Annotated in this window: 176 protein-coding genes and 1 pseudogene (1 of these 177 cut by a window edge); 76 read left to right on the forward strand and 101 right to left on the reverse strand. The window is 67.3% G+C overall.

Going from position 1 to position 203,383, the window contains the following annotated elements; all coding sequences use genetic code 11:
• Together FG99_RS24700 and FG99_RS24705 are read left to right on the forward strand one after the other, a co-directional pair.
• Window positions 1-369, forward strand: partial view of a non-ribosomal peptide synthetase gene (locus FG99_RS24700; protein ID WP_043272770.1) — the end only. Its footprint begins 8,238 nt before the window's first position; only the last 369 of its 8,607 coding nucleotides appear in the window; its start codon lies off the left edge, out of view; it ends in the stop codon at window positions 367-369.
• A 66-nt stretch (window positions 370-435) separates the two neighbouring features.
• Window positions 436-1,398 carry an alpha/beta hydrolase gene (locus FG99_RS24705; RefSeq protein WP_043272771.1) on the forward strand — a complete coding sequence of 321 codons (963 nt, stop codon included), beginning with the start codon at window positions 436-438 and terminating at the stop codon, window positions 1,396-1,398.
• Window positions 1,399-1,803: 405 nt separating this feature from the next.
• Here the strand turns inward: FG99_RS24705 and FG99_RS24710 are convergent, their stop codons facing one another.
• The 5 genes from FG99_RS24710 to pvdM all read right to left on the reverse strand — a co-directional run bounded on the left by FG99_RS24710 (window position 1,804) and on the right by pvdM (window position 9,769).
• On the reverse strand, window positions 1,804-4,260 hold the full coding sequence (locus FG99_RS24710; RefSeq protein ID WP_081884723.1) for a TonB-dependent siderophore receptor: 2,457 nt from the start codon (window positions 4,258-4,260) through the stop codon (window positions 1,804-1,806).
• 208 nt (window positions 4,261-4,468) lie between these two features.
• Window positions 4,469-6,124: a cyclic peptide export ABC transporter gene (locus FG99_RS24715; protein ID WP_043272773.1), complete on the reverse strand. Its 1,656-nt coding sequence runs from the start codon at window positions 6,122-6,124 to the stop codon at window positions 4,469-4,471.
• 116 nt (window positions 6,125-6,240) lie between these two features.
• Window positions 6,241-7,095 carry a dihydropyoverdine dehydrogenase gene (locus tag FG99_RS24720; protein WP_043272774.1) on the reverse strand — a complete coding sequence of 285 codons (855 nt, stop codon included), beginning with the start codon at window positions 7,093-7,095 and terminating at the stop codon, window positions 6,241-6,243.
• A gap of 27 nt (window positions 7,096-7,122) precedes the next feature.
• Window positions 7,123-8,403: a pyoverdine-tailoring periplasmic protein PvdN gene (gene pvdN / locus FG99_RS24725; RefSeq protein ID WP_043272775.1), complete on the reverse strand. Its 1,281-nt coding sequence runs from the start codon at window positions 8,401-8,403 to the stop codon at window positions 7,123-7,125.
• A gap of 19 nt (window positions 8,404-8,422) precedes the next feature.
• Entirely contained in the window at window positions 8,423-9,769 is a 1,347-nt protein-coding gene (pvdM, locus tag FG99_RS24730; RefSeq protein WP_043272777.1) for a pyoverdine-tailoring dipeptidase-like protein PvdM, read from the reverse strand.
• A gap of 172 nt (window positions 9,770-9,941) precedes the next feature.
• On the opposite strand from pvdM, the gene FG99_RS24735 reads away from it, so the two are divergent.
• Window positions 9,942-11,570 (forward strand): pyoverdine maturation tyrosinase PvdP, encoded by a 1,629-nt coding sequence (locus tag FG99_RS24735; RefSeq protein WP_043272778.1) that lies wholly within the window; start codon window positions 9,942-9,944, stop codon window positions 11,568-11,570.
• Between the two features lie 54 nt (window positions 11,571-11,624).
• Here FG99_RS24735 and FG99_RS32960 read toward each other — a convergent pair whose 3' ends face one another.
• From FG99_RS32960 to FG99_RS24780, 9 genes are all read right to left on the reverse strand, one after another.
• Window positions 11,625-12,620, reverse strand: a complete 996-nt coding sequence (locus FG99_RS32960) for a hypothetical protein (RefSeq protein WP_256204903.1) — start codon at window positions 12,618-12,620, stop codon at window positions 11,625-11,627.
• Window positions 12,613-13,563, reverse strand: coding sequence for a hypothetical protein (locus tag FG99_RS24745; protein WP_070877927.1), 951 nt, complete (start codon window positions 13,561-13,563; stop codon window positions 12,613-12,615). Before FG99_RS24745 ends, FG99_RS32960 begins: the two co-directional genes overlap by 8 nt.
• A 3-nt stretch (window positions 13,564-13,566) precedes the next feature.
• The gene (locus tag FG99_RS24750) at window positions 13,567-16,332 is read right to left on the reverse strand and encodes a toxin VasX (RefSeq protein ID WP_043272779.1); all 2,766 of its coding nucleotides are present in this window, start codon (window positions 16,330-16,332) and stop codon (window positions 13,567-13,569) included.
• The gene (locus FG99_RS24755; protein WP_051879224.1) at window positions 16,329-16,892 is read right to left on the reverse strand and encodes a DUF4123 domain-containing protein; all 564 of its coding nucleotides are present in this window, start codon (window positions 16,890-16,892) and stop codon (window positions 16,329-16,331) included. The genes FG99_RS24750 and FG99_RS24755 overlap by 4 nt, the downstream gene beginning before the upstream one ends.
• Window positions 16,889-18,940, reverse strand: a complete 2,052-nt coding sequence (tssI, locus tag FG99_RS24760) for a type VI secretion system Vgr family protein (RefSeq protein ID WP_043272780.1) — start codon at window positions 18,938-18,940, stop codon at window positions 16,889-16,891. Before tssI ends, FG99_RS24755 begins: the two co-directional genes overlap by 4 nt.
• A gap of 137 nt (window positions 18,941-19,077) precedes the next feature.
• Window positions 19,078-20,490 (reverse strand): efflux transporter outer membrane subunit, encoded by a 1,413-nt coding sequence (locus tag FG99_RS24765; RefSeq protein WP_043272782.1) that lies wholly within the window; start codon window positions 20,488-20,490, stop codon window positions 19,078-19,080.
• An 11-nt stretch (window positions 20,491-20,501) separates the two neighbouring features.
• Window positions 20,502-22,481: a MacB family efflux pump subunit gene (locus FG99_RS24770; RefSeq protein ID WP_043272784.1), complete on the reverse strand. Its 1,980-nt coding sequence runs from the start codon at window positions 22,479-22,481 to the stop codon at window positions 20,502-20,504.
• Window positions 22,482-23,654, reverse strand: a complete 1,173-nt coding sequence (locus FG99_RS24775) for an efflux RND transporter periplasmic adaptor subunit (protein WP_043272785.1) — start codon at window positions 23,652-23,654, stop codon at window positions 22,482-22,484. It lies immediately after the preceding gene.
• A gap of 131 nt (window positions 23,655-23,785) precedes the next feature.
• The gene (locus FG99_RS24780; protein ID WP_043272786.1) at window positions 23,786-24,799 is read right to left on the reverse strand and encodes a FecR family protein; all 1,014 of its coding nucleotides are present in this window, start codon (window positions 24,797-24,799) and stop codon (window positions 23,786-23,788) included.
• 284 nt (window positions 24,800-25,083) lie between these two features.
• On the opposite strand from FG99_RS24780, the gene FG99_RS24785 reads away from it, so the two are divergent.
• The 4 genes from FG99_RS24785 to FG99_RS24800 all read left to right on the forward strand — a co-directional run bounded on the left by FG99_RS24785 (window position 25,084) and on the right by FG99_RS24800 (window position 30,339).
• A complete protein-coding gene (locus FG99_RS24785; RefSeq protein ID WP_081884724.1) occupies window positions 25,084-27,372 on the forward strand; it encodes a bifunctional acylase PvdQ in 2,289 nt (762 codons plus the stop codon).
• 127 nt (window positions 27,373-27,499) lie between these two features.
• Entirely contained in the window at window positions 27,500-27,802 is a 303-nt protein-coding gene (locus FG99_RS24790) for a transcriptional repressor (protein WP_051879225.1), read from the forward strand.
• Window positions 27,803-27,966: 164 nt separating this feature from the next.
• Window positions 27,967-29,289 (forward strand): lysine N(6)-hydroxylase/L-ornithine N(5)-oxygenase family protein, encoded by a 1,323-nt coding sequence (locus tag FG99_RS24795; protein ID WP_043272787.1) that lies wholly within the window; start codon window positions 27,967-27,969, stop codon window positions 29,287-29,289.
• A gap of 57 nt (window positions 29,290-29,346) precedes the next feature.
• The gene (locus tag FG99_RS24800) at window positions 29,347-30,339 is read left to right on the forward strand and encodes a GNAT family N-acetyltransferase (RefSeq protein WP_043272788.1); all 993 of its coding nucleotides are present in this window, start codon (window positions 29,347-29,349) and stop codon (window positions 30,337-30,339) included.
• A gap of 557 nt (window positions 30,340-30,896) precedes the next feature.
• On the opposite strand, the gene fhuE is transcribed toward FG99_RS24800, so the two are convergent.
• The 3 genes from fhuE to FG99_RS24815 all read right to left on the reverse strand — a co-directional run bounded on the left by fhuE (window position 30,897) and on the right by FG99_RS24815 (window position 34,912).
• Complete coding sequence (gene fhuE / locus FG99_RS24805) at window positions 30,897-33,323, reverse strand: ferric-rhodotorulic acid/ferric-coprogen receptor FhuE (RefSeq protein WP_043272790.1); 2,427 nt, start codon at window positions 33,321-33,323, stop codon at window positions 30,897-30,899.
• A 99-nt stretch (window positions 33,324-33,422) separates the two neighbouring features.
• Window positions 33,423-34,421, reverse strand: coding sequence for a FecR domain-containing protein (locus tag FG99_RS24810; RefSeq protein WP_306153370.1), 999 nt, complete (start codon window positions 34,419-34,421; stop codon window positions 33,423-33,425).
• Window positions 34,388-34,912: a sigma-70 family RNA polymerase sigma factor gene (locus FG99_RS24815; RefSeq protein WP_009622003.1), complete on the reverse strand. Its 525-nt coding sequence runs from the start codon at window positions 34,910-34,912 to the stop codon at window positions 34,388-34,390. The genes FG99_RS24810 and FG99_RS24815 overlap by 34 nt, the downstream gene beginning before the upstream one ends.
• 84 nt (window positions 34,913-34,996) lie before the next feature.
• On the opposite strand from FG99_RS24815, the gene FG99_RS32655 reads away from it, so the two are divergent.
• Window positions 34,997-35,197: a hypothetical protein gene (locus FG99_RS32655; RefSeq protein WP_197887798.1), complete on the forward strand. Its 201-nt coding sequence runs from the start codon at window positions 34,997-34,999 to the stop codon at window positions 35,195-35,197.
• Between the two features lie 551 nt (window positions 35,198-35,748).
• Here FG99_RS32655 and FG99_RS32225 read toward each other — a convergent pair.
• The 3 genes from FG99_RS32225 to FG99_RS24830 form a co-directional block, all read right to left on the reverse strand.
• Entirely contained in the window at window positions 35,749-35,925 is a 177-nt protein-coding gene (locus FG99_RS32225; protein WP_156060095.1) for a hypothetical protein, read from the reverse strand.
• A 23-nt stretch (window positions 35,926-35,948) separates the two neighbouring features.
• Window positions 35,949-36,410 (reverse strand): hypothetical protein, encoded by a 462-nt coding sequence (locus FG99_RS32230; RefSeq protein ID WP_156060096.1) that lies wholly within the window; start codon window positions 36,408-36,410, stop codon window positions 35,949-35,951.
• A gap of 746 nt (window positions 36,411-37,156) precedes the next feature.
• The gene (locus FG99_RS24830; RefSeq protein ID WP_043272975.1) at window positions 37,157-37,351 is read right to left on the reverse strand and encodes a hypothetical protein; all 195 of its coding nucleotides are present in this window, start codon (window positions 37,349-37,351) and stop codon (window positions 37,157-37,159) included.
• A gap of 148 nt (window positions 37,352-37,499) precedes the next feature.
• Between FG99_RS24830 and FG99_RS24835 the strand changes: the two genes are divergently transcribed.
• From FG99_RS24835 to FG99_RS24875, 8 genes are all read left to right on the forward strand, one after another.
• Window positions 37,500-38,645, forward strand: a complete 1,146-nt coding sequence (locus FG99_RS24835) for a phage/plasmid replication domain-containing protein (RefSeq protein WP_043272977.1) — start codon at window positions 37,500-37,502, stop codon at window positions 38,643-38,645.
• Between the two features lies 1 nt (window position 38,646).
• Window positions 38,647-38,835 (forward strand): hypothetical protein, encoded by a 189-nt coding sequence (locus FG99_RS32235; RefSeq protein ID WP_156060097.1) that lies wholly within the window; start codon window positions 38,647-38,649, stop codon window positions 38,833-38,835.
• Window positions 38,836-38,994: 159 nt separating this feature from the next.
• The gene (locus FG99_RS24840) at window positions 38,995-39,255 is read left to right on the forward strand and encodes a hypothetical protein (RefSeq protein WP_043272794.1); all 261 of its coding nucleotides are present in this window, start codon (window positions 38,995-38,997) and stop codon (window positions 39,253-39,255) included.
• A 35-nt stretch (window positions 39,256-39,290) separates the two neighbouring features.
• Window positions 39,291-39,578: a single-stranded DNA-binding protein gene (locus FG99_RS24845; protein ID WP_043272796.1), complete on the forward strand. Its 288-nt coding sequence runs from the start codon at window positions 39,291-39,293 to the stop codon at window positions 39,576-39,578.
• A gap of 326 nt (window positions 39,579-39,904) precedes the next feature.
• Complete coding sequence (locus tag FG99_RS24855) at window positions 39,905-40,126, forward strand: hypothetical protein (protein ID WP_051879229.1); 222 nt, start codon at window positions 39,905-39,907, stop codon at window positions 40,124-40,126.
• Window positions 40,127-40,262: 136 nt separating this feature from the next.
• Window positions 40,263-41,711 (forward strand): hypothetical protein, encoded by a 1,449-nt coding sequence (locus tag FG99_RS32240; protein WP_156060098.1) that lies wholly within the window; start codon window positions 40,263-40,265, stop codon window positions 41,709-41,711.
• 10 nt (window positions 41,712-41,721) lie between these two features.
• Window positions 41,722-42,009, forward strand: a complete 288-nt coding sequence (locus FG99_RS24870; protein ID WP_051879232.1) for a hypothetical protein — start codon at window positions 41,722-41,724, stop codon at window positions 42,007-42,009.
• Between the two features lie 4 nt (window positions 42,010-42,013).
• Window positions 42,014-43,324, forward strand: a complete 1,311-nt coding sequence (locus FG99_RS24875; protein WP_081884725.1) for a zonular occludens toxin domain-containing protein — start codon at window positions 42,014-42,016, stop codon at window positions 43,322-43,324.
• Between the two features lie 233 nt (window positions 43,325-43,557).
• On the opposite strand, the gene FG99_RS32245 is transcribed toward FG99_RS24875, so the two are convergent.
• A complete protein-coding gene (locus FG99_RS32245) occupies window positions 43,558-43,962 on the reverse strand; it encodes a hypothetical protein (protein WP_141766297.1) in 405 nt (134 codons plus the stop codon).
• 113 nt (window positions 43,963-44,075) lie between these two features.
• A complete protein-coding gene (locus FG99_RS24885) occupies window positions 44,076-45,308 on the reverse strand; it encodes an NADH:flavin oxidoreductase/NADH oxidase family protein (RefSeq protein WP_043272803.1) in 1,233 nt (410 codons plus the stop codon).
• A 204-nt stretch (window positions 45,309-45,512) separates the two neighbouring features.
• Between FG99_RS24885 and FG99_RS24890 the strand changes: the two genes are divergently transcribed.
• Window positions 45,513-46,508, forward strand: a complete 996-nt coding sequence (locus FG99_RS24890) for an acetoacetate decarboxylase family protein (protein ID WP_043272805.1) — start codon at window positions 45,513-45,515, stop codon at window positions 46,506-46,508.
• A gap of 324 nt (window positions 46,509-46,832) precedes the next feature.
• Here FG99_RS24890 and FG99_RS24895 read toward each other — a convergent pair whose 3' ends face one another.
• On the reverse strand, window positions 46,833-47,294 hold the full coding sequence (locus FG99_RS24895; protein WP_009621970.1) for a MerR family transcriptional regulator: 462 nt from the start codon (window positions 47,292-47,294) through the stop codon (window positions 46,833-46,835).
• A gap of 274 nt (window positions 47,295-47,568) precedes the next feature.
• On the opposite strand from FG99_RS24895, the gene FG99_RS24900 reads away from it, so the two are divergent.
• From FG99_RS24900 to FG99_RS24910, 3 genes are all read left to right on the forward strand, one after another.
• Window positions 47,569-48,957 carry an IS4 family transposase gene (locus FG99_RS24900; protein ID WP_043272807.1) on the forward strand — a complete coding sequence of 463 codons (1,389 nt, stop codon included), beginning with the start codon at window positions 47,569-47,571 and terminating at the stop codon, window positions 48,955-48,957.
• A gap of 5 nt (window positions 48,958-48,962) precedes the next feature.
• On the forward strand, window positions 48,963-49,772 hold the full coding sequence (locus tag FG99_RS24905; protein ID WP_043272809.1) for an alpha/beta fold hydrolase: 810 nt from the start codon (window positions 48,963-48,965) through the stop codon (window positions 49,770-49,772).
• A gap of 130 nt (window positions 49,773-49,902) precedes the next feature.
• On the forward strand, window positions 49,903-50,889 hold the full coding sequence (locus tag FG99_RS24910; protein ID WP_043272982.1) for an NAD(P)H-quinone oxidoreductase: 987 nt from the start codon (window positions 49,903-49,905) through the stop codon (window positions 50,887-50,889).
• Window positions 50,890-51,072: 183 nt separating this feature from the next.
• Here the strand turns inward: FG99_RS24910 and FG99_RS24915 are convergent, their stop codons facing one another.
• The 5 genes from FG99_RS24915 to FG99_RS24935 all read right to left on the reverse strand — a co-directional run bounded on the left by FG99_RS24915 (window position 51,073) and on the right by FG99_RS24935 (window position 55,482).
• Complete coding sequence (locus FG99_RS24915) at window positions 51,073-51,846, reverse strand: alpha/beta fold hydrolase (RefSeq protein WP_043272810.1); 774 nt, start codon at window positions 51,844-51,846, stop codon at window positions 51,073-51,075.
• 67 nt (window positions 51,847-51,913) lie between these two features.
• Complete coding sequence (locus FG99_RS24920) at window positions 51,914-52,417, reverse strand: cytochrome P460 family protein (protein WP_043272811.1); 504 nt, start codon at window positions 52,415-52,417, stop codon at window positions 51,914-51,916.
• A 13-nt stretch (window positions 52,418-52,430) separates the two neighbouring features.
• Window positions 52,431-53,420, reverse strand: coding sequence for an alpha/beta fold hydrolase (locus FG99_RS24925; RefSeq protein ID WP_043272813.1), 990 nt, complete (start codon window positions 53,418-53,420; stop codon window positions 52,431-52,433).
• Window positions 53,421-53,466: 46 nt separating this feature from the next.
• The gene (locus FG99_RS24930) at window positions 53,467-54,816 is read right to left on the reverse strand and encodes an epoxide hydrolase family protein (protein ID WP_043272814.1); all 1,350 of its coding nucleotides are present in this window, start codon (window positions 54,814-54,816) and stop codon (window positions 53,467-53,469) included.
• A 249-nt stretch (window positions 54,817-55,065) separates the two neighbouring features.
• A complete protein-coding gene (locus FG99_RS24935; protein ID WP_043272815.1) occupies window positions 55,066-55,482 on the reverse strand; it encodes an organic hydroperoxide resistance protein in 417 nt (138 codons plus the stop codon).
• Between the two features lie 225 nt (window positions 55,483-55,707).
• On the opposite strand from FG99_RS24935, the gene FG99_RS24940 reads away from it, so the two are divergent.
• The 3 genes from FG99_RS24940 to FG99_RS24950 are packed head-to-tail and all read left to right on the forward strand — an operon-like array spanning window position 55,708 to window position 59,168.
• Window positions 55,708-58,101 carry a PAS domain-containing protein gene (locus FG99_RS24940; protein ID WP_043272816.1) on the forward strand — a complete coding sequence of 798 codons (2,394 nt, stop codon included), beginning with the start codon at window positions 55,708-55,710 and terminating at the stop codon, window positions 58,099-58,101.
• Window positions 58,098-58,469: a response regulator gene (locus FG99_RS24945; protein WP_043272817.1), complete on the forward strand. Its 372-nt coding sequence runs from the start codon at window positions 58,098-58,100 to the stop codon at window positions 58,467-58,469. The genes FG99_RS24940 and FG99_RS24945 overlap by 4 nt, the downstream gene beginning before the upstream one ends.
• A 27-nt stretch (window positions 58,470-58,496) precedes the next feature.
• Entirely contained in the window at window positions 58,497-59,168 is a 672-nt protein-coding gene (locus FG99_RS24950; protein ID WP_043272819.1) for a response regulator transcription factor, read from the forward strand.
• Between the two features lie 20 nt (window positions 59,169-59,188).
• Here FG99_RS24950 and FG99_RS24955 read toward each other — a convergent pair whose 3' ends face one another.
• A complete protein-coding gene (locus FG99_RS24955; RefSeq protein ID WP_232245071.1) occupies window positions 59,189-60,388 on the reverse strand; it encodes an MFS transporter in 1,200 nt (399 codons plus the stop codon).
• 280 nt (window positions 60,389-60,668) lie between these two features.
• Between FG99_RS24955 and FG99_RS24960 the strand changes: the two genes are divergently transcribed.
• Window positions 60,669-61,418 (forward strand): creatininase family protein, encoded by a 750-nt coding sequence (locus tag FG99_RS24960; RefSeq protein WP_043272820.1) that lies wholly within the window; start codon window positions 60,669-60,671, stop codon window positions 61,416-61,418.
• Between the two features lie 91 nt (window positions 61,419-61,509).
• Here the strand turns inward: FG99_RS24960 and FG99_RS24965 are convergent, their stop codons facing one another.
• From FG99_RS24965 to FG99_RS25005, 9 genes are all read right to left on the reverse strand, one after another.
• Window positions 61,510-62,949 (reverse strand): catalase, encoded by a 1,440-nt coding sequence (locus FG99_RS24965; protein ID WP_177330920.1) that lies wholly within the window; start codon window positions 62,947-62,949, stop codon window positions 61,510-61,512.
• Window positions 62,950-63,204: 255 nt separating this feature from the next.
• Complete coding sequence (locus FG99_RS24970; RefSeq protein WP_043272821.1) at window positions 63,205-66,072, reverse strand: ATP-binding protein; 2,868 nt, start codon at window positions 66,070-66,072, stop codon at window positions 63,205-63,207.
• A 108-nt stretch (window positions 66,073-66,180) separates the two neighbouring features.
• Window positions 66,181-66,597 (reverse strand): organic hydroperoxide resistance protein, encoded by a 417-nt coding sequence (locus FG99_RS24975; RefSeq protein ID WP_043272823.1) that lies wholly within the window; start codon window positions 66,595-66,597, stop codon window positions 66,181-66,183.
• Between the two features lie 40 nt (window positions 66,598-66,637).
• On the reverse strand, window positions 66,638-67,015 hold the full coding sequence (locus FG99_RS24980; RefSeq protein ID WP_141766277.1) for an RNA polymerase subunit sigma-24: 378 nt from the start codon (window positions 67,013-67,015) through the stop codon (window positions 66,638-66,640).
• Window positions 67,016-67,142: 127 nt separating this feature from the next.
• Window positions 67,143-68,411, reverse strand: a complete 1,269-nt coding sequence (locus FG99_RS24985; RefSeq protein ID WP_043272825.1) for an MFS transporter — start codon at window positions 68,409-68,411, stop codon at window positions 67,143-67,145.
• A gap of 225 nt (window positions 68,412-68,636) precedes the next feature.
• Entirely contained in the window at window positions 68,637-69,332 is a 696-nt protein-coding gene (locus tag FG99_RS24990) for a ribonuclease activity regulator RraA (RefSeq protein ID WP_009621935.1), read from the reverse strand.
• Between the two features lie 10 nt (window positions 69,333-69,342).
• The gene (locus FG99_RS24995) at window positions 69,343-70,128 is read right to left on the reverse strand and encodes an SDR family oxidoreductase (RefSeq protein WP_009621933.1); all 786 of its coding nucleotides are present in this window, start codon (window positions 70,126-70,128) and stop codon (window positions 69,343-69,345) included.
• Between the two features lie 135 nt (window positions 70,129-70,263).
• Window positions 70,264-71,610 (reverse strand): amidase family protein, encoded by a 1,347-nt coding sequence (locus tag FG99_RS25000; protein WP_009621931.1) that lies wholly within the window; start codon window positions 71,608-71,610, stop codon window positions 70,264-70,266.
• Window positions 71,611-71,650: 40 nt separating this feature from the next.
• A complete protein-coding gene (locus FG99_RS25005; protein ID WP_043272826.1) occupies window positions 71,651-72,118 on the reverse strand; it encodes a RidA family protein in 468 nt (155 codons plus the stop codon).
• Window positions 72,119-72,291: 173 nt separating this feature from the next.
• On the opposite strand from FG99_RS25005, the gene FG99_RS25010 reads away from it, so the two are divergent.
• On the forward strand, window positions 72,292-73,194 hold the full coding sequence (locus FG99_RS25010) for a LysR substrate-binding domain-containing protein (RefSeq protein WP_009621927.1): 903 nt from the start codon (window positions 72,292-72,294) through the stop codon (window positions 73,192-73,194).
• A gap of 23 nt (window positions 73,195-73,217) precedes the next feature.
• Here the strand turns inward: FG99_RS25010 and FG99_RS25015 are convergent, their stop codons facing one another.
• The 8 genes from FG99_RS25015 to FG99_RS25050 all read right to left on the reverse strand — a co-directional run bounded on the left by FG99_RS25015 (window position 73,218) and on the right by FG99_RS25050 (window position 83,967).
• Entirely contained in the window at window positions 73,218-73,979 is a 762-nt protein-coding gene (locus tag FG99_RS25015) for a maleate cis-trans isomerase family protein (protein ID WP_009621924.1), read from the reverse strand.
• Window positions 73,980-73,991: 12 nt separating this feature from the next.
• On the reverse strand, window positions 73,992-75,326 hold the full coding sequence (locus FG99_RS25020; RefSeq protein ID WP_051879236.1) for a type III PLP-dependent enzyme domain-containing protein: 1,335 nt from the start codon (window positions 75,324-75,326) through the stop codon (window positions 73,992-73,994).
• Between the two features lie 11 nt (window positions 75,327-75,337).
• Window positions 75,338-76,480 (reverse strand): M20 family metallopeptidase, encoded by a 1,143-nt coding sequence (locus FG99_RS25025; RefSeq protein WP_009621920.1) that lies wholly within the window; start codon window positions 76,478-76,480, stop codon window positions 75,338-75,340.
• A 288-nt stretch (window positions 76,481-76,768) separates the two neighbouring features.
• Window positions 76,769-78,244, reverse strand: coding sequence for an aldehyde dehydrogenase family protein (locus tag FG99_RS25030; protein WP_043272827.1), 1,476 nt, complete (start codon window positions 78,242-78,244; stop codon window positions 76,769-76,771).
• Window positions 78,245-78,288: 44 nt separating this feature from the next.
• Window positions 78,289-79,920, reverse strand: coding sequence for a GMC family oxidoreductase (locus FG99_RS25035; RefSeq protein WP_009621915.1), 1,632 nt, complete (start codon window positions 79,918-79,920; stop codon window positions 78,289-78,291).
• The gene (locus FG99_RS25040) at window positions 79,917-81,944 is read right to left on the reverse strand and encodes an ABC transporter permease (RefSeq protein WP_051879238.1); all 2,028 of its coding nucleotides are present in this window, start codon (window positions 81,942-81,944) and stop codon (window positions 79,917-79,919) included. Before FG99_RS25040 ends, FG99_RS25035 begins: the two co-directional genes overlap by 4 nt.
• Before the next feature lie 11 nt (window positions 81,945-81,955).
• A complete protein-coding gene (locus FG99_RS25045; RefSeq protein ID WP_081884733.1) occupies window positions 81,956-82,990 on the reverse strand; it encodes a quaternary amine ABC transporter ATP-binding protein in 1,035 nt (344 codons plus the stop codon).
• Window positions 82,991-83,067: 77 nt separating this feature from the next.
• Window positions 83,068-83,967, reverse strand: a complete 900-nt coding sequence (locus FG99_RS25050) for a glycine betaine ABC transporter substrate-binding protein (RefSeq protein WP_009621909.1) — start codon at window positions 83,965-83,967, stop codon at window positions 83,068-83,070.
• 390 nt (window positions 83,968-84,357) lie between these two features.
• On the opposite strand from FG99_RS25050, the gene FG99_RS25055 reads away from it, so the two are divergent.
• On the forward strand, window positions 84,358-85,296 hold the full coding sequence (locus FG99_RS25055; protein WP_043272829.1) for a dihydrodipicolinate synthase family protein: 939 nt from the start codon (window positions 84,358-84,360) through the stop codon (window positions 85,294-85,296).
• 3 nt (window positions 85,297-85,299) lie between these two features.
• On the opposite strand, the gene FG99_RS25060 is transcribed toward FG99_RS25055, so the two are convergent.
• The gene (locus FG99_RS25060; protein ID WP_043272830.1) at window positions 85,300-86,184 is read right to left on the reverse strand and encodes a LysR substrate-binding domain-containing protein; all 885 of its coding nucleotides are present in this window, start codon (window positions 86,182-86,184) and stop codon (window positions 85,300-85,302) included.
• Window positions 86,185-86,440: 256 nt separating this feature from the next.
• Between FG99_RS25060 and FG99_RS25065 the strand changes: the two genes are divergently transcribed.
• The gene (locus FG99_RS25065) at window positions 86,441-87,505 is read left to right on the forward strand and encodes a Dyp-type peroxidase (protein WP_177330921.1); all 1,065 of its coding nucleotides are present in this window, start codon (window positions 86,441-86,443) and stop codon (window positions 87,503-87,505) included.
• Window positions 87,498-88,307: a family 1 encapsulin nanocompartment shell protein gene (locus FG99_RS25070; RefSeq protein WP_043272831.1), complete on the forward strand. Its 810-nt coding sequence runs from the start codon at window positions 87,498-87,500 to the stop codon at window positions 88,305-88,307. The genes FG99_RS25065 and FG99_RS25070 overlap by 8 nt, the downstream gene beginning before the upstream one ends.
• A gap of 217 nt (window positions 88,308-88,524) precedes the next feature.
• On the opposite strand, the gene FG99_RS25075 is transcribed toward FG99_RS25070, so the two are convergent.
• From FG99_RS25075 to FG99_RS25090, 4 genes are all read right to left on the reverse strand, one after another.
• A complete protein-coding gene (locus FG99_RS25075; RefSeq protein WP_043272832.1) occupies window positions 88,525-88,860 on the reverse strand; it encodes a histone-like nucleoid-structuring protein, MvaT/MvaU family in 336 nt (111 codons plus the stop codon).
• Between the two features lie 134 nt (window positions 88,861-88,994).
• Window positions 88,995-90,011 carry a cytochrome d ubiquinol oxidase subunit II gene (gene cydB, locus FG99_RS25080; RefSeq protein WP_043272833.1) on the reverse strand — a complete coding sequence of 339 codons (1,017 nt, stop codon included), beginning with the start codon at window positions 90,009-90,011 and terminating at the stop codon, window positions 88,995-88,997.
• 12 nt (window positions 90,012-90,023) lie between these two features.
• Window positions 90,024-91,418, reverse strand: coding sequence for a cytochrome ubiquinol oxidase subunit I (locus tag FG99_RS25085; RefSeq protein WP_043272834.1), 1,395 nt, complete (start codon window positions 91,416-91,418; stop codon window positions 90,024-90,026).
• 73 nt (window positions 91,419-91,491) lie between these two features.
• Window positions 91,492-93,816 (reverse strand): FdhF/YdeP family oxidoreductase, encoded by a 2,325-nt coding sequence (locus FG99_RS25090; protein WP_043272835.1) that lies wholly within the window; start codon window positions 93,814-93,816, stop codon window positions 91,492-91,494.
• 490 nt (window positions 93,817-94,306) lie between these two features.
• Here FG99_RS25090 and moaA point away from each other — a divergent pair, with 490 nt between their 5' ends.
• Together moaA and FG99_RS25100 are read left to right on the forward strand one after the other, a co-directional pair.
• On the forward strand, window positions 94,307-95,311 hold the full coding sequence (moaA, locus tag FG99_RS25095; protein WP_043272837.1) for a GTP 3',8-cyclase MoaA: 1,005 nt from the start codon (window positions 94,307-94,309) through the stop codon (window positions 95,309-95,311).
• A gap of 19 nt (window positions 95,312-95,330) precedes the next feature.
• Window positions 95,331-96,230, forward strand: a complete 900-nt coding sequence (locus FG99_RS25100) for a bestrophin family protein (protein WP_043272839.1) — start codon at window positions 95,331-95,333, stop codon at window positions 96,228-96,230.
• On the opposite strand, the gene FG99_RS25105 is transcribed toward FG99_RS25100, so the two are convergent.
• Window positions 96,215-97,219 (reverse strand): AraC family transcriptional regulator, encoded by a 1,005-nt coding sequence (locus FG99_RS25105; RefSeq protein WP_043272840.1) that lies wholly within the window; start codon window positions 97,217-97,219, stop codon window positions 96,215-96,217. The genes FG99_RS25100 and FG99_RS25105 overlap by 16 nt on opposite strands.
• Window positions 97,220-97,381: 162 nt before the next feature.
• On the opposite strand from FG99_RS25105, the gene FG99_RS25110 reads away from it, so the two are divergent.
• The 3 genes and pseudogenes from FG99_RS25110 to FG99_RS25120 all read left to right on the forward strand — a co-directional run.
• Window positions 97,382-98,440 carry a 2Fe-2S iron-sulfur cluster-binding protein gene (locus FG99_RS25110; protein ID WP_043272841.1) on the forward strand — a complete coding sequence of 353 codons (1,059 nt, stop codon included), beginning with the start codon at window positions 97,382-97,384 and terminating at the stop codon, window positions 98,438-98,440.
• A 27-nt stretch (window positions 98,441-98,467) separates the two neighbouring features.
• Entirely contained in the window at window positions 98,468-99,655 is a 1,188-nt protein-coding gene (locus tag FG99_RS25115) for an alkane 1-monooxygenase (protein WP_024128906.1), read from the forward strand.
• A gap of 414 nt (window positions 99,656-100,069) precedes the next feature.
• Window positions 100,070-100,933, forward strand: a pseudogene (locus tag FG99_RS25120) (OprD family outer membrane porin); the annotation flags it as partial.
• A gap of 289 nt (window positions 100,934-101,222) precedes the next feature.
• Here FG99_RS25120 and FG99_RS25125 read toward each other — a convergent pair.
• The 3 genes from FG99_RS25125 to moaB are packed head-to-tail and all read right to left on the reverse strand — an operon-like array spanning window position 101,223 to window position 103,439.
• On the reverse strand, window positions 101,223-101,693 hold the full coding sequence (locus tag FG99_RS25125) for an NAD-binding protein (RefSeq protein ID WP_051879241.1): 471 nt from the start codon (window positions 101,691-101,693) through the stop codon (window positions 101,223-101,225).
• Window positions 101,680-102,885, reverse strand: coding sequence for a molybdopterin molybdotransferase MoeA (gene glp, locus FG99_RS25130; RefSeq protein ID WP_099049110.1), 1,206 nt, complete (start codon window positions 102,883-102,885; stop codon window positions 101,680-101,682). The genes FG99_RS25125 and glp overlap by 14 nt, the downstream gene beginning before the upstream one ends.
• A 14-nt stretch (window positions 102,886-102,899) precedes the next feature.
• Complete coding sequence (gene moaB, locus FG99_RS25135) at window positions 102,900-103,439, reverse strand: molybdenum cofactor biosynthesis protein B (protein WP_043272843.1); 540 nt, start codon at window positions 103,437-103,439, stop codon at window positions 102,900-102,902.
• A 218-nt stretch (window positions 103,440-103,657) separates the two neighbouring features.
• Between moaB and mobA the strand changes: the two genes are divergently transcribed.
• The 5 genes from mobA to FG99_RS25160 all read left to right on the forward strand — a co-directional run bounded on the left by mobA (window position 103,658) and on the right by FG99_RS25160 (window position 106,452).
• Window positions 103,658-104,266 (forward strand): molybdenum cofactor guanylyltransferase MobA, encoded by a 609-nt coding sequence (mobA, locus tag FG99_RS25140; protein WP_043272845.1) that lies wholly within the window; start codon window positions 103,658-103,660, stop codon window positions 104,264-104,266.
• Window positions 104,267-104,401: 135 nt separating this feature from the next.
• On the forward strand, window positions 104,402-105,232 hold the full coding sequence (gene fdhD, locus FG99_RS25145) for a formate dehydrogenase accessory sulfurtransferase FdhD (protein WP_043272846.1): 831 nt from the start codon (window positions 104,402-104,404) through the stop codon (window positions 105,230-105,232).
• 21 nt (window positions 105,233-105,253) lie between these two features.
• A complete protein-coding gene (moaC, locus tag FG99_RS25150) occupies window positions 105,254-105,757 on the forward strand; it encodes a cyclic pyranopterin monophosphate synthase MoaC (protein ID WP_043272848.1) in 504 nt (167 codons plus the stop codon).
• Complete coding sequence (locus tag FG99_RS25155) at window positions 105,754-106,005, forward strand: MoaD/ThiS family protein (RefSeq protein ID WP_043272850.1); 252 nt, start codon at window positions 105,754-105,756, stop codon at window positions 106,003-106,005. Before moaC ends, FG99_RS25155 begins: the two co-directional genes overlap by 4 nt.
• Window positions 106,006-106,452: a molybdenum cofactor biosynthesis protein MoaE gene (locus FG99_RS25160; protein ID WP_043272851.1), complete on the forward strand. Its 447-nt coding sequence runs from the start codon at window positions 106,006-106,008 to the stop codon at window positions 106,450-106,452.
• 45 nt (window positions 106,453-106,497) lie between these two features.
• Here the strand turns inward: FG99_RS25160 and FG99_RS25165 are convergent, their stop codons facing one another.
• Complete coding sequence (locus FG99_RS25165; protein WP_052267790.1) at window positions 106,498-109,239, reverse strand: ATP-dependent Clp protease ATP-binding subunit; 2,742 nt, start codon at window positions 109,237-109,239, stop codon at window positions 106,498-106,500.
• A gap of 69 nt (window positions 109,240-109,308) precedes the next feature.
• On the opposite strand from FG99_RS25165, the gene FG99_RS32250 reads away from it, so the two are divergent.
• Window positions 109,309-109,512, forward strand: a complete 204-nt coding sequence (locus tag FG99_RS32250; protein ID WP_141766090.1) for a hypothetical protein — start codon at window positions 109,309-109,311, stop codon at window positions 109,510-109,512.
• A gap of 123 nt (window positions 109,513-109,635) precedes the next feature.
• On the opposite strand, the gene FG99_RS25170 is transcribed toward FG99_RS32250, so the two are convergent.
• Both FG99_RS25170 and FG99_RS25175 read right to left on the reverse strand, forming a co-directional pair.
• A complete protein-coding gene (locus FG99_RS25170; protein ID WP_043272852.1) occupies window positions 109,636-110,574 on the reverse strand; it encodes a Dyp-type peroxidase in 939 nt (312 codons plus the stop codon).
• A gap of 167 nt (window positions 110,575-110,741) precedes the next feature.
• Window positions 110,742-113,015, reverse strand: a complete 2,274-nt coding sequence (locus FG99_RS25175; RefSeq protein ID WP_043272853.1) for an FdhF/YdeP family oxidoreductase — start codon at window positions 113,013-113,015, stop codon at window positions 110,742-110,744.
• 402 nt (window positions 113,016-113,417) lie between these two features.
• Between FG99_RS25175 and FG99_RS25180 the strand changes: the two genes are divergently transcribed.
• Window positions 113,418-114,824, forward strand: coding sequence for a cytochrome ubiquinol oxidase subunit I (locus FG99_RS25180; RefSeq protein ID WP_043272855.1), 1,407 nt, complete (start codon window positions 113,418-113,420; stop codon window positions 114,822-114,824).
• Between the two features lie 33 nt (window positions 114,825-114,857).
• Entirely contained in the window at window positions 114,858-115,868 is a 1,011-nt protein-coding gene (cydB, locus tag FG99_RS25185) for a cytochrome d ubiquinol oxidase subunit II (protein ID WP_043272857.1), read from the forward strand.
• Between the two features lie 68 nt (window positions 115,869-115,936).
• On the opposite strand, the gene FG99_RS25190 is transcribed toward cydB (FG99_RS25185), so the two are convergent.
• Together FG99_RS25190 and FG99_RS25195 are read right to left on the reverse strand one after the other, a co-directional pair.
• The gene (locus FG99_RS25190; protein WP_157763268.1) at window positions 115,937-116,554 is read right to left on the reverse strand and encodes a GGDEF domain-containing protein; all 618 of its coding nucleotides are present in this window, start codon (window positions 116,552-116,554) and stop codon (window positions 115,937-115,939) included.
• 393 nt (window positions 116,555-116,947) lie between these two features.
• Complete coding sequence (locus FG99_RS25195) at window positions 116,948-117,322, reverse strand: histone-like nucleoid-structuring protein, MvaT/MvaU family (RefSeq protein ID WP_043272859.1); 375 nt, start codon at window positions 117,320-117,322, stop codon at window positions 116,948-116,950.
• Window positions 117,323-118,244: 922 nt separating this feature from the next.
• Between FG99_RS25195 and FG99_RS25200 the strand changes: the two genes are divergently transcribed.
• From FG99_RS25200 to FG99_RS25215, 5 genes are all read left to right on the forward strand, one after another.
• Entirely contained in the window at window positions 118,245-118,517 is a 273-nt protein-coding gene (locus FG99_RS25200; RefSeq protein WP_009621889.1) for a DUF1652 domain-containing protein, read from the forward strand.
• Window positions 118,518-118,742: 225 nt separating this feature from the next.
• Entirely contained in the window at window positions 118,743-120,557 is a 1,815-nt protein-coding gene (gene ftsH / locus FG99_RS25205) for an ATP-dependent zinc metalloprotease FtsH (protein WP_043273007.1), read from the forward strand.
• A 178-nt stretch (window positions 120,558-120,735) separates the two neighbouring features.
• Window positions 120,736-121,158 carry a hypothetical protein gene (locus tag FG99_RS25210; RefSeq protein ID WP_009621885.1) on the forward strand — a complete coding sequence of 141 codons (423 nt, stop codon included), beginning with the start codon at window positions 120,736-120,738 and terminating at the stop codon, window positions 121,156-121,158.
• Between the two features lie 156 nt (window positions 121,159-121,314).
• The gene (locus FG99_RS32545) at window positions 121,315-121,470 is read left to right on the forward strand and encodes a hypothetical protein (RefSeq protein WP_009621884.1); all 156 of its coding nucleotides are present in this window, start codon (window positions 121,315-121,317) and stop codon (window positions 121,468-121,470) included.
• A 178-nt stretch (window positions 121,471-121,648) separates the two neighbouring features.
• A complete protein-coding gene (locus FG99_RS25215) occupies window positions 121,649-122,017 on the forward strand; it encodes a DUF3509 domain-containing protein (protein ID WP_009621883.1) in 369 nt (122 codons plus the stop codon).
• Between the two features lies 1 nt (window position 122,018).
• Here FG99_RS25215 and FG99_RS25220 read toward each other — a convergent pair whose 3' ends face one another.
• Window positions 122,019-122,984: an AraC family transcriptional regulator gene (locus FG99_RS25220; protein WP_043272860.1), complete on the reverse strand. Its 966-nt coding sequence runs from the start codon at window positions 122,982-122,984 to the stop codon at window positions 122,019-122,021.
• A 144-nt stretch (window positions 122,985-123,128) separates the two neighbouring features.
• Here FG99_RS25220 and FG99_RS25225 point away from each other — a divergent pair, with 144 nt between their 5' ends.
• Genes FG99_RS25225 through FG99_RS25235 form a run of 3 tightly spaced genes read left to right on the forward strand, consistent with a single transcriptional unit; the run spans window position 123,129 to window position 126,543 of the window.
• On the forward strand, window positions 123,129-124,055 hold the full coding sequence (locus FG99_RS25225; RefSeq protein ID WP_043272861.1) for a bile acid:sodium symporter family protein: 927 nt from the start codon (window positions 123,129-123,131) through the stop codon (window positions 124,053-124,055).
• Entirely contained in the window at window positions 124,052-124,792 is a 741-nt protein-coding gene (locus FG99_RS25230) for a sulfite exporter TauE/SafE family protein (protein WP_043272863.1), read from the forward strand. The genes FG99_RS25225 and FG99_RS25230 overlap by 4 nt, the downstream gene beginning before the upstream one ends.
• Window positions 124,789-126,543: an N-acyl-D-amino-acid deacylase family protein gene (locus tag FG99_RS25235; RefSeq protein WP_043272864.1), complete on the forward strand. Its 1,755-nt coding sequence runs from the start codon at window positions 124,789-124,791 to the stop codon at window positions 126,541-126,543. Before FG99_RS25230 ends, FG99_RS25235 begins: the two co-directional genes overlap by 4 nt.
• A 223-nt stretch (window positions 126,544-126,766) precedes the next feature.
• On the opposite strand, the gene FG99_RS25240 is transcribed toward FG99_RS25235, so the two are convergent.
• Window positions 126,767-128,161: a spinster family MFS transporter gene (locus FG99_RS25240; protein WP_051879245.1), complete on the reverse strand. Its 1,395-nt coding sequence runs from the start codon at window positions 128,159-128,161 to the stop codon at window positions 126,767-126,769.
• A gap of 266 nt (window positions 128,162-128,427) precedes the next feature.
• Here FG99_RS25240 and FG99_RS25245 point away from each other — a divergent pair, with 266 nt between their 5' ends.
• The gene (locus FG99_RS25245; protein WP_043272865.1) at window positions 128,428-128,811 is read left to right on the forward strand and encodes a cupin domain-containing protein; all 384 of its coding nucleotides are present in this window, start codon (window positions 128,428-128,430) and stop codon (window positions 128,809-128,811) included.
• A gap of 7 nt (window positions 128,812-128,818) precedes the next feature.
• Here FG99_RS25245 and FG99_RS25250 read toward each other — a convergent pair whose 3' ends face one another.
• Window positions 128,819-129,865 (reverse strand): MBL fold metallo-hydrolase, encoded by a 1,047-nt coding sequence (locus FG99_RS25250; RefSeq protein WP_081884730.1) that lies wholly within the window; start codon window positions 129,863-129,865, stop codon window positions 128,819-128,821.
• A 496-nt stretch (window positions 129,866-130,361) separates the two neighbouring features.
• Here FG99_RS25250 and FG99_RS25255 point away from each other — a divergent pair, with 496 nt between their 5' ends.
• Window positions 130,362-131,231: a 3-hydroxybutyryl-CoA dehydrogenase gene (locus FG99_RS25255; RefSeq protein WP_043272868.1), complete on the forward strand. Its 870-nt coding sequence runs from the start codon at window positions 130,362-130,364 to the stop codon at window positions 131,229-131,231.
• Window positions 131,232-131,427: 196 nt separating this feature from the next.
• The gene (locus FG99_RS25260) at window positions 131,428-132,684 is read left to right on the forward strand and encodes an OprD family porin (protein ID WP_009621866.1); all 1,257 of its coding nucleotides are present in this window, start codon (window positions 131,428-131,430) and stop codon (window positions 132,682-132,684) included.
• A 581-nt stretch (window positions 132,685-133,265) separates the two neighbouring features.
• Here the strand turns inward: FG99_RS25260 and FG99_RS25265 are convergent.
• Window positions 133,266-133,748: a sigma-70 family RNA polymerase sigma factor gene (locus FG99_RS25265; RefSeq protein ID WP_043272869.1), complete on the reverse strand. Its 483-nt coding sequence runs from the start codon at window positions 133,746-133,748 to the stop codon at window positions 133,266-133,268.
• 160 nt (window positions 133,749-133,908) lie between these two features.
• Between FG99_RS25265 and FG99_RS25270 the strand changes: the two genes are divergently transcribed.
• Both FG99_RS25270 and FG99_RS25275 read left to right on the forward strand, forming a co-directional pair.
• Complete coding sequence (locus FG99_RS25270) at window positions 133,909-134,913, forward strand: FecR family protein (protein WP_043272871.1); 1,005 nt, start codon at window positions 133,909-133,911, stop codon at window positions 134,911-134,913.
• A gap of 346 nt (window positions 134,914-135,259) precedes the next feature.
• Window positions 135,260-137,719: a TonB-dependent siderophore receptor gene (locus FG99_RS25275; RefSeq protein WP_051879248.1), complete on the forward strand. Its 2,460-nt coding sequence runs from the start codon at window positions 135,260-135,262 to the stop codon at window positions 137,717-137,719.
• A 273-nt stretch (window positions 137,720-137,992) separates the two neighbouring features.
• Here the strand turns inward: FG99_RS25275 and FG99_RS25280 are convergent, their stop codons facing one another.
• The 5 genes from FG99_RS25280 to FG99_RS25300 all read right to left on the reverse strand — a co-directional run bounded on the left by FG99_RS25280 (window position 137,993) and on the right by FG99_RS25300 (window position 142,072).
• Window positions 137,993-138,493, reverse strand: a complete 501-nt coding sequence (locus FG99_RS25280) for a VOC family protein (RefSeq protein ID WP_043272874.1) — start codon at window positions 138,491-138,493, stop codon at window positions 137,993-137,995.
• A 117-nt stretch (window positions 138,494-138,610) separates the two neighbouring features.
• Window positions 138,611-139,717, reverse strand: a complete 1,107-nt coding sequence (gene zapE, locus FG99_RS25285; protein ID WP_043272876.1) for a cell division protein ZapE — start codon at window positions 139,715-139,717, stop codon at window positions 138,611-138,613.
• Window positions 139,718-139,726: 9 nt separating this feature from the next.
• The gene (locus tag FG99_RS25290) at window positions 139,727-140,230 is read right to left on the reverse strand and encodes an outer membrane lipoprotein YfiB (RefSeq protein ID WP_043272877.1); all 504 of its coding nucleotides are present in this window, start codon (window positions 140,228-140,230) and stop codon (window positions 139,727-139,729) included.
• A complete protein-coding gene (locus tag FG99_RS25295; protein ID WP_009621858.1) occupies window positions 140,205-141,512 on the reverse strand; it encodes a diguanylate cyclase DgcN/YfiN in 1,308 nt (435 codons plus the stop codon). Before FG99_RS25295 ends, FG99_RS25290 begins: the two co-directional genes overlap by 26 nt.
• Complete coding sequence (locus FG99_RS25300; protein WP_043272878.1) at window positions 141,509-142,072, reverse strand: regulatory sequestration protein YfiR; 564 nt, start codon at window positions 142,070-142,072, stop codon at window positions 141,509-141,511. Before FG99_RS25300 ends, FG99_RS25295 begins: the two co-directional genes overlap by 4 nt.
• A 275-nt stretch (window positions 142,073-142,347) precedes the next feature.
• Between FG99_RS25300 and FG99_RS25305 the strand changes: the two genes are divergently transcribed.
• Entirely contained in the window at window positions 142,348-142,989 is a 642-nt protein-coding gene (locus tag FG99_RS25305) for an HD domain-containing protein (protein WP_009621854.1), read from the forward strand.
• A gap of 17 nt (window positions 142,990-143,006) precedes the next feature.
• On the opposite strand, the gene FG99_RS25310 is transcribed toward FG99_RS25305, so the two are convergent.
• Window positions 143,007-143,906 carry a LysR family transcriptional regulator gene (locus FG99_RS25310; RefSeq protein WP_043272880.1) on the reverse strand — a complete coding sequence of 300 codons (900 nt, stop codon included), beginning with the start codon at window positions 143,904-143,906 and terminating at the stop codon, window positions 143,007-143,009.
• 121 nt (window positions 143,907-144,027) lie between these two features.
• On the opposite strand from FG99_RS25310, the gene FG99_RS25315 reads away from it, so the two are divergent.
• Window positions 144,028-144,786 carry an SDR family NAD(P)-dependent oxidoreductase gene (locus FG99_RS25315; protein WP_043272882.1) on the forward strand — a complete coding sequence of 253 codons (759 nt, stop codon included), beginning with the start codon at window positions 144,028-144,030 and terminating at the stop codon, window positions 144,784-144,786.
• Window positions 144,787-145,077: 291 nt separating this feature from the next.
• Here FG99_RS25315 and FG99_RS25320 read toward each other — a convergent pair whose 3' ends face one another.
• The 6 genes from FG99_RS25320 to FG99_RS25345 all read right to left on the reverse strand — a co-directional run bounded on the left by FG99_RS25320 (window position 145,078) and on the right by FG99_RS25345 (window position 149,697).
• Window positions 145,078-145,398, reverse strand: a complete 321-nt coding sequence (locus FG99_RS25320) for a DUF2025 family protein (RefSeq protein ID WP_009621849.1) — start codon at window positions 145,396-145,398, stop codon at window positions 145,078-145,080.
• A 63-nt stretch (window positions 145,399-145,461) separates the two neighbouring features.
• Window positions 145,462-146,634: a 5-demethoxyubiquinol-8 5-hydroxylase UbiM gene (ubiM, locus tag FG99_RS25325; RefSeq protein ID WP_043272883.1), complete on the reverse strand. Its 1,173-nt coding sequence runs from the start codon at window positions 146,632-146,634 to the stop codon at window positions 145,462-145,464.
• Between the two features lie 128 nt (window positions 146,635-146,762).
• Window positions 146,763-147,899: a saccharopine dehydrogenase family protein gene (locus tag FG99_RS25330; protein ID WP_043272884.1), complete on the reverse strand. Its 1,137-nt coding sequence runs from the start codon at window positions 147,897-147,899 to the stop codon at window positions 146,763-146,765.
• An 86-nt stretch (window positions 147,900-147,985) separates the two neighbouring features.
• Complete coding sequence (locus tag FG99_RS25335) at window positions 147,986-148,387, reverse strand: GFA family protein (RefSeq protein ID WP_043272885.1); 402 nt, start codon at window positions 148,385-148,387, stop codon at window positions 147,986-147,988.
• A gap of 81 nt (window positions 148,388-148,468) precedes the next feature.
• Entirely contained in the window at window positions 148,469-148,732 is a 264-nt protein-coding gene (locus tag FG99_RS25340; RefSeq protein WP_232244811.1) for a DUF6021 family protein, read from the reverse strand.
• An 80-nt stretch (window positions 148,733-148,812) separates the two neighbouring features.
• Window positions 148,813-149,697 (reverse strand): LysR family transcriptional regulator, encoded by an 885-nt coding sequence (locus FG99_RS25345; RefSeq protein WP_043272887.1) that lies wholly within the window; start codon window positions 149,695-149,697, stop codon window positions 148,813-148,815.
• Between the two features lie 105 nt (window positions 149,698-149,802).
• Here FG99_RS25345 and FG99_RS25350 point away from each other — a divergent pair, with 105 nt between their 5' ends.
• Both FG99_RS25350 and FG99_RS25355 read left to right on the forward strand, forming a co-directional pair.
• On the forward strand, window positions 149,803-150,525 hold the full coding sequence (locus FG99_RS25350; RefSeq protein WP_043272889.1) for a CTP synthase C-terminal region-related (seleno)protein: 723 nt from the start codon (window positions 149,803-149,805) through the stop codon (window positions 150,523-150,525).
• Window positions 150,522-150,854 carry an antibiotic biosynthesis monooxygenase family protein gene (locus tag FG99_RS25355; RefSeq protein WP_043272891.1) on the forward strand — a complete coding sequence of 111 codons (333 nt, stop codon included), beginning with the start codon at window positions 150,522-150,524 and terminating at the stop codon, window positions 150,852-150,854. The genes FG99_RS25350 and FG99_RS25355 overlap by 4 nt, the downstream gene beginning before the upstream one ends.
• Window positions 150,855-151,112: 258 nt before the next feature.
• Here FG99_RS25355 and FG99_RS25360 read toward each other — a convergent pair whose 3' ends face one another.
• A complete protein-coding gene (locus FG99_RS25360; protein ID WP_009621832.1) occupies window positions 151,113-151,427 on the reverse strand; it encodes an AzlD domain-containing protein in 315 nt (104 codons plus the stop codon).
• Window positions 151,424-152,122, reverse strand: a complete 699-nt coding sequence (locus FG99_RS25365; RefSeq protein ID WP_043272892.1) for an AzlC family ABC transporter permease — start codon at window positions 152,120-152,122, stop codon at window positions 151,424-151,426. Before FG99_RS25365 ends, FG99_RS25360 begins: the two co-directional genes overlap by 4 nt.
• A 202-nt stretch (window positions 152,123-152,324) precedes the next feature.
• Here FG99_RS25365 and FG99_RS25370 point away from each other — a divergent pair, with 202 nt between their 5' ends.
• Window positions 152,325-152,870, forward strand: a complete 546-nt coding sequence (locus FG99_RS25370) for a C40 family peptidase (RefSeq protein WP_009621828.1) — start codon at window positions 152,325-152,327, stop codon at window positions 152,868-152,870.
• 271 nt (window positions 152,871-153,141) lie between these two features.
• Here FG99_RS25370 and FG99_RS25375 read toward each other — a convergent pair whose 3' ends face one another.
• The 5 genes from FG99_RS25375 to tpx all read right to left on the reverse strand — a co-directional run bounded on the left by FG99_RS25375 (window position 153,142) and on the right by tpx (window position 162,989).
• Window positions 153,142-154,629 carry an efflux transporter outer membrane subunit gene (locus tag FG99_RS25375; RefSeq protein ID WP_043272894.1) on the reverse strand — a complete coding sequence of 496 codons (1,488 nt, stop codon included), beginning with the start codon at window positions 154,627-154,629 and terminating at the stop codon, window positions 153,142-153,144.
• Window positions 154,626-157,736 (reverse strand): multidrug efflux RND transporter permease subunit, encoded by a 3,111-nt coding sequence (locus FG99_RS25380; protein ID WP_043272896.1) that lies wholly within the window; start codon window positions 157,734-157,736, stop codon window positions 154,626-154,628. The genes FG99_RS25375 and FG99_RS25380 overlap by 4 nt, the downstream gene beginning before the upstream one ends.
• Window positions 157,736-160,861, reverse strand: coding sequence for an MdtB/MuxB family multidrug efflux RND transporter permease subunit (locus FG99_RS25385; protein ID WP_043272897.1), 3,126 nt, complete (start codon window positions 160,859-160,861; stop codon window positions 157,736-157,738). Before FG99_RS25385 ends, FG99_RS25380 begins: the two co-directional genes overlap by 1 nt.
• A complete protein-coding gene (locus FG99_RS25390) occupies window positions 160,858-162,168 on the reverse strand; it encodes an MdtA/MuxA family multidrug efflux RND transporter periplasmic adaptor subunit (protein ID WP_024128895.1) in 1,311 nt (436 codons plus the stop codon). Before FG99_RS25390 ends, FG99_RS25385 begins: the two co-directional genes overlap by 4 nt.
• Before the next feature lie 320 nt (window positions 162,169-162,488).
• On the reverse strand, window positions 162,489-162,989 hold the full coding sequence (gene tpx, locus FG99_RS25395; protein ID WP_009621821.1) for a thiol peroxidase: 501 nt from the start codon (window positions 162,987-162,989) through the stop codon (window positions 162,489-162,491).
• A 600-nt stretch (window positions 162,990-163,589) separates the two neighbouring features.
• On the opposite strand from tpx, the gene FG99_RS25400 reads away from it, so the two are divergent.
• On the forward strand, window positions 163,590-164,063 hold the full coding sequence (locus FG99_RS25400) for a thermonuclease family protein (protein WP_009621820.1): 474 nt from the start codon (window positions 163,590-163,592) through the stop codon (window positions 164,061-164,063).
• Between the two features lie 51 nt (window positions 164,064-164,114).
• Here the strand turns inward: FG99_RS25400 and FG99_RS25405 are convergent, their stop codons facing one another.
• The gene (locus FG99_RS25405; protein WP_009621819.1) at window positions 164,115-164,723 is read right to left on the reverse strand and encodes an FMN-dependent NADH-azoreductase; all 609 of its coding nucleotides are present in this window, start codon (window positions 164,721-164,723) and stop codon (window positions 164,115-164,117) included.
• A 114-nt stretch (window positions 164,724-164,837) separates the two neighbouring features.
• Here FG99_RS25405 and FG99_RS25410 point away from each other — a divergent pair, with 114 nt between their 5' ends.
• The gene (locus FG99_RS25410; RefSeq protein ID WP_009621818.1) at window positions 164,838-165,743 is read left to right on the forward strand and encodes a LysR substrate-binding domain-containing protein; all 906 of its coding nucleotides are present in this window, start codon (window positions 164,838-164,840) and stop codon (window positions 165,741-165,743) included.
• 6 nt (window positions 165,744-165,749) lie between these two features.
• Here the strand turns inward: FG99_RS25410 and FG99_RS25415 are convergent, their stop codons facing one another.
• Both FG99_RS25415 and FG99_RS25420 read right to left on the reverse strand, forming a co-directional pair.
• Window positions 165,750-166,436: a DUF1294 domain-containing protein gene (locus tag FG99_RS25415; RefSeq protein ID WP_043273017.1), complete on the reverse strand. Its 687-nt coding sequence runs from the start codon at window positions 166,434-166,436 to the stop codon at window positions 165,750-165,752.
• A gap of 16 nt (window positions 166,437-166,452) precedes the next feature.
• Complete coding sequence (locus FG99_RS25420; RefSeq protein ID WP_009621814.1) at window positions 166,453-167,283, reverse strand: undecaprenyl-diphosphate phosphatase; 831 nt, start codon at window positions 167,281-167,283, stop codon at window positions 166,453-166,455.
• 604 nt (window positions 167,284-167,887) lie between these two features.
• On the opposite strand from FG99_RS25420, the gene FG99_RS25425 reads away from it, so the two are divergent.
• From FG99_RS25425 to FG99_RS25450, 6 genes are all read left to right on the forward strand, one after another.
• The gene (locus FG99_RS25425; RefSeq protein ID WP_043272901.1) at window positions 167,888-168,334 is read left to right on the forward strand and encodes a hypothetical protein; all 447 of its coding nucleotides are present in this window, start codon (window positions 167,888-167,890) and stop codon (window positions 168,332-168,334) included.
• 1 nt (window position 168,335) lies between these two features.
• Complete coding sequence (locus tag FG99_RS25430; RefSeq protein ID WP_009621810.1) at window positions 168,336-168,911, forward strand: hypothetical protein; 576 nt, start codon at window positions 168,336-168,338, stop codon at window positions 168,909-168,911.
• Between the two features lie 52 nt (window positions 168,912-168,963).
• Complete coding sequence (locus FG99_RS25435; RefSeq protein WP_043272903.1) at window positions 168,964-169,983, forward strand: hypothetical protein; 1,020 nt, start codon at window positions 168,964-168,966, stop codon at window positions 169,981-169,983.
• A 75-nt stretch (window positions 169,984-170,058) separates the two neighbouring features.
• Entirely contained in the window at window positions 170,059-170,739 is a 681-nt protein-coding gene (locus tag FG99_RS25440) for a C39 family peptidase (RefSeq protein WP_009621806.1), read from the forward strand.
• 43 nt (window positions 170,740-170,782) lie between these two features.
• Entirely contained in the window at window positions 170,783-171,517 is a 735-nt protein-coding gene (locus tag FG99_RS25445) for a hypothetical protein (RefSeq protein ID WP_043272905.1), read from the forward strand.
• A gap of 55 nt (window positions 171,518-171,572) precedes the next feature.
• Window positions 171,573-172,832: a coiled-coil domain-containing protein gene (locus tag FG99_RS25450; RefSeq protein ID WP_043272906.1), complete on the forward strand. Its 1,260-nt coding sequence runs from the start codon at window positions 171,573-171,575 to the stop codon at window positions 172,830-172,832.
• A 54-nt stretch (window positions 172,833-172,886) separates the two neighbouring features.
• Here FG99_RS25450 and FG99_RS25455 read toward each other — a convergent pair whose 3' ends face one another.
• From FG99_RS25455 to FG99_RS25465, 3 genes are all read right to left on the reverse strand, one after another.
• A complete protein-coding gene (locus FG99_RS25455; protein WP_009621799.1) occupies window positions 172,887-174,224 on the reverse strand; it encodes a sigma-54 dependent transcriptional regulator in 1,338 nt (445 codons plus the stop codon).
• A gap of 258 nt (window positions 174,225-174,482) precedes the next feature.
• A complete protein-coding gene (locus tag FG99_RS25460; RefSeq protein ID WP_043272907.1) occupies window positions 174,483-174,917 on the reverse strand; it encodes a carboxymuconolactone decarboxylase family protein in 435 nt (144 codons plus the stop codon).
• Window positions 174,918-175,025: 108 nt separating this feature from the next.
• Window positions 175,026-175,454, reverse strand: coding sequence for an Lrp/AsnC family transcriptional regulator (locus FG99_RS25465; protein WP_009621795.1), 429 nt, complete (start codon window positions 175,452-175,454; stop codon window positions 175,026-175,028).
• A gap of 265 nt (window positions 175,455-175,719) precedes the next feature.
• On the opposite strand from FG99_RS25465, the gene FG99_RS25470 reads away from it, so the two are divergent.
• Together FG99_RS25470 and FG99_RS25475 are read left to right on the forward strand one after the other, a co-directional pair.
• Window positions 175,720-177,402 (forward strand): flavin monoamine oxidase family protein, encoded by a 1,683-nt coding sequence (locus tag FG99_RS25470; protein ID WP_043272908.1) that lies wholly within the window; start codon window positions 175,720-175,722, stop codon window positions 177,400-177,402.
• A gap of 16 nt (window positions 177,403-177,418) precedes the next feature.
• A complete protein-coding gene (locus FG99_RS25475; protein WP_009621791.1) occupies window positions 177,419-178,207 on the forward strand; it encodes a carbon-nitrogen hydrolase family protein in 789 nt (262 codons plus the stop codon).
• 404 nt (window positions 178,208-178,611) lie between these two features.
• Here the strand turns inward: FG99_RS25475 and fusA are convergent, their stop codons facing one another.
• Window positions 178,612-180,720, reverse strand: a complete 2,109-nt coding sequence (fusA, locus tag FG99_RS25480; protein WP_043272910.1) for an elongation factor G — start codon at window positions 180,718-180,720, stop codon at window positions 178,612-178,614.
• A gap of 251 nt (window positions 180,721-180,971) precedes the next feature.
• Here fusA and FG99_RS25485 point away from each other — a divergent pair, with 251 nt between their 5' ends.
• The 3 genes from FG99_RS25485 (at window position 180,972) to FG99_RS25495 (ending at window position 184,982) form a co-directional block, all read left to right on the forward strand.
• Entirely contained in the window at window positions 180,972-181,475 is a 504-nt protein-coding gene (locus FG99_RS25485; protein ID WP_043272912.1) for a sigma-70 family RNA polymerase sigma factor, read from the forward strand.
• Window positions 181,475-182,449, forward strand: a complete 975-nt coding sequence (locus FG99_RS25490; protein WP_043272913.1) for a FecR domain-containing protein — start codon at window positions 181,475-181,477, stop codon at window positions 182,447-182,449. The genes FG99_RS25485 and FG99_RS25490 overlap by 1 nt, the downstream gene beginning before the upstream one ends.
• Window positions 182,450-182,573: 124 nt before the next feature.
• Window positions 182,574-184,982, forward strand: a complete 2,409-nt coding sequence (locus FG99_RS25495) for a TonB-dependent receptor (protein WP_043272914.1) — start codon at window positions 182,574-182,576, stop codon at window positions 184,980-184,982.
• 36 nt (window positions 184,983-185,018) lie between these two features.
• Here FG99_RS25495 and FG99_RS25500 read toward each other — a convergent pair whose 3' ends face one another.
• Together FG99_RS25500 and FG99_RS25505 are read right to left on the reverse strand one after the other, a co-directional pair.
• Window positions 185,019-186,509, reverse strand: a complete 1,491-nt coding sequence (locus FG99_RS25500) for an AbgT family transporter (RefSeq protein ID WP_043272915.1) — start codon at window positions 186,507-186,509, stop codon at window positions 185,019-185,021.
• Window positions 186,510-186,639: 130 nt separating this feature from the next.
• Window positions 186,640-187,800: a M20 metallopeptidase family protein gene (locus tag FG99_RS25505; RefSeq protein ID WP_043272916.1), complete on the reverse strand. Its 1,161-nt coding sequence runs from the start codon at window positions 187,798-187,800 to the stop codon at window positions 186,640-186,642.
• 135 nt (window positions 187,801-187,935) lie between these two features.
• Between FG99_RS25505 and FG99_RS25510 the strand changes: the two genes are divergently transcribed.
• Entirely contained in the window at window positions 187,936-188,823 is an 888-nt protein-coding gene (locus tag FG99_RS25510) for a LysR family transcriptional regulator (RefSeq protein WP_009620393.1), read from the forward strand.
• A gap of 445 nt (window positions 188,824-189,268) precedes the next feature.
• Window positions 189,269-189,928: a DsbA family oxidoreductase gene (locus FG99_RS25515; RefSeq protein WP_043272918.1), complete on the forward strand. Its 660-nt coding sequence runs from the start codon at window positions 189,269-189,271 to the stop codon at window positions 189,926-189,928.
• A gap of 224 nt (window positions 189,929-190,152) precedes the next feature.
• On the opposite strand, the gene pcaD is transcribed toward FG99_RS25515, so the two are convergent.
• The 6 genes from pcaD to FG99_RS25545 all read right to left on the reverse strand — a co-directional run bounded on the left by pcaD (window position 190,153) and on the right by FG99_RS25545 (window position 195,104).
• A complete protein-coding gene (gene pcaD / locus FG99_RS25520) occupies window positions 190,153-190,941 on the reverse strand; it encodes a 3-oxoadipate enol-lactonase (protein WP_043272919.1) in 789 nt (262 codons plus the stop codon).
• A gap of 111 nt (window positions 190,942-191,052) precedes the next feature.
• Window positions 191,053-192,258, reverse strand: coding sequence for a 3-oxoadipyl-CoA thiolase (gene pcaF, locus FG99_RS25525; RefSeq protein ID WP_043272920.1), 1,206 nt, complete (start codon window positions 192,256-192,258; stop codon window positions 191,053-191,055).
• Window positions 192,255-193,037: a CoA-transferase subunit beta gene (locus tag FG99_RS25530; protein ID WP_024128759.1), complete on the reverse strand. Its 783-nt coding sequence runs from the start codon at window positions 193,035-193,037 to the stop codon at window positions 192,255-192,257. Before FG99_RS25530 ends, pcaF begins: the two co-directional genes overlap by 4 nt.
• Window positions 193,037-193,885, reverse strand: a complete 849-nt coding sequence (locus FG99_RS25535) for a CoA transferase subunit A (protein WP_043272921.1) — start codon at window positions 193,883-193,885, stop codon at window positions 193,037-193,039. The genes FG99_RS25530 and FG99_RS25535 overlap by 1 nt, the downstream gene beginning before the upstream one ends.
• Before the next feature lie 361 nt (window positions 193,886-194,246).
• Window positions 194,247-194,660: a VOC family protein gene (locus tag FG99_RS25540; protein ID WP_043272922.1), complete on the reverse strand. Its 414-nt coding sequence runs from the start codon at window positions 194,658-194,660 to the stop codon at window positions 194,247-194,249.
• A gap of 18 nt (window positions 194,661-194,678) precedes the next feature.
• Window positions 194,679-195,104 (reverse strand): YciI family protein, encoded by a 426-nt coding sequence (locus tag FG99_RS25545; protein ID WP_043272923.1) that lies wholly within the window; start codon window positions 195,102-195,104, stop codon window positions 194,679-194,681.
• A 263-nt stretch (window positions 195,105-195,367) separates the two neighbouring features.
• Between FG99_RS25545 and FG99_RS25550 the strand changes: the two genes are divergently transcribed.
• Window positions 195,368-195,835, forward strand: coding sequence for a YbaK/EbsC family protein (locus tag FG99_RS25550; RefSeq protein ID WP_043272924.1), 468 nt, complete (start codon window positions 195,368-195,370; stop codon window positions 195,833-195,835).
• Window positions 195,836-196,126: 291 nt separating this feature from the next.
• Here FG99_RS25550 and FG99_RS25555 read toward each other — a convergent pair whose 3' ends face one another.
• Genes FG99_RS25555 through FG99_RS25565 form a run of 3 tightly spaced genes read right to left on the reverse strand, consistent with a single transcriptional unit; the run spans window position 196,127 to window position 201,030 of the window.
• Window positions 196,127-197,497 carry an HlyD family type I secretion periplasmic adaptor subunit gene (locus FG99_RS25555; protein WP_009622249.1) on the reverse strand — a complete coding sequence of 457 codons (1,371 nt, stop codon included), beginning with the start codon at window positions 197,495-197,497 and terminating at the stop codon, window positions 196,127-196,129.
• A complete protein-coding gene (locus FG99_RS25560) occupies window positions 197,487-199,643 on the reverse strand; it encodes a type I secretion system permease/ATPase (protein WP_043272925.1) in 2,157 nt (718 codons plus the stop codon). The genes FG99_RS25555 and FG99_RS25560 overlap by 11 nt, the downstream gene beginning before the upstream one ends.
• Window positions 199,644-199,680: 37 nt before the next feature.
• Window positions 199,681-201,030: a TolC family outer membrane protein gene (locus FG99_RS25565; protein ID WP_043272926.1), complete on the reverse strand. Its 1,350-nt coding sequence runs from the start codon at window positions 201,028-201,030 to the stop codon at window positions 199,681-199,683.
• A gap of 349 nt (window positions 201,031-201,379) precedes the next feature.
• On the opposite strand from FG99_RS25565, the gene FG99_RS25570 reads away from it, so the two are divergent.
• Window positions 201,380-203,383: retention module-containing protein (locus FG99_RS25570; protein ID WP_043272927.1), on the forward strand; the 2,004-nt coding region annotated here is incomplete at its 3' end.

Consider the following 203,383-nt stretch of genomic DNA (forward strand, 5'->3'; position numbering starts at 1 on the left):
CCGCCGGGGGCGGCGGAGGACGAAGCGCCGAGCGCCGCGCCGCAAGCCGCCGAGGTGGCGCGGCGGACGGCCGCGGCCCTGGCCCGCGCCAATGGCGACAGCGCCTACGCGGCCCTGGGGGCGGACGAGCTGGCGCGAGTCTTCCTCGTCGCCTGGCGGCTGAAGCAGTTGTCCCTGGCGCTGCCGTCGCTGCCGGCCACCCGCGTCGCCACGCACTGCTGGTGGGCCGCGCAGCGCCAAATACCGCTGCTGCCGGGGCGCCAGGCGCTGCACGAGGCGATCGACGCCGGCCACTTCGAGCTGCCGCGCCACCCGCGCTTCATCGCCGCCCTGCGCCAGGCGCTGGCGAGCCGCACGGCGCTGGCCTGAAACCTTCCCCAACGCGCCGGCCAGGGTACCTCCTGGCTGGCGCCGGTCTTCCTGCGGAGTGATTGCATGTCCCTACATCCGGATCTCGAGGCCTTTCTCGAGCTGGTCGAACTGGGCCGCCTGAGCGGCAAGAGCCAGGCCTTCCAGGACCTCGGCGCAGAACGCGCGCGGCGCGATTTCGAGGCGGCCTCGCTGTCGCTCGACAGCCCCGTCGCCGCCGGCCTGGAGGTCGAGCGGCTGAACTACCCCAGCCGCGACGGCCAGGAACTCGCGGCCCGTCTCTACCGGCGCAGCGGTGCGCCACGCCCGGCGCCGGTGCTGCTGTACCTGCACGGCGGCGGCTACGTGGTCGGCAGCCTGGACTCCCACGACGCCCTCTGCCGGCGTCTGGCACTGGCGAGCCGCTGCGCGGTGCTGGCGGTGGATTACCGCCTGGCGCCGGCCTGGCGCTTCCCCACGGCGCTGGAGGACGTGGCGGACGCCCTGGTCTGGCTGCGCGAGCAGGGCGCGACCCTGGGCCTGGACCCCGCGCGGGTGGCCTTCGGCGGCGACAGCGTGGGTGCCAGCCTGGCCCTGGTGCTGGCCTTGCAGGCCGCCGCCGCGCCCGAAACCGCGGCGCTGCGACCGCGCGCGCTGCTGCTGGCCTACCCGGTGGCCGACGCCAGCCGCCAGCGCCCCTCGCACCAGCGCTACGCCAGCGGCTATCTGCTGGAGAGCGCGACCCTGGAATGGTTCTACGACAGCTACGCGCGCAACCCGCAGGACCGCCTCGACTGGCGCTTCTCGCCACTGCTGGCGCCGAGCCTGGACGGCCTGCCGCCGGTCCACCTGGCGCTGGCCGGCCACGACCCGCTGTACGACGAAGGCCTGGCGCTGGCCGAGCGCCTGCGCGAAGCAGGCAACGACCTCACCCTGGACCTGCGCCCGGACCTGACCCACGACTTCATGCGCATGCACGGGCTGGTGGGAGAGGTGGCCGCCATCCATGCCAGCCAGGCTGCCTGGCTGGATCGTTGGCTGGTGGGGTGAGCGTTTTGCCGGTTGCTTCCCTCACCCCAGCCCTCTCCCGGAGGGAGAGGGTGCCCTCGGAGCGGGCGGCGAGTCCAATCGCGGACAGAGTCCGCTCCTACGCCCCCCGGCAAACACAACCCGTAGGATGGCGTTGAGCGAAGCGATACCCATCACCGTGGCCGCATGGGTTTCGCCAAGGCTCAACCCATCCTACGGAAAGCGCCTCGGCGCAGCCGGCAAGACAGTCCGCAACCCTCAGCCCAGCCCTCTCCCTGAAGGGACAGGCGGTGAGTCCGGAGTCATCCTGCGTAGGATGGGTTGAGCGAAGCGATACCCATCATCACCTGTCGCGCAGACACGAAAACGCCGTTTCCCCGCGAAGGGAAACGGCGTTGTCGTTCAGGCCGACGGCCTGCGGTTCGCTCAGAAGTCCCAGCGGGTGGTGAGCATCAGGTTGCGCGGCTCGCCGTAGTAGCCGGTGTTGTAGAACCCGAGGTTGCTGAAGTACTTCTTGTCGAACACGTTGTTCAGGTTGAGCGTGGCCGACAGGTTGTCGGTGACCTGGTAGCGCGTCATCAGGTCCACCAGCCAGTAGCTGCCCTGGGTGTATTTCACCGTTTCGTAGTTCTGGTCGCTGACGTTCGTCCAGATCTTGCTCTGGTAGCTGGCGCCGCCGCCGACGGTGAACTGGTTCAGCTCGCCCGGCAGCTGGTAGGTGGTGTACAGGCGGAACAGCTGGTCCGGGTTGAGGGTGCGGATGCGGTGGCCGTCCTTGTCGCGGCTGACCGCGTGGGTGTAGCCGGCCTGCAGCTGCCAGCCCGGCAGGAGCTCGCCGGAAACCTCCGCCTCGAAGCCGCGGGTCTTGGTGCCGTCGACGCTTTCGTAGGCGATGCCGCCGGAAGGGGTGACGTCGCTGGTCTCGACTGCGAGGTTGTCCTGCTGCGACTCGAACACCGCGAAGCTGGCGTTGAGCAGGCCGTCGTAGAACTCGCCCTTCACGCCCAGCTCGTAGCTCTTGCCTTCTTCGGGCTCCAGCGGCTTGTCGTTGATGTCGCGCAGTTGCTGCGGCTGGAAGATGCCCGTGTAGCTGGCGTACACCGAGTAGTTGTCGTTCAGGTCGTACACCGCGCCGAGATAGGGCACCACCACGCCGCTCTTGCGGGTGCTCTGCGGGGTGACGTAGTAGCCGTACTGGCTGTCGGAGATCTGCTCGGCGCTGTCGTGGTAGTCGGCCACGCGGGCGCCGGCGATCAGCGCCAGGTCGTCGGTCGGCTTCAGGCGCACGGTGCCGTAGTAGCCAGACTGGTGCAGCTGCGAGTAGTTCTTCAGGTTGGCCTTGGAGCCCCAGTCCGGCTCGGGGAACTTGCCGTTCCAGGTGAAGATGTTGGGGATGCTGGAGTCGTAGGGGGTGGGGTAGTCCCAGTAGCCGTTGCCCTTGGTCACCGAGCGCGAGGCGTTGTAGCCGAACACCGCCTCGTGCTCGCGGCCGAACAGTTCGAAGGGGCCGGAGGCATACATGTCCACCGAGTCGCGGCGGGTGTCGCCGGTGTACTTGCCGTGGAAGAGGATGCCGCCTTCGCCGGTGACCGGGTCCGGGTAGCCGCCGCCGGCGGAGCCCAGCGGGGCGTGGTAGCCGCTTTCCTGGTGGTTCAGGTGCAGCTTGAGCGTCCAGTTGTTCTCCAGCGTGTGCTCGAGGGTGGCGAAGACCGTGCGGTTGTACTGTTCCCAGGAGCTCCAGTTGGCGCCGGGGTTGAAGGATCGCGAGAAGTCGGTCTTGGAACCGTCGGAGTAGAACAGCGGCACCCCGGCCCAGTTGGAGGCGGTGGGGGTGGTGTCCTGGTAGTCCATGCCGATGCTGAACAGGGTGCTCGGCGTCAGGTCGGCTTCGAGGATGCCGTAGTAGGTGGAGTTCTTCTGCTCGTAACGGTCCATGTAGGAGTTCTTGTCCTGGTAGGCCGTGACGAAGCGTCCGCGGATGTTGCCTTCGTCGGTCAGCGGGCCGCCGACGTCCAGCTCGCCGCGGTAGTTGTCCCAGGAGCCGGCGCCCAGCGACACGTGGCCGGCGAAGCTGCGGGTCGGGCGCTTGCGGATCAGGTTCAGGGCCGCGCCGGGCTGGCCGCTGCCGGTGAGCAGGCCGGTGGCGCCCTTGATCACCTCGATGCGGTCGTAGATGGCCATGTCGCTGAGGGTCTTGCCGTCGGCGTAGGCGGTATCCAGGTAGGAGGGGATGCCGTCGTACTGGAAGTTGGTGATCTGCGAGCCGCGCGCCCAGTAGGCGCTACGCTCGCTGTCGAGCTTCTGCACGGTGACGCCCGGGGTGTGCTTCATGACGTCGTCGATGCTGTTGAGGCCGAAGTCGTCCATCTGCTGGCGGCTCATCACGGTGACCGTCTGCGGGGTTTCCCGCGGCGTCAGCGGCAGCTTGGTGATGCTCGACACCAGGCCGGTGGTATAGGAGCCGGTGCCGTCGGTGGTGGCGCCCAGCCCTCGGCCCTCGATGGTCACCGCGCCCATCTGCAGCAGGTCGGAGGTGACCGCGCTGAGGGTGATGGTGTTGCCTTCGCGGTGATAGGAGATGCCACTGCCCTGCAGCAGCGTGTCCAGAGCCTCCTCGGGCTCCAGCGAGCCGCTGACTCCCCTGGACTTCACGCCCTTGACCACGTCCGGGCTGTAGAGGACTTCCAGGCCGGCCTGCTTGCCGAACTCGCGCAGGGCGCTGGCCAGCGACTGGGCGGGAATGTCCAGCTTCACCGGCTCGGCGTGGGCCACGCCGGCGCTCAGCAGGGCGGCGAGCAGGGCGCCGGGCAACAGCCGGCGCTGGGGGGCAACGGGGTGGATGGCCTTGGCCAGCCGGCTTCGGCTGATGCGGGGGCGGGACATGGGGGACGGACTCCTTATGGTAGATGCAGAATCTATATGCTGATGAGAAGCATTATTTTTATGAAGATGCAGTTGCTCTGACGGCATTCGCCCTGATAACGAACCAGGCGCAGCGGAATTTAGAAAAAAGTGGCGCTCTGCCATCGGATGCCTCGGGCGCCGCCTTGGCGCCCGAGGCATCCGGCCGGGGAGGGCTGTGGCCCGGCCCTCAGGCCAGGGCCCGCTCGCTGACCAGTTGCCCCTGCTCCATGCGCACCAACTGGTCGGCAACGTCGAAATAGCGGTCGTCGTGGGAGATGACGATGAGTGTCCGGCCCTGGCGCTTCAGGTCGGGCAGCAGCTCGGTGTAGAAGATGCGGCGGAAGGTTGGGTCCTGGTCGGCGGCCCATTCGTCGAACACCAGGATCGGCCGCTGGTCCAGCCAGGCATGCACCAGGGCCAGGCGCTTGCGCTGGCCGGTGGAGAGGTCGGTGGTGGTGAAGGCGCCGTCGGCCACCCCGACCTTGTGTGCGATCTCCAGGCGCTCCAGGTAGCGCGCGGCTTCGGCGGGTATGTCGCGCTGCCCGTCCATCAGCTCCTCGAAAAGGAAGAAGTCGGCGAAAATGGTGGTGAACAGTTGCCGGTAATCGTCGCGGCTGCTGGCCTCGACGACCTTGCCGTTGACCAGCACCTCGCCGCTGTGGGGCGTGTACAGGCCCAGCAGCAGCTTGATCAGGGTGGTCTTGCCGCCGCCGTTCTCGCCGACGACGAAGAGCATCTCGCCGGCCTCGATCTTCAGGTTCAGCGGACCCATGACGAAGGGCGGGGCGTCGCCCACCGCCGGGTAGGCGTAGCGCACGTCGCGCAGCTCCAGGGTGCGCAGGGGCTCCATGGCCGGCTCCCGCGCGTCGCCCTCCAGCAGCAGGTAGGGCTCGGGGTTGGAGAAGCGCTCATTGAGCTCGGCGATGCGGCGCAGGGCGATGCGGTTGCGGCCGAGCAGCGGCAGCAGGCCGAGCACGCTTTCCAGCGGGCCCTTCATGAACAGCAGGGTCATGATGAAGCCGCTGAGCACGCTGCGATCGCTGGTCGGCCACCAGGTCTGCACGGCGAGGGTGGCGCCTATCACCACGAAGAACAGCAGCGAGCCGAAGGTGCTGGCGGCGAGGAAGATGTTCACCGAGCGTACCTGCAGGCGGCAGATGTTGTCGGCGGTCTCGCCCAGCTGGTGGCGGTGCAGGCGTTGCCGGCGCGGGCGGTGGATGCGCAGTTCCTTGGCGCCTTCGGCCATGCCCCGGTAGTGCTTCTGCAGCAGGTCTTCCTGTTCTCGCGCCTGTTCGAAGCCGGCCAGGCCGCGGCCGCGGGCGATGTACTGGGCGATGGTGCCGAGGACCACGGCGCCGGCGGCGACGAGGAACATCGGCAGGGACAGGGTCGCCAGGTAGCCAAGGCACCCGAGGGTGACGGTCAGCGAGATGATCAGCTGTGGCAGGCCGAAGGCCAGGTCGCTGACGGTGTCGATGTCGTGGGTGAGCACCGGGATCAGGCGGTGGCTGCGGTAGCGTTCGAGTTGCTCGATGGGCGCCGAGAGCACCCGGCCGCCGAGGTCCTTGCGCAGCCGCGCGATCACCTTCTGGCCGACGTAGTTGGTGCCGACGTTCGACAGGATCGAGCTGAGCAGGGCCAGGGCGCAGATGGCGGCGAAGGCGAACATCATGCCCTGGGTCATGCCGCCTTTGGCGTTCAGCACGCGATTGATGGCGGTGAGCAGGGCGGTGATGCTGATGCCGCCGACCACGCCCAGGGCGATGGACAGGGCGAGGGTCGCCCAGAAGGGCTTGAGGATACCCAGGAGTTCCCGGGTGGCGCTGCGCTGCGTTGCGGACATGGGGTTACCTCGGCGCGTCGGGGCGCGACGCACGGGATGCGAAGGTTGAAGTGGCGCCCACCCCGGTAACGAGCGCGGGCGCGGGAAAATTAGCCGGTCGGCCGCCGAGGCCGCGCTCAGAGTTCGCGGGCGACGCGGAAACCTATCCAGTCGCCGCGGTCGCTCTTGTAGGCGTTGTTGCGGTTGCCCGAGCGGGAGAAGATCGGCGCCTCGCCCCAGTCGTTGCCGCGGATCTGCACCAGCTTGCAGTCGCTGTCGATCCAGGCGCTGCCGTCGCTGGGGGCGCCGTCGTAGTTGTCGTGCCAGCAGTCGGCGACCCATTCGTAGACGTTGCCGTGCATGTCGTACACGCCGAAGGCGTTGGGCGGGAAGCTGCCCGCCGGCGAGGTGAAGTTGTAGCCGTCGGCGGCGCCGTAGGTGTTGGCGTGCTTGGCGATGCTGTACTCCTTGCCCTCGTCGAAGGGGAACGGGAAGGGCCCGGCGCTGCCGGCGCGGGCGGCATATTCGCGTTCGGCTTCGCTGATCATCCGGTAATGCTGGCCGGTCTTCTTCGACAGCCAGGCCGCGTAGCCCTTCACGTCCTCGTAGTCGACGCACACCGCCGGCTGGCGCGGGCCCTGCTTGTAGCGCGGCTTGCCGGCGATGCATTCGCGGCCGGGGCGGGTGTCGCCGTTGGCCAGGCGCACGCCTGTGGCCTTCAGGTAGGCGTCCAGCTCGGCGGCGGTGACCTGGTAGCGGCTGATGGCGAAGGGCCGGGCGAAGGTCACGGTGTGCAATGGGCCTTCGTCCGGCTGGCGGCCCGTCTCGTCGTCCGGGGTGCCCATGGTGAAGCTGCCGGCGGGCAGCACCACCATCTCGGGGCAGTCCTTGCAGTCCTTGAACACGGCGCCCGGCTTGTGCGCCTCGGCGGCGAAAGCGGCCGGGGCGGCCAGGAGCAGGGTGGCCAGGGCCAGGGGCGGTAATGCGTGCATGGCGGTTCTCGTGAAGTGGGAAGCGGGTCAGGCGAGCTGCGGGGCGAGGATGTCCAGCACCCGGTCGATCTGCGCCTCGTCGTTGAGCAGGCTGGGCGCCAGGCGCACCACCGGGCCGACGTCGCGGTCCACGGCGTCGCTGATCACCTTGTGCGCCATCAGGTGCCGGGCCACGGCGTCGCAGTCGCGGCCGTCGACGCGGAAGAAGGTGAAGCCGGAGGACAGTTCCGGGCTGGTCGGCGTGACCAGGCGCACTTTCGCGTGCTCGGCCAGGCGCTGCTTGAGGTAGCCGTTGAGCTGGTGGATGCGCGCCTGGACGTCGGCCTTGCCCAGCTGCAGGTGCAGCTCGAAGGCCTTGCCCAATGCCAGGCGGTGTTCGAAGGCGTGGTAGCCGCCGGGGGTCATCAGGGTGCCGAAGCTTTCGGCGCGGGTGAAGGTGGGGATGCTCGGCACCAGGTGGTCCTGCAGCTGCTCCTCGCGGGCGATGATGACGCCGGTGCCGCGCGGGCCGAACAGCCACTTGTGGGTGCCGGCGATGAAGTAGTCGCAGCCGAAGTCGGCGAAGTTCGCGTCCTCCACGCCGAAGCCGTGCACGCCGTCGACCACGTAGATGATCCGCTCGGCGGCGTCGCGGTTGCGGTTGGCCTCGGCCACCAGTTGGCCGATCTCGCGCACCGGCAGTTTCACGCCGCTGCCCGACTGCACCCAGGTCATGCCCAGCACCCGTGTCTCGGGGCGGATGTTGCGGCGGATGCTGGCGAGGATTTCGTCGGCCGAGGCCCGGTGCGGGTCCTTGAACAGGGGGAACTCGCGCACCTGTGTGCCCATGCGCTTGTGGCGGTATTCCAGGGTGGTGTAGGTGGAATAGTGCTCGTGGCTGGATGTGAGGATTTCCTTGCCCGGCGCCACCAGCAGGCCGCCGTAGATGGCGGCGAGGCCGTCGGTGGTGCTGCCGGTGAGGGCCACCTGGGCCGGCTTGACGCCGAAGTAGCGGCCGGCCCAGGCGCGCGCCTGGTCCTCGTATTTCCAGACTTCCTCGCGGTCCCAGTCCACCGCCTCGCCGGGGTTGGCGTTGAAGCGCGCGCGCAGCGCGTCTATGGCCTGTTGCACCGGGCGTGGGTGCGAGGCCAATAGGAAGTTGGCGAAGTGCAGGTAGTCCGGGTCGAGGTCGAATTGCCGGCGCAGGGCCTGCCACTTGTCCGCGCCGGCCGGCGCGGCGGCGGCCAGGGCCAGGTCGGAGGTCTGCAGCAGGGGCAGGCCGGCGGCGAGCAGCCCGGCCTGCTTGAGGAAGGTACGGCGGTCGTTCATGGAGTGTCCTTGGCGCGGTTCAGCGGGTGGCGACGGGTGGCTTGGCGCGCTTCTGCACCTCGCCCCATACGCGCAGGAAGTTGCCGCCCCAGAGCTTGGCGATGTCGGCGTCGGAGTAGCCGCGGGTGATCAGTTCGGCGGTGACGTTGCGGATTTCGCTCTCGTCCTTCCAGCCGTCCAGGCCGCCGCCGTCGTTGAAGTCGGAGCTGATGCCGACGTGGTCGATGCCGACCTTCTTCACCGTGTAGTCGATGGCGTTGACGAAGTCCGCCAGGCCGGCCTTGGGCTCCTCGTCGAGGATGCCGTAGAGGCTGCTGGCGTATTCGCCGAACTTCTTCTCCGGCCAGATGGCGATCACCGGGTCGCCGGGCATCAGGGCGTAGTCCAGGCCGGCCAGCGGCGGCAGGTCGAAGCGTGCGCGCAGGGCGTCGAGCTTCTCCAGGGTGGGCTTGCTCAGCGGGCGCAGGTAGGCCGGGAAGCCGACCACCTGGATGACCCCGCCGCTGTCCTTGATCAGCTGCATCTCGTGGTCGCTGAGGTTGCGGCGGATGTCCACCAGCGCGCGCGGCGCCGAGTGCGAGGCGACGATGGGCGCGCGGCTGAGGGCGGCGACCTGCTCCAGGGCCTTGGTCGACATCTGCGAGACGTCGATGATCACCCCCAGGTCATTGAGCCGTTGCACCGCCTGCTTACCCAGGGGCGAGAGGCCGCCCAAGGCGTCGGGCGAATCGTTGAAGAAGGGCAGGGGGCGGGAGGAATCGGACCAACTGTTGTTGCCCACGTAGTTGAAGCCGAACATGCGCACGCCACGGGCGGCCCACAGGTCCAGCTGGGACAGGTCGTCGCCCAGCGGGTAGGCGTTGAGCATGCTCATGACGATGGCGAACTTGCCTTCCATGGCCAGGCGGCGGAAATCCTCCGGCGTGTAGGCGATGCCCACCCGCTCGGGGAAGTCGCGGACCATGCCGGTGAGAATCCTGTAGCGGATTTCCTGCTGGTGCCGCGCCTCGTCGACGAAGCCCGGCGTGGGCTTGTGCGGGGCGTCCGGGCCGCTCCACATCTCCGGCCAGCCGAAGATCGCCAGGGCCGCGCCGGACAGGCGGCCACGCCCGGCCTTGACCAGGTCCAGCTGCGAGGGGCCGTCGCGGTCGGCCTCGTGGCCCTCGGTGCCGAAGTCCAGGGGCACGGTCACCCGGCTGTCGAAGGACAGGATGCGCTCGTGCAGCGCCTCGGCGTGGGCCATCACCTCGCGCGGGTAGGGCTGGGCGCGGGCCAGCAGCAGCCAGGCCGCGGCGCCCGCCACGAGGGCCAGTACGAGCAGGGGCAGGGTGAGCCAGAGGATCTTTTTCGTGCGGGTGCTAGTCATTGCCGTCCCAGTCAGCGTTGGAGTCGGATGGCAGCCCGGGGCAGGGCATCGCCTGTGGGGGAGGACGAGGCGTGCGGGCGGAAATTTAGCGCCGGCGCGCCGCTAAATTTGCCGCCGGGCCGACCGTTCTAGCCTCGGTACAGCCTGCTTGGCGACGGACACAGGACGGACGATGACGGTTTCTCGACGCGGTTTCATGGCGGCCCTGGCGGTGACGGGGGCGGCGGCGTTGCCGACGGCGGCTTACTTCGGCTACCGCGAACTGCAGCGCCGCGAGCTGGACGCGCGGGAGCCGGAGACGCCCGGCGAAGCCAGCCTGGAAACCAGCGCCGGTGCCGAGCTGCGCCTGGCCGACCGCCTGCGCGGCATCTGGGATCTGCGCCTGCTTGACCCTGGGCTCGGCCTGCCGGGCCTGCCCGCCGAAGGCCTGCAACTGGTCCTCGACTGCGGCCCACGCGGGCGCGGGCTGATCGGCTGGCTGGACACCCCGGAGCGCCTGCGCGGCACGGAACCGCCGCGCTACCGGGTGCTCGGCGACCTGGTCGGCGCCAGCTCGGCGAACATCCGCTGGCGCCTGCTGGGCGAAGGCAGCGCGCCCAGCCACGAATGCAGCGCCGTGTTCGACGAGGTGTGGGACAACTTCGCGAATGCCGGCGACGGCACCCTCAGCGGCCGCCTCCAGCGTCTGGACCGAGACTTGTCCCTGCCGCAGCAGGACTGCCGCTTCGTCGCCAAAAAGCAGCCCTTTCCCCTGGCCCGCGAGCGCCTGCCGCTCAACGAGGCGCTGTTGGCCTGGCTGGTGTCGCCGCAGCACCGCCTGTTCCACCAGCTCTGGCATGCCTCGCGGGACAAGTGGCACCACCTCGACGAGGCCCAGCGCAACGCCCTGCGCGGCGTGGGCTGGCAGCCCGGGCCGCTGGATGCCGAACGCGACGCGCGCGGCCGGCACAAGGACCGCAACGCCTCGGGCATCGACTTCCTCTTCATGCACCGCCGCATGCTGGCCAAGGCCCGTTCGCTGCAGGACCTGCCGTCCTGGCAGCGCCTGCCGCCGCCGGCGGTGCCGTTGGAATACGACCGCGCCGGCTTCATCCGCTACTTCGAGAACGCCGACGGCTGCTCGGTGCCGCCGGCCTGGGTGGCGGTGGACGATGACGAATACAGCCAGTGGCTGCGCGGCCTGAAGAGCGCCGACGCCTACCACGGCAATTTCCAGGTCTGGGAGTCGCAGTACCAGGACCCGGCCTACCTAGCGAAGCTCACCCTGGGCCAGTTCGGCTCGGAGCTGGAACTGGGCCTGCACGACTGGCTGCACATGCGCTGGGCCAGCGTGACGCGCGACCCGTCCAACGGCGCGCCGCTGATGACCGACCGCAACTACGCCGACTTCGCGCCGCGCTGGTTCCTGCGCGAGAACGACTTCCTCGGCGACCCCTTCTCGTCCCACGTGAACCCGGTGTTCTGGTGCTTCCACGGCTGGATCGACGACCGCATCGAGGACTGGTTCCGCGCCCACGAGCGCTTCCACCCGGGCGAGGTGCGCCGCGCCGAGGTGCTGGGCATGCCCTGGTTCGCCCGCGGCCGCTGGGTGGAGATCGACGACCCCTGGCTGGGCCCATCCACCCACGGCTGCGGCCTCTCCGACCTGCAGGCGAGCAGCAGCGACCTGGCCCTGGACGTGGAGACCATGAAACTGGCGCTGCGCGTCATCCTCACCGAAGACGACGAGCGCAAGGGCTGGCTAAAGCGCGCGCCGCGGCGGCCGTGGTATGCACGCAACCTGAAGCTGGCGGAGCGCTGAGCCGGGCGGCGAGTCGCTGGCACGCAAGGGGAGTGTCGTTGCCAGGTGGGTGGCTCAGACGTCCAGCCCCTGTTCCCGCTCCAGATCGATCAGCCGGGTGCTGGGGCCGTCGGGGCGCAGGCGTTCGCGGATCAGTTCTGGCCATTGGCGGCGGGAGCGGCGCTTGGCGATGTTGTAGGTAAACTTCTGGATGGCGAACATGGGCGCAAAAAAAGCGCCGCCCACTATGCCTACAACATCGCTGTATTCGAGATAGTTACGCCCCTTGTTGGCCTTGTATTTTTCGACGAGCACTGCCCAAAAGGCGCCTATGAGCTGACCGGATGAGTTCGTGTCAGTCAGGCTTCGTATCAACGCATCCGACTCGCTGTGTCGTCCCTGTTCATCGAACCAGGGCCCGTTGTCCATGAAGGCCCGCAGGTATTCCCAGAAGCCTTGCTGCATCGACAGGCGCTTGCCGATGGGTAGGCCCACGGGAACGATGACTCGCTCCTGTGGGTGGCCGTAGCGGTGCATCAGCACTTCCAGCGCAGCATGGCGCATCCGGCCATAGTTAGGGCCCACGGTGGCGAACTCGTAGGCTGCCGCCGTAATGCCATCCCAGGGGGAGTGATACAGCTTGCCGTCCTGCTCGTAATACAGCTCACGGGTTCGGCGGTTGATAACCAGGGGGAGGGGGAGGGGGCGTAAAACTTCCCAGAGAAAGGGAATAAGGAAAATAACAACTGCAATTAGCAATAACTCTAATCCATCCATAGTGTTTCCTTGGGAAAATCTAACTAAAGCCATTCCACAAGATAAAATACTTAGAATTCCGCCTAATGCTCCCGTCGGGATGCCTCGAAATGAACTGTCTCCATGTTTGATGGCGATATAGCTTTCCGTATGTTCCTCCACATCCGGCAGGCTCATCAGGGGAACGCCGGTAGGCTGGTCGGCATGCAACAGGCAACTGTCGGATGCACCGCGCAAGCGAGGTTCGAAGGGGTGTGGACGGGGTTCGGTCATGGACTGGCCCGAGTTGGGTTTGTCGGGGAATCCCTCAGACATTTGGCCCTTGCTCCCGCTCCAGATCGATCAGCCGGGTGGTGGGACCATCGGGGCGCAGGCGTTCGCGGACCAGTTCTGGCCATTGGCGGTGGGAGCGGCACTTGGCGACGTCGTAAGTGAAATACTGGATTATCTCTATGGGAAACATCAGCGGGCCGGAGAGCAGCAGTAGGAAGCGGGTCGCACTCAGGAAATTCTTTCCATTGTTGGCCTTGTATTCTTCTTTCAGCAGCATCCAGTCCAGGCTGAGGGAAGTTCTTCTCTTGTTGATGACCAGGCTGAGGTTGAACTCAGGCAACTCGCTATGTCGGCCCCGCGCATCGAACCAGGGACCGTTGTCCATGAAGGCCCGCAGGTATTCCCAGAAGCCTTGCTGCATCGACAGGCGCTTGCCGATGGGCAGACCCAGGGGAACGATGACCCGTTCCTGCGGGTGGTCATAGCGATGCATCAGGACTTCAAGCGCAGCATGGCGCATCCGGCCATAGTAGAGACCCACGGTGGCGAACTCGTAGGCCGCCGCCGTAATGCCATCCCAGGGGGTGTGGTACAGCTTGCCGTCCTGCTCGTAATACAGCTCACGGGTTCGGCGGTTGATAACCAGAGGAAGGGGGAGGGGGCGTAAAACTTCCCAGAGGAAAGGGCCGATAAAGGATATCAAACCTACCAGTAGACAGTAGGTGACCCACTCCCAGTCTCGATCCAAATAGGCAGCCCAAGCTGTTACCAGCCCGAAGATACTACCTAGACCTCCCAGTGCTCCGGTTGGAATGCCTTTGAACGAGCTATCCCCATGTTTGATGGCGATATAGCTTTCTGTATGTTCCTCCACATCCGGCAGGCTCATCAGGGACGCACCGGTTGGCTGGTCGGCATGTAGCAGGCAACTGTCGGATGCTCCGCGCAAGCGGGGTTTGAGTGGATGCGAGTAGAGTTCGGTCATGAATCAATCCAGGTCGATATCGATGGGCGGCAGGCTCAGGCCGTCGATGGGTTGGTACACCAGCGTCCCACGGATGCGCTTGAGCGCCCGGGTGTCGTCTTCCTCGTGGTAGACCCGGCGCAGGCGCAGACTGCCGTCCGGTTCTGGCGGCAGGGCGCGGGAACCCTGGTCCAGCTGGAAGGGGATGGGGTCGTTCTCGCCCCAGGCCAGGGGGCGGCAGCCGGCCGGCTCGCTGCCTAAGCCGAACAGGCCGCCCTGCTGCCATTCCTCCTGGCCGTCGAAGCTGAGCATGCCCTGGCGGTACTGGCGCTGGCCGGGCAGGCGGATAAACAGGTAGAGGCTGCTCAGGGCGCCGGTGTAGGGGTTTATTTCGTCGAGTCGTTCCAGGCTCATGCGCACCGGCACCACCACCTGGTAGAAAGCCTGCAGGGTGGCGAGGTAGCTGCCGGCCCAGTCGGCCGGGCGGATGCCGAAGCGGGTGCCCTTGATCCAGCGCTCCAGCGACGTGTCCTGGGTGAAGAGCAGCGATACCAGGCCGGCCAGCATGGTCACCGTCAGCCCCAGCAGGCTCAGGCGCAGGGGTAGCGAGAGCACGCGAACGCCGGTGGCCAGGGCTTCGGCCTCGCCGGCCAGCACCGCGGCGCGCGCTGCCCGATATGTCTGCATGGCCTGCCACGAGACACTGGCATAGGCTGCACTGGTCCCCGACAGGCCAGCATAGGTGGCGCTACTATCCAGGTCGCCGGCGCGGTAGGTGTCCAGGGCCTTCCAGCCAAAGAGGAAAGCGTCAAGGCCGGCAGTCAGTGCTTGAGAGAACATGGTGGTAGCGCCGAGCCCCAGGGCACTTTGTAACAAGTGCCGAGCTACCTGAGAGCTTGTACCAACCTGGGCTACATAACGTTCCCATTGAGTCTCAGCAATTTGCTGAACGATTGCTGCGAAAGCGGTTCCCGTAGCTATACCTGCACTAAACAAAGCAAGTCGATTTGGGATTGAATCCTTTTCATGCCAATCAGTTCCAGCTTTCCACATGTTCCAGGCCGCCACCAAGAGAATCAGCGACTTCAGCGGCGCCTCTTCGATTATCTCGCCAATGCTTCTGGGTAATTCCAGCGATACTCCTTGACCCCTGAGCAGCGCGGCCGTCTCGGCCGGAGGCAGCGGAGCAGCATGGCTGGGCCGGGGGCTGGGCAGGAGTTTCAGGTGTGGCACGGCGCGCCCTTCCTGGCGCGCCAGTTCCTCCATTTGGTTCTGCAGGTTGCGGCGACGGCCTTCGCCGTGCTCCTGGCCCATCTGCAGGCTGAGCCATTGCAGGGCCTGGCGCGGGGTCAGGGGGTCCGCTTCCAGGCGTTGCTGGCTGCGAGCGAGCATGGCTGCCATCAGGACGTAGGCGGTCTCGTCGGTCTGCTCGGCGAGGTTGCGCAGGTGGCCGCCCAGGACCGGCGCCAGCGCTGCCGGCAGGGGTTCGCTGGCTGCCGCCACGGCCAGGCGTTCGAGTTGTCCGGCGCTGTGGTTGAGGGCGGTGCTCAGGGCAAGGGCCCGGGCCATGTTGGCGCCGGCCTCCGCCAGGTCGCCGGTGAGCGTTTCCAGGGTTTCGGGAATGTGCAGCAGTTGCTTGAGTTCGGCGCCACCGATGCGTTGGGCAACGCCCAGCACCGCCCATAGCAGCCAGGGTTCGTCCTGGGCGCCGGGGCGCAGTGCTCGCTCGATTGCCTTGATGCCCGGCGCGGTGGCCGAGGGGCCGAGGATGGCGGCGGCGAAGCTGGCTTCGAGGCCGTCGCGGGCGGCGGGGTCGCCGATGTCGAAATGGCCGCAGGCGCTTGCCAGGCTGTGGCAGGTGTTCGCCTCAAGGGTGTCGAACCAGTGGCTCCAGCACTCGGCGATGCGCCGCCGGTCCTGTTCCAGGGCTTCGAACTCCCTTTCCTGCTCGTACAGGGTCGCTTGCAGGCGCGGGTAGTCGACCATGTCGGGCAGGCGAATGCCCTTGTCGCTGTCGCCGACCGCTCTTATCACGGAGGCCACGGCCCAGTCGTCATTGCGGTGCCGGGTGAGCTTGTCGAACGCCTGGTTGCGGGCGCGCAGCAGGCCGGCCAGGTCGATCAGCACCGCCCAGGGGTCGTCGACCACGGCGTAATGCTGTTGTTCGCATTCGCGGAGCCGCCGCAATTCCCGCTCGCTGAGCGCCCAGTAGGCCGGCTCGCGGGCACAGCTCCAGCGGAAGTTCTCGGGCGCGTTGTCGGCGATCTGCGGGTGGAATGCGAGCAGCGGGCCGCTGGCCGGCGCCAGTCCGGGGGTGATTTTGCGCATGCAGCGCTGGCGCAGGTCGGCCTGTTCCCTGGCGGCCTGGAAGCGGGCATCGCTCCAACGGATGGGCGACCAGGCCAGGCTAGCCGGGCTGCCGGCGACGAGCATCAGGTAGTGCAGGGCATCATGTTGCAAGGTGGCCGGGTTGCGCCGAGTCGCCTTGAGCAGCGCTCCCTCGACCTGATATTCGTTGAGCGTCTGCCGGGCCTCCTCCCACACGTACAGCCAGCCGTCCCGCAGCAGCCGCGGCACGTAGCCCAGCGTGCGGTCCTGCAACTGCGGGTGCTCCGGCCCCAGGTCCGGGATGGCCCCGGCCAGCGCCGGCAGGCCCAGTGCCTCGGCTTCCAGGCTGGATGGATGGCGGGGATCGAGGGGGCCGATGGCATAGCGCACGGGCAGTACGGCGGCCAGCAGCGGGCAGGCCGCGGGCTTGAGTTGCTCGGCGGCGCTTGGGGTGTGAGTCATGCCTGGCTTTCCTGTTCGTCGTGGGGTTCCTGGGCCAGGCTTGCCAGCAATGGCCAGCCCAGTACGATTCGCGCTTCCAGGGCCGTCGTAGCGGGGGCGCAGTCGAGTTCCGGCGCGGGATTGCTCCAGGCCCGGATCGGCCCGTCGGCGCCCGGCAGCCAGACCGCCGCCACGCCGTGCCAGAAGCCGTCCGGCCAGGCCTCGGCATTCGCCCAGGCGTTGCGCAGGGGGTTGGCGTCCGCGAGCCTCAGCCAGAACTCGCGGCCATCCGGGGCGCGGATGCGCAGGCGGCGTTGCAGGCTGACGCACAGCACCTTTAGTGGCACCGTTCTCTCCAGCCAGACCGCCCGCTCCAGACCCGGCGCCGCTTGCGCCCAGGCCTGCTGGAGCACGCCCCCTGCCGGGGCATCGAGGAGAAATGGCCCGGCGCTCTCGATCGGCGCATAGGGCGTGCCGCGCAACAGGGGAAGCGGGGCCTGGCCCGGATAGTGACGGCGCAGCCAGCCGCCGGGATCGTCGAAGGCTGCCCCGTCGAGCAGCAATGCGCCTTGCTCGTTCATCGGGCCTCCTGCTCCTGCCTGGCTGCTTCGCAGACTTCGCAGAGGCCGCCTTTGGCTTCCTTGAACAGCACGTGTTGCTTGACCAGGGCGCTGAGCGGCAGTCCCGGCTGGGACTGGTCCACCTGTTGCTGCGGCCCGGGCAGCAGGGGTGCAGCCGGTGTGCCGGTGCCGGGGCTGCCGCCACTGTTGGTCCTTACCGTGGCGCCGCTGAAGGTGACGCCACCGCCGTCCAGCCTGACGAAGCTGCCGCCGGCCTTGAGCGTCAGTTCCTGGCCCGCGTCGATCGTCACCTTCTCGCCGGCGTAGTAGTGGATTTCGTTGCCGGCCTCGATGAACTGGCCACTGCCGAGCTTCAGGTGCTGGTCGTTGCCCACCGTCAGGTGGTCGTCGGCGCGCACCTCGACCTTGCGGTCGCCATGGGTGGTGCGGTGTTCCTCGGCTTTGAACTCGCTGTAGGCGTTGGCTTCCACGGTGTCGTGGCGTTCGTGGCCGACGCGGATCTTCTGGTCGTGCTCGATGTTCTCGTCCCAGTCGCGCTGGGCATGCAGGTAGATCTGTTCCTGGCCCTTGCGGTCCTCGATGCGCAGTTCGTTGTAGCCACCGCCGCCGGGGCTAGAGAGGCTCTTGAACAGGCTGCGGGTCTTGTTCGCCGGCAGCTCGTAGGCCGGCAGGTGCTCGGCGTGGTACAGGCAGCCGCTGATCAGCGGCTGGTCCGGGTCGCCTTCGAGGAAGGTCACCAGCACTTCCATGCCGATGCGCGGGATGGCGATAGCGCCGTACTGCTTGCCGGCCCAGCTGGAGGCCACGCGCAGCCAGCAGCTGGTCTTGTCGTCGGCCTGGCCCTCGCGGTCCCAGTGGAACTGCACCTTGACCCTGCCGTAGCGGTCGCAGTGGATTTCCTCGCCCTTTGGCCCCGTCACCACGGCGGTCTGGCTGCCCAGCACGCGCGGCTTGGGATGCGCCAGCGGCGGGCGGTAGGGCACGTCCCAGGGCGTGGCGAGGAAGCGGTTGCGGTAGCCCTGCTGGAAGTCGTCCTTGCCGTCGCGGGCGTCGCTGGTGATCGACTCTTCCAGCACTTGCGGCTGCTTGCCTTCGTGCCGCACTTCGGTGAGCAGCCAGAGGTCGTTCCACTCGCCGCGCGGGTGCTCGCGCAGGGGCAGGAAATGGCCGCTGCGCAGGCTCGGCTGGTCGCTGCGGCCCTCGGCCTGGCGGTAGTCGGCGCAGTGCCTTTCCAGGCTGCGCTGGCTCAGCAGCTTGCCGCGCTCGCGGTCGGTGAAGCGACCGGGGTAATCGTAGTCCTCGAGGTCCGGGCGACTGTCGCTGCGCGCCGTGCTTTCCAGTTGCAGCCTGGGCTTCTCGAAGTCGTAGTCGCGGCGGCTGACGCGGGCGGTACGGGTATCCAGACGCTGGCCGAAGCGCTTGATCACCGGCAGGTCGGCGACCAGGCCGGAGTCCTGCTGGTAGGCCACCGGCGTCAGCTTGGGAAAGGCCGTCTGATCGTCGCCGAACACCAGCAGGTGCCCGTCGGGGCTGTGCTCGAAGTGGTAGTGGAGACCTTCCTCTTCGCACAGGCGCTGGACGAAGTGCAGGTCGCTCTCGTCGTACTGGGTGCAGTAGTCGCGCGGCGGGTAGACGGTGGGGCCGAGCTGGAAGCGCTGGGCGTCGGCGAGGATGCCGTGCTCCTCCAGCACCCGGGTGATGATCTGCGGCACCGTCAGCTGCTGGAAAATGCGCTGGTTATGCCGATGCGCGAGGTAGGCCAGGCGCGGCATCAGGCTCACCTGGTAGCGGGTCAGGCGCTTGCCGGATTCGCCCTGGGCCACCCGGTGCAACTGGCCATGGATGCCGTGGCCCTGCCCCAGGTCCAGGTAGGCGCCCTTGTGCAGCAGGCTTTCCAGGTCCAGGTCGGGACGTTCGCTGACCAGCTCGATGTCGAAGCGGTAGGGCTGGTTCAGGGCTTCGCGGCCATGGAATTCGAGCACCTGCAGGTCGCTGTCGAGGCCGTCGATATTCAGGCTGAAATGGGGCTGGTTGGCGGGGGAGAACATGGCTGGCTTCCTTTCCAAGGAAAGCCGCTATCACAGCAGGTCCGCACTAGGCAGGCCTGTAGGGGGTATCCGTCAACGGAGGATGAATCGGCTGAAGAAGGCAGGAGTGCCAGTGCCTGGGTGTGAAGAGCGCGGCGTCAGGGCCGCCGGGCGAGGCTGCCGCTCTCTTCCCAGCCGCCTCCCAGAGCCTTGAACAACCCCACCGCCGCCTGCAGGCGCGCCAGGCGCAGCTGCACCGCGGCGTCCTGCGCCTGGTAGAGGGTGCGCTGGGTGTCCAGCACCGTGAGCAGGGTTTCCGCGCCGGCCTGGTAGCGGCTGTCGGAGAGTTCGAAGGCGCGCTGCGCCTGTTCCAGTTCCTGCTGCTGCCAGTGCAGCTGGCGGTCGATGCCGTCGATGCCGTTGAGCGAGCGCTCGGTGTCGGCGAAGGCGCCGAGGATGGCCTTGCGGTAGTTCTCCAGCAGCTCGCGTTGCAGCGCCAGGCGGCGGTCGCGCTCGGCGCCCAGGCGGCCGTGGTTGAAAATGGGCGCGAGCAGGTTGGCGCCCAGGTCGTAGTAGGAGGTGCGCAGCAGGTCGGAGGCGTGGTTGGCGCCGGAGGACAGGTTGGCCGTCAGCGTCAGGCTGGGCAGCATGGCGGCGCGGGCCACCTGCACGTCGGCCTGGGCCGCCGCCAGTTGCGCTTCGGCGCGGGCGATGTCCGGGCGGCGGGTGAGCAGTTCGCTGGGCAGGCCGGCGCCGACCTGCGGCCACTGCACGCTGTCGAACGGCTGGCCGCCCAGTTTCAGGGCCGGCAGCGGTTCGCCGATCAGGGTGGCCAGGGTGACCTGGGCATCGCGCTCCTGCTGTTGCAGCAGCGGCAACTGGCGCTGCTGGGCGGCCACCAGGCCGCTCTGCTGGGCGACTTCCAGCTCGGTGGCGGAGCCGGCCTCGCGGCGGCTGCGCACCAGGCCCAGGACCTGCTCGGCGTTCTCCAGGTTGAGCCGGGCGATGCGCTGCTGTTCGCGCAGGGCGAGCACCTGCAGGTAGGCGTCGGCGACCCCGGCCACCAATGTCAGTTCCACGGTGGCGCGGTCGTACTCGCTGGCCTTGAGGCTCTGCAATGCGCTGCGGTAGGCGGCGCGGCGGCCGCCCCAGAAGTCCACTTCGTAGCTGGCGCTGAGGCCGGCGCTGAAGGTATCCACCGCTTTGTCGTCCTCGCTGGCGTCGATGCCGCTGTAGCCGGCGCCGTGCAGCAGCTTCTCGCGGGTAGCGCCCAGTTGCGCGTTGACTTCCGGCAGCAGCGGCGCGCCGGCGATCACCGCGCTGGCGCGGGCCTGGTCGACGCGGGCGATGGCCGCCGCCAGGTCCTGGCTGTTGTCCAGGGCACGCTGGACCAGGCCGTCCAGCTCGCCGGCGCCGAAGCGCGTCCACCAGCGCTGCAGTTCGCCGCGGCGGGTGTCGCCGGCGCCGTACTGCCAGGCGGGCGGGGCGGCGATGCCGCTGTCGAGGGGTTGCGGGGCGCCGGCGCAGGCGCCCAGCAGCAGGCAGGCGGGCAGTAGGCTCAGGGCTTTCATTCGGGTGTCCGTCATTGGCTGGCCAGGGCGGCCACCGGGTCGAGGCGGGCGGCCTTGCGCGCCGGCATGAAGCCGAACACCAGGCCGGTGGCCAGGGCGCAGGCGAAGGCGCCGAGGATGGCAGCCGGGGAGAAGGCCACCGCCACCTTGCCCAGCAGCAACGCACCGCCGATGCCCAGGGCGATGCCGACGCCGGCCAGGCCGCCGACCACCGAGAGCAGCGTGGCCTCGGTGAGGAACTGGCGCAGGATGTCGCTCTGCCGCGCGCCGGTGGCCATGCGGATGCCGATCTCGCGGGTGCGCTCGCGCACGGTCATGAGCATCACGTTCATCACCCCGATGCCGCCCACCAGCAGCGAGATGGCGGCGATAGAGCCGAGCATCAGCGACAGGGTGTTCTGGGTGTGCGCCTCGGCCTGGATCAGCGCGGCGTTGTTGGTCAGCTCGTAGTCGCGCTGGCCGCGGTGCAGGCGCTGCATCAGGCGGTCGATGGCCTTTTCCGTCTCGTGCACACGGCGCGCGTCGGCGGCGGCGATGATCACGTATTCCGGGTTGCGCGTGCCGAACAGGCGGATGCTGGCGGCGGAGTAGGGCACGGCGATGCGGTTGTCGGCGTCCTGGTCGCCGGAGCTGGAGCCCTTGGCCTGCAGCACGCCGACCACCTGGAAGGGCACGTTCTCGATGAGGATGTAGCGGCCGATAGGGCTGGCGCTGCCGAACAGCTTCTCGCGCACCTTGGCGCCGATCACCGCGACCGTGGCGGCGTTGGCCTCGTCGCGCTCGGTGAAGTAGCTGCCTTCGCTCACCGGCCAGTTGAGGATGGCCGGGAAGTCGGTGTTGTTGCCGCCGACGTAGGCGTGGTAGTCGAGGCTGCCGTGGCGCACCACCAGTTCGCCGCCGTTCACCGGCATGGCCATCTTCACCTGGGGCAGGGTGGCGATGGCCGCGACGTCGTCCAGGCTGACGATGCCCATGGGCGTGCGCGGGTTGGGCGAGTAGCCGCTGAGGTAGATGATGTTGGAGCCGAAGGCGCCCATCTGCGCCATCACCTGGCGCTTGCTGCCTTCGCCCACGGCGAGCATCACCACCACCGAAGCCACGCCGATGACGATGCCCAGCAGGGTGAGGGCGGTGCGGAAGCGGTTCAGCCACATTACCCGCCAGGCCGCGCGGATGGCTTCCAGCAGTTCGGCGCGCCAGGCCCCGGCGGGCTCGGCGCTGCCCTGCTGCAGGCGCTCGCGCAGCTCCTCGGCGCGCAGGCCGGGGGTGGCCGGTTGCGACGGCGCGCCATTGGCGCTGTCGCTGACGATCTCGCCGTCGAGCACCTCGATGACGCGCTTGGCGCGGGCGGCGACGTCGCGGTCGTGGGTGATCAGGATCACCACGTGGCCCAGGGCGGCCAGCTCGTCGAGCAGCGCCATGACCTCGGCGCCGCTGTGGCTGTCGAGGGCGCCGGTGGGTTCGTCGGCGAGGATGATGTGGCCGCCGTTCATCAGGGCGCGGGCGATGGAGACGCGCTGCTGCTGGCCGCCGGAAAGCTGCTGCGGGCGGTTGCCGGTGCGCTCGCCCAGGCCCAGGCGCTCGAGCAGTTGGCGGGCGCGGCCGTGGCGTTGCAGGGCCGGGGTGCCGGCATAGATGGCCGGCATCTCGACGTTTTCCTGGGCCGAGGCCGAGGGGATCAGGTGGTAGCCCTGGAACACGAAGCCGAAGGCCTCGCGGCGCAGCCAGGCCTGCTCGTCGCTGTCCAGCTCGGCGACGTCGCGCCCGGCGAACAGGTAGCGGCCGCTGCTGGGGCGGTCGAGGCAGCCGAGAATGTTCATCAGCGTCGACTTGCCGGAGCCGGAGGCGCCGACGATGGCGACGAACTCGCCGGGGTGGATGCTCAGGGAGATGCCGCGCAGCACCTCGACCTCGGGGCTGCCGTTGCCGCCGTAGCGCTTGCGTACGTCGCGCAGTTCGATCAGCGGGATGTCCTGGAGGGTTTCGCTCATTCAGCCCTCGCCATTGTCCGGGGCGGCCATCAGCAGGCGTTCGCCTTCCTGCAGGCCGGACAGCACCTGGACGTGCAGGCGGTCGCTGATGCCGGTCTCGACCTTGCGGCTCTCCGGCTTGCCGTTGCGCCCCACCACCCAGACGCGGCGGCCGCCCTGGCCATCTTCATGCAGCGCGGCCACGGGCGCGGTGAGGGTGCCCTGGGCGGTGGCGGCGACGAAGAACACCTGGGCGGTCATTTCCGCCATCAGTTGGTGGTCGCTGTTGTCCACGTCCACCAGCACCGTGTACAGCACCACCCGGCCGCTGCCGCTGGAGCCGCCGGCGGAGCTGCTGACGGTGCTTTCCTGGTTGTTCGGGTCCAGCGGCTTGGGCGGCACCGGGAGGATCTGCCGCACCGTGCCGCTCCAGCGCCGCCGCTCGCCGGCGAGGGTGGTGAAGTAGGCCGGCATGCCCGGCTTGACGCGGCCGATGTCGGCCTCCGAGACCTGGGCCCAGACGGTCATCGGCGAGAGCTTGGCGATGCGCAGGATCAGCGGCGTCTGCTGCTGGGCGTTGAGCGTCTGGCCTTCGCGGGCGTCCACCGCCACCACGGTGCCGGACATGGGGGCATAGATGCGCGTGTAGCCCAGCTCGGCCTCGTCGCTGCGCAGGGTGGCCTTGGCCTGGTGGATCTGCGCCTGGTACATGTCTATCCGCGCCTGGGTCGCCTGCACCTGCGCGTAGGCGGTCTGCACGTCTTCCTCGCGGGTGGCGCTGGCGGCGGCCAGGCGCTGCTGGCGCTGGTACTGCTGGCGCGCCAGCAGGTGCTGGGCGCGCTGCTCGGCCAGCTGCGCCTTGAGCACTTCGATGGAGTAGCGGCCGGCGTCGACCCGCGCCTGCTGGGTGGAGGGGTCTATCTCCACCAGCAGCTGGCCTTCCTTGACCTCGTCGCCGGGCTCCACGTGCAGTTTGAGTATCTGCCCCGATGCCTGGGCGCCGACGTCCACGTAGCGCCGTGGTTGCAAGGTACCGAGCGCGGTGACGCTGCTTTCGATGTCGCCACGGGCGACGGGGGCGGTGATCAGGTCATCGCCGCCGAAGGGGTGGGTCTGCCAGGCGGCGACGGCGAGCAGGGAGACGAGAAGGGCTGCGATCAGCAGTATGCGACCAGTACGACGGGGGCGTTTCATTCGGGGTTCCGGCCAGGGCTTGGAAGGCATGCCGCCGCGGGGGCGCGGCCAGGCATGCGCTTTCGGGAAGACGGATGATGCCCAAGGAAATTTAGCGCCGACAGGGCTCGCGGAGCTTTATTCGCGCGCTGTTACAACTGCGCGTAGCGGCTGCTGATGCGGATGCTGCCGTTGTCCAGGCGCTGCAGTTCGACCGGCAGTACACGGGGCAGGGCGTTGACCAGTTCCTGCAGGTTGCGCGTGCGGTAGGTGCCGCCGATGCGCAGGTTGGCCACCGTCTGGTCGGCCAGCACCAGCGGGGCGTCCAGGTAGCGGTTGATCAGCGGCAGGGCGGCGCCCAGCGACAGGTCGTCGAGCACCAGGCGGCCGTCGCGCCAGGCCAGGACCTGGACGGGGTCGGCGCTGGCCACCAGGGGCTGGAGCATGCCGGCGCGGTAGCTGGCCTGCATGCCGGGGGTCAGACTGCTGTCGTTGCCGTCCTTCTCGCTGCGCACCCGCACCGAGCCTTCGGTGACGGTCACGGTGACCTGGTCCTGGTACTTCCACACGTCGAAGCGCGTGCCGGTGACGGTGATGCTGCCCTTGGCGGCGCGCACCACGAAGGGGTGGCTGGCGTCGTGGCTGACGTGGAAGTAGGCCTCGCCCTGGTCCAGCACCACCCGGCGCACGTCGCGGAAATTGGCATAGGACAGGCGGGTATTGAGGTTCAGCTCGACCTCGCTGCCGTCGGGCAGCACCACTTTGCGCAGGGTGGCGTCGGCCTGGTAGCGGTGGTAGCTGTCCGGCACCCAGCCCTGCAGCCAGCCCAGGTAGCCGGCGGCCGGCAGTACCAGCAGGGCGAGGGCGGCGGCGCGCAGTTGCTTGCGCCAGGAACGCCGGCGGCGGCCCGCCTGAGCCGGTGGGCGTGGCAACGGTGGGCGGCGGCCGGTAGTGCGCGGGGTGGGGCGGACTTCCAGCAGGTGCGCGCTGAGCTTCCAGATCTTCTCCACTTCGGCGTACTTGGCCGCATGTCGCGAGTCGCTTTCCAGCCATTGCTGGAACTGCGCACGCTCGGCATCGCTGCAGTCCGGCTCGTGCAGGCGCATGCACCAGTGCGCGGCGGCCTGCGCCACGGGATCGCTCGAAGGGGAAGGGGGGGTAGTCATGAGGGGGCCGGTTGAACCTTGCCGCGCCTGGATCCGGCGCCGCCATGGCGGAGGGATGATGGGCGCAATTATAGGAGAGCTCGCATCCTACGGAAAGCCGCGGCCGGGCGCCAGCCACCCCGATCCAGCCTTGCCGGGGCGCCTACGGCGGGCGTCGGTAAAGTTTCCCGGGTGCGCTTCGTTCCCTGAATGCCGGCGTTCGGGGCGGAGCATTCATGCCACCGAAGGCCGCGACTTCCCGTCGTCCTGCGCCATCCGCGGCGCGCTCGTACAGAGATGAATCGATGCAAAAGCGCACCCTCGTGGCCGGCCTCGCCGGCGCCTTGCTCGGCCTGCTGCCCCAGGCCCAGGCCGACATCGCCCGCCCGGCCGCCCTGGCCGCCGACATCCGCTGGACCGCCTACGGCGTACCGCACATCCGCGCCACCGACGAAGGCGGCCTGGGCTTCGGCATCGGCTACGCCTACGCTCGCGACAACGCCTGCCTGCTGGCCGACGAGATCGTCACCGCTCGCGGCGAGCGTTCGCGCTATTTCGGCGCCGAGGGCGAGTCCTCGGCGCAGGTCGGCAACCTCGCCTCGGACGTCTTCTTCACCTGGCTCAACCGCCCGGAATCGGTGGAGGCCTTCCGCAAGGCCCAGTCCGCGGAGGTGACACAACTGCTGGAAGGCTACGCCGCGGGCTTCAACCGCTTCCTGCGCGAGGCCAGCGCCGACACCACCAGTTGCCTGGGCCAGCCCTGGCTGAAGCCGATCGACAGCGGCGACCTGGTGCGCCTGACCCGTCGCCTGCTGGTGGAGGGCGGTGTCGGCCAGTTCGCCCAGGCTGTGGTAGCCGCGGCGCCGCCGGGCGCTGCCAGTGCAGCCCTGACCGGCGCGGAGGGCTTCCGCCTGGCCGAGCAGCGCCGCGAGCGCTTCCGCCTGGAACGCGGCAGCAACGCCATCGCCGTCGGCGCGGAGCGCTCGGCCAGCGGCCGCGCCCTGTTGCTGGCCAACCCGCACTTCCCCTGGCAGGGCGCCATGCGCTTCTACCAGCTGCACCTGAGCATCCCCGGCAAGCTGGACGTCATGGGCGCGGCGCTGCCCGGGCTGCCGATGGTGAACATCGGCTTCAACCGGCACCTGGCCTGGACGCACACGGTGGACACCTCCAGCCACTTCACCCTCTACCGCCTGGAACTGGACCCACAGAACCCGCTGCACTACCGCCTGGACGGACGCTGGCAGCCGCTGGAGAAGCGCGTGGTGGAGGTCCAGGTACGCGGCGCCGACGGCCAGTTGCAGACGGTCGAGCACAACGTCTACGAGTCGGTCTACGGCCCGGTGCTGGTCTGGCCCGGCAAGCTCGACTGGAGCGCCGGCGAAGCCTACGCCCTGCGCGACGCCAACCTGGGCAACACCCGGGTGCTGCAGCAGTGGTACTCGATCAACCAGGCACGCGACGTGGCGGACCTGCGCCACCGCGTGGAATCCCTGCAGGGCATTCCCTGGGTGAATACCCTGGCCGCCGACGAGCACGGCGACGTGCTCTACCTGAACCAGTCCGTGGTGCCCAACCTGACCCCGGGGCAGCTGCAGGCCTGCGCCATTCCCGCGCTGGTCGCCGAGGGCCTGCCGGCGCTGCAGGGCAACCTCGGGCGTTGCGGCTGGAGCCGCGACCCCGGCGCGGCGCAGCCCGGCATCCAGCCGGCCACGCAACTGCCGGCGCTGGTGCGCCGCGACTTCGTGCAGAACTCCAACGACAGCGCCTGGATGACCAACCCGGCGGCGCCGCTGGAAGGCTTCTCGCCGCTGGCCAGCCGTCAGGACCAGCCCCTGGGCCTGCGCGCCCGCTTCGCGCTGCAGGCCCTGCAGGGCAAGGGCGCTATCGACGAACCGCTGCTGCAGCGGCTGGTCACCGGCAACCACGTCTACGCCGCCGACCTGGTGCTGCCCGACCTGCTGCAACTGTGCCGCCAGGCGCAGGAAGCAGCGCTGTCGTCCGCTTGTGGCAGCCTCGCCAAGTGGGACCGCAGCGCCAACCTCGACGCCGGCCCGGGCTTCGTCTACTTCCAGCGCTTCATGACCCACTTCGACGCGCTGGAGGGCGCCTGGAAGGTGCCGTTCGACCCCGCGCGGCCGCTGCAGACGCCCAGCGGCATCGCCCTGGACAAGCCCGAAGTGGCGAAACAGGTGCGCGAAGCGCTGCTGGCCGCGACGAAAGAGGTGCATGAGCTGGGGCTCGACCAGCGCCAACGCTGGGGCGAAGTGCAGGTCAGCAGCACGGCCAAGCCGCCGATTCCGATCCCCGGCGGCGACGGCCACCTGGGCATCTACAATGCCATGCAGAGCGTGCCCCAGGGCGACCACCTGGAGGTGGTGAGCGGCAGCAGCTACATCCAACTGGTCAGCTTCACCGCCGAGGGCCCGCAGGCCAAGGGGCTGCTGGCCTTCTCCCAGGCCAGCGAACCGCGTTCGCCGCACCATGCCGACCAGACCCGGCTGTTCTCGCGCCAGGCCTGGTCGCCGCTGCCCTTCACCGAGGCGCAGATCGACGCGGACCCGACACTCCGGGTGGTGCGCCTGGCGCAATGAAAGGAGGCGTACTCCCATGATTTCCAATGAGCTTCAGGCACCTGCGCAACGGATTCGAGCATGCAAGAGGAGGGCGGCGCACCCGCAGCACTGGCTGCGCCCGGCCCAGGGGGACAAGGAGAAGCCAATGACCCAATCCAGAGCCAGCGAGCCCGCCCGGCGGATTCTGGCCCATGCCGGCCTGCGCACCAGTCTGCCGCGGCTGGTGGTGTTGAGCGCCTTCCACGAGCAGGACGCCTATACGGTGGAAGAGCTCTACCAGCGCCTGCGCGAGCCGACCAACTCCATCACCCAGGCCTGCGTGCAGAGCACCCTGCGCAGCCTGGGGCGCAGCGGCGTGCTGGTGCGCGATGCGCAGCGCCGCTACCGCCTGGCGCCCTCGTTCTCGATGGCGCTGGACGAAGAGGGCGAGCGTCGCCGCCTGCAGTGATGCGTCTGCGCCGCTGGAATTCCTACATAAAATGCCAATGAGACGCATTCTAAATTTCCGCAAAGCGGTCTCGTCTTTCTGAAACAAGGCGCCGATGCGGCGTCTCCATGGGCCGGCGAACCGCCGTCGCGCCTCCTGGCAAACGGGCTAAGGATATTGGCAGCATGAACCAGATGATCACCCCCACCTACGACGTTCTCGGCATCGGTTTCGGGCCTTCCAACCTGGCGCTGGCGATCGCGCTGCAGGAGCAGGCGCAACGCGAGGGCCTCGACTACCACGCGCTGTTCCTCGACAAGCAGGGCGACTACCGCTGGCACGGCAACACCCTGGTGGCGCAAAGCGAACTGCAGATCTCCTTCCTCAAGGACCTGGTGAGCCTGCGCAACCCCACCAGCCCCTACAGCTTCGTCAACTACTTGCACAGCCAGGGGCGCCTGGCGGACTTCATCAACCTCGGCACCTTCTACCCGTGCCGCATGGAGTTCAACGACTACCTGCGCTGGGTCGCCCGGCACTTCGCCGAGCAGGCCCGCTACGGCGAGGAGGTGCAGCGCGTGGAGCCGGTCGCCGGCGCCCACGGCATCGACCTGCTCAAGGTGGTCTCGCGTGATGCAGAAGGCCACGAGAACTTCCGCCTGGCGCGCTCCATCGTCCTTAGCACCGGCGGCACGCCGCGCATCCCGCAGGCCTTCGCCAGCCTGCGCGGCGATGCGCGGGTGTTCCACCATGCGCGCTACCTGGAGCGCATGGCCGAACAGCCCTGCGTGCGCCACGAGCCGATGCGCATCGCCGTGGTCGGCGGCGGGCAGAGCGCCGCCGAGGCCTTCATCGACCTCAACGACAGCTATCCCTCGGTGCAGGTCGACATGATCCTGCGCGCCGCCGTGCTCAAGCCGGCCGACGACAGCCCCTTCGTCAACGAAATCTTCGCGCCCAACTACACCGACCTGGTGTTCCAGGAGCCGGAAAGCGAGCGCGAGAAGCTGATCGCCGAGTACCACAACACCAACTATTCGGTGGTGGACCTCGACCTGATCGAGCGCATCTACGCCATCTTCTACCGCCAGAAGGTTTCCGGGCAGGCCCGCCACGGCTTCCTCTGCCGCCGCCACGTCGAAGGCGTGCGCGCCGACGCCGCCGGCGTGCACCTGAGCCTGCGCGACAGCGCCACCGGCGAGGTGGAACAGAAGCAGTACGACGCGGTGATCCTGGCCACCGGCTACGAGCGCAATTCGCACCGCGAACTGCTGGCGCCGCTGCAGGCGCACCTGGGCGACTTCCGCGTCGACCGCGACTACCGCCTGCAGACCGACGCGCAACTGCGCACGCCCATCTACCTGCAGGGCTTCAGCCAGGCCAGCCACGGCCTCAGCGACACCCTGCTGTCGGTCCTGCCGGCCCGTGCCGAGGAGATTTCCGCGTCGCTGTTCCGGCACCTGCAGGTGCAGCCGGCAGCTCGCACAGTCGCCGCCGAGACCGCCTGAGCCCATGGGCCCGTTGCCGCCCCCGTCGGGGCGGCGCCTGCAAGCGAGAGTATCCGCATGTCCAGTCCGCTTCCCGAATCCATCCTGCCACTGCCCGACGGCCGCCAATTGAGTGCCGAGACGCATGGGCGACGCCTGACGCTGTCCCTCGATGGCGCGGCGCTGCTCGCCCTGGAAAGCGATGGCCATACCTGGCAGCTGTTGTCCGAGGTGTCATCCTTCGCGCTCTGGGCCTTCGCCTACTGGTGCTTCGCCCATGACGAACAGCGCCAGGTAATCCTCCTGCAAGGCGCCGGCTGCCCGGCGCCGGCCTACGCCGAAGGGCTGCTCAGCCGCAATGGCGACGGCTTGGCGCAAGTGGAGCGCAGCGCCTTCTGGCAACTGCCGCAGCCTTGGCTGCGCCAGCCCCGCGAGGTGGCGTTCCCCCAGGTGTTCCGCATCGACGCCGGCAAGCGCCACCCGCTGCGCCCGCTCAAGCCCGAAGGCGAGGTCTACCGGCGCTTCGATGCCCGCCTGGGAAGCTGGATATCCTTGCGCACCCTGGATATCGACGCCGACCTGGACCGCTTCAACCGCTGGCAGAACCACCCGCGCGTGCTGGAATTCTGGCAGGAGGGCGGAAGCCCGGTGCAGCACCGGGCCTACCTGGAAAAGCTCGCGCTCGACCCTCACGCGCTGACGCTGATCGGCTGCTTCGACGACCAGCCCTTCGCCTATTTCGAAGCCTACTGGGCCAAGGAAGACCGCATCGCGCCGTTCTACGCAGCGGACGACTACGACCGCGGCATCCACATGCTGGTGGGCGAAGACAACCAGCGCGGCCCGCACAAGGTACAGAGCTGGCTGGATGCCCTGGTCCACTACCTGCTGCTGGACGAACCGCGCACCCAGCGCATCGTTGCCGAGCCCCGCGCGGACAACGCGCGCATGATCGGCCACATGCAGCGCCTGGGCTTCTGGCGGGAAAAGGAATTCGACTTCCCGCACAAGCGCGCGGCGCTGATGGTGCAGAGCCGGGAGAACTTCTTCGAGCGCTGCGCGCTGCGCTGACCGGCGCCGCCCAAGGGCGCTCCAGGCGGGGGCCTGCTTTTCTACGGGGCTACGGGTTTGCGACGGTGTTGAGGCAGAGGTTAAAGCGCACCCTCACCCCAGCCCTCTCCCGCAAGCGGGAGAGGGGACCATTCGTGCCACCGGGGTGTCCGGCGGGGGCGTTGAATCCAATCGCGGACAAAGTCCGCTCCTACGCCCTCCGGCAAACATCAGACCCGTAGGATGGCGTTGAGCGAAGCGATACCCATCACCACGACCGCATGGGTTTCGCCAAGGCTCAACCCATCCGTTGAGGCGCGCCTTGGCGCAGCCGGCAAGACAGTTGCTCCTACGCCCGTGCTTCCTGGAACCGTAGGAGCGGACTCTGTCCGCGATTCGGCGGATAACGCCGTAGGCGTTATGCGCCCTACGGATTTCCAGAGAAACATCCGAGCACTCGGAGCGGCGCGCTACACCAAGCCCCCAACCCCACCCCACATGAAAATGCCGTTCCCCTCATAAAGAGAAACGGCATTCTTCCTTGACTGAACAGCGCCCAGGGCTTTGTCGTTCGCCGCTCAGAACTTGTAGTTCAAGGTGGCCAGGACGTTGCGGGGGGTACCCCAGACGCCCTGGCCGTACCAGTTCACCGCGGTCTGATACTTCTCGTCGAACAGGTTGTTGACGTTCAGCTGCGCCGAGATCTGCGGGGTGATGTCGTAGCGGGCCATCAGGTTGGCGACCAGGTAGTCGGACTGTTCCTGGCGCTGGCCTTGGGGCCCTACGCCGTCGTAGTAGATGCGGCTCTGCCAGTTGGCGCCGCCGCCCACCGTCAGTTGCTTCCATTGCCCCGGCAGGCGGTAGGTGGTGAACAGGCGTGCCATGGTGCGCGGCAGCTGGGTGTTCACGTCGTTGTCGTCGGAGTCCTTGGCGCTGTAGTGGGTGGCGAAGAAGAAGGCGTTCCAGTTCTCGGTGAGCGCGCCGGACAGTTCGAACTCCACGCCCTTGGAGGTGGCGCCGTCGGTGGCGTAGTAGGCCGGGCTGTCGGGGTTGCCGGGCACGGAGTAGCCGACGTCCTGCTGGCCGAGGTTGTCCTGGACGATACGGAAGGCGGCCAGGGATGCGTTCAGCCTGCCGTCGAGGAACTCGCCCTTGATGCCGGCCTCGTAGGCGTCGCCGGTGACCGGGTCGAGCCAGGCGCCGTTGCGGTCGCGGTAGTCCTGGAAGTTGAAGATGCTGGTGTAGCTGGCGTACAGCGAGTAATTCTGGTTCAGGTCGTAGACCAGGCCGGCGTAGGGGATGAACTTGTGGTCGCTGTAGTCGTACTCGCCCGAGGAGGCCCAACCGGCGCCTTCGCGGTCGTACTGGGTGAAGCGGCCGCCGAGGATCAGCTTCAGCGGGTCGGCCAGGGACAGGCGCAGGGCGGCGTAGCCGGCCTTCTGCTTGGTGTGGTTGCGCTCGGAGAGTTCGCGGTTCTCGTAGTCCCACTCCGGTTCCGCCACGTGGCCGAAGTCGTACACGCTGACCGGGGATTGCCAGGGCGTCTTGTTGCCGATCCAGTCGAACGAGTACTTGTGGTCGAAGTAGGTGGCGCCGACCACGGCCTCGTGGGTGCGCCCGAACAGTTCGAACGGGCCGGACAGGCGCAGGTCGGTGCTCTGCTGCTTGCGCTCGCCGGGGAAGCGCGACTGCGAGGGTTCGGCGTCGATCAGGCCGGTCTCGGGGTCGGGAAAGCCCCAGTTGAAGATACGCGCGTTGTCCACTTCGTTGCGGTTGTGCATGACGCGGAACTGCGCCTGCCAGTCGTTATCGAAGCGGTGCTCGAGGTTGGCGAAGAAGTTCTTGACCTCGACTTCCTCGGTGTTCCACTTCGGCGCGATGCTGAACGAGCGGCTGTAGTGAGTCTTCGAGCCGTCGCTGTTCCACAGCGGCACGCCGCCGTAGGTCAGGCCGTCGGCGTCGGACTTCTGGTAGCTGGCGCCCAGGCTCAGGGTGGTGGCGTCGGTCAGGTCCACGTCGACCACGCCGTAGATCACGTGGCCCTCGCGGGAATAGCGGTCGAAGAAGTTCTTCTTGTCCTGGTAGGCGCCCACCAGGCGGCCGCGCACGTTGCCGGTGGGCGTCAGCGGGCCGGACAGGTCCAGGGTGCTGCGGTAGTTGTCCCAGGAGCCGGCGCTGACCTGCGCCTCGCCGCGGAACTCCTTGCTGTCGGCGCGCTTGCGCACCAGGTTGACCGAAGCCGAGGGCTCGCCGGCGCCGGTGAGCAGGCCGGTGGCGCCGCGGACGATCTCGATACGGTCGTAGATGATGGCGTCCAGCTCGGACTCGCCCGCGGCGTAGTTGCTCTTGTAGTAGCTGGAGATGCCGTCGTACTGCAGGTCGTTGATGAAGAAGCCGCGCGAGGCGAAGACGGTGCGCTCGCTATCCAGTTGCGGCGCGGAGATGCCCGGCGCGTTGGCCAGCACGTCGCCGAGGGTGGTCATGTTCTGGTCGTCCATCCGCTGGCGGGTGATGACGCTCACCGACTGCGGCGTCTCGCGCGTCGACAGCGGCAGCCCGGTGGCGGCGGCGGTGGCGCCGGTGGTGTAGGAGCCGGTGCCTTCGGTGGTGGTGCCCAGGGGGCTGGAGATGACCTGGGTAACGCCCAGGTTCACCGGCTCTTCCGAGACCGGCTTCATGGTGTAGCGGCCGTCGCTGTCCTGCACGGCCTGCAGGCCGGAGCCATCGAGGAGCCGTTGCAGGGCTTGCTGCACGTTGTAGCGGCCGTCCAGGCCGTGGCTCACGCGGCCGTCGGTCAGCGCCGGGTCGAAGGAGATCAGGACCTTGGCTTCGGTGGCGAAGCGCGTCAGCACTGCGCCCAGGTCGCCTTTGCCGATGTGGTATTCGCGCACGTCGGCGCCATCGGGCTCGGCCTGGGCGGGGACGCCCAGGCCCAGTACGGCGGAAAACAGCAGAGCCTGGGCCAGCGCCAGGGGGAGGGGACGTGGGGCGAAGGGTGCTCTCATGGTGGTATCGTGCTCTTCCAGGTTGGCAGTGGGGCGTTTGCCCTCTGCTTGATGAGTCGAAGGAGCACGGGGAAACCTATCAGCGGCCCGCAGAAATTTTCAGCGAGGCACGACCTTGACCCAATAGCGGGTGCGCTGGACGACCCGCACCGGCAGGCTGGAGGCCACCGCCCGCAGGGCCTTGTCGGTGTCGTCCAGGGAGAAGGTGCCGCTGATCCTGAGCCCCGCGATGGCGGGGTCGCAGTGCAGCCAGCCGCTGCGATAGCGAGCCAGCTCGGTCAGGAACTCATCCAGCCGCTGCCGGTTGGCGACCAGCAGCCCGCTGCTCCAGGCATCCTGGCCCGGAGAAACGGGGAAAGGCCTGCCGGCAGCATCGGCACTGAGCGAGCACTGCTGGCCGGCCTCGAGCAACAGCGGCTGGCCGTGGGCCGGCGTGAGGCGGACACGGTGCTCGAAGACCGCGACCTGGGCGCTGTCGTCCTGCAGGCGCACGGCGAAGCGGGTGCCCAGCGCCTGCACTGTTCCTTGCGGCACCTGGACCAGGAAGGGGCGGTTCAGGCTGTCGGGGGCCGTGGTCACCAGCAGCTCGCCGCGACGCAGGATCAACTGGCGCTGGTGGGCGTCATAGGCGACATCCACCGCGCTGTCGCTGTTGAGCTGCACGCGGGTGCCGTCCGGCAGGGTGGCGCTGAACCGTTCGCCCAGCGGGCTGCGCAGGTCCGCATCCCAGCCCGCCGTCCTGCTGTAGCGCAGGCCGCCATAGCCCAGCGCCGTGCCGCCCGCGACGAGCACGAAGCCCTTGAGCAGCGTGCGCCGGTTCAGGCGTCCGTTCCGCTCGGCCTGGAGCAGGGCCCGGGGCGCGAGCGAAGCGGGCAGGCGGCCGAACTGGCCGAGCGTCAGCTCCACCTGGCGCCAGGCCCAGGCGTTCTCGCCGCGCTCTTCCAGCCAGCGCTGCCAGGCGTTGCGGTCGTGCTCGGTGGCGCGTTCGCTCTGCAGCAGGCTGTGCCAGGTGGCGGCCTGCTCCAGTGCTTCGCGCTGCTGCCGGTCGAGGCGGTCCAGGAGGCTCAGGGCAGGGCTCCCAGGCGGAAGAGCATGCAGTGATGGGTGGCCTTGGCGATGTAGCGGGTGATGGTGACCTCGCTGAGGTCCTCGGCTTCGGCGATCTTCCGGTAGGTCATGCCCTCGAGTTGGGAGAGCAGGAAAGCGCGCCGCACTTTCGGGCCCAGCCCGGCCAGCATACGGTCCAGCTCGCAGAGCGTTTCGAGCAGGATGGCCCGGTCCTCTTCGCTGATTTCCAGCGCCTCGGGCTGGCCGGCCAGCTCCGCGAGCCAGGCGCGCTCCAGGCGGTCGCGCCGATAGTGGTCGATCATCAGCCTACGCGCGATGGTGGCCAGGTAGCCCCGGGGCTCGCGTACTGCCTGCAGGCGATCCGGGGCGTCCTGCGCGGTCAGGATGCGGATGAACACATCCTGCACCAAGTCCCGGGCAAGCTCGGTGCAGTTGACCCGCGGCCGCAACCAGCCGAGCAGCCAGCGGTGATTGTCTTGATAGAGGTGACTCACCAATTCCCTGGTACGCGATGCCGACATGGATAGCCCGGGTTGTGAAATTGAGACTTATTACCATCTTATGATTTTCGCCAGGCGTCCGGCAAGGCTGGCACGGAAGAGGGGATGCCTGCCTGGCAGGCTTGTTTTGCGGGCGTCAGCCAGGCTGTAAATGTGTTTTGCGCCTGCTGCTCAAGCCTGCCTCGCGCGGTCTCCAGCCCGGTGGATGCGCGTGCCTACCTGCGCACGATGGCCCGCGGGATGTGCATCGACCTGTGGCGCTGGCGTGAGGTGGAACAGGCCTGGCTGGACACGCTGGCGGCCTAGCCGGAGCCTTTCGAGCCGTCGCTTGAGTTCCGCAGAGATCGAGCTTCAGATTGGCGGACTGGGAATACGAAGTCGGTTCGTAACCGGGAGCGAGGCCAGGTGCGGACATGAATGCCGATCGAGCGGAGCTGCCAAGGCAGATCGACGGATCGACTCAGGAAAGATGCCGAGACGGGCAAGCGAGCGGTTTTCCCTGGTGAATTCTGCAGGGGCCATCTGCAGCTGCGCTTATCCATGACTTCGCATAATGTCGTGACGTTACGTTAAGTCGGCTCCGGACAATGCTGATAAGCTCCGGGGCCGATTTAGCGTAATGTCCATTATGCGATGCCCGTCCTAGACATCCCCGAATATCTGTTACGTGACGCAAAACTCTGGTTTCCCGGGCGCGATGCCCTGGACTCGGTTTGCTGCATGCTCGAGGATTACCCGCGCCTGGCGGGTGAGATTCGACAACTGAGGCGCCGGGTTGCCCAGTTGGATCGTGAAGGGGCTTTGCTGGATGACCGCTTGGCCGCCCTGCAGGCGGCCTGTCGTGCGATCTTGGACCTTTAGGGCTGCTTGCCCTTGGATTCGCGTTTCTTGCGCTCCTGAGTGGCTTCCCAGGTCTCGCCGGTGCGCAGCCAGTGGCGTATGAAGCCGTAGCCGACGATGGCCATGAATGAGCCGGCCAGGATGATGACGGCTAGGATGGTGGCGACTAGTCCTATCGTGATCTGAGTTTTCATGGCTTATTTCCCGTTACGTTGCGTTATTCTTCGACGATGCGGTATTGGCGGCCTTTCGTAGCGCCTAGGATCTTGTTGTCGATCACCCGGTCTAGTTGACGGCTAGCCTCTTCGCGGTCCATTCCGCATGCCAGGTTTGACCATTTTCCGGATCCGCTGCGGCCCTGCAGTGTCCAGGCCTTTCCTGGCTTTTCTGATTTTTCGTTACGTGACGTCATCTCGGATTTCAGCCTTTTGACTTCGCCTTCCAGGTGTTTGATTCTGTCGTTGGCTCGACCGAGTTTCGATGCTAGTTCGTCGCATCTGTTGAGTGCGCTGATCAGGGCAGCATCGTCTTTTTCGTTACGTTGCGCTTTTGCTCGTTCGCGGTAAGCGCGCTGCCGCTCGGCGTTGGTCATTGCCTTGCCGGTGCTCGGCCGGCCGCGACGGCGCCTGGCTTCGCCGAGGTCCAGTTCCAGGGTGTCGTTGTCGCCTGGCTGTTTCATGGTGCTGCGCTCCGTGCTGGTTGGCATGGAGTAATTATAGTTACGTAACGGTAATTAGGCTAGCGTAACGTAACGATAAATCGACCGTTCGTCGGTAATATTCGTTACGTAACGATAACTGAGTTCGCCTCGCTCGGCTGCTGGCTCGCGAGGCGCCGGGCTCGCCTCGGCACAAGCCCACCCCGCGCCATGATTACCCCTGCGGCGCGTATCGCGGCCCATCACAGAGCACGATGCTGACGCGCACCTGGTGCTCACAGATCTCCGCGGAATGTTCAGGCCCTCTTGCCCAGCGAGCAGCGCTGCCATGCGCCCTACGCGCGGGCTTTTCGGGCCCGCTTCGCAAAGAGCGTCGACAAGCGCAGCGCAGCCCGTAGGGTGACGGCTTCATCGTCATCCAGCTCCTTTGCGGAGCGAAGCGAAGCGGGCCCGCTTTTGGTCTCCGGCTGCGCTAGGCCGGGTGGGGGTGCTGTAACACCCCCAATTCACCCCGGACTTCCGGGGTGCTCTGTTACTTCACCAACCTTGCTTTGGGGTGGGTTACGGACTCTGGCGTTGGGGTTAGCACGTAGCACCCGGTCTCTATTTTCCGACCTAACCTGTTGTTTTCCAAGGTTATTGCTACCTGGGCGGTTCTGCAGCGTTCCTCGCTTTCGAACGGTACTACTACTGGTTCGTTGAAGCCCGCGATCATTGCGATCATGACCCATGCCTGCATCCTGCTCTCCTTAGGTCGAGCTGATGTTTCACTCTGACTGAATTACAAGCTTCCCGGAGGCACTTACCTCCAGGCTGCTGATTGCCTGTTCAAGGAATGAGTGGACGATTTCGGAGTCTTTCAGCGGCTGCAGTCCTCGCTTTACTAGCTCCTTGTTCACTTCAACGGCCTTTTTCCGCAAGGCCTCCTGCTCGGCTTGCGACAGTCGGATATTCGTCGGCATGTGGTCTCTCATCGGTTGACACCTCCACAGATATTCATGTGTGCACGTTATAAGTGTTGACGTGTGTGCATGTGCACGTCTACATTTCGCGCAAATGTAACGTGTGTGCATGCATCTCATGGACGCTTCGACCAATCAGCACTCTCGGATGTTCTACGACTACCTCTCGGTCGAGCAGGTCTTTCCGTTTGAACTGCCGCAGGTGTCGGACACCCGCATTTGTTACTACGACAAGCGCACCGGCGAGCGCCTGAAGGTCACTGAGCCTGGCTGGAAGCATGAGGGCAGCTACTCCACGTCGATCTCTATCCGTGCTGACGGCAACAAGCTGGTGGTGAAGGGCAACCCGAGTGCGGTCAACCGGCTGGATAACCTCGACGGGTTCCGCACCCTGGACGAGTGCATGGCGGTCTTCAACGAGATCGTCACGTCGTACACCGATGAGTATGGCTTCCGCCGGCTACCGCGCTTCACCAAGTGCACCGAGTGGGGCCTGCGCCAGGGCGAGGACGGTACGAAGTCCAGCATGGTCGGCAATGGCGCCCGCATCCGCCGTATCGATCTGACCACGAATCGGACAGTAGGTAAGGGCAACGACCTGGCCTATATCCGGGCGCTTTCAACCCAGTTGTGGAAGCGCAAGGTGGGGCACCTCTATGAGGACGGGCGAACCGTCGACTGGAAGGCTCGCGACCACTACGAGAAGGCGTACCAGAAGGCGTACGCCATTCGTAAGTTCTTGTTCCCAAAGTGCAAACGGAATTTCGGCGAGGACTCACCCGAATTTCGCTACCTGCAGTCGCTGGCCAATTACTGCGATGAGCATGGCGTGGTGCGGATGGAGCAGGAACTGAAAGCGGAATACCTGCAACGGGAGCGCCTGGAGTGGTGGGGGCTCTTCGATGAGTCCCGTTTCCGCGACATCCACGCGGAATTTTTGGCGATAGATCAGAAGCTTGAGGTGATGGGTATGGACTACAGCACGATTGCGCAGACGCTGAAAGAGAAGGGCATTGTTGCCTCCACCCAGGCCGCCAACGCGACCGCCAACATCGCCATGCAGTGGATGCACTGCCCGGGTATCCAGTTCGATTTCAAGAAGACTCAGATGGAAGTCTATGCGGCGCGCCTAAACAAGATTGGCATCAACATCCGCATGCCCTACGACGTCACTCGGCATACCGCTGTGCTGGTCCGTCGTGCGACCGAAATCGTCACCAACGACAACCTGGTGCTGCCGGCCTTCTACCGGCATGCCCAGGCACCGCGCACCCAGTTGCGCCTGGTGGCTTGATATGGGCCCGTCTCGTCGCCTGGCCTTCGTCGCCTGGAAAGCTCGCTGCCGGCCGTTGCTGCTCAAGGCTTTCTTCGTCCGCTTCCCTGGTCGTCGTGATCCTGCGGACTGGTTCGATTTCTGCGAGGCCGAGTATCGCCGCTACCTGTCTGGCGAGATTTCTGCGCGCAAGTATCGGGGTGTTTCCTGATGCGCCTTCGCCCGCGTTACTTCTTCGTCTTGCTATGGCACTGGTCGCTCCCCTTCGTCCTGGGCTCGATGTTCGGTCTCTCGGTCTGCGCCTGGCAGCTTCGCCAGATGGGGCCGCAGATTGAGGCCTCTTTCCGCGCCACTGCTGAGCAGGTGTGCCATGCGGACCGTTAGCTTCCAGGGCACTCAGCTGTCGCCGTCTGAGCGTGCCCGCGCGGCCCTGCAGGCTTCGTTGCGCAGCTCCATCGTGGCCAACCCTGCCTTGCTCGATATGCCCGTTCTGCAGCCTGCGCCGTATGAGTCTCGCGAGGATCGAGAACGCCGGCGTTACTGGGAAATCGTGGCCGAGTTCAAGCGCTATGCCCGTATCGAAATTTGGTCTGACGGCACGCCCTGGGTGGGTGATGCCTTCGGCTTCTAACGCCCATCCGGGCACACGTTGAGAGAGGAAAGACGATGGATATTCAGGTTGAGATTGAGAGCGCCGAGGTGGTGGTCAAGTCGGGCAATTCGGCCAAGACCGGCAAGCCCTACCAGATCCGCGAGCAGAAGGCCTACGTCACCCTGCCGGGGCAGAAGTACCCGCAGCACATCAAGGTCACCCTGGACGACAACGCGGCTCCGTACGCGCCTGGTCTCTACACCGTCGGCCCGGACAGCTTCTACGTGGGGCGCTTCGAGGACCTGCAGATGCGCCTGCGCCTGGTGCCGCTGCAGAAAGCGCCTGTGCGCGCCGCCAGCTGATCGGGGAGGGCGCCTGGATGCTGATTGCTGAGCTTCTCGCCTGGTACGTCGCTGCCGGTGTCGTTGTTCACGGCCTTGGCCGCTGGGTTCGCTCGTGACTACGTACACGGTCGCCTGCGATGGCGAGATTCAGGTGCTCAGTACCGGCGCGCCCAGCTGCTCCACCCCCTGGGTGCTTGTTGAGTCGCACCAAGATTTCGACCCCTCCACGCTCGACCCTGTGGCACTCGCCCAGGCGTTCGGGGTCGGCTTCGTCTTCGTCGGCGTACCGCTAGCCGTCGTGTTCGGAGCCCGAGCAATCCTCAAGATGATTCGGAGTTAAGTCTATGAAACTGAACAAAAATGGTGTCGTCGCCCTGGGTTCGCTCATGGCTGCTGCTGGTTCCGGCCTGGCTGCTGCTGCCGGCCCGGATTTCTCGGCCATCACGTCCGGCGTGGACTGGTCCACTGTCGTGACCGGCATCCTGGCTGTGGCTGCCCTGGCTGCTGCGGTCTACGTCGCTGTCCGTGGCGCCAAGATGCTGCTCGGCATGATCAAAAGCGCCTGACCGGGCCGCGTGTACAAGGGGGCGGCTTCGGCCGCCCTTTTCTTTGGGGAGGGCGAAAGCATGGCTGATCTTTATTACTTCGTATCGTTCTTTTTCGGCGGCATGTCGGCCCTATGTTTCTTCTGGAGTCTTTGATATGCGCCGGATAATTCCTCTTCTGTTTCTTTTGTTTTGCGGTGGTGCTTTTGCGCAAGACTATTACTGGTACTGGGGGACCTCCAGTATTACCACGTATAAGACACCGCTTGCTGCTTGCCAGGGATATTATGCAGGCAAAGGGTATTCTCAATTTCGCGTTACGGCTGTCAATGCATCTAAATTTAAATGCGAAGGGCTTTATCAGGGTACTTGGTATTTTGATGCGTACATGACTCGTTACGGCGGTTCTTGTCCCTCGGGAACTAATTACGATGCCACCGACGGCTCTTGCAAGGCCCCCGTCGGCGAGGATGCAGCCCTTTGTGGTGGTACCACTTGGCAGTCTGCTGAACCTTTTGTTTGGTCTTCTGGTGAGTGTATTAGTGTTTACAGGACTCCGCCTGTCGTTATGTGTAAGGCGTTTTCTTCACGCGATGGCGGTTCTGTCTCAAAGCTTTCTATCCATCTTGATACGGCTGAGAAGGGGCCTATTAATGGGCAGACTGTTGCATATCCGAATATCGGATGTTCAATTAATGTCAAGTCGTCACAATGCACGGTTAATGCTGATGGCAATGGTTCGGAGTGCATCGTTGATGGTGTTTACACTGGCGGCGTTGGTGGCGGCACTGATAACCCTAAGGATCAGGACTGTCATGCACTTGGCGGTTGTGAGGCGCCCGATTTAACGCCAAAGACTGATACCAATAATCAGCCGTGCAACTATTCGGCCGGCTCTGATGGCTCTCAGTCCTGCACGTCGAAGCAAGAGACTAAAACATCCGGCTCGCAGAACTGCGGTACAGCCAATGGTGTGTTTAGTTGCGATTGGAAATCGCCTACCTCTAAGGGTATTGATATTGCAACGAACATCAGCACGACGACGAATGCCGATGGCTCTACCACGTCTGTGAAGACGGATGTTTCGACTAAGACTGTGTGCACCGATATGAACGTGTGCACCAGCTCCACGACGACCACCAAGACCACGACGACGAAGGATGGCACGGGCGTGGTGACCTCTACGCAATCGACCTGCAGCGGCGCCGCCTGTGGTACTGGCTCGGCCTCCAACGGTTCCGGGACGGGCTCTGGCGGTACAGGGGAGGGCGAGGGCGGCGGTGACTGCGTAACGGCCGAGGAATGTAGCGACGGCTCCAGTCCGGATACTCCGAAGCTCGATGACGTGGATGATTACCAGACCACGACTCAGAAGTTCTATGACACGGTTAAGTCAAGTCCGATTGCAACGGCGGTCGGCAATATATCGGCGCCTGATACTGGAACGGCACCGTCATTAACTACGCCCGCACTGCAGGCTCTGGGCGGGGCTTCATTGGACTACGGAATTATTCGCGACCTGAAGTCCACGATTGACGATGTTCTGCAGCCGACTATGAGAGCCTTCTGGTGTTTCGTGGCGGTCATGATTTTTCTCATGGCGTGAGGTGATTGATATGTTGGATTGGCTGAAAAGTTGGCTTAACGACATTCTGAAGTGGTTTGTTGATTGGGCGGAGTGGATACCGAAAAAGATTTACTCGGTCGCCATGGAAGGTATCGGCAAGTTCCTGAGTGCGATTCCGGTGCCTGACTTTATGTCGCAAGCTGGTAGCGCGTTTGCGGGTATTCCTTCGTCGGTAATATGGTTCGCTTCGACGTTTGAATTGAGTTTCGGCATCAAGGTGTGTCTGGCTGCATTACTGGCTCGGTTTATCCTGCGCCGCATTCCGTTCATAGGGTGACGCCATGCCTATTGATGCGTATGTTGGCAAGCCTGGCCACGGTAAAAGTTATGGTGTTGTCCAGCATGTGATTATTCCGTCGCTCAAACAGGGGCGGCATGTGGTTACGAATATCCCGCTGCAGGTGGATATGCTGCTGGAAGACTTCCCGCAGGGCTCTATTGATCAATTGCCGGCTGACTGGGACAAGCGTGACGACCTGGCGGACCTGGCGCCGCCGGGTTCTGTTCTGGTGCTCGATGAGCTTTGGCGGCGCTGGCCGTCCGGGTTAAAGGCAACTGCTGTGCGCGAGCAAGATAAGGCGCTGCTGGCTGAGCACCGGCATCGTGTCGATAAGAATAATAAGTCGATGCGTATTGTGTTGGTCACTCAGGACCTGAGTCAGATTGCATCTTTTGCCAGAGCACTGATTGAGCAGACTTACCGTGTGGTAAAGAAGACTAAGAAGGCGTACCGCGTTGATATCTACAGCGGTGCGGCGACGGGTGATCGTCCGCCTAAGAGTCAGATGCAGCGGCAGTCGTTCGGCACGTATAAGCCCGAGGTTTACCGTTACTACAAGTCCGCCACGCAAAGCGAAACGGGCGACGTGGGCGATGAATCGAAGGCCGACAACCGCGGCAACATCTGGCGTTCGCCGGCCCTGTGGGGCCTGGTGGTAGCCATTCCGGTGTTGGTTCTGCCTGGCGTCTGGGGCGTGCATCGGTTCTTCGATCCGGAGGCGCGTGGCCTACACGCGCAGAGCGAGCTGGTAAACCCGCCGCCGGCTTCTGCAGCGCCGGTACAGCAGGCGAGGGCGTCTGCCGATCGCGTCGTTCAGGCGGTGACCGGTGTTTCGGTCAGTGGCGCGGCGCCTATGAGCGCGACCTGGCGCGTCGCCGGCTGGCTTGGTTGTTCGGTGCCGGTCGAGGGCGATCCGTCCAGGGTGAAGCCCTGCGGGGCTTCTGTGACCGGTGCCGGCTCGGTCAGCCGCACGTCCAGCGTTGTGCTGACTGATGGCTCGTCCAGGCGCATCGTCCGCATGGATCAGTGCCAGTGGATCGAACGCGATCTGTACGTGCTGTGCGATGTGGACGGCGAACGAGTGACGCCCTGGACCGGTCGCGGCGCGGTGACGAAGGTCGTGGATCCGGAGGCCTCTGTGCAGGCCCGGCAATCGGCTGTGAGCAGCGAGCGGAGCGACCTGCGATCAGCCGATGCCAGGCCGGTTTCTGCATCCGTTCAGCAGGCCTCGACGCCGCACGCTACAGCGACAGTCGTAACCGTCGTTCCGGACACTGAATATGCCTCGCGGCCCTGGAGGAATCAGGAATGATGGATCGTGCGGATGTTCAGTTGGTCGCGCCTGATGGTGTGGTGATCGAGGCTCCAGCTGATGGCTGGTATGTCTGCGAGTGTGATCCTCGGTCCGATGGCTCGGACTGGTGCGATGACTGCAGGGCGCGTTTTGAGCAGTCCTGGGGCGAGAGCTTCGATTCCTTGGGGCGGCCCCTTCGGGATGAACCCTAGGCTTCGCATAATGTATATTATGTTAAATTAAATATCTGTTCATGGAGTCCTGAGCCAATCCTGGCAAGGTCTCCTCCTCGCAAGCTCTTTCGCTTCTTCTTGCCACAAAGGCAATGCCTGACTATCGACTTCTACCAGCAACAACCATTCCGGGCTGAATGGTCGTTGAGCCGCTCTTGCGTCTTTCATGCCGCTCTCGTCGGCGTCCAAGCGTTCCACGACGAATTTAATAAAGCGCCCTTCGTCCTCGATTTCCCGCAGCCGTGGAACTAGCCGGGCGCCAGGAGCAATTCCAGTTGCTGCAGGTCGCTGCGGGAAAATTCCAGCAGCTCGTCGATCATCGATCAGTCGCTCCTTCAACGGAATCCACTGCGGGACATAGAACAGGTAGCCGTTGACCACGCAGCACACCAGGCCGCAGGCCATGATCGCCAGGGCGTTCATGATCAGCAGTTACGAGCGGCGGTGCATGGTAGTTCTCCCCATTCTGGCTACTCTGGCCTATTCATGGGAGCGCCTAATCCAGCCGTATCTCCGAGGAGCCCCCCGGCAAATGATCAGCCGGCAAGCCCCCTCACCCAGCGCCGATAGCGCCAGGTGCAAACCTGCGTATCCAGCTGCTGCTCCAGCAGCGCCAGCGCCGGCGCGACATTCGGGTTGGCCAGCTTGCCGAGGCTCAGGCGGCGCAGCTGGTGCTTCACCATCGCCATGTAGCCGATCGACGCCAGCACCTTGTTCTTCCAGGTGATGGGCCTGAGCATGGGCGCGCTTGCCTGCCCCGCCCGCCAGTCCCTGGGCAGGTTGGGGTCGATGGCCAGCGCGGTGCCCATGCCGACCATGTCGATGCCGCTGTCCAGGACCTGCTCGGCCACCGGCAGCCGGCGCACGCCGCCGGTGACCATGACCGGCATCTTTGCAACGGACGAGATGTCCTTGGCGAACTCCAGGAAGTAGGCCTCCCGGGCCAGGGTGCGGCCGTCGCGGGCCTGGCCGTGCATCGCCGGCGCTTCGTAGCTGCCGCCGGACAGCTCGATCAGGTCCACGCCCAGCGGGTTGAGCAGCGCGACCACCTGCTTCGCATCGTCCGTGCTGAACCCGCCGCGCTGGAAATCGGCCGAGTTGAGCTTCACCGACACGGCGAACCCGGGGCCCACGGCTGAGCGGACTTCCCTGACCACCTCGAGCAGCAGCCGGGCGCGGTTCTCCAGCGCCCCGCCCCACTGGTCCGTGCGCTTGTTGGTGATCGGCGAGAGGAACTGGCTGATCAGGTAGCCGTGTGCGGCATGGATCTGCACGCCGGTGAAGCCGAAGCGTTCGGCGAGCACGGCCGTCCTGACGAAGCGCGCCTTGACGTCAGCGATGTCCGCCTCGGTCATCGCCCGCGGCGGTATGAACTGTTTGGAGAAGTTGCCCAGGTCCATGGGGACTTCCGAGGGCGCGATGGTGTCCTGCTTCAGGGCCGCGGGCATCTGCCGGCCCGGATGGTTGATCTGCATCCACACCTGCCCGCCATGGGAGCGGGCGGCTTGCGCCCAGGCCCGGAAGCGCTCGCCGAAGCGCTCGGACTCCAGCACCACCCCGCCCGGTCCGGTCATGGCGCGGCGGTCGATCATGACGTTGCCGGTGATCATCAGCCCGACCTCCCCTTCGGCCCAGGTGCGGTAGAGGCGGATCAGGGCGTCCGAGGGCGCATGGTCCTTGTCCGCCATGTTTTCTTCCATGGCGGCTTTGGCGAGACGGTTGGAAATGACGGCCCCATTGGGCAGGGTCAACGCAGTGAACACTGTCATCACAGGCTCCAGGATTGGCGACTGCCGCACCGTAACCTTTAAGTCAACTTTAATGTCAAGGGTGTTTTCGCGTGTCGCGCCAACCACTCGGAATCCGGGATTTCAGGGGCTTGACCTTAAAGTTCAGTTAAAGGTTAGGGTTCGCCGGCAAGCTGCTGGCCAGCGTGCCGCAAGCCCCACGCCTAACCCTGGAGAGAGTGAACAGTGAAACTCGGAAGTGTTGCCGCGATAGCCGGACTTTTCGTCAATGCCCTTGCAGCCTCCGCATGGGCCGAGGTTCCAGCGACCGAAAGCACGATGATCGACATCGCCGGCCATGAAGTGCCTGTGGTGAAAGGCGGGTTGTACGACCGCTACCGTTCGAACCCGCCCCTCTCGGTGATCGCCGCCGAGGCGCCGGACGTCGACCTGAGCTGGTTCAAGGGGCTCGCCAAGACGAAGGTGGACATAGGCTTCGAATCCTACTCGCCGAACTTCTACTACAAGAACAGCCGGGTCACCGCCGTCTACACGGCGGACATCGACAAACTGAGGGAGCTGATACCCGCCAAGGTCCTGGAAAAGGTGCAGCCCCTGCAGGTCTGGCCGGGGCGCGGCCTGGTGGCATTCACCGCCTACTCCTACCACTACTGCGACAACGACAGCTACAACGAAGTCGCCCTCTCCATCATCACCAACAAGCCTGGTCGCTCGAACCTCGGCCCCCTCACGCTGGTTGGCCAGTCGCTGTCCAAGGATTATTGGGGGTACGTGCTCAAGCTCCCGGTGAACACCGAACTCGCAAGGGTTCGTGGCGTGGTTGGCTACAACCTGCCGAAGTGGCTGACCGGCATCGACGTCACGGAGGATGCGCACAAGGTGACCTACGACATCGTCGATAGCCGGACAGGCAAGGTGGATGTGGTGTTCCAGGCGGCCAAGCTTGCCGAGCTTTCGCAGAAGGACGAGTTGGTGACCAACAGCTTCACCAATACCGACCGGAACGGCGAGCTGACCTATGGCTACGCGGTGTCGCGCCAGCTCAGCCATGCCTCCAGCCGCGACGGGGATTCGGCGCGGCTGATCCTCGGCGACGGCGAGCTTTCCAGCTACATCAAGTCGCTGAAGCTCGGAAAGATGCTGAAGTACGAGTACGTCCCGCAGTTCCAGAGCGCGCTCTATGCGCCCAAGCCGCTGGGCGCGCTTGTCGGCAAGGACTGACCAGGCGTAGGGCGGATAACCGTTCGCGGTTATCCGCCGTTTGACCTTGCCCCCCGGCGCGCCGCGGATTCCATCCGCGATCGCGGACAAGGTCCGCTCCTACGAAAAGCCGTGCTCGCCTGCAACGTAGGAGCAACTGTCTTGCGCCGAGGTGCTCTTCGTAGGATGGGTTGAGCTTGCGAAACCCATGCGGTTGCGCTGATGGGTATCGCTTCGCTCAACGCCATCCTACGAAAAACCGTGCTTCCTGGAACGTAAGCGGACTCTGTCCGCGATTCGGCGAATAACGCCGTAGGCGGAGAAACAACCGGGAGCTCCGATGGCTCACTCGGCAGAAACGCTACCGACCTTGGCCTGCCTACGGACCGGCATTGCCACACTGCCCTCCTCCCGCAGCCGCTCCAGCACCCGCTGGGTGTTGTCTGCGCACTGCATCCCTTCCGGCTTGCTCTCGATGCTCTCGATGGCCACCAGCAACTGCGCCTTGTTCTGCTCCAGGCGCTTCTGCAGCACCTCGATCTCGCCCACCTTGCGCCTGAGGCCCTCCAGCAGTTCGCCATGCTGCCAGCCACTGGCGTTCAACGGCAGCAAGGGGCGGATCTCCTCCAGCGAGAAGCCTGCGCTCTGGGCGCCGGTGATGATCTCCAGGATCACCAGCGTCTCCGGCGCGTAGTCGCGGTAGCCATTGGCCTTGCGCTCGACCGAGTTGATCAGGCCGCTGGCCTCGTAGAAACGAATGCGCGAAGGCGCCAGCCCACTGAGCTTCGCCAGCTCTCCAATTCTCATGCTGCACCCTCGAAAAAGCGTTGACCTTAAAGCTTACTTTAAACCTACAGTGATTGGACGGCCAAGCGATGGGGCGTTCACGCGGTGTCGCATCGCTGGTCACCGAACTCCACCTCACACAGGAGATGCGAACATGGGATATGTCACCACGAAGGATGGCGTCGAGATCGAATGGCACTTACTTAAGCGCTAAGCGATTGATTCAGAAAAGAAAGGCTGCTCTTGGTCTACGGTGATAGTTGCGAACACACACCGAGCCCAAGGAGCAGCCCAGATGAATCCTAGGCGCCAAGCCGTCATTCATCAACAGCAGCGCGCCCGTCGGCATACATCGAATACGGACGCTTACGCCTTCTTCAACCTGCTAACCGGCCCTGAATTATTCGAGCATGTCGAGTCGTTGCTGCCGGTTCATCGGGAGCGCTTGTTCCCGCCGACAGAGACGTTGTCCATGTTCATGGCCCAGGCCTTGAGTGCCGACCGTTCCTGCCAGAAGGCGGTCAATGAGATGGCCGTCAAACAACTGTTAGCGGGTTTGAAGCCGTGCAGCACGCACACCGGCGGCTACTGCCGTGCTCGTCAGCGGTTGCCGGTGGAGATGGTTTCCACGCTGGTGCGCAACACTGGCAGCCTGATCAGTCACTCTTCAGCCAAGACAGGGCAGTGGATGGGTAGGCCGGTTCGGCTGGTGGATGGCACGACGGTGTCGATGCCGGATACAACGGCTAATCAGGCCGCCTATCCGCAGTCGCGCAGGCAAAAGCCGGGATTGGGCTTTCCGATTTGTCGGCTGGTTGGCATCGTCTGCCTCTCCAGCGGTGCAGTGCTGAATGCGGCATTGGGTCGTTTTCGCGGCAAGGGTGGCGATGAGCAAACCCTGTTGCGGTCGATGCTCGATACGTTGAACGCTGGCGATGTTTTGCTGGGAGATGCCTACTATGCGACCTATTTCCTGCTGTGCGAATTGCAACGCAGGGGCATCGATGGTGTGTTTGAGCAATATGGCGCGCGTCGGCGTAGTACCGACTTTCGGCGAGGTAAGCGCCTGGGGACGCGCGATCATCTGATCGGTCTGGAAAAGCCCCGGAAACGCCCATCCTGGATGAGTCAGGCTTACTACGAGCAAGTGCCTGACAGGTTGGAGGTTCGGGAGTTGAAAGCGGGCGACAAGATTCTGGTCACGACGCTGCGCTGCACGAGTCAAACACCCAAGGCTGCCTTGAAAGCGCTGTTCAAAAGCCGCTGGCACGTAGAGTTGGATCTGCGCAATCTCAAAACCACGATGGGGCTCGAAATGCTGAGCTGTAAAGCTCCCGCGATGGCTATCAAGGAACTCTGGATTTACCTGCTGGCACACAACCTGATTCGCCTGATCATGGCGCAATCGGCCTCGATGGCTGACTGCCTACCCCGTCAATTGAGCTTCAAGCACAGCCTCCAGCTATGGCTGGCGTGGCGGCAATTCGACGATGATCCTGACGGAGGTACGACTCTTCGCGGCCTGCTGGTTCTGGTCGCGCAACAGCGTGTCGGCAATCGCTCCGGGCGAGTTGAACCCAGAGCCCTCAAGCGAAGGCCAAAGCCCTACCCATTACTGACCTGCACACGTCAATCTGCTCGGGCAGCGATCAAGAAACACGGTCATCCGAAAAGGGTTAAGTAAGTGCCATTCGCGTCGAGATCTTCTACAAAGACTGGGGCCCCCGCGATGCCCAGGTGATCCACTTCCACCATGGGTGGCCGCTCAGCGCCGACGATTGGGATGCCCAGATGCTCTTCTTCCTGGCCAACGGCTTCCGTGTCGTCGCCCATGATCGCCGTGGGCACGGGCGTTCGAGCCAGGTGTGGGACGGCCACGACATGGACCACTACGCCGACGACGTGGCCGCGGTGGTCGATCATCTCGGCACCCGGGGCGCGGTTCACGTCGGCCACTCCACCGGCGGCGGCGAGGTCGTCCACTACATCGCCCGCCATGGCGAGGACCGTGTTTCCAAGGCCGCCATCATCAGCGCCGTCCCACCGCTGATGGTGAAGACCGACAGCAACCCCGGCGGCCTGCCCAAGGCGGTTTTCGACGACCTCCAGGCCCAGCTCGCGGCCAACCGCGCACAGTTCTACTACGACGTGCCCGCAGGCCCCTTCTACGGCTACAACCGTCCAGGCGCGCAGCCTTCGCAAGGCATCATCTGGAACTGGTGGCGCCAGGGCATGATGGGCTGCGCCAAGGCCCACTACGACGGCATAGTCGCGTTCTCGCAAACGGACTTCACCGAGGACCTGAAGAAAATCACCATCCCGGTCCTGGTGATGCATGGCGACGACGACCAGATCGTCCCCTATGAGGATTCGGGCCTGCTCTCGGCGAAGCTGCTTCGCAACGGCACGCTGAAGACCTACTCAGGCTTCCCCCACGGGATGCCGACCACCGAAGCCGATACGATCAACGCCGACCTGCTCGCCTTCATCCGCGGCTGACGAGCCCGGGAGCCAGGTGCGCTTATCCTGGCTCCACTTCTTTCCTGGCCGATCAGATCGGCCATTTCCACGCTGCGTCAATGCTTATACCGAGGTTCGCAATATGAACGCGCCCAACATTCCCTCCCACATGACAGCCATTGAGATCAGCCACCCGGGAGGACCGGATGTTCTGGTCCCGGTCCAGCGGCCCACTCCCCGCCCGAGCGAAAGGGAAGTGCTGATCAAGGTGCATGCCGCCGGCGTGAATGGGCCCGACGTCCTCCAGCGCAAAGGCCTCTATGCTCCGCCGCCTGGCGCCTCGGATATTCCCGGGCTGGAAATATCCGGCGAAATCGTGGCGCTGGGCGCCGAGGTAAGCAATTTCGCCATTGGTGACAAGGTGATGGCCCTGGTTCCCGGTGGCGGCTATGCCCAGTACGCCGCTGCAGACGAGCGCACCACCCTCCACCTGCCCGAAGGCTTGAGCCTGGAAGAAGCGGCGGCCTTGCCGGAAACCTTCATGACCGTCTGGACCAACCTGTTCCAGCGAGGGCAGTTCAAGGCCGGGGAAGCGGTGCTGATCCATGGTGGCGCTTCCGGCATTGGCACAACGGCCACCATGCTGGCCAGGGCTTTCGGCGCCTCGCAGATTTTCACCACAGTGAAGAACGAGGAACAGCAGGCTGCCAGCCGGTCCCTGGGCTCGGATCACCCCATCGACTACACCCGGCAGGATTTCGTGGCAGAGGTCCTGCGCGAGACCGGGGGGCGCGGCGTCGACGTGGTGGTCGACATCATCGGCGGGGACTACGTCGATCGAAACTTCCAGGCAGCGGCCATGAACGGCCGGATCGTTCAGATCGGGCTGGTCAAGGGGCCCGCGGCTACCGTCAATTACTTCCAGATGCTGGTGAAGCGCCTGACGCATATCGGCTCGACCCTGCGTTCTCGAAGCCACGACGAGAAAAAGGCGATCATCGATGAGCTCGAGAGCCAGGTCTGGCCCCATGTCCGCAAGGGCGAGGTCAAGCCCCTGGTTTTCAAGGTCTTCGGCCTGACGCAGGCAAGTGCAGCCCATGAGTTGATGGACTCGGGCCTGCATATCGGCAAGATCGTTCTCGCAAGCCAGCCTTGACGATCCGACCGGCTCGCCATGAAACCTCGGCGAGGCCGGTCTCCCCGCTATCTCCTTTTCCCTGCATCTCATAGCGACGCCGTTTCCCGGAGCCTGCGCGGGAAAGACCAGGGGCCAGCGAATCTGGGTGTCGCTGGCCGCTCCGCAAGGAGTGGCCAGCGCCGTCACCGGCCGAGCGAACCTTTACAGCGAAGCCGCAGCCTTCTCGATCGAGCGCGCCACCGCATCGGGATGCGAGACCATCACCACGTGGGAGGCGCCGCGGACCACTTCGACGTCTTTCGCGTGGGCCCGCTGGGCCATGAAGGCCAGGGCCTGCGGGGGGATGTTGCGGTCCTGGTCGCCGTAGACGAACCACGAGGGGATGCGCTGCCAGGCGGCGGCGCCGGCCTTCTCGTTCAGCGCGGCCTCGGTGACCGGGCGCTGGGCGGCGGCCATCAGCTTGGCCTGCGCAGCGGGCACGTCGGCGGCGAACTGGGCGTGGAACTTGTCCTGCTGGATGTACAGGTCCTTGCCGCCGCCGCTGAGCGCAACCGGCGGCGCCAGGGTCGGGCCGAGGGTGCTGCCGGGGAACTTGCCGGCCAGGTCGGCGGCGCTCTCCCCCGCCTCCGGGGCGAAGGCGGCGACGTAGACCAGCGCCTTGACGTTGCCGGCGTCGCTGGCCGCGGCGCTGATGACGTTGCCGCCGTAGGAGTGCCCGACCAGCACCACCGGCGTCTTCAGGCTGGCGAGGATGTTGGCGACGTAGGCGCCGTCGTTGGCGACGCCGCGCAGCGGGTTGGCGGCGGCCACCACGGTGTAGCCGTCGTGTTCTAGGATGCGCGTCACGCCGTTCCAGCTGGAGGCGTCGGCGAAGGCACCGTGGACCAGCACCACGGTGGGTTTCGCGGCGGCGGACGCGCCGGCGGCCATGAGCAGGCCGGCGGCGCAGGCCAGGGCACCGAGGGTTCTTTTCATCGGAGATTCTCCTTGCAGGGGAATGAGGCCGGGGCGCGCGGCCCCGGCCGGTGATGGGGAATCGGCGCTAGGGCGCGTAGCGGGTGAACACCAGGTCATGGTTCTTCACCCGCGCCTGGTGGCAGGCGTAGCAGGTCTGGTGCTGCGCCTCGTCGGCCGGCTTGCCGTCGATGAAGCGGGCGAAGCCCCAGCCGCCGGTGGCCGCGTACTTTTTCGAGTCCTTGACCATGAACTGCACGGTGGTGGCCGCGCCGGGGATCGAGGCCGGCTCGAACTCCGGCGACTGCACGTGCTTCCAGGCCAGCTTGGCGAGCACGCTGCCGTCGGGGAACGGCAGCTTGCCCTCGCGGTAGGCCCGCATGGCGATGTCGTTGCCGAGCACGGCGCGCAGCTCGTTCAGCGGCGCCGCTTCCTGCGCCGGGGCCACCAACTGCCAGTTGCGGTAGCCCTCGGGCATGCGCACGCCGTAGATCGGCGAGGCGTCCGCGGCGGGCGCCGGGTCGGCGCTGGCGCCGCTGGCCAGGGCAAGCGCCAGGAGCGTCGCGGCGAGTGCGGTGAGTCTGGGTGTCATGGCTGCGCTCCGCTCACAGGTGGTCGGCGTCGACCACCGCCTGGACGAAGGCCTGGGGCGCTTCCTGCGGCAGGTTGTGGCCGATGCCGCCCTTGATCAGGCGGTACTCGTACTTGCCGCTGAAGCGCTTGGCGTAGGCCTCGACCGGCGGGTGCGGCGCGCCGTTGGCGTCGCCTTCGAGGGTGATGGTCGGCACGCCGATCGTGGGGAAGGCCGCCAGGCGTTTCTCCAGTTCCGCGTAGCGTGCCTCGCCCTCGGCCAGGCCCAGGCGCCAGCGGTAGTTGTGGATGGCGATGGGGCCCTGGTCAGGGTTGTCCAGCGCCGCCGCGCTGCGCTCGAAGGTGGCGTCGTCGAAGTTCCACTTGGGCGAGGCCAGCTGCCAGATCAGTTTGGCGAACTCGTGGCGGTACTTGTCGTAGCCTTCGCGGCCGCGCTCGGTGGCGAAGTAGAACTGGTACCACCACTGCAGTTCGGCGCTGGGCGGCAGCGGCGCCTTGCCCGCCGCCTGGCTGCCGATCAGGTAGCCGCTGACCGAGACCAGGGCCTTCACCCGCTCCGGCCACAGCGCCGCGACTATGTCGGCCGAGCGCGCGCCCCAGTCGTAGCCGGCGAGCACCGCGCGCTTGATCTTCAGCGCATCCATGAAGTCGACGACGTCCACCGCCAGGGCTGCCGGCTCGCCGTTGCGCGGCGTTTTGGCGGAGAGGAAGCGGGTGTCGCCATAGCCGCGGGCATAGGGGATGAGCACGTGGTAGCCCTTGGCCGCCAGCTGCGGCGCCACTTCGCTGTAGCTGTGGATGTCGTAGGGCCAGCCATGCAGCAGGATGACCGCCGGGCCGTCGGCGGGGCCGGCTTCGGCGTAGGCCACCTTCAGCAGCCCCGCATCCACGTGGCGCAGCGCGCCGAACGCGTCGTCCGCGGCCTGCGCCAGCGGGGCGGCGAGGTTCGCCAGGGCGAATGCGAGCACCGAGGCGCCCAGGGCTTTGTACTTGAACGGGTTCATCAGGGGTTCTCCCTTGCTGTGTGCCGGGAATCGGCGGGGCTTCGGTCTAGCGCTCGGCCAGCGAGGCGCGCTGCGGGCGGAAGGCCTCGCGCAGCTCCTCGCTGAACAGCTGCGGTTGCTCCCAGGCGGCGAAGTGGCCGCCCTTGTCCACCGCGTGGAAGTAGTCCAGCGAGGGATAGGCGCGCTGCGCCCAGCTCTTCGGCGCGCGGTAGATTTCGCCGGGGAACACGCTGATGGCCACCGGCACCTTGATCTGCGCGGTCTTCTGCGCGGCGGCGCTGAAATTGTTGTTGTTGTTTTCCCAGTAGAAGCGCGAGGACGAGGCGCCGGTGTTGGTCAGCCAGTAGAGGGATATGTCGTCGAGCATCTCGTCGCGGCTGAGCACGCGCTCCGGCTCGCCGCCGCTGTCGGTCCAGGCGGCGAACTTCTCGTACATCCAGGCGGCCATGCCGGCCGGCGAGTCGGCCAGGGAGTAGCCGATGGTCTGCGGGCGCGTCACCATCATCGCGCCGTAGGCGGCGTTACGGCCGAAGAAGGTGCTCAGCGCCTGGTAGGCGGCGCGCTCGTCGGCGGACAGGCCGCTGGGCGCCGGGTCGCCGCTGTTGATCGGCTTGACCAGCTCCGCCGGGATGGTCGCCGGCATGTTCAGGTGGATGGCCAGCAACCCGGGCGGCGCCAGGCGGCCCAGGGCGTCGGAGATCACCGAGCCGTGGTCGCCGCCCTGGGATACGTACTGCCGGTAGCCCAGGCGCTTCATCAGCACGTCCCAGGCCCGGGCCACCCGGTCGGGGTTCCAGCCCAGCTCGGTCGGCTTGCCGGAGAAGCCGTGCCCGGGGATCGCCGGGATCACCACGTCGAAGGCGTCCTCGGCCTTGCCGCCGTAGGCGGTGGGGTCGGTCAGCGGGCCGATGGTCTTGAGGAACTCTAGCGGCGAGCCGGGCCAGCCGTGGGTGAGGATCAGCGGCATGGCGTGGGGCTGGCGGGAGCGCACGTGGATGAACTGGATGTCCACGCCGTCGATGCGGGTGACGAACTGCGGCAGGGCGTTGAGCTTCGCCTCGGCCTTGCGCCAGTCGTAGCCGTTGCCCCAGTAGTCGACCAGCGCCTTCAGCCTGGCCAGCTGCACGCCCTGGGAGGCATCGGCGACGGTTTCCTTGTCCGGCCAGCGGGTGGCGGCGATGCGCCGGCGCAGGTCGTCCAGTTGCGCCTGGGGCACCTCGATGCGGTACGGCCGGACGCTGTCGTCCTCGCTCGCCGTGGCGTTGGCGGACGCGACCAGGGCCAGCGGCGCCAGGTGCGCGTGGCTGCCGCCGAGGAGGAACAGGCCGACGGCGCCGGCCAGGAGCGAACGGGTGAACAGGTGCTGAGTCTTCCGTGGGTGCGATGCTGCGAGCATGGTCGATCTCCTTGAGTGGGGGCCGGGGCGTGGACGCAATCGTTCGCCCTCGGCGAAGCGCGAACCTGGCCACTGTCGGTCGCGCCCGCCCCGCTTCGGAGGCGCTGCGCAACCTGTGGCATCGATCAGAACAAAGGTCGGCGGGCCTGGGGATTGCACGAAGGTGTCGGTCGATACCTTCGTATCGTTCGCCCGCCGGCGCCGGGACGCTGCGGCCACGCCGGCCTGGCGTGGCCGCAGCGGGCTCGCTCAGGCGAGCGAGAGCGCGACGTCGATGTTGCCGCGGGTGGCTTTCGAATAGGGGCAGGTCTGGTGGGCCGTCTCGATCAGGTCCAGGGCGGCGTCCCGCTCCAGCCCCGGCAGGCTGACCTGCAGGCGCGCCCGCAGGAAGTAGCCTTCGCCGCCCTGGCACAGCTCCACTTCGGCGTCGATGGCCAGGTTGGCCGGCAGGGCGATCTTCTTCCGCCGCGCGGCGAGGCCCAGCGCGCCTTCGAAGCAGGCCGACCAGCCGGCGGCGAACAACTGCTCCGGATTGGTGCCGGTGCCCGGCGTGCCGGGCAGCGAATGGCGGATGTCCAGGCGCCCGTCGTCGCTGCGCGAGGTGCCGCCGTCGCGGGCCCCGGTGGTGTGGACCCTGGCGGTGTAGAGAACGGTTTCGGTGGTCATGGCTGCCTCCTGGCATGTGCTCGTGCATACCGGATTCGGTATGTGCCGCCGATCAGAGCAGAGGCTGGCCGCCGGGGACGATTGCACGAAGGTATCGAGCGCCCCCACGCAACCCCCTGCCCCGTCAACGACGGCGCTTTCGCCCAGCCGACACCAAGGTATGATGGGCAGCTCCGCCAAGGTGGCGCATGCTCGCGAAACGGCTACCGCCGAGAGAGGATCGGTATGCACAACGAACCCGGCCCTGTCGTCGACAGGCTGCCCGGCCTGGCCTGGACCGCCGCTGCCGACGGCCGGGTCGACTCCGTCAACCGCCCCTGGTGCGCGTACACCGGCCACTGCGCCGACGCGGCGCTGGGCGATGGCTGGCAGTCGGTGGTGCACCCCGACGACCTGCCGGCGCTGATCCAACGCTGGACCGCCATCCTTCACACAGGCCAGGCGCAGGACATGCAGGCGCGCCTGCGGCGTTTCGACGGCGCCTACCGGCGCTTCCTGCTGCGCGTCGAGCGCCTCGACGCCGCCGCCGGCACCTGGTGCGGCCTGGCCATCGACATCGAGGACCTCGGCCCGGGCCCGGCGACCACCAGCACCCCGGCCCTGGACGCGCTCATCGACAGCATCCCCGGCTTCGTCTGGCGCACCGCGCCCGACGGCAGCGTCGAGTTCCTCAACCAGCGCTGGTTCGACTACACCGGCATGACTCCCGACGAGGCCCGCGGCACCGGCTGGATGAACGCCGTGCACCCGGGCGACGCGCCGGCGCTGGGCGCCTACTGGCAGGGCCTGCTGGCCGCCGGGCTTGCGGGCGAGTTCGAGGCCCGCCTGCGGCGCTTCGACGGCAGCTACCGCTGGTTCCTGATCCACGCCGTGCCGCAGCGCGACGAAGCCGGCCACGTGCTCAAGTGGTACGGCGGCAACACCGACATCGACGCACGCAAGCGCGCCGAGCTGCTGCTGGCCGGCGAGAAACGCCTGCACAGCCTGATGGCCGGCGCCGCCGCCCTGCCCCTGGTGCTCGAAGCGCTGTGCCAACTGGTGGAAGCCAGCCTCGACGACTGCCTGTGCGGCATCACCCTGGTCGCGCCCCGCCGCAGCCGCCGCGCCGTGCAGGCACCGGGCGAGCTGCGCCTGCAACCCGGCGCCGGCCCCGGGCTGCCGCCGGGCCTCATGGCCAGCGACGGCCAGGCGGTGGACGCCGGCAGCAGCCCTGAATCCCTGGTAGTGCTCGGCGGCGAAACTCTGGTGGTGGCCGACCTCTCCGCCGAAACGCGCTGGCCCGCCTGGTGCGCCGCCGCCCTGGCCCACGGCCTGCGGGCGAGCTGGGCGACGCCGGTGATCGCCACCGGCGGCGAAGTGAGCGGCGTCCTCTCGCTGTTCTTCCGCCACGCCTGGCAGCCCGACGAGGCGCAGCGCAACCGCATCGCGCAGTTCAGCCAGCTGGCCAGCATCGCCATCGAGCGTGCCCGCGGCGAGGCCGCGCTCAAGCAGAGCGAGGCCTTCCTCGCCAAGGCCCAGCGCATCAGCCTGACCGGCACCTTCTCCTGGCACGTGGACAACGACGAGATCGCCTGGTCCGACGAGATCTACCGCCTGCTCGACCTGGACCCGGGCCTGACGCCGAGCTTCGAGCTGGTCTACTCGCGCGTCCACCCCGACGACCTCTCCCGCCTCGACGAGGTGTTCCAGCGCCAGCGCCACGCCGCCCGCGACTTCGAACACGAGCACCGGCTGCTGCTGCCCGGCGGCGTGGTCCGCCACGTGCACATAGTGGCCCAGGCGATACGCGACGCCGACGGCGCCCTGGAATACATCGCCGCCGTGCAGGACGTCACCCAGCGCCGCCTCGCCGACGAGGCCCTGGGCCGGGTCCGCGCCGAGCTGGCGCACGTGGCCCGGGTCGCCAGCCTGGGGGCGCTCACCGCGTCCATCGCCCATGAAGTCAACCAGCCGCTGGCCGGCATCATCACCAACGCCAGCACCTGCCTGCGCATGCTCGGCGCCACTCCGCCCAACGTCGACGGCGCCCGCGAGACCGCGCGGCGCACCATCCGCGACGGCAACCGCGCGGCCGACGTGATCAAGCGCCTGCGCGCGCTGTTCGCCAAGGACGGGGTGGCCAGCGAGCCGGTGGACCTCAACGCGGCGGCCCGGGAAGTGCTCGCCATGCTGCAGAACGAACTGCAGCGCAACGGCGTGGCCGTGCTGCCGCAGTTCAACGAGCAACTGCCGCCCGTGCCCGGCGACCGCGTGCAACTGCAGCAGGTGATCCTCAACCTGATCATCAACGCCATGGACGCCCTGGCCGAGGTGCACGGCCGCCCGCGGCAGTTGCGCATCAGCAGCGGCTACGACCTGGACTCCAGCGTGTTCCTGGCAGTGCGCGACAACGGCAACGGCTTCCCCCCGCAGGACGCCCACCGGCTGTTCGACGCCTTCTACACCACCAAGCGCGCCGGCATGGGCATCGGCCTGCTGGTCAGCCGCTCCATCATCGAACACCATGCCGGGCGGATCTGGGCCACGGCTCACGACGGCCCCGGCGCGACCTTCATCTTTTCCATCCCGCTGCCGGCCGCCGACGCCGACGACGACCACGCCAGGGGGAACGCCCGATGACCACGCCTTTGCTCGTGTCGCTGGTGGATGACGACGAGTCCGTGCGCGAATCGCTGCCGGACCTGCTGCGCGAGTTCGGCTTCGCCGTGCAGGCCTTCGCCTCGGCACTGGCCTTCCTCGACTCGGGCTGCCTCGCGCAGACGCGCTGCCTGATCCTCGACGTGGCCATGCCGGAAATGTCCGGGCCGGAGCTGCAGAAGGAGCTGGCCCGGCGCGGCTGGCGCATCCCCATCATCTTCATCACCGCCCATGGCGACGCGGCCACCCGCCCGCGCCTGATCGCCCAGGGCGCCGTGGATTGCCTGCTGAAGCCCTTCAGCGAGGCGGAACTGCTCAAGGCGCTCAGCGCCGCGCTGCCGGTCGGCTGACGCCGCAGGCCACCAGGAGAACCAGGCATGTTGAACGCTGTCCCTGCCCCCCAGGGGGGAACCCGGCCACAGGCCGACGCCACGCCGCTGGTCTACGTGGTCGACGACGACGTCTCGGTGCGCGAGTCGCTGGAGCTGCTGATCCGCTTCGCCGGCTGGCAACCGGTGCTGTTCGACTCCGCCCGGGCCTTCCTCGACCAGCCCGCGGCCCTGGTGCCCAGCTGCCTGGTGCTGGACGTCAACCTACCCGACCTCAATGGGCTGGACCTGCAGCGCAGCGTGGCCGGCGAGCGCCCGGCCATGCCGATCATCTTCATCACCGGCTACGGCGACGTCCCGCTGACAGTGCGCGCCATGAAGGCCGGCGCGGTGGAATTCCTCACCAAGCCCTTCGACGACGACACCCTGCTGCTCGCCATCGCCGAGGCCCTGGCGCACAGCCGCGTGGCCCTGCAGCAGCAGGAAAGGCTGCGCACCCTGCGCGCCGCCTACGCCAGCCTCACGCCGCGCGAACGGGACGTGCTGCGCATGGTGGTCGCCGGGCGCCTGAACAAGCAGGTGGCCGCCGACCTGGGCATCAGCGAGATCACCGTCAAGGCCCATCGCGGCCGGGCCATGCGCAAGATGAAGGCGCGCTCGCTGCCGGACCTGGTGAAGATGGCGGCGCTGCTGGAGATCGCCCCCGACGGCGAGCGCTGAGGCGCCCTCGCCGCCCGGGCTCAGGCCGGGACCGACAGCGGCCGCCGGCAGCCCAGCCAGACCAGCAGGGCCGCCAGCAGCTGGCTGCCGGCGAAGAAGTCGAACAGGTCCTGCGTGCTCCACTGGGCATCGAGCAGCACCCCCGCGATGGCCGGTGACAGGATCGCCCCCAGGCGCCCGGTCGCCAGCACCAGGCCCACGCCGCTGGTGCGAATCGCGGTGAAGAAGGCCTGGGGCGCGAGGATGAAGAGCGCCGCGATGGCGCCATTGAGCGACAGCCCCGCGCCGAAGCCCACGGCGATGGCCAGCGGCGAGACGCGGGTGGCCGGCACCAGCAGCGTCATCAGCACGGCATTGAGCAGCAGCGGGCCCAGCAACAGCTGGCGGCCCCCTGCGCGATTCGCCGCCAGGCCCACCAGCAAGGCGCCGAGCATGCCGCCGAGGCCCAGCAATAGCCCGCCGGTGGAGCCCTGCTTTTCGGAAAAGCCGTTGTGCAGCATCAGCGTCGGCGTCCAGCTCATCACGAAGTAGTAGCCGAACATCAGCAGCAACAGCGCCAGGGCCAGCGAAGCGGTCAGTTGCCACTGGCCGGGCGCGAACAGCTGCCGGTATTCCACGCCTCGCGCTGGCCGCAACCGGGCTTGCTGGTCGAGCGCCAGGAATTCCGGCGACTCGCGCAGCCAGCGCGCACCCGCGGCCACGGCCGCGAGCGTGGCCACGCCGCCGGCTAGAAACACGTAGCGCCAGCCGAGCCACTCGTTGAACAGGTGGGCCAGCAGGCCGCCCAGGCTCACGCCCAGCGCGAAGGCGAGGGATTGCAGGGCGATGGCCAGGCTACGCCGATGCGCCCCGGTGTACTCATGGGCCAGCACATTGGCGCCCACCAGCACCGCGCCGGTGCCGACGCCGGTCAGCATGCGCAGAAGCATCAGCACCTGGTGGTTCGGGCTGCAGAACGACAGCAGCATGCTGATGCCGCTGAGCGAAAGGCCCGCCAGCAGCAAGGGCCGGCGCCCGTAGCGGTCCGCCCGGGGGCTGATGAAGGAGCCGCAGGCCATGCCCACCAGGCTGGCGCTGAGCAGCGCGCCGAGCTGGGTCGCACTCAGCCCCCACTCCGCCGAAACGCTGCCGCCGGTGAAGGCCATGGCCATCGCGTCCAGCCCGTCGATCACGTTGAAGAGCATGCACAGGCAGACGACGCCCCACGGGGACGGGGCCATTGCAGCATTGTTGTTCATAGCCTTGGGCACGCAGCCTGTTTCCTTTTTGACGCGCGGTTCGAAGCGCTGCTCGGCCATGCCCTTGCGTGCATACCTAAGTATCGACCGACACCATCGTGCAATCGCCGAAGCGGCATCCGGGTGCTTTGATCGACCTGCGCAAGCGGCGCCGAATGCAGGGCCGGAAGCATATTACGTCCCGGCCGCTACAGACAGGGCCCCGCGCCTCGAACCCCACCCACCGGGTTCCGCCAGGAACCTTTCCAAGGAGAGCCCCCAGATGTTCCTGCATCTATCGACCTGGGCCGAGATCGGCCAGTTTCTCGAACGCAGCCGCACCATCGTCATCCCCATCGGCTCCAACGAACAGCACGGCCCCACCGGCCTGCTGGGCACCGACTGGATGTGCCCGGAGATCATCGCCGGCGAGGCGCAGAAACTGGCGGACATCCTCATCGCCCCGACCTTCAACATCGGCATGGCCCAGCACCACCTGGGCTTCCCCGGCACCATCTCGCTGCGGCCCTCGACCTTCATGGCCGCCATCGGCGACTGGGTGCGCTCGCTGGCCGGCCACGGCTTCGAGAAAATCTTCTTTCTCAACGGCCACGGCGGCAACATCGCCTCGATCGAAGCGGCCTTCTCGGAACTCTATGCCGAAGCGAGTTTCGCCCGGCGCCGCGCCGGCTTCGCCCTGAAGCTGTGCAACTGGTGGGACCTGGAAGGCGTCGATGCCCTGGCGCGGGAGCAGTTCCCCACGGGCCACGGCATCCATGCCACGCCCACCGAGGTCGCCGTGACCCAGTGGGCCTATCCGGACTTCATCAAGTCCGCCGAGTATTCGCCACGGATCGCCAACTGGGGCCCCATCCGCGAAGCGCTCGACTTCCGCGCGCGCCACCCGGACGGCCGCATGGGCTCGGACCCGGCGCAAGCCTCCATCGAAAAGGGCCGGCAACTGGTGGCCCTGGCCGCCCAGGGCCTGGTGCAAGAAGTCCAGGCCTTCGGCGACGAGTCGATTCCGGGCTAGATCCGCTGCGAACCGGCCGCGCGCCCATGGATGGGCGCGCGGCCTTTTCTATGGGAAGCAGAAGCGGCCGCTGCCGCTTCTGCCCCGGGCACTAGGCCCGGCCCAGCCGTTCGATGGCGCTTGCCACGCCCGCGCCGTACGCCGGATCCGCCTTGCTGCAGTTATCGATATGCCGCTGCTTGGTCTGCGCCGAGGCGCCCTGGATCGAGCGCGCGGTGTTGTCGAACAGCGCCTGTTGCTGCTCGAAAGTCATCAGGCGGAACAGCGCGCCGGGCTGGGAGAAATAGTCCTGGTCTTCGCGATGGTCCCAGTGGCCCGCGCTGCCTTGCAGCGCCAGCGGTGGTTCGCTGAAGTCCGGCTGCTCCTGCCATTGCCCATAGCTGTTGGGCTCGTAGCCCAGGGTGCTGCCGGCGTTGCCGTCGGTGCGCATCTGCCCGTCTCGGTGATAGCTGTGGAACGGACACTTCGGCGCGTTCACCGGAATCTGGTGATGGTTGACGCCCAGGCGGTAGCGCTGCGCATCGCCATAGGAGAACAGCCGCGCCTGCAGCATCTTGTCCGGCGAGAAGCCGATGCCGGGCACCACGTTGGCCGGGCTGAAGGCCGCCTGCTCCACCTCGGCGAAGTAGTTCGCGGGGTTGCGGTTGAGTTCGAGGACGCCGACTTCGATCAGCGGGTAATCGCCGTGCGGCCAGACCTTGGTCAGGTCGAAGGGGTTGATCGGGCAGGTCGCCGCGTCCGCCTCCGGCATGATCTGCACATACAGCGTCCAGCGCGGGAAGCGGCCTTCCTCGATGCTGCCATACAGGTCGCGCTGGGCGCTTTCGCGATCGCGGCCGACCAGGGCTTCGGCCTGCTGGTCGGTGAGGTTCTCGATGCCCTGCTGGGTCTTCCAGGTGAACTTCACCCAGGAGCGCTCGTTCCGCGGACTTATGAAGCTGAAGGTGTGGCTGCCGAAGCCGTGCATGTGCCGGTACGAGCGGGGCAGCCCGCGGTCGCTCATGACGATGGTGACCTGGTGCAGGGCTTCGGGCAGCAGGGTCCAGAAGTCCCAGTTGTTTTCGGCGCTGCGCAGATGGGTGCGTGGGTCGCGCTTGACCGCATGATTGAGGTCGGGGAACTTCAACGGATCGCGCAGGAAGAATACCGGCGTGTTATTGCCCACCAGGTCCCAGTTGCCCTGTTCGGTATAGAACTTTATGGCGAACCCGCGAATGTCGCGCTCGGCATCGGCGGCGCCGCGTTCCCCGGCCACGGTGGAAAAGCGCACGAAAACTTCGGTGTTCTTGCCGATCTCGGAAAACAGCCGGGCCTTGGTATAACGGCTTATATCGTGGGTGACGGTGAAGGTTCCATAGGCGCCCGAGCCCTTGGCGTGCATGCGCCGCTCGGGAATCACCTCGCGGTCGAAGTGCGCGAGCTTTTCCAGCAGCCAGACGTCCTGCAGCAGCACCGGGCCCCTGGGGCCTGCGGTCTGCGAATTGTTGTTGTCGACCACCGGCGCACCAGCGGCTGTCGTGAGCTTTTTCATGGTTTTGTCCTGGATGATTGGCGCAATGAACAAACAATGGGAAACGCCAACCCATCAAACCAAGTTATGCAACCGCCAACCATGATACGAAGGTGTCGCCCGGTAATAGGAAAGTTGTGCGAAGCCTTCCGGTGCCGGATAAAAAAGAATAAACAGGCGGGATATGAATACAGTGGCCAGTTAAGGTAAACAGTTCTGTTTCGTTATATAGGGCGCACTCTTCTGCAACGTGCAGAAGTGTGCGCCCTACCCGCCTCAGCCCAGCCGCTGGCGCAACTGCGCCAATTGGCGCATGTCCAGGCTGTCGAAGCCTTCGCTGAGCGCGCAGGCATCGAGCAACTGCGCCGCTTCCGCGTTGCGCCCCTGCTCCAGGTGCAGCTTCGCGCGGTCCATGCCCGCGCGCAGCTCCCAGGCCCGCGCGCCTTGCTGGCGCGCCAGGGTCAGCGATTCGTCGAGCACTGCATCGACCGCCGCGGCGCCCTCGCCCAGCGCCTTGAGCACCTGGGCCTGCAAGCGCAGCAGTTCCGGCAGGGCGAAGGCATCGCCGCTGCGCCGGCAGTGCTGGACGCTGCGCTGGATCACCGCCAGGGCCCGCGCGTATTGCCCATCGAGGATCAGGCCTTCGGCCAGGGAAATCTCGAACGAGGTGGTCAGCAGCTCGTAGCGCATGCCCTGCAGCCGCGACAGGCTCTCCTCCAGCAGCGGCACCGCGTCGCCGGGCTGCTCGCGGCGGATGGCGATGGCCCCGCGCAGGCCCAGCGAGGCCGCCACGTACGGGGCGAAGGCATTGGCGTGGGCGATCTGGCTGAAGGCCTGCAGGCTCGCCTCGGCCTGCGCCAGGTCGCCGTTCCAGATGTGGATGCACAGCGTCCACACCAGGGCGATGCAGTAGGTGGCTGGGTGCTTCAGCTCCGCGGCCTCCGCCTCCACTTGCGTGGCGAGGCGCCGCGCCTGGTCCGGGAAGCCCAGCAGCCACAGCGTACGCGCCAGCGCCAGGCCGGTGCGGTTGTAGTGGTCGAAGCCGTAGTGCAGGGTCCGGCTGCGCTCGGAGGGCAGGCTGTTGCGCAGGGAGCGCTCCAGTTCCTGGCGCGCCAGGCGCTGGTCGCCCAGCAGGTGGTGGGAAATCCCCGCCAGCGAGGCGGCGACGGCGATGGCCTCCGGCTCGCCCAGGCTGTCGCCGATCGCCAGCGCGCGCTCGGCCCAGGCCAGCGACGAGGCGAAGTCGCCGATGCGCTCGTAGAAAATCTGCAGGCGGCCCAGCAGGCGCAGCTGCGCCCAGCGGTCGTCCAGCGCCACGGCGATGTCCAGGGCCCGCAGCAAGGCGGTTTCCGCCGCGCCGCTGTTGCCGCGGGTGAACATCAGCACCAGGCCCAGCGCGGCCTGCAGTTCCATTTCCGTGGGCGTGCCGTGGTAGCCCAGCTCCAGCAGTTCGGTGGCCCGCGCGCACCAGGTGCGGCATTCCACCTGCAGCGAGAAGTGCAGGAACAGCGGCGCGCTGGCCGCCGCCAGGGGCAGCGCCAGGCCGGGGTCGCCCTGGGGGCCGAAGCTCCATTCCAGGGCGCTGCGAATGTTGCCGAGCTGGCTGGCCAGGCGCGCGCAACCGTCGAAGATGTCTTCCGGCGAGCTGCCCAGGCCCTCCAGCAGCTTCAGGTAGAAAAGCGCATGGCGGAAGCCGAGGCTGTGCATCTCGGCCGCGCCGTGGGCCGGCAGCTTGTCGCGCACGTAGGCGCGGGTCATCTCCAGCAGGCGGTAGGTGACCGTCGTTTCGCTGCGGTCGACCGTCACCAGCCCCTTGGCGGCGAGTTCGTCCAGGGTGGCGGCGGCTTCCAGCTCGTCGATCCGGGCATCGGCGACGATCTGCGAGGCCGCCTGCAGCGAGAACGGCCCGACGAACACCGCCAGGCGGTCGAACACCAGGCGCTGCGGGGCGCTGAGCAGGTCGTAGCTCCAGTCGAGCATCGCTCGCAGCGTCTGGTGGCGCGGCTGCGCGGTGCGCCAGCCGGCCCAGCCGAGCGAGAAACGTTCGCCCAGCAGGGCGTGGGTGGCCTTGACGCCGTGGCTGGCAGCGCGCATCGCCGCCAGCTCGATCGGCAGCGCCATGCCGTCCAGGCGCCGGCACATGTCGGCGACCAGCTGGGCGTCGCCCTCCTCCAGCGCCAGCGAGGCGTTGCCGGCCTTCGCCCGTTCGACGAACAGCCGCAGCGCCGGGAATGCCAGCAGTTGCTCCAGGCTCAATCCCTCACTGTCGGCTGGAAAGCCCAGCGGCCCCAGCCAGTGCACCTGCTCGCCGCGCACCCGCAGCGGCTCGCGGCTGGTGGCCAGCAGCGCGACGCCGGGCGCGGCCTCGCCGATGCGCTCGGCAACGGCGGACACCGCGTCCACCAGGTGCTCGCAGTTGTCGATGATCAGCAGCAGCCGCTGCCCGCGCAGGTGGGCGAGCAGCACGAACAGCGGGTCCTCGACCTGCACGGGAATGCCCAGCGAGGCGGCCAGGGCGGAAGGCACCAGCGCCGCGTCCTCGACCTGCGCCAGGTCGACGAAGCGCACCGGCTCCAGGCGCTCGCCGGCGGCGCGGTGGCCCACTTCGACGGCCAGGCTGGTTTTGCCGACGCCGCCGGTGCCGACGATGGTGAACAGCCGCGGCTGCGCCAGGCGCTCCAGCACCAGGGCCACGTCCGCCTCGCGGCCGAACAATCTAGCCCGCGGCGGCAGGCCGCCCACGCTTTCGCCGAGCGGCGCCACGGGGGCGGCCGAAGGCGCTGCGTCCAGGGCCGGGCGCCGGTTCACCGGGGCGACGAAGGCATAGCCGACGCCGACCTGGGTGGCGATGTAGCGCGCGCCCTGCTCGCCGTCGCCGAGCGCGCGGCGCAGGCTGTTCATATGAAAGCGCAGGCTGCCCTCTTCCACCACTACATCGGGCCAGACGCGCTTGATCAGCTCGCGCTTGGACAGCACCTGGCCCGGCTTCTCCAGCAGGGCGATGAGCAGGTCGAGGGCGCGGCCGCCGATCTCCACCGGCTCGCCATCGCGGCTGAGCAGGCGCTTGCCGGGCATGACGCGGAAGGGACCGAACTCGAGGGACGGGTCAAAGGAATCGTGCAATGCGTCCGTTACGGACTCCACGGGAAATTCTCTCGGGCTCGGAAATCCTACGAGGATAGGCGTTTTGCTCGGGCAATCAAGCACATCCTGTAGCGGCCGTGTGGACGCCGCCACAGGATGCGCACCTGTCTACTGCAGGCTCAGCAGCAGCGGAATGTTGCCGCGGGTGGCCTTGGTGAACGGGCAGCTCTGCCGGGCGGCGTCCAGCAGGCAGCGGGCCAGCTCCGCCTCGACGCCGGGCAGCGAGATGGCCAGGTGCGCCCGCAGGAAAAAGCCGTGCTCGCCATGCACCAGGTCCACGTCCGCCTCCACCGTGGCATCGGGGGGAAACGGGACTTTCCGGGCGTTGGCGGCATGCCGCAGCGCACCGATGAAACTGGCCGACCAGCCGACGGCCAGGAGCTGCTCCGGGTTGGTGCCCTGCCCCGGCGCGCCCGGCGGCGAAAAGCGCAGGTCCAGGCGGCCATCGTCGCTGCGCGCGATGCCGTCGCGGCCGCCGAGGGTGCGGGTGTGCGCGGTGTAGAGAACCTTCTCGATCGACTGCATCGGTACTTCCTGACGAACGATGACCGGCGGGCCCGGCGATTCAGAGCACCCGCGCGCACTTGCGACTGGTGCGGGAAAGGCGTTGCCTGGCGTCGGCCTGGGGCAACACCACCTGCGCCGCTGAGCGCCGCTGGTATTCGCCCAGCTCCTGCCGGGCGATATCCAGCAGCCAGGCACGGAAAGGGCCCGCGGGGTCATAGCTGGCACGCTGTGAATCCACGGCCTTCAACGTAGCCCGCAGGACCTCGCCGAGGTCTTCCCCGCGCATCCGCCCGGCCTGTACCTGCCCTTCGAAGAACGCCACGAGCAGCGGAACCAACGCCTTGAGCAGGCGCGGCGACGCCTCGCCGCCGCCCTGTTGCGCCTGGACCAGCAATGCACCGAATTCCGCATTGCTGCAGCGCCCTGCCAGGCTCATGCAGCCGATACCTTCAGTCATCCGCCCAACCTCCCTTTCCCAAGCAGCCCTGCATTGACTGTCCCGCGCGTCGGCGCGAGGACAGGGACTGCTCATGAGAATGGGGCAGGAGTGCCAAAGTCGCCCGTTATATGCTGTTAGCGCCTGTTAGGCGGGTGCGGCCCCGGGGCACCGGCTCCGCTGCCGGGGGCGTGCGGCTCCCGACCAGCCTGGGGCCGACGAGCGTCATCAGCAGCATGAGCGCCATAGGGAAGAACAGCAGCACGTCCAGGCCATAGTGATCGACCGCCAGCGAGATGCCGGCCGGCCCGACCAGCATGCCGGAGAAGCCCACGCAGTTGACGATGCCGATATTCCGGCCGGCGTTGCGCGGGTTCTTGCGGCCGGCGCTGGACAGTAACAGCGGGGCCAGGCAGGACATGCCCAGCCCGAACAACGCGAACCCGGCCAGGGCGAGCAGGGCGTCGCCGAGTTGCGCGAGAACCAGGCCGGCCAGCGACACCGCGCCGCTGGCCATGACCACCCGTGCGGCGCCGAAACGCTGGGTGAGGCGGTCGCCGATCAGCCGCCCGATGAATTCGGCGCCGGTGAAGCAACTGATGGCCAGTCCGGCGAAGGCCGTGGTCGCACCCAGTTCGCGGTGGATGAACTCCTGGCCCCAGTCGCCCACCGCGCCCTCTCCCACCATGACCGCAAGCAGCAGCAGGCCGAAGCCGAGCATCAGCAGGAACGGGCGCCCTTCGCCAGGCTCGGCGGGCAGCGCTGTAGCGTGCCCGCTTTGGGTTTGCGCCAGCACCTCGTCCTTCTCCAGCATGAAACCGCTGAACGCGAGGCTGAGCAGCAACAGCAGCGTCCCCGTGATCGCGAACGGGTACAGGGCGCTCTGTGGCTGCAGGCCAGCGAAATAGCTGCCCAGCATGCCGAACAGGAAGCCTCCGAGGGAGAAACAGGCGTGGAAGTTGGACATGATGGGCCGGCCGTAGAAGCGCTCGACCTGCACGCCATGGGCGTTCAGCGCCGTCTCGGTGGCACCGCGGAATACGCCTAGCAGCACGCCGACGGACAGTGCGAAGCAGAATTCGCTGGCGAAGCCCAGGGGAATGATCGAAAGCGGATAGAGGATCACCGCGACGCGCACGACCTTGCGCGCGCCGAAGCGGTCCAGCAGGCGGCCGGTGAACAGCGCGCCCGCCGCCGCCCCGGCCCCGATGCCGAAGGCGATCATGCCGTAGTTCAGGTCGCCGGCGCTGCCCGCCAGACCTAGCTGGTGGCGCAAGGCGCTGACGCCTGTGGACCAGATGTACATCATGCCGCCGATCATCATGAAGCCCAGGATGGTGGCCAGGCGCGCATGGCGGATCCTGCGCGCGATTCCGGTGTCGTTGCGTATTGTCATTGTTCTGAGCAACCCGTTGGAAAGGAGGTTCGAAGCGGAAAAGGGGCCGCGATGACGGCCCCCTGGATCACCGGGAGGAATCTACTCTGCCCGGCGGGCCGGACGCCAAGCCGGCGGATAGCCGGGCAGCGAATGGCCGCGGATGGGATGAAGGCAAACGCCGGGCCGCCTTGTGGGCGCCCCGGGTGGAACCCCGCCGGGCGAGCCGGCGAGACAGGCGGCGGATTATCTCTCGGCTTCGTAGCGCGCGCGGTTTTCCGCGTTCGGTGGGTACAGGCCCGGCAGCGAGGCGCCGGCATCCACCTGTTGCATGATCCAGCCCTCCAGGCGCTCCTGTTCGGCGGCGATTTCCACCACCTCTTCCAGCAGCCCCTTGGGAATGAGCACCGCGCCGTCGTCGTCGACGACTATCACGTCGTCCGGGAATACCGCGACACCGCCGCAGGCGATCGCCTCCTGCCAGTTGACGAAGGTCAGCCCGGCCACCGACGGCGGCGCCGCCACGCCCTGGCACCAGACCGGCAGGCCGGTGCCGAGCACACCGGCGACGTCGCGCACCACGCCATCGGTGATCAAGGCGGCCACACCGCGCTTGTGCATGCGCGCGCAGAGGATGTCGCCGAAGATGCCGGCATCGGTGACGCCCATGGCGTCGACCACGGCGATGCAGCCCTCCGGCATGGCTTCGATCGCCGCGCGGGTGGAGATCGGCGAGGACCAGGATTCGGGCGTCGCCAGGTCTTCGCGGGCCGGCACGAAGCGCAGGGTGAAGGCCCGCCCGACCAGGCGCGGCTGGCCCGGGCGGATTGGCCGGGTGCCGCGCAGCCAGACGTTACGCAGCCCCTTCTTCAGCAGTACGGTGGTCAGCGTCGCGGTGGAGATGCCGCTGAGAATCTCGCGGATGGAAGGATCGAGTGTCATCGCCATGTCCTCAGATGCTGGAGATCAGCCCGCCATCCACACGGATGACGGAACCGGTGATGTAGGAAGCGCGAGCGCTGGCGAGGAAGGCCACCGTGTCGGCGTATTCCTGGGGTTCGCCGTAGCGGCCCACGGGGATGGAGTCGGTGCTCTCGCGGGATACTTCTTCCACGCTGCGCCCTTCCCGCTCGGCCTTCTTCTGGTCGAGGAAGCGGATGCGGTCGGTGGCGATCCTTCCCGGCAGGATGATGTTGCTGGTGATGCCGTCGCGGGCGACTTCCCGGGCGAGGGTCTTCGACCAGCCCAGCAGCGATAGGCGCAGGGCATTGGAAATGCCCAGGTTGGGAATCGGCGACACCACGCCCGACGAGGCGCTGGTGATGATCCGCCCCCACTGGCGCTCGCGCATGCCCGGCAGCAGCCGGTCGGTGATGGCGATCACCGACAGCACCATGGCCTGGAACTGCTTCTGCCACAGCACCGGATCCTGGCCGGCGACCGGCGTCGGCGGCGGGCCGCCGGTATTGTTGACGAGGATGTCGACACCACCGAAGCGCGCCTCGATCGCTGCGGCATGGCCTTCCACCTGGGCGAGGTCGCCGAGGTCCCAGGTGAGCGCCATGCCCTGGGCGCCAGCGGACAGCAGCGCATCCAGGGTGGCCCTGGCCGCCTGCGGGTCGATGTCGGCGACCACCAGGTTCGCCCCTTCCGCAGCCAGGGTGCGTGCGATGGCGCCGCCCAGCCCTCCTCCGGCGCCCAGTACCAACGCGGTCCTGCCTTTCAATTGAAGATCCATGCCTTGCCCTCTTTCTGGTTCGCGCGCCCTGCGGGCGCCTTGGGTAATGGGTGGACGCCGGCCGCCCCGAACCGCGGGCAGCCGCACGCCTGCGCCAGGGCCGCAGGCCCGGGCGTGAATCGGAAAAACCCTGTTTCAGCGGTGCTCGGCGAAGGCCGCTTCCACCGCCAGGCCCAGGGCCAGAACCTCGTCGTCGCGGCCCTGGACCGCGGAGATCAGCGCCGAGGTCGGCAGCCCCTGGGGATCGACGCCGGAGGGGATGGCCACGCCCGGCATGTTGAGGAAGCTGCCGATCATGGTCAGGGACAGCGTGGCCATGTTCGTCGTGGCGAACAGCGCGTCGTCCCGTTCCAGCGGTGCCAGTGGCGGCGCGACGTGCCTGACCGTCGGCATCGCCAGGAAGGCGCCGTCCAGCTCGGCGGCGATGGCTTGCAGCAGGCGCTGGCGGGCCGCGCGGATCGCCGCCACCCGCTGCGCGGGAATGTCCGCCGCGCTGCGCAGGCGGCTGCTGACCCGATGGTCGATGACGCCGCCCTGCGGACCGCTGACCAGGTCCTTGAGGAAATCCCAGCCTTCGATGGCGCCCAGCCAGCCATCGCGTGGAATCAGCTGGCGCACCTCCGCCACCGCCGCGAGCCGCCGCCATTCGAGCCTGGCGCCCTGCGCTTGCAGGTGCCGCATCAGCGTTAGAAAATTGCAGCGCACCGCCGGCTCGATGCCGCCGTCGTCGAGAATGCCCGCCTCGATGACCAGCCGGCTGCCCGCGAGGGGCGCCGCCTCGATCAACGGCGCACGCAGCCCGCGCATCGCGGCGTCGAGCAGTACGCAGTCGCCCACGGTACGCGCGATGGGGCCAAGGCTGTCGAGGCTGCGGGCCAGCGGATGCACGCCCACCATCGGGTAACGTTCTGGCGAACTCTTGAACCCCGCCAGCCCGTTGAAGGCCGCCGGCACCCGCACCGATCCGCCGGTGTCGCTGCCCAGCGCGGCGCTGACGATGCCGCGCTGCACCGCCACCGCCGAGCCCGCCGACGAACCGCCGGGGGCCCTGGGCTCGACGCCCGGGAAATCCGGGGTGGGCGTGCCGAAGTGCGGGTTGAGGCCCAGCCCGGAGAACGCCAGCTCGCTCAGGTTGGTCTTGCCCAGGGCAATCATGCCGTTGGCCCTGAGGGCAGCCACCACCGCGGCATCGGCCTGCGCCGGCGGCACCTCGCGGCGGGTCAGGGAGCCGGCGAGCGTCCGGCTGCCGCGCACGTCGAAGATGTCCTTGATCGCCAGCGGTATGCCGTCCAGCGCGCTCAGCGCCTGGCCCCGGGCGCGCCGGGCATCGGCGGCGCTGGCCTGCGCCAGGGCCTCCGCGGCGAAGAGCTCGGTGAACACGTGAGCGCTGCTGCGGGCCCTTTCCAGCGCCGCAGTCACCAGCGCCAGCGCCGTCGTTTCGCCCCGTTCGAGGGCGCGGGATGTTTCTGCCAACGTAGCCATGGGTTCCTCGACTTCCTTCAGACCGGGTACCGGAATGCGCCTAGCGCAGTTCTGCGACCAACTCCACCTCGACGCAGGCGCCGCTGGGGATCTGCGCCACGCCGAAGGCGCTGCGGGCATGCTTGCCCGGCGCGCCGAGGATGTGTTCGAGGGTTTCCGAGAAGCCGTTGGCGACGATGTGGTGTTCCCGATACTGCGAACCGCTATTGACCAGGCAGAGTACCTTGACGATACGCGCGATGCGGTTGAGGTCCCCGGTCGCCGCCTGCAGGGTGCCCAGCACGTCGATGGCGATGTTACGCGCCGCGCGGATGCCGGTTTCGGTGTCCATGTCCGTGCCCAACTGGCCCACCCAGGGCTGGCCCTTCTGCTTGGCGATATGCCCGGACAGGAACAGCAACTTTCCCGATTCCACGAAAGGCACATAAGCGGCCACCGGAATACCCGGCGGGCTCAATACGATACCGGCTTCTTCGATGCGTCCGTAAATGGAATTCGAATCACTCATTTCGACTCTCTCGGAATATTATAAGCAGCAATAAAACTCAAACTTTAGAGCGACACTAACAGCTGAACTTTCGACGCTAGATTCTTTCAATCCGAGGCTTGATACAAGTTACTCTTTTCATCTAACCTGTAAATCAAACTAACATCTCAGCCTCGTGCAAGAGGGACTCCGAAATGCCCAGCATTCCTCCGCTCGCCAGCCTCCGCGCCTTCGAGGCCGCGGCGCGCCTGCGCAGCGTCACCAAGGCCGCGGCCGAGCTGAACGTCACGCATCCGGCCATCAGCCACCAGATCAAGCAGCTCGAGGACCACTTCGGCGTGCAGATGGTGCAGCGCGTCGGACGCGGGATAGTGCCCACGCCGATTGGCGAACAACTCTCAAATCTACTAACGGATTCATTCCAGCAGATCGAGAACTTCTGCGATGAAATAATCCGCTCCAAGAAAGGCAAGACACTGTCCGTCGCCTCGGTTGCCTCATTCGCTTCACGCTGGCTCATTCCGCGACTGCCGAAGTTCATGGCGGCCCATCCGGATATCGATATCCGGGTCATTTACGCGCCCCATGAAATATTCGAGATGCGCAGTGACTGCGATGTCGTGATCCGTTACCAGGCACACCCCGTCGCGGCCAATGAAGTGGGCGTCGAACTCTTTTCCGGTGAATCCCGCCCCCTGTGCAGCCCCGCCTTCGTGGCCCGCTACGGCGACCTCTCGACGCCGGAGAAGATCGCCCGCGTACCGCTGCTGCACGACAACGACCGCGAGGTCTGGGCCTCCTGGTTCAAGTCCGCCGGCGTCGAGCTCAACGCCCCGCTGGCCGGCATCGTCTACGAAGATTTCAACCTGATGAGCACCGCCGCCATCGCCGGCCACGGCGTGGCCCTGTGCCCGGTGGAGCTGGTGCGCGAAGACATCGCCCAGAACAACCTGGTGGTGCTGTCCGACATCGGCGTCAAATGCGATGGCAACTACCTGCTGTTGCACCGCAAGGTACCGAGCAACACCGTGCTGACCTTCCGCGACTGGATGCTCAAGGAAGTGAAGCGCGACGCAGGCAAGCCGGCTCGCGACTGACTTGCGCCGCCCAGGGCTCCGGCTCAGTGCTCGAACAGCCGGCCGAAGCCCTTCACCGGCGCAGCAGCCTTGCCCAGGCGCAGGGCATGCCAGAAGGTGGCCTGGTTGCTTGAGATGACGAACTTGCCGGTTTCCCGTTCGAGCCTTTCGATCACGTTCAACGAACGGATGGCGGTGCACGACAGGAAGATCGCGTCCGCGCTTTGCCAATCCAGCGCAAGCGCCTGTTGCAGCAACAGCTCCTCGCTGATTCGCGCATGGTTGTCGTCCAGGTCGACGCCCAGGCACGCCACGCTGCTTAGCTCCAAGCCATTGGATTCGAAGAACGCCACGGCCGCCTCGGTCACCGACAGCGTATAGGGCGTCAGCATGGCCACGCGCTTCGCACCGACCGCGCGCAGGGCCTCCACTACCGCGATCGCCGGATTGGTCACCGCGATGCCCTCGCGGCCAAGCTGCACGGCGGCCTCCACTTCCGGCGTGCCGATCAGCATCGAGGCGGCGGTGCAACCGAACACCGCCACGTCCAGCCGTGAACGCGGCAGGATGAGCTGCGCGATGTTGGGCAGCTCGCGCTCCAGTTCGCGGAAGGTCTCCTCGGTGTTCGGCTCGCGAAGCCGTATCCGGGTGGTGAACACGGCCACCTCGTCGGTATTCGCCATGCGGTGGAAGTCACGCTCGATGGCGACATCGGCGGACAGCGCGATCAGGCCGACGCGCAGCTGTTCGCCATAGGCGGGGCCGGCGGGGGTGGGAATGCGGATTTCGTTGATTTCAGCGCTCATCGTTGCTCCAGCTCAGAAGAAGGTACGTATGGCCGAGCGGACGTCGTAGACATCGTCCACCACGGGGATCAGTTGCCACTTGTCGAAGGTGGTGCAGGGATGGGAAATGCCGAAGCCGATCAGGTCGCCGACCTGCACGTCGGCCTGCGCGTCGCACTGCACGAATGCGTGCTGGTCGTTGAGGCGGGTCACCCGGTACTGCGCATCCAGCGCCCTGGGCCGGGGGCCGAAGGCCGGCCGGTAATGCAGGCGCGCCACCGGCATCTCGAAGTCGAAGCTGATGTCGCGCTTGCCCACGGTGACGATGAAGGTCCCCGGCTCCGGGCGGGACTGGACGATGCCCCACACCTCCAGCGCCCCCGCCAGGTGCGGGGCGATGCCATCCAGTTCCGGCTGGCGCGCGAGCAGGCGGTCGAAGGCCCGCGCATAGGCCAGGTGGTCGTGGGCGAGGTAGCAGCCGCTGCGGATCACCACCACCTGCCCTTGCGGCGCGCGCCACTCGCTCAGCCGCTTCACGACGATGTCGAAGTATTCCGACCCGCCGCTGGACAACACGATCTCCCCTGCCGCGAACCACCCCGCCGCCAGGCAGTCGCTGGCGAGCCCGAGCATGGCCTGGAGCATGCGCTCGATGCGCGGCAGCTTGTCTTCCTCCGGCAGCCCGGGGAACACGCTTTCGTAGGACTCCAGGCCACGCAGCTCGACGATATCGCTGCCAGCGATGCGCTGCGCCAATGCGCGCGCTTCGGCTGCATCGCGCAGGCCCGTGCGGCCACCCGGCGCGCCGACTTCCAGCAGCACGCCGAGGCGGCGTTTCAGCGCCCTGCCCCGCCCGCCTTCGAGCAGCGCCTCCAGGGACGACGCGGAGTCGACTATCACCAGCAGCTCGGCACCCTCCTCTCGCGCCAGCTCATCGAACAGCAGGGCGACGTTCTGCCGGCCGAGCACCTGATTGGCGATGAGGATGCGCGGCACACCGAAGCGGCGCAGGACCGCCACCTGGTTCGCGGTGGCAGCCGTCAGCGCCCAGGCGCCGTCTTCCAGCTGGGCCTGGAACAGCTGCGGCGACATGCTGGTCTTGACGTGGGGCGCGATCCGCGCGCCGGTATGGCGCAGGAACGCTTTCATCCATTCGCGGTTGTTCTGCACGGCGCTGCGCTTGAGCACCGCGACGGGGAACGCCAGATCCTGGTTCAGCAGGTTCCAGCCCTGCTGGCCGATCTCGCGGAACGCGATGGGCGCCAGTGTCGGCGGCAGGCCCTTGCAGGTGCCGTCGACCGGCTGCGCATCCAGTGCCTGCATGGCCCGCTCGAAGGCGGCGGGCAGTTTCGGCTCGATGTCGTTCATCGCGCGGCCCGTCATGCCAGGTAGCGCAGGGCGATGTCGGCGAAGATGCGCGCGGAGGCTTCGAGCTTGTCGAGCTCGACGTACTCGTCCACCGAGCCGCTTTTGCCCACTTCGCCGGGGCCGATGATGACCATGGGGACGTTGAGCGCGGGCGCTATCACCGCGGCGTCGGAGTAGTAGGAAACCCCGGTCACCACCGGCTCGGCGCCGCGCTCGGCGGTCACCGAGGAAACGCACAGCGAGACGAAGGGGTGCTCCAGCGGAGTGTCGATCGGCGGCTTCTCGTCGACGACTTCCAGGCTGACGTGGGGGCCGGCGATGGCCTGGAACTGCTGGACCACGTCGTCCGCGGTGAGGCCCGGCACGGTGCGGATGTCGATGCAGGCGTGGCACTCGGGGGCGATCAGCGGCCAGGAAATGCCGCCCTCGATCATGCCGACATTGACGGTCGGCGAGCCCAGCATCGGATGCACCGGGGCCTGCAGCTTCAGGTCGCGCACCCGGCAGAGGAACTCGGCCATGCGCAGGATCGCGCTGCCGCGATCGCCAGTGCGGTCCGCGGAGAAGGCGTTGTGGCCGTACTCGCCCTTGGCGGTGGCGCGAATCCACAGGGCGCCCTTCTCGGCGGTGAAGACGTCGAGGGAAGTCGGCTCGCTCACCAGCAGCGCACCGGCGCCGGCCAGCGCGCCACTTTCCACCAGGTGCTTGGCGCCCAGGCAGCTGGAGTTCTCCGCCGCGCTGAAGGCGAGGATCAGGTCGCCCTGGAGTTCGTCCTTGCGCTGCTGCATGGCGATGCCGGCCACCACCATGGCGGCCAGCGCGGCCTTCATGTCGGTGGCGCCGCGGCCGTAGAGGCGGCCATCCTTCACCAGCGCGCCGAAAGGCGGCACGCTCCACTCGGCCTCGTTGACACTGATGGTGTCCAGGTGGGCGGAGAAGATCAGTGCCGGGCGCTGGCCCTTGCCCTTGATCCGGGCGACCACGTTGGCGCGGTTCTCGCCGATGGATTGCAGTTCGCTTTCGATGCCGAAGTCGGCGAGTACCGAGGCGACCAACTGGGCGGCCGGCAGCTCGTTGCCCGGCGGATCGAAGGTGACCAGTTGGATCAGCCGGCGGGACAGATCGAGAAGCAGGGTGTTGTCGATGTCGCTCATGAAACCTTCTCCAGGGCAGTGAGTGTCGCTCCCGCGTCGGCGCGGGCGGCGAGCATGATCGGTACGGCGGGAGCATCCACGGGGGCTCGTCCCGGCCGCTGGAGCCAGTTAACGGTCTCCCGCACGGGGGCTCAATTGATTAAATTTGCGTACCTGTAAGCTGGGCTTACACGAGCCCGGGCCCTGCAAGGACGCGCCTCGCCGGCCGGCGGTCGGGCATAAAAAACTGCCGCCGCACCGGGTGGGCGCGGCGGCAGAAAGCGTGGCAAACGGGTGTTTCGAGGCGCCTCAGCGGGCGTTGAAATGGCCCCAGGCATCCGCGCTGGTGTAGGTGGTGACCTGCTTGAGTTCGAGGAACTCGTGCATGCCCCACTCGCCCAGCCCGCGACGGAACCCGCTCTGCTTCACCCCGCCCCAGGGCGCCTGGATGAAGGCCGGCCCCGAGCAGTTGGCCCAGACGATGCCGGCGACCAGTTGCGCGGCGACCCGCTCGCGGCGTTCGCCGTCGTCGGAGAGCACCGCCGCAGCCAGGCCGTAGCGGCTGTCGTTGGCCAGTTCAATGGCCTGCGCCTCGTTGCCGAAGCGGGCGACGCAGAGCACCGGGCCGAAGACTTCCTCGCGCCACAGCACGTTGTCGCGGGAGACATCCAGCGCCACCGTCGGTAGGTAGAAATAGCCCTTGTCCAGTTGCCCGGGAGCCTCGCCGCCGCACAGCAGCCGGGCGCCCTGCTCCACGCCCTGGCGGACCAGGGCGGCGACGCGCTCGCGCTGGGCCGCGCTGATTAGCGGGCCGACCTGGGTCGAGTCGTCCAGCCCCGCTCCGACGCGCAGGCCCTGCACCGCGTGCCGCAGCTTCTCCAGCAGCGCGTCGAAGATCGAGTCCTGCACCAGCACGCGGCTGGTGGCGGCGCAGACCTGCCCCTGGTTGTACATCGAGCCCATCAGAATCCACTCGACCGCATGGTCCAGGTCGACGTCGTCGAAGACAATCATCGCCGACTTGCCGCCCAGCTCCAGCGCCAGGTCGCCGATCAGATTGGCGCGCGCCTGCATGACCTTGCGGCCCGACTCCGTGCCGCCGGTGAAGGACACCTTGGCAATGCCCGGGTGCGCGGCCACGGCGGCACCGCATTCGCTGCCCAGCCCGCACACCACGTTCAGCACGCCGGCCGGCAGCCCCGCTTCTTCGGCGATGCGCGCCAGGCGCAGGGTGGTCAGGGAGGCTAGCTCGGAGGGCTTGAGCACCACCGTACAGCCCGCTGCCAGAGCCGGCGCCACCTTCCAGGCGGCGTTCACCAGGGGGAAGTTCCACGGCACGATCAGCCCGACGACGCCCGCCGGCTCATGGCGCAGCTTCACTTCGAAACGCGGGTCGGACACTTCTACCGGCGTGCCCTGCTGGCCGTCCAGCGCTTCGGCAAGTCCCGCGTAGTATTCGAAGCAGGCCACGGCGTCGCTCATGTCGTAGCGCGCCTCGGTGATGGGCTTGCCGCAGTCGCGCACTTCCAGCTCGGCCAGGGCGCCGGCCTGTTGCTGGATGCCGGCGGCGATCGCCCGCAGCAGACGGGCCCGCTGCGCGCCGGTGGTGCGGCGCCAGCCGGCGGCCAGGGCGGCTTCGGCGGCCTGCACCGCGGCGTCGACCTCCGCCGCGCCGCTGCGCGGGATTTCCGCGAAGTTTTCTTCGCTGGCCGGGTCGGTCACCGGCAGCGTTTCGCCGGACAGGCTCTGGCACCAGCGCCCATTGATAAAGTTGAGATTCTGCATCGTTGCCTTCTTCGGTGTTGTTGCTGGACAGCTGTCGTCGAGCCTCAGGCCGGGATCTTCAGGCCGTTGCGACGCTCTTCGACGATGAGTTCCGCAGCGCGCTCGCCGATCATGATCGAGGGCGCGTTGGTATTGCCGCCGACGATGGTCGGCATGATCGACGCATCCACCACCCGTAGCCCGCGGATGCCATGGACGCGCAACCGGGCATCGACCACGGCCATATCGTCGCTACCCATCTTGCAGGTCCCCACCGGGTGGTAATGGCTGCCGGAGAGGTAGCTCATGTACTGGTCGATCTGGGCGTCGGTGGTGCAGTTCCGGCTTTGCGCGAACTCTTCGCCCACCAGGGCCCGCAGCGGCTCCTGGCGGAACAGTTCGCGAGCCAGGCGGAACGCGCGGCGGTTGGTGGCCTTGTCGGCCTCGTCGCTGAGGAAGCGGTGGCTGATCCGCGGCGGGTCCAGCGGATCGGCGGAATTGAGCGTGACCTCGCCGCGGCTCCGGGGGCGGCAGACCGCCCACTGGATCGCCAGGGCATGGCGGCGCGGCCAGGGGTCGTTGGCGCTGTTGGGGTTGACCGCGCTGGGGAACATCAGGAACTGCACGTCGGGCCGGGCAAGCTCCGGCAGCGTCTTGACGAAGGCCAGGGCGTTCATCGGGAATACCGAGAACGGCCCCTCGCGGCGCACCACGTACTGCAGCAGCGCGGACACGGCGTTCACCGGGTTCATCAGGCGGTAGTAGGTGTCCGAGGTGCGGCTTTCGTACTGGATGGTGGAACCGAAGTGGTCCTGCAGGTTCCGCCCCACGCCGGGCAGCACGTGGCGGGTGGCGATGCCGTGCTCGGCGAGCAGCTCGGGATCGCCGACGCCGGAAAGCATCAGCAGTTGCGGGGACTGGTAGGCGCCGGCGGACAGCACCGTGTCCATTCGCGCGCGGAAGGTCGCCTCCCTGCCCTTGTGGCGCACCACCACGCCCTCGCAGACGTCGCCGTCGAGCAGCAGGCGACAGGCGACGGCGCCGGTCAGGATGGTGAGGTTGCCGCGGTCCTTCGCCGGCCGCAGGTAGGCGCGCGCCGACGAGCAGCGGGCCACCGATTCATGGGTGTGTGTGTACTGCGACCAGGCGAAGCCTTCCTGGCTGGGGCCGTTGTAGTCCGGGTTGGCGGCGAAGCCCATGCGCGTGCCGGCGTCGATGAAGGCCTGGTAGACGCTGTGCTGGTAATGCCCGAACGAGGTTTCCAGCGGCCCGCTGTCGCCGCGCAGCGGGCTCGGCCCCGCCTCCCAGCGCTCGGAGCGCATGAAGCACGGCAGGACCGAGTCGAAGCCCCAGCCCGGGTTGCCCAGCGCTTCCCACTCGTCGTAGTCCAGGGCGTTGCCGCGCACGTAGAGCTTGCCGTTGATCGACGAACTGCCGCCCAGCACCCGCCCGCGCGGCAGGTCGAAGCGCTGGCCCTGCAGCTCGGGCTCCGGCTCGGACTTGAACGACCAGTCGTAGCGGGTGCCCACGGTGACGGCCTCCCCCAGGGGGAAGGAGAAGCGTGGGTCCCAGTCCTTCGGCCCGGCCTCCAGCAGCAGCACCGAGACCGCCGGGTCCTCCGAAAGTCGGCCCGCCAGGGCGCAGCCCGCCGATCCGGCGCCGACGATGATGTAGTCGTATTGCTTGGAGCCACTCATGCTTTCTTCCCCGAAACCCGCTTCTCGCCGGGTGTTAGCTTGTTGACGGCCGCCCGCACGATGCGGTCGACCGAGATTGCCAGCGCCGCGATGCCCAGGCCCGCGATCAGGCCCTGGCCCGGCTGCACGCGGCCGATGGCCGAGAGTGTTTCCGCCTCCAGCCCCTGCGCGCCCACCAGGGCGACCACGATCAGCATGCCGAAGGACAGCATGATGGTCTGGTTGACCCCCAGCAGCATCTGCGGGAACGCCAGCGGCAGTTGCACGTGGAAGAACTCCTGCAGCGGCGTGCAGCCGTTCATGCGGGCGACTTCCTTGTACTCGCCGCCCACCTGCTGGAGGCTCGCGGCGACGTAGCGGCTTACCGGCGCGAGGCCGAACAGGACGATGGCGACGAAGGCGGCGAAGTCGCCCACCTCGAAGAGCACCACCACCGGAATCAGGTAGACGAAGGCCGGCAAGGTCTGCAGGGTGTCGGCGAATACCTCCAGCACCGCGTAGGCCCGGCGGTTGAGGCCGGCCAGGATGCCCAGCGGCAGGCCCAGGGCGATGGCGGTGAGGGTCGAGACCATCACCAGGTACAGCGACAGCATCGCCTTGGGCCACAGGCCGAACAGCGCCACGGCGCCGAGCAGCAGCACCACCATCGCCGCCAGCCTGCGCCCGCCGACCGCCAGCGCCAGGGCGCCCATGCCCAGCAGGGTGGTGAGCCAGCCGAAGGCGCCGAACAGCTCGCGGGCCGGGCGCAGCAGCCAGGAAATCATGCCGTCACGCAAGGCCGACAGCTCGGCCTGGTAGGCGAGGTTGAACACCCGCAACTGCTGGTTGAGGAACTTGCCCGGCTGGAACTCCAGCGCGCTGGGGAAGTGCGCGGCCGCCGGGAAGAACCACACGGCAACCACGCCCAGCAGCACGATGGCCAGACACAGCGGCAGCAGCGGCAGCCTGCTGCGCGCCTGACCCTGCTCGGGGCGGCGCATGACCCAGGTACGGCAGGCGCGATCGAGCATGATGGCCATCAGGGTGATCGCCACGCCAGCCACCAGGGCGCCACCCAGGCGCATGGACTTCAGGCCCTTGAGTACCTCGGCGCCCAGGCCTTCACCGCCGATGATCGCGCAGATGATTACGGTGGAGAACGTCAGCATGATGACCTGGTTCAGGCCCGTGAGCAGCGTCGCCCTGGCCGCCGGGACCTGCACGCTCCAGCAGCGCTGGCGCGGGGTGCAGCCGGTGATCTCGGCCAACTCGATGATCGAGCGCGGGGTGCGACGCAGGGCGAAGGTGGTGATGCGCGCCATCGGCGGCATCGCGTACACCACCAGCGCCACCAGGCCGGCGACCGGACCGAAGCCGAAGAACACCACGATCAGCACCAGGTAGGAGAAGATCGGCAGCGTCTGCATGGTGTCGTAGAACGGCTCCAGGATCGCCTCGGCCAGCGGGTGCCGGTACGCCAGGATGCCCAGCAGCAGCCCCAGCCCGCAGCCGATGGGAATGGCGACCATCACCGTCACCAGTGTCTGCAGCGCGGAGTCCCACAGGCCGGTGAACAGGAAGTACGCCAGGCACGCGCCCACCAGCAGGGCCAGGCGCTTGCCACCGAAACGCAGGCTGGTCAGCAGGCACACCAGGGCCACGGAGAACCACGGGATGGCGGGAATCCACAGCGGGCCGCCGCCGAACAGGCTGAACCTGAAGCCTTGGGTCAGCACGCCGGTGAGTAGGCGCTCCGGCCACGATAGCAGCGACGCTATTGCCCGGGTGAGATCGACGAGGGTCCAGGGCCCGACGCTGAGCGCGGTGACCGCGCCGAGAAAGCGGGTGACGTAGCTGCCGGCATCGACCGCCCAGGCCTGCGGGAAAGTGCGCGCCCACTCCAGTTGGTTGAGCAAGGCCAGCAGGCCGAGGGCAAGCGCCGTCAGGGCGACACTCAGCAGCGGGCGCAGGGCCTTGCCCGTGCGCGGCTTGCCGGCGGAAGCGTTGTTGTCCGGGGTGGCCGGCTCTGCGAGCAGGTTCGTCATGGCAGGACTCGTCATTTCTTCAACCACTTCGAGTAGGAGACCCGGGAAACCTGGCCGACGACGGCGCCGTCGGCGTCCACCACGGCGATGGGGCGGTCCGCTTCGATCAGGCGCTGGGCCGCCTGGCCGACCTTCATCTCCAGGCTGAACGGCGCTTCGCCGTCCATGTCGGCGCTGGCGGGTTCCAGCAGCGCCCGCAGCGAAACCACCTTCTCCCGCGGGATGTCCTGCACGAACGCCTTCACGTAGTCGTTGGCCGGCCGCAGCACCAGGTCCTCCGCGGTGCCGATCTGGAGGATCTCGCCGTGCTGCATGATCGCGATCCGGTCGCCCAGGCGCACGGCCTCGTCGAAGTCGTGGGTGACGAAGACGATGGTCTTGCGCAGGCTCGACTGCAGGCGGATGAACTCGTTCTGCATCTCCTTGCGGATCAGCGGGTCGAGCGCGGAGAACGGTTCGTCGAGGAACCAGATCGCCGGGTCGGTGACCAGGCTCCGGGCGATGCCCACGCGCTGCTGCTGGCCGCCGGACAGCTCGTGAGGGTAGAAGGATTCGCGGCCGGCCAGGCCGACGAGCTCGAGAACCCGCCGGGCCTCCTGCAGGCGCTGTTCGCGCGGCATTCCGTTCATGCGCAGCGGGAAGGCGATGTTCTCCAGCACCGTGAGGTGCGGCAGCAGGCCGAAGTTCTGGAAGACCATGCTGATCTTGCGCCGGCGGATGTCCCTGAGCTGCTGGCTGGTGGCGCTGGCCAGCGACTGATTGGCGATCATCACCTCGCCACAGCTGAGCGGGTAGAGCCCGGTCAGGCAGCGCAGCAGCGTGGACTTGCCCGAGCCGGAGAGCCCCATGAGGATGAAGATCTCACCCTCGCGCACTTCGAAGCTGGCTTCGCGCACGCCGGTGATGTAGCCGAGCCTGCCGAGTGTTTGCGCGTCGCGCGGCTGGCTTGCATTGCTGAGATAGCGCTCGCAGTCGGTCCCGAATACCTTCCAGACGTCGACGGCCTTGAGGGCAAGAGACTCGTTGTTCTGTACAGAAGTCGACACAATCATTACTCCCACGAAACCCGATGTTCGGCTGTTCGACGATTGCCCCAGGGCAATGCCCGTTGAACGGCCGACCGCTATTTCGCCCAGCCTTGCACCAGGTCCGCGTGCGCGGATATCCAGGTGTCGGCCTCCTCCTCGGGGGAACTTCCTTCGTTGTCGATCTGGTCCATCGCCTTGGCGACGGCGCCCTTGTCCAGGGTGAACTTCTGCAGGATCTTCTCCGCCACCGGTATTCGCGCGAACGCGGCCTTGTTGCCCAGCTTCAGGACGTCCACCTCCGGGCGCGAGTCGGGGAATTGCACGAAGGCGCCGGGGTTCTTCTCGGTGAACCAGTTGGGCGTGTACATCCAGCCCAGGATGGGTTGCTTGCGATCGATCGCGCCCTGGAAGGTCGCCAGCAGCGCGGCCGGGGAACCCGAGTTCACCAGGGCGAAGGGCAGTTCGAAGTGGCTGATGCGCTCATCCGAGCGCGAACCCCAGTCCGCCGGCGCATCGACGAAGCGCCCCTTGGGCGCGGTACCGGCGGTGGCGAGGGCCGCCGCGCACTTCGGCTGCTTGAGCGCTTCCCACGAGGGCAAGCCCGGGCAGACCTCCACCAGGTACTGCGGATACCACCAGCCCTCGGTGACCTTCACGCCGGTAGGCCCGTAGTTGTTGACCTTGCCGGAGGCCAGGGCGGCCTTGGTCATCTCCACACCCGTGGTCTGCCATGCGCCCAGGGTCACGTCGATATCGCCCGTCTGCACCGCGGTGTACTGCGCGGCGGAGTCCACGGTGACGTATTTGACCTCGTAGCCCGCCTGCTTGAGCGCCTGGCCGTACACGGCGGCGATGAAGTCCGAATCCGATGAGTTGATGAACGAGATCTTCACCGGTTCGGCCACCTCGGGAACGGCCGCCTGGACCGTGGCGATGGAGGCTCCCAGCAACGCCAGCATGCTGATGATCAACTGGCCTGACTTACGATTCTTCATACTCGAACGCCCTCGATGAATTGTTCTTGGAGGATTGGGCAGTGGTCATGGGTACGGCAGGAATTCGTTCTTGTTCTTCACTTCGGTTCAGCAATGGCCGCTCCGGTAAAAACGGATTACAGGAGCGACCGCCGTGGACTCACAATGCCCCCGAGGACGGGGCCCAACAAGTCACTTTTTTTGGCCACCTGTAAACGCCATGAACGGTTCCGGCAAAGCCCGCGCAGGCCCATGGCCGTGCGGCTTCTGGGCTGTTCCGAAGAGGCCGTTCGCGCCCTCGCCCGCCTTCGCGAAACGCATGGGTTCCATGAGTTTTGCCCGTTTTGGAAAAACCCCGGGCGCGGCCTAGTCTGGGTTCGCCCTGCAACCCAAGCCTCCAAGGAGCACCCGATGCGACTGACCGCCCATGCCCAAGGCGTTTATCCGATAGCCCCGACGCCGTTTCTCGAGAATGGCAGCGTCGACCACGCCTCCATCGACCGACTGATCGACTTCTACCTGTCCTCCGGCGCCAGCGGCATCACCGTGCTCGGGCAACTGGGGGAAGCGGCGAAGCTGGAACACGGCGAATCGCTGGAGGTGGCCACGCGGATGATCCGCCGCGCCGGCGACCTGCCGGTAGTGGTGGGCGTGACGGCGCCGGGCTTCGCGGCGATGCGCGCGCTCACCCGGGAAGTCATGGAGCGCGGCGCCGCCGGGGTGATGATCGCCCCGCCCAATACGCTGCGGACCGACGACCAGATCGTCGGCTACTACCACCAGGCCGTGGAGGCCATCGGCAGCGACGTCCCGTTCGTGCTGCAGGACTACCCGCTGACCTTCTCGGTGCAGATGTCGCCGGGCGTCATCCGGCGCATCGTCAACGAACTCGACACTTGCGTGATGCTCAAGCACGAGGACTGGCCGGGCCTGGAGAAGATCAGCGCGCTGCGCCGCTTCGAAGCCGAAGGCAGCATGCGGCGCATCTCCATCCTCTGCGGCAACAATGCCCTGTTCCTGGACCAGGAGCTTCGACGCGGGGCGGACGGGGCCAACACCGGTTACTGCTTCCCGGACATGCTCTGCGAGATGCTCGCCACGATCCGCGCCGGCAACATCGAGCAGGGCCTGGACCTTTTCGATGCGCATCTGCCGCTGCTGCGCTACGAACAGCAGCCCGGCGTAGGGCTCGCCGTGCGCAAGTACGTGCTGATGCGCCGTGGCCTGCTGCGCAGCGATCGCCAGCGGCGCCCGTTCACACCGCTGTCGGAGCAGGCGACAGAGGAAGTCGAGACGCTGCTAGCCCGGCTGGCCCGGCGCGACTCCCGCGCCGCCCTGGAACCGCGCTGAGGGCTACAGCTCGCCGAGCAGCCAGTCCCTGAATGCCAGGAAAGCCTCGTCGTGGACCCTGTGGCCCGGTGCGACGAGGTAATAGCCGGTGCCGCGCAGCCGCGCCGAGTCGAGCGGAATCCTCAGCGCTCCGCTGGCCAGTTCGTCCTCCACCAGGAAGCGCGGCACCAGCCCGGCGCCGAGGCCGGCGCAGACCGCCTGGAGCAGGTGGGCGGTGAGTTCGAACTGCGGCCCGAGCCTCAGCGCTTCACCGCCCAGGCCCTGTGCCCGGAACCAGTCGCGCCACAGGTCGGGCCTGGCCACCACCCGCAAGAGCTGCAGCGCGGCGAGGTCGGCGGGCTGCCGGAGGGGTTCCGGCAGGCGGGCCCGCCCGCTGACCACCGGCACCAGTTCCTCCTCGAACAGTGGGTAGGCGGCGAGGCCCTGCCAGCGCCCCTCGCCCACCACTATCGCCGCATCCAGCTCGCCGTCGAAATCGACGGGGCCGACCCGCGAGTGGATATGCACCTGGATGCCGGGATTTGCCGAATAGAAGCGCGGCAGCCGCGGCAGCAGCCACTTGGAGCCGAACGCCGGCAGCACCGCCAGGTTCAGCGTCGCCGCGTGGCGCCCCAGGCGGATCACCCGCTCCGTCGCCTGGCGTATGGCAGCCAGCGCGGCGGCGACATCCTCGGCATAGCGCTTGCCGGCCTCGGTCAGCAGGATATGCCTCCCCGTCCGCTCGAACAGCGTCACCCCGAGCGACTCTTCCAACACCTGTATCTGCCGGCTCACCGCGCTTTGGCTCAGGCACAACTCTTTTGCAGAACGCGTGAAACTGCGGTTCCTGGCGGAAGCCTCGAACGCCAGCAGCGACGACATGGACGGACAGAGCACACGAGGGTTCATCGGGTTGGCTCCCCTGGGAAACGGGTCGACAGGTTGAGGGGCTTCCGGGAAGGGAACAAGTGAGCTTTATGGACGTTTCGTCAGGCTGATTTACAACTGGCGAACGGCCGAGGCTGGCCAATGTGCTCGGAGTCTGCCGGAGATGCTGCATTGGCCTGCAAAAGCAACATGAACTTTACTGAAGCATCTTCCTCGGTGTCGCAAGCCGATAGTCGTCGACCGGCTTCACGCCCGGCGCCCGGTCCTACCCGTTGAAATGAGCCTGCAAGAGGAGCACCGCGTGTCCACAGCCGTTCCCCAGTCGGTCACCGCCCCGCTGAGCCGGGCCGCCATCTTCCTGGTGCTGACGATCAACCCCGGCCAGGCCGGCGAAACCGCCGTGCGCGCGTTGTGCGCCGACCTGCCGGGCCTGTTGCGGGCCATCGGGTTCCGCGCCCCGCAGGGACTGCTGTCCTGCGTCATGGGCTTCGGCTCGGCGGCCTGGGCCCGCCTCTTCGGCCAGCCCAGGCCGCGGGAGCTGCACCCCTTCCGCGAAATCCAGGGCGCGCACCACGCCGTGTCCACCCCGGGCGACCTGCTGTTCCACATCCGCGCCGAGCGCATGGACCTGTGCTTCGAACTGGAAACGCAGATCATGGCCCGCCTCGGCGACGCCGTGGCCACCGCCGACGAGGTGCAGGGCTTCAGCTACTTCGATGCCCGCGACCTGCTGGGCTTCGTCGACGGCACGGAGAACCCGGCGGGCCAGGCCGCGCTGGACGCCACCCTGATCGCCGGCGAGGACGAGAACTTCGTCGCCGGCAGCTACGTCATCGTGCAGAAGTACCTGCACGACCTGGCCCGGTGGAACGCGCTGCCGGTGGCCGAGCAGGAACGGATCATCGGCCGGCACAAGCTCTCCGACATAGAGCTGGACGACGCCGTCAAGCCGAGCAACGCGCACAACGCCCTGACCACGATCGTCGAAGACGGCGAACAACTGGAAATCCTGCGCGACAACATGCCCTTCGGCGATATCGCCAAGGGCGAGTTCGGCACCTATTTCATCGGCTACGCCCGTTCGCCGCGGCGCATCGAACGGATGCTCGAGAACATGTTCATCGGCCTGCCCCCGGGCAACTACGACCGCCTGCTGGACTTCAGCCGCGCGGTGACCGGCAGCCTGTTCTTCGTGCCTTCGGCCAGTTTTCTCGAACAGGTAACCCCGGACGCCAGCGTAGCTGCCGCCCCTGCCCTCCCCGCGCAGGACGGCGTGCCTCCGCTGGCGCCCCGCGACGGCTCCCTCGGCATTGGCTCACTAAAGGAATCAGGCAATGAATAACCTGCACCGTGAACTCGCCCCCATCTCCGACAAGGCCTGGGCCCAGATCGACGAAGAGGCCACGCGCACCCTCAAGCGCCACCTCGCGGCCCGCCGCGTGGTCGACGTGCCGCCGCCGGGCGGCCTCGGCCTGTCTGCGGTGGGCACCGGCCACCTGCATGCGCTGCAGGCCCCCGCGGAGGGCATCCAGGCCGCCCAGCGCGATGCCCGGGCGATCGTCGAGTTGCGCGTGCCCTTCGAGCTGAGCCGCCAGGCCATCGACGACGTGGAGCGCGGTTCGGACGATTCGGACTGGGACCCGCTGAAGGATGCCGCCCGCAAGCTGGCCTTCGCCGAGGACCGCGCGGTGTTCGATGGCTACGCCGCGGCCGGCATCCAGGGCATCCGCCAGGCCAGCAGCAACGCCGGCGTGGTGCTGCCGACCAACGTGCGCGGCTACTCCGGCGCCGTGGCGCAGGCGCTGAGCCAGCTGCGCCTGGCCGGCGTCAACGGCCCCTATGCCCTGGTGTTGGGGGCGGACGCCTACACCGCGGCCAGCGGCGGCAGCGACGAGGGCTACCCGGTCTTCCACCACATGGAGCAGCAGGTGGACGGCGGCATCATCTGGGCCCCCGCCCTGGAAGGCGGCTTCGTGCTCAGCACGCGCGGCGGTGATTTCGAGCTGGACATCGGCCAGGACATTTCCATCGGCTATGCCAGCCACAGCGCGACGAGCGTGGAGCTGTACTTCCTGGAGACCTTCACCTTCCGGGTGCTCACCAGCGAGGCCAGCGTGGTGTTGACGCCGGGGAAAAAAGGATAATCGCCCACGCCGGACACCTCGGTGGCACGGACGGCGGCGCATAACCGCGAACGGTTATGCGCCCTACACATGTTCCCACCGAACCCACCTGTAGGAGCGGGCCCTGCCCGCGATTTCGCGCGCAGGGCGCGCCCCTGCATGGAGTAGCGTAGGTATGGGGCTGCGTGGCCCGCTCTTCGTAGGATGGGTTGAGCGAAGCGATACCCATCAATGCGAGCTAGCTGAGAATCCAGGACTCCACGACCTCCTCGCCATAGGCGTCCTTCCAGCCCAGCAGCGTCTTGTGGTCGCGGTTGTTGGTCCGCACCGTCTCGCCGGTGTGCGGGTTGCGGTAGACCTTGCGGGCGCGGATCTTCTGGTATTTCGCGCCCTTGGCCTGGTCGCCGTTGGCGATCCAGTCGGCATCGGTCTCGAGGATTTCGATGACGTCCTCCAGGGTCTTGTCGTACTCGCCCATCAGCTCGCGGAGCGATTCCACGAATGCCTGGTTGTCGAGTTCGGCGTCGTTTTCCTGGGCGGCGTCGTCACGGACTGAATCTTTATCGTCTTTCATCGCAAGGCTCCGTTATCGGTATCTGTACGGGCCGGCACGGGCGGCCCGCTGGAATTCGGAAAAAAGCGTCCCCGCGCCGGGGGCGGCCGCGCTCGGGCGCGGCCACCGCCAGCTGTCGTGTGGCTCGTGGGGAGTTAGTGGTAGGCGTCTGCGGCGGTGACCTTGCCGCGGAACACGTGGTAGCTCCAGAAGGTGTACATGAGGATGATCGGGATGATGAACAGCGCGCCGATCAGGGCGAACAGCTGGCTGGACGGCGGCGAGGCGGCCTGCCAGAGGTCGATGGCCGGCGGGATGATCTTCGGCCAGATGCTCACCGCCAGGGCGAGGTAGCCGAGGAACATCAGGGCCAGCACGCTGATGAACGGCAGGTGCGAATGGCGCTTGCGCAGGTTCGACTGGACCAGGCACATCGACGCCACCGCCAGCACGGCGATCACCGCGAAGAGCACCCAGTGGCGCCCGGAGAACCACAGCTGGGCGATGTTCGGGTGCAGCCAGGCGGTCCAGGCGCAGATCACCACGATCACCGCCGCCAGCAGGTAGGTCAGCGGCCGGCTGTAGTGGCGCATGCGCGACTCCAGCATGCCCTCGGTCTTCACCAGCAGCCAGGTGCTGCCCAGCAGCGCGTAGGCCACCACCAGGCCCAGGCCGCAGAACAGCGGGAACGGCGACAGCCAGTCCAGCGGGCCGCCGGCGAACTGCCGGTCCACCACCGGGATGCCGTTGATGTAGGTGCCGATGGCCACGCCCTGGAAGAAGGTCGCCAGGAAGGAGCCGGCGATGAACGCCTTGTCCCAGATGTGGCGCTTCTGCGGCTTGGCCTTGAAGCGGAACTCGAAGGCCACGCCACGGAAGATCAGCCCGGCCAGCACCAGCACCAGCGGCAGGTACAGCGCCTCCAGGATCACCGAATAGGCCAGCGGGAAGGCGCCGTAGAGCGCGGCGGCGCCCAGCACGGCCCAGGTTTCGTTGCCGTCCCACACCGGGGCGACGGTGTTCATCATCACGTCGCGTTCACTGGAGTCGGACACCAGCGGGAAGAGAATCCCCAGCCCCAGGTCGAAGCCGTCCATGATCACGTACATCATCAGCCCGAAGGCGATGATCACGCCCCAGATGACCGACAGGTCGATACCTTGAATACCCATGTTGCAACCTCCTCAGCCGGCAACCGACATAGGTCTGCGGATGCTGGAAGGCCCGGCGGGCTCGCTGTCCAGCGGATCGATCAGGTGCTGCTGGCCAGGCCCCTTGCGCACCAGGCGCATCATGTAGCCCAGGCCGACGGTGAACACCGAGAAGTAGATGACCACGAACAGCGCCAGGGTCAGGCTCATCTGCGCGACGTTGTGGTTGGAGACCGCCTGGCTGGTGCGCAGCATCCCGTAGACCACCCAGGGCTGGCGGCCCATCTCGGTGGTGAACCAGCCGGCCAGCAGCGCGATCAGCCCGGAGGGACCCATCACCAGCACCAGGCCCAGGAAGGCGCGGTTGCGGTACAGCGCGCCACCGCGGCGCAGCACCAGGGCGGCCAGGGCGCAGAGGATCATCAGCATCCCCAGCCCGGCCATCAGGCGGAAGCTCCAGAACACCACGGTGGAGTTGGGCCGGTCCTGCGGGGCGAAGCTCTTCAGCGCCGGGATCTGCTTGTCCAGGCTGTGGGTCAGGATCAGGCTGCCCAGGTACGGCACTTCCAGGCTGTAGCGGGTCCGCTCGGCCTGCATGTCCGGGATTCCGAAGAGGATCAGCGGCGTCGGCTCGCCCGGCACGTTCTCCCAGTGCCCCTCGATGGCGGCGATCTTCGCCGGCTGGTGCTCCAGGGTGTTCAGGCCATGGGCGTCGCCCACCAGCACCTGCAGCGGCGCCACGCCCAGGACCATCCACATGGCCATCGACAGCATGGTCCGCGTGGCCGGGTTGTCGCGCCCGCGCAGCAGGTGCCAGGCGGCCGAGGCGCCGACGAAGAAGGCGGTGGACAGGTAGGCGGCCAGCGCCATGTGCACCAGGCGGTAGGGGAAGGACGGGTTGAACACGATCTTCAGCCAGTCCAGCGGCACCACGCGCCCATCGACGATGTCGATGCCCTGGGGCGTCTGCATCCAGCTGTTGGACGAGAGGATCCAGAACATCGAGATCATGGTGCCGATGGCCACCATCACCGTGGCGAAGAAGTGCAGGCGGCGCCCCACCCGGTCCCAGCCGAAGAGCATCACGCCGAGGAAGCCGGCCTCCAGGAAGAACGCCGTCAGCACCTCGTAGGTCAGCAGCGGCCCGGTGATGCTGCCGGCGTAGTCGGAGAAGCGCGCCCAGTTGGTGCCGAACTCGTAGGCCATGACCAGGCCGGAGACCACGCCCATGCCGAAGTTCACCGCGAATATCTTCGACCAGAACTTGTAGAGGTCCTTGTAGACCGCGTTGCCGGACTTCAGCCAGAGCCCTTCGAGCACGGCCAGGAAGCTGGCCAGGCCGATGGTGATGGCCGGGAAGATGATGTGGAAGGAGACCGTGAACGCGAATTGAATCCGCGCCAGGTCCAACGCCTGTAGGTTCAACATGGCGAAACCCTTATTGATCGCTCATTCATGAAATGCCGGCAGCCGTCCTCCGGCTGCCGCACGGGAGTCCGCCTCAGGCGACAGTCGAATGGATCCGATTGTCTTCCCGGGCCTTCTCCAGCCTGATCGCGATGAACTTGGAAGTTGGCGTGAAGGTGCGCTCGCCATAGCTTTCCAGCGGCACCAGCGGGTTGGTCTCCGGGTAGTAGGCCGCGGCCTGCCCGGCCGGCAGGTCGTAGGCCACCAGCTGGAAGCCGTGGACGCGGCGCTCGATGCCGTCTTCCCAGAGCGACACCAGGTCGACCTTCTCGCCCGGCTCGAAGCCCAGGCGGCGGATGTCCCGCTCGTTGGCGAAGACCACCTCGCGCAGGCCGAACACCCCGCGGTAGCGGTCGTCCAGGCCGTACAGGGTGGTGTTGTACTGGTCGTGGGAACGCAGCGTCTGGAGGATCAGGTCGGGCCGCTCGCCGCGGGCCAGCACCGCCTGGTTGACCAGTTCCAGCGGCAGTTCGCTGGGGGTGAAGCCGGCCTTGCCGCTGGCGGTCTTCCAGACCCGCTCGGCCGCGTCGTTGCCCAGGTGGAAGCCGCCGGGGTGCTGCAGCCGCGCGTTGAAGTCGGCGAAGCCGGGGATGACGTCGGCGATCAGGTCGCGGATGTGCCCGTAGTCGGCGATGGCCCAGTCCCAGTCGATCGGGCGGTTGCCCAGGGTGGCCTTGGCGATGCCGGCGATGATCGCCGGTTCCGAGCGCAGGTGCGGCGAGCGCGGCTTCAGCTGGCCGTGGGAGATGTGCACCATGCTGAAGGTGTCTTCCACGGTGACGCCCTGGGGCCCTTCGGCCTGCATGTCGACCTCGGTGCGGCCCAGGCACGGCAGGATCAGCGCGTCGCGGCCGGTGACCAGGTGCGAGCGGTTGAGCTTGGTGGCGATGTGCACGGTCAGCTCGCAGTTGCGCAGCGCGGCGTGGGTGCGCGGGGTGTCCGGGGTGGCCTGGGCGAAGTTGCCGCCCAGGGCCAGGAACACCTTGGCGCGCCTGGCTTCCATGGCCTGGATGGCCAGCACGGCGTTGTCGCCGTGGCCACGCGGCGCCTGGAACCTGAAGCGTTTCTCCAGGGCGTCCAGCAGCCAGGTCGGCGGCTTCTCGTCGATGCCCATGGTGCGGTCGCCCTGCACGTTGCTGTGGCCGCGCACCGGCGACAGGCCGGCGCCGGGCTTGCCGACGTTGCCGCGCAGCAGTTGCAGGTTGACCACCTCCTGGATGGTCGGCACCGAGTGGCGGTGCTGCGTCAGGCCCATGGCCCAGCACATGATCACGCGCTCGGCGCGGCGGTACATGCGCGCCGCCAGCTCGATCTCGGCCAGGCTCAGGCCGGACTGGCCGACGATGTGCGCCCAGCTGGTGGCGTCCACCGCCGCCAGGTAGTCGTCCAGGCCGCTGGTGTGCTCGCGGATGAAGGCGTGGTCGAACACCGGCGGCTCGCCGTTGGCCTGGGCCTCGCGCTCCCACTGCAGGAGGAACTTGGCCATGCCGCGGAACATCGCCATATCGCCGCCCAGGGCCGGGCGGAAGTAGGCGGTGTTGGTCGGCTCCGAGCCGTTGCTGAGCATCTCGAAGGGGTGCTGCGGGTGCTGGAAACGCTCCAGGCCACGTTCCTTCAGCGGGTTGATGCAGATCACCTGGGCGCCGCGGTGCACGGCCTCGCGCAGCGGTTCGAGCATGCGCGGGTGGTTGGTGCCGGGGTTCTGGCCGATGACGAAGATGGCGTCGGCCTTCTCCAGGTCGTCGAAGACCACGGTGCCCTTGCCCACCCCGAGGGTTTCCGCCATGCCCAGGCCGCTGGCCTCGTGGCACATGTTCGAGCAGTCGGGGAAGTTGTTGGTGCCGAAGGCGCGGACGAACAGCTGGTAGAGGAAGGCCGCCTCGTTGCTGGCCCGGCCGGAGGTGTAGAACTCCGCCTCGTCCGGCGACTTCAGCGCCTTCAGGTGCCGGGCGATCAGGGCGAAGGCCTCGTCCCAGGTGGTTTCCACGTAGTGGTCGGTCGCCGCGTCATAGCGCATGGGATGGGTCAGGCGGCCCTGGTATTCGAGCCAGTAGTCGCTCTGCCCGGCCAGCGCGCTGACGCTGTACTTGGCGAAGAAGTCGGGGTCGACGGAGCGCCCGGTGGATTCCCAGTTGACCGCCTTGGCGCCGTTCTCGCAGAACTTCACCAGGCCGTTCTCGGGCGACTCGCCCCAGGCGCAGCCGGGGCAGTCGAAGCCGCTGTTCTGGTTGGTCTTGAGCATCGCCCGCAGGTTCTTGACCGCGTTCTCGCTGCCCAGCCAGCTCTTGGTCACGCTCTTGAGCGCGCCCCAGCCGGCGGCCGGTCCGGTGTAGCGCCTTATATGTTCGTCTTGGCTCATTCAGGCATTCCTCGATTACACGCAGAGAATGAAAGTTCTCAGGCAGAAAAAGGCGACGCTAAGAGCACGCCAATATCGGAACGCTGAGCGAGCAACTTCCTTGCGCGAAACTTGCTGTTCGCAACACCGGGTGAGTTGTGCTCAGGTCCAAGTTCCAGGGCCTTTTTTCGAACAATCGGCCTGAAAGCTGGAAAGACATTGGTTCGCCTTGTGACATCAGGCTATTGAGAAGCGGAGATTGCGTCCAATCGAAATAAATTAAACCCTGATCAGAACCGTCTATCAGGCCTGGAATGCCCGCAGTAGAAGGGTGGAATGGACAATTAAGGCGCTTGATAGACCACTCTTATCAACCGGTAATCAAAAGCAATTTGACGCCCCTGGGCGAACTGACTAGCCTCACCTCGAAGATCGCCAGAGCATTAATAAAAAGATGCCAACGCCTGCGTGCAAAGAGCAATGAACGATCACTTCGAGAGGCAACTCGGAATTGAATGACAATACTGGCGAACTCATCGACGGTTTCAATCGGAAGATCGATTACCTGCGCATGTCGGTGACCGACCGCTGCGACTTCCGCTGCGTGTACTGCATGGCCGAGAACATGCAGTTCCTGCCGCGCCAGCGCATCCTCACCCTCGACGAGCTGTACCGCGTGGCGGAGCGCTTCGTCGCCCTGGGCACGCGCAAGATCCGCCTCACCGGCGGCGAGCCCCTGGTGCGCCAGGGCATCGTCGAGCTGTGCGCGCGCATCGCCGCCCTGCCCGGCCTGCGCGAGCTGTGCATGACCAGCAACGGCTCGCAGCTGCAGCGCCTGGCGCAGCCGTTGCACGATGCCGGCCTGGCGCGCCTGAACATCAGCCTCGACAGCCTGGATGCGCAGCGCTTCAAGGCGCTCACCCGCACCGGCGACCTGCAGCAGGTGATCGCCGGCATCGACGCCGCGCGCCGCGCCGGCTTCCGCCACACCAAGCTCAACTGCGTGGTGCTCAAGGGCCGCAACGACCACGAGGTGGTCGACCTGGTGCGCTTCGCCATCGACCGCCAGCTGGACATCTCCTTCATCGAGGAAATGCCCCTGGGCGTGATCGACGAGCACCAGCGCGACGAGTCCTACTGCTCCAGCGACGAGGTGCGCCAGCGCATCGGCGAGCGGTTCACCCTCATCGAATCCGCCGAATCCACCCAGGGCCCGTCGCGCTACTGCCGCCTGGCCGAGGCGCCGGAAATCCGCATCGGTTTCATCTCGCCGCACAGCCACAACTTCTGCGGCAGCTGCAACCGCGTGCGCCTGACCGTCGAGGGCCGCCTGCTGCTGTGCCTGGGCAACGAGCATTCGGCCGACCTCAAGCAGGTGCTGCGCGCCCACCCCGGCGACGCCGAACGGCTGGACAAGGCGATCCGCCAGGCCATGCGGCTCAAGCCCCAGCGCCACCACTTCGAGGTCGGCGGCGAAGTGCAGATCCTGCGCTTCATGAACATGACCGGCGGCTAGCCGCCCCTTCGGAATCGCCATGATCGTCCAACCGCAACCCGACATGCTGCGCGTGCTGTTCACGCTCAAGGGCTCCATCGCCAAGCGCATCGCCTTCCGCAGCCTGATGGTCACCATCCTGGCGGCGCTGATCGTGCTGGTGGAGGAACACCACCCGGCGTTCTTCGCGCGGGTCAACGCCACGCCCTTCACCCTGCTGGGGCTGTCGCTGTCGATCTTCATGAGCTTCCGCAACAACGCCTGCTACGATCGCTGGTGGGAAGGCCGCAAGACCTGGGGCAAGGTGATCATCGACATGCGCTCGTTCATCCGCGAGAGCGTCGCCATCAGCGACGCCGCCCTGCGCGAACGCCTGCTGCGCGCGCTCTGCGGCTACGCCCACGCGCTCAACGCGCGGCTGCGCAACGAGGACGAGCTGAAGGCCGCCCGCCCCTGGCTCGCCAGCGACACGCCGATCGCCGCGCACAACGTCACCGACGGCATCCTCCAGCACATCGGCAGCGTCTGCTCGCAGCTGGCCGAAGAAAAACGCATCAGCGAATGGCGCTACGTGACGCTGGAGCAGCGCCTGGCCGCCTTCACCGATGCCCAGGGCGTGTGCGAGCGGATCAAGGCGACGCCCATCCCCTTCCCCTACACCCTGCTGCTGCACCGCACCATCTACATCTTCTGCATCCTGCTGCCCTTCGCCATGGCCGAGCCGCTGGGCTGGATGGCACCCATCTTCACCACCATCGTCAGCTACACCTTCTTCGGCCTGGACGCCATCAGCAACGAGCTGGAAGACCCCTTCGGCCGCGAAGAGAACGACCTGCCCACCGACGCCATGGTCCGCGTCATCGAGCGCGACATCCTCGGCGCCCTGGGCTGCAAGGACCTGCCGCCGCCCCTGCAGCCGGTGGACTACGTCCTCAGCTGAGCGCCGAGGCTGGCTCGGTACGCCGAGGGCGGCATGCCCTCCCAGCGCTTGAAGGCGCGGCGGAAGTTGGCCAGGTCGGTGTAGCCCAGGGTGTAGGCGATTTCCTCGATGCTCAGGTGGCCGGCCTTCAGGTGCTCGATGGCCAGGGTGCGGCGCACGTCCTCGAGGATCAGCTTGAATGACGTCCCCTCCGCCAGCAGGTGGCGGTGCAGGGTGCGCGGCGTCATGTGGAACAGGCGCGCGGTGACCTTCAGGCTGGGGAAGCCGTTGTGCTTCTCCAGCATGGCGCGCCGCACCCGGGCGCCCATGGAGGCGGTTTCGCCCAGCCGCTCCAGCTCCCGCCGGCATATGGCTTCGGCCTCGCGGAAGGCCGCGGGGTCGGCCAGCTTCAGCGGCTGGTCGATCACCGCCAGGTCCAGGCTGAAGCCGGCCCAGGGCTGCCCGTAGGCCACCGGGCAGCGGAACAGCTCCTCGGCCAGCGCGGCGTAGGGCTGCTCCGCGAACGGCAGCCTAACCTGGAGCAGCGGGCAACTGCCGAGGGTCATCGCCGCGAAGATGTTGCTGACCGCCAGCATCACTGCCTCCAGCACCGTGCGCTCGATGTCGCCCAGGGCATAGCCGGGCTGGAAGCGCACCTGTACCTGCCCTGCCCGCTCATCGCATTCGTAGCTCAGGCTGAACAGCGTGGTGCGCAGCGCCAGGTAGCGCTGCAGCAACTCCAGGGCCTGGCGCAGGGTGCCGCTCTGCATCGCCGCATAACCGAGGATGCCGTGGGTGTTGACCACCAGGCGCTCGCCGATCAGCAGCCCCAGCGCCGGTTCCGCCGTCAGCGCGATGGCGTCGCGCAGCAGTTGCTGGAACTGCGGGAAACCGAGCTGGAAGCCCGGCTCGTCGAGCTGGCGCTCGTCCAGGCCGCTGCGGGCGAACCAGGCCTGCGCGTCCTTCTGCATGGCCCGCAGCTGCTCGGCGATCTGTCGCAGGTAGGGCATTGGCAATACGAAGTCCGACAAGGGCTCGACCTCACAGGGTTCCGGGGGGCGCGAAGATGTCAACAAATGACCCCTGGAATGTCAATCGGGAACCTCTCCGCCGCCCGCCGCCGTCCCTAGCATTGAAGCGTCCCGACCCACAACGATTAGAACGGAGGACGCATGTTTGCCTTCCTGAACAGAAACCGTGCGGCAAACGCCTCGATCAACGGCGCCAGCATCCGTGTCGAGCCCGGCGAGACCCTGCTGCAAGCCGCCTTGCGCAGCGGCATCGACTTCCCCCACAGCTGCCGCGTCGGCGGTTGCGCCAGTTGCAAGTGCCGGCTGCTGCAGGGCAAGGTCAGGGAACTGACCGAGACCGGCTACATCCTCAGCGCCGAGGAACTCGACCAGGGCTACATCCTGGCCTGCCAGAGCGTGCCGCGCGGCGACGTGAGCATCGAGGTCGACAGCGCGCAGCAGGAGGCCCGCCAGGTCCGCGGCAAGGTAGTGGCGCAGGAGCGCCTCACCCACGACATCACCCGCCTGACCCTCCAGCTCGAAACGGGCCTGCCCTACCAGGCCGGGCAGTACGCCGAGCTCAGCCTCGACTGCCTGCCCAATCACGCCCGGAGCTTCTCCTTCGCCTCGCCTCCGCGGGCCGATGCCAAGGTCAGCTTCTTCATCCGCAAGGTGCCCGGCGGCCGGCTCACCACGCTGGTCGATAGCCACTCGCTGGTCGGCCAGGGCGCGAGCCTCAAGGGCCCGCTGGGCCAGTTCCACCTGCGCCCGGCCGACGCCCCGCTGCTGCTGGTGGCCGGCGGCAGCGGCCTGGCCCCGCTGCTGGCCATCCTCCAGGACGCGCTGGCCGGCAACGTGCGGCGCCCGGTCACCCTGCTGTTCGGCGCCCGGCAGGAGCACGACCTCTACGCCCTGGAGGAAATCCAGGCGCTCGCCCGGCAGTGGCCCGGGCCCTTCCACTTCGTCCCGGTGCTTTCCGAAGCGGACCGCCACGCCGCCTGGGAGGGCGCGCGGGGCCTGGTCAGCGAACAGATACCGGTGCTGCTGCAGGCCGGCAGCCACGCCTACCTGTGCGGGCCGCCGGGGATGATCGACAGCGCCAGCGCCCTGCTGCAACGGCATGGCGTGGCCCGCGAAAACATCCATGCCGACCGCTTCACGCTGCAACAGGCTCCCCATGCCGCCCCGGAAAGCGCAGCCACGCAACCCGCAAGCCTGTAACCCGAAACCCAATAACAAGAGAGACAGATGCCCATGAAAGCGCTGCACTACCTCAAGTACTTCCTGTTCCACGCCGTCGGCCTGTGCTCGGCTGCCGCCCTGCTCGCCGGCGGTCCCTGGATCGCCTATGGCCTGGCCGCCGTGCTGACGCTCTACGTGGTCGGCGACCTGGTCTGCGGCGACGACACCAGCACGCCCGAGTTCCATCACCCGGGCATCCTCACCTTCCAGCTGTGGCTGGCCCTGCCGCTGCTGTGCTTCATCGTCTTCGCGGCGCTCTGGGGCGTCAGCGACGGCGACTTCCTCGGCTTCGGCGCCGCCCTGGGCCAGGCGACGGGCTACGACCTGATCGCCGCCCGGGACACCACCAACCTTGGCCAGCACCTCTGCGCCTGGGTCCTCACCGGCCTGATGATCGGCACCATCGGCACCATCACCGCCCATGAGCTGACGCACCGCACCTGGGACCCGGTCTCCATGCTCATCGGCCGCTGGCTGCTGGCGTTCAGCTTCGACACCACCTTCTCCATCGAGCACGTCTACGGCCACCACCGCTACGTCTCCACCACCGAGGACCCGGCCACCGCGCCGCGCGGGCGCAACGTCTACGCCCACGTGCTGATCTCGACCCTACGCGGCAACCTCAGCGCCTGGCACATCGAGAAGCAGCGCCTGGCGCGCAAGGGCTACTGGCTGCTCGGCTGGCGTAACGCGGTGCTGCGCGGGCACGGCATGAGCCTGCTGCTGGTGGCCGCGGCCTACGCCATCGGCCAGTGGCCCGCCGCGTTGTTCTTCATCGCCTGCGCGCTGTGGGGCAAGGCCCTGCTGGAGATCGTCAACTACATGGAGCACTACGGCATGGTGCGCAACCCGGCCACCCCCGTGCAGCCGCGGCATTCCTGGAACACCAACAAGCGCATCAGCTCCTGGACCATGTTCAACCTGACCCGCCACTCCCACCACCACGCCCAGGGCGAGGTGCCCTACCAGGACCTGAAGCCCTTCCCCGATGCGCCGATGATGGTTGGCGGCTACCTGACCACCATCATCGTCGCCATGCTCCCGCCGCTCTGGCACAAGTTGATGACGCCCAAGGTGCTGGCCTGGGACCGCGAATACGCGAGCGCCGAAGAACGCCAACTGGCCGCGACCGCCAACGCCCGCAGTGGTATTCCGGCGCTGATGAAATATTCGAACTATCCGTCCCCTTCCTGATGAGCGTTACCTGCAAGTTCGAATGTTTCGCCCGGGAATGAAAGAGAACATCCCCGAAAAATTCACCTGAAACTTCCGCCGAGGGCCGGTTGACGCCGCAGCCCTCGGCGCCCGGGCATTCGCTGAAGTGTATAGTTGGAACTTCCACTGGGTGCGGCGCTTTTCGAAAAACAATAAGCCGGTACTTGCCCAATCAGGAAAGTCCATATCTTGCAAGATCGATCCCGAGTACCCGCCAATGCACTTCGCCTTTCATTCTCTAGGAAAATCAAATATCGCTTGACACTTCCCTTGCAGTTTGGCGTCATAGCCAGCGCCTTACGTAGCAAGAAGAAGCGCCCTTGTTTTCTATCAACGCCATATTCATGGCGTTTTTTACAAATATCGCTATATAAAAAAATAAATAACGGAAACGAGTTCAAGGATCTGATGCTGATCGGCGGCCAGCTGACCCACACCAAGGGCCGCAACTCCACCGACTGGCGCAGCATGTCCATCGCCGGTGCCAACGGCAGCAGCGCCAGCTCCCGCGACAGCAACAAGTTCTACTTCACCGGCGGCGACTACAAGGCCACCAAGGACCTGACGCTGCAGTACTACTACGGCCAGCTGACCGACTTCTACCAGCAGCACTTCCTCGGCCTGACGCACAACTGGGCGGTCGGCCCGGGCACCCTGAAGACCGACCGGCGGGTGTTCATCAGCGATTCCGACGGCAAGAACGGCAGCGCCTCCGGCCGCGCCGACGGCTACGTCAGCAGCGGCTACTACGGCAACAACCTGACCAAGGGCGAGGTGGACAACAACGTCTACAGCGGCCTGCTCACCTACAGCCTCGCCGGCCACAGCATCGGCGCCGGCTACCAGGTGCTCACCGGCGACAGCGACTTCCCCTACCTGAACCGCGGCGACGGCGAAGGCACCAGCACCTACCTGCACACCGACGCCCAGCTGCTGAAATTCAACCACGCCGGCGAACGCACCTGGATCGGCCGCTACGCCTACGACTTCGCCAAGCTCGGCGTGCCGGGCCTGACCTTCAGCGTGCTCTACCTCAACGCCGACGACATCCGGACCGGCCGCGGCGACCAGGGCGAATGGGAACGCGACATCGCGGTGGGCTACGTGGTCCCCGAAAGCACCTTCAAAGGCCTGGGCCTGGCCTGGAAGAACGCCACCATGCGCAGCGGCCTGCCGGTCAGCGGCTCGGGCACGGCGACGCAGCGGGACCAGGATGAGAACCGGTTGATCGTGAGTTATACGTTGCCGTTGTTCTAGGTCAGGTTGGGGGTTGTTGGAGCCAAGAGCCCCTCTCCCTAACCCTCTCCCTGAAGGGAGAGGGGACCGTTCGGAGTGAGTGGATGTTTCGGCGTCAGCCGGAGATGACGGTTCAGGTTGAAACCATTCCTATCCGCCGGCACGGACAAGCTCCCTCTCCCTTCAGGGAGAGGGAGCGGAGCCAACCCAAGGCACGAAAGCCACCGGGCCGCGCCGGAGGTGTTCTTCGTAGGAGCGAGCTTGCTCGCGAACCGCATGGCACCGTATTTGTTCGCGAGCAAGCTCGCTCCTACGAGAAGCCGTGCTCGCCTGCAGCGCTCTCTTGCTGGAGCACACAGTGCGGCAGCAGGTCCAAAGGTATCTGCCCACCCTGAACGATACGCGCAGCCACTCCCCCATCCTCCATCACCGGCGCTATGACAGCGCCGGGCCGCAGCTGGCGGATACGCGGAAGGTTCCGCGAGTCATTGACCGTCACCACCGTGAGCGCACTGCAGGCGAGCGCCTGCAATGCCCGCAGCACGGCCAGGTTGTGCGAATCGTCGTCGAGCATCGCCAGTATGGCCACCGCCCTCTCCGCGCCCGCCCGCCGGAGCACTTCCGCGTCCTGAGGATCGCCCAGCACGGCGTCCGGGGCTGCCGTCGAGGTTCGGCTGGGCAGCAGGCGGATCGCGGCCTGGCCCCTTGCGCTCAGTTCCCGCCAGGCGTTGTAGGCCAGGGCGTTGTCGCCGATGACGATGTAATGCTCAGCGCACGTCATTCGCCGCGCCCCAGAGCCCGTCGAACGGCAGGAAGTCCAGCCATTCCCCCGCCGCGAAAGTCCTGCCCGCCGGGACTTCCAGCAGGCCGTCGGCCACTGCCGCGCTCAGCAGGGTGCCGGAGCTCTGCCCCGGCAGCAGCCGGGCGACACCGTTCTCGATGCGCACCCGCAGGTATTCCTGGCGGGTACCCGCCGAAGGCCAGTCGAAGCCCGCCGGCAGCGGGTAGCGCCTGGGCCGGACCGCGGCCACGCCCATCCGCCGCAGCAGGTAGGGCCGCACCAGTAGCAGGAAGGTCACCAGGGACGAGCCGGGGTTCCCCGGTAGCCCGATGAAGGGCGTTGCGTCCAGTTGGCCGAAGGTGAACGGCTTGCCCGGCTTGATGGCCAGCTTCCAGAGCAGCACCTCGCCCTGCTCGCGCAGGAGCTGGCCGATGAAATCGGCCTCGCCCACCGAGACGCCGCCGGAACTGAGGATCAGGTCGTTCGCGCGGCCGGCGGCGAGGGCCGCGCGGATCGCCTCGGGGTCGTCTCCCACGCGGCCCAGCTCCACGACCTCGCAACCCAGGCGCTGGAGCAGCACCCGCAGCAGCGTGCGGTTGCTGTCGTAGATCTGCCCGGGCGCCAGCGCCTGGCCCGCGGCGACCAGTTCATCGCCGGTGGAAAGCAGCGCGACCCGGGGGCGCCGCACGACCGGCGCGCGCTCATAGCCCTGGGAAGCCAGAACCCCCAGGGATACCGGCCCCAATACCCGGCCGGCTTCGAGCAGAGGTTCGCCGGCGGCGATCTCGTCCGCCCGCGGCCGAACGTTGGCGCCGGCCCGCGGCTGGCCTTCGATCAGCACCCGCTGGTCGTCGAGCAGCCTGCAGTTCTCCTGGATCTGCACGCAGTCGGCCCCTTCCGGCAGCGGCGCGCCCGTGTAGATGCGCGCGCAGGTGCCGGGCTCCAGCGGCGCCGGCGCCTGGCCGGCGAAGATCGTCTGGGAGATGCGCAGCGCCCGCCCGTCCAGGTCCGCAAGCCTGAAGGCATAGCCATCCATGGCGCTGTTGGCCCAGGGCGGCGAGTCGGTCCGCGCGAACAGGTCGCGCGCCAGCACGCGGCCGTCGGCCAGGGCCAGCGCCAGTTCCTCGATATCGGCGATGGGCGAGCCTTGCGCCAGGTCGAGCAGGCGGCCCAGGGCCTCGTCGACCGGCATCAGCGCCGCGCCCTTCATTGGCGCGGCCCGCAGGCGTTGCCGGGCTTGAGGTGCGCGACGAAGTTGCAGGGGCGGTGCCGCGAATCGAGCTGCTCGACCAGGATGCCCTCCCAGGCCGTCCGGCAGGCCCCGGTGGAGCCCGGCAGGCAGCACACCAGGGTGCCGTTGGCCAGGCCGGCCAGGGCGCGGGACTGCACGGTGGAGCTGCCGATGTCGAGGATCGACAGCGCGCGGAACAGCTCGCCGAAGCCCTCGACCTGCTTGTCCAGCAGGCAGGCGACGGCCTCCGGAGTGCTGTCGCGGCCGGTGAAGCCGGTGCCGCCGGTGATCAGCACCACCTGCACGTCATCGTCGGCGATCCAGGCGGCGACCTGCGCGCGTATCCGGTAGAGGTCGTCCTTGAGCAGCACGCGCGCCACCAGGCGGTGGCCGATCTCGACGCAGCGGCTCGCCAGCAACTCGCCCGACCTATCGTTTTCGAAAGTTCGCGTATCGCTGACGGTCAATACCGCGATGTTCAGCGGAATGAATTCCGTATTCGGTTTGACACTCACGGGGCATCGCTCCAGTTGGAAGTTTCCGTGGAAACTAGAGACAAAGACCGGCGTCGTCCAATCGATATGGCAAACCCTCCGATCGGAGTCTTCTATCGACAAGAAGAGTGTTCCCGATAAGGCGCATCTATCTTCCGGTAAGCATTTGCAATTGGACTCACCCGCTGGAAGTTCTGTAGTTTTCCGCCTTCGATTCCGAGCCTTCGGATACAACGAGCATGAGCACTATCGAAATACCCTGTTCCATACTTCTGCTCGCCGGTGGAAAGGGCCAGAGAATGGGAGGAAAGGACAAGGGACTGATGCTCTTCCGCGGCAAGCCGTTCATCGCGCATATCCATGCCGTGGTGCGCGAACTGACCGACGACCTGATCATTTCCTGCAACCGCAACCAGGCTCTCTACGCGACCTATTCGGACCGCTGCGTGAGCGATTCGGTCGACGGCTATCCGGGCCCCCTGGCGGGTGTGATCGCGGGCCTGGAACAGGCCAGGCACGAATGGATGCTGGTGCTGCCCTGCGATGCGCCGCTGGTCGACCGGGCGCTCGTCCGCGCCATGCTGGCGCACCTCGGCAAGGGCCTCGGCTACCCGCTGATGCTGCGCCAGGGCAGCCAATGGCAGCCGATGTTCAGCCTGCTGCCCAAGGCCCTGTTGCCGACCCTGGAGGCGGCCTGGGCGGCGGGCGAGCGAAGTCTTCTGCGGCTACTCCTGGCCGCCCGGGCCAAGGGTCTGCCGTGCTCCTGCCAGGACCTGCGCCTGCAGAACCTGAACAGCCCCGAAGTGCTGCTGGCGGCGCAGAGCGGCGCCATCGAAACCCGGCCGTGAAAGCAACTTCCGGCCTGCATCGAATGCGTTGTTTCCGTCATAGAGGAGTCTTATTGACGGATCGGAACAAGCGATTGGACGTTATTTGATCGCCTGCGTAACCTGAAAACAGGCAATAAGACACAAGGTGCCGTGATGGAGCTGATCGACGAAGCTCGAACCGATATATCCGATATCAATGCGCCGCCCGCGCCCGCGCAAACCTATAGTTATGTCGAGTTGGGCGAGAGCTGGATAATCGGCGAGGCCGTACTTGCCCGGGAAACGGCATTGGCCATCAGTTATAACGGCATCAACCAAGCGGTGATGATGATATCGCCAGGTAATATGGAAGACTTCGTCAGGGGGTTCAGCCTGACCAATGAAATCGTCACTTCCCCGGATGAAATCCGCGATATAAAAATCACCGGTTCCGGCGAGTCGTACCTGGCCCAGGTCGAAATAACCAACCGCGCCTTCTGGGCGCTGAAGGACCACCGCCGGCAACTGGCCGGCACCAGCGGCTGCGGCATCTGCGGGGTCGAGGCGCTGGACCAGGCGCTGCCGGCGCTGACCCCGCTGCGCCTCGCGCCACTGCCGGAAGCGCGCCTGCTGGAGGGCCTGCGCGAGCGCATCAACGCCGCCCAGACGGTCGCCCGCGACAGCGGCGCCCTGCACGCCGCCCTGTACCTCGACGCCCAGGGCGAGGTGCGCCTGTGCCGCGAGGACATCGGCCGGCACAACGCCCTGGACAAGCTGATCGGCGCCATGGCCCAGGCGCGCTTCGAGCCCGCCGAGGGCTTCGTCGTCGTCACCAGCCGCTGCGGCCTGGAACTCATTCACAAGGCGGTGCGGGCGCGCATCGGCACCCTGGTCAGCCTCTCGGCGCCCACCGCCCTGACCGTGGAATGGGCGCGCCGCAACCAGCTCAACCTCATCCACCTTCCCCACCACAGCCTGCCCAGGCTCTACAGCCCGGCGCCCTGACCCGCGCGCCCCGGAGTCCCGATGAAGCAAGCCCATGAGTCCGCGGCGACGCTGACCCACCTGGACAATCGCGGCCATGCCCGCATGGTCGACGTCACCGCGAAGCAGGACAGCCAGCGCGAAGCCGTGGCCGAAGCCTGGATCAGGATGAAACCTGAAACCCTCGACCTGATCCTCGAACAGGGCCACCCCAAGGGCGATGTCTTCGCCACCGCGCGGATCGCCGGGATCATGGCGGCCAAGCGCACCCACGAACTCATCCCGCTGTGCCACCCGCTGCTGCTCAGCGCGGTCAGCGTCGAGCTCAAGCCGGTGCTGCCGGACTCGGTGCGCATCGTCGCGAGCTGCCGCCTGAAAGGCGCGACGGGCGTGGAGATGGAAGCCCTGACAGCGGCCAGCGTCGCGGCCCTGACGCTCTACGACATGTGCAAGGCGATCGACCGCGGCATGCAGATCGACTGGGTGCGGCTGCTGCGCAAGGTCGGCGGCCGCTCGGGCCTGTACCAGGTGGAGGATGCGCGATGATCCGCCTGCAGTACTTCGCCCGCTACCGCGAACTGCTCGGCAGCGAGGGCGAGCCCCTGCCCTGGCAGCCGGCCCTGGCCACGCTGGGCGACCTCCGCGACCACCTGGCCAGCCGCGGCGGCGCCTGGGCCGAGGTGTTCAGCCAGGGCAACCTGATGTGCGCGCGCAACCAGGAGTTATGCAGCCTGGACGAGCCCCTCGCCGATGGCGACGAAGTGGCGTTCTTCCCGCCGGTGACGGGAGGCTGAATGAGCATCTGCGTGCAACAGCAGGGCTTCGATGCCGGTGAACTCATCGAGCGGCTGCGCGGGCGCTCCGGCGGCGCCGGCGCCCTGGTGAGCTTCGTCGGCTACGTGCGCGACCTGGACGGCGGCGCCGAAGTCAGCGAGCTGTTCCTGGAGCACTACCCGGGCATGACGCAAAGGAGCCTGGAGCAGATCGCCGCGGCGGCGCGGGAGCGCTGGGCGCTGCTCGACCTCGAAGTGCTGCACCGCGTCGGCGCCCTCGCGGCGGCCGAGCCGATCGTCTTCGTCGGCGTCACCAGCCGGCACCGGCGGGACGCCTTCGAAGCCTGCGAATACATCATGGACCAGTTGAAGACCCGCGCCCCGTTCTGGAAGCGCGAACGCACGCCCCACGGCTGGCAATGGGTGGCGGCCCGCGAGACGGACAGCCAGGCCGCCGCGCGCTGGTGAGGGCACGGGTAGCGCCCGCGGTGAGCGCTACCCGTCCGCCCGTCTTCAGGTTCCGGTCTGCTCCGCGTCGGCCGGCGGCGCGGGCGGCTCAGCCGCCGGGGGCTGGGCGCCGCCCTTCTCCAGCGTCACCTTGCCGGCCTCCTTGTCGTAGCCCAGGGCGATGCTGTCTCCGGAAACCACCTTGTCCCCGAGGATTTCCCGCGCCAGGCGCGTCTCCACTTCCTGGCGTATCTGCCGTTTCAGCTCGCGGGCGCCGAACTCGGGCTGGTAGCCCACGTCGACCAGGTGATCGACCAGGGACTCATCGACCGTCAGGGTGATGTCCTGCGCGGCGGCCGTGCGCACTACCCGCTGCAGCTGGATGCGGACGATGGCGCGGATGTCGTCGCGGGACAGCGCATGGAACACGATGATGTCGTCGACGCGGTTGAGGAACTCCGGACGGAAATGCCCCTTGAGTACGCCCATCAGCTCGTCGCGCAGCGCCTTGTCGTCCATGCGCTCGGCCTCGGGGCGTTCGAGGTTGTCCATGATGATCGAGGCGCCGAGGTTGCTGGTGGCGATGATGATGGTGTTGCTGAAGTCCACCACCCGGCCCTTGCCGTCGGTGAGCCGGCCGTCGTCGAAGACCTGCAGCAGCACGTTGTTGACGTCGGGGTGGGCCTTCTCGATCTCGTCCAGCAGGATCACGCTGTACGGCCGCCGGCGCACGCGCTCGGTCAGCTGACCGCCCTCGTCGTAGCCGACGTAGCCGGGCGGCGCGCCGATCAGCCGGGCCACGGCATGGCGCTCCATGTACTCGGACATGTCGATGCGGATGATCGCCTGCTCGTCGCCGAACACGCTCTCCGCCAGCGCCTTGGCCAGCTCGGTCTTGCCCACCCCGGTCGGGCCGAGGAACAGGAAGGTGGCGATGGGCCTGTGGGCCTGGCCGAGGCCCGCGCGGGACAGGCGCACCGCATCGCTGACCGCCACCACCGCGTGCTCCTGGCCGATCAGCCGCTCGCGCAGCGTCTCTTCCATCTTCAGCAGCTTCTGGCGTTCTTCCTGGGTCAGCTCCGCCACCGGGATGCCGGTCAGCCGCGAGACCACCTCGGCGATGGACGAGGTGGTGACCTCCAGGGTCTCGGAACCGGTCTTGCGTTCCCAGGCCTCGGAGCGTTCCTCCAGCTGCGTCTGTTTCTCGCCGATCAGCTCCTCGAAGCTCTTAGCCTCGTCGAAGCGCTTGCGCGAGGTCGCGTAGTCCTGCTCGCGCTTGAGCTGGGCGATCTCCGCCTCCAGCTCCTGGATGTCCGCCGGCCGCGAGGTGGCGCCGATGCGCACGCGGGCGGCGGCCTGGTCGATCAGGTCGATGGCCTTGTCCGGCAGAAAGCGGTTGGTGATGTAGCGGTCGGCGAGTTCCGCGGCGGCGACGAAGGCATCGTCGGCGAAGGTCACCTGGTGGTGGGCCTCGAGCTTGTCGCGCAGGCCCCGGAGGATGACGATGGTCTGCTCCACCGTCGGCTCGGGGACGAACACCGGCTGGAAGCGGCGTTCCAGCGCGGCGTCCTTCTCGATGTACTTCTGGTACTCGTTGAGCGTGGTGGCGCCGATCAGGCTCAGCTCGCCGCGGGCCAGGGCCGGCTTGAGCACGTTGGCGATGTCCAGCCCGCCCTCCTCGCCGCCCTGCCCGGCACCGACGATGGTGTGCAACTCGTCGATGAACAGCACCAGCTCGTCGTGCTTGGCGGTGACTTCGTCGATCAGCTGCTTGGCCCGCTCCTCGAACTCGCCGCGGTACTTGGCGCCGGCGACCATCGAGTTCAGGTTCACCTCCACCAGGCGCTTGCCGCGCAGCACTTCCGGCACGTCGCCGTTGACGATGCGCTGGGCCAGCCCTTCGACGATCGCCGTCTTGCCGACGCCGGGCTCGCCGATCAGCACCGGGTTGTTCTTCTTGCGCCGGGCCAGCACCTCGATGGCGTTCTCGATCTCCTGGGCCCGCCCCAGCACCGGGTCCAGCTTGCCCTGGCGCGCCAGCTGGGTGAGGTCACGGCCGAACTTGTCCAGCGTCGGCGTGCCGCTGGGGGTATCCACGCGGCCGTCTTCGGCGCCCTTGCCGACGATCTTGACCACCTTCTGGCGCAGCGTCTCGGGGGTCACGCCGTACTTCTTCAGCAGCGTGCCGGCCAGGCTCTCGGGCACCGAGGCCAGGCCGATCAGCAGGTGCTCCGGGCCGACGTAGGAATGCCCCAGGTCCCGCGAGGCCTGGAAGGCCAGCTGGAAGGCCTTCTTCAGGCGCGGCGAGATGGTCATGCGGTCCACCGGCGCGTCGGCGGAGGCGTTGCCGGTCTGCGCGTGCTGGTCGATGTAGCCCTTGATGTCCTGCGGGGACAGCTTCATCTCCTTGAGCAGGGCGACCACCACGTCGGTGTCGGCCAGCACGTACAGCAGGTGCTCGGTGTCCAGCTCGTTGCGCCTGAGCTCGTGGGCCTTTTCCGCGGCGCGCTGGAGTATCTCCAGGGTCTGGGCGCTGAAGGCGTCGGTGGCATCGACCGACTCGCGGGGCACTTCGGCGGCCATGCCGAAGCCATCGCCCTCCTCGCCCGCGCCGCCGAACCTGTCGAAGAAGCGTGAAAGCCCGCCGCCCCCCAGCAGCGAGTCGAACGGATTGAGCATGCTCTGGTGCCGCATCAACTGACGGTAGTCGTGGTCGCAGATCGACATCGACTTGCGCTCGCCATTCTGTACGACGGTCACGCGGGCAACGGCGGGTCGCGCATTACAGATTTCACAGAGAGTCGCCATGATGAACTTTCTCCACGCAACAAGTGGGCGCTTGTAATCGAGCGGCCGCATCTCCAGCAGCGCATACCCGTGGATGAGTTCAATAACGAACCCGAAGCCTGGACATGCACTGTTTTTTTCGAAACGAAAGAGACAGAAGAACTCGAAAAGCAGGAACGGCTATTACACCGTCCGTTCACCATAGTCCGGGAAGTGGAAGAGCGCCAGACGAAATCGACGACAGCCAAGCAACGAAAGATGATAAGCAGCGACGCTATAGTTACAAAACAATGAAACGGCGGAAACTCAGCGGAACATGCCGGAGCAACTTCAGAGTTGCTGCGAAACTATTGCGGCAAAGTGAGTCGCCGCAATAGTCCAGGGAAGTTGCCGGGAAAATCGCTCGGATAGGGAAAGTTATTCGCCGAGCTGTTCCAGCAGGTCGGCGGAAGGCACGAAGAACAGGCTGCCGGTCACCGCGCGGCTGTAATCCAGCAGGCGGTCGTAGTTGCCCGCCGGGCGCCCGACGAACATGTTCTGCAGCATTTCCTCGATGGGCTCGGGAGAGCGGGCATAACCGATGAAATAGGTGCCGAACTCCCCCGCCCCCGGCCGGCCGAAAGGCATATTGTCGCGCAGGATCTTCACTTCCTTGCCATCCTTGACCAGGGTGGTGAGGGAGCTGTGCGAGCAACTCGGCTTGACTGATTCGTCCAGCTCGATGTCGGACAGCTTGGTGCGCCCGATGATGCGCTCCTGGGCCTCGATGGACAGCTGGTTCCAGCCGGCCATGTCGTGCAGGTACTTCTGCACGATGACGTAGCTGCCGCCGGTGAAGCCGGGGTCTTCGTCGCCGATCAGGGTGAAGTGGGCCGCCTCGCGGCCCGCAGGGTTCTCGGTGCCGTCGACGAAGCCGACCATGCTGCGCATGTCGAAGTAGCGGAAGCCCTGGACTTCGTCGACCACTTCCACCGCCTTGCCCAGCCGGGTGACCACCTGGGTCGCCAGTTCGAAGCACAGGTCCATCTGGTCCGCGCGGATGTGCAGCAGGATGTCGCCCGGCGTGGAAACGGCCACGCGCTCGCCGGAACCCACTTCGCGGAAGGTGTGCAACGCCGCCGGGCGAGGCGCGCCGAACAGCCTGTCCCAGGCCTCGGAGCCGAAGCCTACGACGCAGGAAAGATTGCCCGCCGGCGCCCGTTTGCCGACCGAACGCACCAGGGCGGCGATATCCCCGCACAATGCGCGCACGGCATCGCGGTTTTCCTCGCCGGAAACCAGCGTCATCACGAGAAAGATCGCGCTACTGGTGATCGGACTGTCGATTGCCTGGGGATTGGGGAGTTCTTCTGTCATTTTGCTTGGCAACTACCATCACGGTTGGGCGTTCGAGACTACCAGATAATAGCGGGCGCATGACAATCGTCATCGCGCGTGCCGAATGGTTCTATTCCGAACTGCAAGTAAGGCTGAAAAAGAAAGGGGTTCCATTGGCACCCCGGTTATATGTTGGGCAACTTGGTTCAGTTGACTTCCGAGCGCATCACCCGAACCGGCACGGATTTATAGGAGGGCGTTCCGCTGTCGACGTCTATGTAGTCCAGCGGCACCAGTCTATTGGCTTCGGGATAGTAGGCGGCGACCGAACCCGCGGCGATCTTGTATTCAATGGCGGTGATCTTCTCGTAACGCAGTTTGCGCCCCGCGGTAATTGTTTCTATATCCACCAGGTCGCCATGTTCCAAACCCCTGGCCGCCAGGTCGTCCGGGTTCATGAAGAGCACGTCGCGCCGCCCGAATACGCCGCGGTAGCGATCGTCCAGCGCATAGATGGTGGTGTTGTACTGGTCGTGGCTGCGGATGGTCACCAGGCGCAGGACGTCTTCGCCCTCCACCACCTTGTCTTCGTGCAGGCCGGGGAAGACGAAGAACTCGGCCTTGCCCGAGGGCGTGTCCCACTTGCGCTCGGTCGGCGGCAGCGGCATGCGGAAGCCGCCCGGGACGCGGATGCGGGCGTTGAAGTCGTCGAAGCCGGGCACCGTCTTCTCGATCAGGTCGCGGATGCGGTCGTAGTCGGCGACCAGCTCCAGCCAGGGCACCTTGCTGTCCGGCAGGGTGGCGTTGGCCATGCCGGCGACGATGGCCGGCTCGGAGAGCAGGACGTCGGAAGCGGGCTTCAGCTTGCCGGCCGAGGCATGGACCATCGACATGGAGTCTTCCACGGTCACCGATTGCGGCCCGGTTTCCTGCACGTCCAGCTCGGTCCGCCCCAGGCAGGGGAACAGGAAGCTGTGCTTGCCCACCAGCAGGTGCGTGCGGTTCAGCTTGGTGCCGATGTGCACGCTCAGCTCCAGCTTGCCCATGGCCGGGAAGCACTGGCCGGGGTCGGGCAGCGCCACGGCGAAGTTGCCGCCCAGGCAGATCAGCGCCTTGGCCGTGCCGTCGATCATCGCCTGCATCGCCTGCACGGCATCGTGGCCATGCTGCGCCGGCGGCTTGAAGCCCAGCACCTGTTCGATCTTGCCGAGGAAGGCGCTCGACGGCTTCTCGGTGATGCCCACCGTGCGGTTGCCCTGGACGTTGGAGTGGCCGCGCAGCGGGCAGATGCCGGCCCCGGGCTTGCCGAAGTTGCCGCGCAGCATCAGCAGGTCGCAGATGAGCCGGACGTTGGCGGTGCCCTCGTTGTGCTGGGTGATGCCCATCCCGTAGGTCACGATGGTGGCGTTGGACTTCGCGTAGGCCGCCGCGACCATTTCCAGGTCGGATTTCTTCAGGCCGCTGGCGGCTTCGATGTCCGGCCACTGGGTGGCGTGCAGGTCGGCGACCAGCGCATCGAAGCCGACGGTGTGCTGCTTGATGAACTCGTAGTCGAGCGCGCCGCCCAGGCTGTCCTCGATCTCCAGCAGCGCCTTCATGATGCCCTTGATCGCCGCCGCGTCGCCGCCTGCCTTGACCATGAAGTAGGAGGACGCGATGCGGGTGGAGCCGTAGGTGGCCATCTCGATCATGTCCTGCGGGTCGGCGAAACGCTCCAGCGCGCGCTCGCGCAGCGGGTTGAACACCATGATCGGCACCTTGCGCCGCGACGCCTCGTGCAGCGTGCCCATCATCCGCGGGTGGTTGGTGCCGGGGTTGTGGCCGATGGAGATGATCAGCTCGCAGGCCTCGAAGTCATCCAGCGATACCGTGCCCTTGCCGATGCCGATCGAACGCGGCAGGCCGACGCTGGTGGGCTCGTGGCACATGTTCGAGCAGTCCGGGAAGTTGTTCGTGCCGTATTCCCGGGCGAACAGCTGGTAGAGGTAGGCCGCCTCGTTGGAGGCCCGCCCGGAGGTGTAGAACTCCACCTCGTCGGGCTTCAGGCCACGGAGAATCTCGCCGATGCGGGCGAAGGCGGTTTCCCACTCGATGGGCTGGTAGGTGTCCGAGGCGCGGTCGTACACCAGCGGGTGGGTGATGCGCCCGAGGTCTTCCAGCTCGTAGTCGCTGCGGTGCAGCAGGGAAGCCACCGGGTGGCTGGCGAAGAACTCGGGGGTGACGCGCTTGCTGGTGGCCTCCCAGGTCACCGCCTTGGCGCCGTTCTCGCAGAACTGGAAGGTGGACCTGTGCTCCTTGTCCGGCCAGGCGCAGCCGGGGCAGTCGAAGCCGTCGGGCTGGTTGGTGCGCATCAGGGTGATGGGCGCCTTGAGGGTATCCATCTGTTCCCGGACGGCCGTGGCCGTCGCCTTGAGAGCGCCCCAACCACCAGCGGGACCATCGTATTTACGAACACCAGGTACCTTGCGTCGAATAGTCATGATCGCTCCATATATACGAGCAGGCCGATAGTTGGGCGTGGCTCGACAGTTTTATATGTTCAGACGCTATAGCGATTATCTTTCTCCGCTATAGCGATATTGCCTTGCGCTCTACCCTCCCGAAAAAACAAAACTTCTTTCTTTCAAGAAGAGACCATCGTCGCCAGCCAACGAAAAACTGGCGCCTGTTACATGACTTGCCGGATGAGATCAACAGGAAGTTGCGAGAAAAAATAGCTTGCTCATGCCGCTCGATCGTGTTCTAGAATCTAAGCGGCGCACTTCCGAGATGTCAAGGCAAAGAACGAGAGTTGCACAGGCGCAAGCGGTCACTTAGTTAGCTTGCTTTGTGCCCGACACTCTCCGGCGAACTTTCCCTCCACTCCACAAGGCAGAGAAAGCATGGACACATACAGCTCGACCGCAAGTGATCTGGCTCGTCTGCAGTTTGCCTTCACCGTTGGCGTCCATATAGTCTTTCCGGCCATCACCATTGGTCTCGCCAGTTTCCTGACGGTACTCGAAGGTCTTTGGCTTAGAACCGGAAGAGATGTCTACCAGGATCTTTACAGCTTTTGGGTGAAGATTTTCGCCATCAACTTCGGCATGGGTGTCGTTTCCGGATTGGTAATGGCCTATCAGTTCGGCACCAACTGGAGCCGCTTTTCATACTTTGCCGGCGGTATTACCGGACCCTTATTGACTTATGAAGTTCTGACCGCGTTCTTTCTCGAGGCGGGCTTTCTCGGCGTGATGTTGTTCGGCTGGGAGCGCGTAGGCCGGGGCCTGCACTTCTTCGCCACAGCCATGGTCGCGCTGGGCACATTGATTTCCACCTTCTGGATATTGTCTTCCAACAGTTGGATGCATACGCCGCAAGGCTTCGAGATCGTCGATGGCCGGGCGGTGCCGGTCGACTGGCTGGCCGTCATCTTCAACCCGTCGTTCCCCTTCCGGCTCGCGCACATGGCCATCGCCGCGTTCCTCGCCACCGCCTTCTTCGTCGGGGCCTCCGGGGCCTGGCACCTGCTGCGCCGGAGCAACGACGAGGCCGCGCGCACCATGCTCTCCATGGCGGCCTGGATGGCGCTGCTGGTCGCGCCCATCCAGGCCGTGGTCGGCGATGCCCATGGGCTCAACACGCTGGAACACCAGCCGGCGAAGATCGCGGCCATCGAAGGGCACTGGGAGAATGTTCCGGGCGAACCTTCACCGCTGATATTGGCCGGCTGGCCCGACATGAAGGCGGAAAAAACCCACTTCGCCATAGAAGTTCCTCTGCTGGGAAGTCTTATTCTCACCCACAGTCTGGATCGCCAGATTCCCGCACTCAAATCATTCCCGCCGGAAGACAGGCCAAACTCCACGGTTATCTTCTGGACGTTCCGGATAATGGTAGCCATGGGACTCCTGATGATACTTACCGGCCTCTGGAGTCTATATCTTAGATGGCGCGGAAAACTCTACGATTCCCGCTTTTTCCTCAAGTTCGTGCTCTGCATGGGCCCTTCGGGACTCATTGCCCTGCTGGCCGGCTGGGTAACTACCGAAATGGGCCGGCAGCCCTGGGTGGTCTACGGATACATGCGTACCGTCGATGCCGCCTCGGCGCAAACCACCGCGCAAATGACCATCAGCCTGGTACTTTTCGTTCTTGTCTACTTCGCACTCTTCGGCACCGGCATCGCCTATATGCTGAAACTCGTACATAAGGGGCCGCAACCCCACGATGCGGAACATCCCATCGAAGGCGGTGCAGGCCAGATGCGTACGCCCGCACGTCCATTGTCGGCATCCGACGACCGTTAAGCGCAAGCACTGCAAACTTGAGGAGCGAATAACATGGGCGTCGATCTCACACTCATCTGGGCATTGATCATCATCTTCGGCATCATGATGTACGTCATCATGGATGGCTTCGACCTGGGCATCGGCATTCTTTTCCTTGCAATAAAGAACAAGGAAGAACGCGACGTCATGATGAATACCGTCGCCCCTGTATGGGACGGTAACGAAACATGGCTGGTATTGGGCGGCGCGGGATTGTTCGGCGCCTTTCCCCTGGCCTATTCGGTATTGCTCAGCGCGCTCTACCTGCCCCTGGTGCTCATGCTGCTGGGGCTGATCTTCCGCGGCGTGGCCTTCGAGTTCCGCTTCAAGGCCAGCGACAGGAACCGCCACTGGTGGGACAAGGCCTTCATCGGCGGCTCCATCGTGGCGACCTTCGCCCAGGGCGTGGCGCTGGGCGCCTTCATCGACGGCATCCCGGTGGCCAACAACGCCTATGCCGGCGGTAGCCTCGACTGGCTGAGCCCCTTCCCGATCTTCTGCGGCTTCGCCCTGCTGGTGGCCTACGCGCAGCTGGGCAGCACCTGGCTGATCATGAAGACCGAAGGGCAGCTGCAGGCGGAGATGTACCGCTATTCCTCCTACTTCATCTGGATACTGCTGTTCGCCATCGCGATCATCAGCATCTGGACGCCCCTGTCGCACCCGCAGATCGCCCAGCGCTGGTTCAGCCTGCCGAACCTGATCTACTTCCTGCCGGTTCCGGCGCTGCTGCTGTTCAGCTTCTTCGCCACCCTGATCACCCTCGCCCACCGGGCCACGGTGACGCCCTTCATGCTCACGCTGCTGGTCATCTTCCTGGGCTACAGCGGGCTGGGCATCAGCGTGTGGCCGAACATCATCCCGCCGGCGGTCTCCATCTGGCAGGCGGCCTCACCAGTGCAGAGCCAGTTGTTCGCCCTGATCGGCGCGCTGTTCATCCTGCCCTTCATCCTGATGTACACGTCCTGGAGCTATTACGTGTTCCGCGGCAAGGTCAAGGTCGGCGAGGGCTACCACCACTGAGCAACGGGTGGCGGCATGGGATGGAATGCGAACCGGCAGGCGACCCCTGCCGGTTTCGGCCAGCCGGTCTAGGCAACCGGGGACGCCACGCCCCTGCCCCGCTCCGAGGACGGCAGCGCCCACTGGAAGCAGGACTTGCCCAGGGCCTTGGCGACCAGCATGGCCGAATCCGCGGCCAGGACCAGTTCGTCGGCCTGCCGGCCGTCGCGGGGAAACTCGGCGACACCGATGCTGACGCCGATCTGCAGGGCCGGGAACTCTTCCAGCAGGCTGGCTTTCGCCACCCCCAGCAAGCGTTCGCAGAGCGCTTCGACCTCCGCGCCGGTGGCGCCGGTGATCAGCGCGAACTCATCCCCGCCCAGCCGCGCCAGCAGGTCGCCGCCGCGTATGGTCCTGCTCCACTTGTTCGCCACCACCCGCAGCAGGCGGTCGCCCACGGCGTGGCTATGCAGGTCGTTGACCTGCTTGAAGCCATCCAGGTCGAGGTAGAGCAGGGTCAGCGACTTCTTCTGGTGCCCCGCCGCCGACATCGCCTGGCGCAGCGACAGGTCGAAACCACGGCGGTTGAGCACGCCGGTCAGTACATCGTGGCCGGACTCGTATTCAAGGCTCGACAAGAGTTTCGAACGGGTTTTCATGGTGCGGTGCATGCGCACCGCGACCAGTACCAGAAAGAACAGTTGCACCGAACTCAGGCAGGCTCCCAGAACGAAACAGGCGAATGACTTCACGCCCAGGGCCTGGCCATGTAGCCAGATGAATATCAATAGCCCGGCCATCGTCGCCCAGGAGAACAGTGATACGCCCAGAAGTGCATTGAACTGATGACGAAGATGGCGAACCAGACTTTCCTGACTAATCTGCAAGACACAACCCCTGGCAAAAATTTCTACCGCAATGAATCGTCAGCCAATTGAAATACTTGAGCCATACGGACGGACGGCAGTTCCCTGCGCGCACACTAATGGCACAGCGGGGAAATACCGCCGAAATTCTGGAATAAGAACGCGCGGAAACTCAGTGGCGGGCACCGAATCGGTGATCGAGCGCGGCGCTTTGGCTAACTCTGCGTAAAGTGGTTACTTCTTCTGCAGCCAGGAGTCCACGACATCGCTGCCATATTCCGCCTTCCAGGCCTTCAGAACTTTATGGTTGCCGCCCTTGGTTTCAACGACCTCGCCACTGTGCGGGTTGCGGTAGACCTTGACCGCCCGCGCGCGCCGCTTGGCGCGCACGCCCCGCCCCGCGCGCGCAGGCGCTTCGCCGTGGGCCCGGGGATCGAGGATGGCGGTCACGTCGCCCAGGGACTTGCCGTATGCCTGCATGAGTTCATTCAGTTTCTGCTCGAACTCGATTTCCTTCTGCAGATTGACATCGTTCTTCAGCGACTCCAGGTGGGCCATCTGTTCTGCGAGCGCTTTCTCGACAGCGCGAAACTCTGCCAGCTTGGACATGGGAAACTCCTTCAGCAAAAGTTTTTCCAACCGATGAATATACCGGACAATTTCTGCGAATCCAAACGCCCAAAGTCCTGAAGCCATACATCCGCAAAGGTCTTTCGAACCATAAGGCAGACCTCCATGGAGTTCACCTCGTTTTCAACGGTCATTCCAGGCCCGGTAATTCTATACGGCGATATCGTATATCCGCCCGTGGATAGCCGCTCTTTATCTGGAGTCCTGGAACATACCTGCCGCTGCGATATCCGGATGCGCTTATAAGCAACTGTCTATTGGGTTATTCCCCTTCGGGCCAGCGCAAGCGCTGTTCGCGATGGAGCCGCGTCCCGCGTTCGCGGGAATAACCCGGAAAACAATGTAGGAGCAACTGTCTTGCCGACTGCACCGAGGCGCTTTTCGTAGGATGGGTTGAGCTTGCGAAACCCATGCGGTTGCGCTGATGGGTATCGCTTCGCTCAACGCCATCCTACGAAAAGCCGTGCTTCCTGGAACCGTAGGAGCGGACTCCGTCCGCGATTATCCATCGTTGAAACCTCCACAGAAACAACCGGGTGAATCGCACATAGGCACCTAGCGCGCCTCCCCCAACTGCCGCCACATCCGCTGTGTTGGCGGGTGTCGCGCCAGGTGGCCCAGGGATCGTCCCCGCCGCGCAAGGCCAGACGCTCACCGCGTTCCCCCGGGTCCGTCGCCAGGCCCGCCCTGCCCCTGCCGCCACGGCGCTGCCGGGCGGCGAGGCGGTTGCCGAAAGGAGCGTTCGCTGGTTGCAGATGAGAAATCGTTATAACGGCAACTCGCTAGCAAGCTACTGTTCATTTCCTGACGTCGGCTTTTCGGCGTGATCGGACGACCGATCCCAGCTTCGCCGTACCCTGCGGACCCGCTTCAATCAAGTCGATAACTCGGGAGCCACCCGATGCAAACCTATTTGCAGGCCAAACGCATTCTCGAAGACAGCTTCACGCCCTACCGCTGCCAGTGCACCCTCGAAGCGGACGGTTCGATGACCGTGCAACTGCTCGCGCCCAACAGCTGCGACGTGGAACTGACCATCCCGCAGATCCCCCGCCACGACTGGGACAGCCTGCGCGCCGTGGCGAAACTGGCGCTGGAGCTGCGCCAGGCGCTGGACATGGCGCTGTCGGAACAGCAGCGGCCAGCCAAGCCCCTGAGCCTGGCGCCCGGCTAGCCACTCTTCGGGCCACCCTGGAGCCTGCTGCGCGGCGGCCAGGTCTGCCGCTTCCAGCTGCAACGCGGCGGCCACTGAGCCCGGCGGCTATCCTTCGCACACGCCGCCTCCGCCTTTGTTTGATCCCGGCCAAGTTCCCGCGCCGCGGTTCGTGCCTCAATGGCGCCAACGCCGGAGCCCGGCGTGCATCCATCCCCCTCTGCCGGCACGGGAGCGAGCATGGCCATGGAAAAGCACCATCAATGGAACCTCGGCTATTTCGTCGTGGCCTTCGTGGCCATGCTGCTGGTGCAGAACTGGCTGGGCGAGTACTCGGCCGAGGCGCCGATTCCCTACAGCGAGTTCCAGCGCCTGCTGGACGCCGGCAAGGTCAGCGACCTGCGCGTCGACCAGGAGCGCATCAGCGGCACCCTCAAGGAGCCGATCCAGGGCCGCACGCGCTTCACCACCAACCGCGTCGAGCCGCAGCTGGCGGCGGAGCTGGAGAAAGCCCAGGTCGACTTCTCCGGCGTCACCCAGAGCGGCCTGGCCAAGCTGCTGGGCTGGCTGCTGCCGGTGCTGCTGTTCTTCGGCCTGTGGGTGTTCTTCTTCCGCGGGCTGGCCGAGAAACAGGGCTTCGGCGGCATGGTCAGCGTCGGCAAGTCGAAGGCGCGGGTGTTCGTCGAGCGCGACACCGGGGTGACCTTCGACGACGTGGCCGGCATCGACGAAGCCAAGGCCGAGCTGCAGGAGGTGGTGTCCTTCCTCAAGGATCGCCCCACCTACAGCCGCCTGGGCGCACGGATTCCCAAGGGCATCCTGCTGGTGGGCCCGCCCGGCACCGGCAAGACGCTGGTGGCCAAGGCGGTGGCCGGCCAGGCCGGGGTGCCGTTCTTCTCCATCTCCGGCTCGGAGTTCGTCGAGCTGTTCGTCGGCGTGGGTGCTGCGCGGGTGCGCGACCTCTTCGAGCAGGCGCGCAAGGCCGCGCCCTGCATCATCTTCATCGACGAGCTGGACGCCCTGGGCAAGATGCGCGGGCTGGGCGCCTTCGGCGGCAACGACGAGAAGGAGCAGACCCTCAACCAACTGCTCGCCGAGCTGGACGGCTTCGACCCGCGCGAAGGCGTGGTGCTGCTGGCCGCCACCAACCGCCCGGAAGTGCTCGACCCGGCCCTGCTGCGCGCCGGCCGCTTCGACCGCCAGATTCTTATCGACCGCCCGGACCGCCGGGGCCGCGAGGCCATCCTGCGGGTGCACCTGAAACGCGTCAGCGCCGCCGCCGACCTCGATTGCGGGCAGATCGCCGCCATCACCACCGGCTTCACCGGCGCGGACCTGGCCAACCTGGTCAACGAAGCCGCCATCGGCGCCACCCGGCGCGGCGCCGAGGCGGTGGGCATGGCCGACTTCACCGCCGCGGTGGAGCGTATCGTCGCCGGCGCCGAGCGGCGCAGCCGGCTGCTGCTGCCGCAGGAGCGCAAGGTGGTGGCCTACCACGAGATGGGCCATGCCCTGGCCGCGGCCTCGCTGCCGCGCATGGACCCGGTGCACAAGGTCTCCATCGTTCCCCACGCCATCGGTGCCCTGGGCTTCACCCTGCAACGGCCCACCGAGGACCGCTTCCTGATCGGCCGCCAGGAGCTCAAGGACCGCATGGTAGTGCTGCTGGCCGGGCGCGCCGCCGAGGCCCTGGTGTTCGACGAGATTTCCACCGGCGCCGCCGACGACCTGGCCAAGGCCACCGACATCGCCCGCCAACTGGTGACGCGCTTCGGCATGAGCGAGCAGCTCGGCCAGGCCGTGCTGGAGCGGCAGAACGCGCCTTATCTCGCGGGCGACAACGGTCACCTGGCGGGGCTGCGCGAGAAGGACTACTCGGAGCAGACCGCCCGCGAGGTGGACCTGTGCGTGCGCGAGCTGATCGACGAAGCCTTCCGCCGCGCCCGGGCCCTGCTGGAGCAACGCCGCAGCGACCTGGAGGCCGGCGCGCAACTGCTGCTGGAGCGGGAAACCCTCACCCCGGAGGATTTTCCCGCCCTGGCCGGCGCGCCGGCGCCTTGAGCGGGCCTGCTTCGAACCCCTGGCTATTTGCAGCGCCGCGCATATGCCAGGGAACTCATTGACAGATTGGCGCCAGGCAAGTGTCATGGGCGTTGTCGTCCGGCGCGGTCGAGGTGTGGCGCCGGGATTGCGTGGTCCGTTTGCGTGTTTCCTTATCCCCCGCACAGGAGCCGCCGGCATGTACGACTCTGCACCCAGGGCCTCGGGGCCCGCGGAGGAAGATTTCCTCTTCACCTTCGAGACCCACGTCCTGCAGAAGGCCCTGCCCGCCTTCGAGGAAGCCAGCCGCTTCGCCCGCGACCGCGGCCTGGATTGCCAGGTCGAACTGCTCGTGGACGAGGACGACCACCTGCAACTGTGCCTGTTCGCCCGCCTGGGCGGCAGCCAGCAGCCGAGCTTCTACCGCATCGTCGCCGATACCGAACTCCAGGGCCTGGTCCACGAGCAGTACGCCACCCATGGCCAGCGCATGCGCCGCCTGGGCGCGCAACTGGACTCGCTGGACGGCGAGGTGCTCGACGAACAGCTCGCCGAGTTCTTCCAGCTGGCCTTCGGCATGCACCTGGACGAGCCGGGGCACCGACGAGTCAGCGGCTTCTAGCAGCCGCCCCCTTTTGCCTTGCCTGCCGTTCCTCGCCTCGCCTCGCGCGGGCGGGTTTTCGCGCGACACTGTGCGCATGAAATGGATCGCACGCGCCCGCCCGCGTGCGGTCCGAGCAAAGGTAAGGGCCGCGATGCCCCTTGCAGGAGTGCCCCTATGAAAAGCCCCGTGGATACCCCGCACCCCGATCCGGTGGTGACCAGGGAAGCCGACGAACTGGAAGAACTGGTGGAGCTGGACCCGGTCGACAGCGGCCAGGAACCGCACCTGTCCGCTGCCCACCAGGAAGGCGTGATCGACGAGCAGCACTGAGCGCCGTGGAGCTTGCATTCTGCCGTGCAGGCTTCGTGCAATCGTGCGAAATGCACGGGCGCGTCTCTATCGCTATCGAATAACCAGCTGATTTAAAAAGAGAAAATTTTCAAGCGAAGCTGGAACGCATGCTGCAACGGCTCTCCCATCGGCTTCACGGATACCAAGGGAGAGCGTCATGCACAACGATCGTAGCCAAGCCCCGCAACTCCTCGGCGAACAGTTCAGCGACTACCGCGTCGACCTCCAGCAGCGCCCGGACGGTGGCCTGCTGCTGAGGCTGCGTGACCACGAGAACCGGCGCCTGCTGACCACCTGGGCGATCCCGGCCAGCGAATGGCGCGACCCGACGCGCCTGAACAACTTCATCGAACGCATCCGCCGCGACCTGCTGACCGCCGAGGGCCGCCCCCTGCAGGAAGACGAGGTGGACTGCTTCCGCAAGCGCATCGAACTGCAGACCTTCAACCCCGGCCAGGGCCGCCACCGCCAGCGCAAGATCGTGGTGGCCGGCGAGCGCCTGCGCGCCCTGGCGGCCCACGCCTGAGTCAGTCCGCGCCCTGGCGGAACTGCCCGGGGGTCATGCCGCTCCAGCGGCGGAAGGCCTTGGCGAAGGCGCTTTCGTCGGAAAAGCCCAGGCGCTCGGCCACTTCCGCCAGCCGCGCGGGGCCGTGCAGCAGTTGCTCGGCCATGGCGTGCAGCACCCGCTCGCGCAACAGCTTGAAGCTGCTGCCCTCCTCGGCCAGGCGCCGGTTCAGGTGCCGGCCGCTGAGGCCCAGGCGTTCGGCGATGCGCTCCTTGCCCCACTGCGGGTGCTCGCGCAGCAGGCCCTGCACCTGCGCCGCCAGGCTCTGCGCGCCCAGGCGCTGCAACTGGGCGTCGGCGAGCTGGCGCAGGTGTTCGCGCATCAGGGCGTTGGCCTGGATCAGCGGCACCTGCAGGTCGTTTTCGGCGAACAGCAGGCCATCCTCGCCGGCGCTGAAGTCGGGCAGCAGGCCCAGCAGTTCGCGGTAACTGCCCGCTTCGCCGCGGGCGGCGTGGTTCATGCGCAGCGCCAGCGGATGCACGCGCTCGCCGGTGATCCAGGCGCTCAGCCGCACCAGGCTGGCCAGCACCGCCTCCACCCGCGCCTCGCGGCGCACGCGGTAGCTGGGGCGATAGACCAGGGCCACGCCACCGGCCTCGCGGCGTAGGGCGAACTCGCTGCCCTCGGCGATGATCGGGTAGTACTCCAGCAGCGCTTCCAGGGCTTCGCCGAAGGTCTCGCAGCTCATCAGCAGGGCGCCGACCATGTCCAGGTGGCCGACCTGCAGGGCGCTGCCCAGGCGCAGGCCCAGCAGCGGCTCGGCGCTGGCGGCGCACAGGCCCTCCCACAGCTCGTCCTGGCGCGCCAGCGGGATGCGCGCCTGGCGGCCCAGCTCGCGCAGGTCGGCGGGCAGTTGCAGGCCCAGGCGCGTAGCGGCCTGGAGGATGCCCTGGGCGTAATGCACGGTGATCGAGGGGCTGTTGGGCATGGTCCCGAAATAACCGGAAAAAGTCCTGATTGAGCCAGCAAAGCGCGGCACGGGGCGGGTATCCTTGCCCATTACAACGAGAAACACAAACGAGCCGCGCATGCCTTGCAAACCGTGCCCCGCGCCCCTTAGGGAGGCGCGCTGATGCCCACCGTCCACCTGGAATTCGCCGGCGCCTCGATGCTGGCCCTGAACGCGATCATCGCGCTGATGATGTTCGGCGTCTCCCTGGAACTGCGCCGCGAGGACTTCGCCCGCATCGTCCGCGCGCCCAAGGCGCCGCTGATCGGCATGTTCATCCAGTTCCTGCTGCTGCCGGCCAGCGCCTGCCTGCTGGCCAACCTGCTGCCGATCGACCCGCAGCTGGCCCTGGGCATGCTGCTGGTGGCCACCTGCCCCAGCGGCAGCTTCTCCAACGTCATGACCTGGCTCGCGCGCGGCAACGTCGCGGTGTCGGCCAGCGTCACCGCGGTGTCCGGGTTGTCCGCCGGGTTCTTCACGCCGTTCAACTTCGCCCTCTACGCCAGCCTGGCGCCGGAGACCCGCGCGCTGCTCACGCAGATCCGCATCGACCCGCTGGAGCTGCTGGCCACGGTGCTGCTGGTGCTGGTGGCGCCGATGCTCGCCGGCATGGCCCTGGGCCGCCGTCGCCCGCAGCTGGCGCGGCGCCTGGAGAAGCCCATGCGGGTATTCTCGCTGCTGGTGCTGGCGGCCTTCGTGGTGATGGCCTTCATCAAGAACTACGCGCAGTTCGTCGCCTACTTCCACCTGTTCTTCTGGCTGGTGGCGCTGCTCAACGGCGCCGCCCTGGGCCTGGGCTACCTGTGCGCGCGGGCCTGCCGGCTGGGCGAGGCCGACGTGCGCGCGGTGACGCTGGAAAGCGGCATCCACAATTCGGCGCTGGGCATGGCGCTGATCCTCACCTTCTTCCCCGAGGCCGGCGGCATGCTGCTGATCGCCGCCTTCTGGGGCTGCTGGCAACTGCTCACCGGGCTGGGCCTGGCGCTGTTCTGGTCGCGCCGCGCGCCGCTGGCCAAGCTTGCTGCCGCTGCCGGGGGGAGAACGCCATGAGCTACGTGGCCCCTGCCCTGGGCAGCTTCATCCTGCTGGCCTACACCCTGGAGGCGGTCACCGGCTTCGGCAGCGTGGTGCTGGCGCTGTCCCTCGGCGCCCTGCTGCTGCCCATCGAACAGCTGCTGCCGGTGCTGGTGCCGCTGAACGTCGGCCTGACCAGCTACCTGGCCTGGCGCCACCGGCGCCTGGTGCAGTGGCGGCTGCTGCTGGCCACCCTGCTGCCGGGCATGCTGCTGGGCATGGTGGCCGGCTACCTGCTGCTGCCCTGGCTGGACCCGCAACTGCTCAAGCGCGGTCTCGGCCTGCTCATCCTGTGGTTCGCCGCCCGCGAATTGCACCGCAGCGCCAGGGGCACGCCCAGGGGCCAGGTGCCGGCCTGGGCGATGCGCCTGGCCACCGGCGCAGCCGGCGTCTGCCAGGGCCTGTTCGCCTCCGGCGGGCCGCTGCTGGTCTACGCCCTGGCCGGCCAGCAGCTGGACAAGTCGCGCCTGCGCGCCACCCTGGTGTGCGTCTGGTTCAGCCTCAACGGCCTGCTCACCCTGGCCTTCCTGGTCGACGGCCGGCTGCGCCCGGCGCTGCCCCAGGTGCTGGCCTACGCGCCGCTGCTGCCGCTGGGCCTGTGGCTGGGCGAATACCTGCACCGGCGCTGCCCGGAACGCCACTTCCGCCTGGCCATCCACCTCCTGCTGCTGGTCAGCGGGGTCCTGCTGCTGTCTCCCTGGAGCCTCCTGTGAGCTACGACATCATCGTCAAGAACGGCCTCTACTTCGACGGCAGCGGCGCCCCCGGCGCGCTGCGCCACCTGGGCATCCGCGCCGGGCGCATCGACACCCTCAGCGCCTCGCCGCTGGACGAGGCCGGCTGCCCGCAGGTGCTGGACGCCGCCGGCAAGTGGGTGACCCCGGGCTTCCTGGAAATCCACTCGCACTACGACGCCGAGGTGATAGCCGCGCCGGCGCTGAAGGAATCGGTGCGCCACGGCGTGACCACGGTGGCCCTGGGCTCCTGCTCCATCAGCATGGTGCTGGGCGAGGCGGAGGACTGCTCCGACCTGTTCACCCGCGTCGAGGCGGTGCCGCGCGAGGTGGTGCTGCCGATCCTGCGGGAGAAACGCACCTGGCGCGACGCCGCCGGCTACCGCGCCTTCTACGAGCAACTGCCGCTGGGGCCGAACCTGTGCTCCTTCCTCGGCCACTCCGAGCTGCGCGTGGCAGTGATGGGCCTGCAGCGCGCCACCAGCGGCGCCAAGCCCACCGAGGCCGAGCTGCAGCGCATGGAGCAGTTGCTCAACGAGGCGCTGGACGCCGGCTGCTTCGGCCTCTCGGTGATGACCACGCGGCTGGACAAGATGGACGGCGAGCGCGCCTGGTCCAGCCCGTTGCCCTCCACTTTCGCCAGCTGGAAGGAATTCTCCCGCCTGTTCGCCGTGCTGCGCCGGCGCGGCGCGCTGATGCAGGGCGCGCCCAACGCGGTGACCAAGATCAACGTGTTCGCCTTCCTCTGGCAGGCCCACGGCTGGTTCCGCCGGCCGCTCAAGTGCAGCATGCTCACCGCCCTGGACCTCAAGTCGCAGCCCTTCATGCACCGCATCACCCGCGCCTCCGGCTGGCTGGCCAACCGCGTGCTGCGCGGGCGCTTCCGCTGGCAGACGCTGCCGGCGCCGTTCAACGTGCGCATCGAGGGGCTGAACATGAACGGCTTCGAGGAGTTCGGCGCCGGCGAAATCCTCCGCGACATCAAGGACCCGGAGGAGTTGTACGCACGCATCCAGGACCCGGCCTTCCGCGAGCGCTTCCGCAAGGACATCAAGGCCACCCTCAGCCTGGGCCTGTGGCACCGCCGCCTTTCCGACTGCTGGGTGCGCGAATGCCCGGACGCGAGCCTGATCGGCCGCAACTTCGAGGACATCGGCCAGCAGCAGGGCAAGGATGCGGTGGACGCCTTCTTCGATCTGGCCAGCCAGTACCGCAACGCGCTGAAGTGGACCACCTGCTACGGCAACCACCGCCCGCAGGTCATGGCCAGGCTGCTGGCCAGCCCCTGGACGCAGCCGGGCTTCGCCGACTCCGGCGCGCACCTGGCGTCCCACGCGCAATACAACTTCCCGCTGCGCCTGCTCAAGTACGTGCGCGACGCCGAACTGGCCGGCCAACCGTTCATGGACGTCGGCCGCGCGGTGCAGCGCCTGACCGGCGAACTGGCCGACTTCGCCGGGCTGGACGCCGGCTACCTGCGCGTGGGCGACCGCGCCGACCTGGTGATCGTCAACCCCGAGGGGCTGACCGACGAGCTGGACGAAGTGAGCGAAGCGCCCATGGAAAACCTCGGGCTGGTGCGCCTGGTGAAACGCAACGATGCGGCGGTGGACGCCACCGTGATCAACGGGCGCGTGGCGTACCGGCGGGAAAGCGGCTTCGCCGAGGAGCTGGGCAAGGAACGCGGCTTCGGACGCTTCCTGCCGGGCCGGGAAGTGGTGCCGGCGTAGCGCGGATGAATCCCACCCACGCCATTCCCCTGTAGGAGCGCGCCCTGCGCGCGATTTCGCGGGCAGGGCCCGCTCCTACAGGTTTCCGGGAGGCACGGCATGTCCCCGTAGCGGACCTTGTCCGCAATAGCCGGAGCCACCAGCGCGGTCCGCGGATAAGATCCGCTCCTACGCTGCCCCACCCACGCCATTCCCTGTGGCACGAAGCGCGGACGGAGTCCGCTCAGGCACACTCCGCCTGTTCACGCACCAGGCTCGCGCGATAACTGCCGCAGCCCTTCCACAGCAGCCCGATGGTCAGCAACGCAGCCACCGCGGAAACGATGGCGATGGACGCCCCCACCGCCGCCGGGTCGCCGAACACCCGGTCGGTGATCAGCGCCACCAGGGTGGTGCCCAGGCCCACCGCCAGCAGGTTGCTGACCAGCAGGAAGATCGCCGAGACCTGCGCGCGCACCTGGTTCGGCGCCAGGTTCTGCATGGCCGTGGTGGAGGTCGGCAGGGGGAAGGAGGCAAAGAACATCGCCGGCACCAGCAGCGCCAGGGAAAGCCACAGCGGTTCGACCACGGCGAACAGGGCCACCGGCACGAGCATGCCGATGGCGCCGATCACACCCGTGCGCATGGCCGCGTCGCCGTGGCCGCGGCGGGCCAGCAGGTCGGTCAGCCAGCCGCCGCAGTACACGCCGGCGGTGTTGGCCAGCAGCAGCACCACGCCCAGGGTGTAGCCGGTGCTCACCGGGTCCAGGCCGTGCTTGCGCATGTACAGCGCCGGGGTCCAGCTGAGCATGGCATACAGGGCCATGGCGTAGCAGGAGAAGCCCAGGTACAGGCAGGTGAAGGTCAGCCGGTGGCGGCCGAGGAAACGCACGCCGTCGCCCGGCGCCACGGCCTTGGCCTGGCCGCTGGCGTCGCGGCTCAGGCCCTGGCGCTGCGGGTCGCGCACGGTCAGCCAGATCAGCAGGCCCACCAGCACCCCGGGCAGGCCGACGATGAAGAAGGTCAGCTGCCAGGCCTTGACCTCGCCCAGCACTGGCAGCACCAGCGCCTGGGTGTCCTTGAGCAGGTCGATGACGTAGCCGCCGACCAGGAAGGCCAGGCCGCCGCCGAGGAAGGAACCGATGGAGTAGATGCCCACCGCGCGGCCCAGCTTCTCCCGCGGAAACAGGTCGCTGAACATCGAGTAGGCCGCCGGCGACAGCGCCGCCTCCCCTACGCCGACGCCGATGCGCGCCAGGAACATCTGCAGGAAGTTCTTCGACAGCCCGCAGGCGGCGGTGGCCAGGCTCCAGAAGACCACGCCGACGGCGATGATCCGCGGCCGCGAGAAACGGTCGGCCAGGTAGGCGATGGGCCAGCCCATCACCGCGTAGAACAGCGAGAAGGCCAGCCCGTGCAGCAGGCTGAACTGGGTGTCGCTGAGCTGCAGGTCGGCCTTGATGGGCTCGATCATCAGCGCCAGGATCTGCCGGTCCACGAAGGAGAAGATGTACGCCACCATGCACAGGCTGACGACGTACCACTCGTAGGCGTAGCGCTTGCGCGCCGGGCGCGCCGCGCAGGCGTCGATGGCGGCTGGAGCCGTGCGCGGGGCGCGGCACGAGGAGGAAGGGTTCATGGCGAGGTCTCTTGTCGTTATGGGCAGGCGTGTCGCTGCAAGGCGCCCTCGCCCTCGAAGGGCGGGGCCAGGGGCACCTTAGGGGATGGGCCCCGGGGCGGACCATACGGGGAAACGGCCTCGGCATGGGGGTAGGCTCCCGTAGGCATTGGGGATTTCCTTAGGCGGAAAATCCGCCCCGCCACCGCACCCATGCGCAGGAATATGCAAGACGCCCGCGCCCTGGGCGCCCTACCCTGGCCACTCGATGATCCAGGAGCTGAAACATGCCGCAAACATCCATACGCCCCTACCAGCCGGTCAACCTCGCCGCCAAGCTGGCGGCCATCCACGAGCAGTGGCAGCCGCGGGTGGTGGCCGAGATGAACGACTACCAGTTCAAGCTGGTGAAGCTGGAAGGCGAGTTCGTCTGGCACAGCCACGCCGACACCGACGAGACCTTCATCGTGCTCGACGGCGAGCTGCGCATCGACTTCCGCGACGGCGCCGTGCAACTGCGCGCCGGGGAGATGTACGTGGTGCCCCGCGGCGTGGAGCACAAGCCCTTCGCCGCGCAGGAGGTGCAGGTGCTGCTGATCGAGCCGCGCGGCGTGCTCAACACCGGCGACCAGGGCGGCGAGCGCACCGCGCCCAACGACGTGTGGGTCTGAGCCCGCCTCAGGCCAGGCTGTACCAGGCCACGCCCTGCCCGTCCTCGCTGGCCGTCACCCGGCCGCGCTGCACTAGGTAGTTGAGGTTGGCCAGGCACTCGCCGCTGGCCAGGGCCAGCAGGTCCTGGTCGATGCGCCGGGCGAAGAGCGCGCCGAACAGGTCGATGGCGCGCTTCGGGCCTTCACCCAGTAGTTCCTGCAGGCGTTCCAGGCCGCGCTGGTGGCCGCGTTCCAGGTGCTCCAGGCGTGCGTGCAGGGGCTGGAAGGGTTCGTTGTGGGCCGGCAGCACCAGCACGTCGTCGGGCACCTCGCGGCGCACCTTGGCCAGGGATTCCAGCCACTGGCCCAGCGGGTCGGCCGCAGGCTCCGTGGGGAACACCGAGACGTTCGGCGAGATGCGCGGCAGCACCTGGTCGCCGGCGACCAGCAGGCGCAGATCGGGGCAATGGAAGCTGGCATGCTCGGGTGAGTGTCCTGAACCCACCACCACCCGCCAGTCGTGCGCGCCGATGCGGATGCGCTCGCCGTCGCGCAGGCGCCGGTAGCTTTCCGGCAGCGGCCAGATGAACTTGCCGAAGCCGCCGAAGCGCGCCCGGTAATGGGAGATGGCCGCCTCGTCCCAACCAGCGCGGCGGTAGAAGCGCACGCCTTCCGGCGGCGCCTCGCGGCCGCTGTCGGCGGCCAGCACGCGGCAGTTCATGTATTCGCCGAAGGTCATCCAGAGTTCGCAGCCGTACTCGCGGGTGAGCCAGCCGGCCAGGCCGACGTGGTCCGGGTGCATGTGGGTGACGAACAGCCGCGTCGGCCGCCGCCCGCCCAGCGCGCCGCCGGGGGCCAGCAGCGCGCGCCAGGCGTCGAGGGTGGCCTGGGTGTGCATGCCGGTGTCGAACAGCGCCCAGCCGTCGCCGTCTTCCACGGCCCACAGGTTGATGTGGTCGAGGCTCAGCGGCAGGGGCATGCGCAGCCAGTGCACGCCCGGAGCGATCTCGCGGCTGGCGCCGGGGTCCGGAGCGGGGCCGCAGGGGTAGTCCAGGGGGATGCGTTCGGATTTCATGGGGTTGCCTGGGTTATTCATGCCGAAGGGGCGTTCCGGTGCGCGCGGAGATTTCTCTGGAAGTCCGAATCGCGGACGGAGTCCGCTCCTACGGCATGAGCGAGCATGGCTTTTCGTAGGATGGTGTTGAGCGAAGCGATACCCATCACTTCGGCCGCATGGGTTTCGCAAGCTCAACCCATCCTACGAAAAGCAGCTCGGCGCAGTCGGCGAGACAGTTGCTCCTACAGCACCAGGGAAGCACAGGCGTAGGAGCGAACTTCGTCCGCGATTGGACTCACCGGCCACGCCGGACGCCCACGACAATACTGTGCCAAAGACTCGTCCCCAACCCCACCCACATAGACTAACCCGCCATGAAATGGCGCATATGCCCTCGGCAAAGTCACAGCTGCCAGCCCCCCGTCCCGCAGGAGGCTCGCCCTGGGCCGGCGCCTGCGCTATCGTCGCCGCCGGCGCCGCGGGGCGCTTCATTCATCGCAGAGGAACAACAGGCATGAGTACAGCAGACACCACTCCCGGCATCCGCAAGATCGGCGTGATCGGCGCCGGCACCATGGGCAACGGCATCGCCCAGGTGTGCGCCGCCGCCGGGCTCCAGGTGGCGATGATCGACGTGTCCGACGCCGCCGTCGAACGCGGCCTGAAGACCATCGACGGCAACCTCGAACGGCTGATCAAGAAGGACAGGCTGGTCGCCGCCGACAAGCCGGGCATCCTCGCGCGCATCCACGGCGGAACCGACTACGCCGCGCTGAAGGACGCCGACCTGGTGATCGAGGCCGCCACCGAGAATCTCGAACTCAAGCTGCGCATCCTGCGCCAGGTCGACGAGCTGGTCGGCCCCGAGTGCGTGATCGCCAGCAACACCTCGTCCATCTCCATCACCCAGCTGGCGGTGGTGGTGCGCAACCCGCAGCGCTTCATCGGCCTGCACTTCTTCAACCCGGTGCCGGTGATGGGCCTGCTGGAAGTGATCCGCGGCCTGCAGACCGCCGACGAGACCCACGCCCGCGCCATGGCCTTCGCCGGCCTGGTCGGCAAGACCGCGGTGAGCGTGAAGAACGCCCCGGGCTTCGCGGTCAACCGCATCCTGGTGCCGATGATCAACGAGGCCATCTTCGTGCTCCAGGAAGGCCTGGCCAGCGCCGCCGACATCGACGCCGGCATGCAGCTGGGCTGCAACCACCCGATCGGCCCGCTGGCCCTGGCCGACCTGATCGGCCTGGACACCCTGCTGGCGATCATGCAGGTGCTCTACGACGGCTTCGACGACTCCAAGTACCGCCCCGCCCCGCTGCTCAAGGAAATGGTCGCGGCCGGCCGCCTGGGCCGCAAGAGCGGCCAGGGCTTCTTCAGCTACTGACCGCCCTCGAAGAAGGGGCCTTGCGCCCCTTCCGCCAGCCAAGCGCCATTAGATAGCTATCACACGATTCTCAGCGACAGGCTCTAGCACGCGGTTTCCAGCCGTAGGAAATTTCCGACGAATGACAACCCGGTCACTGGTGATAGCACGAAAAACTGCTAAAACCTGAAAGTTGGAAACCAAAGGAGCTATATCCATGAGGATCATGAAACGCCACGCGCTGGCCTTCGCCGTGATGGCCGCGGGCACCCAACTGGCCCAGGCCAGCGCCCAGGACGAGGCGAAGGGATTCATCGAGGACGCCAGGCTCGACCTGCTGCTGCGCAACGTCTACTGGAACCGCGACTACAAGGACCACACCAACGACGCCAAGGTCTGGGGCCAGGGCTTCATCGGCACCTTCGAGTCCGGCTTCACCCAGGGCACCGTGGGCTTCGGCGTCGACGCCTACGGCCTGCTCGGCCTCAAGCTCGACAGCGGCCGCGGGCGCAACTACACCGGCATCTTCAACGAACACGACGACGGCAAGCCGGTGGACAGCCTGTCCGAGGCCGGCGGCGCGGTGAAGCTGCGCTTCTCCAACACCGTGCTCAAGTACGGCAACCAGTTCCCCGACCTGCCGGTGCTCTCCCGCGACGACTCGCGCATGCTGCCGCAATCCTTCACCGGCACCCTGCTGACCAGCGAGGAGATCAAGGGCCTGCAGCTGAACGTCGGCAAGTTCACCGCCGACAGCCCCATGGGCAGCCCGGCGCGCGACCCCAACCACCTGGACGAGATCTACCTCTACGGCGGCAGCTACGCGGTCACCGACGACCTCAGCGTGGCGCTCTACCACAGCGACGTGCGCGACGTCTTCGCCAAGACCTACGCCAACGTCAACTACAGCCTGCCGCTGGCCGCCGAGCAGGCGCTGAACTTCGACTTCAACATCTACCGCACCAAGTACGACGACGGCTCCCAGGCCGCGCTGGACTTCGGCGGCGACGGCGACAACGACCGCAACACCATCTGGAGCCTGGCGGCCAAGTACAGCGTCGGCCCGCACGCCTTCATCCTCGCCCACCAGCGCAGCAGCGGCGATGCCGGCTACGCCTACGACTACGGCGACGGCGGCGGCACCATCTACCTGGCCAACTCCTACTACGCCGACTTCAACCTCAAGGACGAACGCTCCTGGCAGGCCAGCTACGAGCTGGACTTCGGCGGCTACGGCGTGCCCGGGCTGACCTACAAGATCGCCTACGTGCGCGGCGACAACATCGACACCGGCGGCGACTCCGACGGCACCGAGCGCGAGCTGTTCAACCAGGTCAAGTACGTGATCCAGAGCGGCCCGGCCAAGGACCTGTCGTTCAAGCTGCGCAACTCCATCTACCGCGCGGACAACGACGTCGGCCCGGACCTCAACGAGGTGCGCGCCTTCATTGAGTACCCGCTGAGCATCCTCTGATGCCCCGGGCCCGCGGCGAACCATCGTCCCGGCCCATATGCACTATCAAGCGCATTCATCATTAGCCTGCGAACAATTTGCTAGCTTATTACCCCATCAGGTGTTGCTCGCCTGGTTTTGAAGCATCAAGGCCGTTACCACCCCCGCTTCCCCCGCGACTCGGTAACGGCCTTTTTTTTCGTCTGCGATTCAGGGTTGGCGCTCCAGAGCACCCTCACCCCAGCCCTCTCCCGGAGGGAGAGAGGGCCTGCGGCGGAGGCGTTGAGTCCGCTCCACACCCGCCGGCAAACCACCCCGTAGGATGGTGTTGAGCGAAGCGATACCCATCACCGCAGCCGCATGGGTTTCGCAGGCTCAACCCATCCTACGAAGAGCGCCTCGAAGAGTGGCTTTTACGTTCCAGGGAAACCGGGCGTAGGAGCGGACTCTGTCCGCGATTCGGACTTCCAGAGAAACCTCCGAGCGCAGCGAAACGCCCCTTCAGCAGGTCGGGCAAACTCGGAGCGGCGCAGAAACACCCAGACCAAGGCAGTTGCCCGCGTTCGCGGGCATGACGCGGGGCGTGAGACCCATGGTTCCCCCTACGCCTGCCCACCCCACTGCTGCAACCGCTGCCGACAATGCCGCATGGCATTGACGATATGCTTCTCCACCATATCCCGCGAAATCCCCAGACGCTCAGCGATCTCGGCATGGGAACAACCCTCGACCTTGCGCAACAGGAAAGCCTCCCGACAGTTCTCCGGCAACTGCGCCAAAGCCCGACGCAACATCAGCAACTGCTGTTGCTGGATAGCCTCGGTCTGCGGACAACGCTCATCGAGACAACCTTCACGGTCCAGCGCCTCCAGGTCCTCGTTGCGACGGATACGCGCCCGCCGGCGCAAGTCGATGCTGAGGTTGACGGCAGTCTTGAAGAGGAACGCCCGTGGCTGCTCGATGCGCTCCTCGGCCTTGCGGTCGAGCAGGCGCAGGAAAGTCTCCTGGGTCAGGTCCGCGGCGGCATGGCGGTCCCCCAGGGTGCGACTGAGGAAGGCGGTCAGTTCCTGGTAGTAGCGAATCAAGAAAAAAGCGCTCCGCCCGTTAGGGGCTTGCGGGTAAGATCGGCTCTCGCAGCCGACGCTGGCTGACAGCCCGCGTCGGAGGTAATTATAATCACTCGCATCAAGCCGAAAAGAAAGCGTGATCTGGGCGCACTTCGCCGCCCAGCCGTGGAAGCCTTCGATGAACCAGCCCCCCGCCGAGCATGACGACCAGAGCCTGAGCGCCGAAGCCGCGCGCTGGTGCTCGCGCCTGCACGAGGCGGACTGCACCCGGGCCGAGCGCGACGCCTTCGACGCCTGGTGCGCGGAAGACCCGCGGCACCGCGACGAATACCTGGCGATGCTGGAGATCTGGCGCCTGGCCGATCGCCTGCAGGCCCCGGCGCGAGCGCCCCTGTCGCATCCTCCACGCACCACTGCGCGGCCACGGCGCTCGCGCATCAAGCGTTTCGCCACCGCCGCGGCCGTCGCCTGCCTGGTGCTGGGCGCGGTCTGGTCGACGGGCTGGTCCGCCGGCTGGCTGCCGTCGCGCATCGGCTACTACAGCGCCACGGACGCGCCGCGCGAAGTGCGCCTGGCGGATGATTCGCAGGTGCGCCTGAACGCCCACTCCAGCCTGTTCTTCGCCCTCTACCGCGACCGCCGCGACGCCCGCCTGGGCAGCGGCGGCGAGGCCTACTTCAGCGTCAGCCACAACGCCCTGCAGCCGTTCACGGTACGCACCGACAACGGCAGCGTGCGCGTCACCGGCACCCGCTTCAACGTCTGGACCGACGCCAACCAGATGCTCGTCACCCTGCTGGAAGGCTCGGTGGTGGTCACCCCACCGCCCGGCGTGGACAGCAACGCCGCCCAGCTGACCCCGGGCATGCAGGCCCGCTACAGCAGCGCCACCGGGCAGTTCGAACTGGCCCAGGTGGCCCCGGGCGACGCCATCGCCTGGCTCGACGGCCGCCTGGTGCTGCAGGACCAGCCGCTGCAGGCGGCCATCCCGCAGATCAACCGCTACCTGGCGCACCCGGTGCGCCTGGACGACCCGGTGGTGGCGGCCATGCGCATCGGCGGCATCTACGACACCAGCGACCTGCAGGCGCTGGTCGACTCCCTGCCCAAAGTGCTGCCGCTGGAAATGCGCCGCCACGACGACGGCAGCATCACCCTGGCCAGCAGGTACGTGCCTCTCTGACAAATCCCCCCGTAGGAGCGGACCTTATCCGCGATGGCCGGCCATCCCGGCGCGAATCGCGGATGAGATCCGCTCCTACGCCGCCCCACCCGCGCCATTCCCATTGTAGGAGCGCGCCCTGCGCACGAATCGCGGGCAGGGCCCGCGCCTACAAGGCGCGCGTCGTAGGATGGGTTGAGCGATCACCCCCAACCGCATGGGTTTCGCAAGCTCAACCCATCCTACGAAAAGCCATCGCCCCTGCGTGACATCCCCCCTCCAATCCATGCCCGCGAAAAAAGTCTTCCGGTTTTTTCCGGTAGCTGCGTCATAGAAGGCTAATCATTCGCATTAATAACAAAACTGCATGGATAGGAGTGTCCCAGTGAACCGCAAGCCCCTGCACAGCAAGCGCAGCCCCCTGGCCCGCCTGGTCGGCGCCGCCGCGCTCGGCCTGACCCTGAGCGCCACCAGCATCTTCGCCGCGCCGGTGCGCATCGATATCCCGGCGCAACCGCTGGCCTCGGCGCTGACCAACCTCGGCAGCCAGGCGCACCTGCAGATCATCTTCAACCAGGCCCAGGTGCAGAACCTGCGCAGCCCCGGCGTGCACGGCGAGATGGAGCCGGCGCGGGCGCTGGAGCAACTGCTGCGCGGCACCGGCATCCGCTACCAGGTCGACGGCAGCCGCGTGACCCTGCTGGGCGCCGACGCCGCCGGCAACGACACCCTGGCGATGCCGGCCCAGGTGGTCACCGCCGCCCCGGAAGGCACCGACAGCTACGTACCGCGTACCAGCACCAGCGCGAGCAAGACCGATACCCCATTGCTGGAAATCCCGCAGTCGGTCTCGGTGATCACCCGCAAGCAGATGGACGCCCAGGGCGTGCAGAACGTCAGCCAGGCGCTGCGCTACGTGCCCGGCGTGCGCGTGGAGACCTACGGCCAGGACCCCAAGGGCTATGACTGGCTGTTCATCCGCGGCTTCAACGGCCAGACCACCAGCGACTACCTCGACGGCCTGCGCCAGTTGAACAACAGCTACACCTTCTTCCGCACCGAGCCCTATGCGCTGGAGCGCATCGACGTGGTCCGCGGCCCCTCCTCCACGCTGTTCGGCCTGGGCGACGCCGGCGGCATCATCAACCGCGTCAGCAAGCTGCCCACCGCCGCCGGCGTGCACGAGGTGGAACTGGGCTTCGGCAACCACGACCGCATCCAGGGCCGCTTCGACATCGGCGACCGCCTGGTGGACGACGGCAGCCTGCTGTACCGCGTGGTCGGCGTGGTGCGCAAGTCCAACACCGAGTTCGAGTACGACGACGGCCACGAGGTCAAGGACGATCGCTACTACGTCGCGCCCTCCTTCACCTGGGCGCCGGACGAAGACACCAGCTTCACCTTTCTCAGCAGCTTCATGAAGGACGACAGCGGCGGCACCATCGCGGTCAACACCCCGCAATACGGCCATACCGACAACACCCTGCTGGGCGACCACAGCTTCAACCACTCGTACCAGGACCAGTTCACCCTGGGCTACCAGTTCCGCCACCGCTTCAACGACAGCGTCGAATTCCGCCAGAACCTGCGCTACGGCCAGGTCGACTTCATCCTCAACAACATGCTGCCGCTGGGCACCGTGCAGAGCGCCGTGCCGGCCCTGGCCGCGCTGGTCCCGTCCCTGGCCAACGACGTCCTGCGCTCGCCGCGGCGCTGGGACGAGCACATGAACGCCTTCACCGTCGACAACCAGCTGCAGTTCGACTTCGACACCGCGGGCATCCAGCACACCCTGCTGACCGGCATCGACTATTCGCGCACCGAATCCGACGTCAAGCGCTACTTCGAGAGCCTGAGCCTGGCCAACCTGTCGTACTTCCTGCCGCTGCTGCTGGACCCGAGCAATCCGAAATACGGCCTGAACATCAACCGCCCGAGCACCATCCAGGTCAACTACGACCAGGACATCGACGCCGTCGGCTACTACGCCCAGGACCAGATCAGGTTCGACGACAACTGGCTGCTGACCCTCGGCGGGCGCTACGACAACGTGCGCAGCAGCACCGACGACCACTTCGCCGGCAGCCACACCCTGGCCAAGGACGACGCCTTCACCGGCCGCGTCGGCCTGACCTACCTGACCGACTTCGGCCTGGCGCCCTACGTGGCCTACTCCGAGTCCTTCGTGCCCAACAGCGGCATCGACGGCAACGGCAACACCTTCGACCCGAGCACCGCGCACCAGTGGGAGACCGGGGTGAAGTACCAGCCCACCGATAAGCTCCTGCTGACCCTCGCCGGCTTCGAGATCGAGAAGACCAACGTGCTCACCAACGAGGTGCTCAACGGCGTCAGCACCGGCTTCCAGAAGGCCACCGGCAAGGTGCGCTCGCGCGGCATCGAGGCCGAGGTGAAGGCTCAGCTCGACGAGCACTGGGACCTGCTGGGCTCCTACACCTACACCAAGACCAAGATCCTCAAGAGCAACAACGGCGACGAGGGCAACCGCTTCGCCAACGTGCCCGAGCACATGGCCTCGGCCTGGCTCAACTACACCGTCCGCGAGGGCATGGCCAACGGCCTCAGCGTCGGCGGCGGTGTGCGCTACACCGGCTCGGTGTACGGCGACAACGGCAACACCTTCCACGTCGACAACTACACCCTGTACGACGCCGGCGTGAGCTACCCGGTGAACAAGAACGTCACCCTCTCCTTCGCCGCGCAGAACCTGCTCGACGAGAAGTACGTGACCACCTGCGACGACATCGCCGAGTGCTACCCGGGCGAAGGCCGCACGGTGCTGACCAGCGTCAAGTACGCCTGGTAAGCCCACACCATTCCCCTGTAGGAGCGCGCCCTGCGCGCGAAATCGCGGGCAGGGCCCGCTCCTACAGGTTGCCGGGAGGCACGGTATTTCTTCCCCGTGTCCGCGATGGCCGGACGCCCCAGCGCGTTTCGCGGATGAGATCCGCTTACGCCCCCACCCACGCCATTCCCCTGTAGGATGGGTTGAGCGAAGCGATACCCATCACCATGGTCCGATGGGCATCGCAAGCTCAACCCATCCTACGAAAAGCACCTCGGCGCACAGGTACGTAGCTCACGCCCCGTCGTAGGCCCTGCGCAACGCCGCGATATCCAGCTTCTTCATCCCCAGCAGCGCCTGCATCAGGCGTTGCGACGCCGCCGTCGCCGGGCCGGCTATCAAGTCCGTGAGCATGGCCGGCACTATCTGCCACGACAGGCCGAACCTGTCCTTCAGCCAGCCACACTGCTGCGCTTCCACCGGGCCGCCGGCGGACAGGCGTTCCCAGTAGTGGTCGATCTCCGCCTGGCTGTCGCAATTCACCTGCAGCGACAGCGCCTCGCTGAACTTGAACAGCGGCCCGCCGTTGAGCGCGGTGAAGGCGACGCCGTCCAGCTCGAAGGCCACGGTCATCACCGAGCCCGGCGAGCGGCCGTGGATTTCCTGGCCGGCCTCGCCGTAATGGCTGACGGCGCCGATGCGCGAGTTGGGGAAGATGGCCGTGTAGAAGGCCGCGGCCTGCTCCGCCTGGTCGTCGAACCACAGGCAGGGGGTGATGCGCTGGATGCGGGACATGGGCTGTCTCCTCGTCTGGGCGCGCGGCCACCGTGGCCGCGCCCTGTTCCTGGTCGTCCGGCGGGACGCGGAATCGACAAGTCTGGAACAGCTCCGACGAATGCGCCCGCGGGCCGCTCAGCGGCCGAAGCGGCTGGTCTGCATCTCGCGCAGGCGGCTCAGGGTGCGGCGGAACGGGAATTCCAGGCCGCCCCGGGTGTAGAGCGCCTCCAGCACCACCTCGGCCTCCAGGTACAGCGGCACGCCACGGTCGTAGCATTCGTCGACCAGGGCGATGAAGCGGCGCACGCCGTCGTCCCGGGCCGACAGCGCCGGCAACTGGCGGTCGCCGGCGGCCACACGCCGGGCGCCGTCCTCGGTGCCGCGGGCGATGCGCGCCTCGCGGCGCTCGCCGCCCAGCTTGGGGATGTCGCCGAGCAGGATGGCGTGGAAGCGGTCGCACAGGCCGATGAAATCCTGGGCCGACCAGGGCCGCTCGCAGAGGTCGGCATAGCGGCACCAGAGCACCCCGCGGCCGTGGCGCACCACGGCCAGCTCGCGGTGGCCCAGCGCCAGCGGCGCCGCGCTACCGCTGCCGGCCAGCGCGGCGAACACGTAGCCCAGGGCGCTGGGCACGCCGGCGCGGCACAGCCAGTAGCGCTGCACCGGCGCGCCCGGGTGCAGGCGGTGGTCCTGGCCGCCGTCGGTGGCCAGCACCTGCATGTGGCGCTCCAGGGCGGCGATGGCCGGGAGGAAGCGCTCGCGGTTGAAGCCGTCGGCGTACAGCCCCCGGGGCGGCTGGTTGGAGGTGGCGACCACCACCACGCCCTGCTCGAACATGGCCTGCAGCAGGCCGCCCAGCAGCATGGCGTCGCCGATGTCGCTGACGAAGAGTTCGTCGAAGCACAGCACCCGCACCTCGCCCGCCAGCTCGGCAGCCAGCGCCTGCAAGGGCGAGGCGGTGCCGGACAGCTGGAACAGGCGGCGGTGCACCCACTGCATGAAATGATGGAAATGCTGGCGCCGCGCGGGCACCCGCAGGCTGGCGTGGAAGCGGTCCAGCAGCCAGGTCTTGCCGCGCCCCACCGGGCCCCACAGGTACACGCCCAACGGCCGCTCGCCACGGTGCAGGGCCGCCTGGCATTCCTCCAGGCGCTGTGCCGCGTGCCATTGCGCGGCATCCTCGACGAACCCCCGCTCGCTCACAGCGAGGCGGTAGGCAGCCAATGGCGAAGACCGCTCCACGGCGACTCCTTACTCGGCCGGGACGATGATGGAGACCCGGCGGTTCTCCATGCGCCCGGCGGCGCTACTGTTGTCCGCCACCGGGCGCTGCATGCCGCGGCCGATGACTTCGAGGTTGTCCCGGGGCATGCCGATGCCGGCCAGCACCTGGGCCACAGACTGTGCCCGGCGCACCGAGAGCTGCTGATTGTAACCCGCATCGCCGTAGGAATCGGTATGGCCTTCCAGGCGCAGCTTGTCGATGCCCACCGCCAGCAACGCATGGCCGATGCGCTCGACCTCGCCGCGGCTGGACGGGTCGATGCTGTCGACGTTGTTGCCGAACAGCACCTTGCTCGACAACCCCAGTTCCCAGCCCTCGTCGCCCAGCTGGAAGCCCTGCTGCTGGAGGGCTGCGACCTGTTCGGCGCTCAGCCCCTTCTGCGGCGTCGGCGGCGTCTGGCAGCCGGCCAGCAGCAGCGTCAGCAGCAGGCCGATGAACAGACGGCTAGGTTTCAGGGGCTTGGCTATCACGGGCTATCTCCTTGTAGTCCTCGGTGTTGGAATCCGTGTCCTCGCCGGCCAGGCTGCGCATGCCCCGGCCGCGGCGCTTGGCCTGGTACATGGCGCCGTCGGCGCGGTGCAGCAGCTCGGCCAGGGTGCGCCCGTGGCGCGGGTAGAGCGCCACGCCGACGCTCAGCGAGGTGCTGATGCTGCTGCCGTCCGGCAGGGCGATGGGCGCCGCCATGCTGGCCAGGATGTCGTCGGCGACGCGCAGCGCCGCGCGGCTGTCCGGCAGCGGCGCCAGCAGCACGGCGAATTCGTCGCCACCCAGGCGCGCCACCAGGTCGCTGTCGCGCAGCTGGCCGCGGATGCGCTCGGCGATGGCCACCAGCACCCGGTCGCCGGCCGCGTGGCCGAGTTCGTCGTTGATCGCCTTGAAGCGGTCGGAGTCGATGTACAGCACCGCCGCCTGCTCGCCGCGCTGGGCCAGCTCGCGCAGGGTGCGGCTCAGGCGGCCCTCGAAGAAAGCGCGGTTGGGCAGGTGGGTGAGGCTGTCGTGGTTGGCCTGGTGCGCCAGGGAGGCATTCTCGCGCTCCAGGTGCTGCTGCCAGGCTTCCAACTCGTCGAGCAGCGCGTTGAAGTCGCCGCCCAGCTCGTCCAGCTCGGCGATGCGCGCCGAGGGCACGCGCCGCGAGAACTGGCGGTCGCGGCGCACCGCGTGGGCCACCCGAGCCAGGCGGTCGAGCGGCGTGACGATGCGGCTGACCATGCGCCGCGACAGGTAGAAGGCGCCCAGGGCGGTCAGCGCCAGGCAGCCGAGCATGCCGCCCAGGCCGGTGATCAGGAAGGTCAGCAGGCGCCCGCCGGTGCCGGTCAGGCGGATTTCGCCGATCTGCCGGCCGTCGTGGACGATGGGCTGCACTTCCTCGTGGTTGAGCCACCAGCGCCCGACGAAATGCCGCAGCGCGCTCACTCCGTGGCCGCGCTCCCAGGTCGCCAGCAGGCGGCCCTGGGCGTCGTACACGGCGCAGCGGCGCACTTCCTCGGTGCTGGCCACCAGGCGCAGGGCTTCCTCGGCGGCGGCGCTGTCGTTGAACACCACCGCGGCCTCAACGGTGTAGGCCATCGAACGGCCGATCAGGTGCAGGTTGTGCTCGGCATAGGCGCGCAGGGTGAGCAGGCCGACCACCGCCACCGCCAGCCCGGCCATGCACACCGAGGCCAGGGCCACCCCCAGGTGCGCACGGTACAGCAGGCGGCCCAGCGACTTGCGCCGGGTGCTGCGGCGCTCGGTCAGGCGCGGCAGGTTCATGGCTGGCCCCTCCGCCGGCCGAGGTTGAGCACGTTGGGGTGCACCCGCACGCCGCTGTGCGCCACCGAATCCAGGTTCACCGCGAAGGACGGCGGCGTGGCGCTGAAGTCCAGGCAGAACACGCTGCCGACGCTGCAGTCGGGGTCGTGCTCGCTGAGCGACAGCACCGGGTGCCCGGCGACCCCGGCGAACGCGCGCCGGCGCTGCGCCTCATCCAGAAGGCCGAGATAGAGGACGTTGCAGCGCTCGCCCAGGGCGGGGTCGTCCACCTGCGCGCGGCGCACCTCGACGCGGCGGCCGTTGGCCTGCAGCAGGCTGCCCCGGCGCAGCAGGTCCTCGGCGTATTCGCTTTCGCCCAGCACGCACAGCTCCAGGGTCTGCGGCTCCCGCGGCCAGCGCACGTAGCTGAGGATGCCCAGCAGCATGCCGCGCAGGGCTGCGCCATCGCCGTCCGCGGCGCCGGAAGCCGCCAGGCACAGGGGCGCCGCCAGCACCCACAGGGTGAGTACCAGGGCACGCTGCAGCAGTGCGGGACGAAGGGAGGGAAAAACGAAGGACACGATGACGGCTCGGCGAGTACCAATACGGCGACAGCACGCGCGGCATCTTAATGGATTGCGGCAGGAATGTGACGTAGAACTGACTTTTAGCTTGACCTGGAACAAGTTTCGTCAGTTTTATGACGTCATTTTCAGCGGAGTCTTACCAGCAGTTGGCAGCGCATCGGCTTCACTTGGCAGGATTTGTCTCTCTGAATCGATTGCTGCCAACGCGGCGCGGGCTTCCAATGAGGGCACGGCAGCACAGCGCCGCAACCACTCACCAGGAGGCCGCCATGACCCTCGACATCCAAGGGGTGAAAGTCCCCGACAGCCAGCTCGCCCGCGAGATCACCGAACTGGTGCGCGACACCGCCACCCCGCTGCTGTTCCACCACTCCTCGCGGGTGTACTACTGGGGCGCGCTGGCCGGCGCCCGCCGGGGCCTGCAGTACGACGCCGAGCTGCTCTACGCCGGCGCCATGTTCCACGACATGGGCCTGCTGCCGCGCTACTGCAGCAAGTGCGAGCGCTTCGAGGTGGACGGCGCCGACTGCGCCGCCGAGTTCCTGCGCAGCCACGGCATCGCCGAGCGCGACGTGGAGACCGTCTGGACCGCCATCGCCCTGCACACCACGCCGGGCATCCCGCAGCACATGCGCGCGGAGATCGCCCTGGTCACTGCCGGGGTGGAGATGGACGTGCTGGGCATCGACTACGCCGAGTTCCCCGAAGCCGTGCGCGACGCCGTGGTGGCCGCCCACCCGCGCGGCGGCGACTTCAAGAACGACATCATCGAAGCCTTCTACCAAGGCATCAAGGACAAGCCGCAGACCACCTTCGGCAACGTCAAGGCCGACGTCCTGGCCCTGAAGGACGCGCAGTTCGAACGCGCCGACTTCTGCCGGATCATCCTCGACTCGGACTGGCCGAGCTGAGGTTGTCCGCGGCCGGCTCAGAGGCCGGCCGCCTCCTCCACCAGGCCCTGCAGCCACTGCATGAACAGCCGCACCCGCGGCGGCTGGCGGCGGTGCGCGTAGAGCAGCGTCACCTCCAGCGGCGCCGGGCGCAGGTCCGGCAGCACCTCCAGCAGGCGACCGTCGGCCAGGTAGTCGCGCAGGCCGTGGCGCGGCGCCTGGATGATGCCCAGCCCGCCGAGGCAGGCGCCCTCGTAGGCCTCGGCGTTGTTCACCGTCACGCTGCCGGCCATCGGCAGAAAGTGCGTCCTGCCCTCGCGGCAGTATTCGAAGCCCGCCGGTCGCGTGCCCAGCACGGGGACGTAGTGAACCAAGCGGTGCCCGGCCAGGTCGTCCAGGCTGCGTGGAATGCCGAAGGCCTGCAGGTAGGCGGGGCTGGCGCAATTCACCTGCTCGAAGCCGCCCAGCGGGCGCGCCACCAGCGAGGCGTCCGCGGCGCCGCCCACGCGCAGCACGCAGTCGAAGCCTTCGCGCACCAGGTCGACGCGGCGGTCGGTGCTGCTCACTTCCAGTTCCAGCTGCGGATGGCGGGCGGTGAATTCGCCCAGGCGCGGCATCACCACCTTGCGCGCCACTATGGTCGGCATGTCCACCCGCAGGCGCCCGGCGAGCACCTCGCCGTCGCGGCGGAACAGCCCCTGCAGCTCGTCCATCTGCGCCAGCAGCTCCTTGCTACGCTCGTAGAACACCAGGCCGTCCTGGGTCGCCCGGACCTTGCGCGTGGTGCGCTGCAACAGGCGGGTGCCGAGCAGTTCCTCCAGCGCCTGGACCTGCTCGGAAACGCTGGAGCGCGGCAGCCCCAGCTGCTCGCCGGCCTGGGTGAAGCTGGAGAGTTCGGTGACGCGCACGAAGGTGCGCAACAGTTCGGGCTTGATCATGGGCGGCGGGGCCTGCGGATTGTTCGGCTATTACGATCAGTATTTCCGATTCCGCCAGGTTTATCAGCAACCAGCAGGACAATAACCTTGTCCCCGAAGCCAACCCCACAGGAGCCACGCCATGTCCCGCAAGATCGCCCTCATCACCGGCGCCAGCCGCGGTCTGGGCCGCAACGCCGCACTGCACCTGGCCGAAGCCGGCGTCGACATCATCGGTACCTACCGCAGCCAGGCCGACGAAGCCCGCATCGTCGCCGACGAGATCGAACAGCACGGCGCCCGGGTGCGGATGCTGCCCCTGGACGTCGCCGACAGCGCCGGCTTCTCCGACTTCGCCCAGCACGTGGAGAGCGTGCTGAAGGAGCACTTCGGCCGCCCGCAGTTCGACTACCTGGTGAACAACGCCGGCATCGGCATCCACGCGGCCTTCGCCGAGACCACCGAGGCGCAGTTCGACCAGTTGCTGAACATCCACCTCAAGGGCCCCTTCTTCCTCACCCAGAAGCTGCTGCCGCTGCTCGCCGATGGCGGGCGCATCCTCAACGTCTCCACCGGCCTCACCCGCTTCACCCTGCCCGGCCATGCCGCCTACGCGGCCATGAAGGGTGCCATGGAGGTGCTGACCCGCTACCAGGCCAAGGAACTGGGCGGGCGCGGCATCTCGGTGAATATCCTCGCCCCTGGCGCCATCGAGACCGACTTCAGCGGTGGCCTGGTGCGCGACAATGCCGAGGTCAACCGGCAGATCGCCGGCAACACCGCGCTGGGCCGCACCGGTCTGCCGGACGACATCGGCGGCGCCGTGGTCGCGCTGCTGGCCGACAACAGCCGCTGGATCAACGGCCAGCGGGTGGAGGCCTCCGGCGGCATGTTCCTCTGAGCCTGCCGGCCATCCTGGCGCCCTTGGGCAACGGCGTTATCCGCCGAATCGCGGGCGGAGTCCGCTCCTACCCCACCGGCAAACACGACGCCGCGTAGGATGGCGTTGAGCGAAGCGATACCCATCGCCACGACCGCATGGGTTTCGCCAAGGCTCAACCCATCCTACGAAAAGCGCCTCGGCGCAGCCGGCAGGGAAGCTCGGTCGTAGGAGCGGACTCCGTCCGCGATTGGACTCACCGGCCACACCTGGCGCCCCAATGCATTGGCCGACGCTTCCAGGCGGCGCCGGCTACTTCAGCTGGCGCTGGGCGCAGATTTCCGGCAGGTCGGTGCGCCGCAGGTAGGTCTGCAGCGCCTCGCCGAATTCCAGGCGCTCGGCGATGTTCTGCGCCTGGAGGATCTGCAGGCATTCGCGGCTGAGGGTCATCAGCTCGCCGGTCTTCTGCGCCCAGACGAACTCGCAGGCCGGGACGATGCTGTCCTCGTCCACGTCGAGGCCGAAGGAGTCCTCGCTGAAGCGCACCAGGTACTTGCCGGTCTTGCGGTTGAAGCCGACGAAGCCCTTCAGGCGATCGGCGGCGGCGCAGATGTCGGCGGATGTCAGGGCCATGGTCTTTCCTCCCGTTCTTTCTCGGATCGCGGCCCGCGCCCTCCCCCGGGCCAGGCCGGTGTGTCAGGCGTTCTGCGTCAGGTGCCGGGCGATGGCCTGGCGCAGCGGCGGCAGGCCCTGGGCCAGGCGCAGGCCGGCGTTGCGCAGCAGGCGCGCCGGCGGGCGCGGGTCGTTGTACAGCCCGGCGATCAGGCTGGTGGCCTGGTACAGCGGCCAGGTCGCCAGGCGGTGCGCCAGGGCGTAGCGGCGCAGCGGACCGGCGGCGCCCGGGTCGCCGCCCTTGCGTTTGGCCGCCAGCACTTCGGCGGCCAGGCGCCGGGCGCTCTGCAGGCCGAAGTTGAAGCCGTGGGCGGTGACCGGGTGCATGCCCACCGCCGCGTCACCCAGCAGCGCGCAGCGCGGGCCGGCGAAGCGGTCGGCGTAGACGCCCACCAGCGGGTAGCAATGGCGCTGCCCGAGCAGGGCCATGCTGCCCAGGCGGTGTTCGAAGCGGCGCTCGATGTCGCGGGCGAAGGCTGCTTCGTCCAGCGCCATTACCTGGGCCATCTCGTGCTGCGGCAGGGTCAGCACCACCGACGAGACGTCGCCGTTGAGCGGCAGCAGGGCCAGGGTCTGGCCGTAGCCGAACCATTCCCAGGCCACCTGCTGGTGGGGCTTGGCGTGGGCCATGCGGCAGACCAGCATGGTCTTGCCGAAGTCTTCCATGCGCGCGCCTATGCCGAGCATGCGGCGGGTTTCCGAGAAGCGGCTGTCGGCGGCCACCAGCAGGTCGGCGGTCAGTTGCTCGCCGTCGTCGAGGGTGAGCCGGGCGCGGTCGCCGGCGACCCTGGCCGATTGCAGTGCGCGGCCGTCGAGCAGGGTCACGTCGGCGCAGTCCTGCACCTCCTCGAAGGCGGCGCGGCGGATCGCCCGGTTCGGCACCAGGTGGCCGAGCTGGCCGGCGCCGGCCAGGCCGGCATCGATGCGCAGGGCGAATAGAGAGGGGCCGTTGAGCACCTGGGCATCGCGCAGCGGCGCGATGTCCTGGGCGGCCAGCCGCGGCCAGATACCGAGCCGTTGCAGTTGGTTGCGCGAGGCGTGCGTCAGGGCGATCTCACGGCCGTCTTCCGCCGGCTCGGCCAGGGCGGCGCGGGCCTGGCGCTCGATCAGCAGGATCGACAGGCCATGGCCGGACAGGGCGCGGGCCAGGCAGAGCCCGGCGGGGCCGGCGCCGACGATGGCGATATCCACGTTCATGGGTGACTCCTCTCGCGGGATGGGCGGCCACGGAGTCTAGGGCGGGCGCCCGGCGCGTTTCTTGTCGTGGATCAGTAGCCGGCGGCGGACGGGCCTGCGGCGCCGGCGCGCATACCGCTTGCGGGGTATCAGCCGCGGGCGCTCTCCGACCCCAGCTCGCGCAGGCCATGGCGCACGCTCAGGCCTTCCAGCTCGGCGAGGTAGTCGTCCAGGCCCAGCAGGCCGACGCAGGGCGTGGCGCCGCGCTTGTCCAGGCGCCCGGCCGCCAGCTTGCGGGCCAGGGCCACTGCCGCCATGCAGGGGATGTTCGGCCCGTGGTCGTCGGCCGCCTGCAGCTCCCAGCACAGGCGCAGGGGCCGGCCGTCGGCGCCCTCGCCTTCCAGGCGCACGAACATGCCGCTGCGCCCGTCGCCCAGCGGCTCCAGGCCCTGGGCCAGGCGTTGCAGCCAGGGGCTCAGGCGGCTGGCGTCGCGCAGCACGCCCAGGCGCACCAGCCAGGACAGCGCCCAGGTGCCGAAATGCGTGCTGCGCAGGCCCAGGCCGGCGCCGAAGCGCACTTCGCGCACCGTTGGGTAGCGCTGCGGGAAGAGTTCCAGATCGGGCACGTCGCAGTTGGCCAGCCAGCGCCGCCCCAGGGGCGCCGGGAAGCGGTGGGCGACCAGGTCCTGCCAGCCGTACACCGCCTGCCAGCGGCCGTCGCGCAACTGGCGCAGCGGCTTGCCGCAGTAGCCGAGCACGGCCGCCAGGGTGGCCTGGCCGGGAATCTTCGCCGACGAGCTGATGCCGTGGTGGATGACGTCCAGGCGGGCGAAGCGCGGCAGCAGTTCATCGACCACCGCGGCGCTGAGCGCCGGCACCGAACTGGCGCCGGCGCACACCAGCACCCCGGCGCTGCGCGCCGCGCGGTCCAGCTCGCCGATGGCGCAGACGAATTCGCGGGCGTCGGCCAGGTCGACGTAGTGCGCCCCCGCCGCTACCGCGGCGCGCGCCGCCCGGTAGTCCTGGGCCTGGAACGGGCCGGCGGTGGAAATCAGCAGGTCCACCCCCAGCTCGCGCAGGCGCCCGGCGAGGGTCGGCTGGTTCATGTCCAGGCACACCGCCTCGCCGCCCACCTCCGCGGCCAGCAGGCCGGCGCGCTTGCGGTCGCGCCCGGCGACCAGCACGCGCATGCCGTCGATGCCGGCCAGGCGGCGGACGATCAGGCTGCCGAAATTGCCATAGCCGCCGAGCACCATGACGCGAAAATGGCCGGGTGATGCCGACATCGTTTCTCCTTGACGATCAGCCACTCAAACGGCCCACAGGGTAACGCGCGGTGAACGCAACGAACATGACAACCTCGCCGCCGCGCTCAACCGGGCTTGCCGGCGGGATGGCGCGGCAGGTCGTCGTCCAGCGGCCACCAGTTGGCCGCCGAGGCCACGTAGTAATGAGCCTCCGGACGGCTCGGCAACTCCCCGTCGAGGGCGCCGGCACGCAGCCGCAGGATGCCGGGCAAGGCGTCGCGCTCGCTGTAGATCGGCGAGCCGCAGCGCGCGCAGAACCAGCGGCGCTTGCCCGGCGAGGACTCGAAGGTGCGCAGCTGTTCCTGGCCCGCCAGCAGGCGCAGGGCCTCGCGGCGCACCGGGATGTTGGTGGCGAAAGGCCCGCCCTGGGCCTTGCGGCACTGCCCGCAGTGGCAGACCTGGATGGGCGCCAGCTCGCCTTCGAGCACGAAGGCGATGGCGCCGCACAGACAGCTTCCCCGGTACATGCCTTGCTCCCCTATCCATGAAAGACGCCAGTCTAGGGGATGTGCACGGACGATGCAGCCCTGCCGTTGGCTGGTCCGGCCTCAGTCGCCATAAGGCGGGTACTGCTCGCCCGGCGCGCGTTTGTGGCGCTGCGGGCTGGGGCCTTCGCGGGGTGGGTGAGGTGGCTGCGGCGGGTCGATCTGCGGGTCGGCCAGGTCCGGCGAGTCGGGGTCGAAGCCCAGGCTCCTGACAATTTCCGCGTCCTGCTCGGCGTCCCGCGGGTAGCCCGGCAGGCCGCGGGCGGCGTTTTCGCCATCGCGTTGCGGCCAGGGGCTGCCCAGCCATTTGTGCAGAGTCGGGTTCATGACGACCTCCGGTCGATGCGGCGATGGCCATTGGAGGGACGGCGGCGGGCGCAGGTTCGTTCTTTTCGTCGGATGGCCGTTCAACGCCCGTCGGCTTGCGGCAGGCGGATGTGCCGCGCCAGCTCCTCGAACAGCGTGACCACGGTGCGCAGGGCCCGGCAATCCGGCCGCGTCAGCAGCCACAGCGCGGTGGCGCAGCCCGGCAGGTCATATTGCAGCACGCGCAGGCCGTCGCCTTCGCGCAGCAGGTAGTCCGGCAGCGCCGCCAGGCCCAGGCCGGCGCGGCACAGCTCGAGCACCGAGAGGATGCTGCCGCAGCGGTAGGCCGGGGTGAGCGCCGGGTACAGCTGGCGGCGCCAGGCGACGCTGGGGTGGTCGGGCATGAATTCGTCCGGGGCGATCCAGCTCAGCTCGCTCCAGTCACGCCCGGCCTGGGCGGCCAGGTAGTCCTCGTGGGCGCACAGGGCGTAGCGCACCTCGCCCAGGCAGCGGCCCACCAGGTATTCCGGCGGCGCGGTGGTCAGGCGCAGGGCGACGTCGGCGTCGCGCCGGCTGAGGTTGGCGAAGGCATTGGAGGTGGACAGCTCCAGGTGCAGGCCGGGATAGCCGCCCATGAAGCGGCCCAGCGCCGGCAGCAGCAGGCCGTGCAGCACGGCGTCGGTACAGGTCAGGCGCACCGTGCCGCTGAGCACTTCGCGGCCCTGCTCCAGGCCCACCCGCGCCGCCTCCAGGGCCTGCTCGGCCAGTTCCGCCTGGCGCGCCAGCTGTTGCGCGGTGGCGCTGGGCAGGTAGCCGGCGCGGCCCTTCTCGAACAACGCCATGCCCAGGGCCTTCTCCAGCCGGCGCACCGCGCGGAACACCGTGGACACGTCCACCGCCAGCAGTTCGGCGGCCCGCGCCAGGTTGCCGCCGCGCACCAGGGCCAGTACCAGGGAAAGGTCGGCATATTCCAGTCGATATTGCATGAGCGCACTCTTGAATTGCGCAACCGCCCATTTCGATTGCATCGGCGCAACTATAAATTGCCCAGCGAAGCCCGCCAACGGGCGCCAGCGCAGGGGACACGAACGATGCGAAAGGTGCGGAAAGTACTGCGGATCGGCCTGATCGGCGACCGCGACAGCCGGGTCACCGCGCACTGGGCCATTCCCCTGGCGCTGCAGCAGGCGCTGCTGCCCCACGCCGGCGCCCTGCGCCTGGAGTGGCTGGATACCGAGCGCCTGGCCAGCGGCCTGGCGCTGGACGCCTACTCCGGCTTCTGGTGCACCCCCGGCAGCCCCTACCGCAGCACCGAGGGCGCGCTGCGCGCCATCCGTCACGCGCGCACCCGCGGCGTGCCCTACCTGGGCACCTGCGCCGGCTTCCAGCACGCCCTGCTGGAGCGCGCCCGCAACGTCCTGGGCTGGGACGACGCCGCCCACGGCGAGATCGAGCCCCGCGCGGCGCGGCGGGTGATCCACGCCCTGCCCTGCTCGCTGATCGAGGTGCGCGAGGACATCCGCCTGCAGCCCGGCTCGCGCCTGGCCAGCGTCTACGGCAAGCCGAGCATCCGCGAAGGCTACCGCTGCAGCTACGGCGTCAACCCGGACTACCAGCAGGCGCTGTTCGACAGCGGCCTGCACGCCAGCGCCCACGGCGAGGACGGCAGCATCCGTGCCCTGGAGGCCAGCGACCACCCGTTCTTCGTCGCCACCCTGTTCCAACCCGAGCGCAAGGCCCTGGCCGGAATCGGCGTGCCCCTGGCCGAAGCCTTCCTGCGCGCCGCCAACCAGTACGCGAGGAACGCAGCATGATCGCCATGACGCCCGAACCGCCCTACTACGCGGTGATCTTCACTTCGCTGCGCACGCCGGTGGAGGCCGGCTATGGCGAGGCGGCCGAGCGCATGCTCGAGCTGGCTGCGGAACAGCCGGGGTTCCTGGGGGTGGAGTCGGCGCGCGGGGCGGACGGGCTGGGTATCACGGTGTCGTACTGGCAGGACGAAGACAGCATTCGCCGGTGGCGGGAGAATGCCGAGCACAAGCTGGCGCGTGAAGGTGGACGGCGGGATTGGTACGAGCGTTTTCGCGTGCGGGTGGCGAGGGTCGAGCGGGCCTATGGGTTCGAACGCCACTGCCCGTAGGGCGCATAACGCCTACGGCGTTATCCGCCGTTTAGCCTTTAGCCCCGGCGACTCCAGGGGAGACCTGGGCGTTGGCCATGGCGTCGGTGTATCGGCGGATAACCGCGAACGGTTATTCGCCCTACGGATCCAGGGGCGCACGGTCGTAGGATGGGGTGACCTGCGAAACCCATGCTGCCACGGCGATGGGTATCGCTTCGCTCAACACCATCCTACGAAAGACGCCGCCATGTAGGAGCGGACTCCGTCCGCGATTCGCTACAACCACCAGCGCAACAGGAAGAACACCCCCATGCTCAGCAGCACGCTGAGCAGCGTGTTGCGCGTCCACAGCACCAGCCCCACCGCCACCAGCGAGCCCAGCAGGTAGGGGTTGTCCAGGCGCAGGTTCAGTTGGTGCTCGGGCAGGAACACGATGGGCCCGCAGATGGCCGTGAGCATCCCCGGCACGGCGAAGCCGAGGAACTGCCGGACGTTGCTGCCCAGGCGGATGGGCAGGCGCGGTTCGAGGAACACGTAGCGGTTGAAGAAGACGATCAGCCCCATGCCGATGATCACGGCCCACACCATCATGCCGACCTCCCGCCGAACTTGTTGCAGACAAAGCCCGCGGTCATGCCCGCCAGGCCCGCGAGCACCAGGGCCGAGCCCAGTTGCCAGTAGCTGAACAGCACCGAGCAGAACAGCGACACCGCCACGCAGACCACCGTCGGCACGCTGCGCACCACCGGCGCGATCAGCGCCACGAAGGTGGCGGCCACGGAGAAGTCCAGGCCCAGGTGCTCCAGGCCCGGGATGCTGCTGCCCAGCAGCACGCCGGCCAGGGTGAAGAGGTTCCAGGCCACGTAGAAGGTCAGGCCCACGCCCAGGGCGTACCAGCGGTTGAAGGTCTCGCGGTCGTGCTGGCTGGTCAGGGCGAAGAATTCGTCGGTGAGCAGGAAGCCCAGGCCCAGGCGCCAGCGCCCGGGCAGGCCGGCGATCACCGGGCGCATGCTCATGCCGTAGAGCAGGTGCTGCGAGGTCAGCAGCAGCGTGGTGATCATGATCGAGAAGAACCCGGCGCCGCCCTTGAGCATGCCGATGGCCACCAGTTGCGCGGCGCCGGCGAAGACGATGGCCGACAGGCCCTGGCCGTGCAGCGGCGAGAGGCCGGCCTCGATGGCCAGCGAGCCGGCCAGCAGGCCCCAGGGCAGCACCGCGATGGACAGCGGCAGGATGGCAATGGCGCCCTTGAGGAAGGCGCGGGAGGGAAGTAGTTGTTCTGACATGGATGACGCTTTCGAGGCAGTAAGGCGCCCAGCTTGGCAGAAACCTTCGTCGCCCGTCTTGAACGTTCTTGCGCACTTGCCAGTGGCGCATTGGAAAGTGTTAGGCACTTTCCGCCTGGAGTAGATGAATTTTCCGACTGACCGTTCGTAGGCCGATACCTAGGATGGCTGCAGCTCCCACTACCTCCTTGCGGTCCCTGTCGTGCGTATCTTCCTGCTGTCGTTGTTCTGCCTGTTTCCCCTGGCCACATCGGCCGACCTGCTGGACGCGCCGACCTGGCGCAGCTACCAGGCGCAGGAAGGCGCCCTGACGCAGTTCTTCCGCCCCGGCGCGCAGCCCGGCCTGAAGCCCGGCGCCCCGGACGGCGACATGCACCGCCTGCTGCAGAGCGCGCAGGAACTGGTGGGCACGCCGTACCGCTGGGGAGGTACCTCGGCGAAAACCGGCTTCGATTGCAGCGGCCTGCTGGTCTACCTGTTCCGCAAGGAGATCGGCCTGGAACTGCCGCGCACCACCCGTTCAATGATCCGCCAGAAGCACCGCCAGGTGCCGCGCCACGCGCTCAAGCCGGGGGATGCGGTGTTCTTCAGCCACAATGGCGGCGCGCGGGTCAGCCATGTCGGGCTGTACCTGGGCGACGACCGCTTCATTCACGCGCCGCGCAGCGGCAAGTCGGTGCGCATCGATTCGTTGAGCAACAATTATTGGGATCGTAATTTCACCACGGCGCGGCGGTTCAGGCACTGAAGTTCGCGGTTATCCGCCGATACACCGGGGCCACAGCCAACGCCCAGGTCAGCCCCGGAGCCGCCGGGAACCGAGGCCAAACGGCGGATAACGCCATAGGCGTTATGCGCCCTACGCCGAACCGTGACGTAGGGCGTATAACCGTTCGCGGTTATCCGCCGATACACCGGGGCCACAGCCAACGCCCAGGTCAACCCCGGAGCCGCCGGGAACCGAGGTCAAACGGCGGATAACGCCGTAGGCGTTATGCGCCCTACGGAGAGGGGCGGGGTCAATCGGCCTTGGCCGCCTTCTCGCCTTCGGTGGCGATCTGGCCGGCGTCCCAGCCGCCGCCCATGGCGGCTATCAGTTGCACGCTGGCCACCAGGCGGTTGCCGTAGAGGCTCAGGACGTTGCGCTCGTTGGACAGCGCGGTGGTCTGGGTGGTGACCACGCTGTTGTAGTCCACGGTGCCGGCCTTGTACTGGTTGCTGGTCAGGCGCAGGGCTTCGCGGGCGGCGTCCAGGGCTTCGTTCTGCGCCCCGCTCTCCTCTTCCAGCACCTTGAGCTGGACCATGTAGTCCTCCACCTCGCGCATGCCGTCGAGCACGGTCTGGCGGTAGCTGGCCACGGTCTGGTCGTAGCTGGCCTCGGCCTGTTCCACCTGGGAGGAAATCAGGCCGCCGTCGAACAGCGTCATGGCGAACTGCGGGCCGATGGACCAGTAGCGGTTGGGCGTCTCGATCCAGTCGTGGAAGCTGCCGCTGCGGTAGCCGCCGGCGGCGCTGAGGGTCAGGTCGGGGTACCAGGCGGCCTTGGCCACGCCGATCTTGGCGTTGGCCGAGATCACCTGGCGCTCGGCGGCGGCGATGTCCGGGCGCCGCTCCAGCAGCTGCGAGGGTACCAGCGCCGGGATCGCCGGCAGCTTCGGCACCTGGCCGGTGGCGGCCAGGCCGAAGTTGGCCGGAGCCTGGCCCACCAGCACGGCGATGGCGTGCTCCAACTGCGCGCGCTGGTACTTGAGGTCGATGGCCTGGGCCTCGGTGCTCTTGAGCTGGGTGCGCGCCTGGGCCACGTCGGCCTTGGTGACGATGCCGGCGTTGTACTGGTTGGTGGTCAGCTTGAGCGCGCGCTCGTAGGCCTCGACCGTGTCGTTGAGCAGCTTGATCTGCTGGTCCATGACGCGCAGCTGCAGGTAGTTCTGCGCCAGTTGCGACTGCAGCGACAGGCGCGAGGCGGCCAGGTCCGCGGCGCTGGCGTCGCGGCTGGCGGTGTCGGCTTCCAGCTGGCGGCGCAGCTTGCCCCACAGGTCCAGTTCCCAGCTCACGCCCAGGCTCGCGCTGTAGCTGTTGCTGATGCCGCCGCTGCCGCCACTGCTGACCGTGGAGCCATCGGGCAGGCGCACGCTGCCGCTGCCACTGCCGCCCTGGCCGGAGCGGGTCTTGCCAACGTCGGCGCTGATGGTCGGGAAGAAGGAGGCGCGCGAGCCCTTCACCAGGGCGGCGGCCTGGCGGTAGGAGGCCTCGGACTGCGCCAGGGTCTGGTTGGCCTTGAGCAGGCGCTGCTGCAGGTCGTCCAGGACCGGGTCGGCGTACAGCGTCCACCACTGGCCGTGGCCGCCCGGGTCGGCCGGCTGCGCCAGGCGCCAGCCCTCGCCTTCCTTGAAGGCGGCCGGCACGCTCAGCTCGGGGCGCTTGTAGTCGGGGCCGACCGCGCAGCCGGCGAGCGCCGCGCACAGCGCCAGGGCGAGCAGGCTGCGGGATGGGTTCGGGCGGTTCATAGCGGAGTCTCCAGGGCGCCGTCGGTGCGCACGCCGCGCTTCTGGTTGACCCAGTGGCGCAGGCGGTCGAGGTAGAGGTAGACCACGGGGGTGGTGTAGAGGGTGAGCAGCTGGCTGCCGATCAGGCCGCCGACGATGGTCATGCCCAGCGGGCGGCGCAGCGCGGCGTCGCCGCCGATGCCGAAGATCAGCGGCAGCGCGCCGAGGATGGCGGCCAGGGTGGTCATCATGATCGGCCGGAAGCGCTTCATGCAGGCTTCGAGGATGGCCTCGCGCGGCGACAGGCCGAGGGTGCGTTCGGCGTCCAGGGCGAAGTCGATCATCATGATCGCGTTCTTCTTGACGATGCCGATCAGCAGGATCACCCCGATCAGCGCGATCAGCGACAGCTCGGTGCGGAACAGCAACAGCGTCAGCAGCGCGCCCACGCCCGCCGAGGGCAGCGTGGAGAGGATGGTCAGCGGGTGCACGTAGCTTTCGTAGAGGATGCCCAGGACGATGTAGACCGCCACCAGCGCCAGCAGGATCAGCCAGGGCATGTCGTTCTGGGTGTCCTGCACGGCGCCGGCGTTGCCTTCGAAGGTGGCCTGGATTTCCAGCGGCAGGTGCAGCGGCTCCAGCGCCGCCATCACCGCGTCGCGGGCCGGGCCGATGAGCGCGCCGGGGGCCAGGTTGAAGGAGAAGGTGGTGGCGGCGAACTGCCCCTGGTGGTTGACCGCCAGCGGCGCGCGGCTGGGCTCCACGTGGGTGAAGGCCGACAGCGGCACCTGCTGGCCGTCGCTGCCGATCACGTAGACCTGGCGCAGCTCTTCGGGGGTCTGCTGGAACGGCTGGTCCACCTCCATCACCACGTGGTACTGGTTCAGCGGGTTGAAGATGGTCGACACCTGGCGCTGGCCGTAGGCGTTGTTCAGCACCGCGTCCACCGCCGCCACGTCGATGCCGAGGCTGGCCGCGCGATCGCGGTCGATAACCAGGCGGCTCTGCACGCCCTTGTCCTGGGCGTCGCTGTTGACGTCCACCAGTTGCGGGACCTTGTTCAGCACCGCCTCGACCTTCGGCGCCCAGTCGCGCAGCAGGGTGAGGTCGTCGCTGCGCAGGGTGAACTCGTACTGCGCGTTGCTCTGCCGGCCGCCGATGCGCACGTCCTGGCCGGCGGTGAGGTAGAGGTTGGCGCCGGGGATTTCCGCCAGCTTCTTGCGCAGCCGCGCGACTATGGCCTCGGCGGAGTCGCGCTCGGTGATGGGCTTGAGGGTGACGAAGAAGGAGCCGGTGTTGCTCGACTGCCACCTGCCGCCGCCGACGAAGCCGACCACGTTCTCCACCCCCGGGTCCCGGGAGAGGATGTTGCGGAACTCCGCCATCTTCTTGTCCAGGGCCTGGAAGGAAATGCTCTGGTCGGCCACCGCGAAGCCGCGCAGGCGCCCGGAGTCCTGTTGCGGCAGGAAGCCCTTGGGCACGATGGCGAACAGGTAGAGGTTCAGCGCGATGCAGCCGAACATGATCACCACCATCAGCCGCGAGTGCTCCAGCGCCCAGGCGAGGCTGGCGCGGTAGCGCAGCATGAAGGCGACGAAGTAGCGGTTGCTCTGCCGCGCCACCGAGGCCTTCTGCGGCCGCTCGGCGCGGCGCAGCAAGCGCGCGCAGAGCATGGGCGTGAGCGTCAGGGAAACCACCAGCGAAACCAGGATGGCCGCCGCCAGGGTCACCGAGAACTCGCGGAACAGCCGCCCGGTGATGCCGCCCATGAGCAGCAGCGGGATGAACACCGCCACCAGCGAGAGGGTCATCGACAGCACCGTGAAGCTCACCTCGCGGGCGCCGCGGATGGCCGCCCGGATCGGGTGGTCGCCCTCCTCGATGCGCCGGGCGATGTTCTCCACCACGACGATGGCGTCGTCCACCACGAAGCCGGTGGCGATGATCAGCGCCATCAGCGACAGGTTGTTCAGCGAGAAGCCGCACAGGTACATGACGGCGAAGGTGCCCACCAGCGACACCGGCACCGCCAGGCTGGGGATCAGCGTGGCGCGGCCGTTGCGCAGGAACAGGTAGACCACCAGGATCACCAGCAGCACCGAGATCACCAGGGTCAGCTCGGCCTCCTCCAGGGAGGAGCGGATCGACGGGCTGCGGTCGTCCATGACGCTGAGCTTGACCTGCGGGCCGAGCACGTCCTGGATGATCGGCAACTGCGCGTGGATGGCGTCGGTGGCCTCGATGATGTTGGCGCCGGGCTGGCGGGTGACGATCAGCAGCACCGCCGGCAGGTTGTCGGAGAAGCCGGCGTTGCGCACGTCCTCCACCGAGTCGCTGACCTTGGCCACGTCGCGCAGGCGCACCGCGGCGTTGGTCTCGGCGTTGTAGTGGATGATCAGCGGCGCGTACTCGCTGGCCTTGCGCAGCTGGTCGTTGGCGTCCACCTGCCAGTGCCGCTCGCCGAACTCCAGGGCGCCCTTGGGCCCGGTGGCGTTGGTGTTGTCGATGGCGGTGCGCACCGTGTCCAGGGAAATGCCGTAGTGGCTGAGCTGGTCCGGGTTGACGTCCACCCGCACCGCCGGCAGCGAGGAGCCGCCGATGCTCACCTGGCCCACGCCCTTCACCTGGGACAGCTTGGGCGAGACGATGGTCGAGGCCAGGTCGTACATCTGCCCGCGGGTGTAGGTGTCCGAGGTCAGGGTGAGGATCATGATCGGCTGGTCCGACGGGTTCGCCTTGCGGTACGTCGGGTTGTTCGGCATGCCGGTGGGCAGCAGGCTCATGGCCGCGTTGATCGCCGACTGCACCTCGCGGGCGGCGCCGTCGATGTCCTTGGACAGGTCGAACTGGACGATGACGGTGGTGTTGCCCAGGGAACTGGTGGAGGTCATGTCGGTGACCCCGGCGATGCGCCCCAGCGAGCGCTCCAGCGGCGTGGCCACGGTGCTGGCCATGGTCTCCGGGCTGGCGCCGGGCAGCGCCGCCTGCACCACGATGGTCGGGAAATCGACGTTGGGCAGCGGCGCCACCGGCAGCAGGCCGAAGGACAGCGCCCCGGCCAGCAGCAGCGCCAGGGTCAGCAGCAAGGTCGCCACCGGCCGCAGGATGAACGGGCGGGAGATGTTCATCAGCCCTGCTCCAGGCCTTCGTCGGGGCTGTTCACGTCCAGCCCGTGGCGCTTGCGCCAGTTGGCCCAGCGCAGCGCCAGGCGGTCGAAGTAGAGGTAGATCACCGGGGTGGTGAACAGCGTCAGCAGCTGGCTCAGCAGCAGGCCGCCGACCATGGTCACGCCCAGCGGCTGGCGCAACTCGGCGCCGGCGCCGCCGGCGAGCATCAGCGGCAGCGCGCCCAGCAGCGCGGCCATGGTGGTCATCAGGATCGGCCGGAAGCGCAGCAGGCAGGCCTGGTAGATGGCCTCATGGGGCGGCTTGCCCTCGTTGCGTTCGGCATCCAGGGCGAAGTCGATCATCATGATCGCGTTCTTCTTGACGATGCCGATCAGCAGGATGATGCCGATGATCGCCACGATGCCGATGTCCTGCCCGGCCAGCATCAGCGCCAGCAGCGCGCCCACGCCGGCCGAGGGCAGCGTGGAGAGGATGGTGATCGGGTGGATGAAGCTCTCGTAGAGGATGCCCAGCACGATGTACATGGTGACGATGGACGCCAGCACCAGCAGCAGGGTGTTGGACAGCGACGCCTCGAAGGCCTCGGCGGCGCCGCGGAAGCTGCCTTCCAGGCTGGCCGGCATCTGCATCTGCGCCTCGACGTCGCGGATGGCCTGCACCGCCTCGCCCAGGGCCACGCCCTTGGCCAGGTTGAAGGACAGCGTCGCCGAGGGGAACTGGGCGATGTGGTTGACCGCCAGCAGGGTGTGGCGCTCCTCCACCTTCGCCAGGCTCGACAGACGCACCTGGGTGCCGTCGCTGGCCGGCACGTAGAGGTTCTCCAGCGACTGCGGGCCGAGCTGGAAGTCCGGCGCCACCTCCAGCACCACGCGGTACTGGGTGGCCTGGGTGAAGATGGTGGAGATCAGCCGCTGGCCGAAGGCGCTGTAGAGCACGCTGTCGATGCTCGACAGGCTCACGCCCAGGCGCGAGGCGGTGTCGCGGTCGATGTCGATGTAGGCCTGCAGGCCCTTGTCCTGCCAGTCGCTGGCCACGTCGGCCAGCTGCGGCAGCTGCTGCAGGCGCTCAACCAGCTTGGGCACCCACTCGGCGAGCACCTCGGGGTCGGCGTCCTGCAGGGTGAACTGGTACTGGGTGCGGGCGATGCGGTCCTCGATGGTGAGGTCCTGCACCGGCTGCAGGTACAGCTTGATGCCGGCGACCTTGTCCAGCTCCGGCTGCAGGCGGCGGATCACCTCGCTGGCGGTGAGGTCGCGCTCGCTGTGGGGCTTGAGGTTGATCAGCATGCGCCCGGTGTTGAGGGTGGCGTTGCTGCCGTCGACGCCGATGAACGACGACAGGCTCTCCACGTCCGGGTCGGCCAGGACTACCTTGGCCAGTTCCTGCTGGCGGCTGGCCATGGCCTGGAAGGAGATCGACTGCGGCGCCTCGGCGATGCCCTGGATCACCCCGGTGTCCTGCACCGGGAAGAAGCCCTTGGGCATGAACAGGTAGAGCGCGGCGGTCAGCAGCAGGGTGCCGATGGCCACCAGCAGGGTCAGCCCCTGGTGGCGCAGCACCACGCGCAGGGCGGCGGCGTAGCGCTCGATCATGCGTTCGATGAAGCGCCCGGCGGCGCGGGCGAAGCGGCCTTCCTGCTCCGGCTCGATGTGCTTGAGCAGCTTGGCGGCGAGCATCGGCGTGAGGGTCAGGGAGACGAAGCCGGAAATCAGGATGGCCACCGCCAGGGTCACGGCGAACTCGCGGAACAGCCGCCCGGCCACGTCGCCCATGAACAGCAGCGGGATGAGCACGGCGATCAGCGAGAAGGTCAGCGAGATGATGGTGAAGCCGATCTGCCTGGAGCCCTTGAGCGCCGCTTCCAGGGGGCTGTCGCCCTGCTCCAGGTAGCGGGCGATGTTCTCCACCATGACGATGGCGTCGTCCACCACGAAGCCGGTGGCGATGGTCAGCGCCATCAGCGTCAGGTTGTTGATGGAGAAGCCGGCCAGGTACATGACGCCGAAGGTGCCGATCAGCGACAGCGGCACGGCGAAGCTGGGGATCAGGGTGGCCGAGAGGTTGCGCAGGAACAGGAAGGTGACCATCACCACCAGGCACACGGCGAGGAACAGCTCGAACTGCACGTCGGCCACCGAGGCGCGGATGGTGGTGGTGCGGTCGGTGAGCACCGTGACTTCCAGGTTGCCCGGCAGGGTCGCCTGCAGCTGCGGCAGCATCTTCTTGACGCTGTCCACCACCTCGATGACGTTGGCCCCCGGCTGGCGCTGGATGTTCAGCACCACCGCCGGGGTGTCGTTGGCCCAGGCGGCCAGGCGCACGTTCTCGGCATCGTCCTCGACGCTGGCGACGTCGCGCACGCGCAGCGGCGAGCCGTTCTTGTAGGCGATGATCAGGTCGCGGTAGGCGTCGGCGGACTTGAGCTGGTCGTTGGCGTCGAGGGTCGAGGAGCGCGTCGGGCCGTCGAAGCTGCCCTTGGGCCCGTTGAGGTTGTTGCTGGTGATGGTGCTCTGCAGGTCCTCCAGGCTCAAGCCGGCGGCGGCCAGGGCCGCGGGGTTGGCGCGGATGCGCACGGCCGGGCGCTGGCCGCCACTGATGCTGACCAGGCCGACGCCGGAGATCTGCGAGATTTTCTGCGCCAGGCGCGTATCGACCAGGTCCTGGATCTTCGGCAGCGGCATGTCCGGGGACATCACCGCCAGGGTCAGGATGGGCGCGTCGGCCGGGTTGACCTTGCTGTACACCGGCTGGTTGGGCAGGTCCTTGGGCAGCAGGCTCTGCGCGGTGTTGATCGCCGCCTGCACTTCCTGCTCGGCTACGTCCAGGTCGACCTGCAGGCTAAACTGCAGGGTGATCACCGAGGCGCCGCCGGAGCTGGTGGAGGACATCTCGTTGAGCCCGGGGATCTGCCCCAGCTGGTTCTCCAGCGGCGCGGTGACCGAGGAGGTCATGATGTCCGGGCTGGCGCCGGGGTACAGGGTGACCACCTGGATGGTCGGGTAGTCCACCTCCGGCAGCGCCGAGATCGGCAGGAAGCGGTAGGCGATGATGCCCGACAGCAGGATCGCCACCATCAACAGCGTGGTGGCGACCGGCCGCAGGATGAACAGGCGCGACGGGTTCATTCGCTCTTACCGCTGTCCTGGGCCGGGGAGCCCGAGCCGAAGGGTTTCGGCGAGGCCGCCTCGCCCTCCTCGGTGGCGGCGGCGCGGGCCTGTTCGTCGCTGGCGACTATGTGCAGGAGGGTGCCGTCGCGCAGGCGGTCGGTGCCTTCCACCACCACGCGCTGGCCTTCCTTCAGGCCCTCGGTGATGACCACCCGCTCGTTCTCGCTGGTGCCCAGGCTGACCAGCTGGCGCTTGGCCTTGTTCCCGGCGTCGGCGATGTACACGTAGGTGCCGTCGTTGCCGCGCTGCACGGCGTTGGCCGGGATGGTCAGCACGCCATGCAGTGTCTCGGCGAGCAGCCGCACGTTGACGAACTGGTTGGGGAACAGCTTCTGGTCGGCGTTCTCGAAGACGGCCTTGAGCTTGACCGTGCCGGTGGTGGTGTCGATCTGGTTGTCGAGGGTCTTGAGCACGCCGCTGGCGAGGGTCAGGTTCTGGTTGCGGTCCAGCGCCTCCACCGGCACCGGCTGGCTGCCGGACAGCTGGCGGGCGACGGTGCCCAGCTGCTGCTGCGGCAGGCTGAACACCACGGAGATCGGCTTGACCTGGGTGATCACCACCAGCGGCGTGGTGTCGCCGGAGGTGACCAGGTTGCCGACGTCCACCTGGCGCAGGCCGACACGGCCGGAGATGGGCGCGCGCACCTGGGTGAACTCGAGGTTGAGCTTGGCGTCGTCGACCTGGCCCTGGTTGGTGCGCAGGGTGCCTTCGTACTGGCGCACCAGGGCTTCCTGGGTGTCGAGGGTCTGCTTGGCAATGGAGTCCTCGGCATACAGCCCCTTGTAGCGCGCCAGGTCGATCTGCGCGTTCTTCAGCTGCGCCTGGTTCTGCTGCAGGGTGCCCACCGCCTGGTCCAGCGCCGCCTGGAAGGGCCGCGGGTCGATCACCGCGAGGACGTCGCCGGCCTTGACCTGCTGGCCTTCCTGGAACGGCACCTTGACCAGCTGGCCGCTGACCCGCGCCCGCACGTTCACCGTGTTGTAGGCGGTGACGGTGCCCAGCGCGTGGTAGTGCACCGGCAGGTCGCCCTTGGCCACCGGCGCCACGCTGACGGTGATGGCCGTGCCGCCGCCCTGCCCGCCCGGCCCGCGCCCGGCCATGGCCGCCCCGCGAGCGCCGCGCCCGCCGCCGGCCTGGGGCTCCGGCGCCGAGCTGGTCTTGTGCAGCCACATGCTCAGCCCCACCACGGCGGCGAAGACGGCGGCGGTGATCAGCCAGGGGCGCAGCTTGCGGAGTTTCGAGGGCGTTCCATTGCTTGGAGTCATAGCGGTCATCAGGCGGCCAAAGGTTGGGATGATAACGAGGCGCAAGGCAAAGCGCCGCATCCACGACGCGGCGCCCACACTTCTATACCTTCAGGGTCGAACGATAAGCACAGCAAGGCGCCGGGCAAAGTCTCTTTACCCGCTATTTACCTTTGTTTTACCGAGAGTTACGGCGCCCGGGCGAGGTTGCGCCGCAACTGTTGCCACAGCAGCAGGGCCAGGGCTGCTGCTCCCCGCACAACGCCAAAAACGAAGATGCCGCCCGGCCATTGGGCGGGGCGGCATCCGGGGCCTGCGGCAGCCGGGGCTGCGGCGGGCGATCAGCTCAGCGCGGCGACGGCGGCGGCGTAGTCGGGCTCGTCGGCGATCTCACCGACCAGTTGGCTGTGCAGCACCTGGTCGTTCTCGTCCAGCACCACTACGGCACGGGCGGCCAGGCCGGCCAGCGGGCCGCTGGCGATGGCCACGCCGTAGTTGGCCAGGAAGTCGGCGCCACGCATGGTCGACAGGTTGACCACGTTCTCCAGGCCTTCGGCGCCGCAGAAGCGCTTCTGGGCGAACGGCAGGTCGGCGGAGATGCACAGCACCACGGTGTTGGCCAGTTTGCTGGCCTCGACGTTGAACTTGCGCACGGAGGTGGCGCAGGTGGGGGTGTCGACGCTGGGGAAGATGTTCAGCACCTTGCGCTTGCCGGCGAAGTTCTCCAGGGTCACGTCGGCCAGGTCGCCGCCGACCAGCTTGAAGGCCGGGGCCTTTTCGCCTTTCTGCGGCAGTTTGCCGTCGACGTTGATCGGGGAGCCCTTGAGGGTGACTTGAGCCATTGCGGTATTCCTTCTATCGAGGGGATGGCCCCGCCGGAGAGGTCGGCGGGGCCGGGGATTTCGGGGCCGGGCGTCATCCTAGCATGAACTTGTCCGAGTGAATCTGTCGGGAATGACGGGGTAAGGTGAGGCGTATCAGGATGACTCAGGATTCTCCCCCCACTCCGAACAGCCCCCTCTCCCTCCGGGAGAGGGCAACGGACTTCGCCCACACACTCTGCCAAACCTCTACTCCGCTCCCCCTCCCTAACCCTCCCCCGCAAGCGGGAGAGGGAACCGTTCGGCATGAAGCGCAATCACCAGGCTCCCTGAACCACAATGCGCAAACCGCAGGCGAACGGCTCCAGGAAAGCACGGTCGTAGGAGCAACTGTCTTGCGGGCCGCACCGGGGCGCTCTTCGTAGGATGGGTTGAGCTTGCGAAACCCATGCGGTTGCGCTGATGGGTATCGCTTCGCTCAACACCATCCTACGAAAAGCCATGCTCACTCATGCGGCAGGAGCGGACTCTGTCCGCGATCACCCCACCAGCCGCACCGGACCATCCGACGACACAGCCCCATTGCGACGCTATCCTGCAACCACACCCTCAGGAGGCTCCATGCGACCGCTTTATCCCGCCCTGCTCCTCGCCCTCTCCCTCCCCGCTCTCGCCCAGTCCGACGGCCCCTGCCAGGTCACCGCCGTCGCCAGCGGCGATCGCCTGACCTGCCGCCTGGCCGAGCGCAGCGTCGATGTGCGTCTGCGCGGCATCGAGGCGCCCAGGGCCGGCGAACCCTATGCCCAGGCTTCCCTGGACAACCTGCGGCGCCTGGCCGAGGGCCGCAGCGCCACCCTGGTGCTGCCGCGCGAGGAAGCTGCCGGTGCGCTCAGCGCCGCCGTATGGGTGGAGCCCGCGGACTGTCCGGGCTGCGGCCATACCCTGGACGTCGGCCGGGCGCAGCTTGCCGTGGGCATGGCGCGCTGGCGGGTGGACGATCCCCAGGGCGAGGAAGAGCGCGCCCAGTACAACTTCGAGGAACAGGAGGCGAAGGCGCGCAAGGTCGGCCTGTGGCGGCCGGCGCGCACGCCCTGAAAGCACGAAGCCCCGGCACTGCCGGGGCTTCGTCGCTCTACTCGCAGCGGATCAGGCGCTGGCGAAGGCCGAGGCGATCTCGGCGCGGGCGCCCTTAATGGCGTTGGCGCGCGGTTCCTCGCCGTAGGCCAGGCCCTCGGCGCGGATCACTTCGATGTCGGTGATGCCGAGGAAGCCCAGCACCAGCTTCAGGTAGTCCTCGTGGGCGGCGCCGCTCGGCTGGCCGGCGTGCAGGCCGCCGGCGGTGGAGACGATGATCACCTTCTTGCCGCCAGCCAGGCCCTGCGGGCCGTTCTCGGTGTAGCGGAAGGTCTTGCCGGCCACGGCGATGCGGTCGATCCAGGCCTTCAGCTGGCTGGGCACGGTGAAGTTGTACATGGGCGCGCCTATGACGATGGCGTCGGCGGCGAGGAACTCCTCGATGCTGTTCTCGCCCAGGGCGGCTTCGTGCTTCTGCGCGGCATCGCGCAGTTCCGCCGGGGTGCCGGCGGCGACCAGGCTGGCGGCGGACAGGTGGCTGATGGCGTCGGCGGCCAGGTCACGGTAGGTCACCTGTACGCCCGGCTCGGCGGCGGCCCAGGCCTGGACCACTTCCTGGCTGAGCTGGCGGGAGGCGGAGGCGTCGCCGAGGATGCTGGAATCGATGTGCAGAAGTTTCATGGGGTGGCTCCTGTGAATGGGGGTAGGAAGCGATGGGACGGATGCTACGCATGTAGCCAATGAGCGATAAGTCGGCAAAAATGCGATGAATCGTCCCACCAGCAGGACAATCCCATGCAGGACCTCAACGATCTCTTCTATTTCGCCAAGGTGGTGGAAGCCGGTGGCTTCGCCGCCGCGGGCCGCGAACTGGGGCTGCCGAAGTCGCGGTTGTCGCGGCGCGTCGCCGAGCTGGAGGCGCGCCTGAACGCGCGCTTGCTGCAGCGCACCACGCGCAAGCTGGCACTCACCGACATCGGCGAGCGCTACTACCGGCACTGCCAGGCGATGCTGGTGGAGGCGGAGATGGCCGACGAGGTGGTCGCCCAGCTCAGCGCCGAGCCCCGCGGGCGGGTGCGCCTGTCCTGCCCGGTGGCGATGGCCGAGACGTCGCTCAACGCCATGCTGCCGGGCTTTCTCGCCAGCTATCCGCAGGTCAACCTGGAGCTGCTGCTGACCAACAGGCGCGTCGACCTGGTCAACGAAGGCGTGGACGTGGCGCTGCGCGTGCGCGCCCCCAGCGACGAGGACCCGTCGCTGGTCACCCGCCGCCTGCGCCCGGCCGCTGCGGTGCTGGTGGCCGCGCCGGAGCTGCTGCGCGGCCGCCGGTTGCAGGGCCCGGACGACCTGGCCGGGCTGCCGGTGCTGGGCGCCATCGGCAACGACCGCAAGGTGCACCTGCAGTTGCACGGCCCCGGCGGCGCAGTCCGTGAACTGGCCCTGGAAGCGCGCCTGGCGGCGGAAGACTTCAACCTGCGCAAGAACGTGGCGCTGGCCGGCCTGGGCATCACCACCCTGCCCCTCTATTACTGCCTGGAAGAACTGGCCAGCGGCCAACTGGTGCGGGTGCTGCCCGACTGGCAGGAACCGGCGGCCTTTATCCAGGCGGTGTACCCGCACCGGCGCGGCCTGCTGCCGGCGGTGCGGGCGCTGATCGATTACCTGGCCGAGGGCTTCGGCCGCAGCGACGAACCGCTGTAAGGCGGCTCAGAACGCCGGCAGTACCCGCGCCAGCAGCACGCCACCGAGCAGGCGGTCCAGCCAGAACACCTGGTGCAGCAGCACTATCGCCCAGAACACCAACTGGTAGCTGGGCTTGCGCGTCTTGTGGCGCAGCAGGCGCTGGGCCAGGAAGGCGCCCGGCCAGCCGCCCAGCAGTTCCAGCAGGTGCAGGGTCTGTTCCGGCGTGCGCCAGGCGCCCTGCTCGGCGCTGCGCTTGTCGCGCCAGTAGGCGAAGAAGGCGACCAGGCTGAACAGCGGGTAGGCCAGCAGCCACCAGGGCGCGGCGCCGGCGAGCAGCAGGCGGCCGGCGCCAACCGCAGGCAACAGCAGCAAGGCGGCGAGCCAGCCCAGCGCCCTGCCCCAGCCGTTCGGCCGGGACGGCTCGGCGATCTGCCGGCCGCTGCGGACCTTGGCGCGGGTCGCAGGCGCCGCCGGCTTGCGGCGGATCTCGGGCAGGTCCACGGCCAGCCCGGCCAGGCGCGCATGTTCGGCGCGCGGGCGGCCCTGGCGATCGGAACCCGCGACGAAGCGCACCGCATCGCCGGCCTGGGGCCGGCGGTCGCCGCGGAATGCCGAGATGTGCAGGAAGAATTCCTCGCCGCCGGCGCGCGGGCGGATGAAGCCGAAGCCCTTGTCGTCGTCCCAGCGGCTGATGACGCCGTCCTTTTCCATGTTCATCCGCGCGGCCTCAGGGAGCGGCGCTGCTCCAGTCGATCAGGCTGAACTGCCAGGTCGCCAGGATCAGCAGGCCGAAGCCGATGCGGTACCAGGCGAACATCGCGTAGCTATGATTGGCGATGAACTTCAGCAGTCCGCGCACGGCGATCATGGCGAAGATGAAGGAGGTGACGAAGCCCACGGCGAACACCGGCAGGTCGCTGGGCTGGAACAGGTCGCGGTACTTGTAGCCGGAATAGACGGCGGCGCCGACCATGGTCGGCATGGCCAGGAAGAAGGAGAACTCCGTGGCCGCCTTGCGCGACAGGCCGAACAGCAGGCCGCCGATGATGGTGGCGCCGGAGCGCGAGGTGCCGGGGACCAGCGCCAGGCACTGGGCGCAACCGACCTTCAGGGCGTCCTTCCAGGTCATGTCGTCGACGCTCTCGGCGCGGATGCGGTGCTCGCGCTTCTCGGCCCAGAGCATGACTACCCCGCCGACCACCAGCGCAGCCGCCACCGTGATGGGGTTGAACAGGTAGTGGTGGATCAGGTCGGCGAAGGCCACGCCCAGCACCACGGCGGGGAAGAAGGCGACCAGCAGGTTGACGGTGAAACGCTGTGCGCGAGGCTGGCTGGGCAGGCCGCAGATGACCTCGAGGATTTTGCCGCGGAACTCCCAGACCACCGCCAGGATGGCGGCCAGCTGGATGATGATGTTGAAGGCCTGGGCCCGCTCACCGACGAAGCCCAGCAGGTCGGCGACTATGATCTGGTGCCCGGTGCTGGACACCGGCAGGAACTCGGTCAGCCCCTCGACCACTCCCAGGACGAACGCCTGAAAGGCATTCCAAAACTCCATACTGCTTCCCCCGAAGGCGCATTTTTCGTGTTTCTTCTGTTTTGTGTGCAGCCATCCGGCCCCGCTGGTGGGCCCGACGAAAGGCTGGGCATGCTACTGCATTGCGCTGCCGCGGGTCAGCGTGTAACGAAAATTTCTCGCATCAGCGCAATCCATCCTTCGGCCCTGGCCGCGAACAGGCGGTGGAATGAGACAGGCAGCGCTCGCGATCATTCCCTTAACACTTCCATTCCCGTCGCTAAACCCTTGAAATGAAAAGTGCACATTCGTACCAAAAGCCCCTCTGAGTGGCCATCATGTATCAGCCCTGAAACAGCCCGAGAGTGCTCAGCCTCAGGAATGACGCAAACAACGATGGCATCACGAAAAACTGTTTCAACAATGATACGCCTGCACGCAAAGCCCCATTCCAGAGGACTTGCCCCACTTTTGGTGGGGATGGCCACCCGCCCTTCTGTCTCAACGGCGAAACAGGTTTCTCTCAGAGGTTTCTGTCAGTAATTCGTAAGCCCATGAATTTCAAGCGATAAGCAAAAGCGGCACGGCTTCTGCTCCATCCCGGTACTGCTGTTTAGGGCACAGCGCACCAGAAGGGATCGCCATCATGGGGAACATCGACTCAAGGATCGTCGGACTGCTCGCCTCCCTCGCCTGCATGACCGCTGCTGCGTTGCCGCCGACGGTTCAAGCGGGTGACGGCACCATCGTCATCCAGCGCACCGTACAGCCACGGGTCGCCACCCGCCCGACCATGGTGCCCGATCCGAATCCGATCACCGTCAATCCGAACATCTCCGCCCAGATCAACCGCCAGGTCGGCAACGCCGAACTGGATGACGCCGAGTTCGCCCGCGTCACCAGCGGTTCGAGCCTGTCCCAGCGGATTCTCCCGGGCGGCAACCTGGTGGGCATGGACAACGGCGTCAACCAGACGCTGCAGTCCGGCAGCCTGGGTGGCGGCGGCGGCAGTGGCGCCGGCATCTCCAACTCGGTCAATCGCACCGTGCAGCAGGGCCTGTCGCCGCTGCGCATGCTGACGGGAGATCGCTGACATGAAAGCACGCCTGCCCCTTCTCGCCCTGCTCTGCTGCTCCAGCGCCTTCGCCGCCGACCCGCAGCTGGTGAACAACGCCAGCATCGACAACGCCGGGCGCGGCTACAACGGCGTGGCCAGCGTCAACCAGGCCGCCGGCGACGAACAGCAACAGGCCAACGGCCGCGCCATCGCCATCGGCACCAGCGGCGGCGCCAGCACCCGGTTCCAGCAGACCGTCATCACCACCGCCGACCCGAGCCAGGCCGCCAAGGCCTCGATCACCGGCAACTCGTTCTCCAACGGCAGCGGCGCCCTGGGCGTGAACCAGGCCGCCGGTACCGCCAACCAACAGGTCAACGCCATGAGCATCAGCGTCACCGCGGTGCCTCAGAGCGTCGACGACAACGTGCTGTCGCAGCAGAACATCACGTTGTCCCAGAACTCCGGCCCAGCCGGTTCCACCATGGGCAGTCGGCAGGTCGTCACCAGCGACCAGGCATTCGCCGGCAGCCGGGGGGTGGTCCAGGTGAGCCAGAGTGCCGGTATCGGCAATCGCATTGCCAATACCTTGAGCATCCGGGTCGCAGATTGACCCACGCCAACAACCAGAAACACTAAGCACACTAAATGCAAGGAGATACACCATGAAACCTACAATGGCCCTCAAGCCTCTGGTTTTCGCTGTTACGGCAGTCATGGCTGTAAGTGTTTACGCAGGCAATGACCATGATCGTGACCGTCGCCACGGCCATGACCACGACAACCATCACGGCCAACAGCAGTACGATCCGTACAAGGACCCGCGGATTCAGGCCGGCGCCAGCGCTACCGTTACCGATAGCCAGAACAGCTACGACAACAACGTCATCAACCAGGGGACCAAGAACACCGCAGGTGTCAGCAACTCCCTGGGTGGCGCTTCGGGCAACGTCGGGGCCAACGTCGCCGCTGGCGACATGAACCAGCAGGCCAATGCCGCCGCGCTGGCCACCGCGGATGAACACTTCATCTTCGGCTCCGCCTACGCGTCCACTTCGGTGACCCAGACCAACACCAACAACACTGCCTGGAACTTCTCCACCGCCAACAACGCCGCTCTGAACAACTCGGCCAACGGCGCCTCGGGCAACGTCGGCATCAACATCGCCGCCGGCAACTACAACCAACAGAAAAACGACATGGCCGCCGCCGTTTCCGGTGGGCGCCTGGCCGGTGCCAACAGCGGCGCCAGCCAGACCTCCAGCGGCAACAACGTAGCCAACATGGGCATCGCCACCTTCGACACCAAGACCCTCAAGTCCAGCTTCTACGCTCATGGCACCTATCAGGGCCATGGCTCGGGCGTAGTGCTGGATGACCCGGAAAAAGGTGGTCATCACGACTACAAAGACAACGACCGCAACAAAGTGGACAAGGATCCGCTGTACTTCAGCGAGTCGGGCTCCATCGATCTGCGTGGCCAGGCTACCTATCAGGTCCTGGTTCCCAGCGGCTGGAAGGACCCGGTCGTGAACAACGCTTCCATCAACAGCTCGCTCAACGGCGTGTCGGGTAACGTAGGCGTGAACGTTGCTGCCGGCGTCGGCAACCAACAGAGCAACTCGCTGTCCATCGCCGCCGGTTGCCAGGCTTGCGTAAGCACTGGCGCAGTCACTGGCTTCTAAGCGACATCGTGCTGTACCTGGAGGCTCCGGCAACGGAGCCTCCCCTTTCTCAGCGCTGGCATAGGCGTCACGATCATGCGCACGCTCGCTTTCCTGCTCCTCGCACTCTGCTCCGGCCTGCTCCAGGCCGCGCAGCTGCCCTTCGCCATACTGCCCGGGGGCACGCTGGCCTATAAGCACGTGGAGAGCATCCGCGAACGTCGCTTCAGCAACCTGGTGGAGCAGAAGACCGACTTCAGCTGCGGCGCCGCCGCACTGGCCACCATCCTGCGCACCGGCTACAACCTCGACGTCGACGAGGAGTTCGTCATCCGCGGCATGCTGGTCAAGGCCGACCCCCAACTGGTGCGTACCCAGGGCTTCTCCATGCTGGACATGAAGACCTACCTGGAAAGCATCGGCATGCGGGCCCGCGGCTACCGCATCCCGGTCTCCTCCCTGGAGAAGCTGACCATTCCAGTGATCGTGCTGCTGGACGTGCGCGGCTACAAGCATTTCGTCGTGCTGCAGCGCACGCACAACGGCCATGTCTACGTGGGCGACCCCGTGCTCGGCCACAAGCGCTACACGGAAGAAGATTTTCTCAAGGGCTGGAACGGCATCATCTTCGCCATCATCGGCCCCGGCTATGACAGGGCCAACGCCCTGATGAGCCCGCCGGAACCCCTGACCGCGAAGAACCGCCTCGATACCTTCCGCCCCGTCAAGGACGCGGAGCTCATGGATTTCGGATTCATCCAGAGCGACTTCCTGTGAGCCAAACGATAACGAGAGGTGGGATCCTCTCGGGGAGCGAACGATGAGAACCATTCAGCTGCTCGCCACCGCCTGCCTGGTGGCCAGCCTGCCGATCCAGGCCTCCGAGATTTTCCGGCCGATCGAGCTGCACGACCAGGAGCTGGCCCAATTGCGCGGCCGCTACGTCATGCCCGGGCGCATCATCAGCTTCGGCATCGTCATGAGCAGTACCTGGAAAAACGCCGTCGGCGACAACATCGGCGCCAAGGTGAGCATGCAGATCCAGGAATCCACCATCAAACCGCAGTTCTACGTCACCACCACCAAGGAAACCGGCAACGGCGGCACACCCTCGGCCGCGACCGGCAGCATCGTCGGTGGCGCGGGGCTCAACCAGACCCAGGGTGTCACCCAGAGCGCACGCTCGGCGGGTGACTACAACACCGCCTACAACAATGTCGGCATCAACGTGAGCGAAGCCGACCAGGCGCCCGCCGCAAGCAACCAGGGCACGCCCCTGAACGGCCCGGTCAGCGCCAGCAACGGCGCCGGCACCGTCACCGTGTCCCCCGGCAACGGGAACATCCAGTTGGCGATCAATGCCAACGGCCAAGGCTCGAGCCTCCAGCAACTGGGGGCCGGCGGCCTGGTGCAGGCCACCAACCTGCTGGGTAGCAGCAACCTGGTCAACAACCTTACCCAGCTGAACGTGGTCCTGCGTAACAACGCACCTTCCGTCGGAGCGCTGGATTGCAATCTCGACCAGCTCAAGGGTCTGCGATCCATGGGAATGTGATCTACGCTCAGTGGCGGAAGTAGTGCCCAAACGATAAAGATAGGGATAGCGCGCCATGCACCGATCGCTCACGCTTCGCACTGCAATCTGTGTATCCGCTTTGCTCCCCTCGGCCTTCGTCCATGCTGCGACGGAGGCCGAGGTGGAGGCTCTGAAACAGGAACTCATCGAGCTCAAGCAACGCTACGAGTCGCAACAGAAAGCGCTCATGGTGCTCGAGCAGCGGGTTCGCCAGGTAGAGGAACAGCCGGCGGCGACCCCGGCGCAGCCCAAGCGCCTGGTCACTGCCACCAACAAGCCGACGCCGCCGGGCACCGGAAGCTCCTACGGCGAATCGCTCAAGGACGACAGCAACAACCCGCCCAAGAGCGTGGAGAACCTCTACGACGAGGCCAGCGGCTTCTTCGGCAACGGCGCCTTCAGCTTCGAGACCGGCCTGACCTACACCCACTACGACACCAAGCAGCTGATCCTCAACGGCTTCCTGGCGCTGGACACCATCTTCCTGGGCAACATCGGCGTGGACAACATCAAGGCCGACAACTGGACCCTGGACCTGACCGGCCGCTACAACTGGAACAACCGTTGGCAGTTCGACATCAACGTGCCCGTGGTCTACCGCGAGAGCACCTACTCCTCGGCCGGCGCCGGCAACTCCACCGCGCAGTCCACCGACGAGAAGGTCGACCGCGACCCGACCCTGGGCGACGTCAACTTCGGCATCGCCTACAAGTTCATGGACGAGACCGAGTCGCGTCCGGACGCGGTGTTCAGCCTGCGGGTGAAAGCCCCCACCGGCAAGGACCCCTACGGCATCAAGCTGGTCCGCGCGCCGGACAACGACAGCCTCAACGTGCCCGACGACCTGCCCACCGGCAACGGCGTCTGGTCCGTCACCCCGGGCATCTCGCTGGTCAAGACCGTCGACCCGGCGGTGCTCTTCGCCAGCCTGAGCTACACCCACAACTTCGAGCGCGACTTCAGCGACATCAGCCCGCAGCAGGGCACCAAGCTCGGCGGCAAGGTGGACCTGGGCGACTGGTTCCAGGTCGGCGCCGGCGTGGCCTTCGCGCTGAACGAAAGGACCAGCATGTCGTTCTCCTTCTCCGACCTGATCTCGCAGAAGAGCAAGCTCAAGCCCGACGGCGGCGACTGGCAGTCGATCACCGACAGCGACGCCAACGCGGCCTACTTCAACTGGGGCCTGACCTACGCCTGGAGCAACAACCTGACCATAGTGCCGAACCTGTCCATCGGCATCAGCCCCGATGCCCCGGACTTCAGCTTCAGCGTCAAATTCCCCTACTACTTCTGAACCCCGCATACGACAACGGCCCCTTTCGGGGCCGTTGTCGTTTCTGCACCCTGCTCAGCGCAGCTGGTGCTTGTGCAGCAGGCGGTAGAAGGTCGGCCGCGAGATGCCCAGCATGCGCGCCGCCAGGCTCAGGTTGTCGCCGTGGCGGGCCAGGGCGTCGCACATGGCCTGGCGCTCGGCGCCCAGCTTGTACTCCTCCAGGGTCACCAGCGGCACCTTGCCGGAGCCGCCGCGCTGGCGCTCCAGGCCCAGGTCGCGGGCCTCGATCTGCCTGCCTTCGGCCAGCACCAGGCCACGGCGCACGCGGTTGGCCAGCTCGCGCACGTTGCCCGGCCAGGCGTGTTCGGCCATCGCCGCCAGGGCGTCGTCGCTGAAGCGCCGCGGGCGGCGGCCGGTCTCGACGCTATAGAGGTGGGCGAAGTGGTTGGCCAGCAGCGCCAGGTCGCCATTGCGCTCGCGCAGCGGCAGGGTCGACACCTGCAGCACGTTCAGACGGTAGTACAAGTCCTCGCGGAAGCTGCCGGTGCGGATGGCGTTCTCCAGGTCCAGGTGGGTGGCCGCCAGCACCCGCACGTCCACGGCGATGGGCTGGCTGCCGCCGACGCGCTCGATCTGCTTCTCCTGCAGCACCCGCAGCAGGTTGGCCTGCAACTCCAGGGGCAGGTCGCCGATCTCGTCGAGGAACAGGGTGCCGCCGTTGGCCTGCTCGAAGCGGCCGATCTTGCGCTGGTGCGCGCCGGTGAAGGCGCCCTTCTCGTGTCCGAACAGCTCGGACTGGATCAGATGCTCGGGAATGGCCCCGCAGTTGATCGCGATGAACGGCCGGTTGGCCCGCCGCGACTGGCGGTGCAGGGTACGCGCCACCAGCTCCTTGCCGGTGCCGCTCTCGCCGCGGATCAGCACCGGCGACTCGGTGGGCGCGAACTTCGCCAGCAGGCGGCGCAGCTCCTGCATCGAGCGGCTCTCGCCGAGCAGCTCGTGCTGGTGCTCCAGGCTGTGGTAGGTGCCGCCGCGCCCGCGCAGGCGCGCCATGCCGAAGGCGCGGCCGAGGGTGACCTGCACCCGCGCCACGTCGAACGGCAGGGTATGGAAATCGAAGAACCATTCGCAGACGAAATCGCCCACCTCCTGGATGGGCAACGCGTCCGGGCTGAGCACCGCGATCCACTCGGTGCCGCTGCGGGTGATGAGGTCCTTCACCGACTCCGGGCGCTCCAGGTGTTGCGGATGCAGACGCAGCAGGCCGACGTCGCAGTTGCGTTCGCTCGCCACGTCGAGCCCGCAACTGTCTACCTCCCACCCTGCTGCCCGGAGCCCGGGCAATAATCGCTGGCAGTCATCGCAGGGATCGACCACCAGCAGGCGACGCCGTTTCGACGCTACTTCGAGCATGCTCCCTTCCTTGGCGCCATTTTTTTGAAAAACTTTATAAAACAGAAACTTGGCGCTCCAAGTTGTAAAGCTAGCAATATCTTGACGCGCCCATTGACCGTTTTCCTATAAGGCCGATGCCGAAACGATCTCAGCAGCCCGTTCCGGCCTATTGACTTATGCCGAAAGCCTCTGGGAAAGCCCTCCTTCATGCCCTTTCCACTCACCTCGCGTCGGAAAATCGTCTTTTCCGGGTGACGAGGGCCCGCAGCCGGCTGTTCAGGGCACCATGGCCATGCCGACGCCGAAGCGGTTCCAGGCGTTGATGGTGGCGATGGCCAGGGTCAGGTCGACGATCTCGGTGTCGTTGAAGTGTTCGCGCAGGGCGTCGAACTGCGCCTGCGGGGCGTGCTTCTCGGCCAGCAGGGTGAGGCTTTCCACCCAGGCCAGCACGGCGCGCTCGCGGGCGCTGAAGAAGTTGGTCTCGCGCCAGACGCTTAGGGTCTGCAGGCGCGCCTCGCTCTCGCCGGCCTTGCGCGCGTCGTCGGCGTGCATGTTCACGCAGTAGGCGCAGCCGTTGATCTGCGAGGCGCGCAGGCGGATCAGCTCCAGCAGGCCATTGTCCAGGCCGGACTTCTCCAGCGCCTGCTCCAGCCCGAGCATGGCCTTGTAGGCGCTGGGGGACTGCCCGGCCCATTCGATACGTGCACTCATGTCTCTCTCCAGTGGGGCCCGCCGGTTGCGGGAATGCAGATACCTTAGCCGCCGTTGCGGGGCCGCCGAATAGCCAATGCCGGGCAATAGCGGGAGTCCATTGCGGCCCTAGCGGTCGATGCGGGTGGAGAGAACGATCGACGACATGGTGCGCTCCACCCCGTCCAGTGCGCCGATGCGGTCGAGCAAGGCATCCAGGTCGCGGATCGACAGGGCCTCGACGATGGCGATCATGTCGAACTGGCCGCTCACCGAGTGCAGCGTCTTCACCTCGGGGATCTTCTCCAGCGCCTGCACCACCTGATGCGACAGCTTGGGCAGCGCCGTCACCAGCACGTGGGCGCGCACCAGCGACTGCGCGTAACTGTCGGCGACCTTGATCGAATAGCCGCTGATGATGCCCTGCTGCTCCAGGCGCTCGATCCGGCTTTGCACCGTGGAGCGCGACACCCCGAGCTTGCGCGCCAGTTCGGAAACCGACTCGCGGGCATTGGCGCGCAGGAGGCTGAGCAGGGCCGCATCGGCGTTTCTCGTCATTTTGTCGAATCCATTGGTTGAATTGCCTGGAATAGCTCCGTCATTTTGCAGATTGGCGGATTCATTTCAACGACCGGCTTTGCCACCATGTGCACCAGCGCCGGCCCGCCAGGGCCGGCCGACAAGCCTGGCCAGGCTTGCCCTCTCCGCGTTCGCGCCATCCATCGGAAGGCCCGCCGCGGAGCGCGTGCGGCGGTGCAAGAGACACCTGCCTGGGCAATGCTGGAACAAGGGCCAGGCACGCCAGAATCCTTGGGAGAGATAAATGCACAACAACCGCCACCCCCATACCCCCGGCAAGCAACCGGTGACCATCTTCGGCCCGGACTTCCCCTTCGCCTTCGACGACTGGCTGGAGCACCCGGCGGGCCTGGGCAGCATCCCGGCGCACAACCATGGCCAGGAAGTGGCCATCGTCGGTGCGGGCATCGCCGGGCTGGTGGCGGCCTACGAACTGATGAAGCTGGGCCTGAAGCCGGTGGTCTACGAGGCCTCGAAGCTGGGCGGCCGGCTGCGCTCGGAGCCCTTCGAGGGCGCCGAGGGCGTCATCGCAGAACTCGGCGGCATGCGCTTCCCGGTCTCCAGCACGGCCTTCTACCATTACGTGGACAAGCTGGGCCTTGAGACCAGGCCCTTCCCCAACCCGCTGACGCCGGCCTCCGGCAGCACCGTGGTGGAACTGGAAGGCACCAGCCACTACGCGGAGAAGATCGACGACCTGCCGCAGATCTTCCGCGAAGTCGCCCAGGCCTGGGCCGACGCCCTGGAGGACGGCGCGCGCTTCTCCGAGATCCAGGACGCCATCCGCGCACGCGACACCGTCAAGCTCAAGGCGCTGTGGGACGAACTGGTGCCGCTGTGGGACGACCGCACCTTCTATGACTTCGTCGCCACCTCCAAGGCCTTCTCGCGCCTGTCCTTCCACCACCGCGAAATCTTCGGCCAGGTCGGCTTCGGCACCGGCGGCTGGGACTCGGACTTCCCCAACTCCATGCTGGAAATCTTCCGCGTGGTGATGACCAACTGCGACGACCACCAGCACCTGGTGGTGGGTGGCGTCGAGCAGGTGCCGCGCGGCATCTGGAACCACGTGCCGGAGCGCTGCGCGCATTGGCCGGCCGGCACCTCCCTGGCCAAACTGCACAACGGCGCGCCGCGCCCGGGGGTGAAGAAGATCGCCCGCGCCGCCAGCGGCAACCTGGCGGTCACCGACTACTGGGGCGACACCCGCGAATACGCCGCGGTGCTGACCACCTGCCAGAGCTGGCTGCTGACCACCCAGATCGAATGCGAGGAAGCGCTGTTCTCGCAGAAGATGTGGATGGCCCTGGACCGCACCCGCTACATGCAGTCGTCGAAGACCTTCGTCATGGTCGACCGGCCGTTCTGGAAGGACAAGGACCCGCAGACCGGCCGCGACGTCATGAGCATGACCCTCACCGACCGCCTGACCCGCGGCACCTACCTGTTCGACAACGGCGACGACAAGCCCGGGGTGATCTGCCTGTCCTACTCCTGGATGAGCGACGCCATGAAGATGCTGCCGCACCCGGTGGAGAAGCGCGTGCAGCTTGCGCTGGATGCCTTGAAGAAGGTCTACCCGAAGGTGGACATCGCCAGCCACGTGATCGGCAACCCCATCACCGTGTCCTGGGAGGCCGATCCGCATTTCCTCGGCGCCTTCAAGGGCGCCCTGCCTGGCCACTACCGCTACAACCACCGCATGTACTCGCACTTCATGCAGGACGACCTGCCCGCCGAGCAGCGCGGCATCTTCATCGCCGGCGACGATGTATCCTGGACCCCGGCCTGGGTCGAAGGCGCGGTACAGACCTCGCTGAACGCCGTGTGGGGCATCCTGCACCACTTCGGCGGCGCCACCCACCCGGACAACCCCGGCCCCGGCGACCGCTATGCCGAACTGGGCCCCGTGGCCCTGCCCGACTGACCAAGGAGGAAGCGCCATGCGCCTCGCCCTCTACCAGTGCCCCCCGGGGCCCGACGACCTCGCCGGCAACCTGCGCCGGCTGCGCGAGGCCGCGCAACGCGCGGCCGCCCAGAGCGCGGACCTGCTGGTCTGCCCGGAAATGTATGCCAGCGGCTACAACATCGGCGCCGAACGCGTCGCCGCCCTGGCCGAAGCCGCCGACGGCGCCATCGCCGAGACGGTGGCGGGGATCGCCCGGGAGTTCGACGTCGGCATCCTCTACGGCTACCCGGAAAGCAACCCGGCCGGCGCGCCGTTCAACAGCGTGCAACTGATCGACCGCCACGGCGAGCGCCGCGCCAACTACCGCAAGACGCACCTGTACGGCGACCTCGACCGCGACCAGTTCAGCCCCTCGGACGAGCCGCCGGCGATCGTCGAGCTGGACGGCTGGAAGCTCGGCCTGCTGATCTGCTTCGACGTCGAGTTCCCCGAAGCCGTGCGCACCCTGGCCCTGGCCGGCGCCGACCTGGTGCTGGTGCCGACGGCCAACATGCACCCCTACGAGTTCGTCTGCCAGGTGCTGGTGCCCACCCGCGCCTACGAGAACCAGGTGTTCCTCGCCTACGCCAACTTCCAGGGCAGCGAAGGCGAACTGGAATACTGCGGCCTGAGCTGCGTGGTGGCCCCGGACGGCCAGGTGATGGCCCGGGCGAAACAGGCCGGGGAACTGCTGATCGCCGACCTTGAGCCGGAACGCATCGCCATGGTCCGCGAGGGCTACAGCTACCTGCGGCTGCGCAGGCCGATGCTGTATCGGTCCTGATGGAGCGGCTGCAAGGTATAGGAGCAACTGTCTTGCGCCGAGGCGCTCTTCGTAGGATGGGTTGAGCTTGCGAAACCTATGCGGTCGCGGCGATGGGTATCGCTTCGCTCAACGCCATCCTACGAAAAGCCGTGCTTCCTGGAACCTAGGACCTTGTCCGCGATAGCCGGACGTTCCGGCGCGGATCGCGGATAAGATCCGCTCCTACGCCGCCCCACCCACACCACGCCCTGTAGGAGCGCGCCCTACGCGCGATTCGCAGGCAGGGCCTGCTCCTACAGTCCCCTGGGGGCACGGCTTCTCGTAGGAGCAAGCTTGCTCGCGAACCGCAGTCACCATGAGGCATCGCATCCCGCCCCAATGAAAAACGGCGCCCTCGGGCGCCGTTCTTCACCCCGCAAACCTCACCCGTTGTTCTTCTTCACAATGGCATCGGCGATATTCGCCGGCGCCTCGGCGTACTTGGTGAACTCCATCGAGTAGCTGGCGCGCCCCTGGGACATCGAGCGCACGTCGGTGGCGTAGCCGAACATCTCGCCCAGCGGCACCTCGGCGCGGATCACCTTGCCCGCCGGGGTGTCTTCCATGCCCTGGATCAGGCCGCGGCGGCGGTTCAGGTCGCCCATCACGTCGCCCATGTAGTCCTCGGGGGTCACCACCTCGACCTTCATCACCGGCTCCAGCAGCACCGCGCCGCCCTTCTGCGAGAGCTGCTTGGTGGCCATGGAGGCGGCGATCTTGAAGGCCATCTCGCTGGAGTCGACGTCGTGGTACGAGCCGTCGTACACCGTGGCCTTCAGGCCGATCAGCGGGTAGCCGGCGAGCACGCCGTTCTGCATCTGCTCCTCGATGCCCTTCTGGATCGCCGGGATGAACTCCCGCGGGATCACCCCGCCGACCACCTCGTTGTGGAACTCCAGGCCGTCCTTGCCCTCGTCGCCCGGCTCGAAGCGGATCCAGCAATGGCCGAACTGGCCGCGCCCGCCGGACTGGCGGACGAACTTGCCCTCGATCTCGCACTTGCGGCGGATCGCCTCGCGGTAGGCCACCTGCGGCTTGCCGATGTTGGCCTCGACGTTGAACTCGCGGCGCATGCGGTCGACGATGATGTCCAGGTGCAGCTCGCCCATGCCGGAGATGATGGTCTGCCCGGTCTCCTCGTCGGTCTTCACGCGGAACGAGGGGTCCTCCTGGGCCAGCTTGGACAGGGCGATGCCCATCTTCTCCTGGTCGGCCTTGGTCTTCGGCTCCACCGCTACCGAGATCACCGGGTCGGGGAAGTCCATGCGTTCGAGGATGATCGGCTTGTCGATGGCGCACAGGGTGTCGCCGGTGGTGACGTCCTTCATGCCGATCAGCGCGGCGATGTCGCCGGCGCGCACTTCCTTGATCTCTTCGCGCTGGTTGGCGTGCATCTGCACCATCCGCCCGACGCGCTCCTTCTTGCCCTTCACCGAGTTGAGCACCGCGTCGCCGCTGCTCAGCACGCCGGAGTAGACGCGGGTGAAGGTCAGGGTGCCGACGAAGGGATCGGTGGCGATCTTGAAGGCCAGCGAGGAGAACGGCTCGTTGTCGTCGGCGTGGCGCTCGTCGTGCTTCTCCTCGTCGTCCGGGTGGGTGCCCTTGATCGCTGGGATTTCCGAGGGCGCCGGCAGGTAGTCGATCACCGCGTCCAGCACCAGCGGCACGCCCTTGTTCTTGAACGAGGAACCCAGCACCGCCGGGACGATCTCGTTGGCCAGGGTGCGCTGGCGCAGGCCGGCCTTGATTTCCTCCAGGCTCAGCTCCTGGCCCTCGAGGTACTTGTTCATCAGCTCATCGTTGGCCTCGGCGGCGGCCTCGATCATGTGCGCGCGCCACTCCTCGGCCAGCGCCTGCAGCTCGGCGGGGATCGGTTCCTCGCGGTAGCTGGTGCCCTGGTCGTCGTCGTTCCAGTAGATGGCCTTCATCTTCACCAGGTCGATCTGCCCGTTGAAGTTCTCCTCCGCGCCGATGGCCAGCTGGATCGGCACCGGGTTGTGGCCCAGGCGCCGCTTGATCTGCTCGACCACGCGCAGGAAGTCGGCGCCCTGGCGGTCCATCTTGTTCACGTAGGCCAGGCGCGGCACGTGGTACTTGTTGGCCTGGCGCCACACCGTCTCGGACTGCGGCTCGACGCCGTCGGCGCCGCTGAACACCACCACGGCGCCGTCGAGCACGCGCAGCGAGCGCTCCACCTCGATGGTGAAGTCGACGTGGCCGGGGGTGTCGATGATGTTGAAGCGGTACTTGTGCGGGTACTGCTTGGTCGAGCCCTGCCAGAAGGCGGTGGTGGCCGCCGAGGTGATGGTGATGCCGCGCTCCTGCTCCTGCACCATCCAGTCCATGGTCGCCGCCCCGTCGTGCACCTCGCCCATCTTGTGGTTGACCCCGGTGTAGAACAGGATGCGCTCGGTGGTGGTGGTCTTGCCGGCGTCCACGTGCGCGACTATGCCGATGTTGCGATAAAGCTCGATGGGCGTGGTGCGAGCCATGATGTGCTCCGTTTCTGCTGGATGACTTGAGGTTTCGACCGCGAACGGCAAAGCCGTCCGCCGAAGAAGGCAAACCCTCGAATTATGCATTCGGGACAGGCTCAAGGTAGCGCGTCTGCGCGGCAATTCCAGTGCCGATGACGGCGCCCGGCACATGCGCCGACCGGCTGCGGCATCGCGGCATTGCGCCGTGCGGCGGAACCGACATAAAATGAGAGTCATTCGCAAATGATCATCTGGCGCACGACACCGTGGCATTCGCCGAACCCTCCGCCGACCAGCACCTGCACACCCTCTACGAACGCCACCACGGCTGGCTGCAGCAATGGCTGCGCGGCCGCCTGGGCAACGCCTGGGATGCCGCCGACCTGGCCCAGGACACCTTCCTGCGCCTGCTGCGCCGGCCGCTGAGCGAGGTCGGCGAACGCCCGCGCGCCCTGCTCACCCACATCGCCAAGGGCCTGCTGGTGGACCGCTGGCGCCGCCAGGAGCTGGAACGCGCCTACCTCGAAGCCCTCTCCGCGCTGCCCGAGGAACTGGCCCCCGGCCCGGAAGCCCGCGAACTGATCCTGGAAACCCTGGAGCGCATCGATGCGGCGCTGGGCGAACTGCCCGCACTCACCCGCGAAGCCTTCCTGCTCGCGCAGCTGGACGGCCTCACCTACCCGGCCATCGCCGAGCGCCTGGGCCTGTCCCTGGCGACCGTCAAGCGCTACATGCGCGCGGCCTTCATCGCCTGCCTGAGCCTGGCCTGATGCACGAGCAGACGCTGGACCCGCGCATTCTCGGCGAAGCCGCCGACTGGCTGGTGCGCCTGGGCGAACGCCCGGCCAGCGCCGCCGACCTGCGGGCCATCGAGCAATCCATCGAGCAATGGCGCGGACGCAGCGCGCAGCACGCCGAAGCCTGGCGCCGCGCCGAAAGCCTGCTCGGCGGCCTGCAGCAGCTGCCGCCGGGCATGGGCCGGCAGAGCCTGCAACGCCTGGGCGAGCGCGGCCTGAGCCGGCGGCAGATGCTCAACCGCCTGAGCCTGCTGCTGGCGGTGGCGCCCGCGGCCTGGCTGGGCGCGCGCCAGTTGCCCTGGGCCGAATGGAGCGCCGACCAGCGCACCGCCACCGGCGAGCGCAAGCGCGTGCAACTGCCCGACGGCAGCCTGCTGACGCTCAACACCGGCAGCGCCGTGGACATCCGCTTCAGCCCGCGGGAACGCCGCCTGCGCCTGCTCGATGGCGAAATCCTCGTCGCCACCCACGCCGACCCGGCGCCCGAGCCACGGCCGTTCCTGGTGGAAAGCCGCCAGGGCCTGCTGCGCACCGCCGGCGCGCGCTTCGCCGTGCGCGACCTGGGCGAGGCATGCCGGGTGGCCGTGCTGGAAGGCAGCGTCGCCGTGGAGCCCTTCGCTACCGCCGTGCGGCGCCAGGTCGAGGCCGGCCAGCAACTGCTGTTCAGCGCCGGCACCCTGCAAGCCGTGCAGCCGGCGGACGCCAATGCCAGCAGCTGGGAGAACGGCATGCTGCTGGCCCAGGACATGCGCCTGGATGCCCTGCTGGCCGAACTGGGCCGCTACCGCAACGGTGTGCTGCGCTGCGCGCCCCAGCTGGCCGGGCTGCGCGTCAGCGGCGCCATCCCCCTGGGCAACGACGACGCCGGCCTGCGCCTGCTGGCCGACATGCTGCCGCTGAAGGTCAGCAGCCTGACGCGCTACTGGGTGACTCTGGAGCCCGCCTGAACCCCGCCGCTACGCCGCCCCAACGACCCCCGAAAATTTTTTCATCCGCCATGACACCTTTTTCCTGCTCGTCCGGTGAAGGAGGAAACACCCCATTCACTCCTCGCGCCGACAGGATCACCGCATGACCACCCGCCTCCGCCTGAAGCCCCACACTCTCGCCCTGGCCATCGGCCTCGCCCTGCAGGGCGCCACCCTGCCCGGCCTGGCCGCGGAAACCGCCAGCGTGCAGCGCCAGTACGACATCGCCCCCGGCCCGCTGGGCGAGGTGCTGGCCCGCTTCGCCGCCCAGGCCGGCGTGCCCCTGGCCTTCGAGGCCGCCACGCTGAACGCTCGCCACAGCGACGGCCTGAAAGGCAGCTACGACGCCGAGGACGGCCTGATGCGCCTGCTGGAAGGCAGCGGCTACCGCCTGGTGCGCAAGCCCAGCGGCTACGGCGTCGAGCCCATCGCCCAGGACGGCGAGGCCCTGGAGATGGGCGCCACCACCGTCAGCGCCGTGGCCCAGGCCCCCGGCGAACTGCCGCCGGCCTATGCCGGCGGCCAGGTGGCCCGCGGCGCCCGGCTGGGCATGCTGGGCAACCAGGACATGCAGGACGTGCCCTTCGCCTTCTCCAGCTATACCGCGCAGGCCATCAAGGACCAGCAGGCGCAGACCGTCGGCGACGTGCTGCTCAACGACGCCGCGGTGCGCCAGGGCAACGGCTACGGCAACTTCTCGCAGATCTTCGTCATCCGCGGCCTGCCGCTGAGCACCGACGACGTCTCGCTCAACGGCCTGTACGGCGTGACGCCGCGGCAGATCATCGGCACCGAGTCGCTGGAGCGCGTCGAGCTGTTCAAGGGCCCCAACGCCTTCATCAACGGCGTGACGCCCAGCGGCAGCGGCATCGGCGGCGCGGTGAACCTGCAGACCAAGCACGCCGAGGACGTCCCCACGCGCAGCTTCGCCCTGGACTACGGCAGCGACAGCCAGGTCGGCGAACACCTCGACCTGGGCCAGCGCTTCGGCGAAGACAACCGCTTCGGCGCGCGGCTCAACCTGGCCCAGCGCGAAGGCGACAGCGCCATCGACGACAACGCCCAGCGCTACAAGCTGGCCAGCGTCAACCTCGACTACCGCGGCGAACGCCTGCGCCTGAGCAGCGACTTCGGCTACCAGAAGCAGCGCATCAACCAGGGCCGCCCGGTGGTCTACGTCGGCAGCGGCGTCACCAGCATCCCCCACGCGCCCGACGCCGACAGCAACTACGGCCAGGCCTGGAGCTACTCGCAGCTGGAAGACACTTACGGCATGTTCCGCGGCGAGTACGACCTGAACGACAACTGGACGGTCTACCTCTCCGGCGGTGCCAAGCACACCCGCGAGAACGGCAGCTACTCCTCGCTGACCCTGAGCGACAACGCCGGAACCGCCGGCGGCGGCACCATGGACGCCACCCACGACGAGGACAACAAGAGCGCCATGGCCGGCCTCAACGGCCGCTTCCACACCGGAGCGGTGAGCCACCAGCTGAACCTCGGCCTGGCCGGCATCTGGGCCGAGCAGCGCAGCGCCTACCGCATGGCCCTGAGCAAGTACCCGGCCAACCTGTACCGCCCCGTGCAGGTTGCCAAGCCAGCCACCACCTACTCCGGCGGCGATTACAACGACCCCGGCATCGTCGGCAAGACGCGCAACCGCAGCGCCGCCGCCTCCGACACCCTGGGCTTTCTCGACGACCGCGTGCTGCTGACCCTCGGCGTGCGCCGCCAGAGCATCGGCACCGACGGCTGGAACTACGCCGGCGTGCGCAACGCCGACTACCGCGAGTCCATCACCACGCCGGTGTACGGCATCGTGGTCAAGCCCACCGACTACCTGTCGCTGTATGCCAACCGCATCGAAGGCCTGGCCGCCGGCCCCACCGCGCCCTCCACCGCAGTCAACGTCGGCGAGGTGTTCGCCCCGCAGCGTTCCAAGCAGATCGAAGTGGGCGCCAAGCTGGACTTCGGCAGCTACGGCGGCAACCTGGCGTTCTACCGCATCGAACAGCCCACCAGCATCACCGACCCGGACACCAAGGTCTTCAGCGTCGACGGCGAACAGCGCAACCGCGGCGTCGAGCTGAACCTGTTCGGCGAACCGCTGCAAGGCCTGCGCCTGCTGGCCGGCGCCACCTGGATCGACACCGAGCTGCGCAACACCGCCGGCGGCGCCAACGACAGCAACCGCGCCATCGGCGTGCCGCGCTTCCAGTACAACCTCGGCGCCGACTGGGACGTGCCCGGCCTCGACGGCCTGGCGCTCAATGGCCGCCTGCTGCGCACCGGCGGCCAGTACCTGGACCAGGCCAACAACCTCAGCATCCCGGCCTGGACCCGCGTCGACCTGGGCGCCCGCTACCGCTTCAAGGTCGAGCAGCGCGAGGTGACCCTGCGCGCCAACCTGGAAAACGTCGCCAACGAGGACTACTGGGCCTCCACCATCGGCGGCTACCTGACCCAGGGCGAGCCGCGCACCCTGCGGGTGTCCGCCACCGTCGACTTCTGAAGCCGCGGGCCGGGCGCGCGCTCGCCCGGCCCTCGTTCAGTCGAGATACAGGCCCACACCGGGGGCTATCGGCAGCCCCAGCTCCATCCAGAGGATGAGGAACAGCGTCCAGCACAGCAGGAAGCCCAGGGCCACCGGAATGGTCATCGACGCCAGGGTGCCGATCCCGGCATCCTTCTGGTAGCGCTGCAGGAAGGCCAGGCACAGGCTGAAGTAGGGGCTCATGGGCGTGACTATGTTGGTCGAGGAATCGGCGATGCGGTACGCCGCCTGCACGAAGGCCGGCTCGAAGCCCACCAGCATCAGCATCGGCACGAAGATCGGGGCCATCAGCGACCACTGCGCCGAACCCGAGGTGATGAACAGGTTCATCAGCGTCACCAGGCCCAGGAACGCCAGCACCAGCGGGATGCCGCCGAAGCCGCTGCTGTCGAGCAGGTGCGAGCCGCCGACGGCGATCCACTCGCCCAGGTGCGTCCACTTGAACCAGGCGAGGAACTGCGAGATGGCGAAGAACAGCACCAGGGTCGGCGCCAGCTCCTTGATCGCCTCGGCCATGAAGCCGATGGCATCGCGGGCGTCGCCGATCTTCCCCACGCTGCGGCCGTAGACCCAGCCCAGGACCAGGAAGAAGATGGCGAAAACGGCCACCGCGCTGGTGAGGAACGGCGAAGGCACCAGCCCGCCCTCGGCGTTGCGCAGCGGCGAGCCGGCCGGCAGCACCGCGGCGAGGACCAGGGCGGCCAGCACCAGCGCCGCCCAGCCGGCGCGCTTCAGCCCCTTGAGCTCCCGCGCGCTGATCGGCTGGATGTCGACCACCACGCTGCCGCGGTACGGGCCGGCCAGGGGCTCGACGATGCGCTCGATGATGAAGGCGCCGATCACCGACAGCAGCACGGCGGAACAGGCGACGAAATAGTAGTTGTCGATGGGTGAGACGTAGGCCGCGGGGTCGATCGTCTGCGCGGCGCTGGTGGTGATCCCGGAGAGGATCACGTCGGTCGGGGTGATCAGCAGGCTGGCATCGTAGCCCGCCCCCACCGCGACGAAGCCGGTCACCGCGCCGACCAGGGGGTTGCGCCCGGTGGCCTGGAAGATCATCGCCGACAGCGGGATGAGGATGACGAAGGCCGCGTCGGCGGCCACGTGGCTGCACATGCCGACGAGGAAGATGACGAAGGTGGTCAGGTAGCGCGGGGCCTTCATCACGCTCACCTGCATCAGCGCCCCGACCAGCCCGGTCTTGTCGGCCACGCCGATGGTCAGCAGGATGACCAGCACCGCGCCTAGCGGCGGGAAGCTGACGAAGTTCCTGACCACCGAGGTCAGTGCGAAGACCAGGCCCTCGCCGGAAACCAGACTCCTGACCGTGACCAGGTCGCCGGTCTTGGGATGGACGCCGGACACCCCGGACGCCGCCAGCGCCCAGGACAGGAGCACGACGCCCAGGCACAGCCAGGCGAACAGGACGACCGGATGCGGGAGCTTGTTGCCCGCCCGCTCGATGGCGTTGAAGAAACGCTGCATGGTGAATTTTCCTTTGCCAGCCGCCGGCCGCTCGGGGGCGCGGCGAAGCTGGCCTGCACGGGTTGCCGGATGGCCCGCCTCGGCGCCGCCGCAGGATGGCGGCGCGGCGCGGGCCCGTGAGTGCCTTCGCTCAGGGATTGGTCCCGAGGCGCCGCTCGGCGATGGCGACGAACATCCCCGCCGCGACGGGCAGGATTTCGTCGCGATAGTCGTAGTGCGGATGGTGAAGGTAGGCGCCGTCCTCGCCGTTGCCGACGAAGAAATAGCAACCCGGCACTTTCTCCAGGTAGAAAGCGAAATCTTCCGCCCCCATGGTCGGAAGCTGGTGCATGTAGCCCGCCTTGTCCGCGCCGAGGGCGTCGATGGCGGTTTCCACCACGAACGCGGTTTCGTCGGCGTCGTTGACCAGCGCCGGGATGCGCATCGTCCGCACCAGCTCGGCGCTGGCGCCATGGGCCTGGCAGACCTGGGCGACGACGCGGCGCAGCGTCTCGTCGATCACCGCGGCGGCTTGCGGCGAGCCGTCGCGGGTGTTGATCATCAGCGTCGCCTGGCCGGGGATGACGTTCTGGCTGTTGCCGCCATGGAACTGCGTGACCGTCACCACGCCGGACTCCAGCGGCGACAGGCGGCGGCCGACCACGCCCTGCAGCGCCTGGACCACCGCCGCGCCGACGAAGATCGGGTCGATGGCCAGGTCCGGGCGCGAGGCGTGGCCGCCCTTGCCGCTGATGGTGACCTCGTACAGCGAGCTGCCGCCCATGCTCGGCCCGGCCTTGGCGAACACCCGGCCCAGCGGATAGCCCGGGCGGTTGTGGTAGCCGAAGATGGCCTCGACGCCCTCCAGCGCGCCCTCCTCGATCATCCGTTCGGCGCCCAGGCCGCCTTCCTCCGCGGGCTGGAACAGCAGCTTGATGCGCCCGCGAAGGTGGTCGTGATGCCGGGCGAGCCGGCCGGCGGCCAGCAGCAGCGAGGCGGTGTGCCCGTCGTGGCCGCAGGCGTGCATCTTGCCCGGCGTGCGCGAGGCATAGGGCAGCTCGGTGTCCTCCAGGATCGGCAAGGCATCCATGTCGGCGCGCAGGCCGATGGTGGGGCCGGGGCGGCCGGTGTCGAGCAGCGCGACGACGCCGGTCCCGGCCACGCCGGTGCGCACTTCGTAGCCATGGCGGCGCAGGAAGGCGGCGACGAGGTCGGCGGTGGCGTGCTCTTCGTACTTGAGTTCGGGGTGGCTGTGCAGTTGCTGGCGGATGGCGGTGGCCTCGGCAATCGCCTCGCCGGTGAATACGGACATCGATGATCTCCCAGAGGGGTTTCGTTGTTGTTGTTCTGCCCGGTCTGTCGGCGAGGATTGTTAGCAGTCCGCGCGCGATGCCACAATTTCATTAATTCGCAGCCACCCTTGCCTTTTATGCAAAGCACAACCGCCATGCAGCATCTAGCCCTGCGTTACTTCCTGGAAGTGGCCCGCAGCGGCTCCATCACCGAGGCCTCGGCCCGGTTGCACGTCTCCGGCTCGGCGATCAGCCGGCAAATCGCCCGCCTGGAGCAGGAGCTGGGCGTCGAGCTGTTCGAACGGCGGCCGCGCGGCATGCTGCTCAGCCCGGCCGGCGAACTGCTGGCGCAGCGCGCCCGGCGCATCGCCCTGGACACCGAAAGGGCCCTGGCGGACGTGCGCGAACTGCAGGGCCCGCACCGCGGCCTGGTGCGCCTGGCGGCCTACGAGGGCTTCGCCATCGACTGGCTGCCGCGGATACTCGCGGACTACCGCCGCACCTACCCGGGCGTGCGCTTCCACGTCTGGGTGGGCAACTCGGCGGACATCTGCGCGCGCGTCGGCGACGGCAGCGCCGACATCGGCATCACCTACAGCTATTCCGCGCCGGCCGGGGTGAAGGTGGAACGCATCGTGCGCCGGCCGATGCACGTGCTGGTGCCGCGCGACCATCCACTGGCCACGCGGGAACAGGTCACCCTGGCCGACCTGGCGTCCGAGCCCATGGCCCTGCCGGACCAGCAGCGCACGCAACGCCAGTTGGTCGACACCGCGCTGGCCACCCAGGGGCTGTCCATGGAGCCGGTCTTCGCCACCAACTCCATGGCAAGCCTGAAGGCCTTCGCCCTGGCGGCCGGGACGCTGATGTTCATCAGCTCCCTGGGCAGCCGGGGCGGCAACCTGCCCGAAGGCGTGGTCGCGGTGCCGGTGGCAGACGACACCATGCAGGCCAGCGTGCTGCAGATCGTCACCCTGCAGGGGCGCCATCTGCCTGCCGCCATCGTCGAATTCCTGGGTTTCCTCGATCGGGCGATCGAGTGAGGGCGGGTTGCCGGGGCGTGGGCGGGACAGCTAGCAAACCTCGAAAATAATTCCTTTATTTTCAGTATGTTGCATGCAATTTCTAATGTCGAACATACAATTTCCGGCAGGAATAGCCTGCGCATTCGCATGATAAATTATTGAATATCAATAGCTTATGATTGATATAGAGAAACAACCTCACGCCCAGTCACTTCCTCCGCATCCCGCCATCGCGCCGGAGCCCAGGTAGGGCAAGGCCTGTAGCCTGTACCCGGGCAGCTGGAAGCACGCCTGAGTTAAAGTCATTTCTAGAATAGAAATATTCCTTATATATCAAATAGATAAAAATAAAACCTAAAGTCATCAGAGAGGAGTAGCTACGCCACGCCCCACCGGCACTGGATCACCCGGGGCAAAAAGGTCCATGCTTGAACACCGAAACCCCAAGGCGGAGATCGCCCGTATGCGCGAAGCCATCACCCTCGATTTCGTCTCAGACGTGGTCTGCCCCTGGTGCGCCATCGGCCTTTGCGGATTGCTCGAAGCCATCCAGCGCGTCGACGGCGAGATCGACGTCGAGCTGCGGATCAAGCCCTTCGAACTCAATGCCGACATGCCCGCCGAAGGCGAGGACCTGGTCGAGCACCTGCAGCGCAAGTACGGCAGCAGCGCCGAAGACATCGCCAGCAACCACAAGCGCATCCGCGACTTCGGCGAGGAAGTCGGCTTCCACTTCGACCTGCACAAGCGCCAGCGCATCTACAACACCTTCGACGCCCACCGCCTGCTGCACTGGGCCGCCGAACAGGGCCGCGACCTGGCGCTGAAACAGGCGCTGCTGCACGCCTACTTCGGCGAAGGGCGCAACGTCAGCGACAGCGAGGAACTGCTGGACTTGGCCACCGGCATCGGCCTGGACCCGGTGCGCACCCGCGAGATCCTCGACAGCGACGCCTACGCCAGCGAAGTGATCGAGGAAGAGGAATTCTTCACCAGCCACGGCATCCGCGCCGTGCCGGCGGTGATCATCAACGGCCGCCAGCTGATCTCCGGCGCGCAATCGGCCGACTACTACGAAAAGGCCCTGCGTCAGGTGGCCGAGAAATCCGAGCCGATGCCGTAAGCCGGCTACGCCAAGACGCTCCTACGAGAATCCATGCTCGCCTGCTACGTAAGCGGGCCCTGCCCGCGAATCGCGCGCAGGGCGCGCTCCTACATGGACACACCGCGGTTGGCACCCCGTAGGATGGGTTGAGCGAAGCGATACCCATCACCATGGCAGCATGGGTTTCGCAAGCTCAACCCATCCTACGAAAGCACCTCGGTGCAGTCGGCAAGACAGGCGCATCAAGCGCGAAGGAAGGCCAGCACCTTGTCGCTGAAGGCCTCGCCGGCCTGGACGTTGGACAGGTGCGCGGCGTGGAATTCCACCAGTTCGGCACCCTGGATGCGTTCCTGCATGAAGCGGCCGTGCTCGGTGGTGGTCACCGGGTCGCCGCTGCCGCAGACGACCAGGGTCGGCGCGCGGATGGCGCCCAGCTGTTCGCGGAAGTCGGCGTCGCGCACCGCGGCGCAGTTGGCCGCGTAGCCTTCCGGCGAGGTCTGCGCCAGCATGGCCACGATGGGCTCGACCTTGCCCGGCTGGGCCTCGGCGAAGTCGGCGGTGAACCAGCGCGAGATGGAGGCGTCGCGCAGGTCGCGCATGGCCTGGGCGCCGCCGGAGAGCACAGTGTCGATGCGCGGATTCCAGACTTCCGGGGTGCCGATCTTGGCGGCGGTGTTGCACAGCACCAGGCGCTCGATGCGCTCGGGGGCGTTGATCGCCAGCCACTGGCCGATCAGGCCGCCCATGGACAGGCCGCAGAAGCTGGCCTTGGCGATGTTCAGCGCGTCCAGCAGGGCCAGCACGTCGCGGCCGAGCTGCTCGATGCTGTAGGGGCCTGCGCTGACCAGCGAGGCGCCGTGGCCGCGGGTGTCGTAGCGCAGCACCTGGAAGTGCCGGGTGAAGGCCGGGATCTGCGCGTCCCACATGTGCAGGTCGGTGCCCAGGGAGTTGGACAGCACCAGCACCGGCGCGCCGGCCGGGCCTTCGAGGAGGTAGTTCAGTTCGCCGTCGGCGAGCTTGACGGTAGGCATCGGGGACTCCGTTGAATCAGGAACGACGCCCGCTCGGGGCGGGCGTCGGGGATTTTGCCAGGAAGATGGGTATCGCTGCGCTCCACCCATCCTACCGGGAGTGACGACCATTCAGACGCGCTCGACAGCCAGCGCAACGCCCTGCCCCACGCCCACGCACATGGTGCACAGGCCGCGCTTGCCGCCGCTTTTTTCCAACTGGTGCACGGCAGTCAGGACCAGGCGGGCGCCGCTGGCGCCCAGCGGGTGGCCGAGGGCGATGGCGCCGCCGTTGGGGTTGACCCGCGCGTCGTCGTCGGCGATGCCCAGTTCGCGGGTGACCGCCAGGCCCTGGGCGGCGAAGGCCTCGTTCAGTTCGATGACGTCGAAGTCGCTCACCGCCAGGTTCAGACGCTCCAGCAGCTTGCGCACCGCCGGCACCGGGCCGATGCCCATCACCCGCGGGGCGACGCCGGCGCTGGCCATGCCCAGCACCTTGGCGCGGGGTTTCAGGCCATGTTTCTTCACCGCCTCGGCGGAAGCCAGGATCAGCGCCACCGAGCCGTCGTTGACGCCCGAGGCGTTGCCGGCGGTGACGGTCTTGTCCGGGCCATTGACCGGCTTGAGCTTGGCCAGGGCTTCGAGAGTGGTGTCCGGGCGCGGGTGCTCGTCGGTGTCGACGACGGTCTCGCCCTTCTTGCCCTTGATCACCACCGGGACGATTTCCTCGGCGAAGTAACCGGCGGCATGGGCGCGCCCGGCCAGTTGCTGGCTGCGCAGGGCGAAGGCGTCCTGGTCGGCGCGGCTGACCTTATAGTCGTCGGCGACGTTGTCAGCGGTCTGCGGCATGGCATCGACGCCGTACTGGGCCTTCATCAGCGGGTTGATGAAGCGCCAGCCGATGGTGGTGTCCTCGATCTTCTGGCCGCGGCCGAAGGCGCTGTCCGCCTTGCCCATCACGTAGGGCGCGCGGGACATGGACTCCACGCCGCCGGCGATGGCCAGCTCGATCTCGCCGCTGGCGATGGCGCGGAAGGCGGTGCCCACCGCGTCCATGCCCGAGGCGCAGAGGCGGTTGAGGGTCACGCCGGGGATGCTCTCCGGCAGGCCGGCCAGCAGCAGCGCCATGCGCGCGACGTTGCGGTTGTCCTCGCCGGCCTGGTTGGCGCAGCCGAGGTAGACCTCGTCCAGCTGCGCCCAGTCGACCTGCGGGTTGCGCTCGACCAGGGCCTTGATCGGGGTGGCCGCCAGGTCGTCGGCGCGCACCGCCGAGAGCGCGCCGCCGAAGCGGCCGATGGGCGTGCGCACGGCGTCGCAGATGTAGACCTCGCGGCTCATTCCTCACCTCCTTGCTGGCCGTGGGCGGCCGCGGTGCGGGCTTCCAGGGCGCGCAGGGCTTGCAGCTCGACCTCGGTGGGCGCCACGGTCTCGACGACCTGCTCGGCGAAGCGGATGGCCCAGCCGGTGTTCTCGATCACCTGCTCGCGGCTCACGCCCGGGTGCAGCGAGGTGACGATGAATTCGTTGCTGCCGGCCTCCGGCTCCATGATGCACAGGTCGGTGATGATCGCCACCGGGCCCTTGCCGGGCAGGCCGAGCTGCTGGCGGTGGTCGCCGCCCTCGCCATGGCCGACCGAGGTGATGAAGGCCAGCTTGTCGACGAAGGTGCGGTGCGACTGCTTGAGGATGATCAGCACTTCCTTGGCCGAACCGGCGATCTCCGGGGCGCCGCCGGCGCCGGGCAGGCGCACCTTCGGCTTGTCGTAGTCGCCGATGACGGTGGTGTTGATGTTGCCGAAGCGGTCGACCTGGGCGGCGCCGAGGAAGCCGACGTCGATGCGCCCGCCCTGCAGCCAGTAGCGGAAGATTTCGCCGGTGGGCACCACGGTGTCGGCGGTTTCGGCCAGCTCGCCGTCGCCGATGGACAGCGGCAGCACGCTGGGCTTGGCGCCGATGGGACCGGATTCGTAGATCAGGACCACGTCCGGCGAGGAAGTCAGGCGCGCCAGGTTGGCGGCCTTGGACGGCAAGCCGATGCCGACGAAGCAGACCGCGCCGTTCTTCAGGCGGCGGGCGGCCGCCACGGTCATCATTTCATTGGTGCTGTAGGCGCTCATCATTTGCCCTCCGCGATTTTCTTCTGGAACTCGGCGAAATCCTTAGTGCCGCGGATGTAGGTGTCGATCCAGGCGGTGAAGGTCTCGCGGTCGCGGGCGATCGGGTCCCAGGCCTGGTAGAAGCGGTTGTCGCGCTCGTAGTAGCCGTGGGCGTAGGACGGGTGCGCGCCGCCGGGCACGTGGCAGACGGCGGACAGCGCCCAGGTCGGCAGCACGCAGGCGTTCATCGGCGCGTTGAGGTCGTCGACGATCTCTTCCACGGTGACGATGCAGCGCTTGGCGGCCAGGGCGGCTTCCTTCTGCACGCCGAGGATGCCCCACAGCAGCACGTTGCCCTTGCGGTCGGCCTTCTGCGCGTGGATCACGGTGACGTCCGGGCGCACCGAGGGCACGGCGGCCAGCTGCTCGCCGGTGAACGGGCAGTTGATGAACCTGATGTTCGGGTTGACCTTCGGCAGGTCGGAGCCGGCGTAGGCGCGCAGCACCGCGAACGGCAGGCCGGAGGCGCCGGCCACATAGGAGTTGGCCAGGTCGGCGTGGCTGTGCTCGTCGATCTCCAGCGGCTGCGGCCAGCCCTTCTCCACCGCGTCGCGCAGGCGGTGCAGCGAGCCCACGCCGGGGTTGCCGCCCCAGGAGAAGGTCAGCTTGCGGGCGCTGCCGGCGCCGATCAGCAGGTCGTAGACCAGGTCGGGAGTCATGCGCACCAGGTGCAGGTCTTTCTTGCCCTGGCGGATGAGTTCGTGGGAAGCGGCGGTGGGGATCAGGTGGGTGAAGCCTTCGAGGGCGACGGTATCGCCGTCGTTCACGAAACGCTCGACCGCTTCGCGCAGGGTCAGGAGTTCAGCCATTGTCGGTCTCGTCTTGGGGTCCAGGGCATCCGTGGATGCCGATGGGCAAGACAGTAGCGCCGGGGCCGGGGGCCAAACAATGCGATTATCGACTATCGGTGCGGTTATCGAACAATTCCAACCTACAGGCCCCTACCGCCCAAACCACGAAAATGACCAGGGACCCGCAGGAGAAACTGTCTTGCAGGCCGCGCCGAGGCGCTGTTCGTAGGATGGGTTGAGCTTGCGAAACCCATGCGGTTGCGCTGATGGGTATCGCTTCGCTCAACACCATCCTACGAAAAGCCATGATCGTTCGTGCGCTAGCGGGCCATGCCCGCGATCGCGCATGGCGCGCTCCTACGGTGGAGGCATATGCCTATCAGCGGTCCTGCTCGCAGTTGATCATCCAGGGCACCCCGAAGCGGTCGGTGAACATGGCGAAGGCGGCGGCCCAGAAGGTCTGCTGCAGTTCCATGGTGACCTGGCCGCCTTCGCTCAGGGCCTCGTAGATGCGCCGGGCTTCTGCCTTGCTGTCCACCTGCAGGGAGACGGACACGCCCTTGGTGCCCTCGTAGGGCATCGGCGGGCAGTTGTCCGAGCCCATCAGCACCTGGTCGCCCACCTCCAGGCGCACGTGCATCACGCGGTCGGCGGCGTCGGCTGGAATCTGCCCCATGTCCGGGGCGTCCTTGAAGCGCATGAGCATCGGCAGCTTGCCGCCGAGCACCTCGGCATAGCGGGTGAAGGCTTGCTCGCAGTTGCCGTCGAAGATCAGGTAGGCCTGGATTTTCATCTGGAGTCTCCTGCCGGCTCAGTCCTGGCCGGCGATGCGGGCGCGCAGGCGTTCTTCCTGCTCGCGCAGTTCCTCGGTGAATTCGGCGCCGAAGTCCTCGGCCTCGAAGACCTGGCGGATCTCGATCTCCGACGGGCCGTCGAAGGGGCTGGGGCAGCGCTTGATCCAGTCGATGCATTCCTGCAGCGAATCGCACTGCAGCAGCCAGAAGCCGGCGATCAGCTCGCGGGTCTCGGCGAAGGGGCCGTCGACGACCGTGCGCGAGGCGCCGTCGAAACGCACCCGGGCGCCCTTCGAGCTGGGCTGCAGGCCTTCGCCGGCGAGCATCACCCCGGCGGCGACCAACTCCTCGTTGAACTTGCCCATGGCCGTCAGCAGCTCTTCCGAGGGCATGACGCCGGCCTCCGAATCCGCGGTGGCCTTGACTATCGCCATGAAGCGCATGGTGGTTCTCCTCTTCTCGTGAAGTCGAGTGGGCCCACTGCCCCGCTCTGCCTGGTAGTCGATGCGCGCGGGGCGCAATCGACAACAGCGCAGACCGTTCGTCGGCAGCGCCTGGGCGGTGGTGGCGGCAAACAGGAAGAACGATAGACAGGCCCGGCGACCGGGCAAGCCGGCGCGACGAACGCACCCGCCAGGCTGGACGCCCGCCGCCCGAGGCCCTAGATTGGCCGGTTCCCGAGAAACCCCGAGCAAGGAGCCCCAGCATGAGCCTGGAATCGGTCCGCGCCTTCTTCGCCGAGAAGGCCCCCGACATCGCCATCATCGAACTGGACACCAGCACCGCCACCGTCGCCCTGGCCGCCGAGGCCCACGGCGTGGAGCCGGGGCGCATCGCCAAGACGCTGTCGCTGCGGGTGGGCGAGCGCACCGTGCTGGTGGTCGCCCGCGGCGACGCCCGCCTGGACAACCGCAAGCTCAAGGAAGCCCTGGGCGGCAAGGCGAAGATGCTCGGCGCCGAGGAAGTGGTGGAACTCACCGGCCACCCGGTGGGTGGCGTCTGCCCCTTCGGCCTGGCCAGCCCGCTGCCGGTGTACTGCGACGTGTCGCTGCGCGCCTTCGACGAAGTGCTGCCGGCTGCCGGCGCCCTGCACAGCGCCGTGCGCATCGCCCCGGAGCGCCTGGCGAGCCTGGTCGAGGCTGATTGGGTGGATGTTTGCCAGGAGCCGGGCTGAGGTCATGTGGGAGTTGAAGGGCGGGAGCATTCGAAGAGCACGAAGAGCGCCCTCTCCCTGAAGGGAGAAAGGACCGTTGGGCAGACGCTAATGTTCTGGAGTCAGCCGGCTAGCACCGTAATTGCCGGCTGAAACCAGGCATCCTCTCGGCACGGACTAGCCCCCTCTCCCTTCAGGGAGAGGGTTGGGGAGAGGGAACAGGGTCAACCCAATACACCGCAGCCACCGGGGAACTCCGTTCGCGAGCAAGCTCGCTCCTACGAAAATGCCGGCGTCGCCAGCGGTTATGCCTCAACGCTCCCGCAAAGCCTCCGCCCGCGCCCGCAGGATGGGCTTGAGCAGGTAGCTGAGGATGCTCTTCTTGCCGGTCATGATGTCCACGCTGGCGACCATCCCGGGGATGATCAGCAGCGGTTTCTCGTCGCTGCCCAGGTGGCTTTTGCGGGTGCGCAGCTTGATCAGGTAGAAGCTGTTGCCGTCCTCGTCGGTGACGGTGTCGGCGCCTATCTGCTCCAGTTCCGCCGGCAGGCCACCGTAGATGGTGTAGTCGTAGGCGGTGAACTTGACCATGGCCTTCTGCCCGGGGTGCAGGAAGGCGATGTCCTGCGGGCGGATGCGCGCTTCCACCAGCAGGGTGTCGTCCAGCGGGACGATTTCCACCAGGTCGCTGCCCGGCTGGATCACCCCGCCGATGGTGTTCACCAGCAGCTGCTTGACGATGCCGCGCACCGGCGAGGTGACCAGGGTGCGATTGACGCGATCCTCCAGGGCCTTGCCGGTAGCCTCGGCCTTGCTCAGGTCGGTGCGCGCCTCGTTGAGTTCCTTGAGCGCGTCGCTGCGGAAGCGCGCGCGGGTCTCGGCGACCTTGCGCTCGACTTCCTTGATCGCCGCCTCGGCGCGGGGGATGGCCAGGCTGGTGGCGTCCAGCTGGCCGCGGTTCTCCACCTCGGCGCGCTTGAGGCGCAGCAGCTCCACCTGGGACATGGCGCCCTGCCCCACCAACGGCGCGGACATGGCGATCTCCTGGCGCAGCAGCTCCAGGCTGTTGCGGTACTGCGCCTGCTTGGAGGCGAACTCGCGCAGCTCCTGCTGCTTCTGCACCAGTTGCTGCTCCAGGCCGGCGACCTCGTCCTTGAGCTGCTGCTGGCGGCTCTGGAACAGCGCCTCCTCGCTGCCGGCCTGGCCCGGGACCTTGGCGCGGACGTCGTCGGGGATGCGCAGCTCGCGGTCCTCCACCTCGGCGGAAAGGCGCTCCACGCGCAGGAACATGGCCAGGCGGTCGGCCTCGGTCTCGCCGACGTTGGACTGGAAGCGCGTCGGGTCCAGGCGCATCAGCGATTCGCCGGCCTGCACCACCTGGCCTTCGTGGACGAAGATCTGCGAAACGATGCCGCCTTCCAGGTTCTGGATCTTCTGCACCTTGGACGAGGGAATCGCCTTGCCTTCGCCGCGGGTCACCTCGTCGATCTCGGCGAAGTGCGCCCACAGGCCGAGGAACAGGGCGAAGCCGACCAGCGCCCAGATGGTCAGGCGCACCACCCGCGGGGCGTCCTCCACCAGGGCCTTGCTGACTTCCGGCAGCGGCTGCCCGGAAAGGTCTTCGCTGCCGCGGAAATAGCCGCGGATGGACTGGCCGAAGAGGCCGAACGGATTAAGCGACACTGATCTGCCCCTTCTTCAATGCGTCCAGCACCACGTCCTTCGGCCCGTCGGCGATGATCCGCCCGCGGTCGACGATCACCAGGCGCTCCACCAGGCTGAGCATGGAGGCGCGGTGGGTGACCAGCAGCAGCGTCTTGTCGGCGATGAGCGGCTGCAGGCGCTGCTTCAGGAGTTCTTCGCCGGCGTTGTCCATGGAGCTGGTCGGCTCGTCGAGCAGCAGGATCGGCGGGTCCAGCAGCAGCGCGCGGGCCAGGGCGACGTTCTGCCGCTGGCCGCCGGAGAGGTTCAGGCCGCGCTCGCCCACCTGCAGTTCATAGCCCTGCGGGTGTAGCCGGGCGAACTCGTGCACCCCGGCCAGTTCGGCGGCGCGCAGCGCCGTCTCGTCGTCGACGTAGCGCGCGCCGGCCACCAGGTTGTCGCGCAGGCTGCCGCTGAACAGGTTGATGTCCTGGGGCAGGTAGCCGATGTTGTGGCGCAGGTCGCTGACGTCCAACTGGCGGGTGTCGACGCCGTCCACCAGCAGGCTGCCGCTGTCGGCGCGGTGCAGGCCGACGATCAGCTTGGCCAGGGAGCTCTTGCCCGAGCCGCTGCGGCCGATGATGCCGACCTTCTCGCCGGGGCGGATCACCAGGTTGATGTCGTGCAGCGCCTCGACCTGCTGGTTCGGGTAAGCGAAGTTCAGCTGGCGCAGCTCGATGCCGCCGCGCAGTTGCTGGCGGCTCAGCGGGCGCTCGCTGCTGTTGCGCTCCTGTTCCAGGGCCATCATCTGGTCGGTGCTGTGCATGGTCAGGCGCGCCTGCTGGTAGCGCTGGATCAGCCCGGAAAGCTGGGTCAGCGGGCCGAGGGCGCGGCCGTTAAGCATGTAGCAGGCGATCAGGCCGCCCATGCTGAGGTCGCCGGCGATGATCAGGTAGACGCCGCCGATGATCATCACCACCCCGGCCAGGGCCTGGATCAGCAACGTCAGGTTCATCGCCAGGCTGGACAGCAGCTTGACGCGCAATTCCAGGCGGCCGAGGGTGCCGATGGTCTGCTCCCACAGGTACTGGCGCTCGCTCTCGGCGTTGTTGACCTTGACCGCGTCGAGCCCGGCGAGGGTCTCAATCAGGCTCGACTGGCGCTCGGCGGCCAGGGCCATGGTGCGGTTCATGGTTTCCACCAGCGGCTTCTGCAGCAGCCAGCCGATGCCGGCGGCCAGCGGGAAGGCCAACAGCGGGACGAACACCAGCGGCCCGCCGATGATGCCGATCACCAGCAGGATCAGCAGGGTGAACGGCAGGTCGATCAGGCTGGTCAGCGTCAGCGAGGCGAGGAAGTCGCGCAGCGTCTGGAACTCGTGGATGTTCTGGGCGAAGCTGCCGACCCGCGCCGGGCGCTGCTTCAGGTCCATGCCGACGATGCGCTCGAAGAGGGTCGCGCTGATGATCAGGTCGGTCTTCTTGCCGGCCAGGTCCAGGCACAGGCCACGCAAGGTCTTGAGCAGCAGGTCGAACAGGTAGGCGCCGCTGATGCCGACGGCCAGCACCCACAGGGTGGCGGCGGCCTGGTTGGGCACCACGCGGTCGTAGACGTTCATCACGAACAGCGGCGCGGCCAGGGCGATGAGGTTGATCAGCAGGCTGGCCGCCACCGCGTCGACGTACAGCCAGCGCGAGCGCAGCAGCGTGTCGCGGAACCAGCGCCGCGCGCGGGGGATCATCTCGCCGTGCTGCAGGTCGTGCTGGTGCTGCGGCTGGGCGAAGAAGGCCTGGCCGGCGTAGTCCTCGGCCAGCAGCTCGCGGGCCACCCGCACCTCGCCGCCGTCGCTCTCGCTGAGCAGCAGGCGCGCCTCGCCGCCAGCGTCCCAGCCCAGCAGCACGGCGCAGCGGCCTTCGCGCAGCAGCAACATGGCCGGCAGCGCGATGGCCGGGATCCGCTCCAGCGGCCGCTGCAGCAGGCGCCCCTGCAAGCCGGCGCGGGCCGCCGCGCGCGGCAGCAGCTCAGCGGACAGGCGCTGCCCGGGCAGCGGCAGGCCGCTGGTGAGCATGGCCCGGCTGGCCGGCTTGCGGTGCAGCGCGCAGAGGCTCAGCAGGCTGTCCAGCAGGGGGTCGTCCAGCAGGACGCGCGGATCACGACTCAAGGGGACTCGGCTGGTTTCCTGATCCACGCGGGGCTACTCCGGGAGGGTTGGGCGCGCGGCCGGCTCAGTTGAGGCCGGGCAGCTGCACCTGGGGTTTGACGTCTTCGCTGGCCACGCTGGCCAGGGGCGCGACCACGCCCTGGCTCTTGAGCAGCTCGCCCAGGGTGGCCTTCACCCGGTACTGGGTGAACAGCTCGGTGTAGCGCAGGTCGACCAGGCGGCGCGAGGCGTTGAACAGTTCGTTCTCGCTGTCCAGCAGGTCCAGCAGGGTGCGTTCGCCGATGCTGAACTGCTTCTGGTAGGCCTCGCGCACGCGGCTGCTGTAGTCCACGTACTGGCGGGCGATGGGCAGCTGATCGCGGGCGTTGGCCAGGGCATTCCAGGCCAGGCCGAGTTCCTCGTTGAGCTGGCGCAGGGCGTTGTTGCGCACGTCCAGGGCCTGGTTGGCCAGGTACGACTTGGACTGCAGCTCGGCCTTGTTGCTGCCGCCGGCGAACAGGTTGTAGCGCATGCGCAGCATGGCCTGCCAATCGTTGTTGTGGCCCGGGTCGCCGGAGAGGTTGTTGTCGGCATTGCGCGACAGCTCGGCGTCGAAGCGCGGGTAGAACGGCGCCTTGGCCGCTTCGTACTGCTTCTCGGCGGCGGCCACGTCGGACTCGGCCGAACGCAGGATCGGGCTGTTCTCCAGCAATTGCCGGCGCGCGTCCTGCAGGTCCTGCGGCAGCAGGCCCGGCAGGCCGGCCGGCTCGCTCAACTCCAGCGGCTCGGCGCCGACCACGCTCAGGTAGTTGGTGCGCGCATCGGCCAGGTTGGTCTGCTCGGTGAGCAGGTTGTTGCGCGCCTGGGCCAGGCGCGCCTCGGCCTGGTCCTGGTCGGCCAGGCGGCCGACGCCGCGGGCGCTGCGCAGGCTGATCTGGTCGTAGATGCGCTGGTGGCTCTTCAGGTTCTCCTCGGCCAGGCGGACCATCTCCTGGCGGCGCAGCACGTCGGTGTAGACCTGCGCCACTTCCAGCCCGGTGCGCTCGGCGGTGCCCAGCAGCGCATAGGCGCGGGAGTTCACCGTGGCCTTCTGGCGGCCCACTTCGCTGGAGGTGGCGAAGCCGTCGAACACCATCTGCCGCAGGCTCAGCGCCGACTCGCCGCGGTTCATGGTCCGCCAGTGGTCGCCCTCGCCGCGGGTGGTGGGGTTGTCGGCGCCCTCGCGGCCATAGCCGGCGGTGAGGTCGACCGAAGGCAGGTAGCCGCCCTGGGCGGCGCGCAGCTGCTGGTCGGCGGCCAGGCGGCTGTTCACCCCGGCCTGGATCTCCGGGTGCACGTCCATGGCGCGCTGCATGGCTTCGTTCAGGGTGGTGGCATGGGCCGGGGCCGCGCAATAGAGCGCGAGAGGCAACAGAGGCACGAAACGCAAACGCATGGTTTGAACATCCTTATCGCAGGGATATGGACAGCGATTCGTGTACCCAGGGGTGGCATCGGAGGACCGGCGAATGCGCTGCACGTGAGGAGGTCACTGGTGCCCGGAACCCCGTTGGAAATTTTTTCGCGGGGCTCTTTGACATCACAGTGACATCGTTTTGCCAATTGTTTAGGATGCCTCGGAAATGGTCAATAGATTGGCATAAACCTAATCGCGAAAACTCATTAAGCCAATTAGTTGACGCCAGTTTTACAGCTCCAATCGACAAGGGAATGCCACCTGGCGCGCCGCAATCACGGCCGCGACCCGGCCGGCACGCCAGCATCCGCCTCAGGGGAGAAGTGCAATGAGCAGCGTCGTCGCAGTGGTGAAAAGCGTCATCGGGCAAGTGCTGGTGGTATCCGCCGAGGGGCAGCGGCGGGTGCTGGTCGAGGGCGACCGCCTGTTCCTAGGCGACCTGGTGCAGACCGGCGACGCCGGCGCGGTGGCCCTGCAATTGCCCGACGGCCGCGTGCTCGACCTGGGCCGCGACAGCCAGCTGAGCGCCAGCGAACTGGCACCCCATGCGCCGGCCCAGCCCGCCGTCACGGCCAGCGCCGAGGAACTGCAGAAAGCCATCGCCGCCGGCGCCGACCCGACCCAGACCCTCGCCCCCACCGCGGCCGGCCCGAGCGCCGGCGCCGGTGGCAGCGGCCCGGCCGGCGGCGGCCACAGCTTCGTGCTGCTGGAGGAAACCGGCGGCCACGTCGACCCGAGCATCGGCTACGCCACCAGCGGCCCGGGCGCTGCCGGCCAGGGCGGCGGCGAACGCCAGCAGGAGCAGGAGCCGAACCTCGCGCCCAGCTTCGTCGACGACCAGGGCAACGCCCTCGCCGGCCTGCAGCTGAGCACCGCCGAGGACACCCTGCTGCAAGGCGCCTTCCAGGCCCGCGACCCGAACGGCGACAGCCTCACCTACTCCCTCGCCCGGGGCCCGGCCAACGGCAGCCTGATCGTCAATGCCGACGGCACCTGGCAGTACCTGCCCAACCCCGACTACAACGGCGCCGACAGCTTCGTGGTGACGGTCACCGACAACCGCGGCGCGTCCAGCAGCCTGACCGTCGACATCGGCGTGAGCGCAGTCAACGACGCCCCGGTGGCCAGCGGCAGCTACGGCGCCACCCTGGTCGACACAGCGGCCAACGACAGCTTCGCCGACATCAAGGGCCAGCTGCAGGCCAGCGACGTCGACGGCGACCAGTTGACCTGGAGCGGCAGCGCCAAGGGCGCCTTCGGCCAGCTCACGGTCAGTCCTGACGGCAGCTACGTCTACGTGGTCGACGCCGCCGCGGTGAACGCCCTGCCGGCAGGCCAGCATCCGCAGGACAGCTTCACCGTCACCGTCCGCGACCCGTCCGGAGCCAGCGATACCCGGGTGATCGACATCGACATCCAGGGCGCCAACGACACGCCGCAGGCCAGCAACGCCCAGGCCCAGGTCACCGAGGACGGGCAACTCACCGGCCAGATCGCCGCCAGCGACCCCGACACCGGCAGCAGCCTGACCTTCAGCGTCGACGGCAAGGCCCCCGCCGGCTTCACCCTGCAGCCCGACGGCAACTGGAGCTTCGACGGCAAGGACCCGGCCTATCAGCACCTGGGCGAAGGCCAGACCCAGGTGATCGTCGTCCCGGTGGTGGTGACCGACGACCAGGGCGCCAGCAGCTCCAGCACCCTGACCATTACCGTCACCGGCACCAATGACGCGCCGGTCGCCCAGGCGGGCAGCGCGACTACCGCCGAGAACGATGTGCTGAATGGCCAGGTTCCGGCTGCTAGCGATGTCGACGGAAGCATCGTCGGCTACCAGCTGACCAACGATGTCGGCGCTGGTAACGGCACACTCACCTTCAACCCCGATGGCAGCTATCGCTTCGATCCGGGCCAGGACTTCGACAGCCTGCCGGCTGGTGTCAGCCGTGACGTCACCTTCACTTACCAGGCCAAGGATGACAGCGGTGCGCTGAGCGATCCGCAGACCATCACCATCACCGTGACCGGCAGCAATGATGCGCCGGTGGCCCAGGCCACCAATGCCGCCGTCAACGAAGACAGTCAGATCAACGGCCAACTGCAGGCCAGCGACGCCGACCAGGGCGCCCAGCTGCAATTCGGCTCCGACAGCCCCCTCCCCGCCGGCTTCACCCTGGACCAGGACGGCAAATGGACCTTCGATGCCAGCAATGCCGCTTACCAGCACTTGGCTGCGGGACAAACCCAGGTCATCAGCATTCCGGTAGTTGTTACCGATGACCAGGGGGCTACCAGTGGCAGTACCCTGACCATCACGGTAACCGGCACCAATGAC

This window comes from Pseudomonas sp. AAC, from assembly GCF_000725445.1.
GTDB lineage: Bacteria > Pseudomonadota > Gammaproteobacteria > Pseudomonadales > Pseudomonadaceae > Pseudomonas > Pseudomonas citronellolis.

What these genes read in the sequence shown, in the direction of transcription:
- FG99_RS24705 (WP_043272771.1), top strand. Translation starts at nt 436, where the DNA reads ATGTCCCTACATCCGGATCTCGAGGCCTTTCTCGAGCTGGTCGAACTG.
- FG99_RS24710 (WP_081884723.1), bottom strand. Translation starts at nt 4,260, where the DNA reads ATGTCCCGCCCCCGCATCAGCCGAAGCCGGCTGGCCAAGGCCATCCAC.
- FG99_RS24715 (WP_043272773.1), bottom strand. Translation starts at nt 6,124, where the DNA reads ATGTCCGCAACGCAGCGCAGCGCCACCCGGGAACTCCTGGGTATCCTC.
- FG99_RS24720 (WP_043272774.1), bottom strand. Translation starts at nt 7,095, where the DNA reads ATGCACGCATTACCGCCCCTGGCCCTGGCCACCCTGCTCCTGGCCGCC.
- pvdN (WP_043272775.1), bottom strand. Translation starts at nt 8,403, where the DNA reads ATGAACGACCGCCGTACCTTCCTCAAGCAGGCCGGGCTGCTCGCCGCC.
- pvdM (WP_043272777.1), bottom strand. Translation starts at nt 9,769, where the DNA reads ATGACTAGCACCCGCACGAAAAAGATCCTCTGGCTCACCCTGCCCCTG.
- FG99_RS24735 (WP_043272778.1), top strand. Translation starts at nt 9,942, where the DNA reads ATGACGGTTTCTCGACGCGGTTTCATGGCGGCCCTGGCGGTGACGGGG.
- FG99_RS32960 (WP_256204903.1), bottom strand. Translation starts at nt 12,620, where the DNA reads ATGTCTGAGGGATTCCCCGACAAACCCAACTCGGGCCAGTCCATGACC.
- FG99_RS24745 (WP_070877927.1), bottom strand. Translation starts at nt 13,563, where the DNA reads ATGACCGAACTCTACTCGCATCCACTCAAACCCCGCTTGCGCGGAGCA.
- FG99_RS24750 (WP_043272779.1), bottom strand. Translation starts at nt 16,332, where the DNA reads ATGACTCACACCCCAAGCGCCGCCGAGCAACTCAAGCCCGCGGCCTGC.
- FG99_RS24755 (WP_051879224.1), bottom strand. Translation starts at nt 16,892, where the DNA reads ATGAACGAGCAAGGCGCATTGCTGCTCGACGGGGCAGCCTTCGACGAT.
- tssI (WP_043272780.1), bottom strand. Translation starts at nt 18,940, where the DNA reads ATGTTCTCCCCCGCCAACCAGCCCCATTTCAGCCTGAATATCGACGGC.
- FG99_RS24765 (WP_043272782.1), bottom strand. Translation starts at nt 20,490, where the DNA reads ATGAAAGCCCTGAGCCTACTGCCCGCCTGCCTGCTGCTGGGCGCCTGC.
- FG99_RS24770 (WP_043272784.1), bottom strand. Translation starts at nt 22,481, where the DNA reads ATGAGCGAAACCCTCCAGGACATCCCGCTGATCGAACTGCGCGACGTA.
- FG99_RS24775 (WP_043272785.1), bottom strand. Translation starts at nt 23,654, where the DNA reads ATGAAACGCCCCCGTCGTACTGGTCGCATACTGCTGATCGCAGCCCTT.
- FG99_RS24780 (WP_043272786.1), bottom strand. Translation starts at nt 24,799, where the DNA reads ATGACTACCCCCCCTTCCCCTTCGAGCGATCCCGTGGCGCAGGCCGCC.
- FG99_RS24785 (WP_081884724.1), top strand. Translation starts at nt 25,084, where the DNA reads ATGCAAAAGCGCACCCTCGTGGCCGGCCTCGCCGGCGCCTTGCTCGGC.
- FG99_RS24790 (WP_051879225.1), top strand. Translation starts at nt 27,500, where the DNA reads ATGACCCAATCCAGAGCCAGCGAGCCCGCCCGGCGGATTCTGGCCCAT.
- FG99_RS24795 (WP_043272787.1), top strand. Translation starts at nt 27,967, where the DNA reads ATGAACCAGATGATCACCCCCACCTACGACGTTCTCGGCATCGGTTTC.
- FG99_RS24800 (WP_043272788.1), top strand. Translation starts at nt 29,347, where the DNA reads ATGTCCAGTCCGCTTCCCGAATCCATCCTGCCACTGCCCGACGGCCGC.
- fhuE (WP_043272790.1), bottom strand. Translation starts at nt 33,323, where the DNA reads ATGAGAGCACCCTTCGCCCCACGTCCCCTCCCCCTGGCGCTGGCCCAG.
- FG99_RS24815 (WP_009622003.1), bottom strand. Translation starts at nt 34,912, where the DNA reads ATGTCGGCATCGCGTACCAGGGAATTGGTGAGTCACCTCTATCAAGAC.
- FG99_RS32655 (WP_197887798.1), top strand. Translation starts at nt 34,997, where the DNA reads ATGCCTGCCTGGCAGGCTTGTTTTGCGGGCGTCAGCCAGGCTGTAAAT.
- FG99_RS32225 (WP_156060095.1), bottom strand. Translation starts at nt 35,925, where the DNA reads ATGAAAACTCAGATCACGATAGGACTAGTCGCCACCATCCTAGCCGTC.
- FG99_RS32230 (WP_156060096.1), bottom strand. Translation starts at nt 36,410, where the DNA reads ATGAAACAGCCAGGCGACAACGACACCCTGGAACTGGACCTCGGCGAA.
- FG99_RS24830 (WP_043272975.1), bottom strand. Translation starts at nt 37,351, where the DNA reads ATGCCGACGAATATCCGACTGTCGCAAGCCGAGCAGGAGGCCTTGCGG.
- FG99_RS24835 (WP_043272977.1), top strand. Translation starts at nt 37,500, where the DNA reads ATGTTCTACGACTACCTCTCGGTCGAGCAGGTCTTTCCGTTTGAACTG.
- FG99_RS32235 (WP_156060097.1), top strand. Translation starts at nt 38,647, where the DNA reads ATGGGCCCGTCTCGTCGCCTGGCCTTCGTCGCCTGGAAAGCTCGCTGC.
- FG99_RS24840 (WP_043272794.1), top strand. Translation starts at nt 38,995, where the DNA reads ATGCGGACCGTTAGCTTCCAGGGCACTCAGCTGTCGCCGTCTGAGCGT.
- FG99_RS24845 (WP_043272796.1), top strand. Translation starts at nt 39,291, where the DNA reads ATGGATATTCAGGTTGAGATTGAGAGCGCCGAGGTGGTGGTCAAGTCG.
- FG99_RS24855 (WP_051879229.1), top strand. Translation starts at nt 39,905, where the DNA reads ATGAAACTGAACAAAAATGGTGTCGTCGCCCTGGGTTCGCTCATGGCT.
- FG99_RS32240 (WP_156060098.1), top strand. Translation starts at nt 40,263, where the DNA reads ATGCGCCGGATAATTCCTCTTCTGTTTCTTTTGTTTTGCGGTGGTGCT.
- FG99_RS24870 (WP_051879232.1), top strand. Translation starts at nt 41,722, where the DNA reads ATGTTGGATTGGCTGAAAAGTTGGCTTAACGACATTCTGAAGTGGTTT.
- FG99_RS24875 (WP_081884725.1), top strand. Translation starts at nt 42,014, where the DNA reads ATGCCTATTGATGCGTATGTTGGCAAGCCTGGCCACGGTAAAAGTTAT.
- FG99_RS32245 (WP_141766297.1), bottom strand. Translation starts at nt 43,962, where the DNA reads ATGAACGCCCTGGCGATCATGGCCTGCGGCCTGGTGTGCTGCGTGGTC.
- FG99_RS24885 (WP_043272803.1), bottom strand. Translation starts at nt 45,308, where the DNA reads ATGACAGTGTTCACTGCGTTGACCCTGCCCAATGGGGCCGTCATTTCC.
- FG99_RS24895 (WP_009621970.1), bottom strand. Translation starts at nt 47,294, where the DNA reads ATGAGAATTGGAGAGCTGGCGAAGCTCAGTGGGCTGGCGCCTTCGCGC.
- FG99_RS24900 (WP_043272807.1), top strand. Translation starts at nt 47,569, where the DNA reads ATGAATCCTAGGCGCCAAGCCGTCATTCATCAACAGCAGCGCGCCCGT.
- FG99_RS24910 (WP_043272982.1), top strand. Translation starts at nt 49,903, where the DNA reads ATGACAGCCATTGAGATCAGCCACCCGGGAGGACCGGATGTTCTGGTC.
- FG99_RS24915 (WP_043272810.1), bottom strand. Translation starts at nt 51,846, where the DNA reads ATGAAAAGAACCCTCGGTGCCCTGGCCTGCGCCGCCGGCCTGCTCATG.
- FG99_RS24920 (WP_043272811.1), bottom strand. Translation starts at nt 52,417, where the DNA reads ATGACACCCAGACTCACCGCACTCGCCGCGACGCTCCTGGCGCTTGCC.
- FG99_RS24925 (WP_043272813.1), bottom strand. Translation starts at nt 53,420, where the DNA reads ATGAACCCGTTCAAGTACAAAGCCCTGGGCGCCTCGGTGCTCGCATTC.
- FG99_RS24930 (WP_043272814.1), bottom strand. Translation starts at nt 54,816, where the DNA reads ATGCTCGCAGCATCGCACCCACGGAAGACTCAGCACCTGTTCACCCGT.
- FG99_RS24935 (WP_043272815.1), bottom strand. Translation starts at nt 55,482, where the DNA reads ATGACCACCGAAACCGTTCTCTACACCGCCAGGGTCCACACCACCGGG.
- FG99_RS24940 (WP_043272816.1), top strand. Translation starts at nt 55,708, where the DNA reads ATGCACAACGAACCCGGCCCTGTCGTCGACAGGCTGCCCGGCCTGGCC.
- FG99_RS24945 (WP_043272817.1), top strand. Translation starts at nt 58,098, where the DNA reads ATGACCACGCCTTTGCTCGTGTCGCTGGTGGATGACGACGAGTCCGTG.
- FG99_RS24950 (WP_043272819.1), top strand. Translation starts at nt 58,497, where the DNA reads ATGTTGAACGCTGTCCCTGCCCCCCAGGGGGGAACCCGGCCACAGGCC.
- FG99_RS24955 (WP_232245071.1), bottom strand. Translation starts at nt 60,388, where the DNA reads ATGGCCCCGTCCCCGTGGGGCGTCGTCTGCCTGTGCATGCTCTTCAAC.
- FG99_RS24960 (WP_043272820.1), top strand. Translation starts at nt 60,669, where the DNA reads ATGTTCCTGCATCTATCGACCTGGGCCGAGATCGGCCAGTTTCTCGAA.
- FG99_RS24965 (WP_177330920.1), bottom strand. Translation starts at nt 62,949, where the DNA reads ATGAAAAAGCTCACGACAGCCGCTGGTGCGCCGGTGGTCGACAACAAC.
- FG99_RS24975 (WP_043272823.1), bottom strand. Translation starts at nt 66,597, where the DNA reads ATGCAGTCGATCGAGAAGGTTCTCTACACCGCGCACACCCGCACCCTC.
- FG99_RS24980 (WP_141766277.1), bottom strand. Translation starts at nt 67,015, where the DNA reads ATGAGCCTGGCAGGGCGCTGCAGCAATGCGGAATTCGGTGCATTGCTG.
- FG99_RS24985 (WP_043272825.1), bottom strand. Translation starts at nt 68,411, where the DNA reads ATGACAATACGCAACGACACCGGAATCGCGCGCAGGATCCGCCATGCG.
- FG99_RS24990 (WP_009621935.1), bottom strand. Translation starts at nt 69,332, where the DNA reads ATGACACTCGATCCTTCCATCCGCGAGATTCTCAGCGGCATCTCCACC.
- FG99_RS24995 (WP_009621933.1), bottom strand. Translation starts at nt 70,128, where the DNA reads ATGGATCTTCAATTGAAAGGCAGGACCGCGTTGGTACTGGGCGCCGGA.
- FG99_RS25000 (WP_009621931.1), bottom strand. Translation starts at nt 71,610, where the DNA reads ATGGCTACGTTGGCAGAAACATCCCGCGCCCTCGAACGGGGCGAAACG.
- FG99_RS25005 (WP_043272826.1), bottom strand. Translation starts at nt 72,118, where the DNA reads ATGAGTGATTCGAATTCCATTTACGGACGCATCGAAGAAGCCGGTATC.
- FG99_RS25010 (WP_009621927.1), top strand. Translation starts at nt 72,292, where the DNA reads ATGCCCAGCATTCCTCCGCTCGCCAGCCTCCGCGCCTTCGAGGCCGCG.
- FG99_RS25015 (WP_009621924.1), bottom strand. Translation starts at nt 73,979, where the DNA reads ATGAGCGCTGAAATCAACGAAATCCGCATTCCCACCCCCGCCGGCCCC.
- FG99_RS25020 (WP_051879236.1), bottom strand. Translation starts at nt 75,326, where the DNA reads ATGAACGACATCGAGCCGAAACTGCCCGCCGCCTTCGAGCGGGCCATG.
- FG99_RS25025 (WP_009621920.1), bottom strand. Translation starts at nt 76,480, where the DNA reads ATGAGCGACATCGACAACACCCTGCTTCTCGATCTGTCCCGCCGGCTG.
- FG99_RS25030 (WP_043272827.1), bottom strand. Translation starts at nt 78,244, where the DNA reads ATGCAGAATCTCAACTTTATCAATGGGCGCTGGTGCCAGAGCCTGTCC.
- FG99_RS25035 (WP_009621915.1), bottom strand. Translation starts at nt 79,920, where the DNA reads ATGAGTGGCTCCAAGCAATACGACTACATCATCGTCGGCGCCGGATCG.
- FG99_RS25040 (WP_051879238.1), bottom strand. Translation starts at nt 81,944, where the DNA reads ATGACGAACCTGCTCGCAGAGCCGGCCACCCCGGACAACAACGCTTCC.
- FG99_RS25050 (WP_009621909.1), bottom strand. Translation starts at nt 83,967, where the DNA reads ATGAAGAATCGTAAGTCAGGCCAGTTGATCATCAGCATGCTGGCGTTG.
- FG99_RS25055 (WP_043272829.1), top strand. Translation starts at nt 84,358, where the DNA reads ATGCGACTGACCGCCCATGCCCAAGGCGTTTATCCGATAGCCCCGACG.
- FG99_RS25060 (WP_043272830.1), bottom strand. Translation starts at nt 86,184, where the DNA reads ATGAACCCTCGTGTGCTCTGTCCGTCCATGTCGTCGCTGCTGGCGTTC.
- FG99_RS25065 (WP_177330921.1), top strand. Translation starts at nt 86,441, where the DNA reads ATGAGCCTGCAAGAGGAGCACCGCGTGTCCACAGCCGTTCCCCAGTCG.
- FG99_RS25070 (WP_043272831.1), top strand. Translation starts at nt 87,498, where the DNA reads ATGAATAACCTGCACCGTGAACTCGCCCCCATCTCCGACAAGGCCTGG.
- FG99_RS25075 (WP_043272832.1), bottom strand. Translation starts at nt 88,860, where the DNA reads ATGAAAGACGATAAAGATTCAGTCCGTGACGACGCCGCCCAGGAAAAC.
- cydB (WP_043272833.1), bottom strand. Translation starts at nt 90,011, where the DNA reads ATGGGTATTCAAGGTATCGACCTGTCGGTCATCTGGGGCGTGATCATC.
- FG99_RS25085 (WP_043272834.1), bottom strand. Translation starts at nt 91,418, where the DNA reads ATGTTGAACCTACAGGCGTTGGACCTGGCGCGGATTCAATTCGCGTTC.
- FG99_RS25090 (WP_043272835.1), bottom strand. Translation starts at nt 93,816, where the DNA reads ATGAGCCAAGACGAACATATAAGGCGCTACACCGGACCGGCCGCCGGC.
- FG99_RS25100 (WP_043272839.1), top strand. Translation starts at nt 95,331, where the DNA reads ATGATCGTCCAACCGCAACCCGACATGCTGCGCGTGCTGTTCACGCTC.
- FG99_RS25105 (WP_043272840.1), bottom strand. Translation starts at nt 97,219, where the DNA reads ATGCCCTACCTGCGACAGATCGCCGAGCAGCTGCGGGCCATGCAGAAG.
- FG99_RS25110 (WP_043272841.1), top strand. Translation starts at nt 97,382, where the DNA reads ATGTTTGCCTTCCTGAACAGAAACCGTGCGGCAAACGCCTCGATCAAC.
- FG99_RS25115 (WP_024128906.1), top strand. Translation starts at nt 98,468, where the DNA reads ATGCCCATGAAAGCGCTGCACTACCTCAAGTACTTCCTGTTCCACGCC.
- FG99_RS25125 (WP_051879241.1), bottom strand. Translation starts at nt 101,693, where the DNA reads ATGACGTGCGCTGAGCATTACATCGTCATCGGCGACAACGCCCTGGCC.
- glp (WP_099049110.1), bottom strand. Translation starts at nt 102,885, where the DNA reads ATGCCGGTCGACGAGGCCCTGGGCCGCCTGCTCGACCTGGCGCAAGGC.
- mobA (WP_043272845.1), top strand. Translation starts at nt 103,658, where the DNA reads ATGAGCACTATCGAAATACCCTGTTCCATACTTCTGCTCGCCGGTGGA.
- fdhD (WP_043272846.1), top strand. Translation starts at nt 104,402, where the DNA reads ATGGAGCTGATCGACGAAGCTCGAACCGATATATCCGATATCAATGCG.
- moaC (WP_043272848.1), top strand. Translation starts at nt 105,254, where the DNA reads ATGAAGCAAGCCCATGAGTCCGCGGCGACGCTGACCCACCTGGACAAT.
- FG99_RS25155 (WP_043272850.1), top strand. Translation starts at nt 105,754, where the DNA reads ATGATCCGCCTGCAGTACTTCGCCCGCTACCGCGAACTGCTCGGCAGC.
- FG99_RS25160 (WP_043272851.1), top strand. Translation starts at nt 106,006, where the DNA reads ATGAGCATCTGCGTGCAACAGCAGGGCTTCGATGCCGGTGAACTCATC.
- FG99_RS25165 (WP_052267790.1), bottom strand. Translation starts at nt 109,239, where the DNA reads ATGGCGACTCTCTGTGAAATCTGTAATGCGCGACCCGCCGTTGCCCGC.
- FG99_RS25170 (WP_043272852.1), bottom strand. Translation starts at nt 110,574, where the DNA reads ATGACAGAAGAACTCCCCAATCCCCAGGCAATCGACAGTCCGATCACC.
- FG99_RS25175 (WP_043272853.1), bottom strand. Translation starts at nt 113,015, where the DNA reads ATGACTATTCGACGCAAGGTACCTGGTGTTCGTAAATACGATGGTCCC.
- FG99_RS25180 (WP_043272855.1), top strand. Translation starts at nt 113,418, where the DNA reads ATGGACACATACAGCTCGACCGCAAGTGATCTGGCTCGTCTGCAGTTT.
- cydB (WP_043272857.1), top strand. Translation starts at nt 114,858, where the DNA reads ATGGGCGTCGATCTCACACTCATCTGGGCATTGATCATCATCTTCGGC.
- FG99_RS25195 (WP_043272859.1), bottom strand. Translation starts at nt 117,322, where the DNA reads ATGTCCAAGCTGGCAGAGTTTCGCGCTGTCGAGAAAGCGCTCGCAGAA.
- FG99_RS25200 (WP_009621889.1), top strand. Translation starts at nt 118,245, where the DNA reads ATGCAAACCTATTTGCAGGCCAAACGCATTCTCGAAGACAGCTTCACG.
- ftsH (WP_043273007.1), top strand. Translation starts at nt 118,743, where the DNA reads ATGGAAAAGCACCATCAATGGAACCTCGGCTATTTCGTCGTGGCCTTC.
- FG99_RS25210 (WP_009621885.1), top strand. Translation starts at nt 120,736, where the DNA reads ATGTACGACTCTGCACCCAGGGCCTCGGGGCCCGCGGAGGAAGATTTC.
- FG99_RS32545 (WP_009621884.1), top strand. Translation starts at nt 121,315, where the DNA reads ATGAAAAGCCCCGTGGATACCCCGCACCCCGATCCGGTGGTGACCAGG.
- FG99_RS25215 (WP_009621883.1), top strand. Translation starts at nt 121,649, where the DNA reads ATGCACAACGATCGTAGCCAAGCCCCGCAACTCCTCGGCGAACAGTTC.
- FG99_RS25220 (WP_043272860.1), bottom strand. Translation starts at nt 122,984, where the DNA reads ATGCCCAACAGCCCCTCGATCACCGTGCATTACGCCCAGGGCATCCTC.
- FG99_RS25225 (WP_043272861.1), top strand. Translation starts at nt 123,129, where the DNA reads ATGCCCACCGTCCACCTGGAATTCGCCGGCGCCTCGATGCTGGCCCTG.
- FG99_RS25230 (WP_043272863.1), top strand. Translation starts at nt 124,052, where the DNA reads ATGAGCTACGTGGCCCCTGCCCTGGGCAGCTTCATCCTGCTGGCCTAC.
- FG99_RS25240 (WP_051879245.1), bottom strand. Translation starts at nt 128,161, where the DNA reads ATGAACCCTTCCTCCTCGTGCCGCGCCCCGCGCACGGCTCCAGCCGCC.
- FG99_RS25245 (WP_043272865.1), top strand. Translation starts at nt 128,428, where the DNA reads ATGCCGCAAACATCCATACGCCCCTACCAGCCGGTCAACCTCGCCGCC.
- FG99_RS25250 (WP_081884730.1), bottom strand. Translation starts at nt 129,865, where the DNA reads ATGAAATCCGAACGCATCCCCCTGGACTACCCCTGCGGCCCCGCTCCG.
- FG99_RS25255 (WP_043272868.1), top strand. Translation starts at nt 130,362, where the DNA reads ATGAGTACAGCAGACACCACTCCCGGCATCCGCAAGATCGGCGTGATC.
- FG99_RS25260 (WP_009621866.1), top strand. Translation starts at nt 131,428, where the DNA reads ATGAGGATCATGAAACGCCACGCGCTGGCCTTCGCCGTGATGGCCGCG.
- FG99_RS25270 (WP_043272871.1), top strand. Translation starts at nt 133,909, where the DNA reads ATGAACCAGCCCCCCGCCGAGCATGACGACCAGAGCCTGAGCGCCGAA.
- FG99_RS25275 (WP_051879248.1), top strand. Translation starts at nt 135,260, where the DNA reads ATGGATAGGAGTGTCCCAGTGAACCGCAAGCCCCTGCACAGCAAGCGC.
- FG99_RS25280 (WP_043272874.1), bottom strand. Translation starts at nt 138,493, where the DNA reads ATGTCCCGCATCCAGCGCATCACCCCCTGCCTGTGGTTCGACGACCAG.
- FG99_RS25295 (WP_009621858.1), bottom strand. Translation starts at nt 141,512, where the DNA reads ATGAACCTGCCGCGCCTGACCGAGCGCCGCAGCACCCGGCGCAAGTCG.
- FG99_RS25305 (WP_009621854.1), top strand. Translation starts at nt 142,348, where the DNA reads ATGACCCTCGACATCCAAGGGGTGAAAGTCCCCGACAGCCAGCTCGCC.
- FG99_RS25310 (WP_043272880.1), bottom strand. Translation starts at nt 143,906, where the DNA reads ATGATCAAGCCCGAACTGTTGCGCACCTTCGTGCGCGTCACCGAACTC.
- FG99_RS25315 (WP_043272882.1), top strand. Translation starts at nt 144,028, where the DNA reads ATGTCCCGCAAGATCGCCCTCATCACCGGCGCCAGCCGCGGTCTGGGC.
- FG99_RS25320 (WP_009621849.1), bottom strand. Translation starts at nt 145,398, where the DNA reads ATGGCCCTGACATCCGCCGACATCTGCGCCGCCGCCGATCGCCTGAAG.
- ubiM (WP_043272883.1), bottom strand. Translation starts at nt 146,634, where the DNA reads ATGAACGTGGATATCGCCATCGTCGGCGCCGGCCCCGCCGGGCTCTGC.
- FG99_RS25330 (WP_043272884.1), bottom strand. Translation starts at nt 147,899, where the DNA reads ATGTCGGCATCACCCGGCCATTTTCGCGTCATGGTGCTCGGCGGCTAT.
- FG99_RS25335 (WP_043272885.1), bottom strand. Translation starts at nt 148,387, where the DNA reads ATGTACCGGGGAAGCTGTCTGTGCGGCGCCATCGCCTTCGTGCTCGAA.
- FG99_RS25340 (WP_232244811.1), bottom strand. Translation starts at nt 148,732, where the DNA reads ATGAACCCGACTCTGCACAAATGGCTGGGCAGCCCCTGGCCGCAACGC.
- FG99_RS25345 (WP_043272887.1), bottom strand. Translation starts at nt 149,697, where the DNA reads ATGCAATATCGACTGGAATATGCCGACCTTTCCCTGGTACTGGCCCTG.
- FG99_RS25350 (WP_043272889.1), top strand. Translation starts at nt 149,803, where the DNA reads ATGCGAAAGGTGCGGAAAGTACTGCGGATCGGCCTGATCGGCGACCGC.
- FG99_RS25355 (WP_043272891.1), top strand. Translation starts at nt 150,522, where the DNA reads ATGATCGCCATGACGCCCGAACCGCCCTACTACGCGGTGATCTTCACT.
- FG99_RS25360 (WP_009621832.1), bottom strand. Translation starts at nt 151,427, where the DNA reads ATGATGGTGTGGGCCGTGATCATCGGCATGGGGCTGATCGTCTTCTTC.
- FG99_RS25365 (WP_043272892.1), bottom strand. Translation starts at nt 152,122, where the DNA reads ATGTCAGAACAACTACTTCCCTCCCGCGCCTTCCTCAAGGGCGCCATT.
- FG99_RS25375 (WP_043272894.1), bottom strand. Translation starts at nt 154,629, where the DNA reads ATGAACCGCCCGAACCCATCCCGCAGCCTGCTCGCCCTGGCGCTGTGC.
- FG99_RS25380 (WP_043272896.1), bottom strand. Translation starts at nt 157,736, where the DNA reads ATGAACATCTCCCGCCCGTTCATCCTGCGGCCGGTGGCGACCTTGCTG.
- FG99_RS25385 (WP_043272897.1), bottom strand. Translation starts at nt 160,861, where the DNA reads ATGAACCCGTCGCGCCTGTTCATCCTGCGGCCGGTCGCCACCACGCTG.
- FG99_RS25390 (WP_024128895.1), bottom strand. Translation starts at nt 162,168, where the DNA reads ATGACTCCAAGCAATGGAACGCCCTCGAAACTCCGCAAGCTGCGCCCC.
- tpx (WP_009621821.1), bottom strand. Translation starts at nt 162,989, where the DNA reads ATGGCTCAAGTCACCCTCAAGGGCTCCCCGATCAACGTCGACGGCAAA.
- FG99_RS25400 (WP_009621820.1), top strand. Translation starts at nt 163,590, where the DNA reads ATGCGACCGCTTTATCCCGCCCTGCTCCTCGCCCTCTCCCTCCCCGCT.
- FG99_RS25405 (WP_009621819.1), bottom strand. Translation starts at nt 164,723, where the DNA reads ATGAAACTTCTGCACATCGATTCCAGCATCCTCGGCGACGCCTCCGCC.
- FG99_RS25410 (WP_009621818.1), top strand. Translation starts at nt 164,838, where the DNA reads ATGCAGGACCTCAACGATCTCTTCTATTTCGCCAAGGTGGTGGAAGCC.
- FG99_RS25415 (WP_043273017.1), bottom strand. Translation starts at nt 166,436, where the DNA reads ATGGAAAAGGACGGCGTCATCAGCCGCTGGGACGACGACAAGGGCTTC.
- FG99_RS25420 (WP_009621814.1), bottom strand. Translation starts at nt 167,283, where the DNA reads ATGGAGTTTTGGAATGCCTTTCAGGCGTTCGTCCTGGGAGTGGTCGAG.
- FG99_RS25425 (WP_043272901.1), top strand. Translation starts at nt 167,888, where the DNA reads ATGGGGAACATCGACTCAAGGATCGTCGGACTGCTCGCCTCCCTCGCC.
- FG99_RS25430 (WP_009621810.1), top strand. Translation starts at nt 168,336, where the DNA reads ATGAAAGCACGCCTGCCCCTTCTCGCCCTGCTCTGCTGCTCCAGCGCC.
- FG99_RS25435 (WP_043272903.1), top strand. Translation starts at nt 168,964, where the DNA reads ATGAAACCTACAATGGCCCTCAAGCCTCTGGTTTTCGCTGTTACGGCA.
- FG99_RS25440 (WP_009621806.1), top strand. Translation starts at nt 170,059, where the DNA reads ATGCGCACGCTCGCTTTCCTGCTCCTCGCACTCTGCTCCGGCCTGCTC.
- FG99_RS25445 (WP_043272905.1), top strand. Translation starts at nt 170,783, where the DNA reads ATGAGAACCATTCAGCTGCTCGCCACCGCCTGCCTGGTGGCCAGCCTG.
- FG99_RS25450 (WP_043272906.1), top strand. Translation starts at nt 171,573, where the DNA reads ATGCACCGATCGCTCACGCTTCGCACTGCAATCTGTGTATCCGCTTTG.
- FG99_RS25455 (WP_009621799.1), bottom strand. Translation starts at nt 174,224, where the DNA reads ATGCTCGAAGTAGCGTCGAAACGGCGTCGCCTGCTGGTGGTCGATCCC.
- FG99_RS25460 (WP_043272907.1), bottom strand. Translation starts at nt 174,917, where the DNA reads ATGAGTGCACGTATCGAATGGGCCGGGCAGTCCCCCAGCGCCTACAAG.
- FG99_RS25465 (WP_009621795.1), bottom strand. Translation starts at nt 175,454, where the DNA reads ATGACGAGAAACGCCGATGCGGCCCTGCTCAGCCTCCTGCGCGCCAAT.
- FG99_RS25470 (WP_043272908.1), top strand. Translation starts at nt 175,720, where the DNA reads ATGCACAACAACCGCCACCCCCATACCCCCGGCAAGCAACCGGTGACC.
- FG99_RS25475 (WP_009621791.1), top strand. Translation starts at nt 177,419, where the DNA reads ATGCGCCTCGCCCTCTACCAGTGCCCCCCGGGGCCCGACGACCTCGCC.
- fusA (WP_043272910.1), bottom strand. Translation starts at nt 180,720, where the DNA reads ATGGCTCGCACCACGCCCATCGAGCTTTATCGCAACATCGGCATAGTC.
- FG99_RS25490 (WP_043272913.1), top strand. Translation starts at nt 181,475, where the DNA reads ATGCACGAGCAGACGCTGGACCCGCGCATTCTCGGCGAAGCCGCCGAC.
- FG99_RS25495 (WP_043272914.1), top strand. Translation starts at nt 182,574, where the DNA reads ATGACCACCCGCCTCCGCCTGAAGCCCCACACTCTCGCCCTGGCCATC.
- FG99_RS25500 (WP_043272915.1), bottom strand. Translation starts at nt 186,509, where the DNA reads ATGCAGCGTTTCTTCAACGCCATCGAGCGGGCGGGCAACAAGCTCCCG.
- FG99_RS25505 (WP_043272916.1), bottom strand. Translation starts at nt 187,800, where the DNA reads ATGTCCGTATTCACCGGCGAGGCGATTGCCGAGGCCACCGCCATCCGC.
- FG99_RS25510 (WP_009620393.1), top strand. Translation starts at nt 187,936, where the DNA reads ATGCAGCATCTAGCCCTGCGTTACTTCCTGGAAGTGGCCCGCAGCGGC.
- FG99_RS25515 (WP_043272918.1), top strand. Translation starts at nt 189,269, where the DNA reads ATGCGCGAAGCCATCACCCTCGATTTCGTCTCAGACGTGGTCTGCCCC.
- pcaD (WP_043272919.1), bottom strand. Translation starts at nt 190,941, where the DNA reads ATGCCTACCGTCAAGCTCGCCGACGGCGAACTGAACTACCTCCTCGAA.
- pcaF (WP_043272920.1), bottom strand. Translation starts at nt 192,258, where the DNA reads ATGAGCCGCGAGGTCTACATCTGCGACGCCGTGCGCACGCCCATCGGC.
- FG99_RS25530 (WP_024128759.1), bottom strand. Translation starts at nt 193,037, where the DNA reads ATGAGCGCCTACAGCACCAATGAAATGATGACCGTGGCGGCCGCCCGC.
- FG99_RS25535 (WP_043272921.1), bottom strand. Translation starts at nt 193,885, where the DNA reads ATGGCTGAACTCCTGACCCTGCGCGAAGCGGTCGAGCGTTTCGTGAAC.
- FG99_RS25540 (WP_043272922.1), bottom strand. Translation starts at nt 194,660, where the DNA reads ATGAAAATCCAGGCCTACCTGATCTTCGACGGCAACTGCGAGCAAGCC.
- FG99_RS25545 (WP_043272923.1), bottom strand. Translation starts at nt 195,104, where the DNA reads ATGCGCTTCATGGCGATAGTCAAGGCCACCGCGGATTCGGAGGCCGGC.
- FG99_RS25550 (WP_043272924.1), top strand. Translation starts at nt 195,368, where the DNA reads ATGAGCCTGGAATCGGTCCGCGCCTTCTTCGCCGAGAAGGCCCCCGAC.
- FG99_RS25565 (WP_043272926.1), bottom strand. Translation starts at nt 201,030, where the DNA reads ATGCGTTTGCGTTTCGTGCCTCTGTTGCCTCTCGCGCTCTATTGCGCG.